At 60.9% G+C, this 167475-nt stretch carries 169 protein-coding genes and 1 pseudogene; 63 read left to right on the top strand and 107 right to left on the bottom strand.

Features of this window, described 5'->3' with window-relative positions:
- The 5 genes and pseudogenes from V7747_RS16190 to V7747_RS16170 form a co-directional block, all read right to left on the bottom strand.
- A pseudogene (locus tag V7747_RS16190) lies at positions 1 to 145 on the bottom strand (electron transfer flavoprotein subunit beta/FixA family protein); the annotation flags it as partial.
- A 171-nt stretch (positions 146 to 316) separates the two neighbouring features.
- On the bottom strand, positions 317 to 1450 hold the full coding sequence (locus V7747_RS16185) for an acyl-CoA dehydrogenase family protein (protein WP_335617047.1): 1134 nt from the start codon (positions 1448 to 1450) through the stop codon (positions 317 to 319).
- An 11-nt stretch (positions 1451 to 1461) separates the two neighbouring features.
- Positions 1462 to 2658 (bottom strand): acyl-CoA dehydrogenase family protein, encoded by a 1197-nt coding sequence (locus tag V7747_RS16180; protein WP_335617046.1) that lies wholly within the window; start codon positions 2656 to 2658, stop codon positions 1462 to 1464.
- 63 nt (positions 2659 to 2721) lie between these two features.
- The gene (locus tag V7747_RS16175; protein ID WP_335617045.1) at positions 2722 to 4815 is read right to left on the bottom strand and encodes a 3-hydroxyacyl-CoA dehydrogenase NAD-binding domain-containing protein; all 2094 of its coding nucleotides are present in this window, start codon (positions 4813 to 4815) and stop codon (positions 2722 to 2724) included.
- Between the two features lie 319 nt (positions 4816 to 5134).
- Entirely contained in the window at positions 5135 to 5929 is a 795-nt protein-coding gene (locus V7747_RS16170; RefSeq protein ID WP_335617044.1) for an IclR family transcriptional regulator, read from the bottom strand.
- A gap of 267 nt (positions 5930 to 6196) precedes the next feature.
- Between V7747_RS16170 and V7747_RS16165 the strand changes: the two genes are divergently transcribed.
- Entirely contained in the window at positions 6197 to 7822 is a 1626-nt protein-coding gene (locus V7747_RS16165) for an AMP-binding protein (RefSeq protein WP_335617043.1), read from the top strand.
- A complete protein-coding gene (locus tag V7747_RS16160; protein ID WP_335617042.1) occupies positions 7819 to 8484 on the top strand; it encodes a crotonase/enoyl-CoA hydratase family protein in 666 nt (221 codons plus the stop codon). Before V7747_RS16165 ends, V7747_RS16160 begins: the two co-directional genes overlap by 4 nt.
- A 66-nt stretch (positions 8485 to 8550) precedes the next feature.
- Here the strand turns inward: V7747_RS16160 and V7747_RS16155 are convergent, their stop codons facing one another.
- The 5 genes from V7747_RS16155 to V7747_RS16135 form a co-directional block, all read right to left on the bottom strand.
- Positions 8551 to 9375: an acyl-CoA thioesterase gene (locus V7747_RS16155; protein ID WP_335617041.1), complete on the bottom strand. Its 825-nt coding sequence runs from the start codon at positions 9373 to 9375 to the stop codon at positions 8551 to 8553.
- 215 nt (positions 9376 to 9590) lie between these two features.
- On the bottom strand, positions 9591 to 10073 hold the full coding sequence (locus V7747_RS16150; protein WP_335617040.1) for a YbhB/YbcL family Raf kinase inhibitor-like protein: 483 nt from the start codon (positions 10071 to 10073) through the stop codon (positions 9591 to 9593).
- Positions 10074 to 10148: 75 nt separating this feature from the next.
- On the bottom strand, positions 10149 to 10442 hold the full coding sequence (locus V7747_RS16145) for a hypothetical protein (RefSeq protein ID WP_335617039.1): 294 nt from the start codon (positions 10440 to 10442) through the stop codon (positions 10149 to 10151).
- A 99-nt stretch (positions 10443 to 10541) separates the two neighbouring features.
- On the bottom strand, positions 10542 to 11741 hold the full coding sequence (locus V7747_RS16140) for a 3-oxoadipyl-CoA thiolase (RefSeq protein WP_335617038.1): 1200 nt from the start codon (positions 11739 to 11741) through the stop codon (positions 10542 to 10544).
- A 4-nt stretch (positions 11742 to 11745) separates the two neighbouring features.
- The gene (locus tag V7747_RS16135) at positions 11746 to 13260 is read right to left on the bottom strand and encodes a 3-hydroxyacyl-CoA dehydrogenase (protein WP_335617037.1); all 1515 of its coding nucleotides are present in this window, start codon (positions 13258 to 13260) and stop codon (positions 11746 to 11748) included.
- A 240-nt stretch (positions 13261 to 13500) separates the two neighbouring features.
- Between V7747_RS16135 and V7747_RS16130 the strand changes: the two genes are divergently transcribed.
- From V7747_RS16130 to V7747_RS16110, 5 genes are all read left to right on the top strand, one after another.
- A complete protein-coding gene (locus V7747_RS16130) occupies positions 13501 to 13929 on the top strand; it encodes a PaaI family thioesterase (protein ID WP_335617036.1) in 429 nt (142 codons plus the stop codon).
- The gene (locus V7747_RS16125) at positions 13926 to 15272 is read left to right on the top strand and encodes a hypothetical protein (RefSeq protein WP_335617035.1); all 1347 of its coding nucleotides are present in this window, start codon (positions 13926 to 13928) and stop codon (positions 15270 to 15272) included. The genes V7747_RS16130 and V7747_RS16125 overlap by 4 nt, the downstream gene beginning before the upstream one ends.
- Complete coding sequence (mutM, locus tag V7747_RS16120; RefSeq protein WP_335617034.1) at positions 15273 to 16085, top strand: bifunctional DNA-formamidopyrimidine glycosylase/DNA-(apurinic or apyrimidinic site) lyase; 813 nt, start codon at positions 15273 to 15275, stop codon at positions 16083 to 16085.
- A gap of 175 nt (positions 16086 to 16260) precedes the next feature.
- A complete protein-coding gene (locus V7747_RS16115) occupies positions 16261 to 16593 on the top strand; it encodes a multidrug transporter (RefSeq protein WP_442909282.1) in 333 nt (110 codons plus the stop codon).
- An 88-nt stretch (positions 16594 to 16681) separates the two neighbouring features.
- Positions 16682 to 18490, top strand: coding sequence for a Na/Pi cotransporter family protein (locus V7747_RS16110; RefSeq protein ID WP_335617033.1), 1809 nt, complete (start codon positions 16682 to 16684; stop codon positions 18488 to 18490).
- 127 nt (positions 18491 to 18617) lie between these two features.
- On the opposite strand, the gene fusA is transcribed toward V7747_RS16110, so the two are convergent.
- The 7 genes from fusA to V7747_RS16075 all read right to left on the bottom strand — a co-directional run bounded on the left by fusA (position 18618) and on the right by V7747_RS16075 (position 27118).
- Complete coding sequence (gene fusA / locus V7747_RS16105; RefSeq protein WP_335617032.1) at positions 18618 to 20702, bottom strand: elongation factor G; 2085 nt, start codon at positions 20700 to 20702, stop codon at positions 18618 to 18620.
- A gap of 143 nt (positions 20703 to 20845) precedes the next feature.
- Positions 20846 to 22576 carry a gamma-glutamyltransferase gene (gene ggt, locus V7747_RS16100; protein ID WP_335617031.1) on the bottom strand — a complete coding sequence of 577 codons (1731 nt, stop codon included), beginning with the start codon at positions 22574 to 22576 and terminating at the stop codon, positions 20846 to 20848.
- A gap of 8 nt (positions 22577 to 22584) precedes the next feature.
- The gene (locus V7747_RS16095) at positions 22585 to 22836 is read right to left on the bottom strand and encodes a YfhL family 4Fe-4S dicluster ferredoxin (RefSeq protein ID WP_335617030.1); all 252 of its coding nucleotides are present in this window, start codon (positions 22834 to 22836) and stop codon (positions 22585 to 22587) included.
- Between the two features lie 27 nt (positions 22837 to 22863).
- Positions 22864 to 23343, bottom strand: coding sequence for a pantetheine-phosphate adenylyltransferase (coaD, locus tag V7747_RS16090; protein ID WP_335617029.1), 480 nt, complete (start codon positions 23341 to 23343; stop codon positions 22864 to 22866).
- A 118-nt stretch (positions 23344 to 23461) separates the two neighbouring features.
- Positions 23462 to 25051 (bottom strand): GMC family oxidoreductase, encoded by a 1590-nt coding sequence (locus V7747_RS16085; protein WP_335617028.1) that lies wholly within the window; start codon positions 25049 to 25051, stop codon positions 23462 to 23464.
- A 26-nt stretch (positions 25052 to 25077) separates the two neighbouring features.
- Positions 25078 to 25614, bottom strand: coding sequence for a twin-arginine translocation pathway signal protein (locus tag V7747_RS16080; RefSeq protein WP_335617027.1), 537 nt, complete (start codon positions 25612 to 25614; stop codon positions 25078 to 25080).
- A gap of 61 nt (positions 25615 to 25675) precedes the next feature.
- Entirely contained in the window at positions 25676 to 27118 is a 1443-nt protein-coding gene (locus V7747_RS16075) for a coniferyl aldehyde dehydrogenase (protein WP_335617026.1), read from the bottom strand.
- Between the two features lie 161 nt (positions 27119 to 27279).
- Between V7747_RS16075 and V7747_RS16070 the strand changes: the two genes are divergently transcribed.
- Complete coding sequence (locus V7747_RS16070) at positions 27280 to 27939, top strand: TetR/AcrR family transcriptional regulator (protein WP_335617025.1); 660 nt, start codon at positions 27280 to 27282, stop codon at positions 27937 to 27939.
- Here the strand turns inward: V7747_RS16070 and V7747_RS16065 are convergent.
- The 4 genes from V7747_RS16065 to V7747_RS16050 are packed head-to-tail and all read right to left on the bottom strand — an operon-like array spanning position 27906 to position 32396.
- Complete coding sequence (locus V7747_RS16065) at positions 27906 to 28910, bottom strand: hydrolase (protein WP_335617024.1); 1005 nt, start codon at positions 28908 to 28910, stop codon at positions 27906 to 27908. The genes V7747_RS16070 and V7747_RS16065 overlap by 34 nt on opposite strands.
- The gene (rsmD, locus tag V7747_RS16060; RefSeq protein ID WP_335617023.1) at positions 28907 to 29482 is read right to left on the bottom strand and encodes a 16S rRNA (guanine(966)-N(2))-methyltransferase RsmD; all 576 of its coding nucleotides are present in this window, start codon (positions 29480 to 29482) and stop codon (positions 28907 to 28909) included. The genes V7747_RS16065 and rsmD overlap by 4 nt, the downstream gene beginning before the upstream one ends.
- Positions 29479 to 31050 (bottom strand): M16 family metallopeptidase, encoded by a 1572-nt coding sequence (locus V7747_RS16055; protein WP_335617022.1) that lies wholly within the window; start codon positions 31048 to 31050, stop codon positions 29479 to 29481. The genes rsmD and V7747_RS16055 overlap by 4 nt, the downstream gene beginning before the upstream one ends.
- On the bottom strand, positions 31047 to 32396 hold the full coding sequence (locus V7747_RS16050) for a M16 family metallopeptidase (protein ID WP_335617021.1): 1350 nt from the start codon (positions 32394 to 32396) through the stop codon (positions 31047 to 31049). Before V7747_RS16050 ends, V7747_RS16055 begins: the two co-directional genes overlap by 4 nt.
- Positions 32397 to 32567: 171 nt before the next feature.
- On the opposite strand from V7747_RS16050, the gene ftsY reads away from it, so the two are divergent.
- The 5 genes from ftsY to V7747_RS16025 all read left to right on the top strand — a co-directional run bounded on the left by ftsY (position 32568) and on the right by V7747_RS16025 (position 37146).
- Positions 32568 to 33776, top strand: a complete 1209-nt coding sequence (ftsY, locus tag V7747_RS16045; RefSeq protein ID WP_335617020.1) for a signal recognition particle-docking protein FtsY — start codon at positions 32568 to 32570, stop codon at positions 33774 to 33776.
- Positions 33777 to 33812: 36 nt separating this feature from the next.
- Positions 33813 to 34475: a cell division ATP-binding protein FtsE gene (gene ftsE, locus V7747_RS16040; RefSeq protein WP_335617019.1), complete on the top strand. Its 663-nt coding sequence runs from the start codon at positions 33813 to 33815 to the stop codon at positions 34473 to 34475.
- 2 nt (positions 34476 to 34477) lie between these two features.
- Positions 34478 to 35494 (top strand): permease-like cell division protein FtsX, encoded by a 1017-nt coding sequence (gene ftsX, locus V7747_RS16035; RefSeq protein ID WP_335617018.1) that lies wholly within the window; start codon positions 34478 to 34480, stop codon positions 35492 to 35494.
- A gap of 85 nt (positions 35495 to 35579) precedes the next feature.
- On the top strand, positions 35580 to 36443 hold the full coding sequence (gene rpoH, locus V7747_RS16030; protein WP_335617017.1) for an RNA polymerase sigma factor RpoH: 864 nt from the start codon (positions 35580 to 35582) through the stop codon (positions 36441 to 36443).
- A gap of 91 nt (positions 36444 to 36534) precedes the next feature.
- Positions 36535 to 37146 carry a hypothetical protein gene (locus tag V7747_RS16025; protein ID WP_335617016.1) on the top strand — a complete coding sequence of 204 codons (612 nt, stop codon included), beginning with the start codon at positions 36535 to 36537 and terminating at the stop codon, positions 37144 to 37146.
- A gap of 20 nt (positions 37147 to 37166) precedes the next feature.
- Here V7747_RS16025 and mtgA read toward each other — a convergent pair whose 3' ends face one another.
- Positions 37167 to 37922: a monofunctional biosynthetic peptidoglycan transglycosylase gene (gene mtgA, locus V7747_RS16020; protein ID WP_335617015.1), complete on the bottom strand. Its 756-nt coding sequence runs from the start codon at positions 37920 to 37922 to the stop codon at positions 37167 to 37169.
- A gap of 50 nt (positions 37923 to 37972) precedes the next feature.
- Here mtgA and V7747_RS16015 point away from each other — a divergent pair, with 50 nt between their 5' ends.
- The 4 genes from V7747_RS16015 (at position 37973) to trmB (ending at position 40279) form a co-directional block, all read left to right on the top strand.
- Positions 37973 to 38347, top strand: coding sequence for a DUF423 domain-containing protein (locus V7747_RS16015; RefSeq protein WP_335617014.1), 375 nt, complete (start codon positions 37973 to 37975; stop codon positions 38345 to 38347).
- 113 nt (positions 38348 to 38460) lie between these two features.
- Complete coding sequence (thiS, locus tag V7747_RS16010; RefSeq protein WP_335617013.1) at positions 38461 to 38661, top strand: sulfur carrier protein ThiS; 201 nt, start codon at positions 38461 to 38463, stop codon at positions 38659 to 38661.
- A 20-nt stretch (positions 38662 to 38681) separates the two neighbouring features.
- Positions 38682 to 39473: a thiazole synthase gene (locus V7747_RS16005; protein WP_335617012.1), complete on the top strand. Its 792-nt coding sequence runs from the start codon at positions 38682 to 38684 to the stop codon at positions 39471 to 39473.
- 77 nt (positions 39474 to 39550) lie between these two features.
- On the top strand, positions 39551 to 40279 hold the full coding sequence (trmB, locus tag V7747_RS16000) for a tRNA (guanosine(46)-N7)-methyltransferase TrmB (protein WP_335617011.1): 729 nt from the start codon (positions 39551 to 39553) through the stop codon (positions 40277 to 40279).
- Between the two features lie 144 nt (positions 40280 to 40423).
- Here trmB and V7747_RS15995 read toward each other — a convergent pair whose 3' ends face one another.
- Complete coding sequence (locus V7747_RS15995; protein ID WP_335617010.1) at positions 40424 to 41743, bottom strand: substrate-binding domain-containing protein; 1320 nt, start codon at positions 41741 to 41743, stop codon at positions 40424 to 40426.
- Between the two features lie 269 nt (positions 41744 to 42012).
- On the opposite strand from V7747_RS15995, the gene V7747_RS15990 reads away from it, so the two are divergent.
- The gene (locus V7747_RS15990; protein ID WP_335617009.1) at positions 42013 to 43182 is read left to right on the top strand and encodes a GGDEF domain-containing protein; all 1170 of its coding nucleotides are present in this window, start codon (positions 42013 to 42015) and stop codon (positions 43180 to 43182) included.
- Here the strand turns inward: V7747_RS15990 and V7747_RS15985 are convergent.
- On the bottom strand, positions 43179 to 44201 hold the full coding sequence (locus V7747_RS15985) for a hypothetical protein (RefSeq protein WP_335617008.1): 1023 nt from the start codon (positions 44199 to 44201) through the stop codon (positions 43179 to 43181). The genes V7747_RS15990 and V7747_RS15985 overlap by 4 nt on opposite strands.
- 187 nt (positions 44202 to 44388) lie before the next feature.
- Here V7747_RS15985 and V7747_RS15980 point away from each other — a divergent pair, with 187 nt between their 5' ends.
- The 3 genes from V7747_RS15980 to gloA all read left to right on the top strand — a co-directional run bounded on the left by V7747_RS15980 (position 44389) and on the right by gloA (position 47129).
- The gene (locus V7747_RS15980; RefSeq protein WP_335617007.1) at positions 44389 to 45432 is read left to right on the top strand and encodes an AraC family transcriptional regulator; all 1044 of its coding nucleotides are present in this window, start codon (positions 44389 to 44391) and stop codon (positions 45430 to 45432) included.
- Positions 45433 to 45596: 164 nt separating this feature from the next.
- Positions 45597 to 46457 carry a crotonase/enoyl-CoA hydratase family protein gene (locus tag V7747_RS15975; protein ID WP_335617006.1) on the top strand — a complete coding sequence of 287 codons (861 nt, stop codon included), beginning with the start codon at positions 45597 to 45599 and terminating at the stop codon, positions 46455 to 46457.
- A gap of 141 nt (positions 46458 to 46598) precedes the next feature.
- Positions 46599 to 47129, top strand: a complete 531-nt coding sequence (gene gloA, locus V7747_RS15970) for a lactoylglutathione lyase (RefSeq protein ID WP_335617005.1) — start codon at positions 46599 to 46601, stop codon at positions 47127 to 47129.
- A gap of 85 nt (positions 47130 to 47214) precedes the next feature.
- Here gloA and V7747_RS15965 read toward each other — a convergent pair whose 3' ends face one another.
- The 12 genes from V7747_RS15965 to V7747_RS15910 form a co-directional block, all read right to left on the bottom strand.
- Positions 47215 to 47757: a DUF922 domain-containing protein gene (locus V7747_RS15965; protein WP_335617004.1), complete on the bottom strand. Its 543-nt coding sequence runs from the start codon at positions 47755 to 47757 to the stop codon at positions 47215 to 47217.
- On the bottom strand, positions 47757 to 48194 hold the full coding sequence (locus tag V7747_RS15960; protein WP_335617003.1) for an acyl-CoA thioesterase: 438 nt from the start codon (positions 48192 to 48194) through the stop codon (positions 47757 to 47759). Before V7747_RS15960 ends, V7747_RS15965 begins: the two co-directional genes overlap by 1 nt.
- A gap of 22 nt (positions 48195 to 48216) precedes the next feature.
- Complete coding sequence (locus V7747_RS15955) at positions 48217 to 49380, bottom strand: iron-containing alcohol dehydrogenase (RefSeq protein WP_335617002.1); 1164 nt, start codon at positions 49378 to 49380, stop codon at positions 48217 to 48219.
- 187 nt (positions 49381 to 49567) lie between these two features.
- Complete coding sequence (gene hemW / locus V7747_RS15950) at positions 49568 to 50749, bottom strand: radical SAM family heme chaperone HemW (protein ID WP_335617052.1); 1182 nt, start codon at positions 50747 to 50749, stop codon at positions 49568 to 49570.
- A 5-nt stretch (positions 50750 to 50754) separates the two neighbouring features.
- The gene (rdgB, locus tag V7747_RS15945; protein WP_335617001.1) at positions 50755 to 51363 is read right to left on the bottom strand and encodes an RdgB/HAM1 family non-canonical purine NTP pyrophosphatase; all 609 of its coding nucleotides are present in this window, start codon (positions 51361 to 51363) and stop codon (positions 50755 to 50757) included.
- The gene (locus tag V7747_RS15940) at positions 51353 to 51793 is read right to left on the bottom strand and encodes a DUF4426 domain-containing protein (protein ID WP_335617000.1); all 441 of its coding nucleotides are present in this window, start codon (positions 51791 to 51793) and stop codon (positions 51353 to 51355) included. The genes rdgB and V7747_RS15940 overlap by 11 nt, the downstream gene beginning before the upstream one ends.
- A 26-nt stretch (positions 51794 to 51819) precedes the next feature.
- Complete coding sequence (metW, locus tag V7747_RS15935; RefSeq protein ID WP_335617051.1) at positions 51820 to 52410, bottom strand: methionine biosynthesis protein MetW; 591 nt, start codon at positions 52408 to 52410, stop codon at positions 51820 to 51822.
- A gap of 2 nt (positions 52411 to 52412) precedes the next feature.
- Entirely contained in the window at positions 52413 to 53555 is a 1143-nt protein-coding gene (metX, locus tag V7747_RS15930) for a homoserine O-succinyltransferase MetX (protein WP_335616999.1), read from the bottom strand.
- 147 nt (positions 53556 to 53702) lie between these two features.
- Positions 53703 to 53996 (bottom strand): DUF167 family protein, encoded by a 294-nt coding sequence (locus V7747_RS15925; RefSeq protein WP_335616998.1) that lies wholly within the window; start codon positions 53994 to 53996, stop codon positions 53703 to 53705.
- Positions 53993 to 54583, bottom strand: coding sequence for a YggT family protein (locus V7747_RS15920; protein WP_335616997.1), 591 nt, complete (start codon positions 54581 to 54583; stop codon positions 53993 to 53995). Before V7747_RS15920 ends, V7747_RS15925 begins: the two co-directional genes overlap by 4 nt.
- Positions 54584 to 54592: 9 nt before the next feature.
- On the bottom strand, positions 54593 to 55411 hold the full coding sequence (gene proC, locus V7747_RS15915) for a pyrroline-5-carboxylate reductase (protein ID WP_335616996.1): 819 nt from the start codon (positions 55409 to 55411) through the stop codon (positions 54593 to 54595).
- Entirely contained in the window at positions 55412 to 56125 is a 714-nt protein-coding gene (locus V7747_RS15910) for a YggS family pyridoxal phosphate-dependent enzyme (protein ID WP_335616995.1), read from the bottom strand.
- 77 nt (positions 56126 to 56202) lie between these two features.
- On the opposite strand from V7747_RS15910, the gene V7747_RS15905 reads away from it, so the two are divergent.
- Positions 56203 to 57237: a type IV pilus twitching motility protein PilT gene (locus V7747_RS15905; protein WP_335616994.1), complete on the top strand. Its 1035-nt coding sequence runs from the start codon at positions 56203 to 56205 to the stop codon at positions 57235 to 57237.
- Positions 57238 to 57299: 62 nt separating this feature from the next.
- Positions 57300 to 58454, top strand: coding sequence for a PilT/PilU family type 4a pilus ATPase (locus V7747_RS15900; RefSeq protein WP_335616993.1), 1155 nt, complete (start codon positions 57300 to 57302; stop codon positions 58452 to 58454).
- Here the strand turns inward: V7747_RS15900 and siaD are convergent.
- The 11 genes from siaD to gshB all read right to left on the bottom strand — a co-directional run bounded on the left by siaD (position 58451) and on the right by gshB (position 68100).
- On the bottom strand, positions 58451 to 59254 hold the full coding sequence (gene siaD, locus V7747_RS15895; protein ID WP_335616992.1) for a biofilm regulation diguanylate cyclase SiaD: 804 nt from the start codon (positions 59252 to 59254) through the stop codon (positions 58451 to 58453). The genes V7747_RS15900 and siaD overlap by 4 nt on opposite strands.
- Positions 59255 to 59262: 8 nt before the next feature.
- Positions 59263 to 59640 carry a biofilm regulation phosphoprotein SiaC gene (gene siaC / locus V7747_RS15890; protein ID WP_335616991.1) on the bottom strand — a complete coding sequence of 126 codons (378 nt, stop codon included), beginning with the start codon at positions 59638 to 59640 and terminating at the stop codon, positions 59263 to 59265.
- Between the two features lie 21 nt (positions 59641 to 59661).
- Positions 59662 to 60204, bottom strand: coding sequence for a biofilm regulation protein kinase SiaB (gene siaB / locus V7747_RS15885; protein ID WP_335616990.1), 543 nt, complete (start codon positions 60202 to 60204; stop codon positions 59662 to 59664).
- A 33-nt stretch (positions 60205 to 60237) separates the two neighbouring features.
- The gene (gene siaA / locus V7747_RS15880; RefSeq protein WP_335616989.1) at positions 60238 to 62232 is read right to left on the bottom strand and encodes a biofilm regulation protein phosphatase SiaA; all 1995 of its coding nucleotides are present in this window, start codon (positions 62230 to 62232) and stop codon (positions 60238 to 60240) included.
- 60 nt (positions 62233 to 62292) lie between these two features.
- Positions 62293 to 63567 carry a dihydroorotase gene (locus tag V7747_RS15875; protein ID WP_335616988.1) on the bottom strand — a complete coding sequence of 425 codons (1275 nt, stop codon included), beginning with the start codon at positions 63565 to 63567 and terminating at the stop codon, positions 62293 to 62295.
- Between the two features lie 3 nt (positions 63568 to 63570).
- The gene (locus V7747_RS15870) at positions 63571 to 64566 is read right to left on the bottom strand and encodes an aspartate carbamoyltransferase catalytic subunit (RefSeq protein ID WP_335616987.1); all 996 of its coding nucleotides are present in this window, start codon (positions 64564 to 64566) and stop codon (positions 63571 to 63573) included.
- A gap of 7 nt (positions 64567 to 64573) precedes the next feature.
- Positions 64574 to 65083 (bottom strand): bifunctional pyr operon transcriptional regulator/uracil phosphoribosyltransferase PyrR, encoded by a 510-nt coding sequence (gene pyrR, locus V7747_RS15865; RefSeq protein ID WP_335616986.1) that lies wholly within the window; start codon positions 65081 to 65083, stop codon positions 64574 to 64576.
- Positions 65080 to 65517, bottom strand: coding sequence for a Holliday junction resolvase RuvX (gene ruvX, locus V7747_RS15860; RefSeq protein ID WP_335616985.1), 438 nt, complete (start codon positions 65515 to 65517; stop codon positions 65080 to 65082). Before ruvX ends, pyrR begins: the two co-directional genes overlap by 4 nt.
- Positions 65517 to 66083: a YqgE/AlgH family protein gene (locus tag V7747_RS15855; RefSeq protein WP_335616984.1), complete on the bottom strand. Its 567-nt coding sequence runs from the start codon at positions 66081 to 66083 to the stop codon at positions 65517 to 65519. The genes ruvX and V7747_RS15855 overlap by 1 nt, the downstream gene beginning before the upstream one ends.
- A gap of 49 nt (positions 66084 to 66132) precedes the next feature.
- Complete coding sequence (locus tag V7747_RS15850; RefSeq protein ID WP_335616983.1) at positions 66133 to 67026, bottom strand: energy transducer TonB; 894 nt, start codon at positions 67024 to 67026, stop codon at positions 66133 to 66135.
- A 120-nt stretch (positions 67027 to 67146) separates the two neighbouring features.
- Positions 67147 to 68100, bottom strand: a complete 954-nt coding sequence (gshB, locus tag V7747_RS15845; protein WP_335616982.1) for a glutathione synthase — start codon at positions 68098 to 68100, stop codon at positions 67147 to 67149.
- A 226-nt stretch (positions 68101 to 68326) separates the two neighbouring features.
- On the opposite strand from gshB, the gene V7747_RS15840 reads away from it, so the two are divergent.
- The 8 genes from V7747_RS15840 (at position 68327) to V7747_RS15805 (ending at position 80654) form a co-directional block, all read left to right on the top strand.
- Positions 68327 to 68740, top strand: a complete 414-nt coding sequence (locus V7747_RS15840; protein WP_092287356.1) for a response regulator — start codon at positions 68327 to 68329, stop codon at positions 68738 to 68740.
- A gap of 38 nt (positions 68741 to 68778) precedes the next feature.
- Entirely contained in the window at positions 68779 to 69144 is a 366-nt protein-coding gene (pilH, locus tag V7747_RS15835) for a twitching motility response regulator PilH (protein WP_335616981.1), read from the top strand.
- 47 nt (positions 69145 to 69191) lie between these two features.
- Positions 69192 to 69728, top strand: a complete 537-nt coding sequence (locus V7747_RS15830; protein ID WP_335616980.1) for a chemotaxis protein CheW — start codon at positions 69192 to 69194, stop codon at positions 69726 to 69728.
- A gap of 93 nt (positions 69729 to 69821) precedes the next feature.
- Entirely contained in the window at positions 69822 to 71861 is a 2040-nt protein-coding gene (locus V7747_RS15825) for a methyl-accepting chemotaxis protein (protein WP_335616979.1), read from the top strand.
- A gap of 59 nt (positions 71862 to 71920) precedes the next feature.
- Positions 71921 to 72805: a CheR family methyltransferase gene (locus V7747_RS15820; RefSeq protein WP_335616978.1), complete on the top strand. Its 885-nt coding sequence runs from the start codon at positions 71921 to 71923 to the stop codon at positions 72803 to 72805.
- A 2-nt stretch (positions 72806 to 72807) separates the two neighbouring features.
- Entirely contained in the window at positions 72808 to 79176 is a 6369-nt protein-coding gene (locus V7747_RS15815; protein ID WP_335616977.1) for a hybrid sensor histidine kinase/response regulator, read from the top strand.
- Positions 79169 to 80134: a chemotaxis protein CheB gene (locus V7747_RS15810; RefSeq protein WP_335616976.1), complete on the top strand. Its 966-nt coding sequence runs from the start codon at positions 79169 to 79171 to the stop codon at positions 80132 to 80134. The genes V7747_RS15815 and V7747_RS15810 overlap by 8 nt, the downstream gene beginning before the upstream one ends.
- Before the next feature lie 43 nt (positions 80135 to 80177).
- Positions 80178 to 80654 carry a chemotaxis protein CheW gene (locus V7747_RS15805; protein ID WP_335616975.1) on the top strand — a complete coding sequence of 159 codons (477 nt, stop codon included), beginning with the start codon at positions 80178 to 80180 and terminating at the stop codon, positions 80652 to 80654.
- On the opposite strand, the gene V7747_RS15800 is transcribed toward V7747_RS15805, so the two are convergent.
- Together V7747_RS15800 and ompR are read right to left on the bottom strand one after the other, a co-directional pair.
- Complete coding sequence (locus V7747_RS15800; RefSeq protein WP_335616974.1) at positions 80655 to 81956, bottom strand: ATP-binding protein; 1302 nt, start codon at positions 81954 to 81956, stop codon at positions 80655 to 80657.
- On the bottom strand, positions 81953 to 82675 hold the full coding sequence (gene ompR, locus V7747_RS15795) for an osmolarity response regulator transcription factor OmpR (protein ID WP_335616973.1): 723 nt from the start codon (positions 82673 to 82675) through the stop codon (positions 81953 to 81955). Before ompR ends, V7747_RS15800 begins: the two co-directional genes overlap by 4 nt.
- A 226-nt stretch (positions 82676 to 82901) precedes the next feature.
- Between ompR and V7747_RS15790 the strand changes: the two genes are divergently transcribed.
- From V7747_RS15790 to gshA, 3 genes are all read left to right on the top strand, one after another.
- The gene (locus V7747_RS15790) at positions 82902 to 85229 is read left to right on the top strand and encodes a Tex family protein (RefSeq protein WP_335616972.1); all 2328 of its coding nucleotides are present in this window, start codon (positions 82902 to 82904) and stop codon (positions 85227 to 85229) included.
- Positions 85230 to 85233: 4 nt separating this feature from the next.
- The gene (locus V7747_RS15785) at positions 85234 to 85638 is read left to right on the top strand and encodes a PaaI family thioesterase (RefSeq protein ID WP_335616971.1); all 405 of its coding nucleotides are present in this window, start codon (positions 85234 to 85236) and stop codon (positions 85636 to 85638) included.
- 84 nt (positions 85639 to 85722) lie between these two features.
- Entirely contained in the window at positions 85723 to 87300 is a 1578-nt protein-coding gene (gene gshA / locus V7747_RS15780; RefSeq protein ID WP_335616970.1) for a glutamate--cysteine ligase, read from the top strand.
- Between the two features lie 42 nt (positions 87301 to 87342).
- On the opposite strand, the gene V7747_RS15775 is transcribed toward gshA, so the two are convergent.
- Entirely contained in the window at positions 87343 to 87756 is a 414-nt protein-coding gene (locus V7747_RS15775; RefSeq protein ID WP_335616969.1) for a flagellar basal body-associated FliL family protein, read from the bottom strand.
- A 310-nt stretch (positions 87757 to 88066) separates the two neighbouring features.
- Between V7747_RS15775 and V7747_RS15770 the strand changes: the two genes are divergently transcribed.
- Positions 88067 to 89044, top strand: a complete 978-nt coding sequence (locus V7747_RS15770) for an NADPH:quinone oxidoreductase family protein (protein ID WP_335616968.1) — start codon at positions 88067 to 88069, stop codon at positions 89042 to 89044.
- Between the two features lie 115 nt (positions 89045 to 89159).
- Here the strand turns inward: V7747_RS15770 and trmL are convergent, their stop codons facing one another.
- From trmL to glnA, 5 genes are all read right to left on the bottom strand, one after another.
- Entirely contained in the window at positions 89160 to 89624 is a 465-nt protein-coding gene (trmL, locus tag V7747_RS15765; RefSeq protein ID WP_335616967.1) for a tRNA (uridine(34)/cytosine(34)/5-carboxymethylaminomethyluridine(34)-2'-O)-methyltransferase TrmL, read from the bottom strand.
- Positions 89625 to 89870: 246 nt separating this feature from the next.
- Positions 89871 to 91313, bottom strand: coding sequence for a nitrogen regulation protein NR(I) (gene ntrC / locus V7747_RS15760; RefSeq protein ID WP_335616966.1), 1443 nt, complete (start codon positions 91311 to 91313; stop codon positions 89871 to 89873).
- Between the two features lie 172 nt (positions 91314 to 91485).
- The gene (gene glnL, locus V7747_RS15755) at positions 91486 to 92565 is read right to left on the bottom strand and encodes a nitrogen regulation protein NR(II) (protein ID WP_335616965.1); all 1080 of its coding nucleotides are present in this window, start codon (positions 92563 to 92565) and stop codon (positions 91486 to 91488) included.
- A gap of 334 nt (positions 92566 to 92899) precedes the next feature.
- On the bottom strand, positions 92900 to 93553 hold the full coding sequence (locus V7747_RS15750; RefSeq protein ID WP_335616964.1) for a DUF4124 domain-containing protein: 654 nt from the start codon (positions 93551 to 93553) through the stop codon (positions 92900 to 92902).
- Positions 93554 to 93706: 153 nt separating this feature from the next.
- Positions 93707 to 95110, bottom strand: coding sequence for a glutamate--ammonia ligase (gene glnA / locus V7747_RS15745; RefSeq protein ID WP_335616963.1), 1404 nt, complete (start codon positions 95108 to 95110; stop codon positions 93707 to 93709).
- 311 nt (positions 95111 to 95421) lie between these two features.
- On the opposite strand from glnA, the gene thiI reads away from it, so the two are divergent.
- The 5 genes from thiI (at position 95422) to V7747_RS15720 (ending at position 102383) form a co-directional block, all read left to right on the top strand.
- Complete coding sequence (gene thiI, locus V7747_RS15740) at positions 95422 to 96879, top strand: tRNA uracil 4-sulfurtransferase ThiI (protein ID WP_335616962.1); 1458 nt, start codon at positions 95422 to 95424, stop codon at positions 96877 to 96879.
- 167 nt (positions 96880 to 97046) lie between these two features.
- A complete protein-coding gene (typA, locus tag V7747_RS15735; RefSeq protein ID WP_335616961.1) occupies positions 97047 to 98858 on the top strand; it encodes a translational GTPase TypA in 1812 nt (603 codons plus the stop codon).
- Between the two features lie 438 nt (positions 98859 to 99296).
- The gene (locus tag V7747_RS15730) at positions 99297 to 100205 is read left to right on the top strand and encodes an alpha/beta hydrolase family protein (RefSeq protein ID WP_335616960.1); all 909 of its coding nucleotides are present in this window, start codon (positions 99297 to 99299) and stop codon (positions 100203 to 100205) included.
- A 591-nt stretch (positions 100206 to 100796) separates the two neighbouring features.
- Positions 100797 to 101714 carry an alpha/beta hydrolase family protein gene (locus tag V7747_RS15725; RefSeq protein WP_335616959.1) on the top strand — a complete coding sequence of 306 codons (918 nt, stop codon included), beginning with the start codon at positions 100797 to 100799 and terminating at the stop codon, positions 101712 to 101714.
- A gap of 195 nt (positions 101715 to 101909) precedes the next feature.
- Complete coding sequence (locus V7747_RS15720) at positions 101910 to 102383, top strand: hypothetical protein (protein ID WP_442909284.1); 474 nt, start codon at positions 101910 to 101912, stop codon at positions 102381 to 102383.
- 101 nt (positions 102384 to 102484) lie between these two features.
- Here the strand turns inward: V7747_RS15720 and V7747_RS15715 are convergent, their stop codons facing one another.
- Positions 102485 to 103837: a KamA family radical SAM protein gene (locus V7747_RS15715; RefSeq protein WP_335616957.1), complete on the bottom strand. Its 1353-nt coding sequence runs from the start codon at positions 103835 to 103837 to the stop codon at positions 102485 to 102487.
- A gap of 278 nt (positions 103838 to 104115) precedes the next feature.
- Here V7747_RS15715 and V7747_RS15710 point away from each other — a divergent pair, with 278 nt between their 5' ends.
- The 7 genes from V7747_RS15710 to V7747_RS15680 all read left to right on the top strand — a co-directional run bounded on the left by V7747_RS15710 (position 104116) and on the right by V7747_RS15680 (position 109854).
- On the top strand, positions 104116 to 104541 hold the full coding sequence (locus V7747_RS15710; protein WP_335616956.1) for a VOC family protein: 426 nt from the start codon (positions 104116 to 104118) through the stop codon (positions 104539 to 104541).
- 69 nt (positions 104542 to 104610) lie between these two features.
- Positions 104611 to 105123: a DinB family protein gene (locus tag V7747_RS15705; protein WP_335616955.1), complete on the top strand. Its 513-nt coding sequence runs from the start codon at positions 104611 to 104613 to the stop codon at positions 105121 to 105123.
- 15 nt (positions 105124 to 105138) lie between these two features.
- Positions 105139 to 105681 carry a DUF924 family protein gene (locus V7747_RS15700; protein ID WP_335616954.1) on the top strand — a complete coding sequence of 181 codons (543 nt, stop codon included), beginning with the start codon at positions 105139 to 105141 and terminating at the stop codon, positions 105679 to 105681.
- A 94-nt stretch (positions 105682 to 105775) separates the two neighbouring features.
- Positions 105776 to 106570, top strand: coding sequence for a PhzF family phenazine biosynthesis protein (locus tag V7747_RS15695; protein WP_335616953.1), 795 nt, complete (start codon positions 105776 to 105778; stop codon positions 106568 to 106570).
- Between the two features lie 79 nt (positions 106571 to 106649).
- Positions 106650 to 107339, top strand: coding sequence for an META domain-containing protein (locus tag V7747_RS15690; protein ID WP_335616952.1), 690 nt, complete (start codon positions 106650 to 106652; stop codon positions 107337 to 107339).
- 137 nt (positions 107340 to 107476) lie between these two features.
- On the top strand, positions 107477 to 108058 hold the full coding sequence (locus tag V7747_RS15685; protein WP_335616951.1) for an NnrU family protein: 582 nt from the start codon (positions 107477 to 107479) through the stop codon (positions 108056 to 108058).
- Between the two features lie 149 nt (positions 108059 to 108207).
- Entirely contained in the window at positions 108208 to 109854 is a 1647-nt protein-coding gene (locus V7747_RS15680) for an FMN-binding glutamate synthase family protein (protein ID WP_335616950.1), read from the top strand.
- On the opposite strand, the gene V7747_RS15675 is transcribed toward V7747_RS15680, so the two are convergent.
- Together V7747_RS15675 and V7747_RS15670 are read right to left on the bottom strand one after the other, a co-directional pair.
- Positions 109851 to 110840, bottom strand: a complete 990-nt coding sequence (locus V7747_RS15675) for a DUF2891 domain-containing protein (protein ID WP_335616949.1) — start codon at positions 110838 to 110840, stop codon at positions 109851 to 109853. The genes V7747_RS15680 and V7747_RS15675 overlap by 4 nt on opposite strands.
- Positions 110841 to 110842: 2 nt before the next feature.
- Positions 110843 to 111271 carry a hypothetical protein gene (locus V7747_RS15670; protein WP_335616948.1) on the bottom strand — a complete coding sequence of 143 codons (429 nt, stop codon included), beginning with the start codon at positions 111269 to 111271 and terminating at the stop codon, positions 110843 to 110845.
- 129 nt (positions 111272 to 111400) lie between these two features.
- Between V7747_RS15670 and pip the strand changes: the two genes are divergently transcribed.
- Both pip and dtd read left to right on the top strand, forming a co-directional pair.
- Positions 111401 to 112372 (top strand): prolyl aminopeptidase, encoded by a 972-nt coding sequence (gene pip, locus V7747_RS15665; protein WP_335616947.1) that lies wholly within the window; start codon positions 111401 to 111403, stop codon positions 112370 to 112372.
- A 1-nt stretch (position 112373) separates the two neighbouring features.
- A complete protein-coding gene (dtd, locus tag V7747_RS15660) occupies positions 112374 to 112811 on the top strand; it encodes a D-aminoacyl-tRNA deacylase (protein ID WP_335616946.1) in 438 nt (145 codons plus the stop codon).
- 554 nt (positions 112812 to 113365) lie between these two features.
- Here dtd and V7747_RS15655 read toward each other — a convergent pair.
- From V7747_RS15655 to V7747_RS15645, 3 genes are all read right to left on the bottom strand, one after another.
- Complete coding sequence (locus V7747_RS15655; RefSeq protein ID WP_335617050.1) at positions 113366 to 113710, bottom strand: GlpM family protein; 345 nt, start codon at positions 113708 to 113710, stop codon at positions 113366 to 113368.
- 135 nt (positions 113711 to 113845) lie between these two features.
- Positions 113846 to 114433 (bottom strand): 2-hydroxychromene-2-carboxylate isomerase, encoded by a 588-nt coding sequence (locus V7747_RS15650; RefSeq protein WP_335616945.1) that lies wholly within the window; start codon positions 114431 to 114433, stop codon positions 113846 to 113848.
- A gap of 44 nt (positions 114434 to 114477) precedes the next feature.
- Complete coding sequence (locus tag V7747_RS15645; RefSeq protein ID WP_335616944.1) at positions 114478 to 115209, bottom strand: SDR family oxidoreductase; 732 nt, start codon at positions 115207 to 115209, stop codon at positions 114478 to 114480.
- A gap of 124 nt (positions 115210 to 115333) precedes the next feature.
- Here V7747_RS15645 and V7747_RS15640 point away from each other — a divergent pair, with 124 nt between their 5' ends.
- Positions 115334 to 115813, top strand: coding sequence for a winged helix-turn-helix transcriptional regulator (locus V7747_RS15640; protein WP_335616943.1), 480 nt, complete (start codon positions 115334 to 115336; stop codon positions 115811 to 115813).
- Between the two features lie 178 nt (positions 115814 to 115991).
- On the opposite strand, the gene V7747_RS15635 is transcribed toward V7747_RS15640, so the two are convergent.
- The 5 genes from V7747_RS15635 to V7747_RS15615 form a co-directional block, all read right to left on the bottom strand.
- Positions 115992 to 116372, bottom strand: coding sequence for a VOC family protein (locus tag V7747_RS15635; RefSeq protein WP_335616942.1), 381 nt, complete (start codon positions 116370 to 116372; stop codon positions 115992 to 115994).
- 128 nt (positions 116373 to 116500) lie between these two features.
- Positions 116501 to 117130, bottom strand: a complete 630-nt coding sequence (locus V7747_RS15630; RefSeq protein WP_335616941.1) for an SDR family oxidoreductase — start codon at positions 117128 to 117130, stop codon at positions 116501 to 116503.
- Positions 117131 to 117246: 116 nt separating this feature from the next.
- On the bottom strand, positions 117247 to 117516 hold the full coding sequence (locus tag V7747_RS15625; RefSeq protein ID WP_335616940.1) for a DUF2845 domain-containing protein: 270 nt from the start codon (positions 117514 to 117516) through the stop codon (positions 117247 to 117249).
- 155 nt (positions 117517 to 117671) lie between these two features.
- Positions 117672 to 118592 carry a hypothetical protein gene (locus V7747_RS15620; RefSeq protein ID WP_335616939.1) on the bottom strand — a complete coding sequence of 307 codons (921 nt, stop codon included), beginning with the start codon at positions 118590 to 118592 and terminating at the stop codon, positions 117672 to 117674.
- Between the two features lie 34 nt (positions 118593 to 118626).
- Positions 118627 to 119601 carry an NAD(P)H-dependent flavin oxidoreductase gene (locus V7747_RS15615; RefSeq protein WP_335616938.1) on the bottom strand — a complete coding sequence of 325 codons (975 nt, stop codon included), beginning with the start codon at positions 119599 to 119601 and terminating at the stop codon, positions 118627 to 118629.
- Between the two features lie 246 nt (positions 119602 to 119847).
- Here V7747_RS15615 and V7747_RS15610 point away from each other — a divergent pair, with 246 nt between their 5' ends.
- Both V7747_RS15610 and V7747_RS15605 read left to right on the top strand, forming a co-directional pair.
- Complete coding sequence (locus V7747_RS15610) at positions 119848 to 120195, top strand: hypothetical protein (RefSeq protein ID WP_335616937.1); 348 nt, start codon at positions 119848 to 119850, stop codon at positions 120193 to 120195.
- Between the two features lie 55 nt (positions 120196 to 120250).
- The gene (locus V7747_RS15605; protein ID WP_335616936.1) at positions 120251 to 121486 is read left to right on the top strand and encodes an MFS transporter; all 1236 of its coding nucleotides are present in this window, start codon (positions 120251 to 120253) and stop codon (positions 121484 to 121486) included.
- A 27-nt stretch (positions 121487 to 121513) separates the two neighbouring features.
- On the opposite strand, the gene map is transcribed toward V7747_RS15605, so the two are convergent.
- The 26 genes from map to ubiE form a co-directional block, all read right to left on the bottom strand.
- Positions 121514 to 122314, bottom strand: a complete 801-nt coding sequence (gene map, locus V7747_RS15600) for a type I methionyl aminopeptidase (protein WP_335616935.1) — start codon at positions 122312 to 122314, stop codon at positions 121514 to 121516.
- Entirely contained in the window at positions 122307 to 122513 is a 207-nt protein-coding gene (locus tag V7747_RS15595) for a ParD-like family protein (protein ID WP_335616934.1), read from the bottom strand. The genes map and V7747_RS15595 overlap by 8 nt, the downstream gene beginning before the upstream one ends.
- 113 nt (positions 122514 to 122626) lie before the next feature.
- Positions 122627 to 122929 carry an antibiotic biosynthesis monooxygenase family protein gene (locus V7747_RS15590; RefSeq protein WP_335616933.1) on the bottom strand — a complete coding sequence of 101 codons (303 nt, stop codon included), beginning with the start codon at positions 122927 to 122929 and terminating at the stop codon, positions 122627 to 122629.
- A 101-nt stretch (positions 122930 to 123030) separates the two neighbouring features.
- Positions 123031 to 124944 carry an alkaline phosphatase family protein gene (locus tag V7747_RS15585; RefSeq protein ID WP_335616932.1) on the bottom strand — a complete coding sequence of 638 codons (1914 nt, stop codon included), beginning with the start codon at positions 124942 to 124944 and terminating at the stop codon, positions 123031 to 123033.
- Between the two features lie 246 nt (positions 124945 to 125190).
- Entirely contained in the window at positions 125191 to 125568 is a 378-nt protein-coding gene (locus V7747_RS15580) for a hypothetical protein (protein ID WP_335616931.1), read from the bottom strand.
- 659 nt (positions 125569 to 126227) lie between these two features.
- On the bottom strand, positions 126228 to 126716 hold the full coding sequence (locus V7747_RS15575) for a CPCC family cysteine-rich protein (RefSeq protein WP_335616930.1): 489 nt from the start codon (positions 126714 to 126716) through the stop codon (positions 126228 to 126230).
- Positions 126717 to 126805: 89 nt separating this feature from the next.
- On the bottom strand, positions 126806 to 127150 hold the full coding sequence (locus V7747_RS15570; protein WP_335616929.1) for a hypothetical protein: 345 nt from the start codon (positions 127148 to 127150) through the stop codon (positions 126806 to 126808).
- A 141-nt stretch (positions 127151 to 127291) separates the two neighbouring features.
- Complete coding sequence (locus V7747_RS15565) at positions 127292 to 127552, bottom strand: hypothetical protein (RefSeq protein WP_335616928.1); 261 nt, start codon at positions 127550 to 127552, stop codon at positions 127292 to 127294.
- A 204-nt stretch (positions 127553 to 127756) separates the two neighbouring features.
- Positions 127757 to 128071: a hypothetical protein gene (locus tag V7747_RS15560; protein WP_335616927.1), complete on the bottom strand. Its 315-nt coding sequence runs from the start codon at positions 128069 to 128071 to the stop codon at positions 127757 to 127759.
- Between the two features lie 346 nt (positions 128072 to 128417).
- Positions 128418 to 128654, bottom strand: a complete 237-nt coding sequence (locus V7747_RS15555; protein ID WP_335616926.1) for a cysteine-rich CWC family protein — start codon at positions 128652 to 128654, stop codon at positions 128418 to 128420.
- Between the two features lie 133 nt (positions 128655 to 128787).
- Positions 128788 to 129342, bottom strand: a complete 555-nt coding sequence (locus V7747_RS15550) for a hypothetical protein (RefSeq protein ID WP_335616925.1) — start codon at positions 129340 to 129342, stop codon at positions 128788 to 128790.
- A 332-nt stretch (positions 129343 to 129674) separates the two neighbouring features.
- The gene (locus tag V7747_RS15545; RefSeq protein WP_335616924.1) at positions 129675 to 129956 is read right to left on the bottom strand and encodes a hypothetical protein; all 282 of its coding nucleotides are present in this window, start codon (positions 129954 to 129956) and stop codon (positions 129675 to 129677) included.
- 54 nt (positions 129957 to 130010) lie between these two features.
- A complete protein-coding gene (locus V7747_RS15540) occupies positions 130011 to 130481 on the bottom strand; it encodes a hypothetical protein (RefSeq protein WP_335616923.1) in 471 nt (156 codons plus the stop codon).
- Complete coding sequence (locus tag V7747_RS15535; RefSeq protein ID WP_335616922.1) at positions 130468 to 130668, bottom strand: hypothetical protein; 201 nt, start codon at positions 130666 to 130668, stop codon at positions 130468 to 130470. The genes V7747_RS15540 and V7747_RS15535 overlap by 14 nt, the downstream gene beginning before the upstream one ends.
- A gap of 68 nt (positions 130669 to 130736) precedes the next feature.
- Positions 130737 to 131339 carry a hypothetical protein gene (locus V7747_RS15530; RefSeq protein ID WP_335616921.1) on the bottom strand — a complete coding sequence of 201 codons (603 nt, stop codon included), beginning with the start codon at positions 131337 to 131339 and terminating at the stop codon, positions 130737 to 130739.
- A 107-nt stretch (positions 131340 to 131446) separates the two neighbouring features.
- Complete coding sequence (locus V7747_RS15525) at positions 131447 to 131866, bottom strand: hypothetical protein (protein ID WP_335616920.1); 420 nt, start codon at positions 131864 to 131866, stop codon at positions 131447 to 131449.
- Between the two features lie 473 nt (positions 131867 to 132339).
- The gene (locus tag V7747_RS15520) at positions 132340 to 133038 is read right to left on the bottom strand and encodes a ZIP family metal transporter (RefSeq protein ID WP_335616919.1); all 699 of its coding nucleotides are present in this window, start codon (positions 133036 to 133038) and stop codon (positions 132340 to 132342) included.
- Positions 133039 to 133172: 134 nt separating this feature from the next.
- On the bottom strand, positions 133173 to 133880 hold the full coding sequence (locus V7747_RS15515; protein WP_335616918.1) for a 16S rRNA (uracil(1498)-N(3))-methyltransferase: 708 nt from the start codon (positions 133878 to 133880) through the stop codon (positions 133173 to 133175).
- Entirely contained in the window at positions 133877 to 134665 is a 789-nt protein-coding gene (tatC, locus tag V7747_RS15510; RefSeq protein WP_335617049.1) for a twin-arginine translocase subunit TatC, read from the bottom strand. Before tatC ends, V7747_RS15515 begins: the two co-directional genes overlap by 4 nt.
- Complete coding sequence (gene tatB / locus V7747_RS15505) at positions 134652 to 135056, bottom strand: Sec-independent protein translocase protein TatB (RefSeq protein ID WP_335616917.1); 405 nt, start codon at positions 135054 to 135056, stop codon at positions 134652 to 134654. Before tatB ends, tatC begins: the two co-directional genes overlap by 14 nt.
- Before the next feature lie 19 nt (positions 135057 to 135075).
- Positions 135076 to 135306, bottom strand: coding sequence for a twin-arginine translocase TatA/TatE family subunit (gene tatA / locus V7747_RS15500; RefSeq protein WP_092287417.1), 231 nt, complete (start codon positions 135304 to 135306; stop codon positions 135076 to 135078).
- 25 nt (positions 135307 to 135331) lie between these two features.
- Entirely contained in the window at positions 135332 to 135661 is a 330-nt protein-coding gene (locus tag V7747_RS15495; RefSeq protein WP_092287418.1) for a phosphoribosyl-ATP diphosphatase, read from the bottom strand.
- A 6-nt stretch (positions 135662 to 135667) separates the two neighbouring features.
- Entirely contained in the window at positions 135668 to 136081 is a 414-nt protein-coding gene (gene hisI, locus V7747_RS15490) for a phosphoribosyl-AMP cyclohydrolase (protein ID WP_335616916.1), read from the bottom strand.
- A 55-nt stretch (positions 136082 to 136136) separates the two neighbouring features.
- Complete coding sequence (gene ubiB / locus V7747_RS15485; protein WP_335616915.1) at positions 136137 to 137735, bottom strand: ubiquinone biosynthesis regulatory protein kinase UbiB; 1599 nt, start codon at positions 137733 to 137735, stop codon at positions 136137 to 136139.
- Positions 137732 to 138355 (bottom strand): ubiquinone biosynthesis accessory factor UbiJ, encoded by a 624-nt coding sequence (locus tag V7747_RS15480; RefSeq protein WP_335616914.1) that lies wholly within the window; start codon positions 138353 to 138355, stop codon positions 137732 to 137734. Before V7747_RS15480 ends, ubiB begins: the two co-directional genes overlap by 4 nt.
- Complete coding sequence (ubiE, locus tag V7747_RS15475) at positions 138355 to 139116, bottom strand: bifunctional demethylmenaquinone methyltransferase/2-methoxy-6-polyprenyl-1,4-benzoquinol methylase UbiE (RefSeq protein WP_092287422.1); 762 nt, start codon at positions 139114 to 139116, stop codon at positions 138355 to 138357. The genes V7747_RS15480 and ubiE overlap by 1 nt, the downstream gene beginning before the upstream one ends.
- 358 nt (positions 139117 to 139474) lie before the next feature.
- Between ubiE and V7747_RS15470 the strand changes: the two genes are divergently transcribed.
- The 3 genes from V7747_RS15470 to V7747_RS15460 all read left to right on the top strand — a co-directional run bounded on the left by V7747_RS15470 (position 139475) and on the right by V7747_RS15460 (position 141114).
- A complete protein-coding gene (locus V7747_RS15470) occupies positions 139475 to 139750 on the top strand; it encodes a polyhydroxyalkanoic acid system family protein (RefSeq protein WP_335616913.1) in 276 nt (91 codons plus the stop codon).
- Between the two features lie 113 nt (positions 139751 to 139863).
- Positions 139864 to 140277 (top strand): phasin family protein, encoded by a 414-nt coding sequence (locus V7747_RS15465; protein WP_335616912.1) that lies wholly within the window; start codon positions 139864 to 139866, stop codon positions 140275 to 140277.
- Between the two features lie 21 nt (positions 140278 to 140298).
- Entirely contained in the window at positions 140299 to 141114 is an 816-nt protein-coding gene (locus V7747_RS15460; protein WP_335616911.1) for a phasin family protein, read from the top strand.
- A gap of 240 nt (positions 141115 to 141354) precedes the next feature.
- Here V7747_RS15460 and V7747_RS15455 read toward each other — a convergent pair whose 3' ends face one another.
- From V7747_RS15455 to V7747_RS15410, 10 genes are all read right to left on the bottom strand, one after another.
- On the bottom strand, positions 141355 to 141969 hold the full coding sequence (locus tag V7747_RS15455) for a TetR/AcrR family transcriptional regulator (RefSeq protein WP_335616910.1): 615 nt from the start codon (positions 141967 to 141969) through the stop codon (positions 141355 to 141357).
- Positions 141970 to 141977: 8 nt separating this feature from the next.
- The gene (locus V7747_RS15450; RefSeq protein ID WP_335616909.1) at positions 141978 to 143534 is read right to left on the bottom strand and encodes a PHA/PHB synthase family protein; all 1557 of its coding nucleotides are present in this window, start codon (positions 143532 to 143534) and stop codon (positions 141978 to 141980) included.
- A gap of 188 nt (positions 143535 to 143722) precedes the next feature.
- Positions 143723 to 144583 (bottom strand): poly(3-hydroxyalkanoate) depolymerase, encoded by an 861-nt coding sequence (gene phaZ, locus V7747_RS15445; RefSeq protein WP_335616908.1) that lies wholly within the window; start codon positions 144581 to 144583, stop codon positions 143723 to 143725.
- Positions 144584 to 144607: 24 nt separating this feature from the next.
- Positions 144608 to 146290, bottom strand: coding sequence for a class II poly(R)-hydroxyalkanoic acid synthase (gene phaC, locus V7747_RS15440; RefSeq protein WP_335616907.1), 1683 nt, complete (start codon positions 146288 to 146290; stop codon positions 144608 to 144610).
- A gap of 310 nt (positions 146291 to 146600) precedes the next feature.
- Positions 146601 to 146981, bottom strand: coding sequence for a DUF971 domain-containing protein (locus V7747_RS15435; RefSeq protein ID WP_335616906.1), 381 nt, complete (start codon positions 146979 to 146981; stop codon positions 146601 to 146603).
- Between the two features lie 86 nt (positions 146982 to 147067).
- Positions 147068 to 148408: an ATP-dependent protease ATPase subunit HslU gene (hslU, locus tag V7747_RS15430; RefSeq protein WP_335616905.1), complete on the bottom strand. Its 1341-nt coding sequence runs from the start codon at positions 148406 to 148408 to the stop codon at positions 147068 to 147070.
- Positions 148409 to 148427: 19 nt separating this feature from the next.
- Positions 148428 to 148958: an ATP-dependent protease subunit HslV gene (gene hslV, locus V7747_RS15425; RefSeq protein ID WP_335616904.1), complete on the bottom strand. Its 531-nt coding sequence runs from the start codon at positions 148956 to 148958 to the stop codon at positions 148428 to 148430.
- A gap of 144 nt (positions 148959 to 149102) precedes the next feature.
- The gene (locus tag V7747_RS15420) at positions 149103 to 149678 is read right to left on the bottom strand and encodes an SPOR domain-containing protein (protein ID WP_335616903.1); all 576 of its coding nucleotides are present in this window, start codon (positions 149676 to 149678) and stop codon (positions 149103 to 149105) included.
- Positions 149679 to 149683: 5 nt separating this feature from the next.
- On the bottom strand, positions 149684 to 151429 hold the full coding sequence (gene argS, locus V7747_RS15415; RefSeq protein ID WP_335616902.1) for an arginine--tRNA ligase: 1746 nt from the start codon (positions 151427 to 151429) through the stop codon (positions 149684 to 149686).
- A 77-nt stretch (positions 151430 to 151506) separates the two neighbouring features.
- A complete protein-coding gene (locus tag V7747_RS15410) occupies positions 151507 to 153723 on the bottom strand; it encodes a primosomal protein N' (RefSeq protein ID WP_335616901.1) in 2217 nt (738 codons plus the stop codon).
- A 230-nt stretch (positions 153724 to 153953) separates the two neighbouring features.
- Between V7747_RS15410 and rpmE the strand changes: the two genes are divergently transcribed.
- The 3 genes from rpmE to V7747_RS15395 all read left to right on the top strand — a co-directional run bounded on the left by rpmE (position 153954) and on the right by V7747_RS15395 (position 156377).
- Complete coding sequence (gene rpmE / locus V7747_RS15405; RefSeq protein WP_092287436.1) at positions 153954 to 154166, top strand: 50S ribosomal protein L31; 213 nt, start codon at positions 153954 to 153956, stop codon at positions 154164 to 154166.
- Positions 154167 to 154191: 25 nt separating this feature from the next.
- Positions 154192 to 154998 carry a thermonuclease family protein gene (locus tag V7747_RS15400; RefSeq protein WP_335616900.1) on the top strand — a complete coding sequence of 269 codons (807 nt, stop codon included), beginning with the start codon at positions 154192 to 154194 and terminating at the stop codon, positions 154996 to 154998.
- A 116-nt stretch (positions 154999 to 155114) separates the two neighbouring features.
- Positions 155115 to 156377 carry a malic enzyme-like NAD(P)-binding protein gene (locus V7747_RS15395; protein WP_335616899.1) on the top strand — a complete coding sequence of 421 codons (1263 nt, stop codon included), beginning with the start codon at positions 155115 to 155117 and terminating at the stop codon, positions 156375 to 156377.
- Positions 156378 to 156438: 61 nt separating this feature from the next.
- On the opposite strand, the gene V7747_RS15390 is transcribed toward V7747_RS15395, so the two are convergent.
- The 5 genes from V7747_RS15390 to fmdA form a co-directional block, all read right to left on the bottom strand.
- Positions 156439 to 157479 (bottom strand): AAA family ATPase, encoded by a 1041-nt coding sequence (locus V7747_RS15390; RefSeq protein WP_335616898.1) that lies wholly within the window; start codon positions 157477 to 157479, stop codon positions 156439 to 156441.
- Positions 157480 to 157534: 55 nt separating this feature from the next.
- On the bottom strand, positions 157535 to 158581 hold the full coding sequence (locus V7747_RS15385; protein ID WP_335616897.1) for an aliphatic amidase: 1047 nt from the start codon (positions 158579 to 158581) through the stop codon (positions 157535 to 157537).
- Positions 158582 to 158621: 40 nt separating this feature from the next.
- Positions 158622 to 160241 (bottom strand): sigma-54-dependent Fis family transcriptional regulator, encoded by a 1620-nt coding sequence (locus tag V7747_RS15380; RefSeq protein WP_335616896.1) that lies wholly within the window; start codon positions 160239 to 160241, stop codon positions 158622 to 158624.
- A gap of 109 nt (positions 160242 to 160350) precedes the next feature.
- Positions 160351 to 160674, bottom strand: a complete 324-nt coding sequence (locus tag V7747_RS15375; protein ID WP_335616895.1) for an FmdB family zinc ribbon protein — start codon at positions 160672 to 160674, stop codon at positions 160351 to 160353.
- Positions 160675 to 160743: 69 nt separating this feature from the next.
- The gene (gene fmdA, locus V7747_RS15370; protein WP_092287442.1) at positions 160744 to 161973 is read right to left on the bottom strand and encodes a formamidase; all 1230 of its coding nucleotides are present in this window, start codon (positions 161971 to 161973) and stop codon (positions 160744 to 160746) included.
- Between the two features lie 536 nt (positions 161974 to 162509).
- Here fmdA and urtA point away from each other — a divergent pair.
- The 5 genes from urtA to urtE all read left to right on the top strand — a co-directional run bounded on the left by urtA (position 162510) and on the right by urtE (position 167267).
- The gene (urtA, locus tag V7747_RS15365) at positions 162510 to 163655 is read left to right on the top strand and encodes an urea ABC transporter substrate-binding protein (RefSeq protein ID WP_335617048.1); all 1146 of its coding nucleotides are present in this window, start codon (positions 162510 to 162512) and stop codon (positions 163653 to 163655) included.
- 72 nt (positions 163656 to 163727) lie between these two features.
- Positions 163728 to 164651: an urea ABC transporter permease subunit UrtB gene (gene urtB, locus V7747_RS15360; RefSeq protein ID WP_335616894.1), complete on the top strand. Its 924-nt coding sequence runs from the start codon at positions 163728 to 163730 to the stop codon at positions 164649 to 164651.
- 27 nt (positions 164652 to 164678) lie between these two features.
- Positions 164679 to 165821: an urea ABC transporter permease subunit UrtC gene (gene urtC / locus V7747_RS15355; RefSeq protein ID WP_335616893.1), complete on the top strand. Its 1143-nt coding sequence runs from the start codon at positions 164679 to 164681 to the stop codon at positions 165819 to 165821.
- Entirely contained in the window at positions 165818 to 166558 is a 741-nt protein-coding gene (gene urtD, locus V7747_RS15350) for an urea ABC transporter ATP-binding protein UrtD (RefSeq protein ID WP_335616892.1), read from the top strand. Before urtC ends, urtD begins: the two co-directional genes overlap by 4 nt.
- Before the next feature lie 19 nt (positions 166559 to 166577).
- Positions 166578 to 167267, top strand: coding sequence for an urea ABC transporter ATP-binding subunit UrtE (gene urtE, locus V7747_RS15345; protein WP_335616891.1), 690 nt, complete (start codon positions 166578 to 166580; stop codon positions 167265 to 167267).
- The last annotated feature ends 208 nt before the right edge of the window (positions 167268 to 167475 follow it).

Below are 167475 nucleotides of genomic sequence, written 5' to 3'. Positions count from 1 at the left end.
GGCGTACGGCTTCTTCCACGGCGATTTCGCAGAAGGGGTTCATCGACATTTTGACGTTGGCGAGATCGACGCCGGAGTTGTCCGCCTTGACGCGAACCTTGACGTTGTAATCGACCACGCGCTTAACGGCAACGAGGATTTTCATGGACGTTAGTCCTCCACAAGTCTTGAGACGCCCGTAGGCGCATGACATTAAAAGGGGTGCCTAGGATACCGGGCGCGCAGGGCGCCCGGAAGGGCAAATTGTCGCTTTTACAGACAAAAATGCCGGGTTGGCGACCTATTTAGCTCGCCGACCCGGCAGTCCGGAAGTGACTTACGCGCCGGTCAGTTGCGCTGCGTAGGCTTCCAGGTGGTAGTCATCATCACCAAACTGGTGGCTGATCATCACCAGGCGCTTGGCGTAATGCGCGCCATTGTACTCCCAGGTCATGGCGATGCCGCCATGCAGCTGGATGGACTGTTCGGCAACAAAACGCGCGGCGCGGTTGACAATGAACTTGGCCGCGGACAGCTTGGCGCTGCGCTCGGCACTGTCTTCGTCGTCAGCCAGACAGGCTGCCAGAATCGCCATGGAGGTGGCGCGCTCCAGCTCGCTGATCATATCGACCATGCGGTGCTGCAACACCTGGAACTTGCCGATCGGCACGCCAAACTGCTTACGGGTTTTCAGGTATTCCAGCGTCAGATCGCAGGCGGTGCGCATGGCGCCGACAGCTTCGGCACACAGGGCGGCGATAGCGCGGCCGCTCTGGTAGCGAATGGCGTCAAAGGCCTGGCCAGCTTCACCCAACAGCTCGCCCTTGGCGTTGTCGAGGTACAGCTCACAGGCTTTGCGGCCGTCAACGGTGGCATACACGCGGCGGCTGACGCCGGCGCTGGTCGGATCGACCAGGAACAGGCTGATACCCTGCTCGTCGCGGCTGCCGCCAGCGGTGCGAGCGGACACCAGAATCTTGCCTGCGGTCTGGCCACCGATGACTACGCCCTTGCGACCGGTCAGGCTCCACTCGCTACCGTCTTGCTTGGCAGTGGTGGTGACATTGGCCAGGTCGTAGTGGCTGTTCAGCTCATCCAGGGCAACCGAGGCCTGCAGTTCGCCGCTGGCGATGGCTCCCATCAGTTCTTCTTTCTGTGCGTCGCTGCCCAGCTGGCCAATCAGGCCGCCGGCCAGAATCACGGACTCCATGTAGGGCTCAAGGCAGATGCCCTTGCCCAGCTGTTCCATGATCAGCATGGTTTCCACGCCGCCGCCGCCAAAGCCGCCCAGCTCTTCGGCGAAGGGGATCGCGGTCAGGCCCAGCTCACCCATCTGCTGCCAGAAGGCAGTGCTGAAGCCGGCTTCGCTTTCGCTGAATTTGCTGCGGCTTTCGAAGTCGTACACGTCACGAACCAGGCGCTCGGCAGTTTCCTGCAGCATCTGTTGTTCTTCGGTCAATTTGAAATCCACGGTCGGCCTCCTCAGAGCTCAAGAATCATTTTTGAGACGATGTTCTTCTGGATCTCGTTGGATCCGCCGAAGATCGACAGTTTACGCATGTTGAAGTACTGCGAGGCCGGCGAGGCCGCGTAGTCGTCGACGAGCAGTTCGCCGTCGTAGTCCAGTTCCAGCTCTTCCGGCAGGAAGGGCAGGGCGTAAGGGCCCAGTGCCTTGCGCATCAGGTGGGTGATGGTCTGGCGAATTTCGGTACCCTGGACTTTCAGAATGGAGCTTTCCGAACCGGGCACGCCGCCTTCGGAGGCCGCTGCGACGATGCGCAGGGTGCTCATTTCTGCCGCCATCAGCGACATTTCGATTTCCGCGATCTGGCTGCGGAACAGGGTGTCTTCGATCAGCGGCTTGCCGTTTTTCTGCTGCTTGGAGGCAATACGCTTGAGGTTGGTCATCGCTGCCTTGGAGGCGCCGATGCCGGCCAGGCCGGTACGCTCGTGGGTGAGCAGGTACTTGGCACAGGTCCAGCCCTTGTTCTCTTCGCCCACCAGGTTTTCTACCGGCACCTTGACGTCGTCGAAGAAGACTTCGTTGACTTCATGGTCGCCGTCCAGAGTGATGATCGGGCGCACGGTAATGCCGGGCGTCGCCATGTCGATCAACAGGAAGGAAATGCCACGCTGCTGCTGGGCTTCAGGATCGGTACGCACCAGACAGAAAATCCAGTTGGCGTGCTGGCCCAGGGTAGTCCAGGTCTTCTGGCCGTTGACGATGTAGTGATCGCCATCGCGCACGGCGCGGGTCTTCAGCGAAGCCAGGTCGGAACCGGCGCCCGGCTCGGAGTAACCCTGACACCACCAGTCGGTGCCATCGAGGATGCGTGGCAGGTAGGTCGCTTTCTGCTCTTCAGAGCCGAACTTGATGATCACCGGAGCAACCATGTTGACGCCGAACGGCACCAGACGCGGTGCGCCATAGGCGGCGGACTCTTCGTCAAAGATGTGCTTCTCGATCGGGCCCCAAGTAGTGCCGCCGTGCTCAACCGGCCAGCCTGGCGCGTACCAACCGCGCTTGGACAGAATCTTCTGCCAGCGCTCGTGATCTTCCTTGCTCAGGTGCTTGGCCAGTTTGACCTTCTGAGCGATGTCCGCAGGCAGCTCCTGTTTCAGGAATTCACGCACTTCATCGCGGAAGGCGAGCTGTTCGGGAGAAAAATGGATTTCCATTGTCAGTCCTCGTTGTAATACAGGTATCTGGCGGTCGGTGTCGGCACCGACCGCCCTGATTTATCAAAGATCGGCGAATTTGCGACCTTCTTTGGCCAGTTTTTCCAACAGGGCGGCCGGTTTCCACCAGGCGCCATGCTGCTCGTGAAACTCACAGATTTTTGCGTACACGCGATCCAGGCCCACGGCGTCAGCGTAGAACATGGGGCCACCCTGGAAGGCCGGGAAGCCGTAACCATTGAGGTAGATCACGTCGATGTCGCTGGCGCGCTGAGCGATGCCTTCTTCGAGGATCTTGGCACCCTCGTTGATCAGGGCATAGATGGTGCGCTCGATGATGTACTCATCCGACAGTTCGCGGCGCTCGATGCCCTGCTCTTTTGAAGCAGCTTCCAGCAGCGCCGGCAGTTCCGGGTTCTCCAACGGGGTACGGGAGCCCGCTTCATAAACATAGAAGCCCTTGCCGGTCTTCTGACCCAGCATACCGGCTTCGGCCATCTTGTCCAAAACCAGCGGCAGCTTGAATTCGGCCGGCAGCGTCTGGCGCTGGCGGGTACGAATGCTCAGGCCGATGTCTAGGCCGGAGAGGTCGCGCATGGCGAAGGGACCCATGGCCATGCCGAACTTGCGCAGTGCGCCGTCGACCTGTGCCGGGGTAGCGCCTTCCTCGACCAGAAACTCGGCTTCGCGGCCGTACTGGAAGACCATGCGGTTGCCGACGAAACCGTCGCACACGCCCACAGGGACGGCGACTTTCTTCAGCTTCTTGCCGATCGCCATGGCGGTGGCCAGCACGTCGTTGGCGGTTTTCTCGCCGCGCACTACTTCCAGCAGGCGCATGACGTTGGCCGGGCTGAAGAAGTGCAGCCCTACCACGTCTTCCGGGCGCTTGGTGAACGCGGCAATCTGGTTCAGATCAAGTGAGGAGGTGTTGCTGGCCAGAATGGCACCCGGCTTGCAGTTGGCATCCAGCGCCTCGAATACCTTCTGCTTGACGCCCATCTCTTCGAATACGGCTTCAACCACTAGGTCAACGTCGCTCAGATCGGCGTAATCGGTCACGCCGCTGATCAGCGCCATGCGCTTTTCGAGTGCCGCTTCGTTCAGGCTGCCACGCTTGACGCTCATGCCGTAGGTGTCGCGGGCCCGCTGCAGGGCCTTGTCGCGAGCCTCGGCAGTGATTTCCAGTACCTTGACCGGAATGCCGGCGTTGGCAAAACACATGGCGATACCGACACCCATGGTGCCGCCGCCGATGACTGCGGCAGACTGAATGTCACGAACGGGGGTGTCTTTTGGCAGGTCGTCGACCTTGGAGGCCAGACGCTCGGTGAAGAAGGCGTGGACCAGGGCTGCCCGTTGCGGTGATACCAGGCACTCGGCAAACAGCTCGCGCTCGCGCTTCAGGCCTTCAGCCAGCGGTAGGGTGAAAGCGGCTTCGACGGCAGAGATACAGCGCTGTGGTGAGAATAGGCCGGGCATTTTCTTCTCGACTTCGGCACGCTTGGCAGCGACCGCAGCGGCGTTGTCGACGCCTTCAAGCTTGTCGGTGCGCTCGCCAGTGCGGCGCGGGCCCTTGCCTTCGGCAAGCAGCTGGTCGGCGTAGGCCAGACCGGCGGACAGCAAATCGCCTTCGATCAGTTGGTCGACGACGCCCAGCTCGAGCGCTTCATTGGCGCTGATGGGCGCACCGCTGACGATCATGTCGAGTGCCTTGGCTACACCCGTCAGGCGCGGCAGGCGCTGAGTGCCGCCGGCACCCGGCAGCAGGCCCAGTTTGACCTCGGGCAGGCCGACTTTGGCGCTCTTGACGGCGATGCGGTAGTGGCAGCTGACGGCAACTTCCAGACCACCGCCCAGAGCGGTGCCATGGATCACGGCGACGCTGGGCTTGCTGCCGGCTTCGATCTCGTTGACCACTTGCGGCAGGCTCGGCTCCTTCGGCGGCTTGCCGAATTCCTTGATATCAGCCCCGGCGATGAAGGTTGAGCCTTCACAGATCAGAACGATAGCCTTGACCTCAGGGTCGGCCTCGGCCGCCTTGAAGCTGTTCTGCAGGCCTTCACGCACGGCAATGCCGAGTGCATTGACCGGTGGGTTGTTGACGGTGACAACCGCAATGGCGCCTTTGCGTTCCAGAGTGACCACGTCCGACATGCTTGACCTCCGTAAGTGTGGCTAAGTGCGTTTCATTATTTGGCTATTTCACTATGCGAAATAATGAAACCATGTTTCGCTAGGCAAAATACAAAAAAACAAATGCTTTGTCGATGCCCCTTTTGCGCGAAATGGGGGTTCATCAGTAAAGGTGATGAATCGCCCCGGCGCTAGGCTCGGGCGCGATTCATCACAGCAGCAAGCCTCCGGCTAAACGCGGCAAGCCAAGATCAAACCAATACGGGATGTGAACTGAGCGTGTGCGACCGGTTTGTTGCTTGCAGCCTGAGGCCTGCCGGTGACATTGAGCAGTGGGACGTCAAACGCCCAACCGCTCAATGTCCCTGGCCAGCATGGCCAGTTGATGCGCCAGCTGATTCTGCACCTTCTCTTCCGAGACGAGGTAGGAAGGTGCGCCGCAAGTGAGGACCATCAGGCTGCCGTCCTGCAAGTGCAGTGGTACGCCAGCGGCGTTGACATTGCGGTCCCAATCGCCGAGTGAGAGACAAAAACCGTGTTTCTCGTATTCGGCAAAGCTTTTGTGCAGTGACGCTTCCAGTTCAGGCCAGGCCTCGGGGTTGCGGGCCTTGAGCGCATCCATCACATGGCTGCGCTCCTCGTCCTTCATTGCCGCGAGGTAGGCGCGGCCGGCAGCGGTGGTGGCCAATGGCAGGCGGACGCCCACATCCATGCGCAATGAGGTGGTTTCCGAGGGCCTGCAGTTTTCGACATAGATCATCGACAGGCGATCACGGCAGGTGAGGCCAACCGAGGTATTGGTAGTGCGGGCAAACTCATCGAGGTACGGCTTGGCCAATTGACGCACGCGCAAGTTGGAGACGTAGGCGTAACCCAAAGCCAGCACGCCGGAGTCGAGCTGGTACTTTTCCAGTTGGGTGGAGTAGCTGAGATAGCCGAGCTTGGTCAGCGTATACGTCATACGCGACACCGTGGGCTTGGGCAGGCCGGTGATGCGCGCGATGTCCTGGTTGCCCATGACCACCGAGCCCTGACTGAATGCGCGCAAGACGTCCAATCCACGAGACAGCGCCTCGACAAACTTGCGATCCTTCGCGGTGGCGGTGGCGGTGCTGTTTTCGTGCTCTTCATTCATTGGTTAGATTACCTTGCTGGCGCATCCTGATTGCCCGGCCGATGTACGGCGCTCTTACTGGTTTGATGCTTGGCTATTATTGTTGTCGATCAGCCGCGAAACATAACATGATCGAACGTTTTGCACAGCGAGACTGTATAGAGATTGTCTCGATGATTGCACACTTGTGCCTGATAGAATAGCATCTTTTTGGTACTTCATTCCGCTGTGCAAAATATCGGTCCATTAAAGAGCGACCCAAAATAATAGTCTTATAACGAGGTTCAGATGTCGTCATCCGTGCACTACGCCGTCGATACTCAGCTGGCTGAGCTGGGTTACACCACCCTTTTTGATGTTCTCGACGGCGCCTGCGCCCGCTACGGTGATCAACCGGCGTTCTCCTGTGGTGACGATACGCTGAGCTTCAACCAGTTGCGCGGGCGCGCCGATGCCTTTGCCCGCTATCTGCGGCACCATGCCCGTCTGGAAGCGGGCGATCGCCTGGCGATCCAGTTGCCGAACCTCTTGCAATACACTATCGCGCTCTTCGGTGCGCTGCGTGCAGGCCTGGTGATCGTTAATACCAACCCGCAGTACACCGCCTATGAAACACGCCACCAGTTCGCGGACTCTGGCGCCAAGGCGGTGGTGGTGCTCGACAAGCTGGTGCCGCTGGTACGCAAGATCCAAGGGTCGACGGACGTTGAACAGCTGATCGTCACCAGCCTTGATGACCTGGCCAACCCCCAGTACGACAGTGCTGAGGCTGACGAAATGCGCTTCATGCAAGCGCTGCGGTTGGGTGACGAGTTGCCGCAGGTTGCGCCCGAGCGGGGGTTGGACGATTTGGCGGTGCTGCAGTACACCGGCGGGACGACGGGCGTGTCCAAGGGTGCGATGCTCACCCACCGCAATATTCTCTGCAACATCCTGCAGGCGGTCAGCATCCTTAAAGAGGGCGACGTTGAGTTTGGCAAGGAGGTGCGTATTTCACCCCTGCCGCTCTATCATATCTTTGCTTTTACCGCGAATTGCATCGCGTCGGTGTTCACTGGTTTTCACAGTGTGCTGATCAGCAACCCGCGCGACCTCGACGGCATGATTCAGGACCTCAAGCGTCACTCTTTTACCCTGCTCACGGGTATCAACTCGCTGTTTGTCTCGCTGATGAACCACCCCGAGTTCGACAATATCGACTTCAGTCGCCTGAAGTGGGTCAACTCCGGTGGTGCGCCGTTGAATACCGAGATTGCCAAGCGCTGGGAAGCACGCACCGGCAGCGTGATTCGTGAAGGTTACGGCTTAACAGAGACCTCCCCGGTGGTGGTCGCCTCGACCTCCAAGACGCCTTATAAAGAGGGCTATATCGGCCAGCCGGTGATCGATACCGAGCTGAAGACCGTGGATGACGACGGCAACGAAACGCCGCGCGGTGAGCCCGGTGAGGTGCTCATTCGCGGCCCGCAGGTGATGCAGGGCTACTGGCACCGCCCGGATGAAACCGCCGCCACCTTCAGCGAGGATGGCTGGCTGAAAACCGGCGATGTCGGCGTGATAGACAATGAGGGCTTTCTCAAGCTGGTCGATCGCAAGAAGGACATGATTCTGGTCTCCGGCTTCAATGTGTACCCCAACGATGTGGAAGACGCGGTCATGCGTCACGCCGGCATTCGCGAGTGCGTCGCTGTGGGCGTGCCGGATGAGCGCACCGGAGAGGCGATTAAGATCTACGTCAGTCTGACCGATCCGGCGCTGGATGAAGCTGCGATCATTGCCCACTGCCGCGAGCACCTGACCGGTTACAAGATTCCCAAGCACGTCGAGATTCGCGACGACCTGCCCAAGTCGACCGTGGGTAAATTGTTGCGCCGGGTGCTGCGTGATGAAGCACGTGGCGAGGCCAAGGCGTGAGCGGGCTGACACTGCAGATTGCCAATGGCGTAGCGGAAGTCAGCCTGGATGACGGCAAGGTCAACGCGCTGTCGGAAGCCTTGCTGGAGCAGCTGTTGGCGGCGATTGCCGAGGCGGCGAGGGTTGAGGCGGCGTTGCTGATAGTCGGGCGTCCCGGCTGCTTCAGCGGCGGTTATGACCGCAAGTTGATCGATGCTGGCGGCCCGGCCTGCGATGCCATGCGGGCGGCGGGCGACCGACTGACGCTGGCGCTGCTGGATTATCCCGCGCCGGTGGTGATCGCCAGCAGCGGGCACGCGATGGCCAAGGCGGCCTTTGTGCTCCTGCTAGCGGACTATCGCGTAGGCGCCCAAGGGGCATTTCGCATCGGCTTGAACGAGGTCGCCATCGGTATGACCATGCCCGAAGGCGCCATGGCGCAGGCGCGTGCAAGATTGGCACCGCAGTGGCTCAACCGTTGTGCACTGCAGGCTGAATACCTGAACCCGGGTCAGGCACTGGCCGCGGGCTTCCTGGATGAACTGCAGCCCGCGGACCAGTTGCTGGAGCGCGCCCGGGAGAAGGCTCGCCAGCTGGCGGCACTGGATAAGCGAGCTTTCCGTGAGACGCGAGCGCTGCTGCATGCGCCGCTGCGCGATGAGCTGGCTCAGCTGTTCGGCTAGTCTGTCAGGCCATTGTGTTGTTGTCTGCTAGCGCTCTTGGCTACGAGGGCGCTAGTGACCCCCTACCTATTCCTTGTAATACGCCACCTGCGTGGACGTCAGTAACAAGACGCCATCCTCGCTCCACAGGTGGGCAACCTGATCCGAATAATTGTTGTGCATGCGCGTGGCGCGGGCCTGCCCCAGCAGCGGGCGGTCGCCGCAGGCGGCCAGCTGCGCCGCATCAGCATGGAAATAGTGGGTCAGCGATACCGTGCCGGCCGGGGTAAAGCGCTGGCGCCGGTGAAAGATACGCGGTGCAAAGACATCACCCATTGCGGTCAGTGAGGCAAAGTCCAGCGGCCGGGGCGGGTTGTCGCGGGTCCACAGCAGGCTCTCGGTGCCTTCGCGTCCTTCCTTGATCGGCTCCTTTGGGTGGAACAGGCCAGAGACATAGCGAAAGTCATAATGCTGGAACCAGCTGCGTTCCTTGCGCACCTGTTGCGGCAGGCTGTCGGCAGCGGGCGCGGCGGGCATCGGCTCCTGCTGCTCGGACCAGGTCTCCCGGCGGGTCGCGAAAAAAGCGGTACCGCTGGTGACCACTTCACCCTCCTGTCGCTGCAAAAGCAGCCAATGCTGGGTGGAACGATTGGTGCGAATTGGCGTGACTTCGATTTCGAAGGCGCCCGGTTGCACCGGCCCGGCAAAGTTGATGGTCAGCGAGACGGGCTCGCCGATGCGCTCGGGATGCTGCAGTACCGCGTTGAGCAAGGTTGCTGCGGTCACGCCGCCGAAGGGGCCGACCATATTCTGGTAGTCGTCGCTGGTAGTGCCACTGAACAGGTTGGGAGCGAGGGGCTGCAGCGCAATCGCCCGGTCGAATGCGTGGCTGGCGGGCAGGGTGGTAGTCATCAGGGTATTCCGATTGAAATGGGAGGGCCGTGCAATATGAATATGATGGGCATAATAAGCAGCGCTTGTTGCGCTCGACAAGCAAGCTTGGCGCTATGAATCTGGCGCTATGCGTGGTGGCGATTGGTAAGGACGAGCAGTGGCGTTGGCGGCAAGTGGCGGGTGAAATACGGCTGGCTCGGCGCCGTCTGTAGCGCGCCGAGCCAGGGTATGAATCAACCGCGTTTGTAGGTACCGATAAGGCGGTTCATGGCGGTCGCGTTAGGCTCGATCTTTTCCAGCAACTGCCACAGGTTCAGGCCAGCGGGCAGGTTCAGCTCGGCATCCAGCGCAATCACCCAGAAGTAGTACTTGTGCTGGCCATGACCCTCAGGCGGCATGGGCCCGTTGTAACCCAGGTTGCCGAAATTGTTCTTGCCTTGGGTGTAGTCGCCGCAACCTTCGCTCAGTGCGCTGACGTCGCCAGGAATGTTGTAGAGCACCCAGTGCACGAAGCCGTAGGTGCCGTTGGCCGAGATCAGTGGCGCGTCCGGGTCGTGGCAGATCACGGCGTAGCTTTTGGTACCCGCTGGCGCGTTTTTCCAGCTCAGCGCGGGAGAAACATCCTCGCCCTCACCGGTGTGCTTGCTGGGGATGGCGCCCTCGGCGGCGAAAGCGCTGCTGTCGAGAGTCAGGTCGTTGGAAAAGGCAAATCCCATGGAAGTCTCCTTGAAGTTGGCGCGAAAGTTGTCTCAATACTACTCCGGGCACCGCGTCATGCAAGGCGCCTGAGGTCAGTGCATGAGTGCGCTGAGCAACCACAGGCCCAGCAGTATCCAGATCACGCCAAGTATGAGTTTCTTGCGGATGAAGGCGCGAACGCCAAGGTAGATCAGGCAGAGCCCGAGAATCACTGCGGCAATGCTGAGCAGGCTGCTGTTGACGCCCAGCGCGCGGGCAAAGCCGTTGACGAAGTCCGAGCTGGCGTTACTCAGCAGGGTAAACAGCCAGACCAGGCTGTCGATGATAAAGCGGATGACGGTGCCGAAAACCTGGCCCAGCCATTCAAAAACATTATTCGCCTGCATTCAATTGTCTCTGGTCACTAAGGGGGCGTACTCGCTGGCGATACCTTAGCAGAAGCCGGCAGCAGGCAGAACTCAAGCCTGCTGCCGGCGACGGTAAGGTCAGACGCGCTCGATGACCGCTGCCACACCCTGGCCCAGACCAATACACAGGCTGACCAGTGCGTAGCGCTTGCCGGTGCGCTCCAGTTGACGCAGGGCGGTCAGGGTCAGGCGGGCGCCGGATGCCCCCAGTGGGTGACCTACGGCAATGGCACCCCCGTTGGGGTTCAGGCGCGGGTCATCGAAGGCTATGCCCAGTTGCTTGGCGCAACCGAGCACCTGGGAGGCAAAGGCTTCGTTGATCTCGATGACATCCATGTCATCCAGTGTCAGGCCGGCGCGGCTGAGCGCCTTCTTGCAGGCTTCCACCGGACCCAGGCCCATGACGCGCGGAGCAACACCGGACACGGCGCCAGCCAGGATGCGAGCACGCGGCTTGACGCCGTACTTCTGGCCTGCGGCTTCGCTGCCGATAATCAGGGCAGCGGCGCCGTCGTTGACACCAGAGGCGTTGCCGGCGGTAACCACGCCGCCTTCAAACAGCGAGCGCAAGCCGGACAGGGCCGCCATGTCGCTGCTCGGGCGCGGGTGCTCGTCCTGATCGACGACCTTGGCCGGCTTCTTGCGGCCCTGGGACACTTCGATCGGGTGGATTTCTTCGGCAAAGAAGCCCTCAGCGCGGGCCTTCTCGTACAGCGCCTGGCTGCGAGCGGCATAGGTGTCGGCTTCTTCCCGGCTGATGCCGAGGTCGGCAGCGACGTTATCAGCGGTCTGCGGCATGGTGTCGTCACCGTATTGCTTCTCGACCTTGGGGTTCGGGAAGCGTGCACCGATGGTGCTGTCAAAGGCACGGAAGTCGCGGCTGTAGGCGCTTTCGCTCTTGGCGATAACGAAGGGCGCGCGGCTCATGCTTTCCACGCCACCGGCGACGAACAGCTCGCCTTCACCAGCTTTTACTGCGCGGGCGGCATCGAGAATGGCAGCCAGGCCGGAGCCGCACAGGCGGTTGACGGTGACGCCGGCCACTTCCTGCGGCAGCCCCGCCAGCAGGCCGGCGTGACGGGCGACGTTGCGCGCGTCTTCACCGGCCTGGTTGGTGTTGCCCATGACCACGTCTTCGTAGTCCTGACCTTCAAACGGGTTGCGAGCAACCACGGCGCGAATCACTTCGGCGAGCAGGTCATCCGGGCGAACGCTGGCCAGGGCGCCGGCGTGGCGGCCGAACGGGGTACGCAGGCCATCGTAGATATAGGCAGTCATGGTCTTACTCCTGAAAGTCGGGTGTGGTCAAAGGCAGATCCAGCTGCACGCGGCGACGCAGCCAGGGGCTGGGGCGGTAGCGCGGTTCGCCGTAAACGGCCTGCAGGTTGTTGAGGACGGCGAGAATATTGGCCTCGCCATAATGCTCGCCGAAGGCCAGTGGGCCTTTTGGATAGCCCAGCGCCAGTTGAATGGCGCGGTCCAGTGTTTGCGGCGTGGTGATGCCTTTCTGCACGATTTCGCAGCCCAGATTGACGACGCTGGCAATCAGGCGCTGAATCACAAAGCCGGCGGAATCGTTGATCACTTCCACGGGTACGCCATCGGCGCTGAGGGCCTGGCGTGCCTGAGCGACGACCTCGGCGCTGGCAGCCGGCTGGCGCATCAGGGTGCGGCGCTTGTCCCAGTTGGCAAAGCTGTCGAGGGCCAGCGTGCGTTCGGCAGGCAGCCCCAGCTGAGTCAGGGCGGTGCTGCAGTCGTCGCCCAGCGGGGTGATCAGGCAGATGGCATCGTCCGATGGCTTGCTGCCGGTTTCCAGTGTGGCGCCCACTTGGGTCAGTACCTCGCTGACCTGGTTGCGCAGTGCGTCGTCATCGGTCTCCAGCCAGAACGGACGATTGATCAGCACGGTTTCTGGTTGTGGCTCGGTAGGCTCGATCTTCTGACCGTCCTCATAACGGTAGAAGCCCTGACCGGTCTTGCGCCCCAGCAGGCCCGCGGCGACACGCTGCGCGGCAATGAATGAGGGGGTGTAGCGCGGGTCGTGATAGAACTGCTCGTACACAGACTCCATCACTGCGTGGGATACGTCCAGGCCGGTCAGGTCGAACAGCTCGAACGGTCCCATGCGAAAGCCCGGGCCGTCGCGCAGAATGCGGTCGATCTGCGAAGGCGTTGCAACGCCTTCGCTGAGCATACGCAACGCTTCGGTGCCGAAAGCGCGGCCAGCGTGGTTGACCAGAAAGCCGGGGGTGTCCGGGGTGATGGCCGGGAAGTGGCCGGCGGTATCGGCCAGCTCGACCAGGCCTTCAATGACGCGCTCTTCGGTGCGCTCGCCGCGTACTACCTCAACGATCTTCATCAGCGGCACAGGATTGAAGAAGTGGAAACCGGCAACGCGGCCTGGGTGCTTGGCGCTGCTGGCGATGCGGGTGACCGACAGCGAGGAGGTGTTGGTCGCCAGCACGCAGGTGTCGCTGACGATGGCCTCCAGGTCGGCAAACAGCTTCTGCTTAACGTCCAGCAGCTCGACGATGGCCTCAATCACCAGATCGCAGTCTTTCAGCTCTTCAAGCGTCTGTGCAGGCTGCATGCGGGCGAGGGTGGCTTCCAGCTCAGCCTCGGTCATCTTGCCCTTGGCCTGAGCGCGCTGCAGCAGGTTGCGGTTGAATTGCAGGGCGTCCTCGATGGCTTCAGCGCGGGTATCGAACAGCTGAACCTGCTGGCCGCTGCTGGCGAACAGTTGGGCAATGCCGCGGCCCATGGCGCCGGCGCCGATAACGCCAATCCGGTTGAACATGCGTGGACTCCTCAGTTGGGAATGTTTCAGGCTTTTGTTCCGCATGGCGAAACAGTATTTCGTTTAATGTGTTGCGAGATTAAATCCTGTACCTTGTGAGTGCAAGTTTGGCGACAGTCTTGTCTGTCTCGCCTGTGCCATACTTGTCTGCTTCCAAGACAATCGCCCGCGGGTGTGTGTTTCCACCCGGTGGCGCTGTTGTGTCCAAATCGAGTGTAGTGAATAAAAGGTGTTGCACCCGTGAATCAAGACGAACGTCAAGCCATCGCCCGTACCGTGACCGGGTTCTTTCAGGAACTGGGCGCGGAGCTTGAAGAGTACAGCGAGGGCCGCGCGGTGGTCGCGCTGACGCTGACTGAAAAGCATCTGAACAACGCCAGCAACCTGCACGGCGGGGTTACCGCCAGTCTGCTGGATATCGCCATGGGGCTTTGTGGCACCTGGGCCGCGTCGCCTGAGGAGCGTCGGGTGGCGATTACCCTGTCCCTGAACACCAACTTCTCGTCCACCGCCACGCTGGGCGCCCGGGTGCGTGCCGTGGCTTCTTGCCGCAGTGCAGGGCACAAGGTGTTCATGGCCAGCTGCGATCTGCTGGATCAGAATGACAAATTGATCGGCTTCGGCGAAGGTGTATTCAAGAAAGGTGCTTATCGCAAGGATCTGCCGTGAAGCCGGTGGTGCTGCTGCCGCTTGGCGTAGCGCTTGAGCTCTTTGGCCTGCTGACGCAGCTGCATTGGTTCAGCTGGTGCGCTGCGGCGTCCTTTGCGCTCTACTTCCTGTTGCACTTCACGCGGCTGAACCCCTATCCGCGCTGGCTAGGCATCGTCACGCTGGCTATTTTGCTGGCGGCGGTCTGGTTTGCGCAGCCGGGTGCGGAGCTGTGGCCCAAGCTGGCCAGCTCGGTCGCCTACTACACCAGCTTTCTCGGTGCGTTGGGGCTGATGCAATTGCTGGCGCAGCGCTTGCCGCAGCTGCGCGAGTTGCACAAGGCGCTGTTGTCCGGCTCCAAAGTGGTACTGTATCCGCGCTATGTATTGACCGCCGGCAGCATCGGCTCGATTCTCAATTTCGGCATGATGAACCTGCTCTGCGGCACGCTGACCGAACACCTGAAGCGCTACTCGTTGACCGATCAGCAGCGGCGCAACGGGCTGCGCAGCGTGATGGTCACGACCTTGCGTGGCTTTGCCTTGGTGCCGCTGCTGGCGCCGACCAGTGTGACCATTGCCATTATTTCCCGCGAGATGCCCGAGCAGTCTTGGAGCACCATGGTGCCCTACGGCGCGGTGGCGGCGTTGATGATGATAGTGGTCGGCTGGCGCCGGGAAACGCAGGGGTTGCTGGAGCTGCGTGACAATATCGGTGATTCGAGCAAGGCCGACGGCATGCTGGAGTTGCTGCTCGGTAGCCTGGTCGGTCTGGGCGCCATCGGAGTACTGGCGTCGCTGTCGAGCTTAACCGCCTCGCAGTCGGCCATGGTGCTGGTACCCTTCGGCGTGATCAGTTACCTGCTCTGGCGTGAACGCTCGCCACAGTTGGTGCTGCGCGAGGTCACCGAGAACATGGCCAGCATGCACAACGAGATGTTCATCTTTGGCTGTGCTGCGCTCTTGGGGGGTGTGCTCGGCGCGGTCGCGCCACTGGAGGAAATCGCTGCCTGGCTGGCGCAGGATCCCAAATACAACATTCTGCTGGCAGTCGGCAGTCTGTTCAGCACTATTACTTTAGCGGTGTTGGGGCTGGCGCCGATTGTCTCGTTGTCGTTGATTGCCGGCCTGCTGGCGCAGTTGTCTTTGCTCGGCGTGCCCATCATGACGCCAGCGGTAGGCCTGATGTGCGGCTTCTCGCTGGCGATGATCTTTTCGCCGTTTGGCCCGTCAACGCTGATTCTGTCGCGCTACAGTGGCGAAACACCCTTCCGGGTGGCGTTCGGCTGGAACGGCCGCTTTGTCCTCACCGTGATGCCGCTGTTATTGTTGCTGATCTTCTTTACCTACTGGCAGCAATCCTGAATGCCCGAATTACCTGAAGTCGAAACCACCCGCCGCGGCATTGCTCCGCATCTGGAAGGCAAAACCGTCACCCGCCTGATTGTGCGCGAGCGCCGTTTACGCTGGCCGATCCCCGAGGATCTGGCCATTCAAATTGAAGGGCAGCGGTTTGAACGCATTGAGCGCCGTGCCAAGTACCTGTTGATGCAGATTGGCGGCGGCACCCTGATTGGTCATCTGGGCATGTCGGGCAATATGCGCCTGGTGCAGGCGGGTACACCGGCGGCCAAGCACGAGCATGTAGATATCGAGCTGGATTCGGGTATGGCGCTGCGTTACACCGATCCGCGCCGCTTTGGTGCTCTACTCTGGGCGCGGGCAGGTGAGCTGCATCCGCTGCTGGCCAAGCTGGGTCCGGAACCTCTATCCGGCGAGTTTGACGGCGAGCGTCTGTATCAGCTGTCGCGTGGCAAGAGTAGTGCGGTCAAACCTTTCATCATGGATAACGCCGTGGTGGTCGGGGTGGGCAACATCTACGCCAGCGAAGCGCTCTTTGCGGCCGGTATCGACCCGCGACGGGAGGCAGGGCGGATCAGCCGTGCGCGTTACCTCAAGCTGGCGGAGGAGATAAAACGTATCCTTGCCTACGCGATCGAGCGTGGCGGCACCACGCTGCGTGATTTTGTCGGCGGCGATGGTCAGCCGGGCTACTTCAAGCAGGAGCTGTTTGTATACGGTCGACCAGGGCAGCTGTGCAAGTTGTGCGGTACTACCCTCAGCGAGGTGCGTTTGGGGCAGCGCAGCTCGGTGTATTGCCGCCAATGCCAGCGCTAATAGCTCTTCAGAAGGCGTGTAAGCCAGCAAATTAAAGGGCTGCAGGCTAATTTCAGTGTGCCACGTTCCGAAATCTGCGGAATGTGCCTACAATGGAGTGTGATACCAGCGGCCCACGGGATAACGGGTCGCGTAACAAGATCAACGCCTTTCGGGCCACAACCAGGGATTTAATATGCGCCTGTTACGTCAAACTACCGCGTTAGCGGCCGGCCTGCTGATGAGCGTCAGCGCTATGGCAGCTACCGACTACAACTCCTATCAGGAAGAGAAGCCCGGCTATATGGCCATGATGGGTGACCTGATCATTGCCCGTCCCATGTTGCTGGCTGTAACGGCCGTTGGCGCTGCTGCCTTTGTGGTAAGCCTGCCGTTCTCGGCTGCCGGCGGCAATATCGGTGAGGCGGGACGCGAACTGGTGGTTCGTCCCGGTGCCGAGACCTTTGTACGCTGCCTGGGTTGCACGCGTGCCGGTTACGGCCGCAAGCAGCAGGACGAGAACCTTTAGGTTTCATGCGCGAACGCCGAGTCAGGGCTGACCGCGCATCTTATCGGCAAGGCCGTTTTCGCTCTTCTAATTGGATAAGCTAGCGGCCATGTCTGCGAGTCGCTCGATTCAACGGCGGCTTGTCTCGCTCCAGCCAGCGTGGCTGATTGCTGCGCTGGCTGGTTTCGTGTTGCTGTTTTTTGGTAACAACGCCTTTTCTTTGCTGCTTGCCGGCATCGCGCTGTTCATTCTGGGCATGCGCTATCTTGAAAACGGTTTCCGTGCTTTTACCGGTGGCGCGCTTGAGCGCTGGTTGGCAGCCTGCACCAGCAGGCTATGGAAGAGTCTGCTGTTCGGTGGTCTCACTACTGCCCTGGTGCAATCCAGCTCCCTGATTACCCTGCTCAGTATCGCCTTTCTCAGTGCTGGCCTGATCAGCCTGACCGCGGGCATCGGCATTGTCTTTGGTGCGAATCTGGGTACGACGACAGGCGCTTGGCTGATTGCGCTGGTCGGGCTCAAGGTCGACCTTTCGCAAATTGCCATGCCGATGCTGGTGCTTGGGGTGATCTTTGAGCGCAACAAATCGGCCGGCTGGCGGGGCGGCGGCCAGGTCTTGCTCGGGATAGGCTTGCTGTTTCTGGGTATCGACCAGATGAAGCTCGGCTTTTCCGGGATGGAAGCCGCGCTGGACCTGTCTGCCTTCGCCGCTGGTGGCTGGCAAAGTCTGCTGCTCTACGCTGCGCTAGGCACCTTGGCGACGGTGCTGATGCAATCGAGCCACGCCACCCTGATGATCACGCTGACCGCTCTGGCGAGCGGCCAGCTGGGCTATATAGATGCGTTGGCGATGGCTGTGGGCGCCAATCTGGGCACCACGATTACAGCATTGATAGCGGCGTTCAGCGCCAATAATGCGGGCCGTCAGTTGGCCGCGGCGCATATTGTGTTCAACCTGGTGACGGCCGTGGTCGCGCTGGCGATTCTGCCGTCGCTGGCGCAGCTTGTGGATACGCTGAGCAGTTGGTTGGGCATCGATGATCAGGCCCTGACGCTGAAGCTGGCGCTTTTTCATACCCTGTTCAATCTGCTCGGTCTGCTGATCATGCTGCCTTTGGTGCCGCTGCTGGTGCGCGGGTTGCAACGTTGGCTGCCGGCGGCCGTGGAGCCGGACGAGGATCTGTCGCAGCAGCCGCGTTCTCGTGCACTTTATCTCAATGATGCCGCGCTGGTGCATGCCGATACCGCCCTCAAGGTGTTGCAGCAGGAGCTGGCGCACCTGGCCAGCCTGAGCTATCAGGTGATTGCTGCGGCCTTGTATCTGCCGGCCCAGTTTGTGCGTGATATGGCCGCCAGCCAGAACCTGGATAGTCGCCTGGCGATACCACCGCTGGCCGCGCGGGAGGATGCCGATGCTTTGTATCACCAGCATATCAAGGGCGTATACGCCGATATCATCGCGTTTCGCAGTCGTCTGGACGGCGAGCTGCTGCCGCAGCAACAGCAGCAGCTGATGGATGACATGCTGTCTGCGCGGGATCTGGTAGAAGCGGTAAAGGCGGCCAAGCATCTGCAGAGCAATCTGCGTAAACATGTCGATAGTCAGCGACCCGCATTGCGCGAGGGCTATCGGCAGTTGCGCGAGCAGGGCCGCGCAGTGCTCTCGGTGTTGGCCCGTGGCAGTGTCGAGGGTGGTGTGGCCGCTGAGCGGCGGTCAGCGGAGCTGGCGGAGGAGCAGCGGATGTTCAGCGCCGGCTTTGAGCGCCATCTGCATGAGCAGCTACGCAGCGGTGAGCTGGACGGTTGGCAGGCGACGTCGCTGCTCAACGACCTTAATTACCTGAAGCAAATTGGTGAGCACCTGCGCGCAGCGCACGACATGATCTATACCCGCGCAGCGCTGCGGTCTGCCGACTAGCTCTGTTGTGCTGCCTGGGCAGAGGGTCTGCACGGGGTAAATTCCAGGCAATAAAAAACGCCCGCTGCGGGGCAGCGGGCGTTTTGGTGAAACGGCGCAAGCGCCGTTTCGCAGCAGCCAATACGACTTACTTGGCGGCTTTCTTCTCTTTCTCTTTCGCGATCACAGCTTCGGCAACGTTGGCCGGGCATGGAGAGTAGTGCGAGAACTCCATGGAGAACTGGCCACGACCGGAGGTCATGGTACGCAGGGTGCTGATGTAGCCGAACATTTCTGCCAGCGGTACATCGGCCTTGATGCGTACACCGGTAACCCCTGCTTCCTGGCCTGCGATCATGCCGCGACGACGGTTCAAGTCACCGATTACGTCACCAACGTGGTCTTCGGGGGTGAACACGTCAACCTTCATGACCGGCTCCAGCAGCTGAGGACCTGCTTTCGGCATGGACTGACGGAACGCACCCTTGGCGGCGATTTCAAACGCGATAGCCGAGGAGTCAACGGCGTGGAAGCCACCGTCAACCAGTTCGAAGTCAACGTCCAGAACCGGGAAGCCTGCCAGCGGGCCAGTGCCCATCAGCGACGCAAAGCCCTTTTCGATGGCCGGGAAGTATTCCTTCGGAACGTTACCGCCAACAACCTTCGACTTGAAGGTGAAGCCGGAATTCGGCTCGCCGGGCTTGATGACATAGTCGATCTTACCGTACTGACCGGAACCACCCGACTGCTTCTTGTGGGTGTAGCTGTCTTCGATCTGCTTGGTGATGGTCTCGCGGTAGGCAACCTGTGGCTGACCTACAACCAGTTCAACGCCGTAGGTACGCTTCAGAATGTCGACCTTGATGTCCAGGTGCAGTTCGCCCATGCCCTTGAGGATGGTTTCACCGGAATCGACGTCGGTTTCAACGCGGAAGGTCGGATCTTCAGCAACCATCTTGCCGATGGCAACGCCCATTTTCTCGGTGGAACCCTTGTCTTTCGGCTCAACGGAGATGGAGATAACGGGCTCCGGGAACACCATGGCTTCCAGGGTGCAAGGGTGCTTCGGATCACACAGGGTGTGACCGGTTTGCACGTTCTTCATGCCGACGATGGCGATGATGTCACCAGCGGTAGCGAAGCTCAGCTCGTTACGCTCGTCTGCCTGCATTTCTACCATGCGGCCTACGCGCTCGGTCTTGCCGGTGAACGAGTTGAGGATGGTGTCACCCTTGTTCAGCTTACCGGAGTAGATACGGCAGAAGGTCAGGGCGCCAAAACGGTCGTCCATGATCTTGAATGCCAGGGCGCGGAAGGGCTCGTCTTCACTCACGATGGCGTGCTCGCCAGTGGGGTTGCCTTCTTCGTCGGTCAGCGGCTGCGGGTTAACTTCGGTCGGCGTTGGCAGGTAGTCAACGACGGCGTCGAGCAGCAGCTGCATGCCCTTGTTCTTGAACGCGGAACCACAGTAGGTCGGGAAGAACGCGAGTTCCAGGGTGCCCTTGCGGATGCAGCGCTGGATGTCTTCGATGGAGGGCTCTTCGCCTTCCATGTAGGCCATCATTACGTCGTCGTCCATTTCCACGGCAGTTTCGATCAGCTGCTCGCGGTAGGTTTCAACGTCGTCAACCATGTCGGCCGGTACGTCTTCAATGCTGTAGTTCTCGGGCTGCCCGGTTTCGTCCCAGATGTAGGCCTTGCGGGTCAGCAGGTCAACAACACCTTTGAAGGTGTCTTCTGCGCCGATGGGCAGGGTCATGATCAGCGGCTTGGCGCCCAGTACTTTCTCGACCTGAGCGGTCACGCGCAGGAAGTTGGCACCGATACGGTCCAGCTTGTTGACGAAAATCAGACGGGAAACTTTGGAGTCGTTCGCGTAACGCCAGTTGGTTTCGGACTGGGGCTCAACGCCGCCGGAACCACAGAATACGCCGATGCCGCCATCCAGTACTTTCAGTGAGCGGTACACTTCCACGGTGAAGTCAACGTGACCGGGGGTGTCGATGACGTTGAAGCGGTGGCCTTTCCAGAAGCAGCTGACAGCAGCGGACTGAATGGTAATACCGCGCTCGGCTTCCTGTTCCATGAAGTCGGTGGTGGACTCACCCTCGTGTACTTCACCCAGCTTGTGGATCTTGCCGGTGAGCTTGAGGATACGCTCGGTAGTGGTAGTTTTGCCGGCATCAACGTGGGCGAAGATACCAATATTTCGGTAAAGGGATAGGTCAGTCATGGCACTCTCTGATAAGCCGGGTGGAAAAACAGGCGGCCAATATACAGGAATCGGAAAAGAATCTCTCGGCTTTTACGATGAAATGGTGTTAAAGGCAGGTTAATACCTGCCTTTGGCTGGGGTGGCGAGACGACCTGGACGTGTTACTCGATGCTAGCGCCTTGTTGCGTATACGATTTTGTGCCCGCCACGGGGCTCACTCGAGCCTCACCGATAGCGCGCGGATCGCTCGCTGCGTTGAGCGTATTACTGGATTTATCCCAGGAAACTGCCTGCATGTTGCCGTAATCGCGGCCAACCGGTTCGATGCGATGGCCCATGGCTTCCAATGCGCGGGTCTGTTCGCTGTTGAAAGCGGCGGCCTCGACCTGAATGTGGTCCGGCAGGTATTGATGGTGGAAGCGCGGGCGGTTGACCCAGCGCTCGACTGTCTCGCCCTGCATGGCTTCCAGTGCGCCCAGTAACACCATGGTGATGATGCGGCTGCCACCGGGTGTGCCGAGTATTGCCAGTTGCTGGTCGTTTTCCAGCATGGTTGGGGTCATGCTGGACAGCGGGCGCTTGCCCGGCGCAATGGCGTTGGCTTCGCTGCCGGCCAGGCCGTAGGCATTGACCCCGGCCGGGTCGGCAGCAAAGTCGTCCATTTCGTTGTTGAGCAGCACCCCGGTGCCGGGCACGGTGAACGCAGCGCCAAAGGGTAGATTGACGCTGAGCGTGGCGGCGACAGCATTGCCCTGGGCGTCGATCAACGAGAAATGCGTGGTGTGGTTGCCTTCGACGAAATCGATCAGTGGGCCCAGTTCGCTGCTTGGCGTGGCGCGCTCAGGGTCAATGCTGGCAGCCAGCTTGGCCGCATAATCGGCGGAGGTCAGCTGTTTTACCGGCACCTCGACAAAATCGTTGTCGCCCAGCAGCGCAGCGCGATCACGGTAGGTGCGGCGCATCAGCTCAACCAGTTGGTGAGTCCATTGCACTGAGCCGGGTGCGGCTTTGGGCAGGGTGTCGAGGCCCTGCAGGATGCCGGCCAGGGCAATACCCCCGGCGGAGGGCAGCGGCGCGCTGATCACTGCAAAACCTTTGGCGGTAAAGCGGATGGGTGAGCGCTCGATGACCCGGTAATCATCCAGGTCTGCTTGCTGCCAGATACCGCCGGCGTTGCGCACCCCCTCAATCAGCTGCTCGCCAACCTTGCCTTTATAGAAGCCATCGCGGCCATCGGCCGCCATGGCGCGCAGGGTAGTGGCCAGCTCGGGTTGCTTGATGACGGTGCCGACGGCAGGCAGCTGGCTGTTGCGCAGAAAGATGCGGTCGGTTTCCGGGTAGCGATTCATCACCTCCAGCCGGTAGCCGGCGAGGGTGCGATAGTGTTCGCTGATGGCAAAGCCATTCTCTGCCGCCGCAATGGCAGGCGCCAGGCTTTGCGCCAAGGGTAGTTTGCCGTAGTGCTCGGCCAGATGCGCCAGCGCTGCCGGCACGCCGGGAATGCCGGCAGCCATCGGACCGTTGATGGCCGGATCGCGCTGTACCACGCCATCGCTGTCGCGATAGAGGTCACGGTTGGCGCTGAGTGGCGCGGTTTCGCGGGCGTCGATAAAGCGATAGGGCTGGTCGCTGTTGCCAGGCTGGCGTAACAGGAAAAAGCCACCGCCGCCCAGTCCCGAGCTATAGGGCTCGACCACCGCGAGTGTAGAGGCGACGGCGACCGCAGCGTCAAAGGCGTTGCCGCCCTGATCAAGGATCGAGTGACCGGCCGCGGTGGCAACGGGGTGCGCGCTGGCGACGGCCTGCTGGCCAGGGCCTTCGGCGGCGTGCAGGGGGGCGGCGGCCAGGCCGGCCACACTGAGGATGATCAGAAGGTGCCTGTTGTGCCGCATGCCCATGCTTACGCCTCGCCGGTGAGAATCTTGTACTTGTCCATCAGCTCTTCCTTGCTTTCGACGTGCTCCGGATCCAGTGGGATGCAGTCGACAGGGCAGACCTGCTGGCATTGGGGCTCATCGAAGTGACCAACGCACTCTGTGCACAGGTTGGGGTCGATCACGTAGATTTCTTCGCCCTGGGAGATGGCCCCGTTGGGGCACTCCGGTTCGCAGACATCGCAGTTGATGCAGTCGTCGGTGATGATCAGTGACATGGTTCAGAGGCTCCGCGGCGCGAGGGCTTAACTGTGGTAACGCTTGAGCAGGGCGGCATTCACATCGGGATGCACGAACTTGGTCACGTCGCCACCCAGCGCAGCGATTTCGCGCACCAGAGTAGAAGAGATGTAGGAGTAGTGCTCGGACGGCGTCAGAAACAGGCTCTCAACGTCAGGTGCCAGCACGCGGTTCATGTTGGCCAGTTGAAACTCGTATTCAAAGTCGGAGACCGCACGCAGGCCTCGCAGCAGCACGTTGGCATTCACTTCCTTGACGAAGTGCGCCAGCAACGAGGAGAACCCCACCACTTCAACGTTCGGCAGGTGCGCCAGTACTGTCCTGGCCATTTCGACGCGCTGCTCCAGCGGAAACGCCGGGTTTTTCTTGGTGCTGGCCGCCACGGCGACAACGACGCGATCAAACAGACGTGCGGCGCGCTCGACCAGATCGGTGTGACCCTTGGTGATCGGATCGAAGGTGCCGGGGTAAAGTACGGTGTTCATGGTTGGCGTGGTCCTGCGGCTGTCCAAGTGAGAGGCAGATGGTAGCCCAATGACCGCCGAAAACCCAGCCACCAAGGCGCTGGCCGGGTATTTTTCGGCTTGCGGCAGCCGGCCGGGATCAGCTCAGTTCTGCGGCCAGCCCGGTGGCCAGTTTGGCGACCAGCCCATAGACCGACAGCTGCGGGTTGGCACCGATGCTGGTAGGAAACAGCGAGCCATCCAGTACCGACAGATTCGCCAGCTGGTGATGTCGGCCGCGGCTATCGACGACTGCTCGGGTCGGGTCTTCACCCATGGCACAGCCGCCCATGACGTGGGCGCTGGCCAGGCGCACGTCGTGGATGCGGTAGCTTAGCTCCGTTACCTGTTGCCGGAAGTCCGCCCAGCTGCGGCTTTCGCGGCCATGAGCATGGGTTGGCACCACGCTGAGGGCGCCGGCAGCGAACTGAATTTCGCCCATGCTCAGATAGGCGCGGCGCACGCCGTCCCAGAGATAATCGTTCAGGGGGTAGTCGAGTACCGGGTCGCCGTTGTCACGCAGGGCAACGGTGCCACCCTGGCTCTGCTCATGAAAACCGTCGCGCAGCAGGGCCAGCATCAGGTTGCTCTGCGCCAGCCCGTTCATGCGCTGCAGACTTTCCTGGCCCAGGCCGCCCATCATCACTGACATCAGGCTGGGCTGCATCGGTGGCACTTCCATCTTGTAGCCCATGGGGCCGCTGGTACCCTGATCCCACTGGAAGTGGTCGGAATAGACCGATTGCGGGGCGCCGTAAAAGCCGTTGATGTCGCGATCGAAACGCCCCAGCGTCATGTTGACCGGGTGCAGGAAGGTGCGCTTGCCCAGTCGCCCGTGTGGGTCGGGTGCTTTGGAACGCAGCAACAGGGCCGGGCTGTTGATCGCGCCGCCGGCCAATACGATGTGCTTGCCGCGCAGGCGCAGGGCGCTGCCGGTGGCGGCGGTTAGGGTCGGGTTCATGGCGCGACAGCGCACTTCGCTGACCCGGTCGCCTTCGAACACAAGAGTTTCTGCGCGCGCACTGTGCACCAGGGTGGCACCCCGTTCCAGCGCGGCTGGGATGGTGGTTACCAGCATCGACTGCTTGGCATTGGTCGGGCAGCCGCTGCCGCAATAGCCGAGGTTCCAGCAGCCGCGCACGTTGCGCGGGATGATTTTCCAGTGATAGTTGAGTTGCTCACAACCAAGCCGAATCACCTCGTTGTTGGCGTTCGGCGGCACGGCCCAGGGCGCTACGCCAAGCCGTTCCTCCATTTGTGCAAACCAGGGCGCCATACTCTCGCTGTCCAGGCCCTTGACGTCGTGCTCGCTGGCCCAGTGCGCCAGCGTTGGATCCGGGGTGCGGAAACTGCTGGTCCAGTTGACCGTGGTCGTGCCGCCGACCGTGCGGCCCTGCAGAATACCGATACCGCCGTCAGCGGTGCCGCGTGCGGCGCCTTCCTGATACAGCTCGGCATAGGCCTGGGCTTCGTTGTTCTTGAAGTCGCCGGAGGTCTTTAGCGAGCCTTCTTCTACCAGCAGCACCTTGAGACCATGTTGGGCGAGGATCTCAGCGCTGGTGCCGCCGCCGGCACCGGTACCAATGATGATGACGTCGGCTTCGAGTGTGGTGTCGGTCGCCAGGCTGGCGGCATCAATCACTTGCCAGCCACGGGCGACGCCCTGCATGAATAGATCGGGTACGGGCATGGAATTCCCCTGAATGCGGTAATCGGTCAGATAACAGGTGGGCCGGGATAGCCCGTCGTGGCCCAGGACAGCGGCAGCGCGTACCAAGACATCATCAGCAGCTTGCTCAGCGTGTTGTAGCCCTGGCGCAGCATCTCGAAGCGGCTATCGCGCCAGCGCAGCAGAAAGGTATTCAGCTGCTCCGGGCTGGCTTGGCTGAGATCACCCCAGATGCCGGTCAGCGGGCCGCGCACCAGTGGCATGCTCAACAGACCAAATAAGTCGAGCACGGCTTTCTGTACGAAGGGGGAGGTGTGTGCCAGTGAGTAGTCCAGCTGCGCCAGTGCCTGCGCAATCGCCCCGGGCTGCGTGAGGGCGGGATGCGGGCCCAGGATGACCGGGTAAAGCGCGCTCAAGATCGGCAGGTCGGAGGCACGCAGCACCTGGAACTCCGGGGCTGCGTGTTCGGAGGTGCAGCCGGTGAGGCTGGCGGTCAGTCCCACGGCGCCCAAGGCGAGGCTGGTGCCAAGGCCCAGTTTGAGCAGGTCGCGTCGGCCCAGTTGCGGGTTCAGGTTGGAGTCCATGGATTCAGGCTCATTGTTCTTGTTGTGGATTGAGGCGCGAGGCGCCTCAAGTCAAAATGCTTTAGCGCAAAAACAGCTTATAGACCATTTGCTGCAGCTTGCTGCCATAGGGCGGATAGATCGGCCGCGAACCGTTGAAGCGCTGCTTGATGTACACGCTTTTGGCCTTGCTTAGCGTCAGAAAGCCTTCGTGGCCGTGATAGTGCCCCATACCGGATGGGCCGATACCACCGAAAGGCATGTCATCCTGCGCGACGTGGAAAATGGTGTCGTTGATACACATGCCGCCAGCGTGGGTCTGCTCCATCATGCGTTGCTGCTCGGCTTTGTCGTAGCCGAAGTAATAGAGCGCCAGAGGGCGTGGACGGTCGGCGATGTAGTCGAGCGCCTCATTCAGGTTGTCATAGGGCACGATTGGCAGCAGCGGCCCAAAAATCTCGTCCTGCATGAGCTTCATGTCGTCGGTGGTGTTGAGCACCAGGGTGGGCGGTAGGATGCGGGTATCGCTGAGGTCTTCGCTGGCCGGATTGATCGGCAGCAGCAGAGCGCCCTTCTCTTCGGCATCCTGCAGGTAGCCCTTGAGGCGCAGATACTGACGCGGGTTCACCACCTGGGTGTAATCCGGGTTGTTGCGCAGCGTCGGGTACATTTTGCTCAGTTGATTGCTCAAGGCGTCGACCAGGCCGTCGACGCGCTCGCGCGGGCACAAGATGTAATCGGGTGCCACACAGGTCTGGCCGGCGTTCATTGCCTTGCCGAAGGCAATGCGCTCGGCGGCGTCGGCCAGCGGCACATCAGCGGAAATGATCGCCGGCGACTTGCCGCCCAGCTCCAGCGTGACGGGTGTCAGGTTGTCTGCCGCCGCGCGCATTACATGCCGGCCGATGCTGGTAGCGCCGGTGAACAGCAGGTGATCAAAGGCCATCTGCGAAAAGGCCACGCCGACCTCGGCTTCGCCGGTAATCACGGCGACCTGATCTTCGTTGAACACCTCGGCCAGTACCTGACCCAGCAGTTCGGCAGTTTCCGGGGTGGACTCGCTCATCTTGATCAAGGCGCGGTTGCCGGCCGCCAGGGCGGTGACCAGCGGGCCAATAGCCAGAAACAGGGGGTAGTTCCAGGGGACAATGATGCCGACCACCCCGAGCGGCTGATAGACCACCTGGGCCTTGCCCGGCTGGAAGGCCATGCCGACCTTGCGCTTGGAGGGCTTCATCCAGCGGCGAATGTGTTTGCTGGCGTATTTGATGCCTTCCAGCGAAGGTAGAATTTCGGCGAGCTTGGTTTCGTCGGTGGAGCGGCGACCAAAGTCAGCGTTGATGGCAGCGATCAGGGCATCCTCATGCTTCAATATCGCAGCTTTCAGTTCACCCAGCTGGCGTATACGGCTGTCCGCGTCCGGCATGGGCGCGGCGCGAAAAGCGGCGCGCTGCTGGGCAAAGAGGTTGTGCATGCGATTGATCGCATGCTGCTGGTCCTGCATGTAGGCGATATCGGCTACCATGGTGCCTCCGCAAAGGGCTGGCTCGGGAATTGGCCGGCTCTTGTTGTGTGTTGATTTATACCCGTCTGCGTCTGTTGCAGACAGATTGTATGAAGCAAGTCAGGTATTTTTAGAGTATTTGCTCTAAAGTGTCAATTCGTTCACTTAACCGGCTATCAGGTATGAAAACCCGCGACCGTATTCTTCAGGCCAGTCTGCAGCTGTTTAACGAGCAGGGTGAGCGCGCCGTTACCACCAATCACATTGCGGCTCATCTGGGCATGTCGCCGGGCAATCTGTATTACCACTTTCGCAACAAGCAACAGATCATCGCTGAGCTGGTGGCGCAATATGAGGCCGAGGTAGAGGGGTATCTGCAGGTGCCGGAAGGCCGCGCACTCAATCTGGACGACAAGGCCCACTATCTGGAGTCGATCAGCCAGGGCTTGTGGCAGTACCGTTTTCTGCTGCGCGATTTGGAGCACCTCATCTCTGCGGACCCGGACATGGCCGAGCGCTATCGCCAGTTCTCGCGGCGCTGCGTTGCCAGCGGGCAGGCGATTTATCAGGGGCTGGTCGATGCCGGAGTGCTGTGTGCCGAACGCACCAATCCGAGTGTGCTGGCGCTGAACTCCTGGCTGCTGATGAACAGTTGGGTGAGCTTCCTGTGTACCACGGCGCTGGATACCGATCAGCAGGAATTGACGCCGGCCATGTTGCGCCGCGGCGTATATCAGGTACTGGCGCAGGAGCTGGGTCTGCTGACCGAGCAGGCGCGGCCGGCGGTTGAAGCCTTGCTGGCCGAATACTATCTGCCGCTGGACGGCATTGGCCTGAGCTGAGCGCTCAGCCATTGTGGAATGCGTCGCTCCAGATAGTAGCGAGGGCGCCATGGCGGCCCTTCGACAAAACCCACATGGCCGCCGTGCGGGTGCAGCTCGAACTCGGTGCTGTCAGACAGCTCGCTGCTTTCCGGCAGGCTGTGGGGGTACACGAAGGGGTCGTTCTGCGCCTGAATGATCAACGTCGGCACGCGAATACTGCTCAGAAAGAAGCGGCTGCTGCAGCGCCGGTAGTAGTCCTCGGCGCTGGCAAAACCGTGCAGCGGCGCGGTGATGCGGCCATCAAAATCCCAAAAACTGTCCATGCCGGCCAGCGAGCCGAGGGCGTCGAGGCGTGCGTATTCCGCATCCAGCCCCTGATGCTGGAACAGACGTTTCTTGTTGCTGACATAGGCCAGCATGTCGCGCATGAAGCGGCTCTGATAGACCCGTGAGAATCCCACCTGCAAGCGGTCGGCGCACTGATCCAGGCGAAAGGGCACCGACACTGCTACGGCCGCGTCCACGGCCGCGCTGTCCCCCTGTTCACCCAGATACTTCAGCAGCACATTGCCGCCCAGTGAATAGCCCACCGCGACCAGCGGTTGCTCGGGGTGCAACTGTTTGACGTGGGCGAGCACCTCGGCGAGATCATCGCTGGCGCCGGAGTGATATGCCCGGGCGCTGTGGTTTGGCTCGCCGGAGCAGCCGCGCCAGTTGACCGCCACGCTGTGCCAGCCGAGGGCGGCGAGGGCGCGCTGCTGGCCGAGAATGTAAAGCGAGGCTGAGCTGCCGGTCAGGCCGTGCAGCAACAGCGCAATGGGGGCGGGCTGCGCACTGGCGCTGTACCAGTCGAGATCCAGATAATCGCCATCGCTCAGCGTCATGCGTAGGCGGTTGCGCCTGAGCTGTGGCGGACGCCGCAGCAGCGGGCTGAACAGCGTTTGCAGGTGGCCGCCGGGCAGCCATCGGGCCGCGCGGAACAGGCTCACCCCTGCCGGCGCCACAGACTGTACCAGACCTGGCCGGCGCGTTTTTCGCGGTGCAGTTGCCAGGTGTCCGGCAGGCTCTGCCGGCCAGGTGAGTTCTCGCTTTCCAGGTAGATCAAGGCGTCTTCGCTTAGCCAGCCGTTGGCCTCCAGCGCCGCGCAAGCCGGCTCGATCAAGCCCTGATGGAAAGGCGGATCGATAAATACAATGTCGTAGGGCTCGGCTGGCGGCGTGCCAAGCATGGCCAGGCCGTTTTCCTGGCGCACTTCGGCCTTGCTGCAGTTCAGGGTAGTCAGATGGCTGCGCAAGGTGCTGACTACGTCGCGGTTCAGGTCGACAGCCACAGCCCAGCTCGCACCGCGCGACAGCGCCTCCAGTGTCAAGGCGCCGCTGCCGGTGAAAAGGTCCAGGCAGCGTGCTCCCTGAATATCACCGCTCAGCCAGTTGAACAGCGTTTCGCGCACGCGATCCGGCGTGGGGCGCAAGCCCGGTTGTTCGGTGAAACTGAAGCGGCGGCTACCCCACTCGCCACCGATGATGCGTAGCTGACCGACCTTGGCTTTGCTCTGCTTCATGGTGCGGCCTCCTCGGTTGGGCTTTGTGCTGCAGCGGCGGGGGCTGGTTGCTTGGCGGACTGCTGGGCATCCTCTTGGACGGTGTCAGGCTGAGGCGGTCCGACGGTAATTACCACGCGCTGTGCCGGGTCTAGATGGGCGGCAAAGGCGCTCTGGATCTGCTCAACCGTCAGCGCCTGTACCTGATCCAGGAACAACTGCATCTGGTTCAGTGGCAGATTGTAAAAGCCGATGGCCGCCAACTGGCCGACGATAGCGCTGTTGCTCGCGGTGCTGAGCGGGAATTCCCCCAGAATCTGCTGCTTGGCGCGGACCAGCTCGGCCTCGGTCGGGCCCTTGGCGATAAACTCCTCCAGTGTGCTGTTGACCACCTCAAGGGCAGTCGCGGTCTGATCGCTGCGGGTCTGCAGGCTGATGCTGAACGGACCGGGGGCCTGCATCGGCGTGAAACCACTGCTCACCGAGTAGGCCAGCCCGCGCTTCTCACGCACCTGCTCCATCAGGCGGGAGCCAAAGCCCGAGCCGCCGAGTATCTGGTTGCCCACATAGAGCGCAGCGTAATCAGGATCGCCGCGCTGGATACCCTGTTGGCCAACAATGACCTGGGTCTGAACGCTGGCGAAGTCGATATGCGTGGTGCTGGCGCTTACCGGTTCCGGGGCCGGCGTCAGTGGCGCGGCAGGGCCGTCGGGCAGCGCGTCGGCCAGGTGCTGCGCCAGTTGCTCGGCTTGCTCACGGTCGATGGCACCCACCAGCGCGATCACGACGTTGCCGGCAGCGTAGTAGGTCTGGTGAAAGCGCTTTAGGTCGGCTTGAGTTATGGCTTGCAACGCGTCGGCTTCGCCATCCGGCAGGCTGCCGTAGGGATGCTGTGGATACAGGGTGGACCAGAAGGCCTCACTGGCGATGGCGCCCGGTCGTTGCTGCCGGTACTGCAGCCCGGCGAGCATCTGCTCACGCACGCGCTCCACGGCCTTGGCCGGGAAGGCTGGTTCGGCGAGGACCTGTGCGAACAGCGCCAGTGCCGGTTCAAGCTTGTCGCTGGCGGTCAGGCTGCGCAGACTGATCAACCCCATATCGCGGTAGGCGCTGTTGCTGAACTGGGCGCCGAGGCGGTCGAAGCCGCTGGCAATATCATCGGCACTGAGGCTGGCAGTGCCTTCATTGAGCAGGGCGTTGGTCAGCATGGCCAGGCCGGGCTGTTCGCCGTCGCGGCTGGCGCCGGCGGCAAACAACAGCTGGATGTCGAGCATCGGCAGCTCGTCGGCCTGCATGTAGTACACCTTGGTCCCCTGGCTGGTGGTCCAGTGCTGCAGGTCAAGCCCGCGACGCGCCGGAGGTGTATCCAGGTCAAGCTGCTCGAGCGAATTGAGTGCCGGCAATGGCGAGCCAAACACTTCCTCTGCGGTATCCGCGTCACTGTTGCCCTCCGGGGTTGCAGCGGCGGGCGCGGGCTCGGGTGCGACGGCCGGTTCTGGCGTCTTGTTCAGCAGCACGGCGATCATCACGCCCAACGCGGCGAGCGCCAGCAACCAGCGCAACAGGGACAGGGGCTTGATCGACTTCATGGCTGAGCCTCCTTGGCCAGTGGCAGCAGGGTGGTGCGGGTCAGGCGTTCGCGCACCAGATAACGGCGGGCGACCTCACTGACCTGTTCGGGAGTAATGGCCTGTAGCGCCGCCACATCCTGATCAATCAACTGCCAGGACAGACCGACGCTTTCCAGCGCGCCAATGCGCGTGGCTTGAGCGGTGATGTCGTCCTGCGCAAACACCAGGCTGGCGACCAGTTGTGCTTGCACCCGCTGCAGCTCTTCTGCGCTGGGTGGGGTCTGCTTGATCTGCTCGATCTGCTCCCAGAGGGCGTCTTCCAGCTGTTGCAGGCTCACCTCGCGTGACAGGTTGGGGATGCCGCTGAGGGTAAACAGGCTGTCGCCACGGCTGAAGGGGTCGTAATTGGTACCGGCGCTGGTGGCGATATTGCTACCGCGCTCCAGGTTGCTCGGCAGACGGGCGCTGTAACCGCCATCGAGTACCGCATCCAGAAGGCGCAGGGCGTGGACTTCCCAGGCTTGGGTACCGGTGCCCAGACTGGGCACGTTGAAACCCAGCAGCAGGCTGGGCAGCTGAATATCCAGGTGCTGCACCAGGCTGCGTTCACCGCCGGCAGGTAGCTCCAGCGGCGTGCGGATGGGCACGGGTGTACGCGCCGGTACTGCACCGAAATAGCGCTCAACCAGTGGCTTTACCGTTTCCGGGTAGACGTCACCGACAATCACCAGAGTCGCGTTGGCCGGCACGTAATGGGCGCGGTACCAGGCGCGCAGGTCCTCGATCTGCATGCGATCGAGGTCATGCATCCAGCCGATCACCGGTTGGCCATAGGGGCTGGTCATATAGGCCTGGGTCAGAAAGCGCTCGTAGGCCAGGCCGTTGGGGTTGTCATCTACGCGCATGCGGCGCTCTTCCTTGATGACTTCGATTTCCTTGAGAAACTCGTCTTCGGGCAGGGTTAGTTGGTGCATGCGCTCGGCTTCCAGCTCCAGTGCCACCGGCAGCTGATCGCGGCTCAGGGTCTGGTAGTAGGCCGTATAGTCGCGGGTTGTCATGGCGTTTTCACTGGCGCCCAGACTGCCCAGCAGCTTGGAGGCCTGGCCCGGCTGCAGGTTTTTGCTGCCCTTGAACATCATGTGTTCCAACGCGTGCGACAAGCCGGTCTGGCCGGGTGGCTCGTCGCTACTACCAACCTTGTACCAGACCTGCGAGGCGACCACCGGCGCGCGGTGATCCTCGCGGATGATGACTTTCAGGCCATTGTCCAGGGTGTAGCTGTGGGTGGGTTGGCGGGATTCATCGGCAACCGCCGCCAGCGGCAGCAGCGCAAACACGAATAACAGAGAGATCAGCCGCAACATGCATTGGATCCTGTGGAGCAGGGTGGTGGGCGGCAACGAGGCGTGATCTGATCGGCAGACTGCGGCTCGCCGGTGCCCGGGAGTCATACCGCCAATGGCGGAAGTGGGGTAGGATAACCCAACCTTCAATATGGCGAAGCATTCGCCGTCAGACTCAGATAGTGACCCTTCATGTTTGGTTCCAAAGACAAGCCAGAAAGCCCCGAAAACAAAGCCGCCGAGCCTGCCGCCAAGCCGGAGAAGAAAGGCCTGTTCGGATGGGCGCGCCGCAAGGAGGCGCCCGAGACACCGGCTGCTGATGCAGTGCAGGATGCCCCGGCTCCCCTGAGCCAGCAACTTGATAGCGTTGAAGCGCGCGAGCAGGCGGCCCGCGAGGCGGCCGCTTCGCTGTTCTCCGAGCTGGGCCAGAACGCCACCGAGCCACAGGTCGTCGCCGAACCGGCCGCAGCCGAAGAGCCCAAGGGCTTCTTCTCACGGATGAAGCAGGGGTTGTCCAAGACCAGCGCCAACCTCGGCGAAGGCATGGCGAACCTGTTCCTCGGCGAGAAGGAAATCGACGACGAACTGCTGGAAGAGATGGAAACCCGCCTGTTGATGGCAGATGTGGGTATCGAAGCCACCACCCTGATCATGGAAAGCCTGCAGGACCGCGTCACGCGCCGCCAGGTATCCAGCCGCAAGGCGCTGTACCGTGCCCTACAGGGCGAGCTGGAAGCGCTGCTCAGCCACGTGGCCAAGCCGCTGCAGATCGACGGCAGCAAAAAGCCCTATGTGATCCTGGTTGTCGGCGTGAATGGCGTCGGCAAGACCACCACCATCGGCAAGCTGGCCAAGCGTCTGCAGGGCGAGGGCAAGCAGGTGATGCTGGCGGCGGGCGACACTTTCCGCGCTGCCGCCGTGGAGCAGTTGCAGGTCTGGGGCGAGCGCAATCAGATCGGCGTGGTGGCGCAACATACCGGCGCCGACTCGGCCTCAGTGATCTTCGACGCGTTGCAGGCGGCCAAGTCGCGCGGCGCCGATGTGCTGATTGCCGATACCGCCGGGCGCTTGCACAACAAGGATCACCTGATGGATGAGCTGGCCAAGGTCAAGCGGGTGATGGCCAAACTGGATGTGGATGCGCCGCATGAGGTGCTGCTGGTGCTCGACGCCGGTACCGGCCAGAACGCCATTTCGCAGACCAAGCTGTTCGATCAGGCGGTGGGTCTGACCGGGCTGGCGCTGACCAAGCTCGATGGCACTGCCAAGGGCGGTGTGATCTTCGCCCTGGCCAAGCAGTTTGGCCTGCCGATCCGCTATATCGGCGTCGGCGAGCAGATCGACGATCTGCGGCCCTTTACCGCACCCGAGTTTGTCGAGGCGCTCTTTGGCAACAAGTAACCGCGTCGGCAGAAACCCGACTGGAATGCATTCCCGATGATTCGTTTCGATCAGGTCAGCAAGCGCTACCCCAATGGCCATCAGGGCCTGGACCGGCTCGACTTTCACATACGCGCTGGCGAGATGGTGTTCATCACCGGGCATTCCGGCGCCGGCAAGAGCACCCTGCTCAAGCTGATCATGTGCATGGAGCGGCCCACCTCGGGCGCCGTGCATGTGGGCGGCCAGAATCTGCAGGATCTGAGTAGTGACGACATTCCCTACCTGCGCCGTCAGGTGGGCGTGGTATTCCAGAATCACCAGTTGCTGTTTGACCGCACCGTGTTCGACAACGTCGCTCTGCCGCTGATCATCAATGGCACTCCGGCCGATGAAGTGGGCCGCCGCGTGCGTGCCGCGCTCGACAAGGTCGGTCTGCTGAGCAAGGAGGCGAGCTACCCGATTGCGCTGTCCGGCGGCGAACAGCAACGCGTAGGCATCGCCCGTGCCGTGGTGCACAAGCCAGCTTTGCTGCTGGCCGATGAGCCGACCGGTAACCTCGACCCGGCGCTCTCGGCCGAGATCATGGGCTTGTTTGAAGACTTCAACCGCGTGGGCGTGACCGTGCTCATCGCCAGCCACGATCTGCCGCTGATCGCCAAGCTGGATCACCGCATGCTGACGCTGGATCAGGGTCGCCTGATCACGGATGGGGAGTAAGCATGTCTGCCGCCAAACGTAATTCCGAAGCCACGCGCAGCCAGGAGCCCAAACGCAAGGCGCCCAAGGGCGCTGCCCGCTCCGAGCGCAGCTGGCGCCATCCGCTGCGCAGCTGGCTGGGCAGTCACCGCGCCAGTGCCCGGCAGGCGTCGCAGCAGGTGCGCCGTTATCCCTTCAGTAGCGTGCTCACGGTGCTGGTGATGACCATTGCCCTGGCGCTGCCCATGGGCCTGTCGGTGCTGATCAACCAAGTTGAACAACTGGGCGTGAACTGGCAGGAAGCGGCGCAGATATCGGTCTACCTGAAGGACGACGTCAGTGCCGAACGTCAGCAGGAGCAATTGGCCGCGATCAAAACGCTGTCCGGCGTGGCCAGTGCGCAGCTGCTCGACAAGGAGCTGGCGCTGGCGGAATTCCAGCAGCACTCAGGTATGGGCGATGCGTTGCTGCAGTTGAGCTATAACCCCTTGCCCAGCGTGATCGTGGTCACCCCAGCCAGTATCGAGGGCGGCGCCGCGGCCCTGGAGCCGCTGCGCGATCGGCTGGCGGCGATCGACGGCGTGGAGCAGGTGCAGATCGACCTGCTCTGGGTTGAGCGACTGGCTTCCATTCTCGCCATGCTTGAACGCTTTACCGGTGGTTTGGGGCTGCTGCTGATCATTGCGCTCTTGCTGGTGATGGCTAATACCATCCGTCTGGCCATTGAAAGCCGCCGCGAGGAGATTCTGGTGATCAAGCTGGTAGGCGGTACCGATGCCTTTGTGCGCCGGCCGTTTTTGTATATCGGCGTACTCTACGGGTTGCTGGCCGGCGTGCTCGCCTGGCTGCTGCTGGCGGTAGGGTTGGCCTGGCTGAATGTTACCGTGCAGCAGGTCGCCAGCCTGTATCAAAGCGAATTCGCCCTGATCGGCATGCCCTGGCGCGATGGCCTGACGCTGGTGTGTGGCGCCATGCTGCTGGGCCTGGTCGGAGCCTGGCTTGCGGTCGGGCAGCATGTGCGGGCGATAGAGCCGCAGTGAGACGGCTGGCGCCTGAACTTTAGTCTGCGTTCCCAGTCTTATTGTGCAGTGATACACTGGGTCGTCATTTTTTGGGAGTTCAAACATGAGCACTGCCTTGCAACCCATCAATAGCTTGGTGCCGGGTGCGAATCTTGAAGCCTATGTTCAGAACGTAAGCAGCATTCCGGTTCTCAGCGCTGAAGAAGAGCGAGAGCTGGCTGATCGCCTGTACTATCAGGAAGACCTCGAGGCTGCTCGTCAGCTGGTTATGTCGCACCTGCGGTTTGTCGTGCACATTGCGCGCAGCTATTCCGGCTATGGTCTGGCGCAGTCCGACTTGGTGCAGGAAGGCAATGTTGGCCTGATGAAGGCGGTGAAGCGGTTCAACCCTGAAATGGGTGTGCGGCTGGTGTCCTTCGCAGTGCACTGGATTCGTGCCGAGATTCACGAGTTCATCCTGCGCAACTGGCGCATCGTCAAGGTGGCGACCACCAAGGCGCAGCGCAAATTGTTCTTTAACCTGCGTAGCGCCAAGAAGAAACTGGCTTGGTTGTCCCATGATGAGGTTAACGCGGTGGCCGCCGACTTGGGTGTGGCTGCGCGTGAAGTGCGCGAGATGGAAAGCCGACTGTACGGTCAGGATCTTGGCTTTGACGGCGCCCAGGACGAAGACGACGACGCGGCCTACGCGCCGGTGCATTACCTCGAGGATAAGCGCTACGACCCGGCCACGCAGCTGGAGTCGGCAGACTGGTCTGACAGCTCCAGCAGCAGTTTGCTGACCGGACTGGAAGCGCTGGACGAGCGCAGCCGCGATATCCTGTACCAGCGTTGGCTGGCGGAAGAGAAGGCCACGCTGCACGAGCTGGCGGCCAAGTATCAGGTATCGGCCGAGCGTATTCGTCAGCTGGAGAAGAACGCCATGAACAAGCTGAAGAAGAATCTGGAAGCCGAGGTCGCGCTCTGAAGCGCGGCTCGCGGCGGTTGTAATACAAGGGCATCCGATGTGATGCCCTTTTTTATGTGCAGTGGTATTTCAAATAACAAAGGAGTGGTGCATGACCCGTCAACAAGGGGTACGTCTGGCTACGCTGCTGAGTGTGGTGATCCTGGCTTTCTTCGCCTTCGGTTTCTGGATGTCGAAGCCGCAGCAGGCCGAACCCATGCAGTGGCGTGCGGCCTATGAAGAGAGCCTCTGGGCGCCCTTGCAGCGTCAGCAGCTTACTCTGGGCGATGCGAGTGCGGCGCTGGGTCATGGCACCCTGTGGATGATCAGTTCGGAAGGCAAGCCGTTGCTGGTCAGCCGTTATACCTTGGAAAGTGATGGCTTGAGCTGGCGCGTGCAGACGGTGCTCAAGCTGACCGAACAGCAGCGCGACAGCCTGATACAGGCGCAGGCCTGGGAGCCGGGCTTGCCGGATCAGCCGATCAGCTCCTCAGTGGCCGATGCCCTGAAAGACCAGCCGGTACTGCGTTTGAGTTTGATTCCGTCGGAGCCGCTGGCGCTGACCGATATTCAGGGCACCATCGGTAATCCGGACCTGCGGTTGCCGGTCGGTGAGGGTGAAGAAGCCTGGGTTTATCCGAAGATCGGCGCCGTTGTCGCCGTGGGTGAGGAGCAGGCACATTCCATCATGTTTGGCCTGCGCGATGATCTGAGCGGCGAGTAAACCGCTCAGATCAGCCGTACTCAGAGGTCGAGCCGGTTGCGCCAGTAACGCACAGTGAGCCATTCCGGCCAGTCACGCCCGGCCTCCATTTCATCCAGATAGTGGCGGCCGCCGAGCTGGCGCATCTGCTGTTGAATCCAGATGGCCCGGCGCTGTGCATGGGCTGGTGGCTGGGCGGCTTCCCAGTTAAGGGGGCTCGGCAGCACCGCTGCCAATTGACTGGCCTGGCGGTTCGACAGGTAGCTGGCTCCCACATGGAAATGATGCTGGGCGGCAGCCTCGACACCAAAGACGCCACGATCCCACTCGGCGATGTTCAGGTACATCTCGAGAATTCGCTGTTTCGGCCAGAGCACTTCTATCCACAGAGTGAACCAGGCCTCCAGCCCCTTGCGCAGATAGCTGCGGCCTGACCATAGAAACAGGTTCTTGGCCACCTGCTGGCTCAGGGTGCTGGCGCCCCGCAGGCTGCCACCCTGCATGTTATGTTCTACTGCGGCGCGAATGGCCTTGAGGTCGAAGCCGTAATGTTCGGCAAAACGCTGGTCTTCGGCAGCGATCACCGCCATCTTCATGCCGTCGGGGATCTGCTCATAGGGGCGCCATTGATACTGGATGTCCAGCGCTTGTTCGCTTTGCTGCGCGGCAAACCAGCGTTCGACCATCAGCATCGAGCCGGGCGTCGGCGCCCAGCGCAGCACGACAATCGGCAGCAGGCTGACAAAGGCGAGGATCAGCAGCCACTTGGCGATTTTGCGTAGTATCTTGTTGATCATGTGAGTCCGAATGAGCGATTCGTTCGGAGTATAAACCGGGGGAATCTGTCATGGCCAAATGGCTGTTGTTGTTCGCATCGTTCAGTGGCTTTACCGGCGTGGCGCTGGGCGCCTTCGCGGCGCACGGTTTGCGCAACAAATTGCCGGAAAATCTCCTTAATGCCTTTCAGACCGGTGTGCACTATCAGCTCTGGCACACGATGGCACTGATCGCTGTGGCGCTGCTGTTGCTCCGCGTTCCGGAGTCGAGCCTGTTCAAGGCAACGGGTCTGCTCTTCGCGCTGGGCATTGTGCTGTTCTCCGGCAGCCTGTATCTGCTGGCGCTGACCGGCGTGAGCAAGCTGGGCATGATCACCCCGCTGGGTGGCGTCACCTGGCTGATCGCCTGGGCCTGCCTGGCCATCGGCATCTGGCGCACGCTCTGACCGCGCTGGCGTGGTCAGGCGGCTGCAAAGCGCGTTATCATAGCGCCCTTGTTCTGGCGGGCAGTAAAGTCCGCTGCCCATCTTTCCCCTCACCCGGATACTCCGAGCCGCGTATGCAGATTCAACTCAACGGCGAACCCTATTCCCTGACGCAAGCCATTACGCTCGCCGAGCTGGTCGAGCGTCTAGGTCTGGCTGGCAAGCGCCTGGCCATTGAGTTGAACCTTGAAATCGTGCCGCGCAGCCAGCATGCCGAAACGCAGCTGAGCGACGGCGACCGGGTAGAAATTGTCCACGCTATTGGCGGCGGCTAGTCGGCGTACTGGAGACCCTGATGACTGATTTGACCCAAGATGCATTGGAAATCGCTGGCGTTCGCTACCGTTCGCGGCTGCTGGTGGGTACCGGCAAGTACAAGGATCTGGCGGAGACCGGGCGGGCCATTGAGGCCTCTGGCGCGGAAATCGTGACCGTTGCCATCCGTCGTACCAACATTGGCCAGAACCCGGACGAGCCTAATCTGCTGGACGTGGTGCCGCCGGATCGCTACACCATTTTGCCCAATACCGCCGGCTGCTATAACGCCGAGGAAGCGGTGCGCACCTGCCGCCTGGCGCGCGAACTGCTGGATGGCCACAAGCTGGTCAAGCTGGAAGTGCTGGCCGACCAGAAAACCCTGTTCCCCAATGTGGTGGAAACCCTCAAGGCTGCCGAAGTATTGGTGAAAGACGGCTTCGACGTCATGGTGTACACCAGCGATGATCCGATCATTGCCCGTGAGCTGGCGGCCATGGGTTGTGTTGCCGTGATGCCGCTGGCCGGCCTGATTGGCTCGGGCATGGGCATCTGCAACCCTTGGAACCTGCGCATTATTCTTGAGGAGGCCACAGTGCCGGTACTGGTCGACGCCGGTGTGGGCACCGCCTCCGATGCGGCCATCGCCATGGAGCTGGGCTGCGCCGGCGTATTGATGAACAGCGCCATCGCCCATGCCGACCAGCCGGTACTGATGGCCCAGGCCATGCACCACGCCGTGTTAGCCGGGCGCGCCGCCTTTCTGGCTGGGCGCATGCCGCGCAAGCTGTATGCGACCGCTTCATCGCCGCTGGATGGCACCCTGCGCTGAGACTGTCCCTTGGTGTCACCGGCTGCGGCCGGTGACCTCGAAGCCCCTTTTCCTAGCACTCCATTCCCGAGTACCCCATGTCCGATACACCCGAGCTGCCAGACAACGCTGAAACCGAGCCCACCTCACCACCGCGCCGCGCAATCCGCAGCTTTGTCATGCGCGCCGGCCGCATGACCGAGGGGCAGCAGAAGGGCATCGATCAGGGCTGGCCAAAGTTTGGTCTGACGCTGGAGCAGGGTCAGCTGGACCTGGACGCCGTTTTCGGTCGTCAGGCGCCGCGCACGCTGGAAATCGGTTTCGGCATGGGGTTGTCGCTGCTGGAGATGGCCCAGGCCGCACCTGAGCAGGATTTTATCGGCATCGAAGTGCACCGTCCCGGCGTGGGCTCGCTGTTGAACGGCCTGGTCACCAGCGGAACCGACAACGTACGCGTGTTCGACTGCGACGCCATCGAAGTGCTCAAGCAGTGTATTGCGGACAGCAGTCTGGATCGCCTGCTGTTGTTCTTCCCGGACCCCTGGCACAAGAAAAAGCACAACAAGCGCCGCATCGTGCAGCCCAGCTTTGCCGAGCTGGTGCGCAGCAAACTCAAGCCCGGCGGTGTGCTGCACATGGCCACCGACTGGGAGCACTACGCCGAGCAGATGCTGGAAGTCATGAGCGCCGCGCCCGGCTACCGCAACCAGGCCGCAGACGGCACCTACATACCCCGACCGCAAGAGCGGCCAGTGACCAAGTTTGAGCGCCGTGGCGAGCGGTTGGGGCACGGTGTGTGGGATCTGAAGTTCGAGCGGGTCGACTAACTACCAGGCAAAGATTGTTGTGCAGCGCTGCCGAGGCTGGCAGCGCAATAGCGGTTTGCGTTTGGTAGAGCTGCATTTATCGGGCCCGATGCTCCCCCTAGCGCTGAGTACCGCGCTGATCACGGCGGTAGCAGGGAGCCGGACTTACCGGCGCACCCATACCTCAACCCTGCCGTTGCGCCTGGCGCCGTTTTCCCCGCCCGTCGCCCCCACCGGCATGTAGTGACCATAGCCCACATAACCCTGCACCTGTATGTTGGCCTCGCGCAGCGCCTTAGCGGCAGACATGGCCCGCAGCTCCGAGATCATCTGTGCGCGCAGCTCGTGGCTCTGCTGATCGGCGAAGCCGATCAGCATCAGGTCGCTGCCGGTCTTGCCGTTGACTTCCAGATAGTGCTGAAGGCGCTGAATGTCTCGTTTGGCCTTGTTATCAAGCTCGGTCCGGCCCTCGGCAAAGCGGAAGTTCACCGACAGCCGTTGATAGGGCTGGGTGAGGCGTTTGAAGGTCTCAGGTACGCTGCCATCCTGAACGGGATCCACCGCAAAGGGGGTCTGCGAGAAAAAGCCGGTTTCGGCCACAATCGCCTGTCCCGCGGGGCTCTGCACGTACTCGATGAAGTCCTGCACCATGGGTTTGCCGGTTTCGGCTGTGGTGTACAGATACAGGCGGCGTGCCAGTGGGTAGTCTTCGGTTGCGACCGACAGCTTGCTGGGCTTCAGCGCCGGGGCGTTGCCGTCGGCAATCGCCAGCAGCTTGCTGCTGCCCGCCGAGGTAAACCCGGCAAAGCCGATGCCGGACGGGTCGTTGCTGACGTCACTCGATAGCTGATCGTTCGACTCGTAGCGCCGTGCGTTCGGTGTCAGGCTGTAGCGTCCGGCCAGCACCAATTCCTTGAAGGTATCCCAGGTGCCGGATTGCTCATCACGGGCGTAGACCTGGATCGCCCGATCCGGTCCGCCGACCGCTGACCAGTTGCTGATCTCACCTGCAAAGATACGCGCCAGCGTGTCGATGCTCAGCTGCTCAACCGGGTTGGATGGGTGCACCAGAATTGCCAGACCATCAATCGCAATCACGTGCTCACTGGCCGGACCGGTCATGTCGGCCCGTGAGGCCATGGCAGCGCTTTCGCTGCTTTTGACCCGGCGCGAGGCAGCCCAGATGTCGGCGCGCTTTTCGGCCAGCGCAGTGAAACCGGTGCTGGAGCCGTGGGCCGCAACCAGTACGGTCATCGGCTTGCCGTTGTAGGTGGTCGAGAGAATGGTCTCGTTGGCCGTCTCGGTCGGGCGGGCAGAGACCGCGCTGCCGGTCATTTGCTGCAGAAAGCCGGTCATCAGCATGGGGGCCAGGGTGGCACCGATGGTGTTGGAGCCGTGGACCTCCAGCGCGTGGGCGCTGACCAGGCCTGGCAACAGGGCCAGCGAAAGCCACAGGTGGTGCAGGTGGCGGCGAACTGAACGCATGAAGGACCTCATTCATCTGACAGCAGGGGTGCGAGGCTGCCAGAGTGCGACAGGTAGATGACATTCAGGTTACGTCGAGGTGACGCTTGGGTGTTGCGCTGTTGTTGTGTCGAGGCGGTCACACTGGCCGTCACAGGTCGTGCTTGCCTCGCGGGCCATATGGCGGCGGCGAAGTTGCGATTTGGACATAACCTGCGAGACTTGTAGCACTGCCATCCGTTCGATGAGTGCATAAACCACGGTCAGCAAGTGACGCGGAATTGATATACGTGACACCCACTTACGACCCCAGAACCCTGCTGATGCTGGCCAGTCTGCTGACCGGTGTGATGGGTATCGTGCTGTTATTGATGGCCCGAGCGACCACACCACGTATTCCGGGTGTGCGCTATTGGGCGGTCGGTTCGTTGCTGACAGCAGTGGCGGGGATCCTGATCACCTTGCGCGGTGTCGCGCCGGTCTGGCTGACCTACACGGTTGAGAACACCGCCGCGATGCTGGGCTATGCTCTGTTCTGGGTTGGCAGCGCCAAGCACTTCGGCCAGCCGCTCAAACTCAAGGGTTGGGCTGTGCTGTTTGCGCTGGCCTGGATTGGACAGACCTATTACACCTATGTTGAAGACAGCTTGCGCGGTCGCTACTGGAGCCTCACCGGATACGTCTTCGTCGCCAGCCTGATGCATGCGATGGTGTTTGCGCGAGAAATCTACCGTCATCGCGGCGTCCACGGGCAGCGCCTGCTGGGTACCTACTTCACTGCTTTCTGGGTCATTTTCTCCTCCGTGGTGTTCGGCGCGCGCTGGCTGCACGCCATTTTTGAGCCGCAGGATGGGCAGGGCATGCTCGACTCATCTTGGCTTCAAGCCCTCTACCTCGGCACCTTTAGCTTCGGATTGGTGATTGTGAATATCGGCTTTTTGTTGCTTGCGTCCGAGCGCATCCGCAGAAACTTCGAAGACCTGGCCATGACCGATGCGCTCACCGGCGTGCGTAGCCGGCGGGCGGTGGTGGATGCCGCCAGCGACCTGTTCCAGCGCAGCAAGCGCAGCCGAGAGCCATTTGCGGTGTTGTCGATTGATCTGGACCACTTCAAGGCGATCAATGACCAGTTCGGTCATCAGAGCGGGGACGGTGTGCTGCAAGCCTTCTGCCGGCGCATGGAGGATGCCCTGCGCCAATCCGATGTGTTTGGCAGGCTGGGCGGCGAGGAGTTCATCGTGTTGCTGCCGGCGACCACCATGGCGCAGGCAGGTGAACTGGCTGACCGACTGCTGCTGGCCGCGGTGACCAGCGAGCCGAATTTACCCGGCGTCACCGTCAGCATCGGCTGCACCGACTGGCGGGTGGCCGATGCCTCTGTAGATGACATTTTCAATCGCGCGGATCGCGCCCTTTATGCCGCCAAGGCCGCAGGGCGCAACCGGGCCATGCACTGCTAATACAGGTTGCGCAGGTCGTGCTTGACCACCGCATCCACCACCAGCGTGGTTGCCTTGCCGAGCAGGCCGCGGCCGTTCATATGCTCCGATAGCATCTTCGAGAACGCCGGTATCGCGTCCGCCGGCAGGTGGGTTGCGGTGTCCCACAGGCCGGCGCTGATCAACTCCGGGCAGTGTTGAAAGCGATAGCGCTCCACCTCCAGCACGGTCGCCACCTTCGGTGCCTTGTTGTTCACCGCCAGTGGCTTGAGCACCTCCGGATCGCTGGTGATCCAGGCGTGGCCCGCGACAGACAGCACCGTGCTGCTGCCGGGCTGAATCAGCGATAGCCGCAGAGCACCATCGGCAATGATGTTGGTCAGGGTGCAGGCGACCTTGTTGCCGGGGCGCTCGGGGATCAGCAGCGTACGATTGTCCAGCGCCTGTACAAAGCCCGCCGGGTCCCCGCGGGGTGACAGTTCGGTGCTGTCGCTTTGCTGGGTCAGCATCAGCAGGTAGGGGGCCTGTTCGATAAAGGCCAGAGCACGGTCACTCAAGGCGTCACCTTGCTCCGCTACGAAGACCTGATCCGGGCCGCGCACCTGCCAGAAGTCCGCCCGCACCTTGGCCCGCGAGCAATGCAGAAACAGCGCTTGCGCCCGAAATGCCAGCGCGTGATCGTTTGCTCCCGCCTGCAGCGTGCAGTGACCATTGGCGCGCAGGCTGAACCCCACGCCGGGCATAAAGAAATACAGGCTGCAGGCCAGCCCCTCCGGCGACAGTTGCGGCGCAGGTTTGGACGCGGGCCAACTCAGCAGGATGTTCTGTCCCTCGGCCTGCAGCACCGGGTGGTTGCGCAGGTCCAGATACGCGACATCCAGGGCGTCATCAATAAAGCCGACGGCACAGACCGATGCATGGCGGATGATGGTCAGGCAGTAGTCGTCCAACTCGCGTTGCAGGCGCTTGTGCATCATGGCCGGCGGCGAGGGGATCAGCTCCCGCAGTGTGGTAAGCGAATCAACCTGATGTTCGTACATCGCATGCTCCTCGTTTGACATGGCCATGGCGGCAACCGATTGGGACAGTCGATGCTAGGCAGCGGGCGGAGCGCTGACCATTGCAGCGGCGCTCAAAGGGTGTGGCTTTTGGTTGCACGTTGGTGCTGGTACGGCAGTGGCTGGGCCGTTAGAGTCGTGCCAGCAGAGTCCTTGCGAGCGAGGGAAGATGGGCAAGCACACCAGCGTATCGGCCGTTGCGGTAGTTGATCTGCATGATCTGCTGCTGGAGTTGAACGTCGTCAGTGCGCAGCAACTGCGCGCCGCTGGCATCTACCGTGAGCAACTGATCGATCAGCGCGCCAACGCCGCGCCGCTGCAGGAGCAACGAGCCAGCGAAACCCTGCTGCTGGTGCTCTGGCAACTGGCCGACCGTCACGGCGTGCAGCCGCAGCTTGGGCTGATGATCGGCCAGCACTACAACCCCTCCGCCCACGGTGTGCTTGCCAGCTGGCTGCAGCACTGCAGTACTGCCGGAGAAGCGCTGGCCAACTTCCAGCGCAACATCGCGCTGATGAACCCCTCGGAACTCTGGACGCTGACCGAGGGCAAAAACACCATCACACTCACCGTCGCCTTCGCGCCCGACCGCGCCTACCCGCAGATTGCCGTCGAGCGCAGCCTCAGCGCACTGCTGCGCTGGACAGAAGCCATGACCGGCAGCTCTGTGGCGCCAATCAATTGCGCACTCATGCGCCCGCAACCGAAGCAGATTGAGCCCTTTGCGCAGGTCTTCGGTCACCACCTGCGTTTCAACGCTGGCCGCAACAGCCTGCAATTACCGCGCAGCTTTCTCGACTCGCCCATCGCCGGTGCCAGCGGCTACCTGCGTCAGATGCTCCAGGTCCGCGCGCTGGAAACCCTGCAGCGGGTGGAGCAGGGCAACAGCCTCAGTCGCACCGTCAGTCAACTGATCCGCCAAAGCCTGCCCAACAACCTCAGCCTCGATCACATCTGCGCCCAACTGCACCTGAGCCGCCAGACGCTCTACCGCCACCTGAAACAAGAAGGCACCAGTTACACTGAGCTGGTTAACCAAGTCCGCCAGGAGCTAGCCCAGATCCTGATAGACCAGGGCCTGACCAAGGAGCGGGTGAGCGAGCAACTGGGGTTTAAGGACGCGAGTACGTTTTATCGGGCGTGGCGGCGGTGGTCTCGGACGGAGCTGACAGCGCGCACAGCAAAGATCAATCCGCACGACCGTGCGGATTAAGGTTGAGATTGATCGGCGAAGGACTGAATCCTCACGCTCATGAGGTTTTCTGCTATGTGCCATCCACCCCGCCAATACCCACACATACGCCTCGGTAACTCAACTGGTTACCGTGACTGGCGGGTTCTACACTGGGCCGCATTTAAACAGACAGGAAAGCCCAGATGACTTACGAAACCCTCGATTACCAGGTGGAGGACGGTGTCCTTACGCTGACGCTGAACCGTCCTGACCGTATGAACGCCTTCAATGGCCTGATGCGTCGTGAGCTGATTGCAGCCTTTGATGCGGCCGACGCGGATGATGCGGTGCGCGTTGTGATCATGACCGGTGCGGGCCGTGCGTTCTGTGCCGGTGCCGATTTGGAGAAGGGCGGTGATACCTTCAACCGCCACAAGCGTCAGGACCAACCCGAGGGTGATGATCTGCGTGATGGCGGCGGTACTGTCTCGCTGCGTATCTACGAGTGCACCAAGCCGGTCATTGTTGCCTTTAACGGCGCGGCCGTCGGTGTGGGCGTGACCATGAGCCTGCCGGCGGATATTCGCATGGCCTCGACCAACGCCAAGTTCGGCTTTGTGTTTGCCCGCCGCGGCATCACCATGGAAGCCTGCTCCAGCTGGTTCCTGCCGCGTCTCGTTGGCCCGATGCAGGCGGCTGAGTGGGTCTACACCGGCCGCGTATTCAGCGCCGAAGAAGCGCTCAAGGGCGGTCTGCTGCGCAGCGTCCACGAGCCGGACGAGCTGCTGCCGGCGGCGCGTGAGCTGGCCCGTGAAATCGCCGACAACACCTCTGCCATGTCTGCTGCGCTGAACCGTCAGCTGCTGTGGCGCATGATGGCGGCGGATCATCCGATGGAAGCGCATATCATCGACTCGCGCGCGATTGCCTTTATGGGTGAATCCGAAGATGCCAAGGAAGGCGTCAGCTCCTTCCTGGAGAAGCGTGCGCCGCAGTTCAAGCTGCGCCCCAGCACCGACAAGCCGCCGTTCTACCCTTGGTGGGACGAGCGCAAGTTTCGGTAAAAGCGGTCCTCGTCGGTAACGCTTTTATTGTTGGTCGCAAGCGCGCCGCGTTACCGACCGCATACAACGCCCACGCACGTTCTGTGCGCGGGCGTTTCAGTGTTAGGCTTTGGCTTTTTCTACCCAATGGGAGCTGTTGCCATGAGTCGTCACTTTGAATCCGCCCCGGGGCTTTGCGAGAACCGCGATCCGGCCACCGAGGGCTTTGTCTTCAACCAGACCATGCTGCGCATCAAGGACCCGAAGGCGACGCTGGATTTCTATACCCGCATCATGGGCATGACGCTGGTGAAGAAGCTGGACTTCCCACAGATGAAGTTCAGCCTGTTCTTCCTCGCGGCTGTCGATAGCCACGCCTTGGGTGACTGGTCGCAGGATCCGGTGGAGCGCACCCATCAGACCTTCGGCCGGCCGGCCATGCTGGAGCTGACGCACAACTGGGGCACCGAAGAAGATGCCGATTTCAGCTATCACAACGGCAACGAAGATCCGCGTGGTTTTGGCCATATCGGCTTTGCGGTGCCCGACCTGGAAGCCGCCTGTGCGCGCTTTGAATCGCTGGGTGTGAGCTTCGTCAAGCGTCCGCGGGACGGCAAGATGCACAACATCGCCTTTATCCGCGACCCCGACGGCTATTGGATTGAGCTGTTTACGCCGACCGGCATGGCTTGAGCCGTTGTGATCAACTCGACGACTACCCCGCTGGGCGGGATGGAACCCGGCCCTCCCGGCAAATGTATAGCGTCTTGATGGAGTGTCAGGGGAAAGTCGCGCCTTCCAGGGCGCCGTGCTGGGTACGCTTGTCGTAGTCGCGGTCGGCGCTGACCAGGGCATTCAGTAAGCGCTGACCGGCCGCGTTGGAGCTTTGCGACAGTTGCTCGCAGCTGGGCTGAGGCGGCAGGGCCAACAGCGCCGCTTCGATCTGTTTGGCGTAGTCCAGCGCCAGCTCCACATGGCCGTCCTGGTGCGCCTGCAGTGCCAGCAGATAGCTGTCCCATTGCTGCTGAACCTTGGCTGGCCGCGTGGCGTCGGGCAGCAGGCGGGGCATATGGCTGGTGACGCTGACCTCGGTGCTGGCGCTGGACAGGCGGCACTGGCCCGGCGTGGACTCCCAGGTAAAGTGCCAGTCAACGCGGCTGCTGCTGTGCTGGCGATCGCGATTCAGGCTCGCGCGAATGGTATCAGGGGTGTTGCCCTGTACATCGAACTGCTCAACCCGCGTGCTCAGCGCCGGCTCGGCCAGCAGCGCCGCGCTGAAGCCGAGCAAGGAAGGCAGCAGGCATAACCGATACAGGCGCATCAGATCGGGTCCATCAGCCGCTCAAGGGCAGCGCGGCAGCGGTTGGGAATGGGGAAGGCGGTGTTGCTGGCGCGGTCCACGAACACATGGACGAAGCGGCCGGCGGCGCAGGCCTCGTCGCGGCCCTGCTTGAATACGGCCAATTCGTAATGCACCGAGCTGCTGCCCAGACGCGCAACCTTGACGCCGATCTCGATGGCATCGGGGAAGGCGATTGGGGCGAAGTAGTCGCAATTGGAGCTGACCACAAAGGCCACCTGGTCGCCGTCATGAATATCCAATCCGCCCTCGGCGATCAGCCAGCTGTTCACCGCGCTGTCGAAATAACTGTAGTAGGTCACGTTGTTGACGTGGCCATAGATGTCATTGTCGTGCCAGCGCGTGGTGACCGGGTGCAGGTAGTGGTAATCCTGCCGGGTTGGCTTGCTTGTGCTCATGCTTGTTCTCTATTCGGGTGAATCAATAGGCCAGGTTGTAGATCGCCAGCGCGTCGGCTTCGCTGACTTCACGCGGGTTGTTGACCAGCAGACGCTGCTGCAGCATGGCGTCCTTGGCCAGCAGCTCCAGCTTGTCTTTCGGTACGCCGGCATCACGCAGACGGCTGGGCAGGCCACAGCGCGGGCTGAGGTCGGCCAGCGCACTGACCATTTGCGCCGTCAGGTGGTCGGCGTCGCCGGGCTGCAGGCCGGGGCCGACAATCAGCGGCGCCAGTTCGGCGTACAGCGGGGCGGCGTGGGAAGCGTTGAACTCGATCACCGTCGGCAGCACCAGCGCGTTGGACAGGCCATGCGGGATATGGAAATGCCCGCCCAGCGGGTAGGCCAGCGCGTGCACCGCGGCCACCGGGGCGTTGGCGAAGGCCTGGCCGGCGAGCAGGGCGCCCAGCAGCATGGCCTGACGCGCTTCGCGGTTCTGGCCGTTCTGCACCACCTGATCGAGGTTGCCGGCCAGCAGACGCAGGGCTTCGCGCGCGAGCATGTCGGACAACGGGTTCTTCTTCAGCTTGCTGGTGTAGGCTTCGATGGCGTGCACCATGGCGTCGATGCCGGTGGCGGCGGTGACGTGGGCAGGCAGGCCCAGCGTCAGGTCGGCATCCAGCAGCGCCAAATCGGGCAGCAGAATCGGCGAGACCACGCCCATCTTGGTGGTGGCGCCGGTGGTGATGATGGCGATCTGGGTGACTTCCGAACCGGTGCCGGCGGTGGTCGGCACCTGAATCAGCGGCAGGCGCTGGCCGCGGGCGTTGCCCACGCCGTAGATGTCGGCCATTTGCTGTTTGCACTCGGGGTGCGCCAGGAGCGCGACCAGTTTGGCCACGTCCATCGAGCTGCCGCCACCGAAACCGATGATCAGCTCGGCCTGCATATTGCGGGCCTGCGCCACCGCTTCGAGTACCACGTGCTCCGGCGGATCGGCTTCTACCTGATCGAAGACTTCAACGCTGACCTGCGCCTTCGCCATGGCCGGCAGTATGTCGTTCAGCAGCCCGATCTTGGTGATGCCGGGATCGGTAACGATGAGTACCCGATGGGCGTCCCGCTCGCGGCACAGCTCGCCAAGGCGGGCGGCGGAGCCGGATTCGCAGAGAATCTGGGCGGTGGTGGCAAAGCTGAACGGGTTCATGGGGCCTCCGGGCTACGGTTGGAGCGAAAAAACGGTGAGAAAAGTCGAATGAGACAATTCTGCTGACTGCGCGTTCATGCGGCAAGTGCTATTGATGCCGCCGATGTTAACGCATGGCGGCGGGTCGGTGACAGTCACATGCATTGCGCCGCGGCGTTGCTTTTCAGGCTGGGTGCGCGGTCTGGTGCTACAGGAACAGCTCGAGCAGGTCGTTCAGAAACAGCCGTCCACGTTCGGTCGGGCGCAGCTGCTGCGTCCAGGGTTCCAGCAGCCCCTTGGCTGCCGCCTGCCGCAGCAGAGGCTCGATGGCATCCAACGACTGACCAGTTCGCGCGCGGTAGTAGCTGGCGGGAACGCCGTCGACCAGGCGCAGCGCGTTCATCAGAAAGTCGAACGGCAGCTCATCGGTCGCCAGCGTCTTGTGCCCCGCGCAGACTGCCTTGCCGGCGGCCAGATAATCCTTGGGCAGGCGGGTCTTCCAGTAGCGTTCGATGCGGCCGTCGGCGTGGGTGATCTTGCCGTGGGCGCCGGCGCCGATGCCGAGGAAGTCGCCGTATTGCCAGTAGTTCAGATTGTGCCGCGCCTGCTTGCCGAGTTGGGCGTAGGCAGACACTTCATACTGTGCGTAACCACCGTTGGCCATGCGCTGTTGGCCGGCCTCCTGAATCGACCAGAGAATGTCTTCCTCCGGCAGGATGGGCGGTTTGGAGTAGAAGACGGTATTGGGCTCCAGCGTCAGCTGATACCAGGACAGGTGCTCGGGTGCCAGCGCCATGGCCTGATCGATGTCGGCCATCGCCTGTTCATGACTCTGGTGCGGCAGTCCGTGCATCAGATCCAGGTTCAGGTTGTCGAAGCCGGCGCGGCGCGCCATGTCTACCGCCCCCAGAGCTTCACGGTCATCGTGGATGCGCCCCAGAGCTTTCAAGTGCGCGGCGTTAAAGCTCTGGATGCCGATCGACAACCGGTTGATGCCGGTGGCGCGGTAATCGACAAACTTGGCCTGCTCGAAGGTGCCGGGGTTGGCTTCCAGGGTGATCTCGATGTCGGCGGCAAACGGCACCCGCGCGTTCAGCGCCTGCAGAAAGCGACCCAGGCTGGCGGCAGAAAACAGGCTTGGCGTCCCGCCACCAAAGAAAATGGAGGTCAGCTCACGCCCGGCCGCCAGCGGCAGATCCTGCTCCAGGTCGGCGATCATGGCCTCGATGTAAGCGTCTTCGGGTAATGCGCTTTGGCTGGTGTGTGAGTTGAAGTCGCAGTAAGGGCACTTCTTCACGCACCAGGGAATGTGGATGTACGCCGCCAGTGGCGGTAGCAGGACGCGGTTGGACTGATGCTCGACGTGGTCTGGGTGGGCGTTGTCTTCCAGGGGGTTCAAAGCAGCCCCAACCGCTGTCGCAACAGGGCCATGGCGCGGGCGCGGTGGCTCAGTTGGTTCTTTTCGGCGGGACTGAGTTCGGCGCTGGAGCATTTGCGCTCGGGTACCCAGAACAGCGGGTCGTAGCCGAAGCCGTGAGCGCCGCGTGCCTCGTTCAGAATGCGGCCCTCCCAGATGCCTTCGCAGATGATCGGCATGGGGTCATCGGCGTGGCGCAGCAGCGCCAGGGCGCAGATGAACTGCGCACCGCGCTCCTCGGTGGGCACCTGTTCCAGTGCCTGCAGCAGTTTGGCATTGTTGGCGGTGTCGCCTTCACCGCCGGCGTAGCGCGCAGAGTAGATACCGGGCGCGCCGCCGAGGGCGTCGACCGCCAGGCCGGAGTCGTCTGCCAACGCCGGCAGGCCCGAAGCACGCGCAGCGTGACGCGCCTTGAGCAGCGCATTCTCAACGAAGGTCAGGCCGGTTTCTTCCACGTCTTCGTCGATAAAGTCGCTCTGCGGCAGGATTTTTACCTGATCGCCCAGCATCGCCTGCAGCTCAGCCAGTTTGCCCTTGTTGCTGCTGGCCAGCACCAGGGTATCGAAGGGCAGTTGCTTACTGGTCATCCGGGAAGAACTCCTGCTGGAAGCTGAGGCTGTGCACCATGGCGCCGGGCGCCGCCTGAATGTCGATCTTGAACAGCAGAACACCGCGCTGCGCCGCGCTGTAGTTGGCGACGAAGTAGATGGCGTCGCCTTCCTTGATGCGTTTGAAATCGAGCGGCACCGGCTGGCCGATCAGGCTGCGCACCTCGCCCTTGAGAATGGCGTCTACCGCTTGCGCCTTGCCGTTCTCCTGGCGCTGCACCGCGATGTTGATTACGCCCTGACTCGGGCCGCGCTGCAGACCGGCGTTGGCGGCAATCTCGGGTTGCAGCATGCTGCTGTTGAACACGTTGTGATAGACGATCAGGTCGCCAAAGCGCGCCGGTTCCGCTGCGGCGCCAGCGAGCGGTGCGGTCAGCAGGGAGGCGATGAGAAACAGGATGCGTAGCATGGTAACTCCTTGGACAAAGGCAGGGTTCAGCGGCTGACTCGGTAGATGGCCACTTCGCCCAGCAGGTTCGGCCACAGGCCACTCAACCAGCTGCGCTGGTGCGTTTGGTCCACCACCAGACGGTCGAGTACCTTGATATTGCGCTCACGGCACAGCTGCTCGAAATCCTTGAAGGTACAAAAATGGATATTCGGGGTGTTATACCAAGTGTAGGGCATGAACTCCGAAACCGGCATGCGCCCCTTGGTGCCCAGATACCAGCGGCAACGCCAGTGGGCGAAGTTGGGGAAGGTGAGAATGCCTTCATGGCCGATGCGCAGCATGTCTTCGAGTACCCGGTCGGGATAGTGCATGGCCTGCAGGGATTGGGTCATGACGACGGTATCGAAGCTGTTGTCCTCGAAGTTGTTCAGCTCCTTATCGAGATTCTGCTCCAGTACGTTTACGCCGTGACGAATGCAGGTGCTGATTTTCTCTGGATCAATCTCCAGACCGTAACCCTGCACCTGCTTGTGGTCGCGCAGGTGGCGCAGCAACTCGCCCTCGCCACAACCCAGGTCAAGCACGTGGCTGCCGGGTTTGATCCACTGCTGAATAATCTCCAGATCGGCGCGCAGGCTCATGAGGCCACCTCTATACGGTTCATGTAGCCGCTGAGGGCTTCGATGTAGCGGGGGATCGGCAGCAGAAAGGCGTCGTGGCCCTGTGCGGCTTCGATCTCCAGATAGCTGACCTGCTTCTTGGCGGCCAGCAGCGCGTTGACCAGCTCATACGAGCGCGCGGGCGAGAAGCGCCAGTCGGTGGTGAAGGACATCACCAGCGTTTGCGCCTGGATACCCGCCAGGGTCTTGGCCAGGTCGCCGCCGTGCGCGGCGGCCGGATCGAAATAATCCAGCGCCTTGGTCATCAGCAGGTAGGTGTTGGCGTCGAAGCGGCCGGAAAACTCCTGGCCCTGGTAGCGCAGGTAGCTCTCGACCTCGAACTCGACGCTGGTGAGATCATAGTTGAGCTGCTCGCTGCGCAGTTCGCGACCAAACTTGCTGCCCATGGAGTCGTCCGACAGGTAGGTAATGTGACCAACCATGCGGGCCAGCATCAAGCCGCGCTTGGGGATAACGCCGAAGGCAGCGTAATCGCCGTGATGGAAGTCCGGGTCGGTGGTGATGGCTTGCCGCGCCACTTCGTTGAAGGCGATGTTCTGCGCCGACAGCTTGGGCGCCGTCGCAATGGCCACACAATGGCGGATGCGTTCTGGGTAGCTGATGGCCCACTGCAGCGCCTGCATGCCGCCCAGACTGCCGCCGACCACGGCGGCCCACTGCTGCACGCCCAGCACGTCTGCCAGGCGCGCCTGGCTGTGAACCCAGTCCTCCACGGTCAACACCGGGAAGCTGGCGCCATAGGCCTTGCCGGTGTCCGGGCTGATGCTGGAGGGGCCGGTAGAGCCGTGGCAGCCACCCAGATTGTTCAGGCTGACAACGTAAAAGCGGTTGGTGTCGATTGCCTTGCCCGGGCCGATGCAGGCATCCCACCAGCCGGGCTTGCGCTCCTCGGCACTGTGATAACCGGCGGCATGGTGATGGCCGGACAGCGCGTGGCAGATCAGCACCGCGTTGTCAGCGGCGGCGTTAAGCTGGCCGTAGGTTTCGTAGACCAGTTCGTAGGGCGCCAGCGCCTTGCCGCAGGCCAGTTGCAGCGGCTCGCTGAAGCTGTGTCGCTGGGGTGTCACCAGGCCGACGGAGTCAGCAGCAAATGTGGACATCAATACCTGTTCCTGTGTGGGTTGGCCTGGCGTGATCCTGAAGGAGGGCGCGGCCCGGCAGCCCGTCTGACGGCCAGTGCGCCTCTGGCCGAAAGGCGCCAACAATCGAGGCGCCAGTCTAAAGAGCGCGCTGCATCGGTGCAATATTCAGGGCCGCTGGATGCCCAGTTCCGCTGGAAGCTGCTGTGGCGCGCGGATGGCAATCCGCTTCTGCCGGCTGCTCTGACCGCTGAGCAGGCTGACCTGCTGTTTTCCGACAGCAAAGGCCTCGCTCAGAAAGGCCATCAGCATGCGGTTGGCCTTGCCGTCGACCGGGGGCGCGCTGATACGAATCTTCAGACGCTCGCCGTGCAAGCCGGCAAAGCCGATACGGCTGGCGCCGGGCTGCAGATGCAGATCAAGCAGCAGCTCGTCGCCGCGCCACTGGTAAAAAGCGCTCACAGTGCCAGCGTCAAGCCTTTGGGCATGCCGGTGGCAACCGCCATGTTGGTGATGACCAGCATGTTGAGCAGATTGAGCGCGATGAAGGCAAAGATCGGTGACAGATCCAGGCCGCCCATGGACGGCAGGATTTTGCGGATCGGTGCCAGGACCGGCTCGCACAGCTGGTGCACCAGCATGGCCGCCGGATTGGCGCTGCCCGGAGCAACCCAGGACAAAATCACGCTGATGATCAGGGCGAAGAAGAAGACCTTGAGAAACAGCGCGGTAATCCCCACCAGCGACCAGGCCAGCAGCTGGAGAACACCCGGCAGCGCATAACCCATCAGCTTGATGATGATGGCCATCAGCACCAGCTGGATCGCCAATGCCAGCACCAGCGAGGCAAAGTCCACCCCGGCGTAGCCCGGGATGATCCGGCGCAGCGGCATCAACAGCGGCTTGGTGGCGCGCACGATGAACTGCGACAGCGGGTTGTAGAAGTCCGCACGCACCAGTTGCAGGATAAAGCGCAGTAGCACGATCAGCAGATACAGGCTGCCGAGGGTCTGCACAATATAGATAGCTGCCATGTTCAGGCCGGTCATGGTGTTTCCTCAGGCGAGTTCTTTGGTCATTTCAGCGGCGCGGTTGGCGGCCGCCTGCATGGCGTGTTCCACCATCTGCGGCAGTCCTTCCTCACGGAAGGTCTTGATCGCCTGCTCGGTGGTGCCACCGGGTGAGCAGACGCGGCGGCGCAGTTCGGCGACATCGACGTCACTGGCCACCGCCATATCCGCGGCGCCCAGGGCGGTGAACAGCGCCAGGCGCTCGGCAGTGTCTCTTGCCAGGCCGAGCTTTTCGCCGGCATCAATCATGGCTTCGATCATATAGAAGAAGTAGGCCGGGCCGCTGCCGGAGACCGCGGTCACGGCATCAATCTGTTGCTCTTCGTCCAGCCAGACGCTGATACCCACCGCATTGAGGATGCTTTCAGTCAGAGACTTCTGCTCGTCGGTTACGGCAGCCGTGGCGTATAGACCGCTAACGCCCTGGCCGCGCAAGGACGGTGTATTGGGCATACAGCGCACGATGGCACTGCCGTCACCCAGCCAACTGGCGAGGCTATCGCAGCTGATGCCGGCAGCAATGGAAATCACCAGCTGGCCCGGTTTGCGCTCTGCCGGCAGGGCACGGCACACGGCCTGCATTACCTGTGGCTTGACCGCCAGCAGCAACACGTCGCATTCGGCGGCGAGCAGGGCATTGTCGGTCACAGTGCGAATCTGGAACTGCCTGTGCAGCGCCGCGCCTTGCTCGGGCTTGGGGTCGCTCGCGATGATGTGCTCGGGCTTGGTGTTCTTCTGCAGCAGGCCGCCAATCAGGCTGGTGGCCATGTTGCCGGCACCGATGAAACCGATAATGGGCGCAGTCATTTAATTGGAACCTCGCTCGGAATGCGTGAGTGTTGTGGAGTAGTCGCGGGCGCCAAAGAGGGCGCTGCCGATGCGCACCATGGTCGCTCCTTCCTGAATGGCTTCGGCCAGGTCGTCGCTCATCCCCATCGACAGGGTATCGAGCGGCAGATCCAGCTTAGCCTGAGCCTCGCGCAGCGCCGCCAGCGGCGCGCGACGCGCAGCGCTGGTCGCGGCCGGAGCCGGGATCGCCATCAGACCGCGCAGGCGCAGACCGGGTAGCGCGGCCACCGCATTGGCCAGCTCCGGCAGCTCGACCAGGCTGACGCCGGATTTGCTGTCTTCACCACTGATATTTACCTGTAGACAGACATTCAGTGGCGGAAGGTGTTCCGGGCGCTGATCGGACAGCCGGCGGGCGATTTTGAGGCGGTCGACGCTGTGCACCCAGTCGAAGTGTTCGGCAATGGTTTTGGTCTTGTTGGACTGGATGGGGCCAATGAAATGCCAGGTCAGCGGCAGGTCGGATAGCGTCGCCATCTTCTCCAGCGCTTCCTGCAGGTAGTTTTCCCCTATATTCTGTACGCCTGCTGCCCAGGCGTCACGGATGGCACTGGCGGGACGGGTTTTGCTCACCGCCATCAGGGTAATGGTATCGGGGTCGCGGTCGGCAACGGCGGCGGCGCGCTGTATGCGTTCACGAACGTTTGCAATATTCTCTGCTATCGTGGACATTACTGACGTTAATACCTTGCCAATCGAATAGACTCTGTCGGCATTCTACATGCTTGCAGGTTGTAATGGGGAACCCTATGGATATTACCGAGCTGTTAGCCTTCAGCGCCAAGCAGGGCGCGTCGGACTTGCACCTGTCGGCAGGATTGCCGCCCATGATTCGTGTGGATGGCGACGTGCGCCGGATCAACGTGCCGGCCATGGAACACAAGCAAGTGCATGCGCTGATCTATGACATCATGAATGACAAACAGCGCAAGGATTTCGAGGAGTTTCTCGAAACCGACTTCTCCTTTGAGGTGCCCGGCGTGGCCCGTTTCCGGGTCAACGCCTTCAACCAGAACCGCGGCGCCGGTGCCGTCTTCCGGACCATTCCTTCCAAGGTGCTGACCATGGAAGACCTGGGCATGGGCGACGTGTTCAAGAAGATTTCCGACAATCCGCGTGGCCTGGTGCTGGTAACCGGTCCGACTGGCTCGGGCAAGTCAACCAGCCTCGCGGCCATGGTCGACTACCTGAACAGTACCAAGTATCAGCATATCCTCACCATCGAAGACCCGATCGAATTTGTTCACGAATCGAAAAAGTGCCTGGTCAACCAGCGTGAAGTGCACCGCGACACCTTGGGCTTTGCCGAAGCGTTGCGCTCGGCTCTGCGTGAAGACCCCGATATCATCCTGGTGGGCGAGATGCGTGACCTTGAAACCATTCGCCTGGCATTGACTGCGGCGGAAACCGGTCACCTGGTGTTCGGCACCTTGCACACCACCTCCGCTGCCAAGACCATTGACCGTATTGTCGACGTGTTCCCCGGCGAAGAAAAATCCATGGTGCGCTCGATGCTGTCCGAGTCCCTGCAGGCAGTTATCTCGCAGACCTTGCTGAAAAAGATTGGCGGTGGTCGTGTCGCCGCGCACGAAATCATGATTGGTACTCCGGCGATCCGTAACCTGATTCGTGAAGACAAGATCGCGCAGATGTATTCGGCCATTCAAACCGGCGGCAATATTGGTATGCAGACGCTCGATATGTGCCTGAAGGGGCTGATATCCAAAGGCCTGATCACCAAGGAAAGCGCCCGCGAGAAAGCCAAGGCAGTCGACGGTTTCTAACGCGGCTGGCAGTTTTTGGCGGGCACTGAACTGTCCGCCGCGAAGGATAAAAGAGGCATAGCATGGAGTTTGAAAAGCTGTTGCGGCTGATGGTCGAGAAAGGCGCATCCGACCTGTTCATCACAGCCGGCGTACCACCCAGCATGAAAGTGCACGGCAAGATTCTGCCGGTGACCAAGACCCCCCTCTCGCCTGAACAGACCCGCGAAACCGTGCTGGGTGTCATGACCGAAGCGCAGCGCCGCGAGTTCGCCGAGAAGCGCGAGTGCAACTTTGCCATCAGTGCCCGTGGTATCGGGCGTTTCCGTGTCAGTGCCTTTTATCAGCGCAACCTGGTGGGTATGGTGTTGCGGCGTATCGAGATCAATATCCCGACCATGGAAGAACTGCGCCTGCCTGAGGTGCTCAAGCAATTGGCGATGACCAAGCGCGGTCTGGTGATCTTTGTCGGCGCTACCGGTACCGGTAAATCGACGTCGCTCGCCTCGATGATCGGCTACCGCAACAAGCATTCCAGTGGCCACATTATTTCGATTGAAGACCCGATCGAATTTATTCACCAGCATCAGAACTGTATTGTCACCCAGCGCGAAGTGGGGATCGATACCGACTCCTTCGAGATCGCTCTGAAAAATACCCTGCGTCAGGCGCCGGATGTGATCTTGATCGGTGAGGTGCGCAGCAAGGAGACCATGGAGCACGCCGTGGCCTTCGCCGAGACCGGGCATCTGTGTCTGGCCACGCTGCACGCCAACAACGCCAACCAGGCGCTGGACCGCATCATCCACTTCTTCCCGACCGAGCTGCACCAGCAGGTGTGGATGGACTTGTCGCTCAACCTCAAGGCTATTGTCGCCCAGCAGCTGATTCCGGCGCCGGATGGCAAAGGGCGTCGCGTGGCCATCGAAGTGTTGTTGAATTCACCGCTGGCCGCTGACCTTATCCGCAAGGGTGAGGTACATGAGCTCAAGCCGCTGATGGCGCGCTCTGGCGAACTGGGTATGCAAACCTTCGACCAGGCGCTGTACAAGCTGTATAGCCAGGGCGAGATCACCTACGAAGATGCCTTGGCCCACGCGGACTCGGCCAACGACCTGCGCTTGATGATCAAACTGGGCTCGGAGACTGATGGCAAGCATCTGATGGGTGAAGAGAACACTGGTTTCTCGCTGGAAGAGGAAGACGAGAACACCATCCATCACCGTACGCGGCGTTAAGCGCCGCTGGGTGAGCGCGCGGTGCTCAGCTGGTTGCGGCCGCCGCGCTTGGCCACTAGCAGGGCGTGGTCGGCCTGGTTGATGGTTTCCGAGTAGCTTTCACCTGCCTGATATTCGGCAATGCCGATGCTGATGGTCACAGTGACCGAGTCGGTCTGCGCGCGAATAGTCAGGTGTTCTATGGCGGTGCGCACGCGCTCCATTACCCTTGCCGCGGCGTCGGCTTGGGTTTCCGGCAACAGAATCAGAAACTCCTCTCCGCCCCAGCGTCCGCACAGGTCCTGCTCTCGGATTTCGGCGTCCAGAACCCGGGCGATCTCCGTTAGGGCGCTATCGCCGAGCTCGTGGCCGTACTGATCGTTGATCGCCTTGAAGTGGTCAACGTCGAGCATGGCGATGGTAAACGGGCGCTTGTAGCGGGCGTAACGCTCTGCTTCCTTTTTTAATCGATCGACCAGCAGACGTCGGTTGGGCAGTCCGGTCAGGGCGTCATGGGTTGACGCCTCGTGCAGCGCCTCGTTGAGGTCGCGCATCATGTTCTGATAGCGATCGGAGATGCGCGCGACCTTCTCCAGCTGCCTTAGCTGCTTGTTCAGCCGCTCGGTCAGCGACTGCTCCTGTTGCTTGGCCATGCTTTGATAGACATCGGAAATGCGGCTGATGCGGTCGATGCGGCGTGCCAGATCCTGATGGTTGGCCCAGAGCGAAAGCAGGGGTTCACGCAGCGGGTTGTCCTGCTGTGCGGGATCGTCCAATAGCTCGTGGATATGGGCTTCAAGGCTCTGGTTGGGCTGTTTCATCTCGGACTCTAGGTGTGGCTGACAATATCGAAGGCGAAGCTGCAGTCTTCCTTGAACTCCTCGGCCAGTTCGGCGACTCGCTCGTTCTGCGGATCATAATACCAGCAGACGGAGACGGGCTTGCCTTGCTGATGAGCGGCTTCGAGCAGGTCGAATATATCCATCATGGCTTTGACGCTGCTGGTGTTCAGGTAGAGCAGGCGCAATTCCAGTGCCAGGGGCGCGTCGGCCTGTTCCAGATAGGCTTCCATCCAGTCGAATACCTGTTGGAACATGTCGAAGGAGTTTTCCGGGTAGGAGTCACCCTCCATGTAGAGCTTGCCGTTGGCCCAGTCGCTGCGAACTTCGGGGGTGGACTGGGAGCTGGCGATAGAAAAGTCGGTCATGGGTATAAACTCTTTACTCAATCAGATGACGGCGCGCAGGCTGAAAAAGCCGCGACCGGCGGCCAGTGGTTGCAGGGAGGCCTGCAGTGGCTCGCTGGATTTTCGTGCTATGTCGATCAAGCCCAGTCCGGCACCGGAAGGGCGCGCTTCATCTCGCGGGCGACGTAGCTGTTCCTTGTAGGCGGCTTTTAGCTCTGCCTTGTCCATGCCTGCCAGGCCTTCTACGGCCCCCAGCAGATTCTCGCCGTCAGGCATTTCGATCAGGTTGCCGGCCGACACCACATAGCGGCCATCCTGGTTGCGCGAGACCACCACCGTGGCACCGGCCTCCTGCTCGCTCCATTGCCGAGCGCGGGTGTAGTGGCTGATGTTCTGAGTCATTTCAATGTACACCGCGAAGACGTCCATGGCAGCACTGGGATGTGCGTGCTCGGCAGACAGGTAATTGCGCAGGGCATTACCTATTTCTTCGATCAGGCTGCGCGAAATGGGGCCATTGAAACACAGCATGATCTGCTGGTTGTTGAAGTGCTCACGCATGGCAAAAAGGTCAATATTTTCCATTACAGCTCCTGTGCGATTCAGTTAATGGCCCGGTTAATCAAAGCGGAAGCACAGCATGGTGATGTCGTCACGCTGCGGGTAATCACCCTGATAAGCCGCCAGTGTATCGCTGAATGCTGCGCTTTGCTGTTGCAGAGGCAATTTGGCGTGCTGGCAGAGCATGTCGGCAAAACGGCTGTTGCCGAAGCCGAAACCGCGGTCACCACCGGCTTGGTCAAGGAAGCCGTCGGTACACAGATAGAAGGTACGCCCGGCCTGCAGCGGTACCTCGCTATTGTGATACTCGCCCTGGCGCTTGTCGCCCAGAGCCCGACGACCACCACTGACATGCTCTACCCGGGTGCCGTCACTGTGATAGAGCGCGATCTTCGCTCCCGAGAAAACCACGCGGCGGCCTTGTAGGTCAACATAGGCCAGTCCGACATCCATATTGGTGGCGATGGATTTGTACTCGGCAGAGTCGCTGAGCATGCTGCGCACAATCTGATCGGTGCGCTCCAGTATGGCGGCAGGGTCGGCCAGCCCACAATCGCTGATGGCCTGTTCCAGGGCAGCGTGGGCCAGCATGGTCATGAGCGCGCCCGGGACGCCATGGCCGGCGCAGTCGACCACCCCAAACAGGCATTGTTGGGCTTCGCTGCGGAAGATATAAAAGTCGCCACCTACGACGTCGCGGGGCCGCCACAGCACGGCGTGGTGCTGCCCCAGCGCGTTGACCAGGTCGCGATTAGGCAGGATTGAGCGCTGAATCAGGCTGGCATAGTCGATCGAGTCCTCGATTTTCTTGCGTGCGCTGAGCATGTTCTGGTTCACCGCCTCCAGGTCGCGCGTGCGCTCCTGTACCCGTTGCTCCAATTCCTCGGTGTGGCTGCGCACTTTCTGGGCCATGGCGTCGAAGGCTTCGCTGAGTTCGCCGATTTCATCGTTGCGGGTATGCGGCAGGGCAACATCGTAGCGGCCCGACGCCATGGCTTGCGCGCTTTGCCGCAGCTGACGTAGCGGCCGCAGCAGCAGCCGCTCGATAGCGAAGGCAAACAGCAGTACGAAGAGAATCAGCAGGGCGCCCAAGCCTAGCAGTACCGGCAGCAGCCAGGTGCGGTCAATGACCTGAGCGCTGTTCAGGTCGATGGCGTTGGCAACAAACCAGTTCAGCTCGGGAATGTAGCTCAGCGCCAGCAATTGGGCGCTGCCGTTCAGGGTGACGTTGCGAATCTGTACTTCGCCCGGCGCTGCCTGCACAGCTTGCATGGCAGTGCGCACGGATGCTCTCTGCTGCTCGTTACCCAGCAGGTCGAGCAGGGTATTGCCGGCTGCTGCGCTGGCGTCGGCGCCGGAGTTGAGCGCAATCAGGCTGCGATCCTGATGTGCCTGAATAGCTCCTTCGTTATCCAGAATCATCGGTGTGACGCCGCTGTCCTCGCTGGCGATGAAGTCGCGGATGAAGCTCGACAGATCCACGCCTGAGCCGGCTAGCGCCAATACCTCGCCGTTGTCATCCTTGACCACCATGTTGAGCCATACCTTGGTGGTGTTCAGCTCGGGATTCGAGTCGACATTGATGTTGAAATTGTCGGTATCGCGCAGCGTAGCAAAAAACCAGCTGTCGGCTGGCGCCTCGGGATTGAGGGTGTAGCGTGGCTCGTGGCTGAGCGGCTCGTCGTTGCCGTTGAAGTAGTAGCCCATGCTGCTGAGTATGCCGATGAAATAGGCGTGGTCGCGGAAGTCCTGGCGGTAGCGCTCGGCCTCGCGGAAGAAGAGGTCCTTTTTATCCGGGTTCTCTGGGTCTTTCAGCCACTGCAGGGTTACCTCTGAGTTGGCCAGGCGTAGGGAAAGCGCCAGTTCGCGGCTGATTGGCGCACGAATTTTTTCGCGGCTCAGCAGGGTTGCATTGCGCGCGTAGGCCTCACCGAAGTGTTCGTGGATGCCGCTGAGTAGCGACCAGCCAATCAGTCCAGCGGGCAGCAGAGCCAGCAGGCCAGCCAGCAGCAGCGCAACAAGGGATTTACCACGTAAGCCGAAAGCGGCCATGAGAACATCCTTTTCATGATCAGGTAAGGCCGGGGAAGGTCCCCGGCTACAGCAACATAATCAGTTCGCCTGATATACCAGTTTTCCGTTGCATAGCGTATGCGTGACAGCAGCGGGCGCGCCCTGCCCGATAAACGGACAGTTGGCGCCGCGTGACAGCCAGTTACGGCCGATCTCGCAGGCCTGCGCCGGGTCGAACAGGGTGATGTCCGCCGCGCCACCAAGCGTCAACTGGCCAGCCTGCAAGTTCAGTGCTGCCGCGGGGCCGGTGGTCAGGCGCGCCAACAGGGCGGGCAGCTCAAGCAGGCCGTCGGCAACCAAAGTCAGCGCTAAAGGTAGCAGAATCTCGACACTACTGATGCCCGGTGCCGAGGCGGCGAACGGCACCCGCTTTACCTCTGGTTCGTGTGGGCGATGGTGGGAGGCTATTGCCTGCACCACGCCGCTCTGTACCGCTTCGCGCAGCGCTCGGCGGTCGGCTGTTGAGCGCAGCGGCGGCATGACATGCAGCAGGCTGGAAAAGCCTGCCAAGTCCTCGTCGCAAAGCAACAGTTGGTAGGCTGCGACGTCGGCTGTCACCGGCAGCCCTCGCGCTTGGGCGGTGGCCAGCATGTCGACGGCGCGCGCGCTAGTCAGGCCGCTAAAATGGGCACGTACGCCGGTTTGCTCAATCAGCAGCAGATCTCGGGCCAGTGCGACCGTCTCTGCGCTCTCCGGAATGCCAATCAGCCCCAGGCGCGAGGCGGTTGGGCCTTCGTGCGCCATGCCGCCCTCGGCCAGTGAAGGGTCGAGTGGGGTGAAGATGATCGGGACGTCGAAGGTGGCGGCGTATTCGAGGGCGCGGCGAAGAATGCGGTTGCTGCCCATGGGATTGAGCCCTTGGGTGAAGGCAACGCAACCGGCATCACGCAGTGCCACCAGTTCGCTCAGGTGTTCGCCTTCCAGATTCCTGGTCAAAGCCCCTATCGGCAATACGCGCGCATGGCCCGCCGCCTGGCTGCGGTCGAGAATCAGCTCAGCAACCGCGGAGGTATCCAGTACTGGCCGACTGTCCGGGGGGCAGCACAGGCTGGTCACGCCGCCGGCGGCAGCGGCGCGGGTTTCGCTGTCGATGTTGCCCTTGCGGCTGTAGCCGGGTTCGCGCAGGCTGACGTTGAGGTCGACCAGGCCAGGGCTGGCAATCAGCCCGCGGGCGTCGATAATCTGGTTGGGGCTGAAGCCCTCCGGCGCGGCGCCAATGGCCTGGATATGGCCGGCGGCAATGTGCAGGTCGGTGATCTGGTCAAACTGGCTGGCCGGGTCGATTACCCGTGCGCCTTCAATAGTCAGTCGCATGGTTCAGTTCGCTTCCTGGGTAAGCTGGCGCTGGGTGGTCTGTCCGGTCATGGCCATCGACATGACGGCCATGCGTACGGCTATGCCGTAGGTCACCTGCTTGAGGATGACCGATTGCGGCCCGTCGGCCACCTCCGACTCGATCTCGACGCCCCGATTGATTGGCCCGGGGTGCATGACCAGTGCATCCGGCTTGGCCAGTGCCAGGGTTTCGCGGGTCAGACCGTAGAGTCGATAAAATTCGCTCTCGCTGGGCAGTAGGCCGCTCTGCATGCGCTCGCGCTGCAGCCGCAGCATGATCACCACATCGACGCCGCGCAGGCCGACGCGCAGGTCGTTGAATACCCGCACGCCATACTGGTCGATGCCTTCGGGCAGCAAGGTACGCGGGGCAATTACGCGGATGTCCGGGCAGCCGAGGGTCTTGAGTGCCTGCATGTTGGAACGCGCGACGCGCGAGTGCAGGATATCGCCGACGATAGCGACGGACAGGTTCTCGAAGTCGCCGCGGTGACGGCGGATGGTCAACATGTCGAGCATCGCCTGGGTCGGATGCGCGTGGTTGCCGTCGCCGGCGTTGATCACTGCTACATCCGGGCAAACCCGTTCGGCGATGAAGTGCGCGGCGCCGGAGTCGCCGTGGCGCACTACGAACATGTCGGCCGCCATCGCTTCCAGATTCTGCAACGTGTCGTACAGGGTTTCGCCCTTGCTGGTCGACGAGGTCGAGATGTTCAGGTTCAATACGTCGGCGGACAGACGTTTGGCGGCCAGTTCGAAGGTGGTGCGCGTGCGCGTGGAGTTCTCGAAAAAAACGTTGCAGACCGTCTTGCCGCGCAACAGGGGGACTTTCTTGACCGCGCGCTCGCCGACTTCGAGGAAGGAGTCGGCAGTGTCGAGCAGTTCGGTCAGCAGCTCGCGGGAGAGACCTTCAATAGTGAGAAAGTGGCGCAGCTGGCCCTGATGGTTCAGTTGCAGGTGATGCGGCGTCTGGCTCATGGCTGTCTCAGTTGGTGGCGGCGTTCAGGGTTAACTGCAGCGGGCTTGGACCAGTCAATTTTACCCGCTGGCCAGGGGGCAGTGCGAGGCTGGCGCCGAGGATGTCGGCACGTACCGGCAATTGCCGGGCTTCGATGTCGAGCAGGGTAACCAGGGTCACTGACGCCGGGCGGCCGTAGTCGAACAGCTCGTTGAGTGCGGCGCGAATGGTGCGGCCGGTCATCAGCACGTCATCGACCAGAATCAGGTGGCGACCGTCAACGGTGAACGGCAGCTCAGAGGGGCGTACACGCTGCGGCAGGCCGTGCTGTTCAAAGTCATCACGGTAGAAGGCGATATCCAGCGTGCCCATGGGGGCGTCGGGAGCCACCTGCTGATGCAGGGCGTCCGCGATCCAGACGCCACCGGTATGAATGCCGACGAAGGCGGGATCGTCAATCTGGCGCTCTTTCAAGTAGCGACTCAGCTGGTCGGCCATCTGCTGCAGCAGCGGACCCACCTCGGGCAATGCGGTCATGAATTCTCCTTGGGCTGGCTGGCGAGCCAGGTTTCGAGCAGCAGGGCGGCGGCCAGACTGTCTACCGGGTTCTCCCGATAACTGCCGGGCGTGCGCCGCTGGTCGCGTAACTGTTGTTTGGCTTCAAAGGTGGAAAGGCGCTCGTCAATGCACTGCGCGGGCAACTGAAAGCGGCCCTCCAGGCGACGGGCAAACTTGCTGGCTCGGGCGCTCATCTCGGAGTCGCTGCCGTCCATGTTCAGTGGCAGGCCGACAATCAGCACGTCCGGTTTCCATTCCTTGATCAGCCTGCCGATCTGCTCCCAATCCGGGATGCCGTCGCGAGCGCGCAGGTTGACCAGCGGTTCGGCGCTGCCGGTCAGGGTCTGACCTACTGCCACGCCAATCTGCCGGGTGCCGTAATCGAAGGCCATTGCCCTTTGGTGCTGTGACATCAGGCGTGGCCCGCCTGGCTGGTCAGCAGTGCCCAGTCGATACCCAGTGAGCGTGCCGCTGCCCCCAGACGTTCGGCGCTGGGTAGGGCAAATAGAATGTGGTGGTCAGCCGGGCAGCTGAGCCAGACGTTATCGGCCAGCTCTTGCTCCAGTTGACCGGCGCCCCAGCCGGCGTAGCCGAGTGTAATCAGCGCTTCACTGGGGCCGTGGCCACGGGCCATGTCGGCGAGGATGTCGCGCGAGGTGGTCAGTTGCAGCGGCCCGAGGTCGAGACTGGATTCCCATTGGTGTGGGCCGCGGTGCAGCACGAAGCCTCGCTCGCGGTCGACCGGCCCGCCGTTGAATACCGGGCATTGCTGGCCGGCGGCGACATCCAGTTCCGGCTCCAGTTGCTCCAGCAGGTCGGTCAGGTTCAAATCGCTGGGCTGGTTTACCACCAGGCCCATGGCGCCCTGATCCGAGTGCTCGCAGAGGTAGATCAGACTGTGATCGAAACGCGGATCGGCCATGTGCGGCATGGCGATCAGGAAGTGATGGGTGAGGTTGCTCGGTGTGCTTTGCGTCATGCGCATAGTATTGGGCGGAAGTACGCGCAGGGCAAGGCCGCGCTGGTGATCAGGAGCTGGAAACGCGGTCGCCGGGTTCAAAGCGCCAGGTACGAATGATCTCCAGTACATCGATGTCCATCAGGTCGCCGGTAAAGGGCGTGAAGGGTGCAGAAAGTCGTACGATGCGCAACGCAGCGTTGTCCAGCACCTTGTGACCGGACGACTCGAGAATGCGCACTTCGCGCAGGGTGCCGTCGCGATTAATGGAGACCAGCAGACGCAGGCTGCCGTAGATCTTGTTGCTGCGCGCCTCGGCCGGGTAGTTCAGGTTGCCGACCTTTTCGACTTTGCGGCGCCAGGCATCCTTGTAGTAGGCGCCTTTGTCCTGCATGGTCGAGGCTGCGTTGAGGCGCAATACGCGCGGGCGCCGCGCATATTGCTGGCGCTCCTCGGCAAGCTGCGCCTCCAGGCTGGCAATCTCGCTGGACAGGGTGGTCATGTTGAAATGCAGATTGGCCGGCGGGGCTTCGGCGGGTTTGGGCTTGGCCGGTGCGGTGGTGACCTGATCCAGCTTGGGCGCGCTGGTGGTGACCACTTTCTGCTCCTGCGGCACAGGTGGTGGCGCGCTGACTTGCTGTACCGGATTGACCTTGTTGATCTCGCTGTCCTGGAAATCAGCCTCTTCCGGCGTGCTGGGTGCGGCTTTTTCTTCCAATGTGCCACTGCCCTGCTGGTTGTACTGGGCGAGGTAGTCGGCCTGTTCCGGTTGTTCTTCATTTTGTTGCGTGGCGAGGGTGATTTCCAGGCTTTTTGACAGCTCGCTGGGGGTCGGCAGATCGAAGGTGATACCCAGAATAATCAGCGCGTGCAGTACCGCTGCGATGAACAGGGTGAAGCCCAGACGGTCACGGGCAGTGACCGTCGGCGGGGGCGCGGTAGGGGGTGTCACGGCTGTATTCATGCTATCCGTAGGCGTTGGCGTGATTCACATATGCGGTGAAGTCTGCCGCGCACGTCGGCAAAAGTCCATGCGCGGCGTTACCTCGGTGACCGGCAGCACTCCTTGCGCCGTCGGTTTTCATCAACGCGCCGACAGCTTCTCGGCAATGGCATCCATCAATTGGCCACCGATATCGGTCTGGTAGGCGGCGTCTATCTCGCGGATGCAGGTGGGGCTGGTGACATTGATTTCGGTGAGGTAGTCGCCGATCACGTCCAGGCCGACGAACAGCAAACCGCGTTCGCGCAATGCCGGGCCAACCTGGGCGGCAATCCAGCGATCGCGCTCGGTCAATGGGCGCGCCTCGCCTCGTCCGCCGGCAGCCAGGTTGCCGCGGGTCTCGCCTTTTTGCGGGATACGCGCTAGGCAGTAGGGCACAGGCTCGCCCTTGATCATGAGGATGCGCTTGTCGCCGTCCTTGATCTCCGGCAAATAGCGCTGCGCCATTATCTGTTCCTGACCGTGGCGGGTCAGTGTCTCGATGATCACGCTGAGGTTTGGGTCGTTTTCCTTTATGCGGAAAATCATCGAGCCGCCCATGCCGTCCAATGGTTTGAGAATAACGTCACGGTGCCGTGCGGCAAATTCGCGCAGAATGTCGCCGCGGCGGGTGACGATATGCTCTGGCGCGCACTGGGGGAACTGGGTGGCAAACAGCTTTTCGTTGCAGTCACGCAGGCTGGCCGGACGGTTGACGACCAGCACGCCAGCGCGCTCAGCGGCTTCAAGAATGTGAGTGGCGTAAAGAAATTCGTTATCGAACGGCGGATCCTTGCGCATCAGAATGACATCCAGCGTGCTTAGGCTGAGTTGCTGTGATTCGCCAAGGTCGTACCAGTGTTCCGGGTTGGCATGTACCTGCAGCGGCCGCATGCAGCCCATCGCCTGGCCGTCGGCCAAGTAAAGATCCTGGGGTTCGAGATAGAAGAGTTCCCATTGGCGTTCGCTGGCCGCCAGCAACATGGCCAGAGTACTGTCTTTTTTGTAGTGGATCGCGCTGATGGGATCCATGACGACGCCGAGACGAATAGGCATATAGGTTTGTTTTCCGCGCTGTTTCGAGGGAGGCGTCGAGTGTAACGCCAGAAGCCACAGTCGAGAAAGGGCGGCTAATCTGGCTGGATGTCCCGGACATGAGTAAGCTTTATAGATTGGCCGATAAATCTATGCTAAAAGTACGCGGAAAAGGATTTGGCTGGTCAGCGGTTGCGACGTCGCAGCCATGAAGATTGAACCACCATTAATAACAAAGGCTGGTCTTATGGAAGAAAATTTCGAGAGCCTGAAGGTCATGGTGATTGATGACAGCAAGACGATTCGGCGCACGGCGGAAACGCTGCTGAAAAAGGTCGGATGCACCGTGATCACCGCGGTAGATGGCTTTGATGCGCTGGCCAAGATCGCGGACAACCACCCCGATATCATCTTTGTTGACATCATGATGCCGCGCCTTGATGGCTATCAGACCTGTGCGCTGATCAAGAACAACAGTGCCTTTCGCTCCACTCCCGTGATCATGCTGTCCAGCAAGGATGGTCTGTTCGACAAGGCCAAGGGGCGAATCGTTGGCTCGGATCAGTACCTGACCAAGCCCTTCAGCAAGGAAGAGCTGCTGGGCGCCATTCGTGCCCACGTGCCGCAAACCGGCAGTATGGCTGGGGCTGCAGGCGCCTGAGTATGACTGCATTATTTTGAATTAACCGGGGGAGTCCGATGGCCCGTATTCTGGTAGTAGATGATTCGCCGACCGAGCTGTACAAGCTTACCGGCATGCTTGAAAAGCACGGTTACGAAGTGCTCAAGGCTGAAAACGGCGCTGATGGTGTCGCGCTGGCGCGTCGGGAGAAGCCGGATGCGGTACTGATGGATATCGTGATGCCGGGCCTTAATGGTTTTCAGGCCACGCGCCAGCTGACCAAGGATCCGGAAACCGGGCATATCCCGGTGATCATTGTCACCACCAAGGACCAGGAAACCGATAAGGTCTGGGGTACTCGCCAGGGCGCAAAAGACTATCTGACCAAGCCGGTCGAAGAGTCCACCCTGATCCAGACACTGAAATCGGTACTCGGCAGCTAGGAATCTCTGCCCGCTCGATGCCGCATAACAACGAGAATAGACACGGCATGTCAGAAACACAGCATCCCTTCGATCTATTGCAGGCGTTGGCCCAGCGTTGCCGCAGCGAGGCAAGCGGCCTGCCGTCGCAGGAAGTCGTCAGCGAAACCTGGAGTGGCGTCGGCTTTCGTCTGGCCGGTCACTTCATGTTGGCGGCGATGGGCGAAGTCAGTGAAATTCTCCACGAGCCACGCTACACAGCACTGCCACGGGTCAAGGCCTGGGTGCGCGGTGTCGCCAACGTGCGTGGGCGTTTGCTTCCCATTGTCGATATGAGCCGTTTCTTTGGCGTCACCAGCACGGTACCGCGCAAGCAGCGCCGTGTGCTGGTGCTCGACCGTGACGACATTTTTGTCGGGCTGTTGGTGGATGAGCTGCTGGGTATGCAACACATGCCGGTGAGCACCTTCAGCGAGCGGCTGCCCGAGCTGGACGACGCAGTGCGCCCCTATGTGGTGGGTGCTTACGCGGGTGAGCAGACGGCATTGGTATTCAATTTTCGCGCTTTGGCGCACGATCAGACGTTCCTTGACGTGGCGCTCTGATCTGTTTTTTTGGGGTGCGGCCGGGCAATCCGCTGCCGCAACGGAGCATGTTAGCTAGAACAACAAGGCTGTAGGCCAGGTAGGGGCCATAAGATGAAAAAGTTCGATAAACAGATGCTGTCCACGATGCGAAGCAACCGCACGCTCACCGGCCTGTTCGCCGCACTGATCCTGTCGTTGTTGTTGCTATTCGTCAACTTCCTGTACCTGAATATTCAGAGCACATACGACACCGAGTACATCGGTCACGCCGGCGAGCTGCGGGTACTCTCGCAGCAAATCTCCAAGTCGGCGACCGAGGCGGCAACCGGTACGCCGGAAGCCTTCGGTCTGCTGCTCACCGCCCGCAACGATTTCCAGCAACGCTGGGACTATCTGGTAGAGGGGCGTGAAGAAACCGGCCTGCCTCCGACCCCGCTGGCATTGCAGGAGCAGTTGGCGTTGGCGCAATCCGACTGGGACAAAGTGCGCCGCAACGCGGATGCGATCTTGGCCAGTCAGGCGACGGTTCTCTCACTGCATGAGGTTGCCAATACCCTGTCCGATACCGTGCCGCAACTGCAGGTCGAGTACGAAGACGTGGTAGACGTGTTGATCGCCAGCGGCGCGCCCGCAGACCAGGTAGCGATTGCCCAGCGGCAGTCGCTGTTGGCCGAGCGGATCCTTGGCTCGGTAAACCGCGTACTTGAAGGTGATCAGGACTCGGTCATGGCCGCCGACAGCTTCGGCCGTGATGCCAGCCTGTTCGGTCGTGTACTGCAGGGCATGTTGCAGGGCAACGCCGCCATCGGCATTACCCGCGTAGCTGATCCGGAAGCCGCTAGCCGACTGGAAGAGATTCAGTCGCTGTTCCGCTACGTATCCGACTCGGTAGACCAGATCCTGCTGACTTCGCCGGAGCTCTATCAGGTACGCTCGGCTGCCAACGAGATCTTTACCGACTCGCAGTCGTTGCTGGATAACGTATCCGACCTGGCCACCGGCTTTGAAGATCGTGCTGATTCACGGGTGGTCAATACCTTGCTGGGTTACGCGCTGGGTGTGATCGCGCTGGGCTGCATCTTGTTGATCGGCGTACAGATGACCCGCGACACCCGTGAGCGCCTGGCCGAAACCCGTGAGAAGAATGAGCGTAACCAGGCGGCGATTCTACGTCTGCTGGATGAGATCGGTGACTTGGCCGACGGTGACCTGACCGCCCAAGCGACGGTGACCGAGGACTTTACCGGCGCCATCGCTGACTCCATCAACGAATCCATTGACCAACTGCGCGCGCTGGTACAGACCATTAACGAAACTGCCTTGCAGGTGGAAGGCGCTGCCCAGGAAACCCAGGGCACGGCCATGCATCTGGCTGAAGCGTCCGAGCACCAGGCGCAGGAAATTGCCGGCGCCTCGGCAGCGGTAAACGAAATGGCGGTCTCGATTGACCAGGTATCGGCAAACGCCTCCGAATCGGCGGCGGTAGCAGAACGTTCGGTAGCCATCGCCAACAAGGGTAACGAGGTGGTACAGAACACCATCGTCGGCATGGATACCATTCGCGAGCAGATTCAGGATACCTCCAAGCGGATCAAGCGCCTCGGTGAGTCGTCCCAGGAGATCGGTGACATCGTAAGTCTGATTAACGACATTGCCGACCAGACCAACATTCTGGCACTGAACGCAGCTATCCAGGCCTCCATGGCCGGTGACGCGGGTCGCGGCTTCGCGGTGGTTGCCGACGAGGTACAGCGCCTCGCAGAACGTTCCTCCGGTGCAACCAAACAGATCGAAGCGCTGGTTAAAACCATTCAGACCGATACCAACGAAGCGGTTATCTCGATGGAACAGACTACCTCCGAGGTAGTTCGTGGGGCCCGTCTGGCGCAGGACGCCGGTGTGGCACTGGAAGAGATCGAGAAGGTATCCACCAGCCTGGCGGCGCTGATCCAGAACATCTCCAACGCCGCGCGGCAGCAGGCTTCCTCCGCCGGCCACATTTCCAACACCATGAACGTGATCCAGGAGATCACCTCGCAAACCTCGGCAGGTACCACCACCACCGCGCGCAGCATTGGTGAGCTGGCGAAACTGGCCGAGGCCATGCGTCAGTCGGTTGACGGCTTCACGCTACCGCAGCAGGACGACTAAGCTGAGTCGGAGGGCCGCTTGCGTGGCTCTCCGGTTCCGCTTGGAGCGAGGGGCATAGAGTGCAGACAACGCAAAACTGGACGTTGCAACAGCTGCCGGAAATGGACGCGCATCAATTTCAACAGTGGCAGACACTGCTGGAGGCGCGCACGGGCGTGTGTGTCAGCGATCAACGCAAGACATTCCTGCAGACCAGCGTTGGTACGCGCATGCGCGAGCTGAAGATTGCCGACTATCAGACTTATTATGAGCACGTGACCCAGGGTGCCGCTGGCGCCGTGGAGTGGTCTGCTTTGATTGACCGTCTGACCGTGCGCGAAACCAGCTTCATGCGCCATCGGCCGTCCTTCGATGCTATTGGTCGGCACCTTGACCGGCTACTGGTCGATCGTCCAGCGGATCGACCTCTGCAGCTCTGGAGCGTCGGCTGCGCCAGCGGCGAGGAGGCCTATTCAATGGCCATTGTCAGCGAACAGAGCATCGCGGCTGCCGGCGGCCACCCCAGCGGCTATGGCATCTGGGCGACGGATATCAGTCTCAAGGCGCTGGAGCAGGGGCGCACCGCCGTTTACCCCGGCAACCGTTTGGGTGGGCTGGATGAGCGCGAGCGCCGCGAATGGCTGCAGACGTTGCCCAACGATCGTTACGAAATTGCCTACGCGTTGCGTGATCGCGTGTGCTTTTCACGCTTGAACATTCTTGAATTGGCCCAGGCCCCGATCCGGGACTTGGATATCATCTTCTGCCAGAACCTGCTCATCTATTTCCGTCGCTGGCGTCGCCGCGACCTGCTCAACCTGCTGGCAACCCGGCTTGCGCCGGGCGGCATGTTGATCATCGGACTGGGTGAAATCATGGACTGGAACAATCCCCTGCTTGAGCGGCTGCCTGATGATCAGGTACAGGCTTATGTGCGCCGGGAAAGCACAGGACTTCTGGAGTGAATATGGGTGATCGGCATGATTATGTCGCCCTCGATTGGGTCAAGGGCGAGATTTCCGAAACGCTGAACCAGGCGCGTCAGGCACTCGAAGCTTTTGTCGAAAACCCCGAGGATTCAACGCGTCTGCGTTTCTGTCTGACCTATATACACCAGGTTCACGGCACCTTGCAGATGGTCGAGTTTTACGGCGCGGCGCTGCTGGCCGAAGAAATGGAGCAACTTGCGCAGGCGTTGATGAACGGCACGGTAAGCCGTGAGAGCGAAGCGCTGGAAGTGCTGATGCAGGCGATTCTGCAGATGCCCGCCTATCTGGACCGGGTACAGAGCGGGCGCCGCGACTTGCCGCTGGTATTACTGCCATTGCTGAATGACATGCGTACCGCGCGTGGCGACAAGTTGCTGTCGGAAAATGCGTTGTTCAGTCCTGGGCTCGATACCAATCCCTCTGCGCCAGCGACCGATGACTACGCGGATCTGTCCGACAGCGATACTGTGCGCCAACTGCGCAAACTGCGCCAGGCTCTGCAGATGTCTCAGGCCGGCGTGATACGCGGGCAGGACGTTGCCACGAACAGCCGGCATCTGCGTAATGTCTTTAGCCGTCTGCAGCAGCTGTGTGAGGGTGCGCCCTACGCAAACCTGTGGGCGATTTTTGCCGGTGTGGCCGAAGGGTTGGAGCTGGGAAGTATCGAGAATGGCGCTGCCATTCGTCAGCTTTTGCGCCAAGCCGACCAGGAGTTGCGTCAGCTGATGGCCCGTGGTGCGCCCGCCCTGCAGAGCAAGCCGCCTCAGGAGCTGCTGCGCAACCTGTTGTTTTACGTTGCTAAAAGTGCCGACGGCAGTCCTCGCCTGGACGCGCTGAAGGCGCGTTACCAGCTCGAAGGCTCTTGGGCAGGGGGGCAGGATGATCTCGCCGCCAGCGATGCCAGACTGGTAGGCCCGGATCGTGGTGCCATGCAATCGGTGGTCATGGCGCTGGGCGAAGAGTTGATGCAGGTAAAGGATCAGCTCGACCTCTTTGTGCGCAGTGATCGCACTCAGCTGGACGGTCTCTCGGCGCTGTTGCCGACCATGAAACAGATCAGCGATACGCTGGCCATGCTCGGTCTGGGACAGCCAAGACGGGTGCTGGGCGAACAGATCGAGCAGGTTCAACGTCTTGCCGCTGGTGATTCCGACGTGACCGATGCAGCACTGATGGACGTGGCCGGGGGCATGCTCTATGTCGAGGCCAGTCTGCAGGGCATTCTCGGTCTGGAGCGGGGCGAGCAGGACGGAGGCGTTGACTCGGACATGCAGCGCCTGGCTGCTGCGCAGGACATTGCGCAGGTCCAGCACATGGTGGTGCAGGAGGCGCGTAATGCGCTGGAAGAGACGCGCGAAGCCATCAATGCCTTTATCGGTAGCCAGTGGGATCACAGCCAGCTGGAGCCCGTTGATGACTTGCTGAACAGCGTGCGTGGTGGCCTGGCAATGGTCCCGCTGGCGCGCGCCGCAGCGGCGGTTGGTGCTTGCCGACGGTATATCACCGAACGGCTGGTAGTGCCGCAAGCGATTCCCGACTGGGTCGCACTGGATGCGCTGGCGGATGTCATCACCAGTATCGATTATTATCTGGAACGCCTGGCGGAGGATGACGCTAATCGCGGTGACAGCATTCTGGATGTGGCTGAGGAGCGCCTGAGCACCCTGGGCTACCACCCCGAAGCGTTGCCGGTTGACAGTAATGTGGCAACCGAAGGCGCTGAAAGTGAGAACGTGGTGGCAGGTGAAGAGGCGGAGGACACTCTGACCGAAGCCGAAGCCGAAGCCGAAGCCGAAGCCGAAGCCGAAGCCGAAGCCGAAGCTTTGCCGCAGTCTACGCAAGCAGCACACGTCGAAGATCAGGGTGCCGCACCGGCGGCGCCAGAGACCGCTACACCAGAGGTGATTGAAGACGACGAGCTGGACCCCGAACTGGTGGAAATCTTCGTCGAAGAGGCCGGCGAAGTGCTGGAAACCCTCGGCGAATTCACCCCCGCCTGGCAGCAGAATCATGAGGATCAGAAAGCGCTGGCCGAAGTGCGCCGCGCCTTCCATACCCTTAAGGGCAGTGGCCGCATGGTTAAGGCCGGCGTGCTCGCGGAGCTGGCCTGGTCCGTCGAGAACATGCTCAACCGGGTGATCGATCACAGCATTGAGCTCAATGGTGATGTGTTCAGCGTGGTCAACGCCGTGCGCGCCTTGATGCCGCAACTGGTCGACGACTTTGCCAGCCACCAGCAGCGCGCCTGGCCGGAGGTAGCACAGCTGACCGAGCAGGCCGAGGCGCTGGCACGTGGGGAAGCCTTGCCCGAGCAGGCTGCCTCGGCTCCGGTGTCGGAAGATGAGCACGCTGACAATCACGGGTTCGAGGTCGATAGTGAGTCGGTACCCGTCGCCGAAGGTGAGCTGCCTGAGCTGTTGGACCTCGATGAGGTGGAAGCGCCTCAGCCGGAAAGCCTTGAGGTCGCGGCTGAACAGGTTACTGCCGAATCGCAGGACGAACTTGAGTCGCTGGCAGAGCTGCCGGAACTGGAAGCCGAAGAGATAACGCTGGACGCGTTGCCGGAGCAGATCGTTACCCCCGAACCAGAACCCTTGCTGCAGGAAGAAGAACGGCCGCTGATCGAGAGCGAGACACTGGACAGTTGGTCAGAGCCGCCCGCACTACCTTCAGAGCCAGAGCCAGAGCCAGAGCCAGAGCCAGCGATGGATCCGGTATTGCTGGAGATTTTCCAGAACGAAACACGACATCATATCGATCAGATCAACGCCTATCTCCACGAATGCGCGTCGCAAGGACTGCCGCGCAGCGTGAGTGACGCGCTGCAACGTGCTCTGCACACCCTCAAGGGCAGTGCGCACATGGCTGGTATTCAGTCTATTGCCGTGCTTGCCACGCCGCTGGAGAAGCTGGCGAAAGAGTTCAAGGCCAATCTGATCCCGGCGGATCAGGCGCTGTTCAATCTGCTGCAGGACGCTGTGCTGCTGTTCGAGACCGGCCTGGCGCAGCTGGGTAACGGTCCGGACCAGAGCATTGCAGGCACCGAGGAGTTCCTCCAGCGGCTGCATCAGCTGCATGAGCAGGGGTTGGCCGCTCGCGAAGCCAGCCGCGCTGATGTGGATGACGGTGACAGTGTAGGGCTAATGTCGATTTTCCTCTCGGAGGGGATTGATCAGCTACTGGACGCTGCCGATGTACTGCAGGCGCGACGCAGTGATCCATCGGTGTCGGTCGACAGCCGCGAGCTGATCGGTGCCTTGCGGGGCCTTGGTGACGTGGCTGGAGACGTTGAACTGCCTGCGCTGGAGGCGCTTTGCGAGGCGCTCGAGCAGACCCACGAGCAGGTGCTCGGTGGCTTGCCGCTCGACAGTGCCGCGCTGACTGCCCTGGCCGATGGGCACGAGCGCCTGATCAGCATGATGGATCAGGTTGCCGCCCATCAGCACCTAGCGCCGGCTGTCGCCGAGATTCAGGCGCTGCAGTCTCTCGCCCCGGCTCCGGCGGCCCCAGTAGCCACTGCGGCCGAGCACCCACAGGGTCCGGCACAGAGCGGCACTTGGAGCCCGAGCGAAGCGGGTACCGATGCCGAACTGGTCGACATTTTCTTGGAGGAAGCCCAGGAAATCATCGAGAGTGCGTCAGCCAGCCTGCAGGAGTGGATGGGTGATACCGGCAATACGCTGGCCGTCGAAGCGCTGCAGCGTGATCTGCATACCCTCAAGGGCGGTGCGCGCATGGCGGAAATTCGCCCGGTGGGCGACTTGTCCCATGAAATGGAGTTCGTCTACGAAGCTCTCTGTGAACACCGCTACGAAGTAACGCCGCCGTTGTTTGAATTGCTACACGCGTGCCACGATGCCCTCGCCGACATGGTGGACGGCGTGGTAGCGGGTCGGTCGATCAGTGATGGGGCTGCCCTCATCAAGGCGATCAACACATTCCGCAAGAATCCGAGCGAGCCGCCACGGTTGCCGGGCACGGCCGCAGAACAGGGGCCCGAGGCAGCCACCTCTGCTCCGGGAGTGGAGCCAGCCAGTAGGGTCGAAGCGCCAGCGCTGGACGGCATGCAGGCGATCTTCGTCGAAGAGGCGCATGAGTTACTGGCGCCCTGTGCGGACCTGCTTCTGCAAAGTCAGGCTGACGCGGCTGCGGCTGCGGAATTGCTGCACCGTATTCAAACACTCAAAGGCAGTGCGCGTTTGGCCGGCCAGCAAGCGTTGGCTGAGCAGGCGAAACAGCTTGAGCTGGCACTTCAGACCGCGAGCGACCCTGCTCTGCAGGCGCAGGCGCTGGACGAACTTCAGGCCCAGGTGGCCGCATTGTCGGCCGGTCGGCCGGCAAGCGAGCCGGTAAACTGGAGTGCGCCGAGCAACCGGCTGGATACGCCGCCTGCGGCACCGGTCAGCCATCCGGTCGTGGTCGAATCCGGTATGTCGCTGGCGGGTGTCCAGGACATTCTGCAGCGTGCCATGAGCGCCAGTGAACCTGCTGCTGACAGCCAGCGCCGGGCCACTGGTCAGGAAACCGTCAAGGTCTCCTCGACCCTGCTGGAAGAACTGGTGAACTTGGCCGGCGAGACCTCGATTTTCCGGGGTCGCATCGAACAGCAGGTGACCGATGTCGGCCACATACTGGAAGACGTTGAAAGTACGATTGATCGTGTACGCGATCAGTTGCGCCGCCTCGATATGGAGACACAGGCGCAGATTCTGTCGCGTCACCAGGAAGAGCTGGAACAGAGCTACGAAGATTTTGATCCGTTGGAGATGGACCAGTACTCGCAACTGCAGCAGCTATCGCGCTCGCTGTTTGAGTCTGCGTCTGACTTGCTCGATCTCAAAGAAACCTTGGCCACCAAGAGCCGTGATGCAGAGACCCTTTTGGTCCAGCAGGCACGGGTCAATACCGAGCTGCAGGAAGGCCTGATGCGCACCCGCATGGTGCCTTTCGAGCGCTTGTTGCCGCGCTTGCGCCGCGTGGTACGTCAGGTCGCTGGCGAGCTGGGCAAGCAAGTGGACCTAGTGGTTGGCAACGCCGAAGGTGAAATGGACCGCAGCGTGCTGGAACGTATGATCGGGCCGCTGGAGCACATGCTGCGCAACTCGGTCGACCACGGTATCGAGATGCCGCTGGTGCGACAGGATAAGGGTAAGCCAGGGGAGGGGCGGATCTGGCTGGACCTGGGGCGTGAAGGCAGCGAGATCGTACTGACCCTGAAGGACGATGGTGCTGGCATCAACCTGGAGGCGGTACGGCGTAAAGCCATTGAGCGTGGGCTGATGGACGCCGACGCTGAGCTTACCGATCAGGAAATCCTGCAGTTCATCCTTGAGGCCGGCTTTTCGACTGCTGAGCAGGTTACGCAAATTTCCGGCCGCGGGGTCGGGATGGACGTGGTCAACGCCGAAGTTAAGCAGCTCGGCGGCAGCATGACGCTGAGCACCGAGCCCGGCGCCGGTACCACCTTTGTCATCCGGCTACCGTTCACGGTGTCGGTCAACCGCGCACTGATGGTGTACTCGGGTGAGGACTTGTACGCGATTCCATTGAATACCATCGAAGGGATTGTGCGGGTCTCTGGCTATGAGCTGGAAGCCTATTACGCGACCGATGCGCCGCCGTTCGAGTACGCCGGCAAGCAATATGATCTGCGCTATCTGGGTGACCTGCTGGTCACGGGCCAACAGCCCAAGCTGACTGGGCATACGCTGCCGCTGCCGGTGATTCTTGTGCGCGGTGCCGAGCACAGTGTAGCGGTGCAGGTAGATGCCCTCGCAGGCTCGCGGGAAATCGTAGTGAAGGGTTTGGGGCGTCAGTTTGCAGTGGTGCCTGGTATCTCCGGCGCGACCATTCTGGGTGACGGCCGCGTGGTTGTGATTCTCGACCTGCTGGCGGTAATTCGCGCTCAGCAGGCGCTGCACGCCCAGCAGTATCTGGCTGCCGAGCGTGCCCAGAGCATTACACCGGAAGAGCGGCCCACGCTGGTCATGGTGGTGGATGATTCGATCACCGTGCGCAAGGTCACCACCCGTCTGCTCGAGCGCAACGGGATGGAAGTGGTGACGGCCAAAGACGGGGTCGATGCTATCGCGCGGCTGCAGGACATCGAGCCCGACATTATGCTGCTCGACATCGAAATGCCGCGCATGGATGGCTTTGAAGTGGCCACCCGCGTGCGCCACGACGAGCGTCTGAGCGAGCTGCCGATTGTAATGATCACCTCGCGCACCGGTGAGAAGCATCGCGAACGCGCACTGAGCATTGGCGTCAACGTGTATCTGGGCAAGCCCTATCAGGAGGCCCAGCTGCTGGAGGTCATCAGTCAGTTGGTAACGGTGCGTGAGTAACAGCGCCGAGCCGGGCATTGCGCTGTTGGCCGGCAAGGCCAGCAAGCGCAAGCGGCTGGCAAAGGAGCTCACAGACTTTGGCTACCGAGTGGTCTTTGCCGGTGATCCCGACGAGCTGGACGCCGCACGTCTGCAAGCGGTGCAAACCGACGCCTGGTTGCTGGAGCTGGCCGAGGAGTCGCTGCTGGCAGACTGGTTGCTGGAGCACAGCCCGGTGCCTGTGCTGCTTGGCGCTGGTGAAATTCCCGATACTGACTCTGAGGACTACCCGCGCTGGCAGCGTCGCCTGCTAGGCAAGTTGCTGCCGTTGCTGGGCGAGCCTGCGAAGGTACAGAATCTTGCCCCGGTGGTGGTTCCACAACTGCGCCACGACGCACCCTCCTGTGTCTGGGTGCTGGGCGCGTCGCTGGGTGGTCCGGCGGCGGTCAAGCGCTTTCTGGATCAACTGCCAGCCGATTTGCCGATTGCTTTTATCTACGCACAGCATATCGACGCTGGCTTCGAGCAGCAGTTGCCGCAGATATTGGGACGCCAGAACGACTGGCGCATTATTAACTGTCAGCCGGGGGCGCATCTGCGCCGCGGCGACGTATTGGTAGCGCCGGTATCGCGCTCGCTGCGGTTTGTCAGTGAGGGCGTGGTGCAACTCAGTGATGAGCCCTGGCCCGGCCTGTATCGACCGTCGATCGGCGCGGTGTTGGATGAAACCCTGCGGGCCTTTGGCGCCGCAACGGGCGCGATCATTTTTAGTGGTATGGGCGAGGATGGCGTTGAGGCTTGTGGTCGCCTGCGCCAGCAGGGTATCGAGGTCTGGACGCAGGACGAGCAGAGCGCGGCCTGTGCCACCATGCCCAAGGCTGTGCAGGACGCAGGCTTCAGTCACCGGGAAGGATCGCCTGAAGCACTGGCTGCGGCGCTGCGTGACTGGCTGCATCAGGAATGGCCGTTGGCGCTGTAGTGAGCGCCCAGGGTTACATGCAATTCAATGAGGATGGCTAACGATGTCGGATGTGCTGGAAAGCCTTAACGGACTGATCATACCGCTGGCGAACAAGTCGTTGTTGCTGCCCAACGTGGCGGTCGCGGAGCTAGTGGGGTATCGCTTGAGTCAGTCGGCGTCGCAGGGGCCGGAGTGGTTCTTGGGCTGGACGCTGTGGCGCGATCAGCAAGTGCCGATGGTCGATCTCGATAATCTGCTGGCCGACGGCGCCGAACCGGCGATGGACGCACAACCACGTACGCTGATCCTCAATGCGCTGGAGGGTATTTCCGGACTCAGCTTCGTGGGTATGCGGGTATGGGGCATTCCGCGTGCCCGGCGCCTGTCCCGCGCCGAACTGGAGCCGGTGGGCACGGGCTCCAGCTACGTACTGCAGCGGGTGCGCATGGCTGACGAACCGGGCGAGTTTCTGATCCCGGACCTCTCGGCCATCGAGCGCTCGCTGGAGCAGGCGGGGCTGTTGCGCCGCGCCAGCTGATCAGAGCGTAAAGGTCAGGCGCGCTTCGGTACCGCCGCCCACCCGGTTGAGTAACTGTACTGTGGCGCCATGGCTGTCGGTAATTCGCTTGACGATGGCTAGCCCCAGTCCGGTACCGCGCGTTGAGCGCGCCTGATCGCCGCGAATGAAGGGGCTGAACAGCGCGTCATCCTCAAGCAATTCCACACCAGGTCCGCGGTCCAGCACGCTGACCACCAGCCGCTGCTGCGCGCCAACGTGTTGCAGATAGGTACAGACCTCCACCCCCGAACCGCCATGCACCAGCGCGTTGTCGATCAGGTTGGTCAGCACCCGCTTGATCGACAGCCGCCTAAACTCGAACTCCGGCACCGGTTGCAAGCACAGGCGCACGCTGTCGCCGTTGGCGTTGAGCGGGGCGACGACCTCACGGATCAGCTCGTTGATATCACCCGCTTCGCTGGCTTCTGCACTGCCGTCACGAATGTAGGCCATGAACTGGTCGAGAATCGCATCCATGTCTTCGATGTCGCGGATCATGCCGTCGGTTAGTTCTGGCTCGGCGCCCGATAAAAGTTCGGTCGACAGGCGCATGCGGGTCAGCGGCGTACGCAAATCATGCGATACCCCCGCCAGCAGCATGGAGCGATCACGGCTCGCCTGTTCTACGTCCTGCGCCATCTGATTGAATGCGCGATACACCTCGGCGATCTCCGAGGGGCCGCTGTTGTCGAGCAGGCGCACGCGTTTGCCCTGGCCGATACTGCGGGCGGCGCCTTCCAGGGTTTTCAGCGGCTGATTGAGCTGCCGCACCAAGAGCCAGGCGGCCGCGGTCGAGAGCATGCCGATCAGCACCAGCCAGGTCACCACCATCCACACCCGCTGGCCACGCAACGGATGAGCGTAAAGCGGCACCTTGAGCCAGAACTCACCGTAGGCAGGCTGATGAATCCATACCGCCGGTTGGCTCTGGGTCTGCACCCTTACCTGGGTCTGATCGCCCAGTTCGTCACGTAGCTGATGGGTGAATATGCCGGAGTAGGGCCAGTGAAATTCGCCCTGCGGTACCTGCTCGGGCACGGTCACGCGCATGCCCGTCATCTCTTCGATATCGCGGCGCGTTTCTGGGCTGCTGGCCCAATAGGCGCGCACCAGCATGGCCGTACCGTGGCTGTACTGGCGATCCACCAGCAGGTCTTCGTTGCTGAGCAGATAGACCAGTGTCAGCAACTTGGAAAACAGGGTGACCAGCAGCACCAGCAGGATGGTGCGGGCAAAGAAGCTGCGGGGTAGCAGGGGATGCCAGCCGGGACCGCCTTTCACGCGTTCTGACCGTCCGGCACAAACACGTAGCCCACACCCCAGACCGTCTGGATATAGCGCGGCTTGGACGGATCGGGTTCAAGCATGCGACGCAAGCGGGAGATCTGCACGTCAATCGAGCGTTCTAGCGCGTCCCATTCGCGGCCGCGTGCCAGTTGCATCAGCTTGTCGCGGGTCAGGGGTTCGCGCGGGTGTCGCACCAACGCCTTGAGTACAGCAAACTCACCGGTGGTCAGCATATTCACTTCGTTACCGCGCTTGAGCTCACGGGTTGCCAGGTTGAGTACGAACTCGCCGAAGGTCACCTGGTCGTCGTCGGTGCTGGGTGCGCCTGGCACCTGCGGCAGCTGGCGACGTAGCACGGCTTTCATGCGGGCCACCAGCTCACGCGGGTTGAAGGGTTTGGGCAGGTAGTCGTCGGCGCCGATCTCCAGCCCCTGAATGCGGCTGGTTTCATCGCCTTTGGCGGTCAGCATAATGATGGGAGTGGTGTTGCCCTCGGCGCGCAGGCGCGCGCAGGCGGTCATGCCGTCTTCGCCCGGCAGCATCAGGTCAAGCACGATCAGCGAATAGATTTCGCGCGCCAGCAGACGGTCCATCTGCTCGGTATCCTCCACCGCACGTACGCGGTAGCCCTGCTCACCCAGAAAGCGTTCGAGCAAACGCCGCAAACGCACATCGTCATCGACAATCAGGATTTTTTCGCCTTCGCTCGTCATGCTCTACCTGCCTGAATTAGTAAGCCCGCATTGTGACCCAAGGCCGCGTTGAATGCGGTCTGGCCATTGTTACAAGAGGTTTCTTTTGGCGTAGTTTTACGCTGTTATGGTCGCGCTATCCAGCCTGCTGATAAGACGAATGTCGGCGTGATGATGGAGCCGACCTGAGCCCCTCTCTCGGTTATACTGCGCGGCCTGTTACCGCAAATTGTGGAATTGAATGCCCATGCAGAGTATTGCCGCGCGCATCGCCGCCGAGTTGTCGGTGCGTCCTGAACAAGTTGATGCCACCGTCGGGCTGCTGGATGAAGGCGCCAGTGTTCCCTTTATCGCCCGCTACCGCAAGGAAGTCACCGGCAGTCTGGATGATACCCAGCTGCGTTATCTGGAAGAGCGTCTGCGCTATCTGCGCGAACTGGAAGATCGCCGCGCTGCGGTGCTGGCCAGCATTGCCGAGCAAGACAAGCTCACCCCTGAACTGGAACGTGATATTCGCCAGGCCGATACCAAAACGCGGTTGGAAGATCTCTACCTGCCCTACAAACCCAAGCGGCGCACCAAGGGGCAGATCGCCATTGAGGCCGGGCTGGAGCCGCTGGCCGAAGCGCTCTACGCCGACCCCACGCTGGACCCGGAAGCCCAGGCCGCCGCCTACGTCGATGCCGACAAGGGTGTTGCGGACAACAAGGCTGCGTTGGACGGCGCCAAGTACATCCTGATGGAGCGCTTCAGCGAGAACGCCACGCTGCTCGACAGGCTGCGCCGGGCGCTGCGCGAGGAGGGCCGTGTGGTTTCGCGACTGGTGGCCGGCAAGGAACAGGAAGGCGCCAAGTTCAGCGACTACTTCGAATACGACGAACCTCTGGCCAAGGTGCCATCGCACCGCGCCCTGGCGATTCTTCGTGGGCGCAATGAGGGCGTTTTGAGTATTGCCCTGGAGCTGGGTGATGAAACCCCGGCGGTAGGGGCCATGCACCCCTGCGAGGGCCTTATTGCGCAGGCGGTGGGTATCGACAATCAGGGTCGTGCGGCCGACAAGTGGCTGGCCGAGGTGGTGCGCTGGACCTGGCGGGTGAAACTGCTCGGCCATCTGGAAACCGAGCTGCTCGGCGAGCTGCGTGAAGGTGCCGAAGATGAAGCCATCCGTGTGTTTGCCAGCAACCTTAAGGACCTGCTGCTCTCCGCGCCTGCCGGTCCGCGTATTACCCTGGGACTGGATCCGGGGCTGCGTACCGGCGTCAAGGTCGTGGTAGTAGATGCCACCGGCAAGCTGTTGGATACCGCGACCGTTTTCCCGCACGCGCCACGCAATGACTGGGATCGCTCCTTGGCCACCCTGGCAGCGCTGTGCAGCAAACATCAGGTAAGTCTGATTGCCGTGGGCAACGGCACCGCCTCACGCGAGACCGACAAGCTGGCCGGTGAGCTGATCAAGCTGTGTAGCGGCCAGAGCATGCAGAAAGTGATGGTGTCGGAGGCGGGCGCTTCGGTGTATTCCGCCTCGGAGCTGGCTGCCAAGGAATTCCCCGATCTGGATGTGACCTACCGTGGCGCGGTGTCCATCGCGCGGCGCCTGCAGGACCCGTTGGCCGAGCTGGTGAAGATCGAACCCAAGGCCATTGGGGTGGGCCAGTATCAGCATGACGTATCGCAGGTGAAGCTGGCGCGCGGGCTTGATGCGGTGGTGGAAGACTGCGTGAACGCGGTGGGCGTGGACCTGAACACCGCCTCGGCGGCGCTGCTCACCCGCGTGTCCGGCCTCAACCCAAGCATCGCGCAGAACATTGTCGATTACCGTGACCAGCACGGCGCTTTCCAGAACCGCAAACAGTTGCTCAAGGTCAGCCGGCTTGGTGACAAGACCTTCGAACAGGCGGCGGGCTTTTTGCGCGTGATGAACGGTGATAATCCGCTGGACGCCTCTGCCGTGCATCCCGAAGCCTACCCGCTGGTAACCCGCATTGCCGAGGAAACCGGCCGCGACGTACGCGGCCTGATCGGCGACTCGACCTTCCTGCGCAAGCTGGAACCGGTGCGTTATACCGACGAGCACTTTGGTGTGCCGACCATCACCGACATCCTCAAGGAGCTGGACAAGCCCGGCCGTGACCCGCGTCCGGAGTTCAAGGCGGCTGAGTTCCAGGAAGGCGTAGAAAGCCTCAAGGACCTCAAGCCCGGCATGACACTGGAAGGGGTGGTCACCAACGTGGCCAACTTTGGCGCCTTTGTGGACATTGGCGTGCATCAGGACGGCCTGGTGCATATCTCCATGCTCTCGCAGCAATTCATCAAGGACCCGCGTGACGTGGTCAAGGCCGGTGACATCGTCAAGGTCAAGGTGATGGAGGTGGATATACCGCGCCAGCGCATCAGCCTGAGCATGCGCCTGAACGATACCCCGCCCGCGGCGGGAGACAAGACCGAGTCGCCAGCCGAGCGCAGCCGCGCTCGCAATCAGGGCAATAAACACAACGCCAAAACCAACAGCCAGGCCAAGCCCGCCGCCGAAGGTACCTTCGCCAGCCTGTTTGCCAATGCGAAAAAGAAAAGGTGATGCCATGAGCGAATTACACCCGGCGTTGGCGGCGTTTGCCGCGCAGCGTACCAGCGAGTTCACTGCCCTGGTGGGTATCGAGTTTGCCGCCATCGAGCGCGGCAGCTGCACCCTGCGCCTGCCGATTGGCGATAAGCATTTCAACTCGACCAAACGGGTGCACGGCGGCGTGGTCTTTACTCTGCTGGACTCGGCCATGGGCGCCGCTGCTTTCAGTGTGCTTGAGGCGCATGAAAGTACCGCGACCATCGAATGCAAGATCAACTACACTCGCGCGGTGGTCGGCGGCGAGCTGGAATGCACCGGCAAGGTAGTGCATGCCGGCACGCGTACCATCGTGGTTGACGGCGAGGTCTGGCAGGAGGGCGCGCTGGTCGCCAAATGCCTGGGCACCTTTGCCCGCCTGTAAAGTGCGCAAGGGTTTGCGCCTTCTATACTGATCAAGATGCCATCCGGCGGGTGTCGGATGGTGCTACAACCGAGGAGTGACACCTTGTCACCAACGCTGAGTGAACGTCTTGGCCTGCTGCGCGATTCTGCGCTGGCGCCACTGCTGACCGATTGCCGCCATGGCATCGAAAAGGAAAGCCTGCGGGTGACTGCAGAGGGGGTGCTGGTGCACAGTGCTCATCCGGCAGGGCTGGGCTCGGCACTGACGCACCCGAGTATCACTACCGACTACTCTGAAGCGCTGATCGAACTGATCACCCCGGTCAGCCGCAGTATCGATGAGTTGTTTGGCAACCTCGATGAAGTGCACCGCTTTACTTATAGCCAGCTGGGCGATGAGCGGCTATGGAATCAGTCCATGCCGTGCCGTCTGCCGGCAACCGACAACGAAATCCCGATTGCCTGGTACGGTACTTCGAACGTTGGCACGCTCAAGCACGTCTATCGCCGTGGCTTGGCCATCCGTTACGGCAAGGCGATGCAGTGCATCGCCGGCGTACACTACAACTTTTCGTTGCCACCGGCACTTTGGGCGTTGCTGCGCGAGCGCGAGCAGGACACGCGCAGCGAACAGGATTATCAGTCCGAGTGCTATTTTGCGCTGATCCGTAATTTCCGTCGTTACGCCTGGTTGCTGATGTATCTGTTCGGCGCCTCGCCTGCGGTCTGTGGCAGCTTCCTGCAGGGGCGGGATCATCGTCTGCAAAGCCTCGGCGAAAAGAGCCTGTATCTGCCGTACGCTACCAGCCTGCGCATGAGTGATCTGGGCTACAACAACAACGCCCAGTCTGGCCTGAACATCTGCTACAACAGCCTGGATAACTACATTGCCAGCATGCTGGATGCCATCAGTCTGCCTTATGCTCCGTACGCCAAGCTGGGTACCCATGACGCTAACGGCGAGTGGCAGCAACTCAATACCAACCTGTTGCAGATCGAAAACGAGTTTTACAGCCCGATCCGGCCCAAGCGCGTGGCCCAGAGCGGCGAAAAGCCGGTCCATGCATTGGCCGAGCGCGGCGTTGAGTACATCGAAGTACGCTGTCTGGATATTGATCCCTTTGCGCCGTTGGGCGTTGCTCCGGCGACTGCGCATTTCATGGACAGCTTCCTATTGTTCTGTGCCCTGCAGGACAGCCCGCAACTGGCCGATGCCGAGTGCCAAGCGACGTCTGACAACTTCAACCTGACGGTGAAACGTGGCCGCGAACCGGGCCTACAGCTGCAGGATGGCGGCCAGGCGCGCAGCCTGACTGAGTGGGGTGACGCGTTGCTCAACAGTATCGCCGCCTGTGCCGAGGTGCTTGATAGTGCGCATGACAGCCGGCGTTTCAGCGCCAGCGTTGCAGAGCAGCGCGAAAAGCTGGCCGATGCCAGTCGCACGCCCTCGGCCAGAGTGCTGGCCGCCATCAGTGAGCAGGGGGATAGTTTTTTCCGCTTTGCTCTGGCGCAATCCGAAGAGCACAACCGCTATTTCCGCGCACGGCCGTTGGAGGCCGAGGCGCAGGCGCGTTGCGAGGCGGCTGCGGCGGCGTCGCTGGCAGAGCAGCAAGCCATCGAAGCAAGCGACAACATCGACTTCGACACCTATGTTGATCGATACCTGAGTCAGCGGGCCTGAGGTTGTGAGCGGCGTTGCCCGCAAGGGGCGGCGCCGAGCGGCTTACTGCACGATGAGGTTGGTGAACAGCAGATCATCGACCAACGGCGCACCTTCTTCCTCGGTCAGCACCGTCTGTACGGCTTCGAGTGCGCGGGCGCGCAACGCTTCCTTACCCTCCAGCGAGACCAGGTCATCGACGGTCTGGCGCGCGAATAGAGTGACCAGCGCGTTACGAATCAGCGGGTCGTGGTACTCAAGCTTGGCGACGGCCGCCGGGTCTTCTGTGCGCAGGGCGACATCGGCCTTGAGGTACTGGATGCGCGGCCCTGTGCCGATGGTGCCGACAAAGGACGGTTTCATCTCGACATAGGCGGTGGTGCTGGCGGGGCTGGCCTGTTCCTCTTCCGCGCTGACGCCGATCGGCAGCAGCAGGGCGGTAACAAGGCAAAGCAGGGAAAGGCGTCTGCGTGGCATGGTTATTAGCTCCAGTAAGTTGGCCACAGGATAGCCGAGCAGCGCAGTGGCGCCAAATCTACCGTGCTGAAGCTGGCGCTGATGTTATGCAGACCCATCACTTCAGGGCATGGTGATTGACCCCTGTGCAGGGTAACCGTCTAGACTGTGCGCAACATAGCCCGGGCAGGGCGTTGTAAAACCCTCTGCCTTGCCAATCCGGCGCGGCGAATGGCCAGGTCGCCGGTATTGATATGTCCGTCTGGTCATCTTGTCGGCAGTCCTGGCCGCCGGCTACTTTTAACATCCTGCTCGAGCCAAGGAGACAACAATGAAAGCTGTTCTATGCAAAGCCTATGGTCCTGCCAGCAGCCTGGTACTGGAAGAAACTGCTGACCCGGTTGCCAAGCCCAATGAAGTGGTCATCGACATTCATGCCGCCGGGGTCAACTTTCCTGACACGCTGATTATCGAGGGCAAGTATCAGGTCAAGCCGCCGTTCCCGTTTTCCCCGGGTGGTGAAGCGGCCGGTGTGGTGGCCAGCGTAGGCGAGAAGGTCAAGCACCTGAAAGTGGGTGATCGCGTCATGGGCCTGACCGGCTTTGGCAGCTTTGCCGAAAAGGTGGCCACCGATGCCATGCGCGTGCTGCCGATGCCCGATGATATGGACTATGTCACCGCCTCCGGCTTCAGCATGACCTACGGCACCTCCATGCACGCGCTCAAGCAGCGCGGCGACCTGCAGCCGGGCGAGACCCTGCTGGTGCTGGGCGCCTCCGGTGGCGTGGGCCTGGCCGCTGTAGAAATCGGTAAGGCTATGGGAGCGCGCGTGATTGCCGCCGCCTCCAGCGCCGAGAAGCTCGATGTGGCCAAGGCGGCCGGCGCCGACGAGCTGATCAATTACAGCGAAGTCAGCCTGAAGGACGCGGTGAAGGAGCTGACCAACGGTCAGGGCGCCGATGTGATCTATGATCCGGTGGGTGGCGACCTGTTTGATCAAGCCGTGCGCAGCATCAACTGGAAAGGCCGCCTGCTGGTGGTGGGCTTTGCCAGCGGCCGTATCCCCGAGTTCCCGGTCAACTTGGCGTTGCTCAAGGGGTCGTCGATTGTGGGTGTGTTCTGGGGCTCCTTTGCCGCACGTGAACCGCAGGCCAACCTGGACAACTTCAAGCAACTGTTTGCCTGGCACAGCGAAGGCAAGCTCAAACCCTTGGTCTCCAAGACCTATGAGTTGAGCGAGTATGAAGACGCGCTGAATATCCTCAGCTCACGTCAGGCGGTCGGCAAAGTGGTCGTGAAGACCCGCTAAGCTTAGCTGCAAGCTGCCAATACAAACCCCGCACGGTTCGCCGTGCGGGGTTTTTGTTTTTTGTCTGGGCTCAAGGTCGTCGTCGCGGCGGGATAACTGTAGTGCGACTGCCGGACTAGAGTGCACCGCCGTAGTCCAGTTGTCGCCAGGCTTCGTAAATCAGAATAGCGGCACTGTTTGACAGATTCAGACTGCGGCTGCCCGGCCGCATGGGGATGCGCAGCACCTGTTCCGCAGGCAGGGCCTCGCGCACGTCAGCTGGTAGGCCGCGGCTCTCCGGGCCAAACAGAAACAGGTCGTCGGCAGCGAACTGTACCTCACTGAAGCCCTGGGTACCCTTGGTGCTCAAGGCGAATACGCGATTGGGTTTGACCATCTGCAGACAGGTCGCGAGGTAGGGATAGGTTTTTACTGCGGCAAACTCGTGGTAGTCCAGCCCGGCGCGGCGCAGCCGTTTGTCATCCAGCTCGAAGCCCAAGGGCTCAATCAGGTGCAGCTGGCACCCGGTATTGGCGCACAGGCGGATGATGTTGCCGGTATTGGGCGGGATTTCGGGTTCGAGCAGGGCAATGTGAAACATGGTTGAGGTATCAGGCTAGCGTAGGGAAGGCAGTTTAGGCGTGCAGCTGGGCGAGCGGCAAGGGGCGCTGCGTCTAGTGCTCGGGACGCGGGCAAAACGCGAGGGGCTGGAGCCTAACAGGTGCTTTTCGATCGCGCATAAAAAAAGGCGACTCCAGCCTGCCTGAACCGGAGTCACCCCAAATACACCCATTAGTCATATAGCATCAAGCGTGCCAGTTCCTGCCGGGTTGATTTTTTTGCGTGATTATTCGCTATCGTCGTCGTCGGAACCGTCTACGTTCATGCCCAGTTCCTTGATCTTGCGGGTCAGGGTATTACGGCCCCAGCCCAGCAACTGCGCGGCATCGCGGCGTCTGCCGGCGGTGTGTTTGAGCGCGGTTTCGATCATGATGCGTTCGAAAGCGGGTACCGCAATGTCCAGCAGGTTGGTTACGCCGCGGGCCAGTTCCTGATCTGCCCAGGTGCGCAAACCGTGCTCCCAATGGCCATCCGGCGCACTGTCCTGGTGCTGGGTGAGCATTTCCGGGGGCAGATCTTCAATCAGCACTTCACGGCTGGAGGCCATGACAGTGATCCAGCGGCAGGTGTTTTCCAGCTGACGCACGTTGCCGGGCCATGGCAGGTTGCGCAGGTAGTCCTGGGTCTGTGGTTTGAGCACCTTGGGCTCGACCGCCAGTTCTTGCGCTGCCTTTGCCAGGAAGTGCTGAGCCAGTGCGGGAATGTCTTCGCGGCGCTCGGCCAGCTTGGGAATATGGATACGAATTACGTTGAGGCGGTGGAACAAGTCCTCACGGAACTTGCCGGCCTGCACCAGCCCTTCGAGGTTCTGGTGGGTGGCGGCGATGATGCGCACGTCGACTTTGATCGGCGTATGACCGCCGACGCGGTAAAACTCGCCATCGGCCAGCACGCGTAGCAGGCGGGTCTGGGTTTCCGCCGGCATATCGCCGATCTCATCGAGAAACAGCGTGCCGCCATCGGCCTGCTCGAAGCGTCCGCGACGTTGCACGCTGGCACCGGTAAAGGCGCCCTTTTCGTGCCCGAACAGCTCGGACTCCATCAGGTCTTTCGGGATGGCCGCCATGTTCAAGGCGATGAAAGGATTGCGCGAGCGCGGACTGTGACGGTGTAGTGCGTGGGCTACCAGCTCTTTACCGGTGCCGGATTCGCCGTTGATCAGGACGGTGATATTGGAATGCGAGAGGCGCCCGATAGCACGAAACACTTCCTGCATGGCCGGGGCTTCGCCAATGATTTCCGGCGTACGCGTCTGATCCAGTTCCTCTTCCTGCGATTCTTGCTCGTAGGTGTGTGCCAGGGCGCGACGCACCAGCGCGACGGCTTCGTCTACGTCAAAGGGCTTGGGCAGGTATTCGAAGGCGCCGCCTTGGTATGAGGCGACGGCGCTGTCCAGGTCCGAGTGTGCGGTCATGATGATCACCGGCAACTTGGGATGGCGCTCGCGAATGCTGGCCAGCAGGTCCAGACCGCTGGTGCCGGGCATACGAATATCACTGATTAGCACATCCGGGGCTTGGCGCTGCAGGCGTGACAGAGCGGCGTCGGCACTGTCGAAGCTCACCGGCTCCATGCCTTCCTGTTGCAGGGCTTTTTCCAGAACCCAGCGAATGGAGCGATCGTCATCGACTATCCAGACATTTTCGGCACGATTGGGTGAGCGGGTCATAAATCAGTTCTCCAGTTCCGGTACAGCCGGCAGGCAGTTGAGACAAGGCTCGTTAATCCACGACAGGAACTCCGCTCGCCCTTGGCGACTGGCGGCGTGGTCCGTTGTCAATCTGAGGCGCCGGGGCAGAAGCCCGAATCGCAGCGCTGGGTAAAGGTTGTTGATTTGCAAATCAGTCACTTACATCCTTTTCCAGTGGCAGGAACAGGGTGAAGGTAGTGCAACCCGGTTCGCTGTCGCATTCGATCAGGCCCTGATGCTGGCCGATAATGTTCTGGGTAATGGACAATCCCAGGCCGGTGCCTTCGGCGCGGCCGCTGACCATGGGGTAAAAAATGCTTTCAACGATATCCGAGGGAATGCCGGGGCCGTTATCGATCACTTCCAGGCGGCAGACCAGGCGGTAGCGGGTCTGGCCGATGGTGAACTGGCGTAGCGCGCGGGTCCGCAGCGTGATGCAGCCCTGCTCCAGTGGGCGGTGCTCGGCAATCGCCTGCATGGCATTGCGGACGATGTTGAGCAGGGCTTGAATCAGTTGCTCGCGGTCGGCGTTGATGTCCGGGATGCTGGGGTCGTAGTCGCGCTTTAGCTTGAGTACACCCTGGGTTTCGGCCTCGATTAGGCTGCAGACACGCTCAGTGATCTCGTGGATGTTGATCGGGCGAAGGGCGGGCGGCCGGTACGGCCCTAGCATGCTGTCGACCAGATTGCGCAGGCGGTCGGCCTCTTCGATGATGACGTCGGTGTAGTCCTTGAGCGACTCCTCCGGCAGCTCGCGCGCCAAAAGTTGTGCAGCACCCCGAATACCGCCCAGTGGGTTCTTGATCTCATGGGCCAGGCCACGCACCAGCACCTTGGTGACCTCCTGCTTGGAGAGCTGCGCTTCTTCTTTGGTAATGCGCAGCAGGCGATCACGTGGATACAGCTCAATCAGCAGCCAGTTACGATTGGCGGCCATGATGGGTGTTACCGAGTAATCTACCATCAGTGTCTGCCCGTTGGTCAGGCTCAGTTGGGCTTCGCGCTTGGTAAAGGGGTGGGCGTTCTCGACCGCGTTGTGCAAGGACTCCAAGGCGGCGGCGGTGTCGGTAAATAGATCGCTCACGGGCTGCTGGAACACGCGTTGGCCGCTGACTGCCAGCAACATTTCCGCCGCCGGGTTCATGAAGCTCAGGCGCAGGTCGCCATCGAGCAGCAGCACGGCGGTGGTCAGGTTGTCGAGGATCTGGCGTAAAAATCGATCAGGCAGCATAGCTATATCCATGGTTTGGGCAGAGAAATGCAAGAAGCGAACCAATTCGGGGCGCCAGACGAGCGCATTGGCGTTTCTTTTGCTCCTTTGTGTGGCTTCGCTGTGCAGTACTGGGCCAGCGAGGCCGCGCGCCTTGATTCCAGAGACTCCGGAGCGTTCTGCGCGCCTGTGGTCAGGCTGCCAATCACGACGCTGTAATGGCATTAAGATGGCAGCGGCAGCAAGGCGCGCCAAGCTTTGGCGCACGAATTGGAGCCTGCACTAGAGAGTATGCACAAAAATGGTGCGTAACGCTGGCGCGGTTTTTGACGTTCCCGCGCCGAGGGGGAGGGGGTTAGTTGCTGCCCGAGCTGGCGGGAGGTTTGGGTACGTTCGGTGCAGTGGGCGCCGCCGGTGCAGTGGGTGCCTGATTCGGGTTGCCCACCCGGCCTGGCTGATTCAGCGAGGTGCGTTGAACATGCACGGTGATCGGCTCGCTGGACAGCAGTACTTGGCCCTTGGTGTCCATGATTACGGCGCTCACCTCGTGGCTGCCGCGATCCAGGTTCGGCAGTGTCAGGGTGGCGGTCGGTTGTCCGCTGCCGGGAATCGCCTGCGGATTCAAATTGCCATCGACCTGGGCGCGCAACAGGCTGCCCGCGCGCAGGGGCGGGTCGATGCTCACGGTGAGGCTAAGGTTGCCATCGTTGGCGCGTACCGCGGTATCGTCGGCGGGGCTGGTAATGCTCAGGCTGCGATAGCCAGCGCTTTTGGGCGTTTGGTTGGCCTCGCGCTCGGCCCTTGCCTCTTCAAAGGCGGGAATCGGTTTGGGCGCCTCAATACTGTTGGTGGGCCCCACGTCGACCTTGGTGGACTTGGGGTTAGGCTGGTCAGAGTAGATGCGGTTGCCTTGCTCATCTGTCCAGGTATACACCTCGCTGGCTGCCGCGTTGACGCTGATGCCACTGACCAAAAGCAGCGATAGAGCAATGCCTGATTTCTTCAACATAATCTTTTCTCCTTGGGGCTTGCCCCATCCTTGCTGACTTCTTTATAGCCTGAGAGTGGCAGTCTGACCATGTTGCTGCGGGCCTGAGCGACAGGCGTAAAAAAAGGGCGCCCGAAAGGGCGCCCTTTTTTGACTGCCAGGCTTGCGCCAGGTTCAGCAGCTGTAATACAGATCGTATTCCAGCGGGTGAACGAAGGTGCGAACCTTGATCTCTTCGGCGCTCTTGAGCTCCATGTAGGCATCGATGAATTCGTTGGTGAAGACATCGCCCTTGGTCAGGAACTCGCGATCGGCGTCCAGAGACTCCAGTGCTTCCTTCAGGCTGCCGCAGACCTGCGGGATCTGGCTGGCTTCTTCTGGCGGCAGGTCATACAGGTTCTTGTCTGCAGCGTCGCCAGGGTGGATCTTGTTCTGGATGCCGTCCAGGCCGGCCATCAGCAGTGCAGCGAAGGCCAGGTAGGGGTTGGCAGCCGGATCAGGGAAGCGAGCTTCGATGCGGCGTGCTTTCGGGCTGGAAACGTAAGGAATACGGATGGAAGCGGAGCGGTTGCGAGCCGAGTAGGCCAGCATGACCGGAGCTTCAAAGCCGGGAACCAGACGCTTGTAGCTGTTGGTAGACGGGTTGGTGAACGCGTTCAGCGCCTTGCCGTGCTTGATGATACCGCCGATGAAGTACAGGGCAGTATCAGACAGGCCGGAGTAGCCTTCGCCAGCAAAGGTGTTCTTGCCGTCTTTGGCGATGGACATGTGCACGTGCATACCGGAGCCGTTGTCGCCGTACAGCGGCTTGGGCATAAAGGTAGCAGTCTTGCCGAAGGCATCGGCAACGTTGTGTACGCAGTACTTCAGCGTCTGTACTTCATCGCCCTTGGCTACCAGGGTGTTGAACAGGACGCCGATTTCGTTCTGACCGGCAGTCGCCACTTCGTGGTGGTGAACTTCGATGGTCAGGCCCATTTCTTCCATGGCATTACACATGGCAGTACGGACTTCGTGGTCGTGATCGACCGGCGGTACGGGGAAGTAACCACCTTTAACGCCTGGGCGGTGACCCTTGTTGCCGGTCTCGAAGTCGCCGTCGGTGTTCCAGGAAGCCTGCTCAGAGAAGATCTTGAACATGGAGCCGGAGATGTCGGACTTGAACTTGACTTCGTCGAACACGAAGAACTCGGGCTCAGGGCCAACGAAGACGGTGTCGCCGATGCCGGTGGACTTCAGATACTCTTCGGCACGCTTGGCGATACCGCGCGGATCGCGCTCATAGCCTTGCATGGTGGAAGGTTCGATGATGTCGCACACCAGAATCAGCGTGGGCTCTTCGGTGAAGGGGTCCATGACGGCAGTGCTGTCGTCGGGCATGAGGATCATGTCGGAAGCTTCGATGCCTTTCCAGCCAGCAATGGAGGAGCCGTCGAACATTTTGCCTTCTTCGAAGAAGTCGTCGTTGACATCACGAGCAGGCATGGTGACGTGCTGCTGCTTGCCTTTGGTATCGGTGAAGCGCAGGTCTACCCACTTCACGTCGTACTCTTTGATCAGTTGCATCGCTTTCGACATGGTTTCCTCCAAAAGGAATCGTTTGCCAGGCATCTGGCCTGGCGCCTCTTTAATTCGAGCGGATCGGGTCCGCACATCGGTTGCATTACAAGTGAGCAAAAGGTGTGCCATTTCGGAGCATAGCCCGAAAGGCCCATTTTAAACGGCCTTTGCTCAAAAAAACGCCAAAGCGCACCATTATGGCGCACCGATTAAGTGCAGATGCTGCGATCAATGCACTTTTTTGGTGCCTTGCCTGCGTGGATGCTGCCGCGCGCCCCGCCACCACTCTAGGGTATAATGCGAGGCTTTGCGCACCTTACACCAATCCCATGAAACTGATCATCAAATTCTTCCCCGAAATCACCATCAAATCCCGCCAGGTGCGCAAGCGCTTCGTGGCGCAGCTGAAGTCCAACCTCAAACGCCTGCTGCGTGAGATTGACCCAGAAGCCAGAGTCAACGGCAACTGGGATAGTCTGGAGGTAAACCTGGGGGCCGACCCGGCATTGCAGCAGCGCTGTATCGAGCGCCTGAAAAACACCCCAGGTATCGCGCACTGCCACGAAGTACACGAGTACCCTCTGGGGACGCTGGATGAGCTGGCGGAGCTGTGCGTACGCACCCTGGGCGAGCAGGTGCGCGGCAAGTGGTTTTCAGTCCGCTGCAAGCGTGTGGGTAATCACCCCTTCAGTTCGCAGGACGTGGGCATCAAGGTGGGCGGTGAGCTGAAGCAGCGCTGCGGTGCTGCTGGCGTGTCGCTCAAGCAGCCTGAGGTGGTGGTGCAGATCGAGATCCGCGAGCAGCGCGTGTTCCTGATACAGGCGCGCCATCAGGGTATGGGCGGCTTTCCGCTGGGCACCATGGAGCCGGTGTTGAGCCTGCTCTCTGGTGGCTTCGACTCTACCGTTGCCAGCTACCAGATGTTGCAGCGTGGCCTGTTGCCCCACTTCGTGTTCTTCAACCTCGGTGGTCGTGCCCACGAACTGGGCGTGCGGCAGGTTGCGCACTATTTATGGGAGCGCTATGCCGCCAGTCATCGCCTGCGTTTCGTCAGCGTGCCCTTTGAAGGCGTTGTCGCGGAGATTCTGCAGAACGTGGAAAACAGCCAGATGGGCGTGGTGCTCAAGCGCATGATGCTGCGCGCCGCCGATCGTGTGGCCTACCGCCTGAACATCGACGCGCTGGTCACTGGCGAGGCTATCGCCCAGGTCGCCAGCCAGACTCTGCCTAACCTCAGTGTGATCGATAACGCCGCTGAACGCCTTGTGATTCGCCCGCTCATCACTACCGCCAAGCTGGATATTATCGACACCGCCCGGCGTATTGGCACCCTGGATTTCTCCAGCAGTATGCCGGAGTACTGTGGCGTCATTTCGGTGGGGCCGGCCATCCGCACTACGGTAGCCAAGGTGGAAGAAGTGGAAGCCTGCTTTGATTTTGACGTGCTCAAGGAAGCGGTGCAGAACGCTACTTACAGCGACTGTAGCGAACTAGACGAGGTGCCCGAAGGCGGCGCTGAGGTCGAGGTGGTGAGCACTGCACTGGCCGGGCAGGTGGTGCTCGACATCCGCCACCCCGACGAGCAGGAAGCGCGTCCGTTGGTGCTTGACGGCGTCGAGGTCAAACCGATGCCGTTTTACAGTTTGAGCAGCGCTTTCGCCACGCTGGACGATTCGCGCGCTTACCTGCTGTATTGCGAAAAGGGGGTGATGAGCCACCTGCATGCGCAATATCTACTGGATTCCGGTCACGGCAACGTGCGGGTGTTGCGACTGCCGAAGAATTGAGCTTGTCGTAGCGTGAAAAGCACCGCTGGGCAGTTTTTCTGCCTATTAGAGCGGTGCAATTGGGCCTGGGCGTGCAAAAAACATACACTGTCACGTCCGGGTCTGTATAATGCCCACCTCTTTTTTCCAGTTAGCCGGCCAGTGCCGCGCCATCCAGGACGTCCATAGTGATCGAGAATCTCCGTAACATCGCCATTATCGCCCACGTTGACCACGGTAAAACTACCCTGGTTGATGCCCTCCTGCGCCAATCCGGCACGCTGGACCGCAAGGAGCTGGACTCTGAGCGCATCATGGACTCAAACGACCAGGAAAAGGAACGCGGCATCACCATCCTGGCGAAGAACACCGCCATCAACTGGAACGGTTACCACATCAACATCGTCGATACCCCCGGCCACGCCGACTTCGGTGGTGAAGTTGAACGGGTAATGTCCATGGTCGACTCGGTGCTGCTGCTGGTCGATGCGGTAGACGGCCCCATGCCGCAAACCCGCTTTGTTACCCAGAAGGCCTTCCAGGCCGGTCTGCGCCCCATCGTCGTGGTGAACAAGATTGACCGTCCGGGCGCACGCCCTGATTGGGTAATCGATCAAGTGTTTGACCTGTTCGACAGCCTGGGTGCTACCGACGAGCAGCTGGACTTCCCCTTCGTTTACGCCTCCGCGATCAACGGCATTGCCGGTATGGATCCCGAGGAAATGGCCGAAGACCTGACGCCGCTGTTCCAGACCGTAGTTGATCGCGTACCCTCGCCGGACGTTGACCTGGACGGTCCTTTCCAGATGCAGATCTCTGCCCTGGACTACAACAGCTTCCTGGGTGTTATCGGCATTGGCCGCATCCGTCGCGGCAAGATCAAGGCCAACAGCCCGGTCACCTCGATCGACGCTGACGGCAAGAAGCGCAACGGCCGTATCCTCAAAATCATGGGGCACCACGGTCTGCAGCGCGTTGAAGTTGAAGATGCGCAAGCTGGCGACATCATCTGCATCAGCGGTTTCGATCCGCTGTTCATATCCGACACCCTGTGCGACCAGCAGAATGTCGAGGCTATGCCTGCGCTGACCGTGGACGAGCCCACCGTGAGCATGACCTTCCAGGTCAACGATTCACCGTTCGCCGGCAAGGAAGGCAAGTTCGTCACCAGCCGCAACATCAAGGAGCGTCTGGAAAAGGAACTGCTGCACAACGTAGCTTTGCGCGTTGAAGAAGGCGACAGCGCTGACAAATTCAAGGTCTCCGGCCGTGGCGAGCTGCACCTTTCGGTATTGATTGAAACCATGCGCCGTGAAGGCTTCGAGCTGGGAATTTCCCGCCCGGAAGTGGTTATCAAGGAAGTGGATGGCGAGAAGCAGGAGCCCTACGAGAACGTCATCATCGACATCGAAGAGCAACATCAGGGTCCAATCATGGAGCAGATGGGTCTGCGCAAGGGCGACCTGTCCAACATGGTGCCGGATGGCAAGGGTCGTATCCGTCTGGAATACACCATCCCGGCGCGTGGCCTGATCGGCTTCCGCAACACTTTCCTGACCATGACCTCCGGTTCCGGCATCATGACCAGCACCTTCAGCCACTACGGTGCGGTCAAGCTGGGTGATGTAGGGCAGCGTCAGAATGGTGTGCTGGTTTCCATGGCCACCGGCAAGGCGTTGACCTACTCGCTGGAAACCCTGCAGGATCGCGGCAAGCTGTTCCTGGAGCCGGGTCAGGATATCTATGAAGGTCAGCTGGCCGGTATTCACAGCCGTGACAACGACCTGGTGATCAACCCGACCAAGGGTAAGAAACTCGACAACATGCGTGCCTCGGGCAAGGATGAAACTATTGCCCTGGTGCCGCCGATCAAGTTCACCCTGGAGCAGGCGCTGGAGTTCATTGACGACGACGAGCTGGTAGAAGTGACGCCCAAGTCGATTCGTCTGCGCAAGAAGCTGCTGAACGAAAACGAGCGCAAGCGTGCTAACAAGGGCTGATTGCCTGGCCTGACTTAGGCCGCACAGGAAAAACCCCGCCAGGGAAACCAGGCGGGGTTTTTTTGTGTCCGTGGGCCGAGTGCGTGGCTCCGCTACAGCATCGCGTCCGAGCGATTGGCGTGGGCACGGGATGGCGCAGTTAACTGACATGCTATCGCTGAGCCAAAGCAGGCAACTTCATACCCGTAGACAGACTGTCGGTGACGGCGACCATCGGCAGGCAGTTTAACTACAACAGCGCCAGCTATCCGCCCTTGTCATTCCAGCCAGTGACCCAGTTTGCAGAAATCAGTATTTGGTCACCCGCATGGGCGAATTGGATCGTGATGAGTCACTTGTAGCATCTATCTCCACAGGCAGCTTTATCCGTTTGACAGACGTTTTGGTGTGGCGAGCCATTATTCGCAATTACAAGAAAAATGCTTTGGAGAGTGACGAATGATGAAAAAAATAGCTAACACCCCCTTGCTCGCGCTTATTGCCAGCGGTGCCCTGCTGATGTCCTCGGCAGCCATGGCGAACAATCCACCGCCTGAGCCTACGCCGGGAGACGGCTACGAGCGCGGCCCCGACCCAACTGTCAGCTTCATTGAGGCCGATCGCGGTCAGTACGATGTGGATACGCACCGCGTTTCCAGCCTGGTTGGCGGGTTTGGCGGCGGCACCATTCACTACCCGGAAGACACCACCGGCACTATGGCTGCTATCGTCGTGATACCAGGCTTTGTTTCGGCTGAGTCGTCGATTGACTGGTGGGGCCCCAAGCTGGCTTCCTACGGTTTTGTGGTGATGACCATTGACACCAACACCGGCTTTGACCAGCCGCCAAGTCGTGCCAACCAGATCAATGCAGCGCTGGACTACCTGGTGGATCAGAACACCGATAGTCTCAGCCCGGTCGAAGGCATGATCGACGTTAATCGCCTGGGTGTGGTTGGCTGGTCCATGGGCGGTGGTGGCACGATCCGCGTGGCCAGCGAGGGCCGAATTAAGGCTGCCATTCCACTGGCACCTTGGGACACCAGCAGCTATTACGCGCGCCGCGTCGAGGCGCCTACGCTGATCTTCGCCTGTGAAGCAGACATCATTGCGCCGGTTGGCCAGCACGCATCGCCGTTCTACAACGCACTGCCGTCGAGCATCGACAAGGCGTTCGTCGAGATCAACAATGGTACCCACTACTGCGGCAATGGTGGTGGCACCAATGACGATGTGCTGGGCCGCTTCGGTGTGTCCTGGATGAAACTGCATCTGGATGAAGACGACCGCTACAAGCAGTTCCTCTGTGGCCCCAACCACGAATCGGATTTCTCTGTTTCCGAGTATCGCGGTAACTGCCCTTACTAAGCTGTTGAGCTAAGCAAAGCGCCGACTCTGGCAACGGGGTCGGCGTTTTTTGTCAGTCACAGTGCCCTGTGGCGTGCCCGGCAGGTAGCGGGTTGCCTGCGCGTGTCGCGCGATCGAGATACGTCTGACATTTTCCTGTGTCTTTGTGCAGGATAGGTGTCGCTGACGCGTTCTTAGCGGCGGCAAATCCTCTGTTATGCCATTCACAGGTGATGAGCCCTGTCGGATCTCCCTGAGGAAAGTGCGCTGCTGACGGATAAAATACTGCGGGAAAGTGGCAATAAGTTCACCCGTTTAGGGGAGACTTTTGCGACAAACATGATTCTTTTTATTGAACGATCATTCGCAAAAAAGTTTTAATCTTTGGCGATATAAAGTGCGCCGTTTTTTTCGGTTTAACTTTTCAACCCAATGTTTTTATTGGGAAATTTTTAAAGTTCTGGCGTTTTTATTAATGTTAGTCATCCCATGAATGGGTGATTTAGCCAAACTTGTACTTGGGGTCTAATCATCCGGCGGTCGCTGTCGTTAGTTCCATATTGGTGCGCGACGGTACGAATAAAAACAATCAATCAAAACCGGAATAACAACATGTCTATGATGCCCAAGAAAGCATTTCGTGCCATGGTGGCCAGCGCGGCGCTGCTGTGTGCACTGCCCGCCTTTGCAACCAACCCCACGCCACCACCTACTGATCCAGGTAGCGGGAATTCCAGTTACCAGCGCGGTCCTGATCCCAGCGTGAGTTTTATTGAGGCGAGTCGCGGACAGCACAGCGTCAGCACACAACGCGTGTCCAGTCTGGTCAGCGGCTTTGGCGGCGGCACCATCCACTACCCCACTGGTACCACCGGAACCATGGCGGCCATCGTGGTCATCCCTGGATTTGTCTCGGCCGAGTCTTCTATCGATTGGTGGGGTCCCAAGCTGGCCTCGTATGGCTTTGTCGTCATGACCATCGATACCAACTCCGGCTTTGATCAGCCCGGTAGCCGCGCTACCCAGATCAACAATGCATTGGACTACCTGGTTGGCCAGAACACCGCTTCCGGCAGCTCGGTTCGCGGCAAGATCGACACCAATCGTCTGGGTGTTGTCGGCTGGTCGATGGGTGGTGGCGGCACCATTCGCGTCGCCGGTCAGGGGCGTATCAAGGCAGCCATTCCATTGGCTCCCTGGGACACCTCAAGCTACTACGCGCGCCGCGTGGAGGCACCTACTCTGATCTTCGCCTGTGAGGCGGACGTTATTGCTCCAGTAGGGCAGCACGCATCACCGTTCTACAACGCACTGCCGTCGGATATCGACAAGGCCTTTGTTGAAATCAACAACGGCAGTCATTACTGCGGTAACGGTGGCGGCACCAATAACGATGTACTGGGTCGCTTCGGTGTGTCCTGGATGAAGCTGCATCTTGATGAAGACGACCGCTACAAGCAGTTCCTTTGCGGTCCAAATCACGAGTCTGACTTCAGCATCTCCGAGTACCGCGGTAACTGCCCGTACTAATCGCGATCTGCTGTACCAGAACGCCGCCCTTGCAGGGCGGCGTTTTCATTTCTGCTCGGGCAGCTAACCTTGGGGAACACGCAGCGCCGCAAGGCTGTCTGCTGTGCAACAGGGTACAAATGGAATTACCGTGAGGCAGGCATGATCATTCATCCACACAAGCCTGAGCCGCCGCAGGCCGATCCGCAGTTGCAGATGCTGGCAACCCCGCGCGAGCGTCTGGAGTTCTATCGGCGGGAAATATTCAATGAAACCGGCAACCTGTCCAATCGCACCAACGCTTACCTGACGGCGCAGTCCTTTCTGGTCATTGCCTATGCCTCCTGCATGGCGAATAGCAACCCACAGTGGGGCGAGTTGTTCACTTTGGTCGTGCCCGCGACCCTGGCGCTATTCGGCATTTTGAGCTCGCTCAGCGCCTGGCCCGGTATCAAGGCAGCGTGCGACATCATTGACCATTGGTATTCAAAACAAGCTGGCTTGCTGCAGTGCGACTCGGTATTTGGCGAGGCCTACGATGAGTTTCCGCTGTTTTCGGACTGGGAATCGAGTTTTACCGGGCAACGCAAGTCGTTGGCATTCTCCAAGCGCTCGCCCTGGCTGTTCTGCGGCTTCTGGGTCTTTTTGGGGCTGTTCGCGCTGTGGATACAGCTACCACTATCTGATTGAACAGCCGGCCTGGCCGTTGCGACGGCTAAAGGGCTTGTCAGGTAAAGCGGCTGCTTAAAACCGGGGAAATGAAAAAGCCCGCCAAGCGGCGGGCTAAATAGTCAGTCGTCGAAGAAGAAGCGTTCTTCACCAAAGGCTGGTTCAAGATGATTGAGCCAAGTGGCCTCTGCGTTGTACTTGGCGAAGAAAGGACGCTGCACCCAGTCCGGGTCGCGGCCCTGAATCATGCGCAGCGCGATGACCTTCTCGCCATGGATTTCCGTCACGCCTTGAATTTCCACTTTGCCCGGATGCGAGCTCATGGACGGGCCGCGCGCTGTGCGCGCGATGCCCGATACGCTTTGCATGGCGTCGCGGTAGATTTCCCATGCCTTGACCAAGGGCACCTCAAAGTAGTGACGTGCCCCTGTGTCGCGCTCTACAAACATGTAGTAAGGGATGATCCCGAGCTCTACCTGGGTCTGCCACAGCCGCGCCCAGACCTCAGCGCTGTCGTTGATGTGTGCCAGCAAGGGCCCTTGGGCACGGATCTGCGCGCCGGTTTCGCGCACGCGGCGAATCGCCTCGCGGGCGATGTCGGGCTCCAGCTCCTGCCAGTGGTTGTAGTGCGCCATTAATGCCAGATGCTTGCCGGCGTCCTGTATTTCACGGAACAGCGCGAGCAGGTCGTCGGCGTCGTCATCGGTGACCACGCGCTGTGGCCAGAAAGTCAGCGCCTTGGAGCCGATGCGGATGGTGCGGATGTGATCAAACTCGGCGCTCAGCAGAGGCTCAAGGTAGGCGCGCAGATTGCGGGTCTTCATTACCAGTGGATCGCCGCCGGTCACCAGTACGTCGGTGACCTCCGGGTGTGCGCGCAGATAATCCTGCAACTGATTGGACTCGCGTGCGGCGATCTTCAGGTCCTTGTCGCCGACAAATTGCGCCCAGCGAAAACAGAAGGTGCAGTAGCTGTGGCAGACCTGCCCCGAGCTGGGGAAAAACAGCACCGTCTCACGGTATTTGTGCTGCAGGCCTTCGACTACTTCACCGTCGAGCTTAGGGATGTTGTGCTCCAGCTGGCCGGCAGGGTGAGGGTTAAGCTCGGCGCGCACCTCGCTGATGATGCTCTTGAGTGTCGGCTGATCGGCGCCGCTGCTCAGCGCGTCGGCTACCCGGTCGTAGTGTTCGGGTTTGAGCATCCCGCGCTGCGGAAAGGTGAGCTGGAAAATCGGGTCTCTGGGCACGTTCTGCCAGTTGATCAGCTCGTCGATAACGTACTGGTTGACGCGAAAAGGTAGCACGCTGGCCACCACCTGCATCTCGAAGCGCTGATCCGGGCTGAGTGACTGCAACTGGGGAATCTGATTCAGCTGCTTGGCGGTAAACACCTTGAAGCGTTGATGGCTGACGTTATTGGCGTCAAAAGACGGTGAGTCCGACGTGGCGATAGCCAGAATATTGGAGTTTGACATAGTTTGTATTCAACGTATTTTTCAGGTCAAAAGCATTTTGTCACGCGAATGCAGAAGCACTGGCGTGCAGATGGAGTTAACTCAAATCAGTCATTAACCTGTGCGGTTAACGCATAAAAGCGCCGATAATAGTCGTGAAAAGCTATCGGGCATTGTGATGGGCTGATTGCTCAGCGGCCGGCAATGATAGCGAAATAATGCATTGATGTCTAAATAGTGACCCGCGGTGGCGGGCAAGGCTATGCTGGAGCGCAGTGTAATCCTTGCGTGGGGTGAGTATGTTTTCCTATATGACGTTGGGTACCCGTGACCTGCAACGCAGTATTGCTTTCTACGATCCAGTCATGGCCGCGTTGGGTATACAGCGCTGCGCCACGCCCGGTGAGGAGGCTGACTGGCAGGGCTGGGCGGGCTGGGGTTTGTATCGTGATAAGGGGGCGGAGGAGCTGGCACTCTGGCTGTGCGAGCCTTTCAATGGTCAGCCGCCCAGCGCAGGCAATGGCAGCATGGTGGCGCTGAAGGCCGGTAATTGGTCTCAGGTGCGTGCCTTTCATGCGGCGGCGCTGGCCAACGGGGGCAGTAGCGAAGGCGAGCCAGCCTTGCGGCCGCAGTACAATCCTGACTTTTACAGCGCCTATGTGCGCGACCCGGACGGCAACAAGCTGGCGGCGGTATGCCGCGGGTTTACCGCCGAGCCGGACTGATAGCGCTGCGCCTAAGCGCTTTGACTGATCGGGCGCTTGCTCGGTTACCCCGCCGCCAGGGAGGCGTGCATGTCGAATCAGCCATTTGCCGCACTGGCGGCCTATAACCAGTGGATGAATCAGCGCCTTTATACGCTTTGCGAAGCGTTGCCAGAGGCCGACTACTACCGTGATCGGGGCGCATTCTTTCGCTCCATCCATGGCACTCTCAATCACCTGTTGCTCGCCGATCGACTCTGGTTTGGCCGGTTCACTGACCAGCCGTTCCGCGTCGCCGCGCTGGATACCGAGCTGTATGCCACCTTGAGCGAGCTGCGGGCAGCACGCGAACCGCTGGATCAGCAGATCATCGATTGGGTCGCGACCTTGGATGCGGCGCGCATCGCCGGCGAGTTCAGTTATACCAGCCTGCTCAAACCGGAGCCGCGGCGCTATCCGATGTCGGTGGTGCTCAGCCATTTCTTCAATCACCAGACCCATCACCGTGGCCAGCTCACTACGCTGTTGTCGCAATGCGGAACCGATCCCGGTTTGACCGATCTTATCCATATGCCGGGTGTTGCCCTGGCGACCCCCGAATAGCACGAGGAGAGCTGAGTGGCAGCAGTGGATGAAGTGCTTGAATTCTGGTTTACCGAGCTGAAGCCGGTGCAGTGGTGGCGCAAGGACCCGGGACTGGATCGCTTCATTCGCGAGCGTTTTGGTGCGCTGCACGAGCGCGCTGAGCGCGCTGAGCTGGTGAATTGGCGTAGCACACCGCTGGGCCGTCTGGCCGAAATCATCGTGCTCGATCAGTTTTCTCGCAACATCTGGCGCGATACGCCGCGCGCCTTTGCCAGTGACGGCATGGCCTTGGTGTTGGCGCAGGAGGCTGTCGCCGAGGGTATCGACCAGCAGTTGCCGGTCAAGCTGCGGGCGTTCATGTACATGCCCTTTATGCACAGCGAATCGCTGCGTATCCACGAACAGGCGATCAAGCTGTTCAGCACGCCCGGCCTGGAAGATAACCTGCGTTCGGAGCTCAAGCACAAGCGCATCATCGAACGCTTCGGACGCTATCCGCATCGCAACAGCATTCTGCTGCGGCCTACCACCGCGGAGGAGGCGGCCTTTCTGCAAACGGAGGATTCCAGTTTCTGAGTGGCTGCAACTGTAGCGCTCAGCGACCTGCAAACTGTATCGGCTGCCCGCGCGGAGGGTGCGTTAGGCTGAAATTTTTGCCCAAGGAGCTCCCATGCCATTGCCGATCTACCAGGTTGATGCCTTCACCGACACCCTGTTCAAGGGCAATTACGCGGCTGTGGTGCCCCTGCCGCAATGGCTGCCGAGCGAGCTGATGCAATCGATTGCGGCAGCGAACAACCTGTCGGAAACCGCCTTTGTGGTCGAGCAGGCGCCAGGACGTTACAACATCCGCTGGTTCTCGCCACTGAGTGAAATCGACTTCTGCGGCCACGCCACCCTGGCCAGCGCCTTTATCGTATTCCGGTTGTACCCCGAACTCACTCAACTGACGTTTTACGCCGAGGCTGTGGGTGATCTTGTTGTCACGCAGGATGCCTCGGCGCGTATCAGCATGCGGTTCCCGCGGCTCGATCCGCAGCCGGTGGCTGAAGTACCGGCTGCGCTGCTGGCCGGTCTGTCGCTGCCGCCGCAGCAGGTGCTGGTCAACCGTCAGGCCTGGTTTGCCGTGTATGCCGATGAGCAGAGCGTGCTGCAGGTCGAGCAGGACCCCGAGCACCTCAAGCAGCTGGCCCCGCGCGATGTGGTGGTGACTGCGCCCGGCCGCCAGAGCGATTGCGTCTCGCGTTATTTCTGGCCTGCCAACGGCGGCCTGGAAGACATGGTCACCGGTTCGATCCACGCTGGCCTGGCACCCTATTGGGCTGGCCGTTTGGGCAAGAGTGAGCTGTTGGCGATTCAGGCCTCCAGCCGCGGCGGCCGGCTGGACTGCGTGGTCGCGGCCGATCACGTGCAAATCAGTGGTCATGCGGTACTCTACCTGGAAGGCCAGATTCACCTGCCCTGAATTCATGTTCCAACGGCAGCGACGAGCGCAAGACGCTATGCTGGACGCTGACTGTCGAAACCCGCAAAGGAGATGTTCGATGTATGCAAACTCACCCCTGATAACCACCACAATGCTGTGTTCGGTGCTGCTGTTGAGTGCCTGCTCCACCTCGCAGCGCCCGGCCACTGATCTGCCGGCGCCGCCGCAGCTGGAAGCGGACAGCGGTGTGGCCATTCTGCGTTGCGGCTCCTTGCCGGTGCGTACCACCTTCAATGCGGACCAGTTGACCCTGGAGGCCGGCAGCGACAAGTACCTGCTGGAGCGCGTGCGTTCAGGCTCGGGTGCCAAGTACGAAGTGCCGGGAGACAGTTCGACCAGTTACTGGCTCAAGGGCGAAAAGGGGATGCTGATGATCAAGGGTGAATCCTATCCAGAGTGTGAGCCCGCTGGGGCCCTGTTGCTGCAGGCCGGTGAGTGGGTGGTCGAGGATATCAATCAGGGCGGTATCATTGATCGCTCCCGCGTGACGCTCAACTTCGGCAACGATGGCCGCGTCTCCGGTCTGGCCTCGTGCAACAACTACACCGGGGCTTACACGGTGGCGGGTAGCAGCCTGACGGTGAGCCAGCTGGTGTCTACGCGCAAAGCCTGTGTGCCTGGCCTGGGTGAGCAGGAAACGCGGTTTCTGCAAACGCTGGAGCAGGTCAGTGGTTTTGAGTTGAGCGAGACCGGCGCACTGGTATTGAAGACGGACAATGGCGACCGACTGACCGCGCGCCTGCAGTAACATTGCAGCACGCCGTGGCAGTTGCCTGCGACGGCGTGCTGGTGCATTGTCGTCCTTGCTGCGCCTCGGCGTGGTTGATTCGGACAGCGGAATATATCGCTGCCACTCCGTGACTATTCCTGCAGAAGGACGCTCGCATGCTGTTGCTGATTCTCGGTCTTATCGTATTTCTTGGCGTGCACTCCACGCGCCTGTTCGCTCCCGAATGGCGTGCCCGACAGATCGCAGCCAAGGGCCTGATGGCCTGGAAAGGGCTGTTTGCGCTGGCCTCCATTGTTGGCCTGGTGCTGATTATCTATGGTTACGGCCAGGCTCGTCTGGACCCTACCTGGTTATGGGTCTCCCCGGTCTGGACGCGCCACCTGGCGGCATTGCTGACCCTGCCGGCCTTCATTCTGCTGGCGGCTACCTACATTCCCGGCTCTTGCCTGAAGGCGCGCGTTGGTCACCCGATGCTGCTGGGCGTGAAGTTCTGGGCCCTGGCGCACCTGATCGCCAATGGCAGCCTGGCTGATTTGTTGCTGTTTGGCGGCTTTTTGGCCTGGGCGACCGCGCTTTTTGTAGTCTCGCGCAAGCGCGATCGTCTGGCGGGCGTCAGCTACGGCAAGGGCAAGCCGGCGATGGACGCTGTGGTGGTCATCGTCGGCCTGGTGGCGTGGGCAGCCTTTGCCATGTACCTGCATGGTGTGCTGATTGGCGTGAAGCCCTTGGGTATGTGATCCGATAGCAACCGATACAACAAACCCGCAGCGTTGCGGGTTTGTTGTATCTGCGCCTCGATGAAACAGCTTGGGTATGTCGCTGGGCAGCAAGGTAATGGATGTGTTATCACTCGGTTTCCGTTGCTGTATCGACATAGGAAGGCCGTATGCAATTACCAGCCTCAGCGCTGCGTTATTTCCCCTATCTGTTTTGCCTGGTGGGTGCCGTTGTTACCCTGAGTCTCACCTGGTTGTCCCTGCTCTGGCTGCTGGCGGCGGTGCCCTTGACGGCGTTGGCCGTGATGGGCACCTGGGATGTGCTGCAGAAGCGCCGCACCATCAGCCGCAACTACCCGGTACTGGCGCACTTTCGCTATTTTCTCGAATCCATCGGCCCGGAATTGCGGCAGTACTTCATTCAGTCCGACACCGATGAGCTACCGTTCTCGCGGGAGCAACGCAACATCGTCTATCAGCGCGCCAAGGATATTCTCGACAAGAAGCCCTTCGGCTCGCTGATCCCCATGAATGCCGAGGGCTACGAGTGGATGAACCACTCGCTGGCGCCGGTCGATATCGTCGACAAGAACTTTCGCATCCAGGTGGGCAGCCACGCCAAAACGCTGAAGCCCTACGACGTCAGTGTCTTCAATATTTCTGCCATGAGCTTTGGCTCCCTCTCGGCCAATGCCATTCTGGCGCTCAACGCGGGGGCCAAGAAGGGTGGCTTCTATCACGACACTGGCGAGGGTTCGATCTCGCGTTATCACCGCGAACCCGGAGGCGACCTGGTCTGGGAAATCGGCTCCGGCTACTTCGGCTGCCGCAAGCCCGATGGCAGCTTTGACCCTGAACTCTTCGCCAAGAACGCCCAGCTGGACCAGGTGAAGATGATCGAGATCAAGCTGTCGCAGGGCGCCAAACCGGGTCACGGTGGCATTCTGCCCGGCGCCAAGGTGACGGAGGAAATTGCCGCCGCGCGGGGCGTACCCGTGGGCGAAGATGTGGTGTCGCCGGCGGCCCACTCGGCCTTCCATACGCCGCTGGAACTGATGGCGTTCATTGCTCAGTTGCGTGAGCTGTCGGGTGGCAAGCCGGTAGGCTTCAAGCTGGCCATCGGACACCCCTGGGAATGGTTCGGCATCGTCAAGGCGATGCTGGAAACCGGCGAGCATCCGGATTTCATCGTGGTCGATGGCGGGGAAGGGGGCACCGGCGCCGCGCCGCTGGAGTTCATCAACCGCCTGGGCATGCCGATGACTGATGCCGTGCTGCTGGTACATAACACTCTGGTGGGCGCCAACCTGCGCGAGAAGATCGCCCTGGGGGCGGCGGGCAAGGTCACCTCGGCCTTTAATATCGCACGCACCCTGGCCCTCGGCGCCGACTGGTGCAATGCGGCACGAGGCTTCATGTTCTCCCTTGGCTGTATTCAGAGTCTGAGTTGCCACAATGACAAATGCCCCAGCGGGGTAGCGACTCAGGACCACGGTCGTGGCAGCAAACTGGATGTGGCGGACAAGAGCGAGCGCGTTTATCACTTTCAGCGCAATACGGTGCTGGCGCTGGCCAACCTGCTGGAAGCTGCGGGGCTCAGTCACCCGCGTGAGCTTGGCCCGGAGCACATCATGCGTCGGGTCACCAAGTACGAGGTGCAGCCCTACAGTGAGCTCTTCCAGTTTCTGGGGCCGGGCGTGCTGCTCGATGGTCGCGCCGAATTGCACGTCTTCAAGAAGTACTGGGCGCAGGCCAGGGCCGACAGTTTTGGCGCTCCGGAATTCATGATCCGGCTACGCGAAACCAAGCTGCGTTAGGCGCGCGAGGAAAGGGCGAGCAGGGCAAAGGTGGCAAGCCAGTGCTCGCCCATGTAGTCTCCGCTCAGGTGCGGCAGGCTCACGTTCAGGTGGGCCTCGGCGCTCGTCTCTAGCCGCGTGCGCACTGCCTCCGGCTGGCCCGCTGCCAGCGCCTGTAGGCACCAGGCGCGGCTCAGGTTCAGGCCGTCCAGATGCGCCAGCTTGCCATCGCTGCGGTCGCGGCTGTGTGCCGGCGTCAGCAGCTGCGCCGGTTCGCCCTGCGCCAACTGCGGCAGAAAGGCGTCCAACCAGTGGTGGAATTCAGCCAGGGGCAATAACCGCTGCATCAGTGCCGCCTCTTGCAGCGCGGGGGAGAGAAAGTCCTCACCGCCCGGCTCCCAGGCCTGGCAGGCCCTATCCTGACCATAGAAATCCCGCGCTCGGTTCTCTATCAAGGCCAGCAGGGCTGTGTCGCCGCAGGTCTGGGCGTAATCCACCGCCAGTAGCAGGGCAAAGGCGGTGTTGTTGTGCGCGCCACTGCGAATCGGTGCGCTCAGGCGCGGCAGATATGCGGTCAGCCTGTGGGCCAGCTCATCAGCCAATGGCTGCAATGCGGTGGCCCAGGGCGCCTCGCTTGCAAGCAGCTCAGCGTGCAGCTTGAGCAGCCAGGCCCAGCCGTAGGGGCGCTCAAAGCTGCCGTTGCCCTGGCGTTGGAAGAAGGCACATTCCTGCGCCACCTTGGCCGGGGTCAGGTGGCGGTCAAAAAGGGCGTCGATCTGCGCGGCCTCCGGGAGCGTCGGTTGCAGCCGGCGAATGCGCGCGAGCAGCCAGTAACTGTGTACGCACGAGTGCCAGTCGTAGCTGCCGTAAAAGATCGGGTGCAACTGACTGGGAGCCAGCAGGTCTGCAGCCGACTGCAGACGCAGCGATTCGATATGCGGGTATTCGCGTTCTACATGGCCCAGCGCAATGCGTGCCAGTGCGGCCAGCTGATCGGCCGTCACCATGCCTAGCGCACCCGCTGCCAGTCGATATCGCGCAGCAGCCAGTTCCCGTCCTCATCCAGCCAGAACAGACGGATGTCGTATTGGCCGGCGCTGTTGGGTAGAAAGCGTTCGGCCCCGGCCAGGGTCACGCGGGCGGTGGTTTCGGCGCGTTCGGGGTACGCCGGGTCGATGGTGGTGGTCTGGCTGCTGACCAGCACACCAATGCGCTGGTTCTGCAGAAACATCAGCCGCAGGGTGCGCTCGGCCCAGGCGTTGTCGTACTGATCCTGGGCGCTGAATTGCGGATGCAGCAAGCTGGTAACCTGCTCGCGGTCGCGTGATTCGATGCCCTCTTGCAACTGCTCAAGGGCCTGATTCAGACGTGCGTCGGGGGAGGAGGGGCCACAGGCGCCGAGGCCCAGCGAAATCAATAACAGAAGTAGGATGCGCACAGGTGACAGCAGCCTCGCAGGTCAGTAATGTGATGCTTTCTCAAGAGATTGGCGCGGGCGCGGAGGATTGGGCAAAACTGCTCTACGGCAGGCCGCCCCACGCGCTGGCGCTCAGGCCAGGAGCCCATCATGCAATTGTTGTATCCGGAGATCAAACCCTACGCCCGCCATGAACTGGCCGTGGCGCCACCGCATGTTCTCTACGTTGATGAAAGTGGCCAGGAAGACGGCCTGCCGGTGGTGTTTATCCACGGTGGGCCGGGTGCTGGCTGCGACGCCCTGAGCCGTCGTTTTTTTGATCCCTCGATCTACCGCATCATTACCTTCGACCAGCGTGGTTGCGGCCGCTCCACCCCGCACGCCAACCTGCAGAACAACACTACCGCCGATCTGGTTGCCGACATGGAGGTGCTGCGCGAGCACCTGGGGATCGACAAGTGGGTGCTGTTTGGCGGTTCCTGGGGCTCGACGCTGGCGCTGGCCTACGCGCAGGCGCACCCCGACCGCGTCATGGGCATGGTGCTGCGCGGTATCTTCCTGTGCCGCGAGCAGGACATTCGCTGGTTTTATCAGGAGGGCGCCAGCCACATCTTCCCCGACTTCTGGGAAGACTACCTCAGCCTGATTCCGGAAGAAGAGCGCCACGACATGGTCGCGGCCTACTACCGCCGCCTGACCGGGGACGACGAAATCTGCCGCATGCACGCGGCCAAGGCCTGGTCGGTATGGGAAGGCCGCTGCGCCACCCTGCGTCCCAGCCCGCAGGTGATTGACCGCTTCAGCGATGCGCGTCGCGCCTACGCCATCGCCCGCATCGAGTGTCACTACTTCGCCAACAAAACCTTCCTGGAGCCGAATCAGCTGCTCAACAACATGGCGGCCATTCAGCATATTCCGGGCATTATCGTGCACGGGCGATACGACATGGTCTGCCCGCTCGACAACGCTTATGCGCTGCATCAGGCCTGGCCGAGCAGCGAGCTGAACATCATTCGCGACGCGGGCCACGCCGCCTCCGAGCCGGGCATAGCCGATGCGCTGGTGCGCGCCACCGGTGATATGGCCAAGCGTTTGCTCGACCTGGCCCCGCAGGCAGAATGAGATGAAGGGTTTGCTGCAGCGGGTGCGACAGGCCCGCGTCGAGGTGGCTGGCGACGTCGTCGGTGCGATAGATCAGGGTCTGCTGGTGCTGATCGGTATCGAGCCGCAGGACACCGAGGCCAACGCTGACAAGCTGCTCAAGCGCCTGCTCGACTACCGCGTGTTTACCGATGCCGATGGCCGCATGAATGATTCGCTGCGTCAGGTGCAGGGCGGGCTCTTGCTGGTCTCACAGTTCACCCTGGCGGCGGATACCCGCAAGGGCTTGCGCCCTGGCTTCTCCACCGCCGCGCCGCCAGCGCAGGCGGAGGTGCTGTTTAACTATCTGGTCGAGCAGGCTAAGGCGTTGCATGAGCCGGTTGCTACTGGGCGGTTTGGGGCGGATATGCAGGTGCATTTGGTGAATGATGGGCCGGTGACCATTATGTTGGAGACCTGATCGGTTTTCAGCTTCGGCCAAGCTTTTATTGCGCTGAGCAATGTCTGGTTATCTTGGTTGCTACCTAGCGCGCATTGCGTCTTTTCCGGCGAGTCACTTTTCTTTGCTTGGCCATCGAGCCGTAACCAGAAGAAAGGTCGCGACCAGCTTGGTGCCCACCAAGCTGGCCTGCGGCTTCCCTGCGTTACTCGGCAGCTTGGAAGGGGGAATTACGGCCGGAGGCCGGAGTGGTTTTGAGGTTTGGTTGCTGGGTCGAAACTTGAAGTCCAAAACCGAATGCTGCTCGGACTGAATAGTCCCATCTGAGCGGGCGAGTAGCGCAGATCTGACGGGAAAAAGGCGCTTGCGGTGTCTGAGCGAAGCGAGTTTGCAAGCGTCCCCGGCAGATCGAGCAACGCAGCGAACCCGAAGGGCCGCGCAGTTGGGTGCCCGAGGGGGTTGTTAGGGGGAGATGGGCAAGCATCTTCCCCTGACTCGCTTAGAGGCGAAAGCGGAAGTCAGCCAACCAAAAACGTTCCAAAGCTGCACTGCCCGAATAGCTATTTAGCGAACCATCACCCCACCGCATAAACCCGCGACCAAACATAAATCAACACCGCCGCCGCGACCGCCCACGCCACCACCGCCAACACCAATGTGGTGATCAAACTGAAGCGCTGACTGAACCAGGCAATCGAGATCAGATACAACGCATAGGGAATCAGCGACCACAGACCAAACAACGCCGTACTGCGCAGGTCGCTCGATAGCCGCTGCGTACCGATGATGTAGTGGGCAATGATGGTGAAGGTGGGGAACAGCGGCACCAGACCGGCGATATAAAAGCTTTTCGACTTCGCCAGCAGGGCAATCAGCAGCACTGCGAGCGCACCCATTACACATTTGAGCGCAAGGGACAGCATGGCGGTTCTTCCGGGAGCAGGGGAGGGAACGGCTAAGCTAAGCCCGGCGCGTGATTCCGTCAATTACCCCTATGTAGCAAAGCGTTCGCCGCTGACCGACGGCGCCTGAGCAGCGCCGTCGACCTGCCTGAATCAAGCCTTGGCAGCGGCTTCGACCCAGTCCAGACGGTCCTGGCCGAAGAACATTTCATCACCGACAAAAAAGGTCGGGGCGCCAAAAACGCCGCGCTTTACTGCTTCTTCGGTGGTTGCTTTCAGCTTCTCCTTGACCGCCGGGTCACTCACCTTGGCCATCACCTCGGCCGGATCAAAGCCGCCCTTGGCCAGCACCTTGCCGACAATCTCCGGCTGGCCCATATCCAGCTCGTCGATCCACATCGCGGTGAAGATGGTCTGCAGGTAACGGTCGAAATCCGCGGTGCCCTGATAAGCCGCGGCGCCACGCATCAGCTGCAGGGTATTGATCGGGAAGAAGGGGTTCTGGTTCAAGGTCACGCCGTAGCGCTGCGCGTAACGCTGCATGTCGATGCGGCTGTGGGCGCCCTTGGCCGGCACGGTCGCCGGTGAACTGTTGCCGGTGGCCATGAACACGCCGCCGAGCAGCATGGGTTTCAGCTCGATGCTGGCGCCGGTTCGTTCGGCCAGGGCGTCAAGCTGGGTCCAGGCCAGGTAGCTGGCAGGACTGCCAACGTCAAAATAGAACTCGATGGTTTTGCTCATATCAGTCTCGCTTGCAGTCAGTGGGCAAAGGGTTGAACGGCTGCTCAGAAGGTTTCCATCCAGGGGCGCAGATCCAGCTCGTGCGTCCAGCTGTCGCGCGGTTGGGTATGAATGGCCCAGTACTGATCGGCAATGTGCTCCGGATTGAGAATGCCGCCCTGATCTTTCAGAGCATAGCGCTCGGGAAAGTTGTCGCGGATAAAGGCGGTATCGATCGCGCCGTCGATGATCGGGTGCGCCACATGGATACCTTGGGGGCCCAGCTCGCGCGCCATGCTTTGCGCCAGTGCGCGCAGGGCGAATTTGGCGCCGGCGAAGGCCGAGAAGCCTGAACCACCGCGCAGCGACGCGGTGGCGCCGGTAAAGATAATAGTCCCCTTGCCGCGTGGCAGCATGACCTTCGCGGCCTCGCGCCCGGTGAGGAAGCCGGCAAACCCAGCCATCTCCCAGACCTTGCGATACACCCGCGCAGTGGTGTCGGTGATGCCGAAGCGCACGTTGGCACCAATGTTGAAGATGACGACCTCGACCGGGCCGATCTCGCGCTCGATCTCCTCGAACAGCGCGACCATTTCCTCCTCGCTGCGCGCGTCGCAGCCAAAGGCGTGGGCTTTACCGCCATCGGCTTCGATCTGGCTGACCAGCTCGCTCAGGCTGTCGGCATTGCGGCGGGTAACGCAGAGGGTAAAACCTTCACGGGCAAAGCGGCGGGCGATGGCGCCGCCGGTGGCGTCGCCGGCGCCAATCACCACGGCTACGGGGGCAGGGGCAGTCATGCGCAGTTCCTCTTGTTAGCTCGTTTGTCAGTTAATTAGTTCTTTTTAAGAACTGACTCGATAGTGGGTTCCTTTTTGAAACTTGTCAAGCTAGGCTGGAGCCCTCACTACCGAGGAATCAATCATGCGCTGGGAAGAACTCGATCAACAGCCTTGCTCGCTGTCACGCACCCTGTCGGTCATCGGCGACCGCTGGACCCTGCTGGTGCTGCGCGACTGTTTTCTCGGCGTGCGCCGTTTTGATGCCTTCGAGAAGCGGCTGGGCGTGACCCGGCATCTGCTCGCTGATCGACTAAAAAAACTGGTCGAGCACGAGGTGCTCTACAAACAGCCCTACCAGCAGCGCCCGCTAAGGGAAGAATATCGCTTGACCGACAAGGGTCTGGCGCTGCACCCGGTAATCATGTCGCTGGTGAGCTGGGGCGATACCTATATGGCCGACGAGCGTGGCGCGCCTATCGAGCATATCCACAAGGCCTGCGGGCAGCGGATGAAACCGGTGATGGTATGTTCCGAATGCGCCGAACCGGTTGGTGCGCGGGATGTTCGGGTCGAGGTGGGCGCGGCCTTTGGTGAGGATGTGCAGCAGTTGCTGGCGACCTGACCTATAAGTGGTTCAGCTTTGCGCTTCCTGTGCCGTTGTTGGATTCCATTCCGCTAGTGCGGCCGCTAACCTCAGCCGGAGTACTTCGAGGGTTACAGTTGCCGCGGATAAACGGCGGATTGTAGGAGCAAGCAGGCCAGTAGCGTCCGGCCGACAGGTGTCGACCGGGCGGAGCGCGTTACGGCATACGGTACATCGCGCAGATCTTGTTGCCGGAGGGGTCCCGCAGGTAGGCCAGATACAGCTTCAGGCCATTGCCTTCGCGCACACCCGGCGGGTCTTCGCACGTCACACCGCCGTTGGCCAGGCCAGCCGCATGCCAGGCATCAGCTTGCTCGGGGCTTTCAACCGCAAAGCCGATGGTGCTGCCGTTGCCGCAGCTGGCGGGTTGGCCGTTGATCGGTTTGCTCAGGGCAAAGGTGCCAGTCTTGGTGAAATAGAAGCAGCGGCCCTTGGGGTCGATGACGCCGGGCTTGCAGCCGACCACGCCCAGAATGGCATCGTAAAAGGTTTTCGAGGCGTCAATGTCGTTGGCACCCAGCATGATATGGCTGAACATGATTGTTCCTTTTCATTGTTGGTCTGATTGCCGAGGCTCGGCGCTGCCAGCGTCGAGCCAAACGCGTCCGCCGTCAAGGCCCATAGGCGCGGCTGATTGGGCAACCGCCCGGTGCGGATGCTGCCGCCTCAGGCAATCAGGTCTTCAATCGGCGTCTCGCCTTCGTACAGCTCATAGATCACGTTCTTGCTCTGGCCGGTGCTCAGCACGCGGGTGATCACGCGGGCCACGTCGGCGCGGGCGATGTGCTGGGCACTGAGCTGGTCCGGGCGGCGCGTGGTGATCTGGCCGGTGCCGCCGTCATCGGTCAATTTGCCGGGCCGCAGGATGGTGTAGGGCAGGCCGGAGCGCAGCAGGTAGTCATCGGCCATGCACTTGGCCACCAGGTAAGGCTTGATCGGTGAGTCGATCGCGTCCGGATCGTCGGCGCCGCGCGCGCTGATCATCACAAAGTGCTTCACATGGTGTTTGATGGCGTAGTCGACTGCCTTGCGCGCAGCCCAGAGATCAATCAGCAGGGTCTTGTCCGGGCCGGTGCTGGCGCCGGAGCCGGCAGTAAAGACCACGCGGTCGCAGCCGCTCACGGCGTGCTCAAAGTCATCTTCCAGATTGGCCTCGATAAAGTCGATGCCCTGCAGGTGCGCAAGCTTGGCCGGGTCACGCGCCATGGCGAGGGTGCCGATATCGGCCTGCTGCAGCATCGGCAGCAATAGCGAGCCGATCTTGCCGGTACTGCCAATTACCAGTGTCTTGCTCATGGAGGAATATCCTTGCTCGGGTGCATTACCTTCTGTGGAGTCTGGATGCCGGGGTAAGTTCAGCCTTGGGCGCGGGGCGCGCGCTCGTTGGCCGGGAGGGAGCCTGATCCTTCTAATCAGCGAACAGCGGTGATCTTCACCAGCTTGTTGCCTTCGAATTCGAGGCTCTGGTAGTTGCCAGAAATGTTGTAGATCCATTCTTCGATATTCATCACGCGCACGCGATCACCCACCTGCAGCCGATCAACGTAGCCGATTACCTCGCGGGAGACGGGTTCGCCGCAGGCCTGCAGCACCTTGATCTTGAGGTCGCCTTCATCCACCAGGTTGGTGCCGCAGCGCAGGGCGTAGGCGTTCATGCTGCCCAGCATAGCGGCGAGAGTCATACAGCTAGAGATCAGGAAACGGCGGGACAGTAACATGGCAGAGGCCTCGGTATCGGCAAGGAATGCCTTGATATTCCCACCGGGCGGCGGGATACACAAGGCAGCCGACACATCAGGCCACAGCGGCGGCCAGGGCGGCCGCCGCGGCGAGCAGGTTACGCCGAGGCTTCGGCCTCGTAGTTGGCGTAGGAGTGCTTGAGGGTGGCGTGGTTGAGCAGCATCTCGGCCTTGAGCACTTCACCGCTGGCGTCATAGATGCGCGACAGCACCCAGTAAGACTCGGTGCGTTTGCTCTCTGACAGCGCCACCACTTCGCGGCGGATCAGGTAGTCCTCACCAACAAACAGCGGGCCGTCGATCATGCGGATTTCCTGATCGGCAAACAGCCCAATGACCGGCTGCTTGACGGGGAATTCGGCGTCCTTGCTGGTGTATTCCGCCAGTACGCTGACCATTTCGGTAGGGATGATGGCGCGGCCCCACGGGGTGCTGCTGGCGTCGGAGTACCAGCTGGAATTTTCGGTGATGCCTTCCAGCTTCTGATTCAGCGAAAACGGATAAAGGTTGCCCATGTGCTGATCCGGGTCCATGCGCACTTTCTCATCGGCAGCACCCTTCATGCCCACATGCAGGTCAGCCAGAATCACCAGTTTCTCTGGCGCGCGCAGCTTGGCCATGCGCTCGTACAGCAGGCTTTCACCCGGTGCGGCGCCCAGGCTGGCGCTGGCTTCCAGCACCGGCGTGCCGTCGGCCTTCTCGGCCCAGCAACGCACGCGGGTCGCGCCCGGCGCGGGGCGTTCAACAAAGGCGCGCACTTGCTCGCCCTCGACCACCATGTTCTGGAAGTGCGACGAAAAACAGCCGCGCTCGAACCAGGCCTGACCCCAGATCTCGACCAGCATGGGGGCAAACATACTGAAGTGGGTGGGGCCTTCAATCGGCCCGGCGCGAAAGCCCAGCTTCTCGGCCATGCTGTCGTCGTGGATCGAGGTATGGCCGCTGTATTCCTGGTCGGCCAGCATCTGTTTTGGCTCGCGCAGCGGGCCGCAGAGGTAGAGCGGGGTATCAAAACTCATGGGCAACTCCTGTCAGTGAAAATGTGAAAGCGGCTCAGCGCAGCATGCCGGCCAGACGTTCGCGGATGATGCCCTCGGCCTCGCTCATGATGCGCTGCACCAGCTCGGCTACCGTGGGAATATCGTTGATCAGGCCAGCCACCATGCCGCACGACCAGGCGCCGGCATCCATCTCGCCGGTTTTCATGATTTTCGGATACACACCGGCCACTTCATCGACGATGTCTTCAAACTTCAGGTCGGCGCCCAGGCGGCGTTCCTTTTCCAGCAGGCGCTCGACCGCGTCGTTGACCATCACGCGCTCGGTGTTGCGCAGAGGGCGCATGACCAGGCGGGTATCCAGCTCGCTGGCAGCCACAATCGCCGCTTTCACGTTCTGGTGAACTGGCGCTTCCTGGGTGGCAATGAAGCGGGTGCCCATGTTCATACCCTCGGCGCCCAAGGCGAGCGCGGCAGCCAGCGAGCGGCCATCGGCCATGCCGCCGGAGGCGACAAACGGAATGCTGAGCTCCTCTGCGGCACGGGGCAGCAGAATGAAGTTGGGTACATCGTCTTCACCGGGGTGACCGCCACACTCAAAGCCGTCCACGCTCACCGCATCGCAGCCAATGGCCTCGGCCTTGAGGGCGTGGCGCACGGCGGTGCACTTGTGAATAACCTTGATGCCGTTCTCCTTGAGGATCGGCAGCCACTTGGCCGGGTTGTTGCCAGCGGTTTCCACGGCTTTCACGCCGCCCTTGATGATGGCGTCGATATAGCCGGGGTAGTCGGGCTGTTTGACCGAGGGCAGAAACGTCAGGTTGACGCCAAAGGGCTTGTCGGTCATCTCGCGGCAACGGCGAATCTCGTTGGCCAGGGCTTCCGGGTTGGGCTGGGTCAGCGCAGTGATCATGCCCAGGCCACCGGCATTGGCCACAGCGGCGGTCAGCTCGGCGTAGCCAACATGGTGCATACCGCCCTGAATGATCGGGTGTTCAATACCAAAGAGTTCTGTGATGCGGGTTTTCATTGTCTGGATGCCTCGCCTTGGCACTCGTCTGTATCGGGTGCCGGATTGTGTAACCGGGTGGTGTACCCAGCTGTTTGAAAATTAACCGGTCGAGTTTAGGCGCGGCGGCCAGAGCGGGCAAATGGTCGGTGGTACGTTATTCATGGGGGTTATGGCGGGGTGCTTCGCGCAGGCGGCGCTGCCGACAACGGGTGCGTTGCGGCTATCATGAGTGCTCAACTGGCCGCTCTCTACAGGAATAGCAGTATGCCCATGCTCAGACTCATCGCCGTTCTGGCGCTTGCCACCCTGCTTGGTGCCTGTGGTGGTCACGATTTTGAAGGTGTTTACCAAACCCGTGCCGGCTCCAACAACGAGCTGCTCAACTCCTTTGCCGAACTGGCCAGCGGAGAAAAGCTGGTGATAGGGCCTGATTACATCGAATCCCAGGGCAAGCGCACCCGCTTTGATGACATTTTCGAACGCGAATCCGCTGGCGAGCGTTATCTGGTGTTCAAGAGCGGCGAGCAAGAGGAGGTGTGGCAGATCGTGGATGACAACACCCTGATGCAAGGCAGCGGCCTGGTGAATATCAAGCTGGTACGCGTGCCCTGACGCGGTCGCCGGGCCCTGCCCGGCGCCTCGCCCATCTGACAAAAAGAGAGTTCTGATGTCCTCTAGTATGCAGCGCCCCAACATGGTCATGACCGTGTTGTGCGGCACCCTGACCTCCCTGGTAGTGATTGGCTTTGCACGCCTGGCCTACGGCGTCATCCTGCCGGCCATGCGCAGCGATCTGGGGCTGTCGTACCAGCAGGCCGGCCTGCTCAGCACCGTCGCCGCCTTGTCCTATGTATGCTTCGTGCTGGCTGGTGGTCTGGCTGCGGCGCGTTGGGGCGCCAAGGCGTCCATTCTGTTTGGCATGCTGATGGTTGTGGTGGGCTTTGCCGGCCTGACCATGGCAGTGCATTTTTGGCTGCTGGCGGTGCTGATGGCGTTGCTGGGGATAGGCGCTGCCTTTGCCTTCTCACCGATGATCGCGCTGCTGGCCGCCTGGTTTCCGGATCATCGCGGCCTGGTGATCGGCTGCATGAGTAGCGGCGTGGGCCTCAGCGTACTGGCCACCGGTTTGCTGGTGCCGCAGCTGTTTGCGCTCTTTGGTGAGCAAGGCTGGCGCGTGAGTTGGGGTGTGTTTGCCGGGGTGGCCCTGGTCGCCAGCGCCATCATCTTTGTGTTTGTGAAAAATCCGCCGCAAAGCACCGGCAACGCGGCAGGCCCCACGCCCGCCGATGAGAAGTGGCTGATCTACCGCAACCCCCGCGTACTCATTGTCGCCGCTACCTACGGCATTATTGGGCTGGGCTACATCGTACAAACCGTGTTCATGGTCAGCTTTATGGTCGATAGCGGCTTCAGCGAAGCGCTGGCAGGGCGTTACGTAGCCATGATGGGGCTGCTGTCGATCTTTGCCGGGCCGCTGTGGGGCTGGGTGTCGGACTTTTCAGGGCGCGGCAACGCCTTGGCTCTGGCGCTGTTTCTGGTGATCTTGGCCATGGGTCTGCCCTTGCTCGGGCAAACACAGCCGTATTTCTTCTGCCATTACCTGCTGGTGGGTCTGTCGCTGAACGGGGTCTTCTCGATGATTCAGACCAGCGCGACCGATCAGGTTGCACCGCGCTACATTCCCATCGCCTTCAGCTTTGCCACCCTGTTCTTTGCCGTGGGCCAGTTTCTGGGCCCGGCCATCGCCGGCTGGCTGATTGAAACCACTGAAGGCTTTACCGCCGCCTTCAGCTTTACCGTGGTGGTGCTGTCGGTCGGCTTTGGACTGGCGTTACTGATCCGTCGCTTTCCCAAGACGCTGGCGGTGGGGGAGCCTTCTGAAGCGGCGGTGCCTGACCGCTAGCCAGTGGCGCCCTGACCTGCGCCGTGTCTAGGCCGGGGTGGCGACGAGGAGCGGATTGCTGCGCTCCTCATCGCGCAGGGTGAGCACCTCGTAACCGGTCGCGGTCACCGCGATGGTGTGCTCCCATTGGGCGGACAGCTTCTTGTCGGCGGTGACCACCGTCCAGCCATCCTTCTTCAGCTTCACCTTGGCCTTGCCCTGATTGATCATCGGCTCGATGGTAAAGGTCATGCCCTCGCGCAGCACCAGGCCCTTGCCCTTTTGGCCGAAGTGCATCACCTCCGGCGCTTCATGCATCTCGCGGCCAATGCCGTGGCCGCAGTAGTCGCGCACTATGCTGTAGCCGTGCTTTTCGGCGTGCCGTTGGATGGCGTTGCCCACATCGCCCAGGGTGGCACCGGGGCGCACCACCTTGATGCCCTCCCACATGGCCTCGTAGGTCTTGTCTACCAGGCGCTGGGCTAGCGGCGCTATCTCACCGAGCAGGTACATCTTGCTGGAGTCGGCAATAAAGCCGCCCTTTTCCAGGGTAATGTCCAGGTTGACGATATCGCCTGATTTCAGCAGCTGGGTTGGCGAGGGCACCCCGTGACATACCACGTGGTTGACCGAGCAGTTGAGCACATACGGGTAATCGTATTGCCCCTTGCTCGCCGGGCGTGCGCCCAACTGCTCGACGATAAAACGCTCGGTGAGATCGTTGATCTGCATGGTCGAAACACCGATCTTTACCTGTTCATCCAGATAGGCAAAGACCGCGGCCAGCAGCCGGCCGGCCTCCCGCATCAGCGCCAGCTCGGCCTCTGTCTTGACGATGACCTCAGGCATCCGCCACCTGCCGCAGCTGTATATCAGCCTGTTTCATCTGCTCGGCCATCAGCTGCGTGTAAGACAGCCCCGGATTGGCTTCAGCCAGCATGCCGACGCGCATCCAGAACTCGGCCTGCGCGTTGATCGAGCGCACCATCACCGCGCTGGCCCTGCGCACCTCTTCGTGCAGATCGTCGTTGATTTTTACAATGCCCATGGCAATACCCGAATATACGAAACGTATATAGATCGTATGCTGTATGGGGCGGGCAGGCAATGGCCGGTGGTCAGTGCATTCCGGCAGTGCGGCTGCCAATCGGCGCGGTGAACTCAGAGCACCGCTTCAAAGGTTTCCAGCTGCGGGTGCCCCAGGTAGATATCGCGGCGGCTACCGGCATTGGCGTGCGCCGCGCGGAAGGCCTCTGAATGAGTCCAGGCCTCAAAGGCGCTGCGCGAATCCCAGGTCGCGTGGGAGGCAAACAGGGTGTGGTCTTCGGTGGTGGCGCCCTGCAGCAGGTTGAAATTTCTGAAGCCCGGTACTGTCTCCAGCAGGCTCTCGCGGTTCTTCCAGATGTCGATAAAGTCCTGCTCGTGGCCGGGCTTGATCTTGAAGCGGTTCATGGCGATAAACATGGTTTTTCTCCTGCAGTAGTGACAGTAAAACGGTGGCGGCCATTATGCGCGCCAGCGGGCTGAGAGGGCCAACCTTGAGGCTGTGAGCCCGGCGTGCGCGGTCAGTCGCGTGTGACGGGTGGAAAGCGCACATCAAAGCCGCGCGCATCCAACTGGCGAATCTCGGTTGGCCGGCCCTGTTGATTCAGCTCCACCAGGCCGATACCGGCGCCGTTCCACAAGCGCTCACCGGCCGAGGCGCGGTCCGGGTCGCGCGGCGTTACGCGCATGCGGCGGCGCTTGGTCAGCCAGTTCAACGGAGAAACGGGCGAGTACAACCAGCGGTTTAGGCGGTCGAACCAGTCCAGCAGGCGCGGCGGGAAGGCATTCTTCAAACCACTGCTGGTGATCTGCCACAGTTGTGGGCCCTGTTGTCGGTCGCGGATGGCGATGTCGTAGACAAAGGAGTAATGCACGTCGCCGGAGAGAATCACGTAATTACCGGGTGTGCGCCCGTGGCGAAAAATGTTCAGCAGCACCTTGGCCGCGCCACGATGGGCCATCCAGTTCTCGGCATCCACCACCAGTGGCTTGCCGGCCAGGGCAAAGAGCTTTTGCACGCCTTCAATCAGCTTGACGCCGAACATGGGGGCGGGTGAGACGATCACCACCGCAGTCTGGTCGATCAGGCGTTGTTGCAGTTCGGTCAGGGCCTCCCAGTCCATTAGACCCGAGGGGCGGAAGGGGCTGCGCTCGCTGCGCCAGCGCCGGGTGCGGGTGTCCAGCACCACCAAGGTGGGTGTGCCGGGAATCTGGTATTCCCAGCCGTGGAACTGCAGCAGCGCGTTAATGCAGCGGTCTTGCTCGGCCACCTCGAGCTGGCCGCTACCGGCTGCGTTGTTCAGCAGTGTGGCCAGGCGCTCAAGCGGCTGCTCAACCGCCTCGGGATCGTTGCCCCAGCCCTGGCACAGCAGATAGGCGAGCAGCGCATTACCGATGATCTGGCGGGAGAAAGGATGGCCATAGGCTGTGCGCTCCCAGGCCGCCGTCAGGTTCCAGTCGTCGGTGACGTCGTGGTCATCGAAGATCATCAGCGTCGGCTGGTGCGCCAGTAGCCTTGCCACCTGCGGCAGGCCTGCGACGAAGGCGCTGATCTGCTCCTGCTCGGCGTCGTAGCGCTCACGCTCTTCTTCACTCAAGCCGCCCGGCGGGGCCGGCGCGATCAGCGTCCAGGGCGTCGGCGACCACACCAGCAGATAGGTGGCCAGCATTTCTGCCAGCGTAATCAGGTGGTTCTGCGCATTGGCCGAGGTAAACACCGGCTTGCGTACGCCGCCAAAAAAGCGGTCGCGTACCGCCATGTTGGCGGGTACATCCGGCAGCAGTTGCTCACGGCGGTAGTAGGTCTCTGTGGCCTGGTACAGCGCCTGGCTGTCGGCCACGGTGGCGCCCTCCAGCGCTTCGTCAAACAGGCCGAGCCGTTTGATCAGGGCGTGGCTGGCTACCAGCAACGGGCCAGATACATCATCGACATAGACCTGATCACCAGTCATCAATAACCAGGAGGGGCGTTGTGCGGGATCATCGCGGCGTTCGGCCAGCCAACTGTCGGTGCGCGCCAGCGCGTCTTCGCTGGCAAAGTGTGGCTTGCGGCAGGAGCCGTGCAGCAGGCGGCGGTTATGGGAGGCGATCATCAGCGAGGGCAGCTCGCCGTCGTGGCACAGATGCGGCGCGGCTTCGCGCAGACCGGTCTCGCCAGCGGAGTTTTGCCAGCGCAGGTCATAGTGAATCAGGCAGTCCTGCGGCAGGGGCGAGGCGGGCTTTACGCTGAGCAAATGAACAAAGGCATGGCGGCCAATGGGTATCACCTGCGCGTCGTGCAGGGGCAGCTGCTGCGCCTCGCCATCGGCCACGCGCAGCGTAGCGGTCAGCTCCAGCGGGCGCGAGGCCACCAGCCAGAGCAGAAGCTGCTCGGGTGCCACGCGGCGGACCAAGGGCCCCACCAGCAGATCGGGAAGGTCAGACGTGCTGTGCATCGGCGTTCTGGCTCAGTCAGGTGTGTTCTCGGCAATCTCAACGGGTTATTGGAGAGCACAATCGCCTGTTGGTTCAGCGTAGGGCAGGGCGCGCAGCGAGGTTGCCGAGATGGCGCCGCAGCCTGCAGTCGACCGCACGTGGGCGGTGCTTGAGCGGTTACGCGCAAGCAATCAGGGTCGTAGCGGCCCTGCTTTTGGCTTAACGCCGGGCTGCGCCCCTGCCGCATCAAGAACGCAAATAGGCCATTACTGAATCCAGAACCCCGCAACCTTCTCGCCGCGCAGCGCCATCTTCACCAAATAATCCGTCTGTGCCGCAGCCGGTGTGACCTTCCAGAGATACACCCTTACCCCGTCTTGCCGCAGCACGCCCAGGTAGGCTGTTGTGTCGCCGGGCTGGAAAACACCGGAGAGCGCATCGGTCAGCTTGCTGAACTGCTCGGGCGTTAGCGCCTGCGCAAAGTCCGCGTCTGCCTGCACGACAAACTGGTCGTAGTCGGCGGCGGTCAGGGCAGTGAACTGCTGCTGAAATAGCGCAGCCGCCGCTGGCGGGGCGACCTCCGCCAGCACGGTGGCTGGCAGCGCCATGAGCCATATCAGGAGTAATGGGGCGAGTGGGGGCATGGGGTGTCCTTGTCCTTTCCTGTTAGGGCCCTGTGAAACACAGGACACAGATTTAGGCGGGTTTTGGCAACCTTCGCTGTTATGTAAGGCGTGGAGATTTTGGCTCGCGATGAGCAAGGCAGGCGCCTATATAGGTAATCAAAATTCCGAAAATAACCTGGAACCAAAAGCTAACCTGGCTCGCTAGCCTAACCTTGTTATGTGCTGCCGGCGGCATTTCGGAATATAGCTCAGAGAGGTATTCGTATTGACCAGGCTGAGCCCACGCATTTTGCCTGATTATATTCTCGTACTCCTCAAGGCGTTCTCCCTCAAAGTAGATGCCGTTTATGTAGTCCTTGCTTGCATTTTTGGTTAGGTGTGAGACGTTTGAGAAAATAAAGCCGATAAGTATAAAAATTACGCTAGTGCGAATTTTTCTTTTAGTTGGTCTTAGGAGGTGCATGAAAATCCCTTTACTGTATAAGGCCTGAATTAGGGGCCGTACTCTACTGATATATTGGTGAACGCTGGCGCCTGTTTGATGACCCTGTAGGAGTATGAAAAGCAAGGGGCTTCGGCTGAGAGCCTGGTCTGACCAAATAGCCGCTTTCGTGTGAAGCCAATCTAGTAGGGATGAGCCCCGAATCGGGTTAATAGGGTCCGCACTCAACACCTTGTTAGTGCTTGATTGACTTTTCATACGCTCGAATACTGCGCTCTAGCTCTTTGTGCAAGTCTTTTTCATTTGCTAAAGCCTGTTTCCATAAGCTTTTCACCCTGGAGGTATTCAAATGCAGCATTTCCTCGAATGTTTGGATGAGTTTGCTTTTTAATATCGCTCTTTCCTCGGAGTCGGCACCTGTAATCGTTGTATTATTGTCAGGCGAGTACATGGTTCTATATTTCACAAAGTTTTCACGAGCTTCATCTAAAGAATACCCGCCGTTTGGACCTCCAAAAGCTTTTGCAGAATCTTGATCGTCTTGTCCGTCGTCTTCCCAGTTACATAGATCGCATATCTCGTAGTTGGCACGTTCCTCCAATGTGGGATAGCCACAGCATGGGCAGGTAACTCGACTTATATTTTTGAATAGAGAGCCGATACCAAGATTTATTTCACTTGATAGGCTTTCAAAGCTATTTCTTTTCTCTTTTAGTTTGCTCATTCTGAATGTTGATTGCCCTAACGCGCCGCCTTGGGGCGCGTGGTTTTACGCGTGCCACCACGCTTTCCAGTGGCATCAATGGCCGCTTGTTATGAGTTGCCATACTCACCGATGATCAATATTTCACCAACGATGTTATCGTTCAATTCTTCCAGCTCTTCCGCGGGCACCCACCATTCTGTATGGCGCTTTGCCCCTACGGTCTTAATAGGATACCTGTCCATGAAACTCTTTTTTACATCGAATTTCGAAACGAATCCTTTCCCAAAGTCCGTGATATTCCATTGGGTCAGTTCTACAGCGTACTCCTCGCTTGTAACGGGGTAGAAGATTGGCTGCTCAGGCAATCTCGGGGGCCATTTTTTGAAGCCGCTCTCTTTTAGTAGCTCCAGTTCCTTTTCACCGAGTGGGCGGTAGCAAGTTACTGTTTCCATGTTTTACTCATATAAATTTATAACGCCTCAATAACGGGAGCGAACCGTGAGCGCAGTGTAGCGCATAATATAAAATGGGCGAAGCCCATGCGCGAAACGAAGTGGCGGTTTGGCTTGCCGTTGATTGGCTTGTTAGCTATTTTATTTGATGAAACCATCATAAACCAACCAGATAAACAACATTGCCAATGCGCCGAAAGCAAGCCAGTATTTTTTGACTACCGCCTTTTCGTTTACTGCAACCATTGGCAGGAATCCCAGCTTTAAGACTGCACCAAGCACCAAGATAAATGCGAAAGCAATCAGCGGCAACCACGTTTTATTTAAAAATGAAAGCACAGCAACAACTGGGAAAAGTATTGTGCCTACCAAGCCTTCGATTGCATTGAAACTAGTGGACATACGAGACGACTTTCCACACGAAGAACATATCGCCGGATAGAGATCACTAGCTTTGAACTTTTGCCAAGTACTAATTGTTTTCTCGCGACAACAAGGGCACTGATTCATGATTTCCCTGAGTGCTAACGCCCGGCTCACGCGCCGTTTTGTAGCCGCGGAGCGGCGGAGAATCGGTCGCTGTGCAGCCGATTGTTAAGCGCTGAACTACAAGCCACGTTCGATAGCCTGTTTTATCACCGCCGCCACAGTTTCGGGTGTGATGCCACGATCTCGGCAGTAACTGGTTTGCAGCCAAGCGGAAAGAGGCTTTTGACCTTTACTCGCGTTGCAGCCACAACAGCAAAGGGCGATATTTTCCTTAGTAACGATACTGGCATCGTTGACGATGTGTTCCCAGCTAGCTGCGGACTTCCTGGAGACTTTCACCGAGGTAAAATCATTGCCGCAATAGACGCACACCGCGTCGCGCTCCCGTACCTCTTTTTCAAGCCAGACCGGTATGTTCCAATTATTCGCCATTGCTCGTGCTGTTCCTTGACGCTTAACAGTGGTTAGACAGCACGCGGCATTAATACATAACCGCGCGTTCGAGATAACTCCGGCCAGGAGTCGTCTTCCCGATTGTTTTTTCCTTTAAATTCATTGCCTTACAGTCTCCGATTTGGCTCGTTACGTATTCGCGCGACGTCGTGATTTCACGCATTCATTACTACCGCACCCATTTGGGGGCTGGGGCAATGCGCAAAGGCATTGTCTGTCGAGAAGGGAGTTTTGCTGGAGGTGTGGTGATGTTCCGGCAGGTCCTTTGCTCTGATCTGAGCATAGTGCAGGCCTGTGGCCAGTCCAAGCGCTTTTTGGTCGGGGGCTAACGGTGTTGGGATGAAGGATCTACGGTGACGGGCTCTGCGGCTTCCAGGCCGGCGGCGCAGTTGGGGCAGAGGCAGGCCTTGTCGATTTGTTCTGCGGGTACGCGTGCCAGTGCGGCTTTGCTCACGGGCGTGCTGAAGCACCAGCAAGGCGCAGCGGGTTCCGTTGTGGCTGCGAGGCTGCATTGATTAGCCTTGCCGCACAGCGGGCAAAGGTCAGTCTGAGCGGTCTGCATCTGGGGTTGCCTCTTTGCTTGGCGCCTCCGCGGGTAAGGTGTCTGGCAGCGCGGGGCTGTGCTTGCCGGCAGAATACGTTTGTGTGGCGGTGGGTGCCAGCAACGATCAAGGCGACCGCTGCTGGCTGGTGGCTCAGTTGGTCAGCAGACCGTCATTCTTCATACGTGTTACCAGGTTCCGGTAGGTGTTTTGGTACACGTCCTGTTCGACTGTCAGCGGGTTGCCAGTGAAGGGCATGGCCAGCAACATGGGCAGCCAGATGACCATGGTGGCGGAGTCGGAGACGTCATATTTGTATTCTTTCTCGCCTTCGATGGCGGTGGCCTTGAGGTGTACGCGCAGCTTGGCCCATGAGGGAATCACGCCAAAGGTGAAGCCTGAGATCATCGCCGGGATAGCGGCACCGGGGGTGCTGTGATCCACGGCCACGCCGTCGATCACGATGTCGGCCTGGTCTGCGGTGTCGACAATGTCGCAGCAACCGGAGGCGCGAATGGCGGTATCAAAGTGCCTTTTGTGCGCAGCGCTGCCTTCGCGGCCGCGCCAGCTGCTGAATACCTTTACGGGCTGCTGGTTCTGCACGGCGTAGCTCTCGCGATCTAGCGTTGGCAGGTCGTTGGCTTTAAAGGCGGCGCAGCCGGAGGTCATCAGGGTGGCGGTGATGACGAGGATTCCTAGTCTTTTCATTTTTTGTGTTCTTCTTGGTTTTTATAGTGGGCACAGATTAGGGGCGTGGCGGACAGGCGTCGGCCAACGTAGCGTGGTTACGTTTGTGTGCGGTTAACTCCTCTGTGGCGGTGGCCACGACGGCAGGTCGGAGATGGGCTTGAGTATTTGCAGGCAGCATCTGCCGGGCCGCAGTTGAATGGCGGGCATGGCTTGATGGGTAGGGAGTCTCAGCGAGGTATCGCGGGGTAGATCGGCTGGCAGTCCCTTGCCTGCGGCAAGAATAATCCAGGCCAATGACGGCTCCAAGTGTTTTGTTGCGGTTTTGCTACAGCGTTGCAGGCAATGGAAAATCAGCTGCCAGGCAGCAGCCACCCAATCAGTGCTGCCAGCGAGCAGATCGCGACCAGGCCGACCGTGCAGACCACAAAGGATCGCAGATCGGGCGCGTGGTCGTAGTCGTGAATACCCTCTTGCGGGTAATGTCCGAGGGTTATGACGCGGCACGGCGGCCAGCCGGCATACCAGGCAAGTATCTGGAAGCACAGTTCCCACACCAGCCAGATAATCAGGCGTAGCGCGCCGCCAAGCACTCTTAGTAGCGTTTTTGCTGCGCCTTCAATCAGCTCATCCATTGGCTTGTCCTGTTGTTGTGTGGGTCGTTCTGCGTTGCGGTTGCTTGCCGCGCACTAGGCGAGATAGGCCTTGAATACCGCGTGGCTGAGGTAGCTGGTGATCAGATAGGTTGCCAGCGCTATGCTGCCGCAGGCGATCACGCTGCGCGGCGTTACGCCATGCACCAGCAGGGCCTGGCGGAGGTACCAGAGCAAAAGAACCAGCGCGAGCAGCAGGCCGCCGGTCAGTGCTGCCGCCAGCGAGGTGCCGCTGGCTGCACCCCAGAGCATGCCGGCTAGACATGCGGTCAGAGCGGCGGCCGGTCTGCTGAGGTATGGCCCGGTATAAGGTTCGGTGCCGGCCTCGTATTGCGCGTGCCAGAGCAGGCCGGGTGCGAGTCCGGCAACGGCGAACACGAGTGTCTGCGGGTCGCTGAACCAGGGCAGCGCAAGATTCAGGGCCAGTGCGATGAGCGTGGTGGCCGCGAGGCAGACCAGTACACGCCAGTACAAGAGCAGATTCAGCAGGGCTTCAAGGGCGTCCATGGCGTCTCATGTCAGATGGGCTTACTGGGTTTTGCCTGGCCGGCATCATCAGCATCAGGCTGATGCAGCGGTTGAAGAACAGCAAGCGCACTACCTCAATCGCGATACCTGGCCAGGCCAGCGCCCGGCAAAACGCAAGGACGGGCCTGGCCTGATACGCGCTCAGTGCTTCTTGCTTGAATTGCATGGGATGTCCCTTGTAACGCTGGCCTATCACGCGGCCTGTTTGAGCGTAGTCAGCGCTGCAGCGCCGGTTTACAGCACTTTCAGGTAGCGAATCATTTTATCTTCGGCGAAGGCTTTTACCTGCGCTTCCATATCGCGGTTGATATCCGGCAGCGCCTGCTTCATGGCGCGGGCACTGTCACTCTGGCCAAACCGCAGTATGGCGGTGAGCTGGTCGGCATTGAGGTGCTTTGCCATTTCGTCGCTGTCGAGCTGTTTGCCTTGCACTTCGTGCTGCGCCACGGTTTGAAACAGCTCGGCAATGGCGGGGTCTTCCGATAGGCGGGCGAGTTCATTCAGCTGCTGCTCGCTGAGGTAGTGTGCGTAGGCTGTCGCGGCCATGTACAGGAAGTCGTCAGGCGTGACATCGCTCAGCACGCGGGCTACCAGCTCGGCCATGCCGGGTTGTTCCTGCGCCATTTCCTGCAGTCCGGCCTGATAGCCGAGCATGGCCATGTGGCCTGCGCCGATGTTATTGAGAAAGGCTTTGGCAGCGCTGAGGTGGGCGGGGCTGATGTGTGTGTAGTCAGGCTTGGCCTGGTGAGGCGTTTGGCTAGCGGGCGCGGTGCTGCAGGCCGATAGGGTACAGAGCAGCAGTGCAATTACAGTGCAGAGACAGAGCTGTTTGCGCATGGGGGTGTCCTTTGGCTCATGCTGGTGGGTTGGCAGCGTTTTGTTTTTCTAATACCGGTCTGCCATAACGCAGCAGACTCATTTCTGTTGGCGTTCTGACTAACAGCTCATTGCTCGTTCAGGTAGCTGACCAGTTTGGCCTCTCCGTATAAGCGTGCGTTCTCTGCCAGTTCTCGGTTGATCTCCGGCAGCATTAGCTGCATTGCAAAGACGCTTTCACTCTGAGAAAACTTGAGTAGGTCTTCAAGCTGATCGGCATCCAGTTTTTTCGTGAACTCATCTTCGTCGATGGGTTTGTTCTGCGTTGCGTTCCAGCGGATGGTACGAAACATTGATTTCACCGAGGAGTTGTCCGAGAGCTCTGCCAACTCGGTAAGCTGCGCTTGCGTCAGATAGTGCGCGTAGACCTCTGCGGTCATATTGAGAAAGTCGTCGGCGGTTACATCGCCGAGCGCACGATCCATCAGTTCTGCCATGCCGGGCTGCTCTCGGGCTATCTCATTCAGCCCAACCTTGTAACCGATCATGAACATTTCCACGGCCTCAATATTGATGAGGAATGCTTTGGCCGCGCTCAGGTGTGCAGGGCTGGTGGCATAGGTTGGCCAAGTGGCGGTTGTGCGCTGGCTAACAGGTGCCGTACTGCAGGCGGACATTGCGGATATGAGCAGGGTGAGTATCAAGCAGAGAGAAAGCCGTCTTTGCATGGGGGCCTCGGTGCTGCGCGGTTCGGTCGGGCAGCATTATCAGGTTGTTTTTCAGGCTTGCCGATATTCAGCACCGGCGCCTGGCGGTAGGCCAAGGCAAGGATTGAATCCGGGCAAAGCGGCAAAGTGGCGTAGCAGGACTCGCCAAGCCGCAGCTAAGGGCGTGGCGCAGTCTGTGGCGGAGTGTCAGCGGGATGTGTTGTTGCGGCTGGCAGTCCCTTGCCTAGGGCAAGAGTAATCCAGGCCAATGGTGGCTCCAAGCGATATTTTGGCCTCCCTGCCAGCGCTGCGTATCAGGCGAGTTGATTGAGGTAAAGCGCGAGTATCAGGCCGATAGCGGTGGCAACACCTGCCCAGTAGGCGTCCTCCGTGAAGGCCTTGGGGAATACCTCGGTGGCCAGTGAGGCGACCACGGCGCCGCCGGCGAAACACTGGATCAGCGCCAACCATGCCTGGGGTACTTCGGTCATCAGCAGGTTGCCTGCCAAGGCGGCAAGGGACAGTATCACCGCGGTACCCGCCCAGAGGGCGAGGACCTTGCGCCTGGAGTGACCGGACGCGGCCATATCCCTGGCGCCGCCAGCGGCTTCAGGCAGATTCGACAGAAAAATGGACCCGGAGAGGGCAGCTACCTGCAGAGGACCCGCGCCGATCAGCGCGACCCCCAACGCCAGATTTTCGGGAATACCGTCGAGGGTAATGGCAGCCAGAAGCCCACCACCGTTGCCAGAGCCCCACTTCTTTTTTACCAGGTAAGCCAGCCCGGTAAATACCGCCGCGCCCAGCAGGACAAAGCCGAACGCCTGCCATAGCGGCGCCTTGCGCATCGCAGGTTCGATCAGCTCCAGCACCGCGGAGACCATCAGGGCGCCACCGGCCAGCGCGACGACAAATCCTTCCAGCGGTTTGGGCAGGCGCCCATAGATGCCCCACACCGCGCCAAGCAACAGCGCGCCGGAGACGACAAGAATCACGGTGATGGTCAGCAACATGCTTCAGCTCTCTGAGAATGCGCGCCTGGCGCCTGGCTCGGGAAGGTGGTTGTGGAGCTTGGAGGCAGCGCAGCCGCAAATAGTTTCCCGAACGGGAGATAAAGGAATGGTTGCTGCCGAGCGCGGCGCTCGCCTCAGTACAACCTTGCCAGCAGCGCCGTTACCGCCGTTTCAACGCGCAGGATTCGCTCGCCGAGCTGTACCGGCTGCATGCCGGCTTCGATCAGCTTGTCGACCTCATAGGGAATCCAGCCACCCTCTGGGCCGATGGCCAGGGTCAGTGGCTGGTCGATACCGCGTGGGCAGGCGGGGTAGTCGCCAGGGTGGGCGACCAGCGCCAAGCGATTGTCGATGAGCGCTGGCAAGTGGTCTTCCACGAAGGGTTTGAAGCGTTTTTCGATGCGTACGCTGGGCAGCACGGTATCGCGTGCCTGTTCCAGACCAAGCAGCAGATTATCGCGGATCACCTCGGGCTGCAGAAAGGGGGTTTGCCAGAAGCTCTTTTCCACCCGGTAGCTGTTCAGCAGGATGATCTCGGGAACGCCGAGGGTGGCGCAGTGCTGCAGGATGCGGCGGAACATCTTTGGCCGGGGCATGGCCAGCAGCAGGGTGAGCGGCAACTTGACAGGCGGTGATTGGTCAAGCGTGACGTGTAATTCTGCGTGAGTACTGGTCAGCGCGGTGACGTCGCCTTGCCCCATCAGGCCGTTGATGCGCCCTACGCGCAGGCTGTCGCCGACGGCGACCTGCTGAATGTCCTGCATGTGGGCCAGGCGGCGGCCACTCAGGCGCACCTGATCTGTAGCGGTAAAGTCGCCGTCTTCCAGCAGCAGCAGGTTCATGTGGTGGGTGTGTCTTGCTCGTCGGCCTGATCGTTGCGCGGGCGCGCCCGGACAAAGCGGCTGAATACGATGCCCACTTCATACAGCAGCCACATGGGCACCGCCAGCAGCGTCTGCGAGATCACATCCGGCGGCGTCAGCACCATGCCGATGGCAAAGCAGCCGACCACCACATAGGGGCGCGCCTTGGTCAGCGACTGCACATCAACAATACCCACCAGTACCAGCAGCACGGTGGCTACCGGTATTTCGAACGACAGGCCAAAGGCCATGAACAGCGTAAGCACAAAGTCGAGGTAGCTGTTGATGTCGGTCATCACCGCTACGCCCTCGGGCGCGGTACTGGTGAAAAAGCCGAACACCAGCGGGAACACCACGTAATAGGCGAACGCCATGCCGCTGTAGAAGAGCACGATGCTGGAGGCGAGCAGGGGCACGGCCAGGCGCTTCTCGTGTTTGTACAGGCCCGGGGCGATAAAGCTCCAGATCTGGTGCAGCACAAAAGGCATGGCCAGAAACAGCGCACTGATCAGCGTCAGCTTGAAGGGTGTGAGAAACGGCGAGGCCACATCGGTGGCGATCATGCTGGTGCCTTCGGGCATCAGCGCGCGCAGCGGCTCGGAGACGAAGCTGTAGATGTCGTTGGCGAAGTAGAACAGCCCGGCAAAGATCACCAGCCAGATACAGACGATGCGCAGCAGGCGCGAGCGCAGTTCGGTCAGGTGCGCGACCAGCGGCATGTCACCGCCGGTTTTCGCCGGTGGCGGCAGTTCAGGGTTGCTCATGGCGGGGTGCTTGCTGGTCATGGGGTTCTTCAGCGACAGAGTCTTCGGGCGGCTGCGGGGACGCAGGCGCGGGCTTAGCTGTAGTCTGCGGCGTTTGCGTTACGCTTTGTTGACCGTCAGGTTTCACATTGCTGCTGCCCTTGGCCGGATTGCCGAGATTCAGGCCATGCTTGTCGAGCTCGGCCATGATGCGCTCGTTGTGCAGCTGCTGACGGATTTCATCGGCGCCGATTTCACGCTCGACCTGGCTGCGCACCTCGGAGAAGCCGCGCTTGATCCGGCCGATGGTCAGGCTGACGGTGCGAATGGCGCCGGGCAGCCGCTCGGGGCCGAGAACCAGCAGGGCGAGAACCGCCACCACCAGCATTTCCAGAAAGCCGATGTCGAACATGGGTCAGGACCTGTTGAGGTTACGGCTTGGACTGAGTGTCCTGTTTGTGCTCTTCGGCCTTGGCATCCAGGGTTTCGCCCGGCTTGCTCTCGACCGAGGGCTTGTCATCGTCGTTCATGGACTTGCGAAAGCCCTTGATGGCCTCACCCAGATCACCGCCGATGTTTTTCAGACGCTTGGTGCCAAACAGCAGAATGACGATCGCCAATACGATCAACAGCTGCCACAGACTGATTCCGCCAAAACCCATTACAACCTCCGGGGCAGAGCCCTGTTTACTTTGCGCGAGCGGCTTTCTCTTCCAGACCGGAAAGATCGAAGCGGCGCTCGAGTTCTTTGAGAATGTCATCGGGGCCCAGGCCCAGATGACTGAGCATGACCAGTGAGTGGAACCACAGGTCAGCAGTTTCGTAGATCAGCTCGGACTTGTCGTCGCTGTGCTGACAGTCCTTGGCGGCGAGCAGTGTTTCCGTGCACTCCTCACCGACCTTTTCGAGAATCTTGTTCAGGCCCTTGGCGTGCAGGCTGGCCACATAGGATGAATCGGCGGCGGCCTGTTTGCGCTGCTCCAGCACGGCGGCCAGTTGGCTCAGGGTATCAGACATGCTGGGTCACTCTTTCGGGTTCTGGTAGAGCGTGGCCGGGTCGGTAATCACGGCATCCACGGTTTGCCACTCGCCGTCTTCCAAGACGCGATAGAAGCAGCTCTCACGGCCGGTATGGCAGGCGATGCCGCCAATCTGCTCGACCTGCAGGATGATTACGTCGGCGTCGCAGTCCAGGCGCAGTTCATGCAGCTGCTGCACATTGCCGGACTCCTCGCCTTTGCGCCACAGGCGGTTGCGCGAGCGCGACCAGTAAATACCACGGCCTTCCTGCACGGTGAGTTGCAGGGCTTCGCGGTTCATCCAGGCGACCATCAGCACGCGCTGGGTGTGCACATCCTGCGCGATGGCTGGTACCAGCCCGTCGGCATCCCATTTGATGCTGTCGAGCCAGTCGTTGTTGGGGGTTGAATCGGTCATGGGACTGTCGTTGTTCGGTTAATCTGCCAAGTGTGCCAGTTCTGCCGGGGGATGACTACGCGCGGCGCAGAATCAACCAGCCACCCACGGCAATCAATACCCACTGTGCCGGTGCCGCATTGACCCACAGGTTGGGGTCGCCACCCAGGGTGCTGCTGCCCAGCACCAGCAGGGCAATACCCGCTACGCGCAGCGCCCAGTGGTTGCGTTGGCGCTCCGGCGGGCGCTCTATCGGTTGGGCTGCGACGTTGTTCAGTGCCTTGTGCGCGGTGTCGATCAGCGCCGGCACGCGCTCCAGATGCTGTTGCCAGACCTTGGCCTGATGCTGCGGCAGCATGCGCTCACGCATCCAGCGTTCAAGGTAGGGTTGGGCGGTGCTCCACAGGTCCAGGTCGGGGTACAGCTGACGGCCCAGGCCTTCAATATTGAGCAGGGTTTTCTGCAGCAGTACCAGTTGCGGCTGTACTTCCATCTGGAAGCGGCGCGCGGTCTGGAACAGGCGCAGCAGCAGCTGGCCAAAGGAAATCTCGCTCAGCGGGCGCTCGAAGATGGGCTCGCAGACGCTACGAATAGCAGCTTCGAATTCGTTCACGCGGGTGTCGGCGGGAATCCAGCCAGAGTCGATATGCAGCTGGGCTACGCGGCGATAGTCGCGCTTGAAGAAGGCCATCAGGTTGCGCGCCAGATAGCTCTGATCTTCTGGCGTCAGGCTGCCGACAATGCCGAAGTCGATAGCAATGTACTGCGGTTCCCACGGGTGTGCGCGCGAGATGAAGATGTTGCCGGGGTGCATGTCGGCATGGAAAAAGCTGTCGCGAAACACCTGGGTGAAGAAGATCTCGACGCCGCGCTCGGCCAGCTTCTTCATGTCGGTGCGCTGATCGGCCAGCGCCGCCAGGTCGGTCACCGGGATGCCGCTGATGCGCTCCATTACCAGCACCTTGTGGCGGCACCAGTCCCAATACACCTTGGGGATGTACAGCAGCTCGGAGCCTTCAAAGTTGCGTCTTAGCTGTGAGGCGTTGGCGGCTTCGCGGTGCAGGTCCAGCTCATCGAAAATGGTGCGTTCGTAGTCCTCTACCACTTCAACCGGGCGCAGGCGGCGGCCCTCGGCGGAGACCCGCTCCAGCCCCCGGGCAGCCAGATAAAGCCATTGAATGTCCTGATCGATCACCTCGCCAATGGCCGGGCGCACCACCTTGACCACCACCTCGGTGCCATCGTGCAGCCGCGCGGCATGCACCTGCGCGACCGAGGCTGAGGCGAGCGGCTCATCGCTGAATTCGGCAAATACGCTGTCGATGCTCTGGCCCAACTGCTCCTCGATCCGAATGCGGGCCTGATCCGCCGGGAAGGGCGGTACCTTGTCCTGCAGAAAGGCCAGCTCCAGCGCGATGTCGTCAGGCATCAGGTCGCGGCGGGTGGAAAGAATCTGGCCGAACTTGATGAACACCGGGCCCAGATCTTCGCAGGCCAGGCGCAGCCGCGCGCCACGGCTGAGGTCCTTGGGCGCCGGGCGCAAGCGCCAGGGGCCGAGTTTCAGGCCCAGCCGCGCCAGCGCCGGTAGCGGCAGTTCCAGCAAAATCTGGTCAAGGCGGTAGCGGGTGAAGATGTGCAGGATGCGCAGCAGGCGCGTAAAAGCGGTGAGTCTCATGCGTCTGGTGTGTCCGGGTCGGTTGGGCTGAGCAGGGCGACGCGGGCTTCGAGCCGGTCAAGCTGCAGGCGCATTTCATGGAGTAGTTCGGCGCTGGCGCGGGCTTCGGCATTGCCGACCAGCTGGCGGCTTTCTTCGGTCAGGTACTCGCCCATGGTCATGCGCAGGCTTTCGCGGCTGTCCTTGCCCCATTGGTGGCTGCGGCGCAGCAGGCTGCCAATGGCATGCGCGGGTACCGGCCCCAACCAGCGGGCCAGCTCGGCTTCAGCGTCCAGGCGCAGGTCGCCGAATATGTTCTGCAGGCTGATGAGCACCTGGCTGTCGCCGGTCAGCTCCAGCTCAGGATGTTGCAGCAGGGCCTTGCGGTCACGGCTGACCAGTAACTTCGCCAGCACGGCACTGGGTGCGCTCAGCTGGCAGTCGGCCGCGCCGGCATAGGCGTTGAGCAGTTGCATGCGCCCCTCGGCGGGCAGCAGATAGAGCTGCCAGTCGGGCTCGCGGGCGCTGATCAGAATGACCTTGCCGGTCAGCGCAGCCAGACGGCGTGCGGTCAGGGCGTCGCGTTGCAGCGCAGCCTCGATGCTGCGCTGCGCGGCGGCCAGCAGTGCCGCCGGCAACATCAGGGTTTGATCCCCCGGTGCAGGGCTACGATGCCACCGGTCATGTTGTGATAGGTCACACGAGCAAAGCCGGCCTCGACCATCATTGCCTTGAGGGTCTCCTGATCGGGGTGCATGCGAATGGACTCGGCCAGATAGCGATAACTGTCCGCATCGTTGGCCACCAGCTTGCCCATGAACGGCAGCAGCTTGAAGCTGTACTGGTCGTAGGCCTTGGACAGCAGTTCGCTCTTGGGCTTGGAGAACTCCAGAATCAGCAAACGCCCGCCTGGCTTGAGTACCCGCAGCATGGAGGCGATGGCCGCGTCCTTGTGGGTGACGTTGCGCAGACCAAAGGCGATGGTGATGCAGTCAAAGTAGTTGTCGGGGAAGGGCAGCGCCTCGGCATCGGCCTGCACGAAGCGCACATTGCCGGCCACGCCCAGATCCAGCAGGCGATCACGCCCGACCTTGAGCATGGAGGCGTTGATGTCGGCCAGAATCACCTCGCCCTCGGGACCCACGCGCTTGGCAAAGCGGCGCGTCAGGTCGCCGGTGCCACCGGCAATGTCCAGCACCCGGTTGCCGGGACGTACCCCCGACAGCTCGATGGTGAAGCGCTTCCAGATGCGGTGGATGCCGCCGGACATCAGGTCGTTCATGATGTCGTACTTGGCTGCGACCGAATGAAACACCTCGGCGACGCGCTGCGCCTTCTCGGATTCGGCCACGGTCTGAAAGCCGAAATGGGTGGTGTTGTCGGTGTTCTGCTTGTCGCTCATGGAATCAGTCTGCCCTGGCAAAATCAGGCCCCATTCTAACCACTTTTTCAGGCCCGGCGGAGAATTAGCAAGCTGCTGAAAATCTACCTGCGTTGCCATCGCGGCGTTAAAAACACCCTCAGAATGCTCATTTACACCTTGTAAACTGCGCTTCTTCGACTGTTTTTGCCTTGCGCTGGCTGCCTCGGCTCGGGCTTCCTGCTTCGCTCTAACTCCTGCATCCATGCAGTCGTCGGCAACGCTTTTCAACGGCTTGCAGCCGCTGATGCAGCATAAGACGCATTTGCCGGGATGACGTTCCCGAGGCTTTGCGGCATGCTACAGGGCCACCCAACAGATACACCCCATGGAGTAGCCGATGGCGACCGTAGACATTACCCGCGAGCACAATCTGGGCAAGGAAAAGGCCAAGGAGCAGGCGCAGTTGCTGGCCGACAAACTGGCGCAGAAACTGGATGCCAAGTGTGCCTGGCAAGGCGATGAGCTGACCTTCAAGCGCAGTGGCGCTGATGGCTCCATTCACGTGTCCGATTCGGACGTGCGCGTGGTGGTCAAACTGGGCCTGATGCTGTCGCCCATGCAGGGCATGGTTAAGGGCGAGATCGAGAAGGCGCTGCAAAAATATTTGGCCTGAGACGAAAAAGTCGGTTTTTTAGTATGTCTTTTCTAATTCCGAAGCGTAGCTTGCTGAGCAAGGATCGGTAATCGGTCCATTGCAGTATCCCTACTTAATCAGGAGCTACCAACATGGCCAAGACTACTACCGCTAAGAAACTGGAAGACAACGCTACTACCTTCGCTAACGACGTGAAGAACTACACTCACCAAATCTGGTTGGCTGGCCTGGGCGCTTACGCCAAAGCCGGTAAAGAAGGTGCAGATTACTTCAAGAAGCTGGTTGCCGAAGGCGAAGAAGTTGAGAAGAAGGGCAAGGAACTGGTTGAAACCCAGGTTGAAGCTGCCAACAGCCGCATCGAATCCTTCAAGGAAAAAGTGCAGGAAAGGACCGGCGGTCGCTTCAGCAAGGTAGAAGAAGTGTTCGACGAGCGCGTTGCCTCTACCCTGGGCCGTATCGGCATTCCGAGCAAGAAGGACATTGACCAGTTGTCTGCTAAGCTTGATGATCTGAGTGCTGCACTCAAGTCACTGCAGAGCAAGTAACGGTCACAGAGGAGTTGCTCCATGGCGGGAAAGAAAAAGGACGATAAGGATCCTGGCTGGGTCGCCGATATCGAAAGTTACTCACGTCAGATCTGGTTGGCTGGCTTGGGTGCTTACGCCAAGGTCGGGAAGGAAGGTGTAAAGCTTTTCGAAAACCTGATCAAGGACGGTGAAGCGGCCGAGGAAAAGGCCAAGGTCGAGATCGATAAACAGGTCGACGCCTTGAAAGGCAAAGCCAAGTCCGGCAAGAACCCACTCGATGCAGGCAAGGCCAAGGCTGAAAAGGCCAAGGGTCGCCTCACCGGCAAGTGGAACGAGCTGGAAGAAGCCTTCGACAAGCGCCTCAACAGCGCTGTCGCCCGCCTCGGAGTGCCCTCACGTGATGAGGTCAAAGCGCTTAACAGCAAGGTTGACGAACTGACCAAGCTGATCGAGCAACTGGCTGGTGGCAAGGCTGCGCCCAAAGCCAAGCCTGCTGCAGCCAAACCGGCGGCCAAGCCACGTGCGCGCGCTACCACGGCGAAAACGGCGGCGGCTAAACCCGCGGCTGCCAAGCCGACAGCAGCCAGCAAGCCGGCAGCTAAACCTGCGGCCAAGAGCACCAGCGCTGCCAAGCCTGCGGCAAAAAAGCCGGCGGCTAAAACGGCGTCCAGTGCGAGCAGTAGCACGGCTGCCAAGCCTGCAACCGCGCGCAAGGCTCCGGCCAAGCCAAAGGCAGCAGCCAAGCCCAAGGCTCCGGCAAAACCCAAGGCAACGCCAGCCGCCGTGAAAGCGGCCGAGCCGGCAGCGCCAGCGGCAGCAACACCGGCGCCAGCGGCCAAGCCCAGCGAGTCCTGATTCGCCGGCCTGTACCGCGTAAAACAGAAACCCCGAGCAGGTAAAACTGCCTGGGGTTTTTTATTGGTATGCCGTTAGAGGGCTATCGCTGGCGCGCAATGCCACACGCGGAACTGCACGCTCTGGTAATGGCGGTTGCCGACGATGCTTGGCGCTCCGGGTTACCTCTATACCAGCGTTACCCTGTGCCCAGCGCGGGCCGGGATGTGGCTTCCCCAACGCACCATTGAACTACGCCGCTCAGTTGTAACGGTCGATCAGCGTCTGCATCCACGGTTCGGTGGCTTCATCCATGTATGGCAGCAGCAAGCCCAGCGCTTGTTGCACGCCAGCGGCCGGGTCGGGCTCCTCAGCGCTGGCGATGCGCTGGTAGTCGAGCCAGAACATGCAGGTTTGGCACAAGGCGTCCAGCAGGCGTTGGAGGCTTTCTTCTGCGCAATGCAGTTGCCCGCCCGCGCGCATGACCAGCAGGATGTGTGCAAGGCATTGCCGTAGCTGATGCAGCCAGGTTTGCATGGCCTGACGAATGAAGGGGTAGCGACTCATCAGGTTGGACAGGTCCTGAAACAGGAAGCGGTAAGTGGCGACTGCCTCGAACAGCAGATGCAACAGCAGCCAGAGGTCTTCGGGCGATACCTCGTCGGGGTTTTCCGCCGGGCTCAGCAGGTTGCGCGTACTGAGCAAAAAGTCATCAATCAGCACTTCGAGTAGCGCTTCCTTGCCCTTGAAGTGGTAGTACAGGTTGCCGGGGCTGATATCCAGTTCGTTGGCCATGTCCAGCGTGGTGACATTGGGTTCACCCTGCTCGTTGAACAGTTCCAGAGCACAGAGCAGGATGCGGTCGCGGGTTTTCATGGGGCTCCTCAAAGCTGATGTACATAGCGCCCGGGCGCGGGGCCCAGCGCCGGGTCGGCCACGGGATGGGAGGCGTTTTGCAGCGCGCCGCTGTGGCGGATGAGCCAGCCGGTCCAGGCGGGCCACCAACTGCCCTCGGTGACGGTCGCGCGATTGGCCCAACTGTCTGCGGTGTCGTGGGCGTCGATGGGCGCGCTCTGATAACCGGCGCGGCCTTGGCCCGGTGGGCACAGCAACCCCTGAATGTGGCCGCCACGGCACAGCGTGAACTGGCAGTCGCCGCCTAACCGCCCGGCGGGCAGGGCGTTGCGCCATGGCACGATGTGGTCGCGCTCGGCCGCCAGGTGCCAGCTGGGCAGTGACAGCTGGCTTAGATCAATGCGTGCGCCGTCGAGTTGCAGGGCACCCTGCCGGCTCAAAGGGTCGCGAGTCAGCAGATCAAGCAGGTCCTCGACCAGCTGTGCGGGGAGGCGGGTATTATCGTGGCTCCAGGTGTGTACCGGCGAATTTGGCAACGCCTCGCCCAGCGCATAGCGCTGCACGGCGGGCTGCCAGAGCAGCTGCTCGGGTTTCATCCAGGTAAACAGGCTGCCTAGGCTGCGCTCATCCAGATAACCCTGGCGCCAGACCTGCCGACGCAGCCGTTGCTGGGTGGCGCTGCCGGCCAGGCGTTGCAGATCGGTTTGCAGGCGTGCGTCCAGCGGCGTGATCAGCAGGCTCAATGCGCTCAGGCAGTCGGCACGGCCGCGTGCCTGCAACCAGCCCGCCAGCAGGGTGGCGAGCATGCCGCCGGAGCATACCCCAAGCAGGCTGGCCTGATCGCTGGCACTGATCTTGAGTACTGTGGTCAACGCCTCGCGGCAGGCCCGCACGTAATGGTTCAGCCCCCAGTTGCAGTGGCTCGGGTTGGGGTTGCGCCAACTGATCAGATACACCGCCAGGCCTTGCTGCAGTGCGTGCTGCACCAGGCTGGCGGCGGGGGTGAGGTCGAGTAGATAGTAGCGGTTGATCGGTGGCGGAATGATCAATAGCGGCTTGCTGTATTGCTGTGCGGTGGCTGGGGTGTAGTGAATCAGCTCGAAGCTGGGCTGGCGCAGTATCACCTCGCCGGGGCTCAGTGCCAACTGTTTGCCGGGGCGGTAGTGGTCTTCGGCCTCCGGCATGGCCAGCGGTCGTCGGGTCACCTGGTCGACCAAAAGGTTACGCAAACCCCGGCGCAGGTTGCCCCCACGGCTTTGCCGCGTGGCGGCGATGATCTGCGGATTGAACGGTCCATTGGATGGTGAGCTGGCAGCGCTCAGCTGGCTTAGCAGCCAGTGCAGGTTGGCGCGTTCGGGCTCACCGAGGTCGAGCCCGTTGAGCCAGATCTGCAGTGGCTGTTGCCAGGCCTGCCAGAGTTGCAGCAGGCGCTGTTGCAGCGGGCGTTGCCAGCCGGGATGCTGAAAGCGCGGGTCGTCGGTCAGCGCGCTGCAGTCGAGCTTGCCCTGCAGGGCAAGCAGACTGAGGCGAGTAACGCGGCACAGGTAGTGTCGGTGATGACGCGGCTGGTTCAGTGTGGAGCGCAAGAGGGCGAGAAGACTCCGGGACAGATCCGCGCTCAGGGATCCTGCGATTGCTTGTCCGTGGGGTCTTGCGCGCATCCAGGGGTTCCGGTCCAGATGGTGGGCTCATTGTTCTGCAGTCTAACCCAAGAGCTAGCGGGTACCAGCCCTTGTGTGCGCCGGCTGCTCGGCTTTGTGCGCTGGCGCCGACTTCAGCTCTTGATCAGGGCGCTGGTGGGTTGGTGGCGGATCACTGCGGGCTGCTTCTCCTCCGACAGGAAAGACATGATCAACGGGGCTACGCTCTGCGCTCGGGTAATCAGAAACAGATGACCATCGTCTATCACATGCAGTTCGGAATTGGGGATGCGCCAGGCCAGCAGGCGCATGTTAACCAGCGGGATCAGCGGGTCGTCGTCGCCAGCCAGAATCAGCGTGGGCTGGCGAATCTTGTGCAGCCAGTGGATGCTGGTCCAACCAAGACCGGCAAACAGCTGCCAGTAGTAACCCAGCTTGCCGGATGAACGCACCTTGTTCGCGTGTGCTTCAGCCAGATGCGGATCGCGGCGGAAGGCGCCGCCGTAGATGTCCGGCGCGATGGCGACCCCGTGCGACGGCTGCAGGTAGCGCCGCGGGCTAGCCATTTTCAGCAATACCTTCGGGCGGCCAGGCACCATGACTGCACCAGCCGAGGTGGCGGCCAGAATCAGCTTTTTGCACCGTTCCGGGTGGCTATAGGCGAATTGCTGCGCCAAAGCACCGCCCCAGGACACGCCAATGACATTCACCTGCGAGTAATCGAGGTAGTCCAGCATGCGTGCTGCCAGTTTAGCCAAGCCGGGAAAGCGGAACGGCGTGGCCGGGGTAGAGGAGCCGCCTACGCCGGGTACGTCAAAGGCAATCACCTCCAGCGTTGGGTCAAGCGCTGCGACGAACGGGAAGACCAGCTCCAGGTTGGCGCCGATGCCATTGAAGATCAGCAGCGGCGGCAGGCTACTGGTGCCAGGTCGCACGGCAGTACGCAGGTACTGGCCATCCAGCTCGATGGTGCGGAAGATATAACTCTGCGACATGGGCGCTTCCCGTGGTGACGCGTATCAGCGTTCGTGAACGTAGGTACCGGGCGCAGGTTCCAGCGCCGGGTACGCTTCATTGCCAAGCAATTCCGGTGCCGGTTTACGCTTTCCGCCGCGTGTGTGCAACCAATCTCGCCAATGTTGCCACCAGGAGTCGGATTGCTTGGTCGCGGTCTCCAGCCATTTCTTGGCGTCGTCGGTCATGTCGCTATTGGTGAAAAAACGCGCCTTGGGGTTGCCCGGTGGGTTCAGAATGCTCTGAATGTGCCCACTGGACGACAGCACGAACTCGCACTTGCCGCCGAGCAGACGCGCCGATTTGTAGCAGGCCTCCCACGGGGTGATGTGGTCGTTGAGGCCGGCAATCACGAAGAAGTCGCTTTTCACCTGCTTGAGATCGATTGGCGTACCGCAGACTTCCAGCGCGCCGGGCTTGGTCAGCGGGTTGGACTTGAACATCTCCAGGAACTCGCCATGCAGCGCGGCGGGCAACCGGGTGGTGTCGTTGTTCCAGAACAGGATGTCGAAGACCGGCGGCTCGTTACCCAGCAGGTAGTTGTTAACCCAGTAGTTCCAGACCAGATCGTTGGGGCGCATCCAGGCAAAAATCTTCGCCATGTCGCGGCCTTCCAGCACGCCGTGCTGATATGACATTCGCCGCGCCGCCTCGATCGAGCGCTCGTCGGCAAAGAGCGCCACCTGAGTCTTGATCTGGGTATCCAGTACGCTCACCAGCAGCGTGAAGGAATGCACCTTCTTCTCTTTCAGTGCCGCATAGTGACCCAGCAGTGAGACAGTGGTAATGCCGCCGGAACAGGCGCCGAGCATGCTCAGGTCCTTGCTGCCGGTAATCTTCAGCACCACGTCGATGGCTTCCTTGAGCGCCTCAATATAAGTGCTCAGGCCCCATTCGCGGTGCGATTTGGTCGGGTTGCGCCAACTGACCACGAAGGTCTGCATGTGGCTGACCGACAGGTAGCGCGCCAGACTTTTCTCCGGGGACAGGTCAAACACGTAGAACTTGTTGATCTGGGGCGGCACTACCAGCACCGGCCGCTCGTAGACCTCTTCGGTCAGCGGCTTGTACTGGATCAGCTCCAGTACCTCGTTGCGAAAGACCACCGAGCCCTTGGTCGTGGCCAGATTGCCGCCGACCTCAAAGGCATTCATGTTGACCTGGCTGGGCATGCCGCCGTTATGGGCGATGTCTTGCGCCAGGTGGGTAAGACCGTCGAGCAGGCTCTTGCCGCCGGTCTCAAAGAAGCGTTTCAGTGCCGCCGGATTGAGCGCGGTATTGGTCGGCGACATCGCCTCGGTCATCAGCGCGATGACGAATTGCGCACGGCTGACGTCCTGCTCGGGCAGGTCTGCCGTTGTAATCCAGGTGTTGAGTTCTTTACGCCAGGCCAAATAGGTCTGCATGTAGCGCCGATAAATGGGGTTCTGGCTCCAGGTCGGATCGATAAAACGGCGATCATCCGGTGTTGGCGCAATCTCGGAGCGGCCGATCATGACGTCCTTGACCGCCAGGCCCAGGCGCCCGATGTGCTTCAGACTGTGTACCGGCTGCTTCACGGTCTGACGCATGACCATACGCGCGGTACTGATCAGGTCGCGGGTGGGTGCGCCGATGACCGGGTTGGGGCCAAGGATGCTTTCAGTGGTTTTATGACTCAAATCGTCACTGTTTATTTTATTGCCCATTTTCAACGCTCCAATCTGAGGCAGGGAAGCCAGTGCGGCGGATCATCAGCAAGGCATTCTGGCTTTCTGGTGTCGCACCCTTGAGACAAGTTAGCACGAGGGTCAGAGGCTGTTAAGCGAAGTCTGCAAAACAGTAAGACGGCTTTTCAGTTGTGATTCAACAGCCCTTCAACGCTAAACCTGCACGGGATATGCCAACATTTTTGTGCGATGGCACAGACTGTGGCTGGCCACTATTCAGTGGCGCACGGCTTAGCGTGCGATAGTCAGGGACTACAGCAGATAAAGATTGCAAAAGAGTTGCCGAGGCTCAGGGAATGAAGCGCACCGCGGTAGTGTGTGGGTCACGGGACGCCCCGGCGGCGTGTAACTGGTCGAGGTAGGCTTGCCAGCGCGCTTCCTGTTCGGTGGCCAACTGATACAGGTAGTCCCAGGTGTAGAGGCCACTGTCGTGTCCATCATCGAAGGTCAGTTTCAGTGCATAGCGCCCGGCGGTTTCCACCGCGCTGAGCGCCACATGCTGCTTGCCGGTCTGCAACACAGGTTTGCCGTGTCCGCGCACCTCGGCCGAGGGTGACAGTACCCGCAGGTATTCCGCCGGCAAGACGAACTCGCGGCCATCGGCGTAACCCAGGCGCAGGCTGCGCGAGGACTTTTGCAACTTGATGGTGGTGGGGATGGGCGCGGGCATTGACGATTCCTCAGCTTCAAGCGAAAAAGCAGGCCGGTGTTTGGACTCGACCTGCTTGGGCTTGCCGCTTTTAGCTTACGGCGGGTTTAAAGAATGTATCTCGACAGGTCTTCATTGACCGCCAACTCACCCAGATGCTCGTCAACATAGGCCGCATCGATCTTGAGTGGCTGCTCACTGTGCTTGGAGGCGAGGTCGCCGGCACTGAAGGAGACTTCTTCCAGCAAGCGTTCGAGTACCGTGTGCAAGCGACGTGCGCCGATATTCTCGGTTTTCTCGTTGACCTGCCAGGCGATTTCGGCGAGACGGGTGATGGCATCGTCGGTGAACTCGATGTTCAGCTCCTCGGTTTTCATCAGCGCGCGGTACTGCTCGGTCAGCGAGGCATCGGGCTCGGTGAGAATGCGTTCAAAGTCGCCGGGTGTCAGCGATTGCAGCTCCACGCGAATCGGCAGGCGGCCCTGCAGCTCGGGGATCAGGTCCGAGGGCTTGGTCAAGTGGAAGGCGCCGGAGGCAATGAACAGGATATGGTCGGTCTTGACCATGCCGAACTTGGTGTTCACCGTGCAGCCTTCAATCAGCGGCAGCAGGTCGCGCTGCACGCCTTCGCGTGACACATCAGCGCCACCGCCGCTGTCGCCGCGCTTGCTGACCTTGTCGATCTCGTCGATGAAGACAATGCCATTCTGCTCGACGACCTCGATGGCGCGGCCTTTGAGCTCGTCTTCGTTGACCATCTTCGCCGCTTCTTCGTCACGCACCAGCTTGAGCGCGTCCTTGACCTTGAGCGTGCGGCTTTTCTTCTTGCCCTTGCCGAGGCTGGAGAACATGTTCTGCAGCTGGCTGGTCATTTCTTCCATGCCGGGCGGGGTCATGATCTCGACACCCATGGGGGTTTCGGCCACCTCGATGTCGATTTCCTTGTCGTCCAGCTCACCCTCACGCAGACGCTTGCGGAAAAGCTGACGGGTACTGTTTTCCGCGCGCTCGGGCTGGTCGCCGGTGGCCTGGCGTGCAGGCGGCAGCAGAGCGTCGAGAATGCGGTCCTCGGCGGCGTCTTCGGCGCGGAAGCGCACCTTGACCATCTCCTGTTCGCGCAGCAGCTTGATGGCCGCGTCGACCAGGTCGCGAATGATGGATTCCACATCGCGGCCAACATAGCCGACTTCGGTGAACTTGGTCGCTTCTACCTTGATGAAAGGGGCCTGCGCCAGCTTGGCCAGGCGGCGAGCGATCTCGGTCTTGCCGACACCGGTCGGGCCGATCATCAGAATATTCTTGGGGGTTACTTCAGCGCGCAGTGCTTCGGGCAACTGCTGGCGCCGCCAGCGATTGCGCAGGGCAATGGCGACGGCGCGTTTGGCATCCTGCTGGCCGATGATATGGCGATCCAGCTCGTGCACGATTTCACGTGGGGTCATGGACATGCTGATTGTTCCGAACGCCTCAGGTATTGGCGTCCAGCTCCTCGATAGTCTGGTTGTGGTTGGTGTAGATGCAAATCTCACCGGCGATACCCAGGCTGGATTCGACAATCTCGCGAGCAGACAGCTCGGTGTGGCGCAGCAGGGCGGTGGCCGCAGACTGGGCAAAAGGCCCGCCTGAACCAATGGCGATCAGGCCGTGTTCGGGTTCGATCACATCGCCGTTGCCGGTGATGATCAGCGAAGCATCCTTGTTGGCAACGGCCAGCAGCGCCTCAAGCTTGCGCAGGGCGCGGTCGGTGCGCCAGTCCTTGGCCAGCTCGACGGCGGCCCGGACCAGATTGCCCTGGTGTTTTTCCAGTTGCGCTTCAAAGCGCTCGAACAGAGTGAAGGCGTCGGCAGTGCCGCCAGCGAAACCGGCGATAACCTGATCCTTGTACAGGCGGCGTACCTTGCGGGCGTTGCCCTTCATTACGGTATTGCCGAGGGAAACCTGGCCGTCGCCACCGATCACGACCTTGCCGTGCCGGCGAACGGATACGATTGTAGTCACGCGCAACTCCTGGTTGGCTGTGGAGAAAGGGGAGGCAAATGCTTGCCTGAAAACTATCTGGGGGCGGGTGTGGGGATTTCAAGGCAGCCTGCTCTGACAGGCAGATGAACTGCCCCGGACGGTGCCGGGGCAGCAGGTGCAGCCTTACTGGGTGCGTTGCTGCGGCAGCAGGTTCTGGAAGCCGTTGCCGCTAAGGGTGCTCTGCGCCTGGGCCAGGCTGCTCTTGTCCTTGAACGGACCGACCTGCACGCGATGCCAGGTCTGGCCGTCGTTGAGCTTGGCGCTTTCCAGGTGCACATCCATGCCGAGCAGCAGGATCTGCGCGCGCACCTTGTCGGCGTCGGCCTGTTGTTTGAACGAGCCGGCCTGCAGGTAGTAGCGCACGCTGTCATCGGCTTTGTCGGGCTCTGCCGGCGTAGCGGGTGGCTCGACCTTGCCGGTGTTCTGCGGCACCACCACTTCGGATTCGGGCAGCAGGGTGTAGAAGTCGTAGGTCGGCTGTTGCGCGGGTGCCGGTTTGGCCGGGGTTGTGGCTGGCTTGGGCGGCGGCGGGCTGCGCTTGACGTTGTCGTGGCCTGGTTCCAGCTGGAACAGGAAGGCCACAAACAGGCCGATTACCAGACCACTGACCAGCCACAGCCAGCCGGGTATTCCCTTGCGTCTGGCCGCGGGTTGCGCGCGGCTGGCGCCGCGGCGGGGGGCTTTGCGTCCTTTTGCCATGCGGGTTACATGCGCTCCAGTGTGGTGATGCCGAGCAGGTTAAGGCCTTGTTGCAGGGTGCGTCCAGTCAGTGCGGCGAGACGCAGGCGACTGTCGCGCTGGGCCTGACTGTCAGCCGCCAGAATCGGGCACTGTTCGTAGAAACCGGAGAAGCGCCCGGCCAGCTCGTACAGATAATGGCAGAGTACGTGCGGAGTGCCCTCGCGGGCAACATAGTTCAGCGTGTTGCCGAACTGCGCCAGGTGCGCGCCCAGTTCCACCTCGGCGGGAGCTTCCAACACCAGCGGTGCCAGGTCGTCGAGCTGGGTCATCGGCCGCTCCAGCTTGCGGAATACGCTGGCCACCCGGGTGTAGGCGTACATCAGGTAGGGCGCAGTATTGCCATCGAAGCTGAGCATCAAGTCGAAGTTGAAGCTGTAGTCGCTGCTGCGGTGCTTGGACAGGTCGGCGTACTTGACCGCGCCAATGCCCACAGCGCGGGCGATCTCGCGCAGCTCGTCGGCGCTCAACTCGGGATTCTTTTCGGCGACCAGGGTGTGCGCGCGCTCTTCGGCCTCGTCCAGCAGGTCGGTCAGTTTGACGGTGCCGCCGTCGCGGGTCTTGAACGGGCGGCCATCGGCGCCGTTCATGGTGCCAAAGCCCATGTGCTCCAATTGCATGTCGGCCGGTACAAAGCCAGCCTTGCGGGCTACGGCGAAGACCTGCTGGAAGTGCAAGGCCTGACGCTGGTCGACAAAATACAGCACGCGGTCGGCGTGCAGCTGCTCGTGCCGGTAGCGCATGGCAGCCAGGTCGGTGGTGGCGTACAGGTAACCCCCGCCGGCCTTCTGCACGATAACCGGCAGGGGCTTGTCTTCGCTGTTCTTGAACTCATCGAGGAAAACGCACTGGGCGCCCTCGCTTTCGGTCAGCAGGCCTGCGCTGCGCAGGTCGCTGACAATGCCGGCCAGCTTGTCGTTGTAGGCGCTTTCGCCGCGCACATCGGCCTGCGTCAGGCTGACGCCAAGGCGGTCGTAGACGGCCTGGCAGTGGCCGAGGGAAATCTGGTTGAAGCGGTTCCACAGCGCCAGGCACTGGGCATCGCCGGCCTGTAGCTGGACTACGCGTTCACGCGCGCGGTTGGCGAAGTCGTCGCTTTCATCAAAGCGCTTCTTGGCCTGGCGGTAGAAGTTCTCCAGATCGCCGAGTTCTGCCTCGGCGTCCACCGGGTTTTCTTCCATGTAGGCCAGCAGCATGCCGAATTGGGTGCCCCAGTCGCCAACGTGGTTCTGGCGGATGACGGTATGGCCAAGAAATTCCAGTACGCGGGCCACGGCATCGCCAATGATAGAGGAGCGCAGGTGGCCGACGTGCATTTCCTTGGCCAGGTTGGGCGAGGAGTAATCGACCACCACACGCTGCGCTTCGCCCGCCGCGCGGGCGTTCAGTTGCGGGTCATCCAGCGCGCTTTGCAGTTGCGCAGCCAGCCAGGCGCTGTCCTGGAAGAAGTTGATAAAACCGGGGCCGGCGATGTTCACGCTGGCGACAGCCTGGTGGGCGGGCAGGGCGGCAACCAGTTTTTCGGCCAGATCGCGCGGCTTCATCTTCGCCGGTTTGGCCAGCATCATCGCCAGATTGCTGGCAAAGTCGCCGTGCGTCCTGTCGCGGGCGGTCTCCACCTGAATGTTGGGGGTGATGTCGGCTGGCAGAACGCCCTCGTGCTTGAGGGTCTCGACGGCGGTGGCCAGAAGCTGGCTGATCAGGTTCTTCATTTAGTGGAGTATCCGGCAGGTGCCCAGTGAAAACCCGACATTATCCGGTTTAACCGGCGGATTGCCAAATGTTCGGCCTAGAACATGTCCAGCGGGTCGATATCGATGGACCAGCGCACCTTGCGGGCCTCCGGGTGCTGCTCCAGCAGGGGGAGCAACAGGTGGACCAGTTGGTGCAGCGTAGAGCGCTGCGCCGCCTGCATCAGCAACTGTGCGCGGTAGCGCCCGGCGCGGCGCTCCATGGGAGACGGCACCGGGCCGAGCAGGTCGACCTCTGCCAAATGGTGTTGCTCGACCAGCAGCTCGGCCTGTTGCAGTGCCTCTTCGAGAAACTGGTTGGCCGCGCGGCCGTTGTTGGCTTCGGCGCGCAGCAGCGCCATGAACCGATAGGGCGGCAGCTGGGCGACGGCGCGCTCGGCCAGTTCGCGCTTGGCGATGGCCGGGTAGCCCTGCTCGGTCAGCTCGATCAGCAGCGGATGCTCGGCCATGTGGGTTTGAATGATCACCTGCCCCGGTTTTTCCGCCCGCCCGGCGCGACCCGCGACCTGGGTAATCATCTGCGCCATGCGCTCGGGACCGCGAAAATCGGCGGAAAACAGCCCGCCATCGGCGTCGAGAATCGCCACCAGGGTCACGTCCGGGAAGTGGTGCCCCTTGGCGAGCATCTGGGTGCCGACCAGAATGCACGGCTGCGCGCTTTGAATGGTTTCCATCATCTGCTGCATGGCTTTCTTGCGGCTCATGCTTTCACGGTCGATGCGCAGCACGGGGTAGTCCGGAAAACAGGTGTTGAGGTGTTCCTCGGTGCGCTCGGTACCCGCGCCTAAGGGCCGCAGGTCGGTGCCTTGGCACTTGGGGCAGTGTTTATCCAGCGGGCGCTGGCTGTTGCAATGATGGCAATGCAGGTGCGCCGGCGACTGGTGCACCGTCATGCGCGCGTCGCAGCGTTTGCATTCGGCGATCCAGCCGCAATCGTGGCACATCAGTGTGGGGGCAAAGCCACGCCGGTTGATGAACACCAGGACCTGATTGCCCTTGTTCAGGTGCTCACCGATCAACAGCGTGAGTGGCCGCGATATCCCGCCTTCCAGCGGACGGCTGCGAATATCCAGGCATTGGAAGCTCGGCGGCTTGGCATTGCCGGCGCGCTGAGTCAGGCGCAGCAGTTGGTAGCGGCCCTGCTCGACGTTATGCAGACTCTCCAGCGAAGGGGTCGCCGAGCCGAGAATGATGGCGACCTTCTCCAGGTGCGCACGGTACACCGCCAGGTCGCGGGCGTTGTAGCGCAGGCCCTCCTGCTGCTTGTAGGAGAGGTCGTGCTCTTCATCAACGATGATCAGGCCGGGCCGGGCCAGCGGAGTGAATATGGCTGAGCGCGTGCCGATCACGATGCCGGCGTCGCCATCGCGGGCGGCGATCCAGGCGTCCAGCCGCTCGCGGTCATTGAGGCCCGAGTGCAGTATCACCACTGGCGCACTGAAGCGCTGCTGAAACCGCGCCAAAGTCTGCGGCGTGAGGCCAATTTCCGGAATCAGCACCAGCGCCTGATGACCACTGCGCAGGCACTGCTCGATCGCCTGCAGGTATACCTCGGTCTTGCCGCTGCCGGTTACGCCTTCGAGTAACCAGGCGTGAAAGCCGGCCTCGGCCAAGATGGCGTCGAGCGCGGCCTGCTGCTCGTCATTGGCGGTCAGCGGAGATTGCCTTAATAAAGGTAGTGGTTCGGCAATATGGTGCGGCGATTGCTCGATACGCTCCACCAGGCCCTTGCCTTCCAGTGCTTCCAGCGCATCGCGGGTCAGGCCCCATTGCGCGAGCAGCGCATGCGACAGCCCGTGTGGGTGCTGCGCGAGCACCTGCACGGCGTGTTTCTGTTTGGGCGCGCGGGCTAGCGCGGGATGCTCGGGGTAGGCGCCGGGCAGCAATTGCCACAACCGGTCCTGCCGAGCGAGCGCTGCCTCCCCCTGGCGCAGCAACACCGGCAACGCGACATTAAGCGTATCGCCCAGGCCGTGCTGGTAGTAGCGCGCGGTCCACAGACACAGTTGCCAAAGGCTGGGTGGTAGCAAGGGTGCGATATCCAGCAACGCCTCGGCCGCTTTCAGTTTATCGCTGGGCACCTCGCTATGCTCGACCAATGCAGCGATCACGCCGACCAAGGCGCGGCGTCCAAAGGGCACGCGCACGCGCTGACCAACCTGCAACTGCTCAGGCGCCACGCCGGCCGGAGCCTGATAGTCGAACAGGCGGCGCAGCGGCGATGGCAGGGCAACTTGCAGAATGGGTGACGACACGTAACAGACTCCCGTTGGCAGTTCGCCATGTTACCACCGACACCCGAAAACGACCGGGCTTGCGTATGAGTTGAATTCTGTTATTATCGCCGGCCTAATTTCCGGTCACTCTGTTTGCAGGGCGTGCAATGGCAACGCTGGCAGCAGCCACGGGACTGGTAGAGAGTTTACTGAGTGCGGTGCCCGATCAGGTTGATCCGGTGGCGGCACAAACCAACCGAGGAAAGACCATGAAAGCTGATTTGCATCCCAAGTACGAAGAAATCAAGGCTACCTGCAGCTGCGGTAACGTGATCACTACCCGTTCCAGCCTGTGCGCACCTATCCACCTGGACGTGTGCTCCGAGTGCCACCCCTTCTACACCGGTAAGCAGAAGGTTCTGGACACTGGCGGACGTATCGAGCGCTTCAAGCAGCGTTTCGGCGCAGTCAGCAGCAAGTAATACGAAAAGACAGGCCCCGGTGGCTTTGTCCAATCGAAAAAAGGCGCTCCAGTGGGGCGCCTTTTTTGTTGCCTGTGTTTTGCTCTCCTCGCCGCTGGCGCAGGCGCGTGATCAGCTGTGCGCCATGCCAGCGGGTGCGCAGCCGGTGGTCAGTCAGCGCGTGACCGACGGCGATACCCTGCGCCTGCAGGATGGGCGCCGCGTGCGGCTCATCGGCATCAATGCGCCTGAGCTGGGGCGCAACGGCAAGCCTTCCGAGCCTTATGCGCAGGCCGCCAAGCGCGCGCTTCAGACACTGGTAGACGGCCAGCCGCTGCAACTGGTGGCCGGCAGTGAAGCGACTGACCGCTACGGACGTACCCTGGGTTATCTGTTTGATCAGCACGGCGAAAACCTGGAAGCGCAGCTGCTGGCGCAGGGCATGGGCTACGCCGTGGCGATTCCGCCCAATCTTGCCCTGATCAATTGCCATGCGGCGGCGGAGCAGGCCGCCCGCGAGGCCCGGTTGGGGCTCTGGCAGTCGCAGTCGGCACTGGCGGTTGATGCGCTGCGCAGCGGCGGCTTCCAACTGGTGCAGGGCAAGGTCAGCGCGGTCAGTACGGCGGGCGGCACGCTCTGGGTTGATCTTCAAGGGCCGTTGACGCTGCGTTTTACCGCCGCCGATCGTGCGCTGTTCAGCGCTTGGCCCGACAGCAGCTGGGTGGGACGTCGCCTGGAGCTACGCGGTTGGCTGATCGACCGGCAGAACTGGGGTGGCCAGCGTCCCGGCTTTCGACGTTACATGCTCAACGTAAGGCATCCCTCGCAGATTCGCCAATTAACGTCGGAATGACCTAAGGTGGTGACAGAATGCTCTTGACATTGACGCCGTGAATAACCTTGTTACCCCTCGGGGTTTTATGTATTCTCCGACGTCCGCATGAGCAACCTGACCGGAAACTATTGACCATGTCTGATTTGAGAACTGATGCACTCGCCTATCACGCAAATCCGCGTCCAGGCAAGCTGAGCGTAGAACTGACCAAGCCGACCGCCACCGCGCGTGATCTGGCTCTGGCCTACAGCCCGGGTGTAGCAGAACCGGTGCGTGAAATCGCCAAGGATCTGGAAAACGCCTACAAATACACCGGTAAGGGTAACCTGGTTGCCGTTATCTCTGATGGCACCGCCATCCTCGGCCTGGGTAACCTGGGGCCGTTGGCGAGCAAGCCTGTCATGGAAGGCAAGGGAGTGCTGTTCAAGCGCTTCGCCGGGATTGACGTATTCGACATCGAAGTCGAGTCCGAGAGCCCGCAAGCCTTCATCGACACCGTCAAGCGTATCTCTTGCACCTTCGGCGGCATCAACCTCGAAGACATCAAGGCACCTGAGTGCTTTGAGATCGAGCGCGCACTGATCGAGCAATGCGACATTCCAGTATTCCACGATGATCAGCACGGCACCGCGATTGTGACCGCCGCGGCCATGATCAACGCACTGGAACTGGCCGACAAGGCCATCGAAAGCGCCAAGATCGTATGTCTGGGTGCTGGCGCTGCTGCAATTGCCTGCATGAAGCTGCTGGTCAGCATGGGCGCCAAGACTGAAAACATCTACATGCTTGATCGCAAGGGTGTGATCCACGCTGGCCGTGATGACCTGAACGAATACAAAGCCATCTTCGCGACCGAAACCGACAAGCGTACTCTGGCCGACGCCATGAAAGGCGCTGACGTGTTCGTTGGTCTGTCTGGCCCGAACCTGCTGCAACCAGCTGAACTGAAGCTGATGGCTGAAAACCCCATCGTGTTCGCCTGCTCCAACCCGGACCCGGAAATCGATCCTGAGCTGGCCCACGCCTCACGTCCTGACGTGATTATGGCGACTGGCCGCTCGGACTACCCGAACCAGGTGAACAACGTGTTGGGCTTCCCCTTCATCTTCCGTGGTGCATTGGACGTTCGCGCGACTCGCATCAATGAAGAAATGAAGATCGCTGCTGTTCACGCCATCCGTGAACTGGCCAAGGAGCCGGTACCCGAGTACGTTTCCGAAGCGTACGGTGGTATCGATCTGTCCTTTGGTCGCGAGTACATCATTCCCAAGCCGATGGACGTACGTCTGATCGAGAAGGTGCCTGCAGCGGTTGCTCAGGCGGCTATCGATTCCGGTGTGGCCACGTTGCCGTATCCGGCGCATTACCCGCTCAAGTCGGTCGAAGACTGCATCTGAGCCGGACGCCGTGAAAACCCCGCTCAGGCGGGGTTTTTTGTGTCTGACGGTTGGGTTTTGCTCAGCTCTCCGGGGTTTCTACCCTGACTTCGAGTGGCGCCGCCGGGCCGCCCACGCGGGCACGTAGCAGGCTGCCGGGCGGGCAACCCTCGGCGCAGAGCAGGCATTGTGCAACCGCTGGCTCCAGATGATGGCGGAAGGTGCGGGCCATGGCGCGGGCACCGTAGCGCGAATCGAATCCCTGCTTTGCCAGCCACTGGCGGGCGGGCTGGTCCAGCAGCAGTTGCACCTGGTGTCTGCCCAGCCGCTGGTTCAGGCGCGCGAGTGCGAGGTCTACCAGCTGTTCAAGCTGATCGCTGGGCAGACTCTGGTAGTGGATACGATGATCAATACGGTTGATGAACTCCGGATCAAGTCTGGCGTTGAGCGCCGCCTCTTGCTGCTGTTGCTGCCGGGCACTGCGCCAGCGCTGCGGCAGCCATCTGCTGATGGGCTGGCCGGCGCCCAGGTTGGAGGTCATGAAAATCAGGCTGTTGCGAAAATCCAGTGTGCCGTTGCCAGCGCTCAGGCGCAGCTGGCCGTTGTCGAGGATGTTCATCAGCGCGCGAATCACCTGATCGTCGGCTTTTTCCAGCTCGTCGAACAGCACTATACCCGGGCGGCCGTAGTCGCCCTCAATACGTTCGCGGTCAAATAGCGTGGTGCCTTCCTTGCTGCCGACGTAACCGGGTGGGGCGCCGGTTAGAGAGGCGGCGTAGTGCGATTGCGCCAGGGTATTCATGTCGATGCGGCAGTAGGCGTCGGTGCTGCCGTGGATGGCTTCGGCCAGCAGGCGCACGGTTTCGGTCTTGCCAACGCCGGTTGGTCCTAGCAACAGGTAAGTTCCCAGGGGACGTTGCGGGTCACCGAGTTCGGCCTTGATGACGCGCAGACTTTGTTCGATCTCCCGAAGTGCCGCGGGCTGCCCGAGAATACGGCTTTGCAGGCGCGCCATCACGGTGGCCGGGTCAAAGCGAAAACGTGACTGATTGCGCCTCGGGCTGGTCTCGCTGCGCTGTTGGTTTGCGGCCAGTACGTCGTTGATAAAGGGCATGACTTGCATTCACCTGCGTCCGTCTGCGGGGCAGCCGGCGGCACGCGGGGCGCCGCCGGCAGGTTCAGGCACCGGCTTCGCGATCCTTGCCGGGATGCGGCAGCTCGCCCACCGGACAGTCGGCCACGCCGATGGTCTTGCGGGTCATGGCTTCGACGTTGTCCCGGGCTTTCTCGGCATCCAGTACCCAGGTGCGATAGAAGTCGAAGGGGCAGTCGGCTACGCCGCGATCGCCGTCACCGGAGTTGTACATACCGGTGTAACCGCGGTGCAGCAGCTTGAACAGGTGGTTTTGCGACTGGTCGTTAGCGCGCGCGTCGCGGATTTGCGAGACCGACAGCTGCGCGTACTGAATGCCCATGTCCTCTTCGCCGCATTCACCCAGCGTGCGTCCATCAAAGCCGATGATCGCGGAGTGGCCGAAATAGGAGTAAACGCCGTCAAAACCGGTGGCGTTGGCAACGGCCACGTAGCAGTTGTTGGCCCAGGCCATGGACTTGGCCATCATCACCTGCTGCTCCTTGGCCGGATACATGTAGCCCTGGCAGCGTACGATCAGTTCAGCGCCCTTCATCGCGCAGTCGCGCCAGATCTCCGGGTAGTTTCCGTCGTCGCAGATGATCAGACTGATCTTCATCCCCTTGGGGCCTTCGGAGACGTAGGTGCGGTCCCCCGGATACCAGCCCTCGATCGGGCACCAGGGAATGCACTTGCGGTACTTCTGCACGACCTCGCCCTGATCGTTGATCAGAATCAGGGTGTTGTAGGGCGCCTTGTTGGGGTGCTCTTCATGCTGCTCGCCGGTCAGCGAAAAGATGCCCCAGGTTTTCGCCTGTTTGCAGGCTTCGCTGAAAATACGGGTTTCATCACCCGGCACGGTCGCGGCGGTGGCCATCATCTCGTCGTGGTCGTACATGATGCCCATGGTGCTGTATTCCGGGAATACCACCAGGTCCATGCCGGGCAGACCCTGTTTCATGCCGATGATCATGTCGGCAATCTTGCGTGCGTTGTCCAGTACCTCGGCGCGGCTGTGCAGCCGGGGCATCTTGTAGTTGACCACTGCAACGCCCACGGTATCGGGGCTGCTGGAAATATCACCATGACGCATGGGTAACTCCTCCGTTCGGGTTATGAGTTTTCAAGCAGGTTCAGTTGCGCCCGATGCCGAGCTTGTCGACCCGGTAACGCAGCTGTCTGAGACTGATGTTGAGCCGCCGTGCAGCCTCGGACTGGTTGTTGTTGGTTTGCGACAGCATGGCGCTGATCTGCTCGGCCTCGTCTTGCTGCACCCAGTTGTAGGAGCGGCCGTACTGGCGTGGCTCCTCGGCGACCGGGGCTTCTGCCGGCGCGTTTGTGGAGCCGGGCATATGGCGGTTGCCGGGAATAGTGATCGCGCTTTCCGAGGCCAGCGCCTGGCGCAGTTTTTCACCGCTGAGCAGTTCCTGTTCACTGGTCAGCGCAGCGCGCTCCAGTACGTTCTGCAATTGACGGATATTGCCTGGCCAGTCGAAGTTTTCGAGGATGCCGAAGGCCTCGGGGCAGAGGCTCCAGTTGCGCTCGTAGTGGTGATTGAGTTCGTTGAGAAAATGCAGCGCCAGTTGTTTGATGTCTTCCTGGCGCTCGCGCAGTGGCGGTAGATGTACCGGCACCACATGCAGGCGATAAAACAGGTCGAGGCGGAAGGCGGCCTGGTTCACCTGCGCCTGCAGGTTGACGTGGGTGGCGGTGATTACGCGGAAGTCCACCGACACCGACTCGTTGCTGCCAATCGGGTCGACCTTTTTCTCCTGCAGCACGCGCAGCAGTTTGGCCTGCAGTGACAGCGGCATGTCGCCGATTTCATCGAGGAACAGGGTGCCGCCGTCGGCCTGCACTATCTTGCCCTGCTTGTTCTGTGCGGCGCCGGTAAAGGCGCCCTTGGTATGACCAAACAGCTCGGATTCGAGCAGGTCGGCCGGAATCGCCGCGCAGTTGATGCAGATGAACGGCTTTTCGCGGCGGTCGCTCTGCTGGTGAATCATCCGGGCAAATTTTTCCTTGCCGGTACCCGACTCGCCCAGCAGCATCACCGGTGCGTCGCTGTGGGCGACCTGAATGGTCGAGCGTACCGCGTCCATGAGCGCCGGGCTGCTGCCGAGAATGCCGTGCGCCAGGCTCTGTTTGACCATGCCTTCGATGGCAATGCTGTGACGCAGGTTCTGGTTTTCCTTGACCAGATGCTCGGTCTGCTCGACCACAAACTGGTGAATGCGCAGTACCTGGCCAATCATCGCGGCGGCCACACGCAGCAGACTGATGTCGCCATCGAAGGGTCGCTCGTGCAGGCCTTCGCGTTGCACCGAGAGCACGCCGATGGGCGTGCCGGATTCCAGAATCGGTACCGAGATAAACGCCATGCGGCCGCCGCTATGGTGCGCCAACTCGGTAATGCGGCGCACGAACAGCGGCTCGTTGTCGACATCGGGCACCAGGCCGATGGAGCCGGTACGCATGACGTAGCCGGTGACGCCCTGATTGACGTTCAGGTTGAAGCGGCCGGCTTTCAGGTCTTCGACCGACAGGCCGTAAGAGTATTTCACCTGCAGGGTGTCGGAATTGGCTTCGGGCAGGCTGACCCGACCGCAGTTCAGCCCGTACAGCTGGGAGAGCAAGCGCAAAATGCCCTGAATGGTGCGGGGCGCATCCAGCGGTTTTTCCAGCAGCTTGGCCATCTCCAGAATGACGACCAGTTCGCGCTTCATCATCTGTTGGGCTATCCGTTCAGGCATGAAATTCAAGATGAGAGAGTCCTCGCGGCGGGAATGATGTCCGCGCGACCTTTCACCGGTGTTCGGTAGGGAGTTGACGACGCGGGGCTTGCCCGCCATCGGAACAGCGCTAGTGGCTGATCATCCAGGGTCGTCGCGGACCGCTCTGCTGCTTCAGGGCAGGGGGCTGTCCTTCAGCACGCGGCTTGTGCGTACAACTTCCGGAGCTGCAACAACTGTGCCCGTGGCTGACCTTGGGCGCGTGGGCGCTGCGTTCATTGGTCTCGTGGGCCTTGCGCTGCTGGCTGCTCAGGGTCTGCAGGCGGGGGGCGGAAATACGTCGCTGCATAGGCTGGCTGCAGGCTGGGCAGTCGCGTGGCAGGTTGCGCTCGCTGCTCGGCAGCAGCGCTTCAAAGGGCCCGCAGGCCTCGCATTCAAAATCGTATAGCGGCATGGAGTGCTCCCGGTTGGTGCGAAGAAGTCGTAGTGGCCCGCGCCAGGTTGGTGCGGGCCACTGTGTGGCTCAGCCTTTCCAGAGCGCGGTGGGCACTTCATCGCTGCTAACGGCGATAGTCGGGCCATCGGCGTTGGGCATGATGTCGAAATCGAAGATCTCCGTGGGTATCCAGACCGTGGCGCAGACGTTGGGCACGTCAACAATGCCGCTGATGTGGCCCTGTACTGGTGCAGTCCCCAGCAGCGAGTAGGCCTGGGCCCCGCTGTAGCCGAACTTCTTCAGGTACTCGATGGCGTTCAGGCAGGCCTGACGGTAGGCAACGTGGGCATCCAGATAGTGTTGCTTGCCGCTTTCATCGACCGAAATGCCTTCGAAGATCAGGTGCTTCTTGTAGCTGGGCGCCATGTCGCTGGGCTGGAAGATCGGGTTCTTCACGCCGTACTTCTTGCAGCCGTCCTTGATCAGGTTCACGCGGATGTGGATCCAGCCGGCCATCTCGATGGCACCGCAGAAGGTGATTTCGCCGTCGCCCTGGGAGAAGTGCAGGTCGCCCATCGACAGGCCGCCGCCTTTCACATAAACCGGAAAGAACACCCGCGAACCCTTGGTCAGATCCTTGATGTCGCAGTTACCGCCGTGCTCACGCGGTGGTACGGTGCGTGCGCCTTCGTTGGCAACCTTGGCGGCGGCATCACCGGTGGCCCGGCCGACGTGGGCGGTGGGGGCGTAGGGAGGATTGGCAAGGCCGGGCACGCGGTCCGGGTCGGTGTCGATCAGCGCCTGCTCGCGCTTGTTCCACTCATCCAGCAGCTCCTGCGACGGCAGGCAGCCGATCAGACCGGGGTGCATCAGGCCGATGAACTCGACGCCCGGAATGTGGCGTGACTTGGTATAGATGCCGTTGAAGTCCCAGATGGTCTTGCGCGCCTCGGGATAATGCTCGGTCAGAAAACCACCGCCATTTTCCTTGGCAAAAACACCGTTGAAGCCCCACATCTGATCGGCGAAGGCGCCGATATCGAGAATGTCGACCACCATCAGGTCGCCGGGCTCGGCGCCTTCCACGGCGACCGGGCCGCTCAGGTAGTGCACCTTGGTAAGGTCGACGTCGCGCACGTCTTCGGCGCTGTCATTGTTGCCGATTTGGCCACCGGTCCAGTCCATGCACTCGATAATGAAGTCGGCGCCTGGCTTGACGGTAGCAACCATCGGCACATCCGGATGCCAGCGGTTGTGAATATTGTCGTGCTCCTGAGGGCTTTTGCTCAGGTCGATCTTGATCAGTGTTTCAGCCATGACAGGGAATCCTCTGCGTCTGGGGGTAGTTTGTCAGGCCCAATGACGGCCCGTGCCCAATCCCAGAGCATTAGCCGTGCCAGCTTTGTTCACAATTTGAAATTCCTTTAAAATCAATTACTTGAAAGGATTGTTAAGAATGGCGGCCGCTGTGTGGGCACCTGCTTGTGACAATGTCATGGGTTTGTTGCTGACATTGTCATGACAATGTCAGGCGAGCATTGTCATTGCCAAGCGTTCAGCTTTGACATTGCGTGACCCTGCCGGCATGGGTTTAACCGAGTATTTTCTTCATGGCGTTGATTTAAAAAGGATTTCTATTTTCAGGAGATTTATTTTCCAGCCGCTTCGGGGTGCTGGCACAGTGGTTGCTCTGGGGTGAGGGTGACAGGCAAGCGGGTAGGGAGTGCGGCCCGCTTTCCGGTTTTACCCACACTAAGGAGATTTACCCTATGCAAGATTCAACACACAGCAAGCCGGCCTGGAAGCGCCGCCTTCTCGGGTTGGCGCTGAGTACCGGGTTGGGCTTTTCCGGAATGGCCGGCGCTGCCGAAGTCAACAGCACTGGCCTGGCGGTTACTGATGACACAGTGCAGGTAGGTATCCTGCATTCGATCACCGGCACCATGGCGATCAGCGAAACCGGTTCGGTGGAAGCCGAGAAACTCGCCATCGAGCAGATCAACGCGGCTGGCGGTGTGCTGGGTCGTCAGATCGAGATCATCCAGGAAGACGGCGCCAGTGACTGGCCGACCTTCGCCGAGAAGGCGCGCAAGCTGCTGGTACAGGACAACGTAGCCGCCGTCTTCGGCTGCTGGACCTCGGCTTCGCGTAAGGCTGTACTGCCCGTGTTCGAGAAAGAAAACGGCATGCTCTATTACCCGACCTTCTATGAAGGTCTGGAGCAGTCCAAGAACGTGATCTACACCGGTCAGGAAGCAACCCAGCAGATCATTGCCGGCCTTGACTGGATCGCCAAGGAAAAGGACGCCAAGACTTTCTACCTGGTCGGCTCCGACTACATCTGGCCACGTACCTCCAACAAGATCGCGCGCAAGCACATTGAAACTGTACTGGGTGGCACCGTAGTGGGTGAAGAGTACTACCCGCTGGGCAACACCAACTTCGGTTCGCTGATCAACAAGATTCGCCTGAAAAAACCTGATGTGGTCTATTCCAGCATCGTTGGTGGCTCCAACGTGGCCTGGTGGAAACAGCTGAAAGCGGCCGGTATCACCGCTGACCGTCAAACCATCATGACCATCTCGGTGACCGAGGATGAAGTGCTCGGCATCGGCGGTGAGAACATGGAAGGTTTCTATTCGGCGATGAAGTACTTCCAGTCCCTGGATAACGAAAACAACGTCGAGTTCGTCAAGGCGTTCAAGGAGCGTTGGGGTGACGACAGCGTCATCGGTGACGTAACCCAGGCCGCTTACCTCGGCCCCTGGCTGTGGAAAGCCGCGGTTGAGAAAGCCGGCAGCTTCGATGTTGACGCTGTCGCTGCTGCCTCTGCCGAGATCGAGCTGACCACCGCGCCTGAAGGCTACGTGAAGGTGCACGAAAACCATCACCTGTGGAGCAAGCTGCGCGTTGGCCAGTGGGGCGCCGATGGTCAGGCCAAGGTGGTGTACGAGTCTGACCTGATCGAGCCAAACCCCTTCCCGGAAGGTTATCAATAAGACGTCCTGGTGACGTGACGCAATCCGATGCGGCCCTCGCGGCCGCATCCTTCCGAGTCTAGGAGAGCAATTATGGGCGGTTACACATCGCAGGAGCTGACGGCCATCTTCGTCATGCAGGGCTTCAGTGGCCTGAGCCTGTTCTGCGTCTTTCTGCTGATGGCCCTCGGGCTGGCGATCATTTTCGGGCAGATGGGCGTTATCAACATGGCCCATGGTGAGTTTCTTACCCTGGGCGCTTACATCACCTGGATGGTATCCAAGCTGGCCACGGAAATCTGGCCCTGGATGCAGGACTTTTACTTTCCGCTGGCGGTGGTGCTCGCCTTTGCCGGTACCTTCGTGCTCGGTTATCTGGTTGAAATGCTGTTGATCAGGCGGCTGTACAGTCGGCCATTGGATACGCTGCTAGCGACCTGGGGCCTGGGTTTGATCATGCAGCAGATTTACCGTTCCACTTTCGGTCCGCGCGAAGTCAGCGTGGTGATGCCCGACTGGCTAATGGGGTCATGGGCGCCAACCGACATTATCGATATTCCATTGAACGGCCTGTTCGTGATGGGCATCACCTCACTGATGACGCTGCTGGTAGTGATACTGCTGTATCGCTCGCGCTGGGGCATCAAGGTGCGCGCCACCACACAGAACCGGGCGATGGCAAACGCCGCGGGTATCAATACCCAGCGGGTTGACCGTTTTACCTTTGCGCTGGGTTGCGGTATCGCCGGGGTGGCGGGTGCGGCCTTCACCACGATTGCCTCGACCGGTCCGACCACAGGTTCGCTGTATATCGTCGATACCTTCCTGGTGGTGGTGTTTGGCGGGGCAGCCAGTCTGCTCGGCACCGTGGTTTCGGCCTTCGGTATTGCCCAGTCGCAGTCGATTCTCGAGTTCTTCCTCAGCGGGTCCATGGCCAAGGTGATCACCTTGCTGGTCGTGGTCGGCATTCTGATGTTCCGTCCCCAGGGGCTATTTGCAAGCAAGGTGCGTCGCTAAGCGACGCCCGCGCTGGAGGTTACTGATATGGATAAATGGATAGCAGCATTTGGGGGGCGGCAACGGTTATTGCAGTTGCTGGCGCTGGCCGTCCTGCTTCTGGTAATTCTGCCGCTGACGCTGGATATCTTCCGCTTGAACCTGGTCGGCAAGTATCTGACATATGCCTTTGTGGCGGTGGGCTTGGTGCTCTGCTGGGGGTACGGCGGTATCCTCAGTCTGGGGCAGGGAGTGTTTTTCGGTATCGGCGGGTACTGCATGGCGATGTTTCTCAAGCTGGAAGCCTCCAGCCCGGAAAACACCGCAATTCAAAGTACGCCGGGGATTCCGGACTTCATGGACTGGAACCAGATCACCGAGCTGCCGGCGATGTGGATGCCCTTTCACAGCCTGACGCTGACCATAGCCTTGATTCTGACGGTGCCTGCGCTGTTCGCCTTTCTTATTGGCGCGGCCATGTTCAAGCGCCGGGTGGGTGGGGTGTATTTCGCAATCATTACTCAGGCTATCGCTTCCATCGCGACCATCCTGATCATCGGCCAGCAAGGCTACACCGGTGGTATCAACGGTATTACTGACCTGCGTACGTTGCTGGGCTGGGACATTCGCCCGGATAGTTCGAAGTATCTGCTGTACTTCCTCTGTTGCTTGCTGCTGATTGCCTGTCTGCTGATCGGCCAGTTCGTGCTCAATAGCCGCTACGGCAAGTTGCTGATTGCCATGCGCGATCAGGAAGACCGCGTACGCTTCTCCGGTTATGACGTCGCCAACATCAAGATCTTCGTGTTTGCCCTGGCGGGGGTGTTCTCCGCGCTCGGCGGTGCGATGTTCGCGCTGCAGGTCGGCTTCATGTCGCCATCCTTCGTTGGCACCGTGGTGTCGATTGAAATGGTGATTTTCTGCGCCGTAGGTGGCCGGCTTTCGCTGATCGGCGCGGTCTACGGCGCGCTGCTGGTCAACCTGGCCAAAACCCTGCTGTCGGAAAGCTTCCCCCAACTGTGGATCGTGTTCATGGGGGCGCTTTTCATCGGTGTGGTGCTGTTGTTCCCGCAGGGGCTGGCCGGTATCTATGAAGATCACGTCCGTCCCCGTGTAGCCAAGCTGTTTTCCCGCAAGTCGAGCGGAAAGAGCAGTGCTGACGAAGGTGTTGCACAGGAGGCACAGCCATGACATCGCCCATTTTGCTGGCCATCGAAGATCTGACCGTGTCCTTTGACGGTTTCAAGGCCGTCGACGGACTCAATCTGTACGTGGAGCGCAACGAGGTACGCGTGGTCATCGGCCCCAACGGCGCCGGCAAGACCACCTTGCTCGATCTGATCTGCGGCAAGACCAAGGCGTCGGCCGGGTCAATCAAGTTCAAGGATACCGAACTGACCAAGCTGGTAGAGCACGACATCGTCAAGGCGGGCGTGGGGCGCAAGTTCCAGACGCCTTCTATCTACGAGAACCTCAGCGTACGGGAAAACCTGGAGCTCTCTTATCCCAAAGGACGCAACGTCTTTGGCAGCCTGTTCTTCAAGGTAACGGACAAGGTTCAGGCGCGGGTGCTGGACGTAGCGAAAGATATCTTCCTCAGTGACCGTCTGGATACCAGCGCCGGTCTGCTCAGTCACGGGCAGAAGCAATGGCTGGAGATCGGCATGTTGCTGATTCAGGATCCGGAGCTGCTGATGCTGGATGAGCCGGTGGCGGGCATGAGTGTTTCCGAGCGTGAAGCCACGGCCGAGCTGCTGGGACGCATCAGCAAGAACCGCTCGGTCATCGTCATCGAACACGACATGGACTTCGTAAAAGATATCGCTCACCGCGTCACCGTACTGCACCAGGGCAAGCTGCTCGCCGAAGGCAAGATGGATGAGGTGCAGCAGAACGAAAAGGTCATCGAGGTTTACCTGGGCCATTAACTGAGTAGGGAGCATGAGCATGTTGAAAGTAAGCGACCTGCGGGTCAGTTATGGCATGAGCGAGGTTATTCACGGGATCAATCTGGAGGTGGGCGAGAACGAGACGGTCGCCATCATGGGCCGTAACGGCATGGGCAAGACCACGTTGTTCAAATCGCTGATCGGCATGATCCCCTGCAGTGGTGGGGAGATCACCTTCAATGACAAGGCGTTGTCCAAGCTGCAGTCATACCAGCGTGTTGCCAGCGGTATTGCCTACGTCCCCCAGGGCCGCATGGTGTTTCCGACACTGACCGTTGAGGAAAACATCATGGCCGGGCTGGAGGTCACCGGGCGGCGCAAGGTGCCCGACGACATCTATGAGCTGTTCCCCGTGCTGCTGGAAATGCGCCACCGCAAGGCGGGCAACTTGTCGGGCGGTCAGCAGCAGCAGCTGGCGATCGGCCGTGCGCTGGCGGCCAACCCCAAGGTGCTGTTGCTGGATGAGCCGACCGAGGGTATTCAGCCGTCGATCATCAAACAGCTGGCGACCACGCTGAATGAGATCAAACAGCTGCGCAAGATCAGCATCGTTGTCTCGGAACAGGTGTTGAGCTTCGCGCTCAACGTGGCTGACCGCATGCTGGTGATTGACAAGGGCAAGATCGTGCATGAAGCCGTAGGCGAGCAGATCGACAAGGCGCACATCAGCAAGTACCTGTCCGTCTAACGCCGGTAAATACTGGCTAGGCCCGGCACCTTAACAAGGTGCCGGGCTTTTTTCTGCGTGAGATGAAAATAAGCTCTTGACGGCCGTGCTGAAGTCTCTATAATTCGCCCTCTCGCTGAGTAGGAGGCTCCAAGTAAAGCGCTTATTAATCAATAAGTTAGCTTGAAAATAAGGGTTGACAGGCTGGCGAGATGGCGTAGAATGCGCC

The sequence above is a fragment of the Halopseudomonas sp. genome (genome assembly GCF_036960865.1).
GTDB lineage: Bacteria > Pseudomonadota > Gammaproteobacteria > Pseudomonadales > Pseudomonadaceae > Halopseudomonas.
Note: the sequence above shows the minus strand (reverse complement) of the source record. Positions and strands in the feature narration are given on the sequence as shown.

Coding starts and splice junctions, on each gene's coding strand:
- V7747_RS16180 (WP_335617046.1), bottom strand. CDS start 2,658: ATGGAAATCCATTTTTCTCCCGAACAGCTCGCCTTCCGCGATGAAGTG.
- V7747_RS16175 (WP_335617045.1), bottom strand. CDS start 4,815: ATGTCGGACGTGGTCACTCTGGAACGCAAAGGCGCCATTGCGGTTGTC.
- V7747_RS15465 (WP_335616912.1), top strand. CDS start 139,864: ATGGCCAAGACTACTACCGCTAAGAAACTGGAAGACAACGCTACTACC.
- fusA (WP_335617032.1), bottom strand. CDS start 20,702: ATGACTGACCTATCCCTTTACCGAAATATTGGTATCTTCGCCCACGTT.
- V7747_RS15470 (WP_335616913.1), top strand. CDS start 139,475: ATGGCGACCGTAGACATTACCCGCGAGCACAATCTGGGCAAGGAAAAG.
- urtE (WP_335616891.1), top strand. CDS start 166,578: ATGTTGAAAGTAAGCGACCTGCGGGTCAGTTATGGCATGAGCGAGGTT.
- pip (WP_335616947.1), top strand. CDS start 111,401: ATGCAATTGTTGTATCCGGAGATCAAACCCTACGCCCGCCATGAACTG.
- V7747_RS15605 (WP_335616936.1), top strand. CDS start 120,251: ATGTCCTCTAGTATGCAGCGCCCCAACATGGTCATGACCGTGTTGTGC.
- V7747_RS15560 (WP_335616927.1), bottom strand. CDS start 128,071: ATGGCGAATAATTGGAACATACCGGTCTGGCTTGAAAAAGAGGTACGG.
- siaA (WP_335616989.1), bottom strand. CDS start 62,232: ATGGCCGCTTTCGGCTTACGTGGTAAATCCCTTGTTGCGCTGCTGCTG.
- V7747_RS15855 (WP_335616984.1), bottom strand. CDS start 66,083: ATGACGCAAAGCACACCGAGCAACCTCACCCATCACTTCCTGATCGCC.
- V7747_RS15555 (WP_335616926.1), bottom strand. CDS start 128,654: ATGCAGACCGCTCAGACTGACCTTTGCCCGCTGTGCGGCAAGGCTAAT.
- V7747_RS15695 (WP_335616953.1), top strand. CDS start 105,776: ATGCCATTGCCGATCTACCAGGTTGATGCCTTCACCGACACCCTGTTC.
- gshB (WP_335616982.1), bottom strand. CDS start 68,100: ATGCCTATTCGTCTCGGCGTCGTCATGGATCCCATCAGCGCGATCCAC.
- V7747_RS15825 (WP_335616979.1), top strand. CDS start 69,822: ATGAAAAAGTTCGATAAACAGATGCTGTCCACGATGCGAAGCAACCGC.
- V7747_RS15515 (WP_335616918.1), bottom strand. CDS start 133,880: ATGAACCTGCTGCTGCTGGAAGACGGCGACTTTACCGCTACAGATCAG.
- V7747_RS15785 (WP_335616971.1), top strand. CDS start 85,234: ATGAGCGAATTACACCCGGCGTTGGCGGCGTTTGCCGCGCAGCGTACC.
- V7747_RS15815 (WP_335616977.1), top strand. CDS start 72,808: ATGGGTGATCGGCATGATTATGTCGCCCTCGATTGGGTCAAGGGCGAG.
- V7747_RS15920 (WP_335616997.1), bottom strand. CDS start 54,583: ATGACCGGCCTGAACATGGCAGCTATCTATATTGTGCAGACCCTCGGC.
- V7747_RS15460 (WP_335616911.1), top strand. CDS start 140,299: ATGGCGGGAAAGAAAAAGGACGATAAGGATCCTGGCTGGGTCGCCGAT.
- V7747_RS15910 (WP_335616995.1), bottom strand. CDS start 56,125: ATGTCCACGATAGCAGAGAATATTGCAAACGTTCGTGAACGCATACAG.
- thiI (WP_335616962.1), top strand. CDS start 95,422: ATGAAACTGATCATCAAATTCTTCCCCGAAATCACCATCAAATCCCGC.
- V7747_RS15635 (WP_335616942.1), bottom strand. CDS start 116,372: ATGTTCAGCCATATCATGCTGGGTGCCAACGACATTGACGCCTCGAAA.
- glnL (WP_335616965.1), bottom strand. CDS start 92,565: ATGCTGCCTGATCGATTTTTACGCCAGATCCTCGACAACCTGACCACC.
- V7747_RS15650 (WP_335616945.1), bottom strand. CDS start 114,433: ATGAGCAAAACCATCGAGTTCTATTTTGACGTTGGCAGTCCTGCCAGC.
- V7747_RS15750 (WP_335616964.1), bottom strand. CDS start 93,553: ATGTTGAAGAAATCAGGCATTGCTCTATCGCTGCTTTTGGTCAGTGGC.
- V7747_RS15575 (WP_335616930.1), bottom strand. CDS start 126,716: ATGAGCAAACTAAAAGAGAAAAGAAATAGCTTTGAAAGCCTATCAAGT.
- V7747_RS15610 (WP_335616937.1), top strand. CDS start 119,848: ATGCCCATGCTCAGACTCATCGCCGTTCTGGCGCTTGCCACCCTGCTT.
- V7747_RS16085 (WP_335617028.1), bottom strand. CDS start 25,051: ATGCCCGTACCCGATCTATTCATGCAGGGCGTCGCCCGTGGCTGGCAA.
- V7747_RS15720 (WP_442909284.1), top strand. CDS start 101,910: ATGCTGGCAACCCCGCGCGAGCGTCTGGAGTTCTATCGGCGGGAAATA.
- V7747_RS15830 (WP_335616980.1), top strand. CDS start 69,192: ATGTCAGAAACACAGCATCCCTTCGATCTATTGCAGGCGTTGGCCCAG.
- V7747_RS15395 (WP_335616899.1), top strand. CDS start 155,115: ATGTCTGATTTGAGAACTGATGCACTCGCCTATCACGCAAATCCGCGT.
- V7747_RS15960 (WP_335617003.1), bottom strand. CDS start 48,194: ATGAGCACAAGCAAGCCAACCCGGCAGGATTACCACTACCTGCACCCG.
- V7747_RS16005 (WP_335617012.1), top strand. CDS start 38,682: ATGACTGATTTGACCCAAGATGCATTGGAAATCGCTGGCGTTCGCTAC.
- V7747_RS15385 (WP_335616897.1), bottom strand. CDS start 158,581: ATGCGTCATGGTGATATTTCCAGCAGCCCCGATACCGTGGGCGTTGCA.
- V7747_RS16140 (WP_335617038.1), bottom strand. CDS start 11,741: ATGACTGCCTATATCTACGATGGCCTGCGTACCCCGTTCGGCCGCCAC.
- V7747_RS16075 (WP_335617026.1), bottom strand. CDS start 27,118: ATGGTAGCCGATATCGCCTACATGCAGGACCAGCAGCATGCGATCAAT.
- V7747_RS15455 (WP_335616910.1), bottom strand. CDS start 141,969: ATGAAAACCCGCGACCGCATCCTGCTCTGTGCTCTGGAACTGTTCAAC.
- V7747_RS15965 (WP_335617004.1), bottom strand. CDS start 47,757: ATGCGCCTGTATCGGTTATGCCTGCTGCCTTCCTTGCTCGGCTTCAGC.
- V7747_RS15870 (WP_335616987.1), bottom strand. CDS start 64,566: ATGAGCCAGACGCCGCATCACCTGCAACTGAACCATCAGGGCCAGCTG.
- V7747_RS15530 (WP_335616921.1), bottom strand. CDS start 131,339: ATGCGCAAACAGCTCTGTCTCTGCACTGTAATTGCACTGCTGCTCTGT.
- rsmD (WP_335617023.1), bottom strand. CDS start 29,482: ATGAAGCAGAGCAAAGCCAAGGTCGGTCAGCTACGCATCATCGGTGGC.
- V7747_RS15770 (WP_335616968.1), top strand. CDS start 88,067: ATGAAAGCTGTTCTATGCAAAGCCTATGGTCCTGCCAGCAGCCTGGTA.
- siaD (WP_335616992.1), bottom strand. CDS start 59,254: ATGAAACAGCCCAACCAGAGCCTTGAAGCCCATATCCACGAGCTATTG.
- tatA (WP_092287417.1), bottom strand. CDS start 135,306: ATGGGTTTTGGCGGAATCAGTCTGTGGCAGCTGTTGATCGTATTGGCG.
- V7747_RS15565 (WP_335616928.1), bottom strand. CDS start 127,552: ATGTCCACTAGTTTCAATGCAATCGAAGGCTTGGTAGGCACAATACTT.
- trmB (WP_335617011.1), top strand. CDS start 39,551: ATGTCCGATACACCCGAGCTGCCAGACAACGCTGAAACCGAGCCCACC.
- V7747_RS15520 (WP_335616919.1), bottom strand. CDS start 133,038: ATGTTGCTGACCATCACCGTGATTCTTGTCGTCTCCGGCGCGCTGTTG.
- phaZ (WP_335616908.1), bottom strand. CDS start 144,583: ATGTCGCAGAGTTATATCTTCCGCACCATCGAGCTGGATGGCCAGTAC.
- V7747_RS15380 (WP_335616896.1), bottom strand. CDS start 160,241: ATGCCTGAACGGATAGCCCAACAGATGATGAAGCGCGAACTGGTCGTC.
- V7747_RS15590 (WP_335616933.1), bottom strand. CDS start 122,929: ATGTTTATCGCCATGAACCGCTTCAAGATCAAGCCCGGCCACGAGCAG.
- rdgB (WP_335617001.1), bottom strand. CDS start 51,363: ATGACCAGTAAGCAACTGCCCTTCGATACCCTGGTGCTGGCCAGCAGC.
- V7747_RS15840 (WP_092287356.1), top strand. CDS start 68,327: ATGGAAGAAAATTTCGAGAGCCTGAAGGTCATGGTGATTGATGACAGC.
- ntrC (WP_335616966.1), bottom strand. CDS start 91,313: ATGACCCGCTCACCCAATCGTGCCGAAAATGTCTGGATAGTCGATGAC.
- V7747_RS15545 (WP_335616924.1), bottom strand. CDS start 129,956: ATGGATGAGCTGATTGAAGGCGCAGCAAAAACGCTACTAAGAGTGCTT.
- V7747_RS15625 (WP_335616940.1), bottom strand. CDS start 117,516: ATGACTCTCGCCGCTATGCTGGGCAGCATGAACGCCTACGCCCTGCGC.
- V7747_RS15375 (WP_335616895.1), bottom strand. CDS start 160,674: ATGCCGCTATACGATTTTGAATGCGAGGCCTGCGGGCCCTTTGAAGCG.
- ftsY (WP_335617020.1), top strand. CDS start 32,568: ATGTTTGGTTCCAAAGACAAGCCAGAAAGCCCCGAAAACAAAGCCGCC.
- V7747_RS15790 (WP_335616972.1), top strand. CDS start 82,902: ATGCAGAGTATTGCCGCGCGCATCGCCGCCGAGTTGTCGGTGCGTCCT.
- V7747_RS15955 (WP_335617002.1), bottom strand. CDS start 49,380: ATGAACCCGTTCAGCTTTGCCACCACCGCCCAGATTCTCTGCGAATCC.
- V7747_RS15640 (WP_335616943.1), top strand. CDS start 115,334: ATGCGCTGGGAAGAACTCGATCAACAGCCTTGCTCGCTGTCACGCACC.
- V7747_RS16025 (WP_335617016.1), top strand. CDS start 36,535: ATGACCCGTCAACAAGGGGTACGTCTGGCTACGCTGCTGAGTGTGGTG.
- urtC (WP_335616893.1), top strand. CDS start 164,679: ATGGATAAATGGATAGCAGCATTTGGGGGGCGGCAACGGTTATTGCAG.
- ubiB (WP_335616915.1), bottom strand. CDS start 137,735: ATGAGACTCACCGCTTTTACGCGCCTGCTGCGCATCCTGCACATCTTC.
- ftsE (WP_335617019.1), top strand. CDS start 33,813: ATGATTCGTTTCGATCAGGTCAGCAAGCGCTACCCCAATGGCCATCAG.
- V7747_RS16080 (WP_335617027.1), bottom strand. CDS start 25,614: ATGGACTCCAACCTGAACCCGCAACTGGGCCGACGCGACCTGCTCAAA.
- V7747_RS15435 (WP_335616906.1), bottom strand. CDS start 146,981: ATGCCCGCGCCCATCCCCACCACCATCAAGTTGCAAAAGTCCTCGCGC.
- mutM (WP_335617034.1), top strand. CDS start 15,273: ATGCCCGAATTACCTGAAGTCGAAACCACCCGCCGCGGCATTGCTCCG.
- fmdA (WP_092287442.1), bottom strand. CDS start 161,973: ATGGCTGAAACACTGATCAAGATCGACCTGAGCAAAAGCCCTCAGGAG.
- V7747_RS15875 (WP_335616988.1), bottom strand. CDS start 63,567: ATGCGACTGACTATTGAAGGCGCACGGGTAATCGACCCGGCCAGCCAG.
- V7747_RS16110 (WP_335617033.1), top strand. CDS start 16,682: ATGTCTGCGAGTCGCTCGATTCAACGGCGGCTTGTCTCGCTCCAGCCA.
- V7747_RS15675 (WP_335616949.1), bottom strand. CDS start 110,840: ATGGTGACGGCCGATCAGCTGGCCGCACTGGCACGCATTGCGCTGGGC.
- hisI (WP_335616916.1), bottom strand. CDS start 136,081: ATGACCGATTCAACCCCCAACAACGACTGGCTCGACAGCATCAAATGG.
- V7747_RS15620 (WP_335616939.1), bottom strand. CDS start 118,592: ATGAGTTTTGATACCCCGCTCTACCTCTGCGGCCCGCTGCGCGAGCCA.
- V7747_RS15725 (WP_335616959.1), top strand. CDS start 100,797: ATGTCTATGATGCCCAAGAAAGCATTTCGTGCCATGGTGGCCAGCGCG.
- V7747_RS15980 (WP_335617007.1), top strand. CDS start 44,389: ATGGGCAAGCACACCAGCGTATCGGCCGTTGCGGTAGTTGATCTGCAT.
- V7747_RS15775 (WP_335616969.1), bottom strand. CDS start 87,756: ATGCCACGCAGACGCCTTTCCCTGCTTTGCCTTGTTACCGCCCTGCTG.
- proC (WP_335616996.1), bottom strand. CDS start 55,411: ATGACTGCGCCCATTATCGGTTTCATCGGTGCCGGCAACATGGCCACC.
- V7747_RS15480 (WP_335616914.1), bottom strand. CDS start 138,355: ATGTTGCCGGCGGCACTGCTGGCCGCCGCGCAGCGCAGCATCGAGGCT.
- V7747_RS16150 (WP_335617040.1), bottom strand. CDS start 10,073: ATGGGATTTGCCTTTTCCAACGACCTGACTCTCGACAGCAGCGCTTTC.
- V7747_RS15550 (WP_335616925.1), bottom strand. CDS start 129,342: ATGAAAAGACTAGGAATCCTCGTCATCACCGCCACCCTGATGACCTCC.
- V7747_RS15390 (WP_335616898.1), bottom strand. CDS start 157,479: ATGCAAGTCATGCCCTTTATCAACGACGTACTGGCCGCAAACCAACAG.
- hslU (WP_335616905.1), bottom strand. CDS start 148,408: ATGTCCATGACCCCACGTGAAATCGTGCACGAGCTGGATCGCCATATC.
- V7747_RS15900 (WP_335616993.1), top strand. CDS start 57,300: ATGGAGTTTGAAAAGCTGTTGCGGCTGATGGTCGAGAAAGGCGCATCC.
- V7747_RS16095 (WP_335617030.1), bottom strand. CDS start 22,836: ATGTCACTGATCATCACCGACGACTGCATCAACTGCGATGTCTGCGAA.
- V7747_RS16015 (WP_335617014.1), top strand. CDS start 37,973: ATGGCCAAATGGCTGTTGTTGTTCGCATCGTTCAGTGGCTTTACCGGC.
- urtB (WP_335616894.1), top strand. CDS start 163,728: ATGGGCGGTTACACATCGCAGGAGCTGACGGCCATCTTCGTCATGCAG.
- V7747_RS16115 (WP_442909282.1), top strand. CDS start 16,261: ATGCGCCTGTTACGTCAAACTACCGCGTTAGCGGCCGGCCTGCTGATG.
- V7747_RS15630 (WP_335616941.1), bottom strand. CDS start 117,130: ATGAGCAAGACACTGGTAATTGGCAGTACCGGCAAGATCGGCTCGCTA.
- V7747_RS16070 (WP_335617025.1), top strand. CDS start 27,280: ATGAAAACCCGCGACCGTATTCTTCAGGCCAGTCTGCAGCTGTTTAAC.
- coaD (WP_335617029.1), bottom strand. CDS start 23,343: ATGAACACCGTACTTTACCCCGGCACCTTCGATCCGATCACCAAGGGT.
- ruvX (WP_335616985.1), bottom strand. CDS start 65,517: ATGTCACAGCACCAAAGGGCAATGGCCTTCGATTACGGCACCCGGCAG.
- metX (WP_335616999.1), bottom strand. CDS start 53,555: ATGTCCACATTTGCTGCTGACTCCGTCGGCCTGGTGACACCCCAGCGA.
- V7747_RS15690 (WP_335616952.1), top strand. CDS start 106,650: ATGTATGCAAACTCACCCCTGATAACCACCACAATGCTGTGTTCGGTG.
- V7747_RS15595 (WP_335616934.1), bottom strand. CDS start 122,513: ATGGGCATTGTAAAAATCAACGACGATCTGCACGAAGAGGTGCGCAGG.
- V7747_RS15615 (WP_335616938.1), bottom strand. CDS start 119,601: ATGAAAACCCGCATCACAGAACTCTTTGGTATTGAACACCCGATCATT.
- pilH (WP_335616981.1), top strand. CDS start 68,779: ATGGCCCGTATTCTGGTAGTAGATGATTCGCCGACCGAGCTGTACAAG.
- V7747_RS15710 (WP_335616956.1), top strand. CDS start 104,116: ATGTTTTCCTATATGACGTTGGGTACCCGTGACCTGCAACGCAGTATT.
- rpoH (WP_335617017.1), top strand. CDS start 35,580: ATGAGCACTGCCTTGCAACCCATCAATAGCTTGGTGCCGGGTGCGAAT.
- siaC (WP_335616991.1), bottom strand. CDS start 59,640: ATGACCGACTTTTCTATCGCCAGCTCCCAGTCCACCCCCGAAGTTCGC.
- V7747_RS15975 (WP_335617006.1), top strand. CDS start 45,597: ATGACTTACGAAACCCTCGATTACCAGGTGGAGGACGGTGTCCTTACG.
- map (WP_335616935.1), bottom strand. CDS start 122,314: ATGCCTGAGGTCATCGTCAAGACAGAGGCCGAGCTGGCGCTGATGCGG.
- dtd (WP_335616946.1), top strand. CDS start 112,374: ATGAAGGGTTTGCTGCAGCGGGTGCGACAGGCCCGCGTCGAGGTGGCT.
- V7747_RS16055 (WP_335617022.1), bottom strand. CDS start 31,050: ATGAAGTCGATCAAGCCCCTGTCCCTGTTGCGCTGGTTGCTGGCGCTC.
- V7747_RS15540 (WP_335616923.1), bottom strand. CDS start 130,481: ATGGACGCCCTTGAAGCCCTGCTGAATCTGCTCTTGTACTGGCGTGTA.
- V7747_RS16165 (WP_335617043.1), top strand. CDS start 6,197: ATGTCGTCATCCGTGCACTACGCCGTCGATACTCAGCTGGCTGAGCTG.
- urtA (WP_335617048.1), top strand. CDS start 162,510: ATGGCCGGCGCTGCCGAAGTCAACAGCACTGGCCTGGCGGTTACTGAT.
- V7747_RS16050 (WP_335617021.1), bottom strand. CDS start 32,396: ATGTTGCGGCTGATCTCTCTGTTATTCGTGTTTGCGCTGCTGCCGCTG.
- V7747_RS15730 (WP_335616960.1), top strand. CDS start 99,297: ATGATGAAAAAAATAGCTAACACCCCCTTGCTCGCGCTTATTGCCAGC.
- V7747_RS15685 (WP_335616951.1), top strand. CDS start 107,477: ATGCTGTTGCTGATTCTCGGTCTTATCGTATTTCTTGGCGTGCACTCC.
- gloA (WP_335617005.1), top strand. CDS start 46,599: ATGAGTCGTCACTTTGAATCCGCCCCGGGGCTTTGCGAGAACCGCGAT.
- ggt (WP_335617031.1), bottom strand. CDS start 22,576: ATGCGGCACAACAGGCACCTTCTGATCATCCTCAGTGTGGCCGGCCTG.
- ompR (WP_335616973.1), bottom strand. CDS start 82,675: ATGACGAGCGAAGGCGAAAAAATCCTGATTGTCGATGACGATGTGCGT.
- V7747_RS15940 (WP_335617000.1), bottom strand. CDS start 51,793: ATGCTACGCATCCTGTTTCTCATCGCCTCCCTGCTGACCGCACCGCTC.
- V7747_RS15680 (WP_335616950.1), top strand. CDS start 108,208: ATGCAATTACCAGCCTCAGCGCTGCGTTATTTCCCCTATCTGTTTTGC.
- V7747_RS16135 (WP_335617037.1), bottom strand. CDS start 13,260: ATGTTCAACCGGATTGGCGTTATCGGCGCCGGCGCCATGGGCCGCGGC.
- V7747_RS15585 (WP_335616932.1), bottom strand. CDS start 124,944: ATGCACAGCACGTCTGACCTTCCCGATCTGCTGGTGGGGCCCTTGGTC.
- V7747_RS15535 (WP_335616922.1), bottom strand. CDS start 130,668: ATGCAATTCAAGCAAGAAGCACTGAGCGCGTATCAGGCCAGGCCCGTC.
- V7747_RS15645 (WP_335616944.1), bottom strand. CDS start 115,209: ATGACTGCCCCTGCCCCCGTAGCCGTGGTGATTGGCGCCGGCGACGCC.
- V7747_RS15715 (WP_335616957.1), bottom strand. CDS start 103,837: ATGTCAAACTCCAATATTCTGGCTATCGCCACGTCGGACTCACCGTCT.
- V7747_RS15580 (WP_335616931.1), bottom strand. CDS start 125,568: ATGCCCCCACTCGCCCCATTACTCCTGATATGGCTCATGGCGCTGCCA.
- rpmE (WP_092287436.1), top strand. CDS start 153,954: ATGAAAGCTGATTTGCATCCCAAGTACGAAGAAATCAAGGCTACCTGC.
- V7747_RS15420 (WP_335616903.1), bottom strand. CDS start 149,678: ATGGCAAAAGGACGCAAAGCCCCCCGCCGCGGCGCCAGCCGCGCGCAA.
- phaC (WP_335616907.1), bottom strand. CDS start 146,290: ATGGGCAATAAAATAAACAGTGACGATTTGAGTCATAAAACCACTGAA.
- V7747_RS15570 (WP_335616929.1), bottom strand. CDS start 127,150: ATGGAAACAGTAACTTGCTACCGCCCACTCGGTGAAAAGGAACTGGAG.
- tatC (WP_335617049.1), bottom strand. CDS start 134,665: ATGAGCAACCCTGAACTGCCGCCACCGGCGAAAACCGGCGGTGACATG.
- siaB (WP_335616990.1), bottom strand. CDS start 60,204: ATGGAAAATATTGACCTTTTTGCCATGCGTGAGCACTTCAACAACCAG.
- V7747_RS15705 (WP_335616955.1), top strand. CDS start 104,611: ATGTCGAATCAGCCATTTGCCGCACTGGCGGCCTATAACCAGTGGATG.
- V7747_RS15495 (WP_092287418.1), bottom strand. CDS start 135,661: ATGTCTGATACCCTGAGCCAACTGGCCGCCGTGCTGGAGCAGCGCAAA.
- tatB (WP_335616917.1), bottom strand. CDS start 135,056: ATGTTCGACATCGGCTTTCTGGAAATGCTGGTGGTGGCGGTTCTCGCC.
- thiS (WP_335617013.1), top strand. CDS start 38,461: ATGCAGATTCAACTCAACGGCGAACCCTATTCCCTGACGCAAGCCATT.
- ftsX (WP_335617018.1), top strand. CDS start 34,478: ATGTCTGCCGCCAAACGTAATTCCGAAGCCACGCGCAGCCAGGAGCCC.
- V7747_RS15995 (WP_335617010.1), bottom strand. CDS start 41,743: ATGCGTTCAGTTCGCCGCCACCTGCACCACCTGTGGCTTTCGCTGGCC.
- V7747_RS16170 (WP_335617044.1), bottom strand. CDS start 5,929: ATGAATGAAGAGCACGAAAACAGCACCGCCACCGCCACCGCGAAGGAT.
- V7747_RS15805 (WP_335616975.1), top strand. CDS start 80,178: ATGTCGGATGTGCTGGAAAGCCTTAACGGACTGATCATACCGCTGGCG.
- ubiE (WP_092287422.1), bottom strand. CDS start 139,116: ATGAGCGACAAGCAGAACACCGACAACACCACCCATTTCGGCTTTCAG.
- trmL (WP_335616967.1), bottom strand. CDS start 89,624: ATGTTTCACATTGCCCTGCTCGAACCCGAAATCCCGCCCAATACCGGC.
- pyrR (WP_335616986.1), bottom strand. CDS start 65,083: ATGACCGCATTGCCCGAGGTGGGTCCGCTGCTGCAGCAGATGGCCGAC.
- V7747_RS15850 (WP_335616983.1), bottom strand. CDS start 67,026: ATGAATACAGCCGTGACACCCCCTACCGCGCCCCCGCCGACGGTCACT.
- argS (WP_335616902.1), bottom strand. CDS start 151,429: ATGAAGAACCTGATCAGCCAGCTTCTGGCCACCGCCGTCGAGACCCTC.
- glnA (WP_335616963.1), bottom strand. CDS start 95,110: ATGTCGAAAGCGATGCAACTGATCAAAGAGTACGACGTGAAGTGGGTA.
- V7747_RS16155 (WP_335617041.1), bottom strand. CDS start 9,375: ATGACTACCACCCTGCCCGCCAGCCACGCATTCGACCGGGCGATTGCG.
- mtgA (WP_335617015.1), bottom strand. CDS start 37,922: ATGATCAACAAGATACTACGCAAAATCGCCAAGTGGCTGCTGATCCTC.
- V7747_RS15905 (WP_335616994.1), top strand. CDS start 56,203: ATGGATATTACCGAGCTGTTAGCCTTCAGCGCCAAGCAGGGCGCGTCG.
- V7747_RS16145 (WP_335617039.1), bottom strand. CDS start 10,442: ATGCAGGCGAATAATGTTTTTGAATGGCTGGGCCAGGTTTTCGGCACC.
- V7747_RS15985 (WP_335617008.1), bottom strand. CDS start 44,201: ATGTACGAACATCAGGTTGATTCGCTTACCACACTGCGGGAGCTGATC.
- V7747_RS15525 (WP_335616920.1), bottom strand. CDS start 131,866: ATGATCGGTTACAAGGTTGGGCTGAATGAGATAGCCCGAGAGCAGCCC.
- urtD (WP_335616892.1), top strand. CDS start 165,818: ATGACATCGCCCATTTTGCTGGCCATCGAAGATCTGACCGTGTCCTTT.